Origin of the sequence: Eisenibacter elegans DSM 3317 (genome assembly GCF_000430505.1) — a bacterium.
GTDB classification, from domain to species: Bacteria; Bacteroidota; Bacteroidia; order Cytophagales; family Microscillaceae; genus Eisenibacter; species Eisenibacter elegans.
The window spans coordinates 1-230,686 of sequence record NZ_AUMD01000019.1 but is presented as its reverse complement, the minus strand read 5'-3'; the positions used below and the strand labels follow the sequence as shown (position 1 = coordinate 230,686).

Here is a 230,686-nt window from a genome sequence, read left to right as displayed (position 1 = left end):
TCGTTCATTATGGAGCCTCAGCCCGGAGAAAGGGGAGGTGTGCCCGGTACCGTAGACCCACTACTCACCGATGCAGGCTCGAACAGAACCGTAACGGTCAGTACTGGAAGGAGTATGCGGGTTTTGCGAGATATATTGCTTTACTGGCGCTCGCAGATGGATTGGCAAGCCAATACAACCATCGAGCTTAGTGGAAACTTTATGGGGCTTTTCAACACTGCATGGAATGGCACTGCAATTACAAACTCTGCGATTATCAATGCAGACCCTAGCAGTACCTTGGTTATCAGGGGAAGCCAAAACCAGCAGATCTCTCCCCGACACAACCCATTGGGCAACGTCAGGGTAGACAAAACCGCAGGCGTGGCCTCTTTCCAAGGGGTAATCTGGGAAACCAACACGACCACAGGCGCGATTGGCTCTAACACCCGCTGGGTATTTAGGGTCAATGGAAACCTTGAACTCAGACGAGGACACTTGCGCCTCTTGTCTCAGACCCGCCTAGATTTGCGTGGCGACTTTATCCAAGATAACGGAGCCCCGGGTTATCAACCTGATGCCAGCTTCTTTGAGCCGCTGGGCAGTCCCATCAACTTCAGAGGCAGCTTTTATGGGCGAGATGGCCGTATGTCGGCCAGTAACCGTTTGGTTTCGTTCTTGCCCTTGGTAGGGGCTACGGAGCGGGAGATTGCCGCTACCAATGCACACCAGTTCAACTTGGTAGAGTTTGGCAATAGTAATGGCACCATGGAAATCCGTGCCGGATTAACCCAAACCGTAGCCGGAACTTCCAATGCCAACAACAACCAAGTAGTTTATCGTTTGACAGCACCTCACCCTGGCGAGCCAGACTTGAACAGTTACCTCTCTATCGGCACTACTGATGTCCGCACCAACCGCTCCATCATCAATCAAGGCCGTATTATGAATGTGCGCAACCTTAACTTGCAAAACGGGGCTAGGCTGGATGTGTTGACACTAGAGGAGACCGGCGGAGAGCTTCGGATAGCTTCCGGTGGAACGGTAAATGTGAATAATGGTGCGACATTCAACGCCATAGGTTCGCAAGCACGTTTTGTACGGATTACCCGCTTTGACCAGAACGGACGCTATGCCTTCAATATCAATGGGGTTGTTCGGATGCGTTATTATACCCTAGAGTTTATGGATGATAATGGCTTGAATCTACAAGCCAATGCTACTCCGGTAAGCTTTGGAACAATTACCTATGGTGGGGGCGGTGAAGGTTATACTTTTGACCCTCCTAACGGTATCACCAATGATGTGGAACTGATAGCACTCTTTGACGGTCGTGATGCAGCGGCTCGTGCAGTAGTAGGCAATACCCCCGTAGCAGCTATCAGCCTCATTAGTGGTGGGCAAGGCTATACAGCACCTCCAACAGTATTTACGACCGGAGGCACGCCTAACGGAACCTTCACAGCGACCATCCTAGGCAGCCCTCTAGGCGCTATTACGATAGACAACCCCGGTGTAGGATACCCGATTGGCAATGCTACTGTACAATCAGGCCGTATTCCTTTTAACTTCGCCGGAGTACCTGCGGCAAAGCGCGGCACAAACTATGCTGCCCCGACAGCGTATGCCATTATGGACAACCAAGTAACGGGCCTGCCTCCAGTTCCACTAACAACATACACAGAGCTACCCCCTGTGGTTGTAAACCCCCCATTGTTGGGTGGACTACAGGCGCGGGCAAGAGCCGTGATGAATCCCTTTGATATCACAGGTTTTAACATAGTCAATGCCGGGCTAGGGTATAGTGTAGGGGATGAGATACAGGTCAGCGACCCTACCGGAACAGGTACAGTAGCACTAGTGGCCTCTGTAGGCGTTAATGGCAATATCCTAACCGTCAATCTTGTTAACGGTGGAACGGGATACACCAACCCAAGTGTCGATGTGGTATCTGCGTTTGGAGGTGGGGCAGTACTCCGTCCGACTTTTGCGCCGACTACCATCAGTAGCTTCATCATCACAGAGCCAGGCAATGGCTACAGCAGTCTTGCGCCGCCTATTGTGAGTGTCAATATGGTCGATATTGGCAACGCCACCATTACAGTAGGCTCTACAGTAGTAAACACCTTTGTAGAAAACTCAGGGAACGGCTTCCTAAATTTGCCTACCAATGCCGAGGTTGTCCTGCCAGCATTGGGAGCGACCACTCCGGCCAGCTTTACGTTCAACACTCCGGGTGGATACGTGAGCGAGGTAGTGGTCAATACCGGAGGGTTATATCCTGCTATTCCGGCCATACAATTTAGTGCGCCGGACTTACCCTCAGGCCTAATGCCGATAGCCGCGGCCATTGGCTTGGCCGGTGAAATCGCCTCTGTCGATGTGGTTTATCGTGGACGTTTCTACAAAACAGCACCCTTGGTAGCCTTCCGAAATACGGGCGAAGGAGCAGGAGCTTCATTCCGCTCTCTGATGCTGCCTAGCGCCATACGTGCCATCAATGTACTGGATGGCGGTGCGGGCTATAGTAGTGCACCGACCGTAACCCTGACACCGGGCTATACTCCGGCAGCACCTTATTTTGAGACAATCACGGGCACTACCAATGTCAGGGCAGTGATGGGCGCAGGGGCGGAAAGCGACCGCGTGGTAGCAATTCACCTTGCAACAGACACCTTGGTGGGTTCTACATTGACCGACCTGCACATCATCGAAGGAGGAAGGGGCTATACAGTACCTCCTACCATTACTTTTGTAAGCACTAACACCCTCGAAAACCCCACAGTAACACACGCCACCGCCACCGCCACTGTGGCCGGTGGGCAGATTACGGGTATTATGCTCAACACCAATGGATCGGGCTATACTTCTGCGCCACAGGTGGTGATTACTCCTAGCCCTGTCGATAATGACAAGATAGGTTTTGTGGATGTCATCAGTGGTGGGGATGGGTATACAGCCAATTTCCCCGTTACCTTCACTGGTGGCGGCGGTACAGGCGCAGCCGCAACAGCCATTGTGAGCAGAGGAGCTGTCATAGCCATAGAGGTAACCAATGCCGGCTCAGGATATACCAGCGCCCCAACCATAGACTTGAGCGCAGGCTCGGGTACAGGCGCAGCGGGCGTAGCCCAAATGGGTGCCGGAGGTGCTATTATTGTAGCCCAACTCTCTAACAGCGCTTTTGGATACCGTACTTCGCCTACTGCAACAATCACGGGAGGGGGATCGCCCACCCGACGAGCAACGGCAAGGGTTCAGTTGACTGACACATATATTGAGTCTATAGTAAAAGCACCCATACAGCGCTTCCCTGCGGCAGCATTTAGTGATGGTATCATCACAAACACGGCCTATGGAGCCTCAAGCCGAGGCCTGACCATTCACCCAAGTGTCAGCTTTTATCGCACAACCAACCCTAATCTTGCCAATAATGGCATAGATACTTGGAATACGACGTGGTGGGACTATGCTGCCGCCGCTTCCGCAACGGGAGGGCCACGCATCGATACCATCTACAACGTGGTATTCCCCAAAAACCCTGCGGTAGACGGTGGCGGGCCTGACTTTGAGGTTTCTAAAAACGTATGGCGCGACAACACCAACACCCTCGCCGAAAATAGGGTCATCTTTAAAGATGCTGTGGGTACGTTCTCTGGTGAAGACTTTGACTTCGACCCCGCCACCGGCGTAAACAACGCTATTGGCAACACATTCATACACGTGATTCCTAATACAACTCCCGACCTGATGGTTACGTGGGTAGGACCAAACGTAAAACGTTGGGACGGTGGCCCTGACAACACCGGCACCTCTTGGAGTGCTGATGTCAACTGGAGACCGGACGGCGTGCCCGAGCCCGGAGACGATATCGTTATCGACTGGTCGTTGCTTTGGGTAGAATACGATACCTTACCCGGCCCTAACCTTGGAAGACCCATTATACGCGCTCCATCGCCCGTGTTGGCAATTGGTATGGACGAGACAGATGTGGCAGCAGGTACACGTATTGCACACGGACGAAACCTGACAATCAACCCCATCATCCGTGGTGCGTTTAGCGGCTCTCCAAGTACTGTAGGGCCTATAGACCTCGAAATCTTAAGCACAATGCGCATCACTGGTACAATGGTAATCGACTCTGGAGCTACAGTGAGGTTTGGTGGTACCGGAGACTTGCTGGAGGTAGGGGAAAGCTGGAGTAATAACGGAGACTTCCAAGCCGGAAGCAACTCGACGGTACGTTTCTATCGTAACGTTAGCCGTACAATCTCCAATCGCTTAGCACCCAAAGATCCTAGTCTCAATATCAGCCTACCCCTGAACTCCTTCTTCAATTTGGAGTTGGCTAGAGGTGTTACTGACTTGAGTACGGACGTATATGTGCGCAACAACCTGACTATTGAGACCTTGGCCACCTTTAACTCTAATAGCCAGTTTATTCACTTAGAAGGGAATTGGCTCAATAGAGGGCGATTCCAAGAAGCCAACAGTACGCTAGTATTACAAGGAGGAGCCGAACAGCGCATACGTAGAGATGATATCCGGTTTAGGGTCATTACAAACCCCGATAACCAGATAGACACCATTGCCAATAAGCAAGATTTCTATAACATCAGGCTGGTGAAAACCCTCGGCTCTAATGTAGTGTTAGACAGCCGTACAGAAGTTGTACGAACAGGGGTGATTACTTTCAACTCCGGCATCATCAATTCATTTGCCGGGAAAGAGTTTATCCTCTCTCAAAGTGCTGGCTTGGCTGGACCAGCGAGTGAGTTTAGCCACGTAAAAGGCCCTGTAGGGCGTATCCATAACGGCGGAGCGCTACCCGTAACCCTGACTTACCCAGTGGGTGGAGGCACAGGCCTGTATACCGGAGGGGCGCAAGGCTTCAGTGTGAGCTTGATAGAAACCACCCTGCGCACCATCGCAGGCCAGACCAGCACTGTACCGACAATGTTTGTGGTAGAGCAAATAGAAGGCAATATCAACACAATAGAAGGGGTCAGGGCGCTTACACCTACGCCGCCGTCTTTCTTGAGTACGGACAAGCTTTATATCTCGCGCAGTCGTTATTGGGACGTAGACATTCGCCCTTATGTCAGCAATGGCTCCATAGCGGCTACATTCCCTAATCCGACGCGAATCCATACCACAGGTGCGTTTCCTCGTTCTTCGTTCTCGCAGTTAGACCGTACATCGATAGCACTTTCTTTTAACGCAGGGTTGGAGTTGATTCAGCTCAGCACTGCCGCCGGAGACCCTATCGATTTCGTGGCGCGCCCCGATACCTTGCCGGTAGGGGATGTGTTTGACCTTGTGGTGTTGTTGGATTCAGTAGCGGCCTTTGATTGCCGCAAGGCGCTTGGTTTTGAGCCGCTCAAACCTGTAGGCCCACAAGTACGCTATACCAGCGCTGTGGGCTTAGGTGATCCCTTTGCCGCCGCTTGTGGTCTTAATGCCTTAGACTTGGCTGCGCTAGAATCAGAACATGAGAATAATACCCGCATCTTTATGGGAACTGCCTATAGAGGAGATTTCTTGAGTGTCATCAGTAATGCGCCTACAACCTATGCCGCCAACCAATTGGTAATCTCATCACCTGTCAATGTTTTGGGCAATGGTAATGCTGTATTGGCCTTTTCAGTAGAAGGGTTGAACCTCGAAATCATCGATATACGCGCTGAGCGTGTTGGTCAAGAAGCGCTTATCCGTTGGACTACCGTCAACGAAGCCCTCAGCGAGCGCTTTGTGGTAGAACGTAGTCAAGATGGCCAAAACTTCACAGCCATCGGTGAGGTACGCGCAGTGAGTGGCTTGTTGAACAATTACCAGTTTACTGACCGCTCGCCCAAACCCGGCACCAATTACTACCGCATCCGCCAAGTAAACCGTAACGGAAGTACAGAGTATACCCGTATTGTTTCGGTAGAGTTTGATAACGCACCAAGCTTTGTCATCTATCCTAACCCGGTGATTAGTGGCCAGTCAGTATACCTGAAGCTGCCACGCGCACCTCGCGGGGAGCAAGCCAAAGTAGTAGTGGTAGACCTCCAAGGCCGTACGATTATCGACCGTACATTGATATTGGATGGCAACCCAATCGAGTTGTTCTTAGGTCGGCAGCTGTCGAAAGGAGTGTATATTGTACGCGCCATCACGGCAGAGGAGACTTACGAAGGCAAGATTATCGTCCAATAATAGCCTAGGTTTATAATATAGACTGAAATACAAAGCCGTGTCTTTCCTGTGATGGAGAGGCGCGGCTTTTTTGTGGAGCATATAACATAGGCTCGTAGTCTGTGTATTGATAGGGCGCTGAAGTCATCCAAGGATAAAGTACTTGGAAACAAGCCAAAAAATCAGCTGTCCGGCGGGGTAATCAGCACCCTATTTGACCAATCCGCACTTGTCTTTGCTGAAGCTTTGGCCAAAAGCCCGATTATGTTACCTTTGCAATTATTTCAGCATTGATTTGTAGCTTTCTAAGATTTATGCAAACATTCCAATCATACAATTTTGCGGGCAAGCGTACGCTTGTACGTGTAGACTTCAACGTACCCCTAGATGACCAATTCCGTATTACGGATACAACACGCATCGACGCAACCCTACCTACTTTGCGTAAAATTTTGAACGATGGCGGGTCGTTGGTGTTGATGTCGCACCTAGGCCGACCAAAAAGCGGCCCTGAGGACAAATTCTCACTACGCTACTTGGTCGACACGCTGAGCCAGCGATTGGAACGACCAGTAACGTTTGTAGATGACTGTGTTGGTGAGAAAGCTCTCCAAGCGGCTACTGCCCTGCAGCCGGGACAGGTATTGTTGCTTGAAAACCTGCGGTTCTACAAAGAAGAAACCAAGGGCGATCGGGCATTTGCCCAACAGCTCGCACAGCTAGGGGAGGTGTATGTCAATGATGCCTTCGGAACGGCGCACCGTGCACACGCTTCTACGGCGATTGTGGCAGAATTTTTTACAGATAAAATGGCCGGCTTGGTGATGCAGGCTGAAATAGACAATGCCGAGCGTATCTTGGCCAATGCCGACAAGCCTTTTGTGTCGATTATGGGAGGCGCAAAGATTTCGGACAAAATCCTCATCATCGAGCGACTGCTCGACAAGGTAGACTACCTACTCATCGGCGGGGCGATGGCCTACACCTTCTTCAAAGCCCAAGGTGGGCAGGTAGGCAACTCACTCGTAGAGCAAGATAAGCTAGCGCTAGCGCTGAGCCTACTCGAAAAAGCCAAGGCCAAGGGCGTACAACTAGTGCTCCCACAAGATTCTTATGTGGCCGATGCTTTTGCCAACGATGCCAACCGCCAAACAGCAGATAACCTACAAATTCCTGAAGGGTTTATGGGTTTGGATATAGGTCCAGTGGCGGCGCAGCGATTTGCCGACATCATCGCACAAGCGCGCACGGTGTTGTGGAATGGGCCAATGGGCGTATTTGAAATGCCTAACTTTGCCCAAGGCACAACCAAAGTAGCCGAAGCCATTGCACAGGCAACTGCCAAGGGCGCTTTTTCGCTTATCGGAGGGGGAGACTCTGCCGCAGCGGTCAACCAATTAGGTTTTGGTGATCAAGTGTCCTATATCTCTACTGGTGGTGGTGCCTTGCTCGAATATCTCGAAGGCAAAACACTGCCCGGCGTAGCAGCTTTACAAAACACTCACGAATAAGCTTTTAAGATTATGAGAATCGTATTAGGATGGCTCACCACGCCTATTTTCTTGCTCCTGCTGGGGCTGATTCTGTTGGTTTTTGATGTCGTCCAGCGCATCGCGCTCAATGTATTTGGCTATCAGGCACATAAGTTATCCATAGACCTGACCCAACGCTGCATTTTGGGAGCGCTGAATATTACAGGGGCGCGGTTTCGGTTTGAGAACCTAAACCCATCATTACCCACAGACCGACCCATCATTATGGTGAGCAACCATCAGAGTTTGTTCGACATCCCGATGAATATTTTGCTACTACGCAAACACCACGTCAAGTTTGTGTCGAAAAAAGAGCTAGGGCGTGGTATCCCCACAATTTCATACAACCTGCGTTATGGAGGCTCTGTACTGATAGACCGTAAAAAACCAGAGGAGGCCAAGGCCATCATTGCTGGGATGGGGCAGTACATCGAAAAATACAAGCGAACAGCCTGCATTTACCCCGAAGGCTCTCGGGCACGCAACGGGCAGCTCAAGCCCTTCAAAGTGGGAGGCCTGGCTACCTTACTCGAAAATGCACCCTCGGCCTTGGTAGTGCCCGTAGTCATTGAAAACTCGTGGAAAATCGTGCGCTATAACTTCAAACCGATTCCCTTTGGAGTCAAGTGTTCGGTTACGGCCCTAGAAGCCATAGAGCCTGCCGGGTGGGAGCCAGAAGCCTTGTTACAAGAGATTGCCGGACGCATCAGCGAGCGTCTTGGGCAGCCCCTGCCTCAAAGTGCCAAGCCCTGAGCCGGATCCCAAAAATGCTTCTCAAAATCAACGATGGCATCATCTACTACGGTGATGCCTTCGGCTTTTAAGCACTCCTCCATTCTTGTTGGGGTTTCAAAATGATGCTTACCTGTCAAGACCCCCTTACGGTTTACAACCCGGTGTGCTGGCACATCGGGGAGGGTGTGTGCTTGGTTCATTGCCCAACCGACCATCCGGGCACTGCCCTTGCTGCCTAGGTAGTTGGCAATGGCTCCATAAGATGTAACCTTGCCCTTGGGAATGAGCCGCACCACGGCGTAAACGTCTTCAAAAAAATTTGATGGTGAGTTTTTATCCATAAGATTGATATTTTGTGATGAAACTATTTTGACCGACAAAGTGCGCACAATTCCTCTGTATACAAAGAAGTATCCGATTATTTGTTGGGTAGTCTTCAAAATAGGGTGCGCTAGAAGGCTTATGAATTCGCCGTCAGGTATGGGTGCGTACGCAGCTTAGGGACATCCGAGCACAAGAGTGTGAATGATGCTAGCGCAAGCGATGCCTGGCCCGAAGGGCAAGCCCCAAACAAAAATTATCATTCATTGAGAAGGTATACCAAGATTCACAAGATTTGGGGATTTACAAGGGGTTGATTTTCTTGATTATCAAGGGTTCTCCGTACATATATTCCCTAGACACACCACTAGATATTTTTGGAAAAGTAGCTCGGAACTCCAGCTCTGAGACAAGCTGAAGCCTCATTTTTTAGGATACAATGAGACTTAGCCTGTGGGATTTGAAAATGTCCAGTGGCGTGTTTCCTAGACCAATTTTGATTGGCTGTAACCCTGATGCGGATAATGCGCAACAAGGAAGTCAACTGGGGCTTTAGTAGCGGGTTGGTTATTTGAGAAAGGCCTTGGGGTGTTGGCGGTGAAAATCTGTAACTTCTTGCAGCGCATCGGCCAACCTGAGGATATCGGCTTCGCCAAAGAGCTGCCCGATGAGGGTGATGCTTGTGGGTGTCCCTAGCGGTGAGAAGCCATTGGGCAAAACCACACAGGGGTGCCCCGTCAGGTTGGTGAGGGTAAGGGTGTTGCCAGCCCAGCTGGGGGCTACTAGCAGGTCTACGGTTTGCATCAGCGCCTGCATATCGGCAATGAGCTGGGTGCGCAAGCGGTTGGCTTGGATGTACTCAACAGCAGGCACAAAGCGAGCCATTCGGAAGTAGTTGGGCCAAGCTTGTTTGATTTGCCTTACGAGCAGGTCGTCTTGATTGCTGCGGGTGAGCTCGTCGAAGGCGGCGGCGGCCTCTGCCCAAAGGATAAAGCTGATGTCGGGCAAAGGGGGTAAATTGACAGGCACAAGGGTTACCCCAAGGGCTTCCAACTGCCGGAGGGTAGCTTCGTCTTGGGTTTTGAAACCATACTCGGAAGCAAAAGCCTCTTGTACATAACCGACTTTGAGTCCTGCAAGCGGACGCTGGGCGTGGTAGTTGAACGCCGCCGGGATAAGCGTGGGGTCACGCTCATCGGCACCGTGTAGGGCGGCAAAGATGACGGCACAGTCTTCGGCGTGGCGAGCCATGGGGCCTATCTTGTCCATTGACCAGCTGAGCGCCATCGCGCCATATCTGCTGACACGCCCATAGGTAGGGCGCAGGCCGGTAACCCCACAAACGGTAGAGGGCGATACGATAGAGCCGAGTGTTTCGGTGCCGATGGCAAACGGGACAAGTCCAGCGGCCACCGCTGCTGCCGAACCCGCCGACGAACCACTAGCGCCTTGTGCCAAATTCCAAGGGTTGCGGGTCAGGCCGCCAAACCATACATCCCCCCAAGCCAACTCTCCAAGACTTAGTTTGGCTACAAGCACGGCACCGGCCTCCTGCATTTGTTGTACGACACTGGCATCGGCATCAATCATCTGCTCCTGATAAGGCACAGAGCCCCAAGTGGTTTTGTAGCCTTTGGTGGCTAGTAAGTCCTTGACAGCGTATGGAATACCGTGCAAAGGCCCTCGGTATTTGCCGGCAGCTATTTCGGTGTCGGCAGCACGCGCCTGCGCCAAGGCCAAGGACTCGGTGAGGGTAATGACACAGTAGAGCTGCTCGTTGTGGCGCTTGAGGCGCTCTAAGAAAAACTTAGTCAGGGCTTCGGAGCTGATTTGTTTGCTTTGAATGAGTGCGGCTAGCTCACGGACGGAGTAGAAGGCAAGCTCGTTGAGGTCAGTGGGTAGCTTTACTCCTGACAAAGGCTTGTATACCAAAGGCTTTTGCTCGGTTTGGGGGGTGAAGCCAACGGGAAGGGGGTTGAAAAGAAGGGCAGGCCACAGACTGTTGTCGAGGGGTTGTTGGCGGTTGCGCTCGTATTGCGCCCGCTGTTGGGTGAGGCCGTCGAGCATAGAGTCGATTTTGGCCTCACTAAAAGACAATCCTAGCAAACGCTGGGCGTGTTGTACGTCCTTGGGGCTGAGGGTGTCGTCGAGGCTGCGGAAAAAAAATCCTCCGGCTACAAAGCTGAATATGGTCAGAAGGACGAGGGTAAACCAATGGGTAGTATTTTTGCGCATAATAGGGTAGAGGTTAAGTGAAGAAGATGGTCTGAGGCTTTAAGGCCAAAAAGTAGGGAAATGTTTTGGAATTACTCAGAAGTAAATACCCCTAAGGAGCTATAAGCCCTTCAGGCGGCGTGTAACCAGTCTTTCAGCCTTTTGAGAAATAAAATTTTTGGCATCGGATTATTCCACAAAAACCTCGGCGAGGTCTATGGACAGTTCGGGGAAAATGTGTGCTTGGAAGACTTCGTCTTCGGCAAAGCTGTTTTTGAGGGTGTATTTTCCCTCCTCGTTGAGGACAAACTGCTGAAAGACGTGCTCAGAGGGGTACACAATCCAATACTCTTGTAAGCCTGCCTCTTCGTAGAGGGCGTATTTGATTTTCATTTCCTTTTTGGAGTTTCCCAGGGAGAGGATTTCGATAATCAGGTCAGGCGCTCCTACTCAGCCGCGCTCGTCGAGTTTGTCGCGGTCGGAGATAACGCATATATCCGGCTGTACGACGGTGTAGATTTCTTGGTTGGCTTGGCTCGATTTCTTCTTATCCAACAAACGCACATCGAAAGGGGCGGAGAATGCTTTACAATCTTGGTGCTTGAACTGATTGTAGAGTAAGCCACTAAGGTTGAAAGAGATTTTTTGATGTACAACCCTTGGCGCGGGCGTTATGGGAAAGATTTTGCCTTTGATGAGCTCTACACTTTGCTCAAAGCGCCATGTGAGGTAGTCGGCATAGGTATAAGTGCCGTTAAGGTCTAGGTCGTTGATATTGGTGAGGTATTTCATCGGCTTGTGGGGCTGTGGGTTTAAACAAAAATACAAATTATGGCGCACTAAAAAAATAACAGGAAGGAGTGTCAGAAAAGGTATGGAGTCATACACGGGAGCTATGCGATAGCCCGCCCTGTGGCTCACAACTGTGTGGAGCAAAGCCTTGCCTACCCGCAGCAAAGACGTATTTTACTCCCGACCTTGCCAAAATGGGGCGGGCTCGTAATTTGTGAGGCATAGCTCTATAAGCTCTTCAGGGGCTTATAGGGGTATTTGTAGGCAGCTTCCACTAAGCACTGACAACCAATGAAATATCAAAATATCAGAGAAGAAGAACTCAAAAACAAGGTAGCTCACGATTATTTCTAGCGCTTCCGCATGATACTAATGTAATGCTATATCGTGAAAAAACCATCATTGTTTGTGTGGGTTTTGAGGTAGTATCTAAGTATACACAAGCCCATGTCTCAATCAAATTGAGCAAAGCCTCGACAAAGAGCCGGCATTGTGCTAACTTTGTAGCCTCGCAGCCCTTGGCTTTTGAACAAAAAGCCACTTCAAAAGTGTTTGAATGGATAATAGCCACACACCAGTAGGCCATCTAAGAGGACTTGCCAGTGTTTGTATCTTTGTCTGAATAGGCTTTTTCTATGACCCATCATATTCATTACCTACCCAATGGTATCGGCATCATCCACAAGGAAGTCAGCCATACCAAGATTGCTCATTGTGGTTTTGTGCTCGACATCGGCAGCCGCGACGAACAGTTGCACCAGCTTGGCATTGCCCATTTTTGGGAACACATGGCCTTTAAGGGCACACACAAGCGTAAGGCATACCACATCATCAACCGCCTAGAAACCGTAGGGGGGGAGCTGAATGCCTATACGACCAAGGAGAAAATCTGTTTTTATGCTTCTGTACTTGATAATCACTACGAGAAGGCGCTAGAGCTGTTGGCCGATATTACGTTTGACTCTGTCTTCCCCGAAAACCAGATTGAGCGGGAGCGCCACGTCATCCTCGAAGAGATGGCCCTCTATGCCGATTCGCCCGAAGATGCCTTACAGGACGAGTTCGATGCGCTCGTATTTGCCAATCACCCCTTGGGGCACAATATCTTGGGTACGTCTGAGAGTGTGCGGCGGTTTCAGCGCCAAGATTTTGCCCAGTTTATTCAAGATAATATCGACACCGGGCGGATTATCTTCAGCTCCGTAGGCAACCTACCTTTTAAGAAAGTGTTGCGCTGGGCCGAAAAACACCTAGGCCACCTGCCTAGCCAAAGCGCCCACTTAGAGCGGCGGCCTTTTGAAAGCTATCGCCCGGTGCAAATCCAAAAAACCAAGAGCACCCAACAGGCCTATTGCGCCCTTGGGCGTACGGCTTACCACCTCTACGACCCCAAGCGCCTGCCGTTCTTTATGCTCGTCAACTTGTTGGGAGGGCCGGGGATGAACTCCCGCCTCAACCTAGCCCTGCGCGAGCGCCACGGCTTTGTCTATTCGGTAGAGGCTGGCTATACCCCTTTTCTCGATACCGGGCAGTTGGGCATCTACTTTGCTACCGAACCCAAGCACCTAGAGAAAAGCCTGCAATTGGTACACAAAGAGTTGCGCCTGCTGCGCGAGCAGAAGTTGGGCGTATTACAGCTCCACAACGCCAAAGAACAACTGATGGGGCAGATGGCCATGGCCGAAGAAAGCAACCTGAGCTATATGCTGATGATGGGCAAGAGCTTGCTCGATAAGGAAACGATTGAGCCGATAGACCAAATCTTTGCGGACATCCGCGCCGTCAGTGCCGAACGCCTCCAAGACATTGCCCAAGAGATGCTCCACCCCGATCAGCTCAGCCAATTGCTCTACCTACCCGAATAGCCCTCCAATAGACCAAATTTTGCTACCAATGGAATTTATAGACCCTGCCCTTCATCAATATGCCGAGGCACATACCAGCGCCGAGCCAGAACAGCTGCAAGCCCTCAACCGCGACACCCACGCCCATGTGCTCAAGCCACGGATGCTTTCAGGCCATTTACAGGGGCGGTTTTTGGCCTTGCTCTCCCAGCTCAAGCAGCCGCGCTACATCCTCGAAATAGGCACTTATACCGGCTATTCCGCCCTTTGCCTTGCCGAAGGCCTACAGCCACAGGGCGAGCTGCATACCCTCGACAACAACGAAGAACTTGCACCGCGCATCCGTCGATATTTCGCTCAAAGCCCTTATGCCGCACAACTTCACCTGCATATCGGCAATGCCCTTGACCTTATCCCAGCCCTGAAGCAGCCCTTTGACTTGGTGTTCATTGACGCTGATAAAAAAAATTATGATAAGTACTATGACCTCATTTTCGACCAACTCCCTTCGGGGGCGCTTATCATCGCCGACAATGTGCTCTGGAGCGGCAAGGTCATCCAGCCGGTCAAAGGCAAGGATGTAGATACACAGGCGCTCTTGGATTTCAATGCCAAGGTACAAGCCGACCCTAGGGTAGAGAACGTATTGCTGCCCGTAAGAGATGGGTTGATGCTTGTAAGAAAAAAATAAAAAACAGATTTTATTTACTATTTCCGGGTAATAAAGGGCTCTTGAGGCCGTTTGGGCTATTAACAAAGTGTAACTTTTTTAAAAAAAAACCAACACTTGTTTGCTCCTTAGTAACAAAGGCATATCTTTGTCAGCAACAAAAATACACCGGAATTAAATGAAACACATTTTTTACCCACTTCTTAACCCAAAGAAGCGGGTCGCTCTGCTATACCTTAGGCTGGCACTTACTTGTATCTGTCTAGTATTCAGTGGTTTTGAGCTAGAAGCGACTCCCGAAGAAGTACCGAGTATTCTTTATTTCGGTGGAATGCGCATTATTATCGACAAAGGTGCGCAGAAACAGATCCAGCAGGAAATCAATACGATTTATCGCAATCAGGCTGTTCACGAGCATCATATAAAGCTGGCGCAAGATTATTTCCCACTTTTAAGCGAATTGCTACGCAAACGCGGCCTTCCTGACGAGTTTAAGTACTACATCGTCATGGGCAACCCTGCGGCCACCAAGGAAGGAGGCTTGTGGCGTATCGCCGCCGATGCGGCTAATGGCACATACAAACTCCAGATTAGTGCGGAGGTCGATGAGCGCTTGGAGCCGGTATTGGCCACACAAGCTGTGGCAGATGTGTTGGCGCGGCACAACCTGTTGTTCAAAAACTGGATGTTTACCTTGCTGTCTTTGGAATATGGTTTGGCCGAGGCGCGTAAGTATGCCAAAGAAGCCTATGGGCGTGATATTCAGGGAGCCAAAGAGTTGCGCATCAACGAAAACAGCCACAGCTATTTTAAGCGTTTTTTAGCTTATATGCTGGTATATCAAGAGGTGCGCCCGGCCAATACTCAACTGATGGTTTATGAGAAAGGTGCGCGCAAAAACTTGCATCAGCTGGCCAAAGAGCTACATGTTGATGAAGGGGTGCTGAAGGCATACAATCCTTGGTTGTTGGGCAATCGTGTACCCTATGACAAGACCTACCATGTGGTGATACCCATCGCTTTTGCAGCCCCACAGCAACCCGAGTCAGTAAAGGCCATAGCCTTGGTAGATGCGCAAGTTGAGGAACAACACTGGAGTTCGTCTCAAAACCTATTCGTGGAGCAACCCACACAGGTTTGGCAAAACAATATGAGCGAAAACAAAGCCGCCATCAATGACATTGAATACTCCGAAACACAAAACACGGGCAACCGAACACAAGAAACAACCTTGTTTATTGATCACCTAGAGGTAGCCTCTGATCAACTAGAAATCAATGCTTTCGGACTTGATGGCCAACCACTAAAGGTCATCACCCGCACAGAATCTGCAACGAATCCCAACAATACTCAGCCAAATAATACACAAATACACCAAAATACTACGCAGCAAAATCATTATGACCCAAGCCATACACTCACCCACATCGTAAAGCCGGGAGAAACACTGGCCGCTATCAGCCGACATTATGGGGTCAGTATGCAACAATTGCAAACCCAAAACCAATTACACAATCCCAACAACCTAAAAGTAGGGCAGCGGATCTTGGTTGCCGACCCGGGCAGCATCAGCTATACCGCCCACCTTATACAGCCAAGAGAAACGCTTTATGGTATTGCTCGATATTATCAAGTATCGATGGCCCAAATCAAAAACTGGAACAAGCTCACCTCTGATATGTTGCAGGCAGGGCAAACAATCCTCATTATGATTGACAACCGCAAAGACCAACCGGCCTACCGAGGAGAAGGAAACTTCTATGAGCGCCAACGCCGCAGCCCAGGAATGACAACACCGGCCAACCTTCAGAAAAAAAGCAGCGAAAACTAACAGACAAATCGCTAAGTTTGTAAACACAACCCTCGTAGGGCAGCAGGACGGAATGAACCATACTGCTGCCCGAGCCAATGCGATTCAATGACTCCTACCTTTATGCGATACTTTGCCTGCTTTTTGTATGCTTTTCTGCTGGTTATCAGTAGGTTGATAGCGCAGGAATCACCTACCAATATTCTTCAAAACAAACAGATAGAGCTCGTCATCGGCAACGCCATCAACCAGACCTACAACTTTGAGTTTGATAAGGCCGAGACAGTCTACCGACAACTCAAAGCACAATATCCCACCCACCCTATGCCTGTGTTTCTCCAAGGGCTGAACTTGTGGTGGCGATTGATGCCCAATACTGACGACGAGCAATACGATGAAGCTTTTTTGGAAGCTATGGACGAAGCCATACGCCTCGCTACAGCAATGTACAAAAAAGACCGCACCCCCGAAACTATCTTCTTCTTGTCGGCTGCCAACGCCTTCAAAGCACGGCTTTATGGCGAACGCCGCAAGTGGAGCAAAGCCATCGGTACAAGTAGGGCAGCCTTGAGCTACCTCAAAGAAGGCCGCAAATCAGACCTGATGGACGATGAGTTCCTCTTTGGCGACGGCCTTTACAACTACTACTACGACTGGCTTTATGAAGAATATATACTGCTTAGGCCTGTGATGCTGATGTTTAAGAAGGGCGACAAGACCCTCGGGATGCAGCAGTTGAAACGTTGTGCCAATTTCTCATTCTATACCCGCACAGAGGCCCAGTATTTCATCGCCCGTATCTACTACAACGAGGAAAACAACCCCAAAGAGGCCTTGCCATATATCGAATACCTGTATGAGACCTTCCCCAACAACGCTGTTTTTCATCGGATGTACGCCACAGTACTCTTCCAAATGGGGAATTTCAAAACCCTACAGCCGGTAGCTGTCAAGATGCTGGAGCAGGTCGATGCCAACAAACCCGGCTATGAGGGAATGTCGGGGAGGTATGCTTCTTATTTTTTGGGCTATATCGCCCGTATGTACGGCCAGCATGCCGAAGCCAAACATTATTTTGAACGTAGTGTGGCCTTTTCGGAAGCCATCGGTGCCGAAAGCTACGGGTATTACCATTCTTCATTGGCTTTTTTGGCCGAGTATGCCCAACAAGAAAAAGACCTCCGCAGCGCCAAACGTTACTACCAAAAGCTCAAGAAACACGTCGATCGTAAAAGTAAGTATACACAGGAGGCCAAAGAGTTTCTCAAAACCCACAAAAACCTTCGACTAGAGGACTAAGAGCTTGTTGATACCCAATCAAAATTGGTTTGGGAAATGAGTGTGCTGAGAATCCTTGATAATCAAGGAAATCAAAGCTTGTAAATCCCCAAATCTTGTGAATCTTGGTATAAAACTGTGGGCTAAGTCTTATTTTACCCCCAAAATAAGGTTTAGCTTGCCTCGGAGCTGGCACTCCGAGCTATTTTTCCAAAAATGTCCGATGGCGTGAACACAGCCTTTATATATAACCTATTTTTTAGCCTAACGAGCCCCTCAAACGACAATTGCCCACACGAGGTGGGCAACTGTATCAGACTTTTACGATTTGTATTTTGTTTCAACAGGAGCTGAATCTGTTTTGATCATTGGCCTCAAGGGCTATTCTGGCAGAGGCAGTACTTTGTTGTCCTTAAAGGTAGACAGCACTACCATTGATTGCATGTTGCCAATCTCTTCAATTTCGCTTACTTGTTCGAGCATCAGTTTTTGGTAAGACTGAATGTCTTCGGTAACGATTTTGAGCAAGAAATCACAAGAACCGGTTACGTGATGGCATTCTACGACATTGTCGATGGTACTGATTTTCTCTACAAAGGCATCCAGATAAGACTTTTTATGACTTGCTAAAAATACCTGCACAAAAGTAGTAACGCCTAGGCCTACCTTTTGGGTATCGAGCTGCGCGTGGTAGCTCTTGATAAGCCCCATTTGCTCCAACTTTTTCACACGCTCCAAGGTTGGGGCTGGTGATAACCCAATGTCTTTAGACAATTGAGCATTGGTGATCTTGGCGTTGCCTTGTAGGATTTGCAGAATTTTTCTGTCTGTATGGTCTATTTTAGGGTTTTTGGCCATAACTCGGTATTTTCGTATATAGATTTGTTATACTAAAAAAAACAACGCAAAAAAATCAATAATCTCGCAAAATACCAAATAATCTAAGGTGTTTTTTTTGAGTTAAAGCTTTTTTGCTTGATAGTCAGGAGGTTGGATAGTGTTAAAAAAGCTTAAAAAACACAATTTTTGTTGTATTCTGCTTTATTCATAGGCCACTCTCGTAACAATACTGCGTCCTAGCGTAATTTCGTCCGCATATTCTAATTCGCTGCCAATCGGAATTCCTCTAGCAATGCTGCTAATTTTTATATTCAAAGGTTTAATTTTCTTTGTCAAATAAAACATCGTTGTATCGCCTTCCATTGTAGGGCTGATAGCAAAAATCACCTCGGCTACAGCCCCTGTTTGTAGGCGCAGCAGCAAGCTTTCAATATTGAGGTCAGTAGGGGCGATGCCAGCCAATGGCGAGATTACCCCCCCCAGTACGTGGTAAAGCCCATTGTATTGCCCCGTATTTTCGATAGCCAGTATATCTTGAGCCTCTTCTACGATACAAATGAGACTTTGGTCGCGGGAGTGGCTCGTACAGAGGCTACAAACAGGCGTATCAGAGATGTTGTGGCAAGTTTGGCAATATTGAATCTCACGGCGCATTTTGAGCAGCGCCTGTGTCAGGGCGTCTGTATGGCTAGGGTCTTGTTTGAGCAAGTACAACACAAGCCGCAAGGCCGTCTTCTTGCCAATGCCGGGTAGGCTTGACATCTGAAGGACGGCCTCTTCGATGAGTTTGGAGGAAAAGTTCACTATACCGGGTATTCAGCAACAATGATTAGGAAACTTCAGCCGAGATACCTCGGTCACAGATGGCATCACGCATAGGTTTGAGTTTTTCAAAAGCCCCTTGTTTGACAGAGCACTTCCCTTTGTAGTGAATAATAAGTGTGCATTGCTCGGCTTGTTCGGGGGTATGGTCACATACTTCCATCAGGGTTTGGATGACGTGGTCAAAGGTATTGACATCATCATTGAACACAATCAGCTCGTGCTCTTCGAGCACCACCACGTCCTCATCTGCGTGTTCCCAAGTTTTAGTTTTGCTCATAGCAATAGAATCGTTTTTTAACTAACAATATCAAACAACTGAAGAAAAGGTTTTTTGTTGGGTAAATAGGGTTGTCGTGACAGTGTGTTGATAGACTTATCAAGCTTTAGTAACATCACGAAAGTTAGCTTTTTTTGTTCAAAAAAGCAAGAGTTTTGACACGAAGTCAAAGGGGGTATGAGGGCTGAGTCAGGGAGTATGAACTCATCACAGGCCACTAGACATTTTGACTTTCGTCGTTGTTGTGCTCATTTTATAACAAGATGCACAAGATTTGGAGATTTACTGGATTTGATTTTCAAGGATTTTCAGCACTTAACGCTACCAAACTAACTTTGATTGGGTGCAACACCACAGGCTCTCAGCATAATTTAACCGCAAAGTATGCGCAAAGAACGCACACATTGCGGGTTTTATGGACCTGTCGAAAGTTCCTATGTGCTTAAACGGTATATTGAATCAAAGCCAAATCAGAAAATGTCCAGTGGCGTGAATTCATCATTCCTGCCGTCCTTCAATGGCCTGCATCAGGGCATCTTTCAGTGTGGTGATGCCTTGGTTGGTGAGCGCAGAGATTTCGAACACGGGCAAGTCCGTAGGGTAGGTTTTGCGTAAGTCAGACAGTTCCTCCTCGTCGAGCACATCAGTTTTGGTAACAGCCAGCAACCTTGCCTTGTCGAGTAGCTCGGGGTTATAGCGCTCTAGCTCTGCCAAGAGGACAGCATAGGTGTCTGATATACTTTCGGTGTCGGCGGCTACCATAAATAGCAGTACCGAATTGCGCTCGATATGGCGCAGGAAGCGTGTACCAAGTCCTTTGCCCTCAGCAGCACCTTCGATGATACCGGGGATATCTGCCATCACAAAAGAACGGTCTTCGCGATAGGCTACCACCCCCAAGTTGGGCACGATAGTCGTAAAGGGATAATCGGCAATTTCGGGTTTGGCGGCTGATACTACCGAGAGCAAGGTAGACTTGCCCGCGTTGGGGAGGCCCACCAGCCCCACATCGGCCAATACTTTCAGCTCTAGAATCACCCACGCCTCTATGCCGGGTAGGCCGGGCTGGGCATAGTGAGGGGCTTGGCGGGTGGCTGATTTAAAGTTACGGTTACCAAGGCCACCCTTACCTCCTTCAAAAAGAATCACCTCTTGTCCCGGCTCGGTGATTTCGGCGATGATTTCACCCGTTTCTGCATCCTTGGCTACAGTGCCCATTGGCACTTCTATCATCAGGTCCTTGCCCTGAGCGCCACTACGGCCTGCGCCACCGCCGGGCTCACCATTGGGTGCGTGGAGGTGTTTTTGGTATTTGAGGTGGAGCAGTGTCCATAGCTGGGGGTTGCCCTTGAGGATGATATGGCCACCTCTGCCGCCATCGCCGCCATCGGGGCCGCCCATAGCAACAAACTTCTCACGGCGGAAGTGAACAGACCCTGCGCCGCCCTTGCCAGAGCGGCATTGTATTTTGACGTAGTCAATAAAATTGAGATTAGACATCTTGTGTAGTTGTGGGTTGTGATAGCGTCTTTGCGTTCTTGGCCACCTTAGTGATTAGCGACTGCAAGTTTGGGGCTACCATTTCTGAAAACTAGTGCGTATTCGATTTCTTGGGGTTTATCCTGCGGGTCGGGCTATCATCTCCTGTAGTCCCTGTGCCAAACGTTTGGGGCTGTCTCCCTATTTTGTTGGGTGTGGGGAGCTACTTGGCTCAGTGCTTCACTCACATCCTTCGCTCTTCCGTGCTCGGATGTCTAAGCGGTGTTGCTTCGCAGCACTCGCGTTTGGATGTCCTATAAGCTGACTTGCACTTGAAAACGCTAGCCCCTCAAAGGTTTTAAAACTTGAAGGTCTTTTAATCAAATTCGCCCGCAAAGTTAGTCCATTATGGCGGCTATTCCCAATGAAAATAGCGCTGCTGGCAACTTTTTGGTTCACCAACAGCGCTATTGCTTTGAGAAAGAGAAGGAGTGGCTAGCCCTTGAGTCCTTCGATGATTTTCACCAGATTTTGGGTGATTTCGGCGATACTGCCGATACCATTGAGGCTTTTGTAGCGGCCTAAGGACTTGTAGTGTTCGGCTACGGGCACAGTACTGCTGTAGTAGACCTCTAGGCGGGTACGGATCATTCGCTCGTCTTGGTCATCAGCACGCCCGGAGTCTTTGCCTCGCTCTAGCAAGCGTTGCACCAGCTCTTCGTCCTCTACCTCTAGGGCAACGAGTTGAGCGGCGGGCAGGCCGTTGCGCGCCAGCAGGTCGTCGAGCGCGACGGCTTGAGCTACTGTTCGGGGGAAACCGTCGAAGATAAAGCCATTGGCAGAAGCATTTTGTTTGAGCTTGTTGTCAATCATCTGAATGACCATCTCATCAGGTACAAGCAGCCCCTTGGCCATCAGGTCTTTGGCTTGCAGCCCCAGCTCAGTGCCAGCATTTACTTCTCCTCTCAGGATATCGCCGGTAGAGAGGTGTATCAGGCCAAAGGTATCAATGAGGTTCTTGCTTTGGGTACCTTTGCCCGCGCCCGGGGGGCCGAAGAGTATAATATTGAGCATAAGAAACAAATGTTAGGTTTGTAATGAAAGCGTCAAAATGTAGTTGGGGGCACTTGTAACAGGGATTTGTTAAGCGGTATATTCCCCAAGAGCAGTCTGAGCTGCAGGAATTGCCAACTCATTATCAGCGCAAAGTAAAGAATCTTATTCGTTTTTCAAAACATAAATATCATTCAGTTCGCGCCCCAAGCCTTTATAGTCCAACCCATAGCCTAGTACAAACAAGTCAGGGATTTCAAAACCTACATATTGTGGTTGCAGGCGGTGCATCGATTTTTCGCGTTTCCAGAACAATGTCGCGATTTGAAGGCTTGCCGGCTTGCGCGCCCGCAGTTGGCCAAAGAGCTGTTCCATTGTCAGCCCTGTGTCAATGATGTCTTCTATCAGGATGACATGCCGGTGGTGGATGTCTTCTACCAAGCCTAGAATTTGTGTGAGTTCGCCACTACTTTGTGTACCTTCATAAGAGGCCACTTTGATAAGGCTGACTTCGCAGGCGATATCGATATGGCGGAGTAAATCGGCCATAAAGCGTACACATCCGTTGAGCACCCCCAGCAATATAGGCGGCGTGGTGTCGGCATAGTCACGGTTGATTTGTTGGGCAATTACCTCCACACGGGCTTGCAAGGTGCTGTCTGTGAGGTATTTTTCAAATTGAAGATCGTGTATTTGTAGGCTCATTGATAAGAGGATTTTCAAAAATCAGACACAAGATGAGGCTAATTGTTGATTTAACCAAAAATAAGGTAGTAGGGTTGGAGCAGATAGCGGAAAGCCTCTGTATAAAGGCGGGTATCAGTACTAGGGTGAAGGCAGAGCTGGCTGGGAACGAGGGTTTGGGCTGGCTGGGCAAAGCCCCAAGTACTGATATGGCGGAAAACTTTGTCGGCCTGAGGATGGTGCTTGAGCTGAAGTTCGGCTTGTAGGTGTAGGCCAAAGGCGGCTGCAGCTTGGGCAAACAACTGGGTAGGGTGTGGAGGGAGTAGCAGATAAAACCGCCCCTCGCGACTCAAGAGCCGCCCAACGGCTGCGGCCAAGTCAGGGAGCGAAAGCGTATCGTCGTGGAGCGCCATCCGTCGCGGTGTTGCTTTGGAGGGGAGGTGCTTGCTGAAAAAAGGCGGGTTGGATACGATGAGGTCATAGTGTGTGAGGGGCGGCGGAGGCACAAAGGCCTGAATGCTGGTATGAAAAAGGCTAATCTGGCTTACCCAAGGGCTTTGGGCGATGTTATCACAGGCCTGAGCACAGGCATCGTGTTCTAGCTCGACAGCGTGGATTTGGGCGTTAGGCTGTGCGCGTTGCGCCAACATCAAGGACAGCAAGCCTGTGCCAGCGCCTATATCGAGGATTGTCTGGGCCTCTGATACTGCTGCATAAGCACCCAAAACACAGGCATCGGTACAGACTTTCATCGCCGCACGCTCTTGATAAACAGTAAATTGCTTGAAACGGAAGTAGGGGTTCTTGGGCATGCCATTTACAATCTTGGACAAGTAGTATGATTGCGAAGCAACACCACAGATAACCTCCAGCTTCGCATCAATGAGAAAGTGCTTTTGATACAAAAATAAGGCTTTTATAGCGTTGGACTATACGTCGAATGGTGAGATTTTAAGCCCAATCAAAATTGGTTTGGGAAATGTATGTGCTGAGAGCCCTTGAGAATCAAGAAAATCAAGTCCTGTAAACTCCCAAATCTTATGCATCTTGGCATAAAAGTATCCAGTAACGTGGAGATTTGACAAACCCCCCAAGAGTAGCCAACTTTTGGAGGGTTTTGTGAGAAAGGGGCGGCGAGCTTATCAAGCCTCTTCTTGGCTGAGCAAGAAGGCCTTCATATACTCGTCGAGGTCGCCATCGAGTACGGTTTGTACATCGGAGCGCTCTACACCTGTGCGTAGGTCTTTGATGAGCTTGTAGGGGTGGAGGACATAGTTCCGGATTTGGGAGCCGAAGTCAATCCGTTTTTTAGTACCTTCAACCTTGGCCTTTTCCTCATTGCGGCGCTCTATTTCGGCCTGATACAGGCGTGATTTGAGCATCTTGAGTGCTTTTTCTTTGTTTTGGAGCTGAGAGCGCTCCTGCTGACACTCCACAATGATGCCCGAGGGGTGGTGATGGAGGCGTACGGCTGTTTCGACCTTGTTGACATTCTGCCCACCGGCTCCACCAGAGCGGAAGGTATCCCAGCTGATGTCAGCAGGGTTGATGTCGATGGCGATGCTGTCGTCTACCACCGGATAGGCAAATACGGAGGCAAAAGAGGTATGTCGCCGCCCGCCCGAATCGAAGGGAGAGATGCGCACCAGCCGGTGTACGCCTATTTCGGACTTGAGATAGCCGTAGGCAAACGCACCATCTATTTCGAGTGTGGCCGACTTACATCCGGCTACGTCGCCGGGTTGGTAGTTGACCTCACGCACGGTATAGCCCCGGCTTTCGCCCCAGAGGATGTACATACGCATCAGCATTTCGGCCCAGTCATTACTTTCGGTGCCTCCGGCGCCGGGGTTGATTTCGAGGATGGCGCTGAGCTGGTCCTCTTCGTCGCTGAGCATCTTTTTCAGTTCCAGCGCTTGTACCTGTTTTTCGAGCTTGGCAAAGGTTTCAGCTACTTCTTGCTCGCTCACCTCATCGGCCTCATAAAACTCGTACAACACCTCAAAATCACCCAAGGCTGTGTTGAGGGCTTCGAAATCATTGGTCCAAACTTTGAGTTGTTTGATTTCTTTGAGTACTGCTTCGGCTTGTTTGGGGTTGTCCCAAAAATCTGAGGCGAGAGACTGTTGCTCTTTTTCTTGGATGTGTGTTAGCTTGGCATCGTAGTCAAAGATACCTCCTTAAAGCCGTTACACGGGCTTTTATATCCTTTAGTTCTTCGGTGTTCATACACAGGATAGTCAGTGGGGTGAGTAAATACAGAATTGATGATGTGCGCCTTTTGTGTCAGTTGTACAGTTTGGGCACAATTACAAAGGTAGTGATTTTTTCAGGCAGGCTGAAGCCAAGGCGGCTAAAAGCAGTGGGTTTTTGACCGAAACAAAGGTTTTTGCTACTGGCGCGCCCCTCCGGGGCTTTGTCAGCAACAATGACGAAAGTCTAAAATATCCCGTGGTATGGCTGTTATTCGTACTCTTGGAATCGGACAATGCGAAAGTCTTGTGTAATGATTACAGTCCCATAAGTATCGTCCTGATACACCCTGACTTCATACCATTTTTCAGATTTATTTTGAACAAGTGAAAAGTATAAGTAGTCTAAGTCTGTTGCCGCATCTCCTGCATAGGTGTCATATGTGTATCCTGCTTGTTGTAGGGTTTGGGCGAGCTGGGTTTTGACTTGCTGTAGCGCTTGTTTGTTGAGCGCTATCTCGGGCTCAAAGTTACCAATGTGCGTTTCTATCCAGCGCCAATCTTGGTCATATACAGCGACATTGACTCGGTCGTGGTCGCCAACGGTAATATAGCCATTTGCGTGTTGGTAAGCATAGAGGGACATTTGATTTTGGTAGCCTGTCCTTTTTTGTGCGTCTTTGCGCTGTGTTTTCGTAAGCATTACTTCATTCATCACCTCGCTGTATAGGTCAAAAGATTGGCAACAATTTTGGCCTAAACTCTGGCTGGGTGTGGCCAGCATCAAGCAGCCTATAATGACTATAGCTTTGAGAATCAATGTGCTGTACATTTGTTCAGAATCTTAGTTCAACCATAAACCTTTTTGGTTTTGTACTCATTTGCTGTCCAATAGTTGCGGGTGTGGCCCAAAACAGGCAAAAACCTTTAAATAATGCGAATATTTTGATAACTACTTGATAACAAGCTTTCTATGAGCAAGAAAAGGGGGTAAATTTGAGCATTAACAAATAAGTGTTACTTTTTAATTGCACTATTCTAAGAAAACACTTATTCCTATATTAATTCTCAGTACTTCAAAGTTAGTAGAAATCTTCTCAAATTGTGATGATTTTGTAAAAAGCTTAGTGCAATCTCCTTTTGTTATGAGGCTGATTTCGGATAGTTAGCTGCACAATGTTGTTTGCATAAAAGCGAAATAATGGCCATATGCATCTTCTACCATCATTCTCGGGCATACGTTGTTTCAAGTGGTATTATCAGACAATCATCTTAGGGGCGTTGCGCCGTTGGTTTCCCTACGCAGCCCAGTACGCATATTTTAATCATTTAAAGAAAACTGTTTTGAAAGAATTGATGGTATACCTTGTTTTACGCGGCTTGGCAAAAAAGGGAAAGTCTTCTACGGGCTGGTTTTATGGCTTCAAGTTGCACGTTTTAATCAATCAGTGGGGGAATTGCGTATGTTTTCCAGAAGCCTCATACACCTTTGGTCAGTACAAATGATTATCAAAAAATTGTACTTTGCTAAGCTTATCGAAAATATTCACGTTAAAATAATGGGAGAGTAACCTGATAATCACACCAACAGTTAGGGAGCATTCAAAAAAACACCTCATTCATCGACTCTGTAGGGGGCACACGCCCAACGCTCTAGTGTACTTACTATAAACATTGCACCCTTCGGGATGTGGAATTTATACATCACCACTTCACCCTCTTTGGAAATAGGCAAGTTATACCAAGATTCACAAGATTTGGATATTTACAGAATTTGATTTCCTTGATTATCAAGGATTTTCAGTGCGCAGATTTCCCAAACCAATCGTGATTGGGTATATTTATTGAATGCGTCCTTACTTGATTCGAGGATGCACAGGGGCTGATTCTCTGCGTACCACCTAGAATAGTAGTGTTATTCTGCCAACACGAGCTTGGTGCTGTCGGGGAGCTTGACCAACTTGATGGCCTCATACCCGCCGGCAGCGAGGCGGCGCATTTCAAAGCTACATTTATCGCCTTCATCGAGGCCTTCTAGGGCTGTTTTTTCGACTTTGAAGGTCATCTGCATCGCCCGCATAAAATCAGGGATGGCCTCGTGGCTTATTATTACAATAAGCTGGCTGTCAGTGCTTTTTGATATTTCGACAATCTCTCCCCGTGTAGCGTAGGCTTGAGGGGCGGTAGTCTCTGCTTCGGCAGGGGCGGCGCTGTCGTGGGTGTGCTCGTGTGATTCGTGAGACCCGCCCGATTGGCAGGCAAAAAGCACGAGTAGTAGGAGGGAAGCAATAAAATTACGCATTGTTGGGAATAGTTATGAGTGGGTAGAAAGTATGTAGCAAGCTGCGTAGCCCTTCGTAAAAGCGGTTTTTGAGTGAGGCAGCGCATTGTTTTTTGGGAGAATATCCTTTACTTTGTGAATCTACGCAAAGATTTATGGAAGAGCAAACTTACGAAAACCGACCTTTAGAAACCGGCAATTCTTTTGAAGATTCTCCGCTGATGCGGGTCATCAACCAAAGCTTACAAGGCGACCGCTATGTGTGGTTGGTCGTGGTGGCGCTCTCGCTAATGAGTATCTTGGTAGTATACAGCGCTACGGGTACCTTGGCCTACAAAAAAATGCAGGGCAATACCGAGTATTACCTCCTCAAACACGGTGCATTGGTAGCCCTGAGCCTCTTGGTGATGTGGGTTGCACATCAGATCGATTATCGCTACTATGCCAAGCTCTCGCGCCTTGCGCTCTTGGCTTCTGTCCCTCTGTTGCTGATTTCGTGGCGCTTTGGGGTCAATATCAACGAGGCCAGCCGTTGGATTACCATCCCCTTGATTAACCAGTCATTTCAGCCTTCAGACTTGGCCAAGTTGGCGCTCATCTCCCACGTCGCGGCTATGTTGGCCCGCAGCCAACGCAATATGCAAGACTTCCAGCAATCTATCCAGCCCGTCCTGATTTGGATTGGGGTCATCTGTATGCTGATTGGTCTGAGCAATATCTCCAATGCCTTGTTGTTGTTCTTTATCTGTGTGGTCTTGATGTTCATTGGCCGCGTACCGATTCAATACCTCCTGATGTTGGGCTTGATTGGAGGCATTGCCGTGATGATGGCGCTGATGATGGGGCAAAGGATGGAAACCGCGCTGAGCCGTGTACAGAAATTCACCGACACAGAAGAGGTACACTTTCAGGCACAACAATCCTACATCGCCATCGCCACGGGTGGTTTTTTGGGCAAAGGCCCCGGCAACAGTGACCAGCGTAACTTCTTGCCACACCCTTACTCAGATTTTATTTATGCCATCATTATCGAAGAATACGGCTTTGTGGGCGGGGTGATGGTCTTGTTTTTATACCTGACCTTGCTTTACCGAGGCGTGATGATTGCCGCCAACAGCCGACGGGTGTTTGGCAGCCTGTTGGCCGTAGGGCTCACCTTCAGCTTGGTCTTCCAGGCCTTGCTCAATATGTGCGTGTCGGTGGGCTTAGTACCCATCACGGGTGTACCGATGCCGATGCTCAGTATGGGGGGCACTTCGTTGCTATTTACCGGCCTAGCTATCGGCATCTTGCTGAGTATCAGTAGAGGAGAGCTAGACCCCGAGATAGACCAACTCGCCCGCAGCAGTAGTGCCAATACGGAGGAGTAAAATATACTAATAGGGGGCTTGCTTGTATCAATAACCCTCCGATAACAACCCTCCAAGGGTTTCAAACCCTTGGAGGATTATTGAACCTCGTTCTTTATAAGAAAGCAAGTTTTAGATAAATATGCGCAAATTTGTAATCAGTGGTGGCGGTACAGGCGGCCATATTTTTCCGGCCATCGCCATTGCCAACCAAATCAAGGCCGTCGTACCCGATGCAGACATTCTCTTTGTGGGTGCTGAGGGGAAAATGGAGATGGAAAAAGTCCCCGCCGCAGGCTATCCCATCGAAGGCCTATGGATTAGCGGCATCCAGCGCCGCCTGACGCTCGACAACCTTAGCTTTCCTTTCAAACTACTCCACAGCCTCAATAAAGCACGGGCAATTCTGAAACGCTTCCGTCCGGATGCAGTAGTAGGGGTGGGGGGCTATGCCAGCGGCCCACTGCTGTATGCGGCTACGCAAATGGGTATCCCGGCATTGATCCAAGAACAAAACTCGTATGCCGGCCTGACCAACAAGTGGCTTTCCAAACGTGTGCAGGCGATTTGTGTGGCCTATCCGGGAATGGAGCTCTATTTTCCGGCAGATAAAATCCATCTGACGGGCAACCCCGTCCGCCAAGACATTGTGGCGCTCACCGACCAACGGGAGGAGGCGCTGCGCTTTTTCGGCCTCAGCGCCGACAAGCCCGTGCTGCTCGTGATTGGCGGAAGCCAAGGAGCACGCAGCATCAACGAAGCCATTGCCGCAGGACTGCCCCAGCTGCTCGACGCGGGGGTGCAGGTGGTATGGCAAACAGGCAAAAATAGCTTTGTAGAAAGTGAAGCCTCCCAAAATTGGCAAGCCCAAACCGGCATCCACCGGACGGTCTTCATCCAAGAAATGGCCAAGGCCTATACCACCGCCGACGTGGTTGTATCAAGAGCCGGAGCGCTATCGGTATCAGAACTGTGTATAGCCCGCAAGCCACCTATTTTTGTACCCCTGCCCACCGCTGCCGAAGACCACCAGACCAAAAATGCGCAAGCGCTTGTGCAGGCCAACGCTGCCCTGCTCGTGCCCAATGCCCGCGCTGCCACCGACCTGCTGCCCCAAACCCTTGCCCTACTCCAAGACAAAGCCCGCCAAGCCGAGCTAAGCCAAAACATCGCCCAATTGGCCCGCCCGCAAGCCGCAGAGGCCATCGTGGAGACTTTGTTGGGCTTGGGGAGGTAGAGGCTGTTTGCGTTGTTCCTGTAACAATCACCAAACCCAACACACGCTACCAGACAGGCGCCAAAAAAGTCTGAAATATGGATGATTTTTTGCGCGCTTTGTGGTTAAATATGTGTCAATAATAAGAGGATAAAAGGAGACCTGACCCACAGTAGGACTTGGAAAATGTCTGGTGGCGTTTAGTATAAAAAAAGCCCCAGAGGAGCGATACCCTTAGCCTCCCTATGGTGTCGCAACTACAGTGGGTTTAAAAAATATTGTTTTTCCCGCCTATGTTACTGCAACTATGTTGCTAAAAAAGGCCTAAAGCCTATAAAAATACCCCTCACGGAAGAAGGATAGGATTTAACCCATCGTCAGCCGGAGGGGTAAGCGTGAGGCCTAGAAGTTATAACACAGGGGCTTCTGGAAAATCAATAGGTACTTGGGTGATATTGTGAACATAGTTCATCACAATCTTATCTGCTATCAACAGCACCAAATCTATCAAATGTGCCTTGGTATATCCAGCGTCAAAAAAGCTTTGTAAAGCATCACCACTTAGGTTGCCTTTTTTCTCTGTAACCTCTTTGGCCAATCGTACGAGTGCGTCTGTTTTGCTATCCCAAGAGGCGATACCTTTGCGTAGCTCTAGAATTTGCTCATCATTGAAGCCATTCATTTTGCCCAAAGCCGTGTGTGCCGCTTGGCAATATTGACAGCCGTTGACTTGACTTACCACAAGGTTGATGGCCTCTTTTTCTTTTTTGGAAAAACTTGTAGGCGCACTCTGAAACTGTAGATAAGCTTCTAGTGCTGTGTTGGAGTAGGCGAGCGTTGCATATAAATTAGGCACAAAGCCCAAACCCTTATTGAGATTGTCAAAAATGGCTTGGTTGTTGGCCGATACGTCGGCCTTGGTAGGTACGGTGAACTGTAGCATGACAAAATAATTTTTAGGGGGTGTAAATCAACTAACACTGCAAAATTATGACAACTGTTACAGTAGAAGTTAGGCTAAATTACCCCAATCAGTCTCATTTTTTCCTTGAGTACCTTCTCGATACACCGTGGGTGCACAGCCCTCTTTATTCCTAAAAAAACGGCTAAAGGTCTGAATATCTTCAAACCCAATTTCATAGGCTATTTCTTTGACACTCTTGTCTGTATAACGTAACAGTCGCCGGGCTTCGAGCATTTTCCGTTCTTGAATAAACTGCAAGGGTGTTTTATCTGAAATTTTGGCAAATACATTTGCTAGCGTTTTGGGAGATTTATGCAATAAATCGGCATAAGCCGCTACGGTATGTTTGGTACGAAAATGCTGCTCGACTAAAAAATTAAACGCTCGAATCAAGTCGTGTTGGGCTGGTTCGAGTACTTCGGTAGAGGTTTGTTCTTTATAAGCTCTCGTACAAAGAATCAGCCACCGCTTGAGAACCATTTGCAGCATTTCGAGCTGTAGCTCGTCTCTGGACTCCATTTCCAAGCAAAATACTTTGTATACTGTTTCGAAAGTATCGCGGGAAGCCTCCAAAATCTTGAATTTTGGCAAGGTGGATGCCCCAAAAAACAGGACTCCTTTGCATCCAACTTCGCTATCGTGATGGATAATACAATAGAAAGCGCGGTTGAAGCGAATCATTCGTGCTTTTTCTATGTGTTTTACTTTTATTCTATGAAATTCTGTTAGGCAGACTACCTGTTGTGCTTCAAAGATATGCCGAACGGCATCTACCTCTAGTACATTCTCACCTCTTTCAAACCAGACAATGGTTAAGCTGCTGCTTGGGATTTCTTCTAGTAATGTACTATTGCTGGCATCAATGTTTGTAATTTCAAGATATTCTCCTGAAGAACCGCGATAAATCATATGATTACTAAATATTTTGGTGAGTGAATGATGCCAACAAGGTTATTGTGGGTACGAGGGGTTGCCTGTGTAAGTTCCGTCAAGGTACATGTCGGCAGTATGTATAGGTGTAGTCCTTTGGCTGATGTTGAAAAGATAGTAGCGTTGGTGGTTTTGCAATACCAAAACCCGCTGTGCGTGAGAGAGGTAGCCTATCTGGTAGGGCTTGCTGCTGTCGAAGTGGTATGAGCCAACATGGTAGGTCTGGCTTTCCAAAATACCTGAGGCATCAAAACGCTGTAAACGATATTCACCTTTAATTTGTGTCTCAGACAAATCATACCAAGAACCTGCGCCTTCGCCCGCAAGCCATTGGGCTGACGGAGGTACATTATCAGGCCTAAGAGGAGGGTTTAGGATGTTGTGGAGCGCTGAGTGAGGCAATACCGGCTTTATTACGGGGAAGCCGCCACCGATTGTATGGATATTTTGCCCTCCGGCGGCCTTCACCAAGCCCAAAGGGGTTGGATACCGATGGTGTGGTAGTTGTAATTGCCACCATAATTTCGACGACAGGGTTCCGGCTAACAATACCTTACGAACAAACCTTGAACAATTGGTGCCCCCGGCAATAAAAGGCCCGTAGCGTAGAGGACTATCTTGCTGGTATGTTTTGGCTACAAAATAGGCTGCTTCAAAATTAATAGGCACACAGGCCGCCATCAGTACACCCGATCCGTGGCAGGCGGAGTTTTGTTGTAGGACTTCTAACACAGGGAGCAGGTCTTGTCGATCAGGCAAGGCTGCTTGTACCAAATGCTCGATGGATAGCTCGGGATCGGTCTCTGCATCGCGCACCCGCCCATAACCCAAAGGCGAATGGTATCTGCCAAAATCAAAATAGTGGCAGCTGCCAGTGCTAGTTTTTATCAATACAATGGCCGAATGCCCTACCTGATAATAATACGCCTGATTGAAACCCACAAGGCGCATTAACCCATCGTACCAGCTGCCGGCTTGTTTGCAATAGGTTTTAGGCCAAGCCAACACAAGCGCATACCCTGTGGAGGATCGGTTGATTACTTGTGGTCTCACGAATTGCTTGTAGTTTGGTAACGAAGGGTAGCGGCAGCGACCCCAAAGGCTTCATCAATCAATAAAAGTAAGGATTGTTCGCGCAGCCCTATCTTGATGAGTGCTTGGTGGTGGACGCTGTGCTCCAAACAATAGGATAATTCTCTAAAATAGCTGGTTGAACAATACGCCTCTTCTTGCGCCTCCATAGTAGGGGCATAGCTGGCTGTCAACTGTAGATCCTGATCTTCTTGATAATATTGAAGCAAAGGCAACAGTTGCTCAAGAATATGAATCGCAAAAGAGGGGTTGTGCTCTAATCGGATATCACGATTGCGCTGATCATAGCAAATACACCCTTTAGGCATCTGCCGCAACACACAATCATAAAAAGAGAGTATATGGCGGATGTGTTGGCCAATAGTAGCTTGTGAGAGCCACTCACACGGCTGCCGGTATTGTTCAACGGTAAGCAAAGCAATCAATTGACGCAGGCGGATGAGGTCTTCTTGACAATAGGCAGGAATGTTCATAGAATAATAAAGCAATAAGTTGAATAACAAGGGATAACACCTTTGCTAACGTGTTTGTACCAATGCTTGTTGCCCAATAGAAAGCAAGGATTGTTCCCCTTGGAACCCTACCGATTTACCAACTAATTTACCCTCTGCATCAATAAAAAGTAAGGTAGGATAGGCTTGCACACCATATTGTTTAATAACTTTAGCTCCTTCGGGAGTTTCTCCATCAATGGCAATATTGATAAAATGTTGGTTGTACAGCTGTCCAACAGCAACACTGCGGAAGCTGGTTTTTTTCATCCGTATACAAGGGCCGCACCAAGTAGCATACACATCGATGAAGACCAATTTGTTGTCTTTTTTTGCTTCGGAAACTGCTTCTTTGATGCTTCCTTCAAAAAAATGGATACCTTCATCGCCTGCCAAAGCCTCAGGAATGAGCAGATAGCGATATTGAAATAAGAGCGAAGCTAGAATAATCAGCGTCAAGACACTACGTACAATGTGCATAATTTCAAGGGATTAATAGAATGATGTAATCATAATAGTATACTACAAAATTACACCAAGAGACCGCCCCGCTGTTAGTCTCAAATCCCCGGTAGATAGGCTATTTTTCCCACCCCTTATATACACAGGTGGAGCGTATCACTCCGCTGCTTTTTTGCGTCCCGATTCAGAGATGGGTTTGAGCTTGGTACGGCTAAGGGTTTTGATGTAGGCTACTTTTCGGAAGCGCAGTGCACTCCAGTTTTCGTCAATAGCTACTTGACGCACACCTTCGAGTTCGTATTGTCCCAGTACTTCCCATCCAGTATCGCGGTTGAAATCACAACGATATTTTTTGGATGTCCCCTTGGGGTAGCAAAACCACAGCACCGCGTCGCCCACTAGTTTGGGGGCTATGGCTTCTATGGTTTGGGTAATCGTCTCTTGTGTAGTGACGAATACTAGGGCAAAGGCGATTTCCTCAAGTGCAGCCACTTGGGTATGTACCGGAGTGTGGGCGCTGATAGCGGCGAGTTCTTCGCTCATCGACTCAGGAGCGTAGAGCGCCAAGATGGCGGGATGGTTTTTGAAGTTCAGTTTTTGGAACAGTGGGCTTATTGATTTTTTCATTGAGCGATGTGGGTTTATATTTCCGTCAGGTACTTGTGTACAAAGCTGATGGCCATAGAGCCTTCACCTACAGCAGAAGCCACACGGTTCATCGCCCCTGAGCGAACATCACCGGCGGCAAAAATACCCGGAGTACTGGTTTCGAGCAGGTAGGGGTCGCGGGGGTGTTTCCAAAGTTTTTTGAAGCCCGCGTGCAGTAGCAGGTCGCGCCCAGTGTAGACAAACCCCTTGGTATCTTTGAGCACCTCCTCTCCCAGCCAGTCGGTATAAGGTTTGGCACCGATGAAGATAAAAAGTGCCTTGGCCACTACTTGTTGGTTGGTGTTGGTTTGGTGGTTATAGAGTATCAGGGTTTCGAGTTGTTCTTTTCCTTCGGCCTTTGTAATCTCGGTAAAGGGGAGTACTTGGATATTTTCGGTGTTGTTGATTTGGTCTATCAAGTACGAAGACATCGTGCTGCTCAGGTCTTCGCGCCGGATGAGGATGTGAACCCTTTGGGCAAACTTAGACAGATACATCGCTGCCTGTCCGGCAGAGTTGCCACCTCCTACCACATATACCTCACTGTTTTTGCAGCTGGCAGCCTCTGTGGTGGCTGCGCCATAGTAGATGCCTGCTCCCGTAAACTGCGCAATGCCCGGGGTATCGAGCTGGCGGTAGTCTACCCCCGTAGCGATGACGATGCTCTTGGTGTAGAGCTGCTGGCCGTCGTCGAAGGTAATTTGTTTGAGGTTTTCGTGGCGCTGGATGCTGACCACTTGCCTGGGCGACAAAAACTCTGCGCCGAAGCGGGTGGCTTGGGTGATGGCGCGGCGGGCAAGGTCGGCGCCGCTCAGACCGGTGGGGAAGCCGAGGTAGTTTTCGATGCGGGAGCTTGTGCCTGCCTGCCCTCCAGGCGCACGACGGTCGATGAGCAGGGTTTGTAAGCCCTCCGATGCGCCATACACAGCAGCAGCCAAACCCGCAGGCCCCGCCCCGATGATGGCCACATCGTATACAGCCGCCGATGCATCGGGTTTGAGACCAATTTGTTGTGCTACCTGAGGCAGCGCCGGGTTGCGCAAGAATGTACCATCTTCAAAAAATATGACAGGCAGCTCCTGAGGCGCAATCCCATTGCTTTGAATGAGCGCCTGGGCATCGGGCTGGGTTTCATAGTCCAGCCAGTGGTAGGGGAAAAGGTTGGCGTGTAAGAAGTCTTTGAGCTTATGCGATTGGGGCGAAAACTGGTAGCCTACTACCTTCACACCGCTGAGTTCGGGGATGTATTGCGCCTCCCAATCGTCGAGCAAGTCTTGTAAAACGGGGTAGAGTTTTTCTTCGGGTGGATCCCAAGGTTTGAGCAAATAGTAGTCAAGCTGCACATCATTGATGGCCTTGATAGCCGCATCGGTATCGGAGTAGGCCGTTAGGAGCACACGCTTGGCTTCGGGGTAGAGGCGCTTGGCCTGTTCCAAAAAATCGATGCCTTGCATCTGTGGCATCCGCTGGTCAGAGAGTAAGAGCGCCACCTGCTCGCCTTTGTTCTTGAGGGCTTGCAGTGCTTCAAGCGCCTCTTGTGCCGAATCGGTGGCCATAATGCGGTATTTTTGGCGGTACTGGCTGCGCAAATCGCGGTTGATGGCCTGAAGTACCTGTGGGTCATCGTCGACAGAAAAAATGATGGGCTGCTTCATAGAGGTATGCCTGTGGCGGTTTTTTCAGAAAAGTACGAAATTTTACCTAAAGCCCCTAGTGTTTAGTGTCTGTATCATCTTGTGTACTCGCCTGTGGTGGAAAACAAACCTCGAAGCTGGTGTTGCCTGGCTGGGAGTGAAGCTGGATGGTGGCATCGTGTTGTTGGACTACCTTCTGGACAATATCAAGCCCAAGTCCAGTACCTTGGCCGATACCTTTGGTCGTGAAGAAGGGTTCAAACACTTGGTTTTGGATTTCGACAGGAATACCCTTGCCCGAGTCCTTTACAATCACTTTGACAACCTCCCCCTCTCGTCTAGTCTGGATTTCGAGCGTTTTTTGGGGGCTGTCTGCCATCGCATCAATGGCATTGTCGATGAGGTTGGTCCAAATTTGGTTGAGCTCTCCAGGGAACCCTCGCACAGTGTTGGCTTGAGGATCAAACCGTTCCACAACCGTAATTTGTGCGGCTTTGAGCTTATGCCCCAGCATCACCAAGGTATTGCGCAAGCCTTCCACTACGTTGACCTCCTGTACGTCAGCATCTCTGTCCATATACGAATAGCGTTTGACAGATTGTATCAGGGCAGCAATCCGCTGTGAGGCTTCGTGGATTTCGGCCACCATTTTTTCGGTGATGAGGTTGTTCTGAATCCAACGGATAACAGGGGCAAAGTAGGCGCTTCCGGTACAGGCCCAAATTTGCTCCAAGTCAGCTAATGTAAACCCAAAGTTCACTAAGTTTTCGGCCAGCTCGAAGGCATCAACTACTTGGTGTTGGCTGAGCCAGTCGGCTAGATCGTCTTCTAGGGCGTTTTTCTCAAGCAGGCTCAGCCGAGGGCGTAGCGCAGTGGGGCTGATTTTAGCAAAAAGGAGATTGTTGACTTGGTCGATGACGTTTGGCTCTAGGCGGATGGCGATGGTTTGTTTGAAACTTTCGGGCTGGGCGTGGAGGTGCTTTTGGAGCGCTTGCGCGCTACGCACAATGGCTGCAGCGGGGTTGTTGAGTTCGTGTGCAAGCCCCGCCGAGAGCTTACCCAAAGCCATCAGTTTTTCGTTCATCGTTTGTTGTTGGGCAAACTCACGCACGCGGGAGGTCATCAGATGCACGAGGCTCTGGGTGAGCTCGTGGTGGTGTTGGATCATTTCGGGGAGGTGGTCGCGGTGTAGTTGCAAGACAAGGGTCGCCTCGGCGGCTTTGAGGTCGCCAAGCGTTTCTTTGACACGAGAGTAGGGGAGTACCCCTGTGATTTTACCAACTTTGTAATTACCGACAATGCGTTGTTTGCCTCCTTGGGACAGGAAAAGGTTGAGACTACCCTGTAGTAGGCAGTACATATGTGTGGCTGCTTCTCCTTTGCGGAAGAGATAATCACCTTCGGCCAATGTGTTTAACTCCGATTTGGCTGCCAGCCAAGCCAATTGTGTATCAGGGACTTCGGTAAAAGTAGGGAAGAGCTCCCGTAGTTGTGCTTGTATTGTTTTGATATCCATTGGTTTAGTGTTATGTTACGTCAATCTATCTAAAAACCCATTAAAACACGCTGTACCAAGGCTATACCAGCTCGTAGCGAGACGCATATTTGGTACGAATACTTTGAAAAATACAAAAATTATTTCCTATAAGTGGCTTAAAATTAGCCAAAAAAGCCCAAAGGAGCTAAGTCTAAACTCTCTACAAAAAGGTCTATGCGCCGCACCACATTGTCAATTGTCAGGAGATACCAGCTCCTCAAGGGGAGCAGTAAGGCTGTAAGTAGCCCTGTTTTTACCAAGTATAAATTTCATTCCCTAAGCTATGGATTTTTCTTGGCTTTTTGCTATCTTCACCAAAACTAGTTTTTAGACAGACTGCAGAGAGTTTTTGAATTATTTGGCGCTACTGCTCAAGCACGAAGTCCACAAAATAGTGGTAGATGAATAAGAGATGGGATTTCCGGTTACGCCTGACTTATAGGATTGGGTCAATCAGTATATTTTTGATTAACTGCCCGGACACGCGGTAGCTTCGGTCATTGTACTTTTTAAAGATATGATTTCCCAATTGGCCGAATAACAATTGATTGCACCGGTAGTTTCGGCTGATAAAAACTTTGTTGTGATGTTTTTTGAGGATAAACAAGAGGCCATAGATTGGGTAATAGCTTACGAAATGGAGCGTTAGCCTAAATCTCCCCCCTTCCCAAAACAGGAGGTCTTTGGAGGAGGGGGGGGATAATCACACACCTCAGATGTCTGTTTCCCCTTGGCGCTTGTAGAGCGCCTTAACGGCCTGCTTAAACTGGCGACCTCGGTCTTCATAATTTTTAAACAAGTCGAAGCTGGCACAAGCCGGAGACAACAACACGATATCGCCGGGTTGGGCGGCGGCATAGGCCATACTGACGGCCTCGCTGATGTGGGTGGTTTGGTGTACGTGGGGAATGTGTGGGCTAAAGGTTTCTACCAGTTTCTCATTATCTAGCCCAAGACACACCAAGGTACTGACTGCCCCGCGCACTAGGGGCAGCAACGGCGCATAATCATTGCCTTTGTCAGTGCCGCCCGCTATCCAGATAATTTTGCCTTTTTGTCGGGCGAAAGCTTCCAAGGCATAATATACGGCATCAACATTGGTAGCTTTGGAGTCATTATAAAATTTGACCCCACGGATAGTAGCCACTTCTTCGAGGCGGTGCTCGATGGTACGAAAAGTTTTGAGACCCTTTACAATTTTTTCGGGTTTCACATCTAAGGCTTGGCAGGCCAAGATGGCCGCCATCGCATTGCTCAAATTGTGTTTACCCTTGATCGTTAATTCATTGACGGGGAAGCTAAATTTCGATTGCTCGGCGTGGAGGGTTACATTGGCTATAATCTGCCCATCGGCCACAAAGGCACGATTTGTAGGGCTGGCGGCCTCTGGCTTATCAATCATAAAAGGCAAGGCATAGGGTTCGAGGTCGCCACGTTGCCGTATGGTATCTACAATAGGTTTGCTTTCAAAGGAGTAGATAAAATAGTCGTCGGCCTGTTGGGCTTGGCAGATGCGGAACTTAGAATCGATATAGCGCTCAAACACATAGTCGTAGCGATCGAGGTGGTCGGGGGTGATGTTGAGCAACACGGCTACCTTGGGTCGAAACTGGAAGCAGTTGTCGAGCTGGAAACTGCTTACTTCGAGCACCCAATAAGGGTAAGGGTCGTCAATGACCTGCTTGGCAAAGCTTTCCCCGATATTACCCCCTAACCCTACTGACAGCCCAGCTTGCTGCATCAGGTGGTGAATGAGGGTGGCGGTCGTGGTTTTGCCATTGCTTCCCGTTATGGCTACGATGATGGCTTGAGTATAACGTGCCCCAAACTCTATCTCCGAAATAATGGGGATACCTATGGCCAAGGCCTGCTGTATGAGCGGCACTTTGTCAGGAATACCCGGGCTTTTGATGATTTCGAGCTGTATCTGCCCCTCTTGGGCTTGGCGCAGCCATTGTTCGGCTAGGGTGTGTGTACCCTCTTCAAACAAAATCCCGGCCTCTGCAAGCGGCTCCCGATATTTTGACTGCAAGCGCCCCTTGTCTGATAGGAGCACCTGAAACTTACGGTGGTGAGCCAGCAACGCAGCCCCAAAGCCGCTCTCGCCGCCCCCCAATACAAGGATATGGCTGGTGTTTTGATTAGTTGATGAGGTCATAACAAAAAATATGGTAAGTTTTTGAGGTAGACATCGCTCAAAAGGTTGAAACGTATATAGCTCCCCAAAGGTACGATTTTTTGAAAGGACTAGCGCCTGTAACGCCACTGGACATTTTTGGAAAAGTAGCTCGAAGCGCTAGCGCCGAGCGAGACAAGCTGAGGCCGCATTTTGGGGTACAATGAGGCTTAATCCACAGTTTTAACCTGTGAGTATCTGTCTAATAAGGACTAGCGCCCAGATAAAGGTTGTTTGCAAAGCCATCTAGCGACTACACAAAACGGCTCTGTGATAGTACAACTAACGACCCGCCAGTGGCCGTTAAAGCGAATGATAAACACACATAGAACTTATTTTAATTGATACAACTATGCAAACACACCGTCCTAAAAATTATCTCCCCCTATTCAGTGCCTTTTTTTGTTTTTGGATATTGGCCTCGGGCGCAAGTCTATATGCACAAAAAGAAACCAAGATGTTTGGTCTCGGAATCAAACCACCCGAAGGATGGAAGATAGATAAAGACAAGGAAGTGTACACCTTCTCCGCACCTCGGCTGCCCTATGGGTTCATCTCTATCCGTAGCTTTGGCGTATCTACTGATTATGATAAAACCCTAGACGCTATTGATGATTTCCTCAGAAAAGAGGTTGGCTCCAAATACCGCCACTTGGTCGCACAAGCAAAAACAGAAGGTGCAGAGGTCAACGGTATCCCTTGTATGAAAAAGGAAATCACCACGCCAGCTGATGAAGATGGTGAGAGTACGTGGGTGTGCGCATACTACCTGACTAATGCCAACTTTGAAGATGTGATTGTAGTCCTCACGCTCTACCAACAAGTAGATGAGCTTTGGCCAAGCTATTATTTTGAGGCAATAGAGGCGCTACAAACTATTCGGATGTTGTAAGTTTACCACCTTGGCGGCTTCTGTTCACCCTGTCGGTATCAAGTGATGCGGCAGGGTGTAGTTGTTTGTGCCTTGGCCACAAAGCCGGAGGTCAAAATGAGTGTAGCAGCGACAAAAACCAAAAGTGTTCAAGAGTGTGGTCTCTGGTTTTATGAACTAAGTAAGGGGATTGGTAGACAATATGGGCGCACTCATCAAGTCCCACGGTCTTTAGTACAACTCCCCCACACAACAGCTGCGCACAAATCTACAAACCAAAACGTATTTGCCCCTAAAATCAAAACATACGATGTATACACACTCCCACACCTTGACTTTAAGTCTTGTGTTATGTCTTTTTTTGACTTGGCTCAATACCGCCACCATACACGCCCAAAGAGAAATTAATGGATTTGGTGTGGAAGTGTCCAATGGCTTGTTTGGGGAATAGAAAATTCTTAATTATCAAGAAAATAAAACTCTGTAAATCCTCAAACCAAGTGAATCTTGGTATAAAATTGCAATTGCTACGAATCTTCTTTAGCTTGGGCTTGTTTTTTGGTTCAATGAATCACCCCTACCATTCATGACAGACCCCACCCTGCTCCCACGCCATTACCAAGAGCACTTTACGGTGCGTAGCTACGAAACCGACCCCTCGCGCCGCCTAAGTCCTTATCACCTGATGAACTACCTCCAAGAGGCCGCCGCCAATCATGTATGGCATTTGGGCATCGCTGTAGACCACCTACTGGAACAGGGGCTTACTTGGGTGCTCTCTCGAATGTACATGCAACTCCACGAAATGCCCCTGATGGGGACTGCCGTATGTGTAGATACCTACCCTGTCCGGCAAGACAAATACTTTTTTTACAGAGATTTTAGGGTTACCGCAGCCCATAGCGGCCAGCTCTTGGCCGAGGCCACCAGTGTCTGGGCCGTGATGGACACCCACAGCCGCAAGATGATTGCCCTACCCGAAGCCGTGATGCGCTTTGTATTTGAGCCTCCTTTTGCGCCCCTACCCCCGCTTATGCGCAAGTTGCGCCCCCTGTCCGAAGCTGCCGAAACCCCAAACAGCGCTCAATACACCGTCCATTGGCACCAACTAGACCCTAATCAACACGCCAACAACGCCTATTTTGCCCATTGGTTGCTCAACCCCATCGCTGCTACCTTTACCGATCGCCAACTCCAAACCCTTGACCTGCTTTACAAAGCTGAAGCGCTGCTTCACCAACAGATTGTCAGCACATACACCCAAACCACAACAGCCGAAGATACCACCGTATTGCACCAGCTCCAAACCGACAACCAGATCATCGGGCTTGGCTGTACGGTATGGAAATAGACGAAGGTATCCGCCTGCACTTGTGGGGATGCAGTCAGGTGTGGCAAAATACAATCCACACATTCGGGGCCAAATATCAGGCATCATATCAAGGCCTCGCGGCGGGGTAGAGCCTTGTTTTTTTGGAGAGAGATTTGTAGTATTGAAAAAGAGGGGAGACTATCATTTTCGTACAATAAATCATTTGCTATGGAAACTCAGGAACTCATCAAAGAAATTCAGAAACTACCTCTCAAAAAGCGAATTTATGTGATTGAGCGCTCAATGTACTTAATGCGAAAAGAGGAGGAGGCAGAGGAGATGAAAAAAGCAGCAGACGCACTGTATGGAGATTATCTCAACGACACCGAGCTGACTGCATTTAGCGGTCTTGATTTTGAAAGCTTTTATGAAACAAGGTGAGATATGGTTGATAAATCTTGACCCAACACTAGGAGCCGAGATTAAAAAGATAAGACCTGCTGTCATAGTGAACGACGACGCACTTGGGAGATTGCCGCTCAAAATTATTGTGCCCATAACCGATTGGAAGGATAGATATGAAATCGCCCCTTGGATGATAAAACTAGTGCCTAATCAAGAAAATGGACTCACAAAGGTCTCGGCGGCGGATAGCTTTCAAGTGCGGTCGGTTGCGCAGGAGAGGTTTGTAAAACAAGTAGGAGTTGTTGCCAAGCCCATAATGGATGAGATAAGACTTGGTCTTTCGAAGGTGCGCTCTATCAACAATGAATAATATGTTGAATTAGGTATGCATACCACCACAATCCGCACATTCGTGGCCAAATCCCTGTGGGGACGCAGTCAGTGGCGTTAGAACAAAGAACCCACGGTGTTAGCCGTGGGTTTCGGAATATCTAGTTGGGGAAAAACACCCAACATCCGCTATAGTGTGGGTAACATTTACCCTTTTTTAAGACCTATGTGTAGTTCGTCGAGTTGCTCAGGGGCTATAGGCGAGGGCGAGTTAATCATCACATCACGCCCAGCGTTATTTTTTGGGAAAGCGATAAAATCGCGGATAGAGTCTACCCCGCCCATCAAGGCACAAAGGCGGTCAAAGCCAAAGGCAATCCCCCCGTGTGGCGGCGCACCATACTCAAAAGCATCCATCAAGAAGCCAAACTGCGCCCGTGCCTCCTCGGGGCTAAAGCCAAGGAGGGCAAGCATTTTTTCTTGCAGCTCCCGCTGATAGATACGGATAGAACCACCGCCTACCTCTACCCCATTGATGACCAGGTCATACGCATTGGCGCGCACTGCGCCGGGGTCGGTATCGAGCAGGGCTTGGTCTTCGGCCTTGGGCGAGGTGAAGGGGTGGTGCATGGCGTGCCAGCGTTGCGTTTCCTCATCCCAATCGAGTAGTGGGAAGTCCGTTACCCAGAGTACGGAGTACTGGTCGCGGGGGCGCAGGCCTAGTTGGCTGCCCATTTCGAGACGCAACTCATTGAGTTGTTTGCGGGTGGCCTTGTCCTCTCCTGCAAGGATGAGCATCAGGTCGCCAGGTTGAGCCTGCATGGCCTCTGCCCAAGTGCGCAAGTCTTCAGGGTTATAAAACTTATCTACCGACGATTTGAGGCTGCCATCGGTGTTGTATTTGACATACACGAGGCCTTTAGCACCGATTTGAGGACGCTGAACAAACTTGGTCAGGTCGTCGAGCTGCTTGCGGGTGTACTCTGCCGCTCCTTGGGCACAAATCCCCACCACAAGCTCGGCCTGCTCAAACACTGGGAAGCCCTTGCCCTTGGTAAGGGCATTTAGGTTGACAAAGCGCATCCCGAAGCGCGTGTCAGGCTTGTCAGAGCCATAATATTCCATCGCTTCGCTGTAAGGCATTACGGCAAAGTCGGGCAGGTCAATGCCTTTTACCACACGGAAGAGGTGCTTGGTCAGCCCTTCAAAAGTCTGCAAAATATCGGTCTGTGTTACAAAAGCCATCTCACAGTCTATCTGGGTAAACTCAGGTTGCCGGTCGGCGCGAAGGTCTTCATCGCGGAAGCACTTTACGAGTTGGTAGTAGCGGTCGAAGCCCGATACCATCAGGAGCTGCTTGAAAGTCTGAGGCGACTGGGGCAGTGCGTAAAACTCTCCGGGGTTCATCCGAGAGGGCACTACAAAGTCGCGAGCGCCTTCGGGTGTAGATTTGATGAGTACAGGTGTTTCTACATCTATAAAGCCCAAGCCATCTAAGTACTTGCGGGTTTCGATGTTGAGGCGGTGGCGTAGCTCTAAGTTGCGGCGGACGGCATTGCGGCGCAGGTCGAGGTAGCGGTATTGCATCCGCAGCTCATCTCCGCCGTCGGTTTCGTCTTCTATCAAAAAGGGTGGGGTTTTGGCCGCATTTAAGATTTCGATACGGCTGACCTTGATTTCGATGTCGCCGGTAGGCATGTCAGGGTTTTTGGAAATGCGCTCTATTACCGTGCCGGTAGCCGCAATGACAAACTCGCGCCCAAGGGAGCGCATTTGCGCAATGATTTCGGGGCTGCTGATGCCCTCTTCGGCTTGGAGCTGGGTAAGGCCATAGCGGTCGCGTAGATCCGCCCAAAGTACGCGGCCTTTGTCGCGCACACGCTGAACCCAGCCACAGAGCGTTACTTCTTGGCCAATATGAGTGAGGCGTAGTTCGCCGCAAGTATGAGTACGAAGCATAGAGGTCTAATTCAAACTTAAAAATGCAAAACCGATAGGTAGACAGCAAAATTAGGCAAATAATCGTATTGGCTTCAAACCTAAGCCCTTGATTTTTGAAAACCTGCTACAAAAATATCAGATGTTGGCAGGCAAATACCTCAAACAAGAAAATCAGTATCAGCCTTTGGAATTATCAAGACAAAGCAGTAACTTTATAAAAGTCAGAAAAATATCACATCCACTATACACTGTTGAGTAGGTGGAGTGGCGCTGGGATGCTGCCCAAAAAGTGCTTTTATGTACTTGGAAGCCTAATACCTAGTACAATTTTTCTCATCCATAAAAGGGGGTAGCTATGCAAAAGGGAGTAGCGAAAGTTATATAAAGCACCAAAAATCACTAATCCGAGCTTAATGATGATGAAGCCAACACCTAGTCATCCATTATTGCGATATGGAGAGCTAAACTACTCAGCTCCACAAAGGCTTATTACGCTTAAATGGTTAGCCGAGAGCGCCAGAATGACCAAGAGCGAGTTCAAACAACTTTCGTTGTTGTATGTTGATTTTGTGGAGCAATACCGCTGCCCCAATGTATTGATTGATTTGAGGGAACTAAATTACATCATCTCTCCAGAGGAGCAACAATGGTCAGCCAGTACGGTGTTCCCAAGGGTATACAAAGCAGGACAACGGAGGGTGGCTTATATTGTCAATACTGATTTGGTAACGCAACTCTCTGTAGAACAAGCGATGGAAGAACGGGAAGGCGCTTGGTTTGACACCCAATATTTTGATAATATTGCTCAAGCTTACCAATGGTTTGACAGGCCTAGAATGGACTAAAACCTTCTTAGAGCCTGTCGCGCCCTTATCTCCTCTGAATCAACATTGACCGAAACGAGTGCCCGTTTTATCGAACAAATACCGGAGTGAAGCAACATTCCTGCGAAACACAGAGTAATATTACTCAAGTATCATTGCGAATGATATGCAATACAAACAAACTACTGTATTTTCAACAACCTCAAACTTGCAAACTACTATGGGCACTCAACAAAATAACCTATCTCGATATTATGAGTTTGTGTATCTAGCTGATCAAAAGCTTTTCAAAATGCGCTGGCGTGCTGAGAGTACACAAATCACCGAAGAAGAATTCAGAAAAGTATCCATCAACTATCTGAAAGCCATAGATTTATACCGCCCAGTGAATGTAATCATAGATGCGCGCAAGCTCAAGAACTTTGTCATCAGCCCTGCCTTACGTCAATGGACTGCTGAGAATGTGCTCCGCTACGCCGTCGAAAAAGGGCAGCGCAAGGTAGGAGTTCTGGTTAGCCCAGACCTCAACACGCGGGCTTCTATGGCCAAGGCAATGAGTGGTTTGGGAAATGAAAACCTCGAAGTACACTATTTTGATGAAGAAGTAGAACTGATGTACTGGATGCACAAAGAGGAATAATACTGTTTTACAAACCACGGTGTGTTTTTGGAAAAGTAGCTCGGAGCTCCAGCTCCGAAACAAGCTGGGTGCTCTTTTGGGACTAAAATGAGACTTAGCCTATAGTTTTATACCAAGATTCACAAGATTTGGAGATTTACAGGATTTGATTTCCTTGATTATCAAAGATTTTCAGTGCGCAGATTTCCCAAACCAATTGTGATTGGGTACAGCGGTGGGATTTGAAAAATGTCCAGTGGCGTGACTGTTTCCTTAGCTATTGATTGCAGTTTTGGGTGCAAATGATTAAGTTGCTTTTTCATAATTGTTTTCTTTATGTCAAGCAATCAAGATCCAGCCTGGATATTTCCCTTATATGATTTGCGCCTTCAGCGTCGCCCCCAAGGCCTATATGTGTGGGATATAATCCGCAAGCAATATGTCTCTCTTCAGCCCGAAGAGTGGGTGCGTCAGCAAACGCTCCAATACCTAATTCAGGGCTTGGGCTACCCCCAAGGTTGGGTACAAGTAGAGCGCGGCTTGCGCTATGGCATCAAGCAATTGCGCACGGATGTGGTGCTGTATCATCCCCAAACTACCCAACCTTGGGTACTGATAGAGTGCAAAGCACCCGAAATACCTTTATCCGAAAGCACCCTGCACCAAGCACTGACCTATCAGGCCAAGTTACAAGCCCAAGTGATTTGTTTGACCAATGGGCTTCGTTGGTTAACGGCCATCCAGAATGACTCGGGCAAGTGGGTATTTGAAGAAGCGATGTTGCCCCCTTATGCTCAGATGATGTCATAATCGCCTTCACGCCTAACAGCAAAAGCCCTTGCGGCTTGGTCGGCGCGACGGATACACTCAGGCAGGCGGTAGCTGCCTTGTAGGTGCTGGAGCAAATCCAAACTTTGATCAACACTGACCAAGTGCCCAGGGCTGACAAACAGCGGTTTGACACTAGCCTGAGTACGGACTACATAACCTACCGTTGTCCCGTCTTCACTGTCGAGCAGCGGCAAGGTGCTGCCCATATCTTCGGCTAGCTGCCCCTCATAACGTAATAGTGCCCGCTTGGCTACTCCCACACAGGGCTGCCCTGTATGAATACCCAACCACGAAGCCACCCCCAGCCCACGCGGGTGTGCGATGCCGTGCCCATCTACCAACAGGATATCAGGTCGGAGGTAGCCGGCCTGCAACACACGGTCATAAAAAGCTTGGAGTACAGGCCCTTCTCGAAAGCAAAAATAGCCCGAAACATACGGAAACCCTACCGTAAGCTGTGTTACCAAGGTATAGAGCCACTGGCCGTCGTAGTACTGAAAATCACCTGCCACAAAAGCCTCATCGTCTTTGTATTGTACATCCAAGGTCAGTAATAGGCTGTCGATTTGTGGTACAAAACCCTGCCCGGCAGGGGGGATATGTACTTGGGCTTGTAGCTGGGCTTGGGCTTGAGCCAATGCGAGTAGGTCGTGTTCCAAAACAGTATAAAATTTTGATTATCAGCTGTCTAATTGTATTTAGGCACGGCAGGACTAACCCAAGGGCTACCTTTGAGGCAGAAACGCCAAGGCAATAATGCATCTTCTTGCGCATAAGCTACTCCAACTCTTGGGCCGGCCACTATTTGTTCAGGCCTGATAGGTTCGCCTTCGGCAATCCATAGTTGGACTTCTGCTTCAGGGGTAGGAGCATACATTATTTGGGCGTTTTGAGCTGTCCGGATTCCCAATGCTTGTGAGAGTATGCCGGGGCCGGCAGTCAACTTGGGGCTTATTTTAGCCAAGCCTCTACGTGCTTGCATCTGCTCCAGTCCTACAGTAGGGGCAATCGCACGGATTAGGACTGCATCGGCCTGTCCGGCAACATTAGTAACTACGTTGAGCAGGGCGTGGATGCCATAACAGAGATAAACATAACTGATACCCCCAGCTTCAAACATAGGTGCCGTACGTTTGGTACGCCGGTTAAGATGTGCGTGGCAGGCCTTGTCGCTGGCGCCACAGTAGGCTTCTGTTTCGACAATGATACCGCCGGTCAATACGCCTTCTTGGTGCGTAAAAAGTTGTTTACCCAATAATTCACGGGCAATTTGTACCACATCAGTACGGGTATAAAAAGACTGTGGAAGGGGAGGGGTTAGGATGATACTCATCTCTGTTACTTGGTGGATATATTCACTCAAACAAAACAACACAGCCGAAAAAGGTCGTAGCGCCTTGATGGTCTGTGTTGTTTTTGTCCTAGCGACTATGGCAATAGACTAGCCTTGCCGCCAATATACAGACAGGATATATTCTTTGACAGCCCCCTCAAACACCACGCTACGGTTGCTGAGTTCGACCATTTTCTTGGTTTTGTCTTGGCAAATCATGGGCAACCGTACTGGTGTGGCCGTGTCCTCTATCAAGAGTTGCTGGATGGCACGGTGGTCGGCTTCTTCAAACAAAGACAGCAAAGGCGTATCCAATAACTCTTCGCGGCCATACCCACTCAGCTCGCTGAATGTCAGGTTGATGTCGCGCACATTGCCACCTTGATGGAAGACAAATCCTTCGCGGGCTACCTCTGAGAGGGCTTCCATCCGCTGTGCTTGCCAGAGGAGTTCACGGGTTTGCGCCTCCAAGTCGCTGATATCGCGCAAGATACCGATATAGAAACGGCGATTACCTACATTACCTTCAGAGATAGAAATCTCGATGGGGAATATGGTTCCATCCTTTTTGCGAGCGTGTTCACGACGCACCTTGCCAATGATTTTCTTCACACCGGTTTCGTGATAGGTTTTCATATGGCGGTCGTGGCCTGCGGCTTGCTCATCGGGCATCAGTATCTTCACATTTTTGCCTATTAGCTCGCTTTCTTCATACCCAAACACATCCTCTAGGGCTTTGTTGATAGAGAAGATGCGCCCGCGCATGTCGATGGCTACAATACAGTCGAAGGCGGCATTGAGTATGGTCTCATTTTGCGCCATTTGCTCCAGCAGGTTTTGCTCGGCCTTCTTACGTCGGCTAATATCGCGGATGGCTCCGGCCATACGCATCGCCTTACCGTCGGCATCACGTAGGGTTGCCGCTGAAGAAGAGAACCAGAGGTATTCCCCGCTTTTGGTCAGCATGCGATACTCAACCTCGTAGGGAGTCTGCCCGCTGCGGTCGCTGATGTGGGCTGCCAACTGAGTTACGATACGTTCTTTATCTTCGGGATGCAGTAGTGAACTCCAGCTATCGATGGTATTGCCCAGCTCACGGTCTTCAAAGCCCAGCAATGATTTGCATTGGCGCGACCACCAGAACTGGTTGTCTTGGCTGAGTGGCTCATCGGCGTTTTCGACATAAATCTCCCAAAGCCCTTCGCGAGCGGCGGCAGTTACGAGGTTGAAGCGGGTGATGGCCTCTTCCAAGTCTTGTTCTTTGAGCTTACGTTCAGAAATATCCTGTGCGATGGCCGCAAAAATAGGTGGGTTTTCATCTGCGAAGAGCTGCATATTCACCTCTACATCATAGGTAGAGCCATCCTTGCGTTGGTAAACGGTTTCAAAAAGGAGGTTGGTCGTATCGCCTTCACGAAGCGGTTGTACAAATTGCTCAAAGCCTTCTTTATCAAACGATAGTTCGAGCACATAAAAAGGCATTTCTTGTAGCTCTTCGAGGGTATAGCCCAAAGCCCGTCGGCCTCGTTCGTTGACATTGACGAAGCGGTAGTCGTCAGCGCGGAACAGGTATACTTCGTTGGTGGAGTTGTCCAAGATACGGGCAGTACGCTCTACAGCACGTTGTGCTTGTTTACGGTTGCTGATATCACGGATAAACATCGAGGCACCAATCAGCTCCCCGCTCTCTGTCTGGATAGGGTTGATGACAATCTCATACCAGTAGATTTGCGTATCTTTGGGGTCTCTGATGGCGGTTTCGATGATGCTTGATTCGCCTTGGAGGGCGCTTTTCCAGAGGGGCAGGGTCTGGAGCAAGTCTTCGCCGTCGTTCTGAATTACCTCTGACCACAGTGCGCCTTCTTGGATGGTGTTTTGGTAGAATTTCTCTACAAGCTCAGCCATTTGGGTATTGTAGGAGATGACCTCGTAGGCAGGGTTGAGGGCGACCACGCCCGCCGTCGTACTCTCCATAATCCCACGCAACTGAACCAAGGTATTGGATAGTTCCTTTTCTTTTACTTGCAGCTCTTGTGTGCGGTTTTGTACTTCGGCTTCTAGGCTGTGTTTGTATTGCTCGAGGGTTTCTTGGTTGCGCTGCATCTCGTCTTGTGTGGCGGCCAAGATTTCGAGGTTTTGCTTCATTTCCTCTTCTTGTTCCTTCATCTTCTCGGCGTTCAACTCCGACTCCTCTAGGAGGCGTTTGGTGTTTTCGTTGATTTTTACGGACGAGATAGTGGAGGCGATAGTCTCACAAATCTCTGTGATAAACTTCACCTCATAGTCTTTGAAGGCTTGGAAAGAGGCGATTTCGATAGCGCCAACCACCTTTTCGTTAAAAATCAGCGGAGCTATCAACAACACACTGGGGCGTGATTCGCCGAGGCCGGAGCCTATGCGGATATAATCTTGGGGGATTTTGTCGAGATAGGTAATTTCCTTTTCCAACACAGCCTGCCCTAGCAGCCCCTGCCCCATCCGCACAGTACGGTCTTCATACTTCCGCTTGTTGTAGGCAAAAGCTGCCTGAAGCTCCAAGAAAGATTGCCCGCTGTCTTCGTCATCAATCAACAAAAACAAGCCACCTTGGTTTGCATCGATGTATTTCACAAGGTTAGAGATGATTTCGTAGCTCAGCTCCTTCATCTCTAGGCTGGTATTTCGCAAGATATTGCTAAAGAGTGTAAACCCTTCGTTGGCCCAGTTGCGTTTGTAGTCTTCTTCGGCTACGGTACGCAAGCTATCACGCATCCCGAGTAGGGCATATCCTAGGGTATCTTTTTCGCTATTGACTTTGAAGTCGGTGTCAAATTTTTCTTTACCGATATTATTAGCAAATTCTGCATACTTCTTAAAGCTCTCTACCACAAGGTTCAAGCTGTCTGCCAGTGTTCCGATTTCGTTGTTACGGTTGTAGTCTACTTTGGCATTTACGTCTCCTTGGGCAACATCTTGGGCAGTGAGAGCAAGTTTGCCCAAAGGATTGATAAAGCGGATAATGATATTGAAAGCGCCAAAGGCCAGCAAACCAAGGTTGAGCAATACGGCGATAAACTGCACTACTTGGATATTGCTCTGGCTGTCCCGAAGTTGCCCGGCGTATATTTTGGTCAGTTCGCGGCTTTTGGTCAAAAGCTCTTCAAGGTTTCCCTGAGCATATACATAAGCCCGCTGTGCACGGGGGTTGGGCACTCTGATGGTGCGGCTGTTGGCGGCTACTGCGCTCGTTGTGGCCACTTCGCCGAGGCCTAGGCTGTCGGCAGCGCTGAGGCTGTCGGGGGCTTGTACTTCTTGCACAATGGGGCGCTCCATACCCGCAATAGCCACTATACTGTCGACCTGAGCCGGTTCTTCTACAATCGTCAATAGTTGGGGCTTTAGTGCCAGCCATTGGCGATCTATTTCGCGTAGTTTCTCGGCGCTAGTGCCTCTCGACGCACTGATTTGAATCACATCTTGTTCTAGGCTTATCTGGCCACCATTGAGTAGCGCATTGAGATTCGTTTCGTATACACGCACATTTTTTTTGAGTACTTCGCGCAGCTCATCATCACCGGCGGCAATGGAGGAGATAATCAGGCCTAGCTTATCAAGAAAATACTCATTGGCCTTAGAAATATTCACATAAACTGCATCGCGCTCTGCTGCTGTATTGGACAAAAGCGTCCAACCGTAGTTGAAGACTACCAGAAAAATATTGATTGTAAAAAACAAATTAATCCAAGCGCGGATGGCTCTTCGTTGCTTTTGTTTGTTTTGTGCCATAAGGTTATGGTGTTTTTGGGTAGTCAAATCTAAGTGAAAATTGAACAAAAAAAAACATTTACCTCAAGATTCCTACATCAATGAGAGGTATCAAGCACTTGGCTTGGCTTTTTGTTGTGCTTAGAGTGCCTATTAGGTTTGTTGGGGCGGCTTTTTGAGCAGATAGTTGCAATTAAAATACCAAGTTCCCATCTTTGACCCTACCAAAGATGATTTTATGCTGCAATTAGAGGGTTTAGGGAAATATTATGAGGGCAAGGCGGTGGTGGCAGAGGTATCTACAGCGGTATCTCAAGGGCAGACCTTGGTGCTTTTGGGGACTAGTGGCAGTGGCAAAACTACCACACTCAAGATGATTAACCGCCTCATCAACCCCGACACGGGGGTAGTCAGGCTCGAAGGCAAGCCTACTGATACTTGGCCAGTTACGGACTTGCGCCGGCGGATTGGCTATGTGATGCAACACACCGGCTTGTTCCCTCACTATACCATTGCTGACAATATCGCCGTAGTGCCGCGTTTGTTGCGCTGGCCCGAAAGCCGTATCAAAGACCGTTTGGAGGAGCTGATGACTATGGTACAGATGGACGCTGACTTGCTCACACGCTACCCACACCAGCTTAGTGGTGGCCAACAGCAACGTGTGGGGATTGTCCGCGCCTTAGCCGCTGACCCAGACTTGCTGCTGATGGACGAGCCGTTTGGCGCGCTTGACCCCATCACGCGCCTAGAGCTGCGCCGGCAATTTACACAGCTCGACGCGCTCAAAGGCAAGACCATCGTCTTCGTAACCCACGATATGACCGAGGCCGTGCTCTTGGCCGACAGGCTTTGCCTGATGCACGAAGGGCGTATCCAGCAGCAGGGCAGCCCTGCAACACTACTCCAAAGCCCTGCCAACGACTTTGTCCGGCAGTTTTTTGCCGAGCAGCGGTTTACATTGCTGACACACCTATTGCAGTGGGGGGAAATAGCCGATGTCCTGCCCGAGGATGCGTTTATGCCCCAACAACACAAGGCATTGCCGATTAAGAACCCTCAACAGAGCCTTGCCCAAATCCTCGAAGAGGCGCTTTTGGCCAAGGCCACCCACTTGTCTTGGTACTCTCCTGCACTACAGTCGCCTACGTATACGCGTCTAGGAGCGCTTGCCGAAGCGCTGGGGGGGCTGCCCACTACATAAACCCAAACCTGCTATGCAAGATTTTTTGCTCTTTTTTTATACTCAACGCAACGAAATTTTACGCCAAACCTTACAACATCTATACCTTACCGGTGCATCGCTTGTGTTGGCCATCGCCCTAGGTTTGATCATTGGTATTTGGCTCAGCCGTCGGCCTAAGGCTGCGGCCTTTGTTTTGGGAGTATTGGGTGTTATTCAGACTGTGCCCAGCTTGGCGCTCTTGGGCTTTATGTTGCCATTATTGGGCATAGGGGCGATACCGGCCATTACAGCCCTGTTCTTATATAGCCTGTTGCCTATTGCGCGCAATGCATATACCGGGCTTCGGGAAGTGGATCCACACATACGCGAGGCCGCCTTAGCCATAGGAATGACCCAACGGCAGTTGCTTTGGAAAGTAACATTACCCTTGGCCTTGCCCACTATTTTTGCAGGCTTGCGCACTGCTACCGTCATCAATGTCGGAGTAGCTACTTTGTGTGCCTTGGTGGCTGCGGGTGGTTTGGGCGAATTTATTTTCAGAGGCGTAGCCCTCAACAACAGTTATATGGTACTTTCGGGCGCTATTCCGGCAGCGCTTTTGGCCATTGGCCTAGACACACTCTTGGCTTGGGCGGAGCGCCGCGTACGCCGCCCGTTACCGTGGCGGGCGTGGGGGATAGGAGCCTGCTTGGGGTTGGGGCTGTGCTTTATTTATTGGGCAATAAGCGCCCTTGGCAATCAAACTTCCAACAACGGACAGCGTTTCCGTATGGGATTCGATGCAGAGTTTGTAGCCCGTGCCGATGGATATCCGGGCCTGCAAATGCGCTATCAAATGCCCCAAGCCTTGCGTACTGTAGAGCTGGATGCAGGGTTGATGTATCAAGCACTCAAAACAGGAGAAGTAGATGTCATCGGGGGGTATTCTACTGATGGGCGCATAGAAGCCTATCAACTACAAGTGCTAGAAGATGACCTCCGCTATTTTCCGCCCTATGCGGCTGTGCCGTTGTTGCAGGCAGATTTTACACAGCGTTTTCCCGAAATAGTCGCCTTGCTTGACACCTTGCGTATCAGTGTTGAAGAAATGCGCCGCCTTAATTATGCTGTAGATGGCCAAAAACAATCGCCTCAGGCCGCCGCCAAAGCCTTTTTAGAAGCCAAGGGCTGGCTCAGAGGGCAGCCAATACCGCCTAATCTGCAAGCAGATAAGCTGCGTATCGGAGGCAAAAAATTTACCGAACAGTATATCTTAGGCCAAATCATTGCGCAGCTAGTGGCTCATCATACCCCATACCAACCCGTACTCAAAACAGGACTTGGCGGCACTCAAATCGCCTTCGAGGCCTTGAAAAACGACCAGATTGACCTTTATCCTGAATATACCGGAACGGCGCTGTTGGTACTTTTAAAAACCCCTGAAGCCACCTATCAATCCTTCATACAGCAACCCGACAGTGTGGCCAGCTATATACGTAAAACATTGGCAAGAAAACACCAAATAAAGACACTCAGCAGCCTAGGCTTTGAGAATACCTATGCCCTAATGATTCGGCAAAATGACGCGAAAACATATCATATTGCAACCATTTCAGACCTTGTACGTTATCTTAAACAATCAAATAATCGCTCGTTTAAACACTAAAGATAGGGTATATGCACACACACACCAATCGATGGCGGCTCAAAGTGGCCTGCCTGTTTGTGTTGATGACACTCAATGTTTGTAATGTGCCCACAGAGCTTGATTTTGGGCGAATTATTGAAGGTACCTATATCATCACCGAAATCAGAGACCAGAATAATGAACTGGTTACAAATACCACCGGAGAGCTGCGGGTACAGAGGATTGCGAGCAGTCGCGCTACCATCAGAGGAACAGTTCGGATACCTGTGTTGGGGCAAATGGTGGACTACAGGATTGATCCCCCAATTAGGTTACTCATAGAAAGAGACAATACTAGAGACGCTACAGAGTACCTACTCTATAATGAGGATAACCGCTGGTATGTAGGCGCTGTATTTGACCAAAATTTTATCGAACTACAGCTCCAAACCAATGACGGAACACGGTTCATTTATGGATACCGACAGTAAACCCTTTTCAATAAATGGGGCAGCAGCCCTGATGCTATTCTGAGATAAACTGGTCAATCACCGAAAACGAACGTCGGAAGATAAGCCCCAATACGAGAATATCGTCAATTTGCGCATACTGCTCTCCGTTGCGCCATTCTTTGAGGCACTCCTCCAGATACTGTGCCTGTGCTGAAGGTGCGCGCTTGAGCGCTTGTTGGAGTATATCCTGAAACTTGCCTGCCATCATCTTGCGTCCATCAGGGCCGCCAAATTGGTCGCGGTAGCCATCAGAAGCCAAATACACCGCCTCTACAGCCGCTACCGGAAGCGCTTGTTGGCCAATGGGCATATCCAAGGCCTGAAACTTGCTCCCTCCTCCAATAATGACTTTGGAGGGGGCAATGCGCTTCAGTAAGCCTCCTTCTACATAATACAAGGGAATGCCCGCACCGGCATACAGCAACTGTCGATGGGGGTTGTGTAGGTTGGTATCTATCTGACAGATAGCAATTTCAAAACCGTCGCGGTTGCCCGTTTGTGATTGTTGCAAAACACGCTCCAAAGAACTGCGCAGCTCTTGCAAAATTTTGGCCGGCTCACTGACACGGTGTGTATTGATGGTTTCGTGGAGCAAATCATTGGCTATCAGGCTCATAAATGCTCCGGGGATACCGTGTCCGGTACAATCTACTACCGCAATAAAGGCTTTCTGCTCTTCTGGCCAATGGCTAAACCAATAAAAATCGCCGCTGACAAGGTCGCGAGGTTTGAAAAATATAAAATGCTCTGGAAACACCTCCCCAATCTCTTCAGAAGTAGGCAAGATGGCCGTCTGAATTCGTTTGGCATAGTTGATACTATCCATAAGGTCTTGGTTGCGCTCTGTAAGTAGACGGGCATTGCGGCTCAACTCTTCATTGGTAATATCCAGCTCTTCTACAACCTTTTGCATCTCTTGGTTGGCATCTTGAAGGGCTTGGGTGCGTTGTTCTACCAACTGCTCCAAATGGGTATTGATGTCTTTTAGCTCAGTACTGAGCTTAGCTGTTTGGAAAAAAGCTTCTGCAAACTGCTGTGAAATAATAAAAGCCTGTGAAAATATAAAGATAAACAAACCAATGTGGACAGTCTCGGCGGTATTGACTACCAAGCTGGCATACAAAATATCATTCACCACACAGCCAAATAAAATCAGCCAGCCCAAAGTGAAGGCTATAGAACCTTTGCGGCGGCGGGTAATGGCCAATATCGAGACAAACATCACATAAGCACCCATAGCCAAAACAAACAACTGAAAATAGGCTACCAACTCTGTAAAAAACAAAGGACCGCTTAGCAAGGTCAAAGAAATCAAGACAATGCAGACACTTATGACTATGCGCAAAGCTTTGACAGAAAACTCTTTTGGGAAAGAGTAGTAGGCAAAAGAGGCAAAAAACAAGACACAGGCATAGAAGCTGATGAACTCCGCATGGACGATATTGAGCCAAGACACCCGCGACAAACCCGACAATACAATCTCCCCAACACTCAATAGACGCAAGACACAGCTTACACAAAACAGCGCAAACATCAGCGGAAGTAGCGAAGAACGTTTACGGATAAAGTACAATCCCATATGGTAGATGCCCATAATGAAAATACTTCCCAAAAGAAAAAAATCAAAAATCAACGTCCACTCCCGCTTGTTCTGAACTGTTTCTTGGGTTCCTAGATAGACACTGTACCAAATCCCCCCCTTGCGATAATGATAATTGGCCACCTCAAACAAAAGTTGGAGCGTGTCGCTGGTTTGCTCGAAGTTGACAATCTGAGGGAAGTAATGAGGTTTAGAAGAAGCCTCACTATACCCCACTACACCTACCTGAGTGGTATACACATTGTTGATATACAGGCGATAAGAAGTACTAACAGAAGGAATTTTGATAGCCAAATTTTTGGGGTGGTGTTTGGGCAACAAGATAGTCAGCGTATATAGCCCATAGCCTGTCTTACTCAAAGGCTGTGTTGGCCGGTCGACATGCTCTGTCCAAACGCCGGGAATCTCGTGTAAGAGCGCTCCAGAAGCCTGCCCCTTGCGAAATTGCTCGTAGGTCTGCATCCAGTAAAAATGCCAATGACCATCTAAAGGCAGCAAAAAGGGCTTGGCCAAGGGCCAGTCGCGCAAGTCGAGCGTACCATTCTGCACCACAGGCCTGGTGTACGTTTGCGCGCTAGACTCCAACCGCCCCAAAAAACAGATAAAAAGTAGTATATACAAAAACGTTAATCCATGGATAGGCATCATCGACGTAAGTAACTGTCGTTAGGGAAATCAACCAGCAAAGATAGTATAAAAAAACACCACGTCACCGGACATTTTTGGAAAAGTAGCTCGATGCTCTAGCTCTGGGACAAGTTGAGGCCTCATTTCACCCCATTTGAAAAGTGTCCAGTGGTGTGAAAAAACACTATAGACCACAAGATAAAATAATCAAGATAAGCAACTGGTATACAAGTGTTTAGTTATGATTGTGTTTTGTAGCGAACTTTTTTATCAAGGGGAATGTTTCTGAATATGGCTATGTAATCGGCCTCTATTTAACGCTCCAAACAACTGGTACTTGTGTCCCACCAAAGCCGTATACCCAGCTTTTTGCTGATTATTGCTATCGCTGGCTGTATGGCCTTGGGTTATTTTGGTATTACGGCCTTCCAGCATCAATCTGAGGCGGGGGATACAACACAAATCACAAGCCTTTCCAAAGCTGCGATTTCTGATTTTCAGACTATAACACCAGCGCTGCTCCAAGCTCAGGCTGTGTTCAAGTCAAGTGCCGAGGGAGCTACTACAAGCACACAAGGCCTCAAAACTAGGTACGCAAGTGCTTGGGCAAGCACTGCTACCCGAGAACGCTTGTTAGTTGCCAAACAACTACACTATCTTGGGTTTTCATTAGGCTTGTTGGTCAAGCATCGAAAGGCTGACCTTGTTTTCCCTTTCCATTATTTCTGGTAACCTCCGCTTTGGAAACAGACGGCCAATGGCTGTGTTTTTTTTAGCGCTCTATCCTAGCCTGCCTATATCAGGTTTGTAAGGTTATGGCGTAAATCAACTATTTTTTTAAAAACCAGAAACGAGTAAACAAATAATGGAACTAGATTTAGGAACGGCTTTTATTGGCGGCATTGCTACCATAGCTTTTACATTACCCTTTGTGTTGGACTATCGGAAAAACCAACATAAAATGCGCGCCCTATTGACAGGGCTGAAGGATTTGGCCGCCAAACAAGGCTGTCAAATACACAGTTATGAAGTTTGTAAAAACTTTATCGTAGGCATAGATGAGCAACAGGCTTGGTTTTTCTTTTTGGCACGAACTGCCGCCGGGCACGAAAGTCAGCAGATAGATTTAAAAACCCTAAGGGCTTGCGAAGTGGTGAAACAACGACGCTCAGCCGCTGGTAGTGGTGGCGACAACGCCGCCGGAGGATGGGCAGAAGTAGGGCTGGTATTTATCTCCAAAAACCCTCAACGACCCAGCACCAAGCTCACCTTATATGACCATACTGCCGGAAGACAGTTGACGGGGGAAATCCAGTTAGCCAACAAATGGGCAGCCCTTGCAGAGGTCTTGCGTCAAGGTAATACAAAAAATGCCAAGGCTAGCTAGACTGAAGGGTTTTGAGCAGACAAATTTCTCCAGCTGATTTCCGTCGATAATAGGGCCTCAGCTTATCTTGGAGCTCCAGCGCCGAGCTGCTCCTTCAAAAACGTGGTATCATCACTAAAAAAGCCCTGTATCCTTGTTAATACAGGGCTTTGTCGGTATATCGACCATCGGGTGGTTATTGCGGTAGCAATGCTGCCACCACTTTGGCTAGTTCGTTGAGCTGGGTTTGTTGGTCGCTGTTGAGATTGCCTTTGGCAACAATCTTGACCAAGTAAGCAGACTCAGCCCAAAACTCTACCAACCACAGTGCTTCGGTTTCGGCGGACTGCTGAACGACAAACACCCTGTGTGCAGGGTATTCCCAAACCCAAGTGGGCAGTGTCGTTGCGGCATAGTATTCTTTGAACTCAGCCTCACTATTGATGCGGGTGTAAAGCTGAGGGTCGCGCTGATTGACTAAAATCTGTAACTCACTAAAAGCCGCATCCGACGTGTTTTCGGCTTTGAGTATGCGTTTGAGTGATTGTGGTGGGGTAAAGCTACTTTCATCAGGATTGGTGATGTAGTCACTTAATCGTACCTGCTTGAAGTGAGTGAGCACCATTGGGATGCCCGGCATCTCTTCACTGCTGAGCATCGCAATGAGCTGTGCGCGCTCATCAGACGTGGCCGACTCGTGATGGTGTGCCGCACCACACGCATTCAACAACAGACTTGCCAAAATAAGGCAAGTCAGGGCTTGGGAGGTGAGTTTTTGTGTCATTTTTAATGGATTGGTGTGCGAATAATAGGTTGTAAAGCGGTAGTTATGTAGGGGAGATTGTAGAGGCAAAGATAGTAATTATGGTTAAAAAGCTAGCAATTGTTTAAGAAATTATCAATCTCTGCAATTGCATTATCCATTCGCTGTGTTTGTGTTCCACTGATGATAACGTAATTTTTATGGTATAGTTTGAGCGTTTGTTGGTAAATTTCAAAAAAGTAGGCTCTGAGTTGAGGGTGCTCACGTAGTGGGTCAGGCTCCCAAGGCAAGTCTACATCCATCAACAGATACAGGCTATATGTTTGTTTTTTGAGTTGGGCTTCTATCCAAGGGTGAGGTTTGCCGTAGGCGTGGGTGTGCCAGATGTGCATCACGGTCATATCCGTATCACAAAAAAGCAGGTTCTTGGCATTAGGCTCGGCTTCGTGTTCGGCTTTTAGTTGGCCTTGTGCGATATGGAGCAAGTCTTCGGCCACATAAGGGCGGCCAAGCGTATCGAGATAGGAGCGGGCAAACTCAGGTACGAAAGCAGTTTGGTAGTGTTTGGCCAAGGCCACGCTCAAGGTAGATTTTCCAGTAGATTCGGGGCCGGTAATAGCGATTTTGTGGAGCAAGGCTTTTCTTTTTATTGGGGTTGATATATTTTGAGGGGCTTTAGTTATTGGGCAACACAGGCTCGCTAGCCAATTCATTTCGCCAGTTGAAATATCCATAGGTAGCCAAGCCCAAGAAAATAGCATAGAGCAAGGAGGTGAGCCATAGGTCTTTGTAGGCATATACGCCTATATATACGATGTTTACGCCAATCCACACCCACCAGTTTTCGACGAACTTCTTGGCCAGCATCCATTGGGCAAAGAGGCTGACAATGGTCGTAAAGGCATCTATCCAGGCTAGCTCCCCCCGGACTTGTGTGAGCAGGTAGGCCAACCCCGCCGTAGAGGGCAGGAGCAAAACCCCCAAAACCAACCAATAGTTTGAGGGCATTTGCCGAATTTGCCGCGTACTTTTGGGCTGCCCAAAGCCCCATTGGTACAGCCCATAAATACTGGCCAGCACAAAAACACCCTGTAGGGCCATATCGCCATAAAGTTTGGCATCATAAAAAACTACCATATAAAGGCTACAGGCAATGATACCCCAAAACCAGCCAATAATTTTTTCTTGAGTATTGTACCATACACAGATAAGAGAGGTAACAAATCCTGCGATTTCCCAATAGTTCATAGCCTTTGTAATAGAGAGACAAAAAGCCCTTGCAAGCGCATAGGCGCAAGCAAAGGCTTCATAAAAAATCAACTTATGCGAAAGTGCTGATGGGCTTAGGCCAACAACCCGATGAGGAGAAGTACGAGACCTACTACGAAAATCAATCCGCCAAGACCATAAAGGGCACCAGATATGAAAATGCCAATCAGAATCAAGGCCAAACCAACAATCATCAAAATGATACCAATACGCTGCAAATCAGCCATTGTTTTTTTGATGCGTGCTTCACGCTTGGTATTGCCTTTTAGCTGCGCTTTTTCGAGGCGTTGCTCTAGCTTTGTTTGGCGCTTTTCTACGTGTTGTACGGCTTTTTTCATTACCCACTGACCCACTTTGGAAGAGGCAAACTTCTGTACTTTGGCTGCGCGCTTAGCTTCTTTGGGGCTGGTAGCTACTGGAGCAATAGTATTGGCATCGAGGCTAGGGGCGTTGCCAATGGCTCCTGCCATAGCAGCAGGGCTTACAAAAAGGCTCACGAAGAAAAGAGCGAGCACTGCGTAGTAAGTTTTGGTTGACTTCATAAAATTGGTATTTGTAAAAACTTGATAAAATAGTTTGAAATACAAACACTTTCTGGGTTTAGCAGAAAGACAAGCCAAGAAACGAACATTTGCCCAAATAAACAAATTTCGCTCTTGGCATTTTTGCAAAGTGGATCCTAGTCTGTCCAGCTCATAGGGTAATCTTTGTCCACAAAATCCAGCGCCTGCTCGGTTAGGAGCAGCGGACGGAATGTGTCTATCATCACGGCATACTCGTGTGTTTCTTTGGCACCGATGCTTTTCTCTACCGTGCCGGGGTGTGGCCCGTGGGGCAGGCCGCCTGGGTGTAGCGTAAACGAGCCTCTGTCAATTCCGCGACGGCTCATAAACTCCCCTTCGGCATAAAAGAGCACTTCATCGGAGTCGATGTTGGAGTGGTTATAAGGAGCCGGAATGGCCAGCGGGTGGTAGTCAAACAAGCGCGGTACAAACGAGCAAATCACATAACCGCCGGCCTGAAAAGTCTGATGTACTGGAGGCGGCTGGTGAATACGGCCTGTGATAGGCTCAAAATCATAGATAGAAAGCGTGTAAGGGTATAGGAAGCCATCCCAGCCTACCACGTCTAGCGGGCTGTGTTCATACACATATTGGTGCATAAAGCCTTGTTTTTTGATTTTGACGAGGTATTCGCCCTTTTCTTCTTCGACTTGCAGGGTAGTGGGAGGGTGAATATCGCGCTCGCAATAAGGCGAATGTTCCAATAGTTGCCCCAATTGATTGCGGTAGCGCTTTACAGTTTCGATGGGAGAGGCAGACTCTACCACCAAGAGGCGGACTGGATTGCCGCTGTCAAAATTGACTTTATAGATGGTAGTCCTTGGGATGACGACATAGTCTCCTTGTTTGATTGGCAGCACTCCAAACTGCGAGTAGAGCGTACCGCTGCCATCGTGAACATAAAGCAGCTCATCAGCCTCCCCATTCTTGTAATAATAGTCCATCGTCAGTTGCGAAGGATGGCAGATGGAGACCGTTACATCGCTGTTGTGCATCAACGGCAGGCGTGCATCCAGAAAGTCTGTTCCTGTCGTTCCGGTACCGGCAGTCTTGAGGTGGGTTTGGAGCAAGGAATAATCTTCTACTACTTTGACTTTGGCCGGTACTGGCTCCAACACCTTCAACACACGGGTAGGAGAGTAGATATGGTATAAGTTGGAGTAAATGCCACTAAAGCCCTTAGAGCTCACCAACTCCTCGCTGTAGAGCGTTTGGTCAGGCTGTCTAAACTGGATATGTCTTTTGGGAGGCAGTTGCCCCAGTCGGTGATAGTATGCCATAGTTTTTGTTGTTTGGTTGTGTGCAAATAGGTTAGTGAAGCGCTCAAAAGCCCTAATCACTCCTTCAAAAGTACAAAAAAAATCCCTCAAGCCGATTTTTTGAACAATAATAGTGTAGCTTCGCTCAAACAAAAACCCCGTGCCTGAGTTTTTACACTCAACTTAATCTTGGTCTATACCCAACCAAAATTGGTCTGGGAAATGTATGTACTGAAAACCCTTGCACATCAAGAAAAACAAACCAAGTGAATCCTTCAAACAAGTGAATCTTGGTATAAAAACGCAAAAACTGTCGTATCTCACCTATCTTTCCCCTATGTTATTGAGTATGTATCCCAGATTACCCTTTCTATATTTACGCTACTTGGTCTTAGCATCCTTTATGGTGCTCTTGGGTGCTTGTCAAGGGGCGGACAAACAAATACCGACCATCGGCTTTGTAGATGCCTTCGAAGACGCGACCATTGCGCAAGCCAAAGAAGGCTTTATGGCGGCGCTGCGCGAAAAAGGCTATAGTGAAGAAGCAGGAACCCTCAAGCTGATTTATAGGAATGCGCAGGGCGATGTCCCTACGCTCCATCAAGCGGTTACGTATATGGCGGCTCAAAAAGTAAGACTGATTGCCGCCAACCCTACCTTGGCTACCATCACTGCCATACAGAATACTCGGACAATTCCGGTATTTATGATGGTATCGCCGGAGCCGGAGCGTATGGGCTTGCAGAAAGCCGGAGCGGCCACCCCCAAAAACCTGTATGGCGTATACGAAACACTTGATTATATCCGCACTTCAGTAGAATTGATGCATCAGGCATTGCCCCAAGCCCAAACCATTGGCGTGGTGTATAACCAAGCCGAGCCGCAGTCGCGCAATGCCTTAGCGCTTATAGAAACTACAGCCCAATCACTGGGCCTCCGTGTGAAGGCTCTCCCGGTCAATAACTCATCTGAGACCCAGCTTGTCGTGCAGACTTTACTGGCAGAAGGAGTAGAGGCTTTTTTTGCTATCCCAGACAATGTGGTCTTTGCGTCTTTTGAAGTGATTTATAAGCTTTGCCACCGCAAAAACATCCCCATTTTCACTAGTGAGGAGGGCTTAGTGCGGCGTGGAGCTGTAGCCGCCTATGGCGCTGATATGTATGCTTGGGGGTATCAAGCGGGAGCTTTGGCTGCCAGCTACTTACAGAACCCCGACAAAGCCCAGACCCTTGAACCTGTCAGCCAACATCGGCGTGTATACAACCCCAAAGAGGCCGCGCATTACCAGCTAGATTTTGACCAAACTTATACAGCAGTAAAGCAATAGCTTGTAAACTAGGCAGATAGAGTTCGCTTCCTAAGAGCTTGTTTACAATTTCAGCGCGGCACTCAAAACAGCTGATTTTTGCGCTGATACTAGGCAAAAAGCGCAGGTGTTATACATAGCCCACGATTTTAATCGTGGGAGGGCTACGGCGAGCATTTTTAACGAAGTCGCAGCCAAAAAGCGGCGTTTTGGTATCGATGAAGAGAATTTTAGACAAGCTCTAATATTTATTTATGATTTGGGCAAAAAGCTTTTCCGCAAACGTTTGAGCGTAGGGTGCTTGCGGAGCGTTTCGTAATAAGAAGGATTGAGGTTGATGGCTTGTTGAAGACAAATTAAGACCCGTTTGTCTTGCGCATTATGCTGATAAAGCGTTTCGGCCAGCAAAAACCAAGTGTCAGGTTGGCGGTTATTTTCCCCTAGAAGCTGCTCACACAGTTGCTGTGCTTCTTGATAACGCCCTAGGCCACATAAAGCTTTGGCTTGTAGTCGTTGGAAAAACAAGCGTTCTTGTGTCCGCTCCTGCAAGGTGTCGAGATGAATCAATGCCTGTACACAGACATCCCAAAGGTCTGAGTACCAATGCGATTCTTCTAAGTTGAGTGCCTGCGAAATCCGCAGTCCTAAGTTTTGGGGAGCTAGGCCAATACCCCAAGCAAAACACTCATCGGCCTGATGATAGTGTTTGAGCGCTTGATACATCATCCCCTTGATACGGTAAGCCTCAGGGCGAATGTCGGAGTCGATACGCAGACAGCGGTCTATCTCGCGGAAAGCCTTTCCGTACGATTTTTGGCGAAACAACTCCAACGCAGCCATATAGTGTTTGCCGGCAAACAATGCCGGAAAAGACTCGCGGAGCTTTCGCAGAGCCGTGATACTCAGTGGAGTATCATCATAGTATAGGTACCGGAGTTTGGAGAGCAGGGTGATTTCGTCGGGTATTTCGGTAAAATGATTACCACGCAAATCCAAGGAAACCAACTCGGGGAAAAGCCCCACTTCCTTGGGCAGTTCATACAGCCCAAAGTAAGCCAACGACAGGTGTTGTGGGTGTGTATTTAGTAGATGTGTCAACACTTTCTCTGCGGAGAGCACCCGATGGATGAGGCAATATGAGCCTCCGCCCCCTGTGATTTGCAGACACATACGGGCAAATACCGCACGGTCTAGCGAGGCATTGTTGCTCCATTTTGTAATCATATGATAAGCTTGAGCCTCGCTAGTAGGTTTGGGCAGAGGGCGTTGTATGCCTTGCCGGCGGGCTTGTGCCCAAGCTAGCAGAGCTACATTGCCTGCTTGCCGGAATACTCTGTAGGCCACCTGGCGTATTTTTTTTGAAGGAAAAAGCAGAGACAAAGCCCACAGCTCGGTCAGAAAATGACCCGCAGCAGCATTATTTTGCAGCAACTGTAGGGCTAACAGAATATCCCCATCTTGACGGCTTTGCAACAAGGCACTAATCTTGGCCTGCTCATCGGGCAGAGTAGTCGATATATTGCTCATAACCGTGAAAAGTTGATAAAGAGGATACCCCGCTGGCTATTTTTGGAAAGCAGCCCCGACTGCGAAGCAATGCCATAGCTAACCTTCAGTTTCGGGATAGTAAGGGCGGCTATTTTGGCACAAAAATGAGGCTTTTGTGGATTGGGCTCATAGTTGAAATCGTAGGATTTCAGTAATATCCAATGGTGTATAAAGAACACAAATCTTAAAAACATTGATACTTCCATCTGCTTACAAACGTTAAAAAATACCACAACAAAACGACAACACACGCATTCGTAAGGTTTTTGATAGATGGCTAGTGTGATGATTCACCGGCTAAAAATAGGCAACCTTTAGAGGCTAAAAATATTTTGTGACTAAAAGCTATAAGTGTAAAGTTAAGTAAATTTTTTGAAATATGTTTAAAAAAATACAAAAACAAGAAATTCCCTCACACGCAAATAATAATAACACAGGTTTATCTGAGGATTAGGATTTAGAAGGGCGCATCATCATACTGGTGTTCAAACTACCAAGTAGTTTCAGATGACTAGACCGAGTATCAAATCAAAGATGTATGACCTATATAATTGCTGCGTTATAAAGTAACTTGTTTGTTGGCAAAAAGTTTAGGCTCTTGGAGTGCTTTTTGTCTCAAACTAGCCATACTAAAAGCTTGTTTTGTTGAAAACTGCAAACTACCTTGCATATCAAAATCGGGGGGTAGGATGTTAAGAAGTCTTACTTCCTTTGGCAGCGCAGCAGGTTAAGTAGTTGGCCATCAAGCATCCTGTTGTATATTATTAGACCAGTAACAGATGTTTGTATGTACAGAGACGATGGACATAGCCTTTTAATACAAACGCAAAACTAGCGTAAATAATTTGACCCAGCATAAAAAAGCAAAATACATGCGTTTTCTTTGGCTCAGCCTTTGGTGTTATGTTTGGGGCTTGGGGCTTGTGTTGAGGGCGCAGCCGGAGCCGCTGCGGTTGCAAACCGGAACGGGGCTGGTGCGGGTAGCAAACGAGGCCTTGCTCTTGGTCGACACTACCAACACCTTGAGCCTAGAAGACGTGCGCTCTCCGCAATACCAGCGGTATTTTGCACCAGTAGGCAGCAAAGGACTAAACTTTGGCTTTACCAAGCACAGCTATTGGCTACGGTTGGATATCGAAAACCTCAGCCCCAGCCTTACTGGATGGCTCTTGTGGGTAGAGTATCCTGTGATTGACGAGATACAGTATTATTATGAAGCACCAGATGCCTATGGCAAACAACGGTGGTATCAACTAACCCTAGGCGATCACTACGCCTTTGATACGCGCCCCATACGAGACAGGTTTTTTGTAATACCGCTCAACTTCCACAACCGCGCACCCCATACTTTCTATATCCGGTTTCGTACGAGTAGTTCGAGTCAGTTTCCGGCCTATATCAGTACCGAGGCTACCTACTATCAAAAGCGCCAAGTCAGAGAAATCGTCTATGGTATTTTTTATGGCATCATCCTGTTTGCGGCCTGTTATCATTTGTTTCTATTTATAGGTTTACGCGACTTGGAGTACCTCTATTTCACGCTGGCTTTCTTGTTCTTTGAGATTTACCTTGCGTCAGCCAACGGCCATACCTTCCAATATTTTTGGCCACACTCACCGTGGTTGGCCAATGTGGCCATCCCACTCACGGCGGGGCAGTGGGTCTTATGGGCCACTATATTTACCCACCATTTTTTGAGCCTCCATCAATACCGATGGTGGCTGCGTTGGATAGCCTATGTATTTATGGCTTTGGGGCTGGGTATCAGTGTCGGAGGGTTGTTCCTACCCTACGGAATGGTAGTATCTTTTGCAGCCTCCCTTGGTTTAGTGTTTATTGCGTGGCTGATTGTGGCGGGCGCTTTTGTGTGGCTACAAGGGCAGACCTCGGCACTCTTTTTTATTGGTTCTTGGATAGCACACCTAACGGGCACACTCTTTTTTGTGATGCGCAACCTAGGGTTCTTGATAGATGGATTTTGGGTAGCACATGGGGTAGAGATTGGAGCCGTGCTGCAGGCCTTGCTTTTGGCCATTGCCTTGAGCGACAAGTACAGCCGGATGCGCTTAGAGAAGGAAATACTGGAGAAGCAAAACCTCGCACAACAGCAGCATATGACCGAGCGCCTAGAGCAAACAGTGGCGCTGCGGACTGCCGAGCTACAACAAAAACAGCGCGAACTGGCCTTACAAAACGAGGAACTGACCCAGCAACAAGACCAAATCATCGCCCAGCGCAACTACATCAGCAAGCGCAACCAAGAGCTGGCCGAAATCAACCAGCAGCTCCAACAAAAAGAAATAGAACTGCGCCAAAGTATGCATACGGCCATCAAAATCCAACACGCACTCTTGCCTTACCCTGAGCGCAGCCAAGAGATTTTGGACCAACACTTTATCATCTATCAGCCCAAAGAAGAAGTCTCCGGCGATTTTTATTGGCTACACCAAAACGCCGAAGAGCGGCTCTTGTTGATAGCCGACTGCACCGGCTATGGCGTACCAGCTGCTATGATGAGTATGTTGGGCTATGCTATCATCGACAAGGTAGTACTCTCGATGGGGGTTACCAACCCACAGCAAATCCTACAGCGGGTAGACCAAGAAATCGGCAAGGCACTCAAACAAACCCAAAGCGGAGACCGCAGCACCATCGACGCTGCTGCCGTTCGCCTTGCCACACACCAAAGCCCCGCTGCCGACGGCGCCATACAGGTCGAGATAGCCGTAGCCAATATATATGTATATCACTACGAAGCTGCCACAGGACGAATACACCTCATAGAAGGGCTAGACGAGCCGCTAGGAGGGAGGGCTGACCAAACACCGCTGCCACTGACATTACAAACACGAACAGTACGCCCAAAAGACACCCTATACTTGTTTACCAACGGCCTGCCCTACCGCAGAGACCTCGACAACGAGCCCATAGGCATAGAGGTGGTGTTGCAAATTTTACAGCAAATCGCTCCGCTCCCCATCGACCAACAACCCCAAGCACTGCGGCAAGCAATCCAACAACTAACACACAACACATTATTAGAAGATGATTTGCTCGTCATCGGGTGGCAAATGATTTAAGCCCCCAGCATAACTTTTGCAAAAAATATTTCGCCTAGCTTTTGTAAAAACGCTTGAAATACATAACTTTGCAATCCGTTTTTAGCAAATCACCCAGAACTGCTTGAAAAAGAAGTAGTTCACCAAAAGTAAAATTTAATAATGTTAGGTATCATCGGTAAAAAAGTAGGAATGACAAGTATCTTTACTACCGAAGGAGCGGTAGTAAAGCAGATTCCTTGTACCCTCATCGAGGCCGGTCCCTGCGTCGTAACACAAATTAAGACGCTAGAGAAAGACGGCTATGAGGCAATACAGTTGGGCTACGGCGAAGCTAAGGAGAAAAACACTCCCAAAGCAATGCAAGGCCACTTCAATAAGGCCAACACTACGCCCAAGCGTAAGTTGGTGGAGTTCAAGGACTTTGCCAAAGACTTGGCTGAAGATTTCAGCAAAGAAGTAGCTCTAGGTGACCAAGTAACTATCTCAGATGTATTCGTAGAAGGCGAATTCATCGACGTAGTCGGCCTTTCTAAAGGTAAAGGTTTTCAGGGCGTTGTGAAACGCCACGGATTTGGCGGGGTAGGCGGCCAGACACACGGCCAGCACAACCGTCAGCGCCACCCCGGTTCACTCGGTGCTTCATCATACCCCTCACGTGTATTCAAAGGGATACGCATGGCGGGTCGTACAGGCAACGGACGTGTGAAAGTACAAAACTTGCGCGTGGTGAAGCTTATCCCCGAGAAAAATTTGATCTTAGTAAGCGGTTCAATACCGGGTGCTAAAAACTCTTACGTAATTATAGAAAAATAAGCCATGCAAGTTCAAGTTATCAATACATCGGGAGAAAGCACCGGACGTACAGTAGAGCTTTCTGAGGCGATTTTTAACATTGCCCCCAATGACCACGCCATTTACCTCGACGTAAAGCAGTATTTGGCCAACCAACGCCAAGGTACTCACAAGGCCAAGGAGCGCAACGAAATCGCCGGTTCAACCCGCAAATTGAAGCGCCAAAAAGGCACTGGTACTGCCCGTGCAGGTAGCATCAAGTCGCCTCTCTTCCGTGGTGGTGGCCGCGTATTCGGTCCACGCCCCCGCAGCTACAGCTTCAAGCTCAACCGCAAACTCAAGTCTTTAGCCCGTAAATCTGCCCTTACTTACAAAGCAAAAGAGGCAGCTATCGCCGTTATTGAAGACTTCCGCTTTGAGCAACCAAGCACCAAGGCTTACCTCAACCTGTTGGCACAGCTTCAGGCCGACCAACAAAAGACCCTGCTCATCACGCCCGAGACGGACAACAACCTCTATCTCTCAGGCCGCAACTTGAAAAAAGCGAAAGTGTTGCCTTGCGCGCAACTCAGCACCTACGAGATCATCAATGCCGACCGCGTGTTCTTCTTGGAAAGCGCTGTGGCTAAGATTGAAAGCTTGTTGAACAAATAACCGCCGTCAGAGCAATTACAATGAACCCATTCGATATTCTCAAAAAACCGGTAGTAACCGAAAAAGCCAACGCACTTAATGAGCAAGGGAAATACAGCTTTATTGTACACCCTAAGGCCAATAAAATTCAAATCAAACGTGCCGTTGAAGCCGCCTATGGTGTTACCGTAGAAGACGTGAAGACCCTCAACTATCAAGGGAAAGCCAAAACGCGCTACACGGCTTCTAAAATCGTTCAAGGAAGAACCCCTTCGTACAAAAAAGCCATCGTTACCTTGGCTGAGGGCGACTTTATTGATTTTTATAGCGGTGTTTAATGCGTACGAAGTAATTTAAAAGCATCAACTCATGTCAGTTAGAAAGTTAAAACCAAATACCCCCGGGCAACGATTCAGAGTAGTCAATACCTTTGAAGAAATTACCAAGGGCAAACCTGAAAAGTCGCTCCTAGCGCCCATCAAAAAAAGCGGCGGGCGTAACAACCAAGGTAAAATGACCATGCGCTACCTAGGTGGTGGCCACAAAAAGCAATACCGTATCATCGACTTCAAACGCAACAAGTTTGATATCCCTGCTACCGTAAAAGCTATTGAATACGACCCGAACCGTACGGCTCGTATTGCTTTGTTGTTTTATGCAGATGGCGAGAAGCGCTACATCATCGCCCCCCAAGGCTTGAAAGTAGGGCAGACCGTAATCGCAGGCGAAAAAGTAGCCCCAGAAGTAGGCAACACCCTGCCTTTGGCCAATATCCCCCTCGGTACTGTTGTTCACAACATCGAATTGCGCCCCGGAGCAGGAGCCGTTTTGGCTCGTAGCGCCGGCTCTTATGCACAGCTGATGGCTCGTGAAGGCAAATATGCAACGCTCAAAATGCCTTCAGGCGAGTCACGCCTCGTTTTGCTTACTTGTTTGGCTACTGTCGGTACAGTTTCCAATGGCGATCACATGAACATCGTCTATGGAAAAGCCGGAGCCAAACGCTGGTTGGGCCGCCGCCCACGCACTCGTGGTGTAGCGATGAACCCTGTCGATCACCCAATGGGTGGTGGTGAAGGCCGCGCATCTGGTGGACACCCACGCTCACGTAATGGCTTGTACGCAAAAGGACAAAAAACCCGTAGAGCCAATAAGTATTCTGATCGTTTAATCAAAAGCAAAAGGAAATAAGTAAATGGCGCGTTCATTAAAAAAAGGACCATATATCGAGCACCACTTGGCCAAAAAAGTGGAAGCTATGAACGAATCAGGCAAGAAGACCGTCATCAAGACTTGGTCTCGCCGTTCGATGATTTCTCCTGATTTTGTCGGACTGACCTTCGCAGTACATAACGGCAACAAACACATCCCCGTCTATGTAACTGAAAACATGGTAGGCCACCGCTTAGGCGAATTTGCTCCTACCCGTAACTTTAGAGGGCACATCGCCAAAAAAGACAAGAAGAAGAAATAAGCCTAAGTAAATACACTTATGGAACAGAAACTAAAAAAGTCAGTCCGCATCAGACTGCAAAAAGAAGCGCTAGCACAATATAAAGAAACCAACGCAGGCCAACTTGGTGCCGTAATGGCTCACCTGCGCAATGTGCCAACTTCACCCCGCAAAATGCGCCTCGTAGCCGACTTGGTACGTGGCATGCGCGTAGAAAACGCCCTCAACGTGCTCCGTTTTGAGTCTAAAATTGGTGCCAAATATATCGAGAGCCTCTTGGTATCGGCCATCAACAACTGGAAAAACCAAAACGAGAACCTCGACGAAACCGAAGCCCGTCTGTTTGTCAAAGAAATATTTGTCAATGAAGGCCGTATGCTAAAGCGCCTGCGCCCCGCCCCACAAGGCCGTGGACACCGCATCCGCAAACGCTCTAACCACATCACCCTTGTGGTAGATAGCCTCAACGCCATTTCAGACAATAACAACAACTAAAGACAAACACAAACATGGGACAAAAAGTCAATCCAATTGGTTTAAGATTAGGCATCGTCAGAGGTTGGGACTCTAACTGGTACGGTGGCAAAGACTTTTCGGACAAACTCGTAGAAGACGAAAAAATCCGTAACTATATCTTCGCCCGTATCTCTAAAGGTGCTATCTCTAAGATCATCATCGAGCGCACGCTCAAGCGTATCACCCTTACTATCAAGACTGCCCGCCCCGGCGTAGTCATCGGTAAAGGTGGCGCAGAGGTCGATAACATCAAGGAAGAGCTCAAAAAGCTCACCAACAAGGATGTACAAATCAATATCTTCGAAATCAAACGCGCCGAAGCCGATGCCCAACTCATCGCCGACGGTATCGCACAACAACTCGAAGCCCGTATCTCTTACCGCCGTGCTATGAAGCAAGCCATTGCCAACGCAATGCGTGTAGGGGTACAAGGAATCAAAATCAAGCTTTCAGGCCGCTTGGGCGGTGCCGAAATGGCACGCACCGAAATGTACAAAGAAGGCCGTATTCCTTTGCACACACTCCGTGCTGACATCGACTATGCCGTTTCTGAAGCCAATACCACTTACGGAATCATCGGTATCAAAGTATGGGTCTTCAAGAAAGAAGTGTTTGGCAAGCAAGACCTCTCTCCTGTTACAGCCGCTGCCTCAGGCAACACCGGAGGAGTAGGTAACAACAACGAAGGTGGTCGCCAACAAAACAACCGCCGCCGTCGTGGTGAAGGAGGAGGAGACAACAAAGGTGGTAAACCCGCCCGTCGCCGCCGTTCATAATTTGGTTTCAACATTAACGCGAAACAGTCATGTTACAGCCTAAAAAAGTAAAATACAGAAAAATGCAGAAAGGCCGCGTGCGTGGTATCGCCCAGCGTGGTCATAATATCGACTTCGGCTCTTTCGGCCTCAAGTCTCTCGAAATCGGTTGGATTACCAGCCGCCAAATCGAAGCCTGCCGTATTACCATCTCACGTACAATGAAACGTGAAGGTAAAATTTGGATTCGTATTTTTCCTGATAAGCCCATCACCAAAAAACCCGCAGAGGTTCGTATGGGTAAGGGTAAAGGTGCCCCTGAGTATTGGGTAGCCACTATCAAGCCAGGCACAATTATGTTTGAGATTGACGGTGTGCCCCGCGAAGTAGCCGAAAAGGCCCTATACCTCGCCGCACAAAAGCTGCCCGTCAGAACTAAGTTTGTAGTACGTAGAGATTACGTTGAATAAGCACTAAAAAGTCATGAAAAACGAAGAAATCAAAGCCCTGAGCCAAGAGGAGTTGGAGAGCCAGTTGCGCAGCGAAAAAGAGCGCCTCTTCAAACTTAAGTTTGCACACGCAATATCGCCCATCGAAAACCCGATGCAGATTCGCCATGTCCGCCGTGACATTGCCCGCTTAGCCGGCGAGCTGAGCGCTCGTAAAAAACTTGCGAACAAACAATAACCACGACTTAATTACTTATCATCATGCAAGTAGAACGTAAAGCCCGCAAAGAACGAGTGGGCAAAGTAGTGAGCAATAAGATGGACAAATCTATCGCCGTATTGGTAGAGCGCCGTGTAAAGCACCCTATCTACGGTAAATTTGTAACCAAATCTAAAAAGTTCATCGCCCACGACGAGACTGAGCAGGCCAATATCGGCGATATTGTCAAAATTATGGAATGCCGCCCCTTGAGCAAAAACAAGACCTGGCGACTCGTCTCTATTATTGAAAGAGCCAAATAACGTGCTCCGGCACTTCAAAATTTCGAGATACTATGATACAGCAAGAATCAAGACTCAACGTAGCCGATAACAGCGGAGCCAAAGAAGTGCTCTGCATCCGCGTGCTTGGCGGCACCAAAAAACGCTATGCTAGCGTAGGCGACAAAATCGTCGTAACCGTAAAATCGGCCCTCTCGTCAAGCAATATGAAGAAAGGAACGGTATCCAAGGCCGTAGTCGTACGTACTAAAAAAGAAGTACGTCGCAGCGACGGTTCTTATATCCGCTTCGAAGACAATGCCGCCGTATTGCTCAACAACAACGACGAGCCAAGAGGCACACGCATTTTTGGACCTGTAGCGCGTGAACTACGCGAAAAGCAGTTTATGAAAATCGTTTCATTAGCGCCAGAAGTACTTTAAGACAATGGAGAACAAAAGCAATAAAAAACCAAAACTTCACCTGAAAAAAGGTGATAAAGTGCGTGTTATCGCCGGTAACGCCAAAGGCGAAGAGGGTGTGGTGATGCAGGTATTCCCCGAAAAGCTTCGCGCCACCGTAGAGGGAATCAACATCCAATACAAGCACCGCAAACCCAGCGCTGCCAACCCTCAAGCCGGAGAGCGTATCGAAAAGGAAGGGCCTATCCACATCAGTAACTTGATGGTCATTGACCCCGCCTCAGGAGAGCCGCGCCGCGTAGGCCGCCGCCGCAACGAAAACGGTAAGTTAGAACGATACTTTAAGACTCACTCGTCAAAGCAGAATAAGTAATGGATATGCCCAGACTGAAATCCAAATATAACAACGAAGTCGTACCCGCATTGAAGGAAAAATTCGGGTACAAGTCTATCATGCAAGTACCCCGATTGACCAAAATCGTCATCAACAAGGGTATTGGCGCTGCCGTCTCTGACAAAAAGTTGGTAGACGCAGGGGTAGAGGAGCTTACCCTCATCGCCGGCCAAAAGGCCGTCCCTACCTATGCCAAGCAATCAATCTCTAACTTCAAACTGCGTGAAGAAATGCCTATCGGAGCCAAAGTAACTCTCCGTGGCGAGCGCATGTTCGAGTTTGTGGATCGCCTCTTTACCATCGCCCTCCCCCGTGTGCGTGACTTCAAAGGCGTAAACGACAAGAGCTTTGACGGACGCGGTAACTATACCCTCGGCGTAAAAGAGCAAATCATCTTCCCAGAAATCAGCATCGAAAAAGTATCGCGTATCTCAGGGATGGACATCACTTTCGTAACTACGGCCAACACCGATGAAGAAGCACTCGCCCTGCTCAAAGCGCTCGGAATGCCGTTTGCCAATCAACAACAAAATAATCAATAACCATGGCTAAGAAATCACTTATCGCAAGAGAGCGCAAACGCGAAAAACTCGTAGCCCGCTATGCCGAAAAACGCCAGCGCCTCAAAGAAGCCGGCGATTATGAAGCACTTGATAAACTGCCCCGTAATGCCTCCCCTGTACGTCTGCACAACCGCTGCAAACTAACCGGCCGCCCTAAAGGCTATATGCGCAAGTTCGGCATCTGCCGAAATATGTTCCGCAAAATGGCCTCTGAAGGAAAAATCCCCGGCGTTACCAAAGCAAGTTGGTAATACATTTGTTTTTGCCAATCATTCAAGCTATCTTTGCGTCCTTATTTTTGGGAATATTCATAATCCAAGAAAACAATGTTAACAGATCCCATAGCAGATTACTTAACAAGACTTCGTAATGCCATCAAAGCTCGCCACAGAATTGTAGAAATTCCTGCGTCGAATTTAAAGAAGGAAATTACAAAAGTACTGCACGATAAAGGGTATATCCAAAGCTACAAATTTGATGACGAAGCCACTGTGCAAGGAGTTATCAAAATCGCTTTGAAATACAACCCCCTCACCAAAGAATCGGCCATCACCCACCTAGAGCGAGTGAGCCGCCCCGGTTTGCGCAAATATGTCAGTGCCGACCAACTTCCGCGCGTACTCAATGGTTTGGGTGTCGCTGTGTTGTCAACCTCTAAAGGTGTAATCACCGAGAAAGAAGCCCGACAACTCAACGTAGGCGGTGAAGTTTTGTGTTATGTATACTAAGAATTAAAAACCATGTCACGAATCGGTAAAAAGCCCATTCAACTCCCCAACGGCGTAAGTGTAACAGTAGATGCTGCCAACACCGTAACTGTAAAAGGACCTAAGGGCACACTCACACAGCAAGTCGATCCAGACATCCAAGTAACCGTAGAAGGCAATACGCTCACCGTAGAGCGCCCTACGGACGAAAAGCGCCACAAATCGCTCCACGGCCTCTACCGTGCGCTGATTAATAATATGGTGCAAGGAGTTAACGACGGCTTCAAGAAAGAACTCGAAATCGTAGGGGTAGGGTACAAAGCCACCGCCACCAACAATGTGTTGGAGCTATCGCTAGGCTACTCTCACGCCATCTTCTTGGCACTACCTGCCGAAGTAACCGCCAACGCCGTTACCGAAAGAGGTAAAAACCCTATCATTACCCTCGAAAGTATCGATAAGCAACTCTTGGGGCAAGTAGCGGCCAAAATCCGCTCACTACGTAAAGTAGAGCCTTACAAAGGTAAAGGTATCCGCTTCGTAGGAGAGGAAATCCGCCGTAAAGCCGGTAAAACTGCTTCTAAGAAATAATTAAAAAGTTATGTCTATCGCAACTAAAATATCTCGCAGACAACGCATCAAGCGAGGCATTCGGAAAAAAATCTCCGGAACTGCCCAGCGCCCTCGCATGTCGGTGTTCCGCTCCAACAGCCGCATTTATGTGCAGTTGATTGATGATGTTGCCGGTCGTACATTGGCCAGCGCCTCTTCTATCGAATTGAAAGATACCAAAGGCTTTACCCTAGATGTCGCCAAAGCCGTAGGCCAATTGGCAGCCAAAAAAGCCCTCGAACAAGGTATCGACAATGTTATATTTGACCGCAACGGATACCTCTACCACGGCAAAGTAAAAGCCTTGGCCGAAGGTGCACGAGAAGCCGGACTAAAATTCTAAGAAAAGTATCAGCATCATGCATAAAGAACTTATTCGAGCAAGCGATTTAGACCTGAAAGAAAGAGTCGTAGCTATCAACCGCGTAGCCAAAGTAGTAAAAGGCGGGCGACGCTTCAGCTTCTCAGCTATCGTAGTGGTAGGTGACGGTAAAGGAGTCGTAGGATACGGACTTGGCAAAGCCAACGAAGTAACAGATGCCATTACCAAAGGCGTAGAAGATGCCAAGAAAAACCTCATCCGTGTGCCGGTAATCAAAAATACCATCCCCCACGAAATGATTGGTAAATACAGCGGCGGCCTTGTATTGCTTAAGCCAGCTTCAGCCGGTACAGGTGTTATCGCCGGTGGTGCAATGCGTGCCGTACTCGAAAGTGCCGGTATCAAAGACGTATTGGCCAAGTCAAAAGGCTCTTCTAACCCCCACAACGTAGTAAAGGCGACTTTTAACGCTCTGAGCAAAATGCGCGCCCCACACGAAGTAGCCCAACAACGCGGCGTGAAGTTAGAAAAAGTATTTAACGGCTAAGAAACTCATGGCAAAAGTAAAAATCACCCAAGTAAGAAGTGTCATCAAGCGTACACAACGCCAAAAAGATACTATTCAAGCCCTTGGCTTAGGTAAAATCGGTCGCAGCAAAGAACACGAATTCACCCCAGTAATCGCCGGGATGATCGAAAAGGTACAACACCTCGTTCGCGTAGAGCAACTCTAAGCCCAAAAGACGGTATAAATTTGTATGGCAAGCGAAAAAGACTTATTTTTGAGGCTTGCAATCAAATGTACTACCGTGCAGAGATAGACAATCACCTCACCGTGATGTAAACTAAGGACGTGTACGCCATACGTTCTGACCAACACAAACAACTTTGTAGTGCCCGCTATCTCTTTTTGTTCCCAATGGCGCACCATTACATGATAAGAAACAAGTAAGACCCATGAAACTGCATACACTGAAACCTGCATCAGGTTCCGTCAAAAAAAGCAAGCGTGTAGGGCGTGGCCCCGGCTCCGGCAAAGGCGGTACATCTACACGTGGGCACAAAGGCGCGAAGTCTCGCTCAGGATACAGCAAGAAAAGAGGTTTTGAAGGCGGGCAAATGCCTTTGCAACGTCGCTTACCTAAGTTTGGCTTCAATAACCCAAACCGTGTAGACTACAAAGCCATCAACTTGGATGCCCTCCAAGCCCTGGCCGAAAAAACCAATGCCTCACAAGTTGACTTAGCCTTGCTGGCCGCCAACGGCCTCATCTCTAAGAACGACACCATCAAGGTATTGGGTAGGGGAGAAGTAAGCGCTGCCATCGAGGTACATGCACACGCCTTCTCAGCAAGCGCTATCGCCGCTATCGAAAAAGCCGGCGGCAAGGCGGTTGTGATTCAAAAAGCCCATGGTAACACCTCCGTAGACGCGCAATAAGCTCGCCTGCTCCATTCGCAAGGTCATGAAAAAGTTTATCACCACCATACGCAACATCTTTTCAATAGAAGAACTCAGGACTCGCATCCTGACAACAGTCTATCTATTGCTCATCTTCCGATTGGGGTCTTTTATCGTACTTCCCGGTATAGACCCTGTCGTGCTCCAAAAAGCCGATATTGCCCAACAAGGTATCTTCGGCCTCTTGGATACGTTCTTAGGTGGCGCATTCTCCAAGGCATCTATTTTTGCCTTGGGGATTATGCCGTATATATCTGCCTCTATCGTAGTGCAGCTATTGACGGTAGCAATGCCTTATTTTCAGAAGATGCAAAAAGAAGGTGAATCAGGCCGTAACAAAATCAATCAGATTACCCGCCTGCTGACCATTGTCATCACCTTTGCGCAAGCCCTAGGCTACCTCACCACCACTATCCCCACAGAGGCTATCTTGGTCGATCTGTGGTTCTTCCGTGTTTCCTCAGTAATCATCATTACTGCCGGAACCATCTTTACGATGTGGATTGGTGAGCGCATTACTGACAAGGGTATCGGCAACGGTATCTCGATGCTGATTATGATCGGAATCATCTCCCGCCTACCGGCAGCACTCGTGCAAGAGGTATCTTCTCGATTTGCCGCCAGCCAAGCGCTCCTGCTGATTCTTGAGCTAATCGCCCTGTTCTTTGTGGTAATGGCCGTCGTACTCTTTACGCAAGCCACCCGCAAAGTGCCCGTACAGTATGCCAAGCAAGTGGTGGGTAACAAAGTATACGGTGGTCAGCGTCAGTACATCCCCCTCAAAGTGAATGCTGCCGGTGTGATGCCTATCATCTTTGCTCAATCAATGATGTTCTTACCCGGCATGACCGCCGGATATTTTGCTGCATCGAGCGATTTTGCCGCCTCTATCGCGACAACCTTCCAAGACTATACCTCTTGGCAGTACAATCTACTCTTTGTGTTGCTCATCATTGTGTTTACTTATTTCTACACAGCCATTTCTATCAACCCCAACCAAATAGCAGACGATATGAAGCGTAGCGGTGGGTTCATCCCAGGCGTAAAGCCCGGCGCACCTACCTCAGAACATATCGACTCTATCTTGTCAAAGATTACTTTGCCGGGGTCTATATTCTTGGCTATTGTAGCGATTTTGCCTGCTTTAGCAGTTTTGTTCAACGTAAAAATCGAATTTTCACAATTCTATGGTGGTACTTCGCTACTCATTATGGTGGGCGTAGTATTGGATACACTCCAGCAAATCAATAGCTACTTGCTGATGAAACGCTACGAGGGTATGATGAAATCAGGAAAAGTGAAAGGTCGTTCTCAAGATATTGCAGTAGCCTAGCGTTGGCGTAGGAACTATTTATGGTATATTACAAAACAGAAGAAGAGATTGCTATCATCAAAGCCAGCGCCCAAATCTTGGGCAAGGCTCACGGCGAAGTAGCCAAGATGGTCAAGCCCGGAGTCCGTACAATAGATCTCGACCGCCGTGCGGAAGAGTTCATTCGCGACCACCAGGGCAAGCCTTCTTTCAAAGGATACAACAGCTTCCCCGCCTCGCTTTGCATCTCCGTAAACGAGGCCGTAGTACACGGTATCCCTAACAACTACGAACTTCGTGATGGTGATATTGTCTCGATAGACTGTGGTGTGTTTTACCAAGGCTTTCATAGCGATAGCGCCTATACTTATGCCGTAGGAGAGGTCAGCGAAGAAGTGCAGACCCTCCTGCGGGTTACCAAAGAGTCGCTCTATGTAGGCATAGAGCAAGTCGCTTCAGGAGCCCGCATTGGCGATATTGGCTACGCTATCCAACAGTATGTTGAGAAGCACCGCTTCTCTGTCGTACGCGAATTGGTAGGCCACGGCCTCGGCAAAGACTTGCACGAAAGCCCCGAAGTACCCAACTTTGGCAAACGCGGTCGTGGAGCCAAAATGCACGAAGGCTTGGTAATTGCCATAGAGCCGATGGTGAACCTTGGCCGGCGCAATGTCCTTACTCAACGCGATGGATGGACAATTGTAACGGCAGACAAAAAACCCTCGGCACACTACGAACACACCGTGGCCGTCCGGAATGGCGGTTATGAAATACTGACAACATTTGAGTATATCGAACAAAACTTAGCATCGTAATAACAAGTATGGCAAAGCAGAAATCTATCGAACAAGACGGCACTATCAAGGAGGCACTCTCCAACGCCATGTTCCGGGTAGAATTACAAAATGGGCACGAAGTGATTGCCCATATCTCGGGTAAGATGCGGATGAACTACATCAAAATCCTCCCCGGTGATAAGGTCAAGCTCGAAATGTCGCCCTATGACTTAACCAAAGCAAGAATAGTATATCGCTATAAATAAACAACAGAACCATGAAAGTAAAGGCTTCTATCAAGAAACGTAGCGCCGACTGCAAGGTAATCCGCCGCAAAGGTAAAGTCTACGTAATCAACAAGAAAAACCCTAAATTCAAACAAAGACAAGGTTAAACTATGGCACGTATTGCAGGTGTAGATATTCCGGATAAAAAGCGTGGCGAAATTGCCCTCACCTATATCTACGGAATAGGCCGTAGCACGGCTCAAAAAATCTTGCTCAAGGCAGGAATCAGCTCAGACAAGAAAGTAATCGATTGGACCGATGAGGAATCGAACGCCGTTCGTAACATCATCGCCACTGAGTTTAAGGTAGAAGGCGCGCTCAAGTCAGAAGTGCAGTTACACATCAAACGTTTGATGGATATTGCTTGCTACCGAGGACTACGCCACCGCAAAGGGCTTCCCTTGCGCGGTCAAAGAACTAAAAATAACTCTCGTACCCGTAAAGGAAAACGTAAGACTGTAGCCAACAAGAAAAAAGCTACTAAATAATGTGTGCTGAGCGCTCCGCCGCGAGGCATAGCGCCAAGCCTTAAATTATAAGCGATATGAGCAATAAGAGAAAAGATAAAGCCAAAAAGAGAGTTGTTGTCGTAGAGCCGGTAGGTCAAGTACACATCCGCGCCTCATTCAACAACATCATCATTTCTATTACCAATAGCACCGGCCAGGTAATTTCTTGGGCTTCAGCCGGTAAAATGGGCTTCAAAGGCTCTAAGAAAAATACGCCCTATGCCGCTCAGGTAGCCGCAGCAGATTGCGCCCAGGTAGCTTATGACCTCGGTATGCGCAAAGCGGAAGTATTTGTGAAAGGCCCCGGCTCAGGCCGCGAATCAGCAATTCGTACTATTCAAAGCAAAGGTATCGAAGTTACGCAAATTCGTGATGTAACGCCGCTGCCCCACAACGGCTGCCGCCCCCCCAAGCGCCGTCGCGTATAACGCCACAGCGCTCGGCAATAACTAAAAGCGGGTATACTGATACGGACAGGTTACCCGGCTTTTATCTTATTGTAAAACCTAATTCACCATTTTTATTCCACTCATTATCTTTAATTACACACAATGGCAAGATACACAGGTCCGAAATCAAAAATTTCCCGCCGCTTTGGCGAAGCTATCCTCGGCCCCAGCAAGGCACTTACTAAGAAGAATTATGGTCCCGGGCAACACGGACGCGGCAGAAGAAGAAAACCTTCTGAATATGCCGTACAGTTGGCAGAAAAGCAGAAAGTAAAGTACATTTATGGCGTATTGGAGCGCCAATTTGCCAAAACTTTTGACAAGGCCGCCCGCCGCCAAGGCATCACCGGCGAAATCTTGCTCCAACTCTTAGAAGCTCGCTTAGACAATACCGTTTATCGTTTGGGCATTGCCCCTACTCGCCGCGCAGCACGTCAGCTGGTTTCTCACAAACACATCACTGTCAACGGTGAAATTGCCAACATCCCTTCTATGGAGTTGCGCCCCGGCGACATTATCGGTGTACGCGAAAAGTCAAAATCACTCGAAGTAATCGCCAATAGCCTCGGCGCTCGCAGCAGCAAACGCTACCCCTGGCTAGAATGGGAAACTTCTACACTTCAAGGTAAATTTGTAACGTATCCAGAGCGCGACCAAATCCCTGAGAAAATCCAAGAGCAGCTCATCGTCGAGTTGTACTCTAAATAATTGACCTTTTTCTTTGTTATCACCCAAACTACTTTGAAGCATGTCGCTATTATCATTTCAGACGCCTGAAAAGATTATGATGGAGAAGACCAACGACTTCAACGGGGTCTTCGAATTCCAACCGCTTGAGCGCGGCTATGGTCTCACCATCGGCCACGCCCTGCGCCGCGTGCTGCTCTCCTCGCTAGAGGGATATGCCATTACGTGCATGAAAATCCCCGGCGTGTTGCACGAATTCTCTTCCATCAAAGGGGTCGTACAGGATGTATCTGAAATCATCCTGAACCTCAAACAGGTGCGCGTGAAAAAAATCGCCGATGTGCCTGATAACAAGATTGTTGCGGTCATCAAAAACCAAAGCACCCTCACGGCAGGAGACCTAGGCAAGTTCAGTACTGCCTTCCAAATCCTGAACCCTGAGCTGGTTATCTGCAATCTCGATGAGTCGGTAGACCTTGAGCTAGAGGTAATCATCGAAAAGGGGAGGGGCTACCTGCCGGCTGAAGAGCAAAAGAATGTAGAGCAATTATCAGGATACATCGCCGTGGATGCGATATTCACGCCCATCCGTAATGTAAAGTATATCGTAGAAAATACCCGCGTAGAGCAACGTACGGACTACGAAAAACTTATTCTTGACATTACTACAGATGGCTCTATCCACCCCGAAGAAGCACTCAAAGGCGCTGCCAATATCTTGATTCAGCACTTTATGCTCTTCACTGACAAGAACATCGTACTCGATACCGGCGACAAAGAAGAGGTAGAGCAGGTCGATGAGCACTTCCTACACATGCGCAAGCTGCTCAAAACCCCTATCAGCGACCTAGACCTCTCGGTTCGGGCTTACAACTGCCTCAAGTCTGCCGAAATTAAAAACCTTGGCGATTTGGTAAAGCTTGAAATCTCAGATATGATGAAGTTCCGAAACTTCGGAAAAAAATCATTGACTGAGCTTGAGCAGCTCGTCGCTGAAAAAGGCTTGACCTTCGGGATGGACGTTACTAAGTACAAATTAGAAGAAGAATAATCACCGCCTAGGCACGGGCTAAAGGTCTCGCCGCCTATAAACATCACAACTCATGAGACACGGAAAGTCATTCAATCACCTCGGACGTACCGCTTCGCACCGCCAAGCGATGCTCTCCAATATGGCTTCTTCGCTTATCATCCATAAGCGTATCAAGACTACAGTTGCCAAAGCAAAGGCTTTACGCGGCTATGTAGAGCCACTTTTGACTAAGGCAAAAGAAGATACGACGCACAACCGTCGTACGGTATTTGCCTACCTGCAAAACAAAGAATCTGTAAAAGAACTTTTTGATACTGTTGCCAATAAAATCGCCAATCGTCCTGGGGGATACACCCGCATCATCCGATTGGGAACGCGTTTGGGCGATAACGCCGAAATGTGCTTGATCGAATTGGTTGACTTCAACGAATTGCTCTTGCAAGAGGATACTGCTGCTCAGACCAAAACGCGTCGTAGCCGCCGTGGTGGCAAGAAAAAAGCTGATTCTACTGAATCTGCTGCCCCTGAAGCCCCTGAGTCGACTCAGGAATAATCCTAAGCCCTACAACAGTAGGAACGACTTCTCAATTAGAGGTACGCCACGCGTACCTCTTTTTTTTGGCTGCTGTGATGGTATCAACTAGGTGACGTAAGTCTAGCTATGTTGTCGCAACTACGTCGCTCAACAAGTTTGTCTCGTAGCTGGAGCTACGAGCTACTTTTCCAAAAATGTCCAGTGGTGTGTTCGTTCCGATAATCTAAGGGGTTGCGCCCCGTATTTTTTTTGAAAAAATGACTCAACTGCGCTTGGTCTTTGAAGTGATAAGCAGCGGCCAACTGCCCCATAGATGTTTGGCTATGGCGCAAGACTGTTTTTAGTTCAGACACCAACATATCTTGCAGGTGTGCTTTGGGAGGCTTGCCGGTGATGGCCGACACAAGCTCCACAAGGTACTTGGGGCTGATATGCAGCATGGCCGCGTAGTCTTCTACTTTGCGGGTTTGCTGGATGTATTGGGGAATGAGTTGTTTGAACTGATAGACAAGATGGGTTTTTCGTGCCGAAAATGCCGTACTGAGCGTAGGGCTTTTGTGCCAACGTGGTTCGAGCTTATGGAGTAAAATCTGAATATACAAAGACAACACAGTGAGCGCCTCGGGGGCAGACTGTTCGTAAGCAGCAATCATTTGCTCATATACTTGGGCCAGCTCTGCAAAAACAGCCTCTGTTACGGGCGCAAAAGAAGGCGTACAAGGGTCTAAGACAGAAAAGGCTAGTCCGGCACTTTGCTCGCTGCCCACAACAGCCGAGACAAAGCTATCCCTAAAAAGCAGTACATAACCTTCCCAAGCGGGGTCGCTCTCAAACTGAATCAGCTGCCCCGGCTTAAACATCACCACCGCACATTGCCGATTGAGCGCATACTCTTGCTCATAAATATGCAGCCGGAAATTGGCACGACGCATCAGGCCAATTTGGTAAAAATTAGTGCGGAAAAGCGGCATCCGAGGCAAGACCCGCTCACCGATATCTTCATACCGAAATACCTGCACTTCTTGGTGTGTGCTGCGTACCTTAGAGCCAATGGTTTGGTGTAAGGCATCAAAGTCTGAGAAGGTGAGGACGTGTTGAGGAGGCATTGGCTTGGAGAAAATATGGAAACAGCAACCGAAGTTTTGACAAATATAACCGAATTATCCTATCGACTATTCGTTGGGCAGATTGTTTTATATACAAATGATTGCTCACCGTATCACGTTTGTTTTATGAACAATACTATCACCGGACTGCATCACGTAACCGCACTGGCTTCGGATGCACAAAAGAACCTTGATTTTTATGCCGGGCTGCTCGGCCTCCGAATGGTCAAGAAAACCATCAACTTTGACGCGCCTGATGTATACCACCTCTACTATGGGAATGAGGCCGGAGATCCGGGCACGATTATGACGTTTTTCCCTTACCAAGGCCTGCCACGAGGGCGTAAAGGCAAGGGGCAAATGACTGTAACGGCTTTCTCTATTCCGGCCAACTCCTTAGACTATTGGCTGAAGCGCTTGCAGAAGTTTGGTATCCCACATACCACACCCCAGCAACGGTTTGACGGAGAGGTGTTTGTGTATTTTGAGGACAATGACGGCCTCGGGGTTGAGCTGGTAGCCAATACTACCGATACCCGCCCAGGGTTTTCGTATGGTCAAATACCATTGGAGTATGCCGTGAAGGGTTTTTATGGTGTTTCGCTCACCGAAGATGGCTATGAGCGTACTGGTGGACTGCTTACCGAAAAAATGCAACACCAACTTGTGGCCGAGAAGGGCAACCGATTTCGGTTTTCGCCTACAGGCAAAGCCGGCGACTTTGTCGATATCGTATGTGCGCCAGAGGTGGCCAAAGGACTAGGAGGAAGCGGTACGATACACCACCTGGCCTTTGCTACGCCTGATGACAATACACAAGTCGAAATCCGAGAAACACTGCTCAGTACGGGCTATAACGTAACGCCAGTGCTCGATCGACAGTATTTCCACTCTATCTACTTCCGCGAGCCGGGAGGGGTGTTGTTCGAAATCGCTACTAGCGACATTGGCTTTACTTTTGACGAGCCGCTCGAAACCCTCGGACAAGGGCTAAAGCTCCCGCCTTGGCAAGAACAAAACCGAGAGCAGATAGCCCAAGGTTTGGTAGACATCGAGCTGAATGTCGATAAGTTTATGGACTAAAGGCCCTGAATGGCCTTGTAATCAGCTAGTTGTGGGCGAATGAAAATTATTTTGTAATAAATAATATGTTAATAAAATTAATTCCCCATACACGCCATTGAACATTTTTCAAACCCCACTGTGGGCTCAGGCTCATTTTACCCCCAAAATGAGGCCTCAGCTTGCCTCGGCGCTGGAGTTTCCAGAGCTATTTTTCCAAAAATGTCCGGTGGCGTATTCCCCATAGCGACCAGACCCCGACAATTCATACAGACTACGAATACGACACTTTCAAAATCAAAAAAATATGCATCCATACGATTTACATACCCAAGGAACGCCGCTAGCAGAAGCCCAACGTGCCCTTGTCTGTCTACACGGCAGGGGAGCCAGCGCAGAGAGCATCCTTTCATTAGGGGCGTATTTTGCCCGCCCCGGCGATCACCTAGTGGCACCACAAGCGGCGCAACATACTTGGTATCCTTACAGCTTTATGGCTCCCGAAGCACAGAACGAACCTTGGCTGAGCAGCGCCATCGAAACGGTAAGCCGTTTATTGACCGACTTGCAGGCGCACATTCCGGCGCGGCAGATTTATTTGCTGGGCTTTTCGCAAGGGGCCTGCCTGAGTCTGGAAGTTGCCGCCCGACAGGCACAGCCGCTCGGAGGCGTTGTAGCCTTCATTGGCGGCCTGATAGGGGAGCAGCTGGTGCCCGAGCGCTACCAAGGTAGTTTTGAGCAAACCCCCGTGCTGATGGTCAATAGCGACCGCGACCCACACGTGCCCCTAGAGCGCACCCAAGCCTCCAAAGCCATTTATGAGCAGTTGGGCGCAAATGTACAGTTGGCAGTCAAACAAGGAATGCCCCATACAATTCTCGAAGAGCATTTAGTACAGGCACAACACTGGGTGTTTGCGACAAAGAACGGATAATACGCCCCCAGCATAAAATCAATCCTTATATGCCCCCCTTGGTGTTCTTTGCGCATACTTTGCGTCCTTTGCGGTTAAATAGGAGGTGTCAAGAACAAGGGGGGATAAGCACAACAAGGACGAAAGCCAATATGTCCAGTCGTGTGCAGTCATATATACGTCTATAATTCCCTTTCGATGATTTGTGTCTTCAGCCCTAAGTGTGTATCTTTAATCACAAGCCACAACCAACGCAGGGAGCTATCGCAGAGCTGGCGCTCGGATGTTTCTAAGCCGCTTGCGCCTGAGTGGCGTACACACGATGGCTCCGCACTCCGCAGCCTTCAGGCCAAAGTGATATTTGTTTTTATGAACAGAGGTTTGTATTATTAGTACCATATCTGCAAATAAACAAAAATGCGAACTAAAGTGCGTATAATAAGTAGATGTTAGCGGTCAGGCAAATGAGAAAGTCTATAAACGACAATAAAACGAATTGAAAAAACAAATACAATGACAAAAAAAATCTGTTTATTCAATCATAAAGGTGGGGTTAGCAAGACAACAACATCATACAATCTTGCTTGGAAACTTGCAAGAAACGGGAAAAAAGTAATAATGGTTGATGCTGATCCTCAATGCAACTTGACGGGATTGGTATTAGGTGATGATTTTGACAATTTTTATATCACCAGACCAAATGACAATTTAAAAGCGGGAATTTCCCCTGCATTTGAAGCGACACCAATTCCATTAGCACCAATAGATTGTTATCAAATACCTGAAAACGAAAATTTGTATTTAGTTGCAGGGCACATTGCTTTATCTGAATACGAAGTGCCCCTAAGTATTGCGCATCAACTTTCAAATACTATACCGACATTGAAGAATTTGCCTGGCGCAATGAATAGCTTTTTTGAATCGGTATCTGCCAAATACAATGCAGATTATTTAATTATTGATATGAACCCAAGCTTGAGTTCAATAAATCAAAACCTATTTTGCCTTTCTGATTATTTTTTGGTTCCAACTTCACCCGATTATTTTTCAGTAATGGCAATTAACTCGTTAAGTGGAGTTTTGCCGAAATGGGAAAAATGGGCGAAAATGGCGAGGGTTGCGTTTAGCGATAGTTCATATCCGTTCCCCTCAACTTCAACAAAGTTCTTAGGAACAATTGTGCAAAATTTTACCATTAGAAATGGAGAACCATCTGAAGCATTTCAAAAATGGATTGACGAAGTTGCAACCGCAGTTACCACATCACTTATTCCCGCTATTTCTCCAGAGGGAATGTTGTTAGATGCAAGTAAATACAAAGCAGACCAAGCAACTGAAGGTTACTGTTTAGCAAAAATCCCAAGCTTTTCAGGACTTATTCCGCGTTCACAAATAGGAAGAATTCCTGTTTATGAAGTCCCTGACAATTTGCTTGGTGTTGGAACTGTATTAGAACAATACAAAATTATTCGTGATAGATTTTTAGTGGTGTTCAACACTCTTGCAGATGACGTTGAAAATATGACGAATTAATGAATCAGGCATTTTTACAATTTTTGACGAACATAGAAGAAGTAAGAAAAACTCACCTTATTTCTACAAGCATTAATGTGCCTTCATCTTCTCTTGTTGACACAAGCCCAATTCTCCGTTCTTGTATCGTATTAAGCGTAAGTGCCATTGACCACTTAATTCACGAGCTTGCAATAATTGGAATGTGCGAAATTTTTAATGGAACAAGAGTTGTAACAACCAAGTATAATGACTTCAATGTTACATTAGGATTTATGAGTTCAATTACCGCTGTTCCACCTCTTGTTACATTTGAATCAGAAATTAGAAGAAGACTTGGGTGGCAAACATTTCAAAGACCTGACAAAATTAAAGAAGCTATTGCTTTATTCAACTCAATACAACTTTGGCAACAAGTTTCAGTATCAATGGCAGAAACAGAACAAAATATTAAAAACCGTTTAAATCTAATTGTAGATAGACGAAATATGATTGCTCACGAAGCGGATATTGAACCTATTTATAAAACAAAAAGAACAATAACTAATGCAGACGTTACGGGAACTATAGGTTTTATTGAAAACTTAGGAACAACAATTTACAACTTAGTGAAATAAATGCCCGAACCGCTAACAGGCGTTTGGCTCAATGGCTGGTGAAGTGGTTAATTGAACATTCTACCTCGCATCAACTTTTGTGGTGTATTGACAGTTTTGTGCTCCGAAATCCGCCACTGCGCCAAGCCCCAAAACGTCAATCTGTCTAAAAACCCATTAAAACACGCTGTACCAAGGCTATACAAGCCCGTAGCGAGACGCATATTGGGTACGAATACTTTGAAAAGCACAAAATATCTTTCCTATAAGTGGCTTAAAATTAGCCAAAAAAACCCAAAGGAGCTAAGTCTAAACTTTCTACAAAAAGGTCTATCCGTCGCACTACATTGTCAGGTGAAACGAGTGCTTCAAGTGGGTCTGTGAGGCTGTAAGTAGCCCTGTTTTTGCCGAGTATAAATTTCATTCCCTAAGCTATGGATTTTTCTTGGCTTTTTGCTATCTTCACAAGAGTTGGTTTTTGGACAGACTGACGTTAGTGGTCAGCTTAAAAAGACACACCACATATGACAAAAAAGGACGTTAAAACAAATCTGCTAAACCATTCAGAAGCAAAAGTAAGACTTCTTGGAGAGTATCTAAAAAGATACCTGAACATTATTTGCAATGACGGATATACAAAACGCATTAAAATTTATGACTTGTTCTGCGGTGAAGGACTTTATGAAAATGGTGGTGAAGGAAGTCCACTGGTAACAATGCGACAAATTAAAGACATTCATTCTGTAAACGTTGCTAAGGCTTCCAGCATACCTAAAATTGATTGCCATTTCAATGACATTGAAGAAAGCAAAGTCAAGAAAGTTGCGCAGTCCTTAAAAGACAAGTCATTATATTATCCCGAATTTGGCGACTTGTATTTTTCAACAGAAGATTATCAACTACAATATGAAAATCTTCTTTCTCAACTTCCTAAACTAAAAGCGCTTAATCAAAAAGCATTTATTTTCATTGACCCTTACGAATACAAACATATCAAAGCAAGTCAGATAAAAAACTTAATGTCAAAAGGAAGTTCAGAAGTTCTTCTATGGCTTCCGACACAGTTTATGTATCGCTTTGCAAATAACGGAACACCAGAAGCGTTAAAGGATTTTATAACTGAGATAATTCCAAATTTCAGCGAATGGAGACCAGGAAATGTTTGGAGCTTCATTTCAGAATTAAAACAAGGTTTCCAAGACTTTTTAGGAAATAACTTTTTTGTTGACACATTTACTATTCAGAAAGACACGAACACAGTCTTTTGTTTGTTCTTTTTCACTTCTCACATAAAAGGATTTGAGAAAATGTTAGAAGCCAAATGGGAAATAGACACTGAATACGGTAAAGGTTGGGATTACGCAGGTAATACACCCAGCCTATTCCACGAACGCAAAACAAATCCACTTGAAACTAAACTGAAAGAATTTTTAAAATCTAAAAAGCGTTATAACGGAGAAGTATATGAGTTTACATTGAGACAAGGCTTTTTACCGAAGCACACAAACGAAATTTTTTACAATTGGCAAAACAATGGTGACTTGGAAGTCTTGACTGCAAATGGTGAAAAAGCAAGAAAAAAATCATTTTACATTGCATACAACTACTTCAAGAAAGACAATAAAAAAGTTACCTTTAACCTAAGATAATTATGGCACAATCAAGCATAGAATGGACTGAAATGACTTGGAACCCAACAACTGGTTGCGAAAAGATTTCAGCAGGATGTAAATTCTGTTATGCAGAAGTTATGTCAAAGCGGTTGCAAGCAATGGGTGTTGAGAAATACAAGAACAATTTTGAAATAACCATTCACGAAGACGAATTACAAACGCCATATACTTGGAAAAAACCAAAAGTTGTTTTCGTAAACTCTATGAGCGACCTTTTTCACAAAGACGTTCCGATTGACTTTATTAGGAAGGTTTTCAAAGTAATGAAAGATAATCCTCAACACGTTTTTCAGGTATTGACTAAGAGAGCCGACCTTTTACGGTATTATGATAGTGAAGGTTGGTTGGATTGGACACACAATATTTGGATGGGCGTTTCAGTAGAGAACAATAAAGTAACCAAAAGAATTGACTTGCTTCGTGAGACAGGTGCAAGAGTTAAATTCCTTTCTTGTGAACCTTTAATCGGTGCAATTCCCAATATGAACTTGACAGGAATAGATTGGGTAATTGTGGGTGGTGAAAGCGGACGAAAGCCAAGACCTATGAAAGAAGAATGGGTTACAGACATAAAAAATCAATGTTTGGACGCAGACGTAGCCTTCTTTTTCAAACAATGGGGCGGGACAAACAAAAAGAAAACTGGACGACTTTTGGAAGGCAAAACTTGGGATGAAATGCCAGAAATTGAACTACATAAAAATGTATAGAAAAGAAAGCCGAACGCACAACAGCACCTACCCAAAAGTGGCGGTTCAGTGGTTAAATCAAGTTTTGTGCTTCTATCAAAGTTTGTGCTTGGTTGACAGTGAAGTGCTTCGAAACCCGCCCGAACGCAAAGCCCGAAAACGTTAGCGGGCATGGCAAAAAGACAATCAACACATGAAAATAGAATCAGTAAGAATTGAAAATTTCAGGTCATACAAGGACGAAACAATAATCCTTGATGACTACTCTTGTTTTGTTGGTCCAAACGGAGCAGGCAAGTCGACCGTTTTTTATGCACTTAACTTATTTTTTCGTCAGTTTAAAGACAGTAAGACTGACCTGAGTAAACTTACTGAAAGTGACTTTCATCATAAAGACACTTCAAAAGATATCAGAATTACAGTTACTTTCAAAGACTTATCGGAACAAGCAAAGGAAGATTTAAAAGACTATGTTAGACAAGATAAATTAATCGTAACAGCTGTTGCAAAATATGACCAATCGACCGAAAGAGCAGAAGTAAAACAATTTGGTAATAGATTAGGAATAGAAGATTTTCGTAAATTCTTTGAAGCTGACAAGGAACAAAAGAAAGTAGCAGAACTAAAGGAAATTTATACAGGTTTTCAATCAAAATACTCTGATTTAAGAAGTGCAACGTCAAAGGCTGACATGATTGAAGCTTTACAAGAATATGAAAGCTCAAATCCTGACAAATGCATTTTAATTCCAAGCGAAGACCAGTTTTATGGAGCATCACGTGGAGCGAACAGATTGGCACCTCATATTCAATGGGTATTTGTTCCAGCAGTTAAAGACGCTACGGAAGAAGGCGAAGAATCAAAAACTTCAGCATTAGGACAACTGCTTGCAAGGACAGTTAGATCAAAAATTAATTTTGATGAAAAAGTTAATGAATTAAGAGCTAAAGCAAGAGAACAATATCAAGCTCTACTTGATGCTGAACAATCGGCTTTAGACGACATTTCATCGTCATTACAAAATCGTCTTACTGCTTGGGCACATCCAAACCTCAGTGCAAAAGTTCTATGGAAACAAGACCCCGAAAAATCAGTGAAGGTTGAAGAACCAGCTGCATATATCAAGATTGGCGAAAGGGGCTTTGAAGGTGATTTGGCAAGATTTGGCCACGGCTTACAAAGGTCTTATATGCTGGCACTTTTGCAAGAGTTGGCTTTATTGGAAGAGGAGAATGCACCAACAACATTAATTATGGGGATTGAAGAACCTGAGTTATATCAACATCCACCTCAGGCAAGATATTTAGCAGAGACTCTTATTGACCTTTCAGATAAAGGTTCTCAAATCCTTGTTTGCACACATAATCCATTATTCATTCCTGGAGACAATTTTGATAAAATCAGAATCGTTAGAGAGTGTGGCAATCCAAGCTTTACTAAAATCACATCAGTATCATATGACGACCTTTCGAAGGAATTAGCAACTGTTGGAGAAAGACATTTAAGGGAGACTGGAATGGTTGCCAAACTTTATCCCTCACTAAGTCCTACGATAAATGAAATGTTTTTTTGCAAAGTTCTTTATCTAGTTGAAGGACAAGAAGACATTGCGTATATTACTTCATATTTGATGCTAACAGGTAAAATCATTGATTTTAGAAAGAATGGTTGCCACCTTGTTCCTGTTGATGGCAAGAACAGACTAATTAAACCTCTAGCAATGGCAAAACTTTTAGGGATACCTGTTAAAGTGATTTTTGACGCTGATACCAACAAAACTAGACCTGATGAAATTACAAAGCACAAGAAAGACAATAAAGCCATTCTAACAATTCAGGGACACGGCACTGAAAGTGAGTGGCCTACAGCAAATATTTTCAAAGATAACTTAAGCTGCTGGCAGACAAACTTAACTGAAACAATCAAAGCCGAATTTGGAGCAGATTGGCAAACTTACCGAGATAAAGCTTCAGCATTTTACGACAATGCAGGAGACTTAGAAAAAAATCCTTTAGCAGTTGCAAAGACACTTGAACTTGCTTGGGCTGACGGAAAAAAATCCCAAATATTTATAGACTTAGTTGATAGAATTATTGAGTATGCAGACAAGGCCACGACCCGCTAACATCGGCTTGCCGCAATGGGGGCTGACCGCCTTCTATGATAGTTTAGTGCTTAAGCAAACTGCGGTGCTTCGATTGAACTTTAGTGCTGAAAATCCCCGCCTTCGCAAAGCTGCCAAACGTCAATCTGTCTAAAAACCCATTAAAATACGCTGTACCAAGGCGATACAAGCTCGTAGCGAGATGCACATTGGGTACGAATACTTTGAAAAACACAAAATATCTTTCCTATAAGTGGTTTAAAATTAGCCACAAAAGCCCAAAGGAGCTAAGTCTAAACTTTCTACAAAAAGGTCTATCCGTCGCACTACATTGTCAGGCGAAATGAGTGCTTCCAGCGGATCTGTGAGGCTGTAAGTAGCCCTGTTTTTGCCGAGTATAAATTTCATTCCCTAAGCTATGGATTTTTCTTGGCTTTTTGCTATCTTCACAAGAGTTGGTTTTTGGACAGATTGACGTTAGCTGATATAACAAAAAAATAAAACATTTTACTCAAACAAAAAATATGTTAGTATATTTGCGGCTGAAAAATGAAGAAACAAAAATCACATATTGCCAAACAATTCCAACTCATCAAGCTGACTAAAACCTTAGTAGTCTGTTTGTTGGGTTTGTCGTTTGTATTAGAATTTGTGATGCTTAACTTTATTTCGGCTTGTAAAGAGCAAAAAGTGATTGTTACGGTTTCCTACGACCAAGTTACGGGAGATTTAATTGCCGTTACCGATACGATTGGTACAACAGTTAGTCAAGAGTATCAAGAATTTATAGATTACATCAAGAAGAAACACGAAGAAAAAAACCGCAATACAACTGAAAATCACCAATTTACCGCTTTTAACCTATTTTTTGTAGATAAATTCGCTTTCCAATTTAAAAATGGCTTTTGCCTAGGAAAACAAGGCTTAAACGCTTTTTATCAAGAGCCTTTTACCCAAAAAGCACTTTCAGAAATCTTCCACCCGCCCAAAGTTTAAATTCGTTGTTTGTTGCTAAACCAAAGTTTTTGTCGGTTTAGCTCTATGGCTTTCGTTTTCAAACGATTAGCTAAGGATTGTTGTGCCTTTTCACAACTTAAAATCATTTCAACGAATTTAAAATTTCTAAAAATATGGACTTTCCAATCTTTGATTTAGGTTGGGTTGGTAATCGCTTCTTATTTATAGTGATAGCCATTACTCACGTATTAATCAATCACGCCCTTGCTGTTGGGCTTATTCCCGTAATTGTGGGAATGGAATTTTTGGGCATTAAGCAAAACTTTCCTGATTGGGATAAACTTGCCTATAAAATTATGAAAACCGCCTTTATTGTAACCACTACCGTTGGGGCAATGACAGGCGTAGGGATTTGGTTTTCGGCTGCTTTGGTCAATCCAAACTCTATTGGTTCGCTTATCAGGGTGTTCTTTTCCGCATGGTTTATTGAGTGGATTGTTTTTGTTACCGAAGTAGTTTTGATAATGCTTTATTATTTAACTTGGCAAAAATGGACAAAAGGGCGTGCCAAATTAAACCATTTTAAAGTGGGTTACGGCTTGGCGGTTTTCTCTTGGATAACAATGGCAATTATCGTGGCCATTTTGGGTTTTATGATGGACCCAGGAAATTGGCACAATGACCAAAGTCTTTTAATGGGTTTTGCCAATCCTATTTACTTGCCACAACTCCTATTCCGTACCTTTTTGGCGGGAATGATGGGAGCTTCTTTTGCTTTGGCAATGACGTACTTTTTTACCGAAAAAGGTTCTGAAATTCGTTTCAAAGCCACTCGTTTTACTTCCGCTTGGATATTGATTTGTGCCTTACCAACGATTGTAGGCGGCTTGTGGTATTGGAATGTGATACCTGATATGATGGTCAATAATATGTCGGTTGCGGTAGGTATGCAGCAGTTTCAAAGTTGGTACGACACGCTTTCCAAATTGCTGATTGGTGGTGTGTTAGGTGTGATTGCCTTTGCCTTGTTCGCCTACCTTCGTCCTCGCCTAAACTACCCCAAATTGGCTTTTGTAGCCCCTATTGTGGTGCTTTTTGCTACTTTGGGAATGTTTGAGCGGGTGAGAGAGTTTGTCAGAAAACCTTATGTGATAGGTGGTTATATGTACTCCAACACGATGCGTGTGGAGGACTACCCACTTTTCAAACAGGACGGTATTTTGAAACACGCATCTTTTGTAAGTACCAAAGAAGTAACAGAAGATAACTTGGTAGAAGCAGGGAAAAATGTGTTTATGCTTTCTTGCAGCCGTTGCCACACAACAAATGGTGCCAATGCCATTACCGACAAATTCCGAAATATGTACGGAACGGTAGATGAACCTTGGAGTGCAGATGCTATGAAAAGATACATCAAAAATATGCACAATGCCCGCTATTATATGCCGCCTTTTCCGGGTAATGAAAAGGAATTGGATGCCTTGGTGAATTATATTAAGGTCTTGCAATATTTTCCTGACCCAGAAACTCATACTTTTGGACAAACGGCTATTTCAAAGGAAGAAAATGCACGACTGTTGGCTTTTGTGAAAGAAATGGAACAAAAGCAAGAGGAATTGGCACGTAAAAAACAAGAAGTAGATGTCAAACTTTCGGCAAGGTAAGATGAAACCAAGAGCCAAAAATAAGCCAAAAAGCCAAGCGCCTACCGAACAAGACGTACAGAATGAAGCCAGAAGTTTACAAGAACTTTTACGGCTCGCTATGCTGGTTATCTTGTCTTTAATCTTGCTATTGCTCTTGTTTTGGGCATTTTCTTAAAAAAGGATTGGGCAAAATGCGTTTTGCCTAATCCTAATTTTCTAACATTCTAAGTTAAATTTTCAATCGTGATTTCTCGTAAAGAATTTCTTATAAAAAGTTTGGGTTTGATGGGGGCTGCTATTGCCGTACCAAGCCTATTGTCAAGTTGTGCAGAAGCCAAAAAAGAATTGGCGGCTGATGCTTGTGATGATTTGTCTGGTTTAAGCGAAACCGAAATCAAAAAGCGGGAAAGCCTAAAATACGTTTCGCAAACGCCTGACGCAGCCAAAAACTGTGCAAACTGTCGTTTTTACAAAGCCCCTGCCCAAGAAGGTGAGTGTGGTGGTTGTCAGCTTTTTGCAGGCATAGTACACCCTAACGGTTATTGTCAATCTTGGTTTGCAGTGGAAGCCTAAACAGTTTTTCCCCAAATCAATTTGGTTTGGGGTTTTTCTAACATTCTAAATTAAATTCTCAATGACTTCTATATTTGGATTTATATTGCTACAAACGGTTGATATTGGTAGAGATATTCCGTTGCCTTTGCCACTTCCCGAATGGCTGTTGGTGGTACTTTTGATAGTGAGCTTCTTAGCACACATCTTGTTTATCAACTTGATGGTAGGGGGTACGCTTTTGTGCCTATTTTTTGAAGCCTTAGGTATCAAAAATGATGATTACTACAAACTTTCTAAGGAAATAGCCGCTACCATAACGGTCAATAAAAGTTTGGCTATCGTAATGGGTGTTGCTCCCCTTTTGATTATCAATACGCTTTATACTAAGTTTTTTTATTCCGCCAATGCCCTTACAGGTTTGGTTTGGATAATGGTGATTCCGTTGGTAAGTATTGCCTTATTGGTCTTGTATTTGCACAAATATACTTATGAAAAATTGGAAAATAACCGCCCTTTGCACGTCGCTATTTTGACTTTGCCGATGGCTATTTTCTTGTTTATTCCACTGGTATTTTTGACAAATATTAACCTAATGCTTTTCCCCGACAAATGGTCGGTAGTGGGTGGTTTTCTTGATGCGTTGTTGTTGCCCAATGTTTTTCCACGCTATTTTCACTTTTTTAATGCTTCGCTGACGGTAACCGCCTTGTTTCTTTTTTATTGGATAAGCCGAAAATCGTTTCCTTTTGAGGAGTATTTTAAAAAGTACACCCGTTACGATTTTCAAAAGCGTTTTTACAGCATTGCTTTTGCGTGTTCTATTGCCCAATTCCTTTTCGGACCGGTTATTTTGTTTACCTTACCCAATCAAGGTTTGGGAATGGATATGATTTTGACTATCTTAACAGGTGCAGGCATTGCCATTATTCCGACTTGGTATTTGTGGAAAGAAGTTACTGCTAAAGCCGAAGAAATTGGCAAATATTTCACCCGAATAGCGGTTTTGCTTTCCTTAACGGTTGTTTTTATGGGAACAGGACGGCATTTGTACCGCGCCAATGCCCTTGCACCACACCGCGCGGCAATGGAAAAGAACACCGAAGCCTATTTAGCGCAAGTGGAGCAAGCCAAAAATAACCCTGATGCAAAAAAAGAGGAAGTCTTAGAAGTTACGGGGGCAAGTATTTGGGATACGAAATGCTCGGTTTGCCACGCCAAAGACAAAAAATTAGTGGGTCCGCCTGTGTTGGAAATGCAAGAAATCTACGCTTCGGACAAAGCAGGGCTTATCAAATGGATAAAAGTACCAGGTAGAAAGCGTGAAGGCTACCCACCAATGCCCGGTTTTGAAGGACAAATTTCTGATGCTGATTTGGAAAAGTTAGCCGATTTTATCTTACAAATGAAATAATTTTTAACCCAACCAATAAGGTTTATAAAAACCTTATTGGTTTTAAAATTTCTGATAATCAATGGAAAACACTTTAAAAATATATTTTTTGCAAAAATTAATGCAAAAATGGCAACTCAAAAGCACCTTTCAAGTGATAATGGTTTTGCTTGTTTTTACGCTTACAGGCTCAACCGTTGTTCTGTTGCGAAAAACTTTATTTGGCATATTGGGTTTTACTGATGAAACTTCTTTTTGGCTGAAAAGCCTTGTTTATATCTTGTTTGTTTTTCCTGCTTACCAAATTTTGATTTTGGTGTATGGATTTTTGTTGGGACAATTTGATTTTTTTTGGCAAAAGGAAAAAAAATTGCTGCAAAAAATGCGTATTTTGAGCAAGAAAGAATAGTTACATCAGCCAACATTCTATTTGCGAATTGAAAATCGGCGTAGCCAAAAGGCGGGTGATATGCGTAATTTTTGCTTTTGTACTTTCTATAAACCTTGTGGAAAGTGCTATTAAATCCCACCCTTCGCAAACATTTTTACGTTATATGCTATTTTAGGACGACCGCAAACCAACGGACTTACTGACAAAAAACAAGCATTTTGACAAGGATACCACGACATAAAGAATTACTTTTGCACCCGAATTGAAACAGGCAACGACAATCATATTAGCCCTTCTCATTTTCTTGCAACCTTTTAGCAAGATATGGATTGTCGTTTCCTTTAAATTCAATCAAGAAAGCATCGCTAAGACACTTTGCGTAAAGAAAGAAATCAAGAACAATACTTGCCAAGGTAAATGTTATTTGAAAAAGCAACTCGACAAAGCAGACGAAAAGGAACAAAAACAAGCCCCGACAAATCAGAAGGAAAAATACGAAGTTCTTTATTGCTATTTTTCAAAGCCTTATGACTTTATAAAGTATGCAGACATCTATTTGAGTAAACTCAACGCTGCATACGACAATAGTTTTCATACTTCTTCGTACATCAAAGACATCTTCCGACCACCAAAACTCAATTTGATTTAATGTTTTTTTTGGACTTTGCCCAAACAAAAAGCAAAGCAACTGCCTTCGGCAGCTTGCTTTTGGGGTATGTTATGTACATATGCCAAGTTCATAATTTCTAACATTTAATCAGATTCAAAAATGAGTTTCAAAAACATCATTGCAGTAATGTTATGCCTTTGGGCAACGAGCAGTTTTGCTCAAAACATAAAAGGGACAATTAAATCTCAAACAGGCGAAGCAGTTGCTTTTGCCAATATTGCTGTCTTAAATAGTTCAGGCGGAACAGTTTCAGACAAAGATGGTAATTTTAGCCTAGACCTAAATAAAGGCACTTATCAAATTCAATTCAGTGCTATTGGTTACGCTTCCAAAATTCAAAAAATAGAAGTAACCGACCAATCCTTAACAGTTGATGTAACGCTGTCAGAAAATACTCAAACACTGGGTGAAGTGGTTGTAACTGCCAACAAGCGTGAAGAAGACATTGTAAAGGTTTCTACTTCTATCACTTCACTTTCTGCCCAAAAAATTGAAGATACAAGAACTTGGGGGCTTGGCGGATTGACGGCATTAGTTCCCAACTACACGTATCAGGAATTAGGTGTACCATTTCAACAAGTACAATCCATTCGTGGTATTCAGGTATTCAGTGAAAACCCTGCCGTTTCAACTTATATTGACGATGTAAACAATATTGACATTTTAGCCAATGGTTTTGCTTTTACTGACATTGAAAGAATAGAAGTGTTGCGTGGGCCACAAGGAACTTTGTTTGGACGAAATGCAATGGGCGGTGTAGTAAACATCATCACTAAAGAACCGACCAACAGAACCACTGGATTTGCAGAAGTTGGCGCAGGCAATTTGGGCTTGCAACGCCATAGTATTGGCTTTAAAACACCCATCATCAAGGATAAATTATTCTTTGGTGTGAATGGACTTTTCCAAACCCAAGACGGCTATTGGAAAAACGATACCACAGGAACAGGTGCAACAGACGCTTCAGCCAACGGCAGAACAGTAGGTGGAGAAAAAAATCTTTATGGCAATATGTATTTAAAATGGTTGCCAACCAAAAGACTAAGCCTAACACTAAACCTTAAAGGACAAAGAGATTGGAGCAATAACACAGGCTTTTTTGTTTCACAAGCGGATAGAGATTTAGCATTGGCAAATCCTGACAAAATCAATTTGGCAAGAGTAGGCGAACACGAACGTAATATTTTGAACTCATCTTTGGTAGCAAAATACTTTGGGAATAAGTTTACCTTGACTTCAATTACTGCCTATCAAACCATTGACTTATCTTTTAAAGATATTGACTTTCCGGGTTTTTACCATTCATTTTACAAAAGTGCTATTGGCGAAAAATTGCCACCGCAACAAGTGTATAGCCAAGAATTGCGTATCAATTCAAATTCCGAAAGCAAATTGCAATACACGGCAGGGTTTTATGGTTTTTCACAAGTGGGTTATGAACCATCAACCAACCTAGCCTTTGAAAGCCCATTTTTTCCTGATACTTATTCTATTTTCAGAAACAAGGCAAATAACTTTGGGCTTGCAGGTTTTGGAGAGTTGAGTTATCAGTTTACACAAAAATTGAAAGCAACAGCGGGTTTACGCTATGACTATGAAAAACGTGAAGCTACCTTTAACGGTTTTGGTGATGCCGTATTTACAGGTGGAGTTTTTACTCAAATCAACCCCGACACAACCGTAAGTGGGAATTATTCAGCCATCTCACCAAAATTTGCTTTGAGTTATGCCCTTAATGACCGTTCAAATATTTATGTTACATACACTCGTGGGTTTCGTGCAGGTGGCGTAAATGCTCAAAAAGTTCCAGCTAATGTTCGCCAAACTTTTGACCCTGAATATTCTAATAATTACGAAGTAGGCTACAAAACTTTCTTGGCAAACAATAAATTGAGTATTGGAGCATCTGCTTTTTTAATCCAGTGGCAAAATTTGCAATTCTTTAATTTGGTTGCTCCATTTACTTATGCTCGTGAAAACGTAGGTGATGCACAATCAATGGGCTTGGAATTGGAAGTTTCGGCTATTCCAGTAAAAGGCTTACAACTTGACGGAAGTTTTGGTTTGAACCAAACAGAGTACAAAAGCTTTGATTTAAAGCGGGTAAACTTCGGAACAGGTGTTGAAACCACAACTGCAATTGGTGGCAATAGTCTATCTAATGCACCAAGCCACACTATTTTCTTTGGTGCTCAATATGAATATGCTATCAGCACAAACTTGAAAGCAGTTGTTCGTGGCGAAGTTCGGAATATTGGCAGTTACTATACCGATATTCAAAACCAAATACAACAGCCAAGTTATACACTAATCAATTCAAGAATTGGTTTGAATTACGACAATTACAGCTTATTCTTTTGGGGGCAAAACCTGAACAATGAAAGGTATTTAGCCTTTGGAAACCCTGACAGTAGTTTTGGAAGAAGTGTAAGAACAGCAGCTCCAAGAACATTTGGTGTTACGCTTAATGCAAAATTTTAAAACCACTTTTTTATGAAAACGCAAAAAAGTAAACTTTCACGTACTTACATCAATCAGTATGGACAAATTCGCAAAGACTATAATACGCTTGAAAAAGTAGGTTTGCGTATTAGCCAAATTTTCAAAGTCTTACCTTTTATAGTAAGTGTTATTCTTTGTTCTTTGCTTGTCGTGCAAGTTTTTTGCTTGTTCGGATTGCTCAAAACCTTATTTTATCCTACCAATGTGGATGATTTGGCTGTGTATATGTTTTTGTTTATTGCTATTAGCGTCATTTGTTCATTGGGTTTTGGGATAGCTTGGTTTTTGGTAGAAGAAAAAGAAGATAAAACTACTATTTTGTCTAATCAATCTCATCAAAAATACCTCAATGATGAATTAGACGCTTGGCAAAACTAAATTTTCATTGTTCAATTTTAAATTTCTTTTTTATGAAAAAAATTACAATATTCTTTTTTTGTTTTGCTTATATGGCATTTCAACAAGTTTCGGCTCAATCTATTTTTGACAAATGGACAGAACTCAAAACCTTTCACGGCGTAATGTCCGAAACTTTTCATCCTTCCGAAGAGGGCAATTTAGACCCTATCAAAACTCGAAGCGGTGAAATGGCTAAAAAAGCCAATGTTTTGGCGAAATCGACTATTCCGACCGAATTCAAATCGGAAAAAATCCAAAAAGCCGTCAAAAAATTGCAGAAAGACAGCAAAGCACTCGACAAATTGGTGAAAAATAAAAAAAGCACCGATGAGCAAATCAAAAAGGATTTGGCAAGTTTGCATGACGTTTTCCACGAAATTGTCGGTTTGTGCAAAAACGAAAAACACTAATTTTCTAAGGACTAACAGTTTTCAAAAACTGTTAGTCTTTCTCACTAAAAAACTACTAAAATGAAATTATTTCTAATTATTTTTTTGGCTTTGTCCTTTGCGGCTTGCCAATCGGAAAGCAAACAAAATCGGCAAGACCATAGCCAACATACTCAAAGTCAAGCAGTTTCGGATACCGCCAAAGGCAGTCCGCAACGTGTATCGATGGCAAATATTGGCAATGCCCACGTACATATCGAGTACAATTCGCCTGCGGTTCGCAAACGAATGATTTGGGGCGGTTTGGTTGCCTTAGGCGAAGTTTGGGTTACAGGGGCACACAATGCTACCTCAATTTCTTTTTCTGAAAATGTCAAAATAGCAGGCAAAACCATCGAAAAAGGAAAATACGCCTTTTTTACCATTCCTAATAAAGACGAATGGACGTTGATTTTGAACAAAAATTGGGAACAACACCTGACCGATGAATATTCGGAAAAAGAAGACGTTTTGCGTTGGAAAGCAAAGCCCGATAGCACCGAACACACCGAAAGGCTTAGTTTTAAAGTTGTTCCAAAAGACGAAAAAAGTGGCTTCATAGAATTCGCTTGGGAAAAAGTAAAAATTACTATTCCAATACAACAAATACAATGATAAGCAAAGCAAAATTACAACGCTACGTCCGAAAAGCACACCGTTATTTAGGCTTTTTTTTGGGCATACAATTTTTGGCTTGGACAGTCGGCGGGTTGTATTTCAGTTGGACAAACATAGCCGAAATTAGGGGCGAAAACCTGCGGGCCGACAAAAAAAGTTTGCCTATTCAGGCTCAAAATGCCTCTTTATCGGTTTTGTTGGATAGTTTGCAAAAAAAAGAAGCACAAATTGCGTTCAAAAATATTCAGGTGGTCGAGATTTTGGACAAGGCTTTTTATCAAATTCATTTGGAAAAACCTCAAAAAAAAGTGCTTTTGTTTGAAATGAAAAACCTTTCGCCCAAAGCGGCTTTAAACGAACAAGAGGCAAAAGAAGTAGCCAAAAAAAGTTTGAAAAATCCTTCGGAAATCTTAAAAACCGAATATTTGACCACAACCAACGGGCATCACGAATACCGAGAAAAGCCTTTGCCTGCTTATGCCATCACGTTTGACAAACCCAATAATACAACGGTTTATGTTTCTGCGGAATTGGGAACGGTGCAAACTTATCGAAACAATGCTTGGCGAATTTTTGATTTTTTGTGGATGTTGCACGTCATGGATTATGAAAATCGAGACAATATCAATAATTGGCTTTTGCGAGGTTTTTCTATTTTAGGCTTGATAACTATTTTATCAGGCTTTTTATTATTTTTTCTCACATCAAAATTTAAAAATCAAAAAAAATGAAACATATAATTTTAATAATCACAATAGCTTCCTTGCTATTTGCTTGTAATAATCAGGCAAAGGAAGAAGTCAAACAACAACCCGAAAAAGTCGTAATGAGTAAAGAAGATTCTCTAAAACTTGCCAAAGAAATTGAGAATTTTACACCCGAGAGCCATATCAATACAATGGAATTGTTTTTCGGCAAACCCAAACACGACATTAGAACCATTGGCATTTTGGTTTATGATGGAGTAAACGACTTAGACCTTATGGGTCCAAGATACATTTTAGGACAAGCAATGGGTGTAGAGACAAAACTTATTGCTATTAAACAAGGAAATATCAAAACCGTGATGGGTGTAGAAATTGTGCCGAATACAGTTATTGACTCGGTTTCGCAATTAGACATTTTAATAATTCCTGGCGGTTTTACTGGAACTATTGAAGCAGCATACAACAACAGCCTACACGATTGGATTAGGAAAATTGACAAGACAACCAAATATACAGGTGCAGTTTGCACAGGTGTTTGGGTGCTAGGTGCAACAGGACTTTTGGAAAACAAAAAGGCTTCTACAAATTGGTACAGAGAAGAAGAATTTTTGAAAAAGTACAAAGCAATTCCGGCCAATCAAAGATACACACAAGACGGCAAGTATTGGACAAGTGCAGGAGTAACAGCAGGTATGGATATGTCATTAGCAATAATGAAAGATATTTATGGTGACAAGTATGCACAAGCCATTATGCTTGATATGGAGTACGACCCGCATCCACCCATTGAAGGCGGAACACCCGAAAAGACAAATTGGGCAGTAAACTGGATGATGAAAGCAATGTATGACGGTGGAGTAAATCCCTTGATTGACAGCTTAGAACGAAAGAAATAAAAACGGCATATACCAGCGGTTTGGCGTAATGGCGGGTGCAGTGCTTCGTATGACAGTTTTGTGGTAGCCGAAAGTTCAGTTCTCCGAATGAAGTTTAGTGGTAAAAGTCCCGCCCTTCGGGTAGCTGCAAAACGTCAATCTGTCTAAAAACTCATTAAAATACGCTGTACCAAGGCGATACAAGCTCGTAGCGAGATGCCTGTTGGGTGTGAATACTTTGAAAAGTACAAAATATCTTTGCTGTAAGTGGTTTAAAGTTAGCCACAAAAGTCCAAAGGAGCTAGGGCTAAACTTTCTACAAAAAGGTCTATCCGTCGCACTACATTGTCAGGTGAAACGAGTGCTTCAAGTGGGTCTGTGAGGCTGTAAGTAGCCCTGTTTTTGCCGAGTATAAATTTCATTCCCTAAGCTATGGATTTTTCTTGGCTTTTTGCTATCTTCGCAGGAGTTGGTTTTTGGACAGACTGACGTTAGCGGTTATTAGTGACCCGGTATAGAATTAGCATATAAAATTAAATGAAAAAAAGATTATTAAATCAAAAAACAGTCTTTATTTTTTATTCATTTATTGCTATTATTATAGCTTTGCAACAATACTTTATAGGACAGTATAATAACTTTATAATATTTAGAGAAGCAGTGTTTCACTTCTTCGAACATAAAAATCTTTATCTTGAATACCCGGATAAATTTTTTGATGTTTTTTTATACAACCCTTCTTTTGCCATTTTTTTCATTCCTTTTGCATATTTGCCTATTATGATAGGTATGATTCTCTGGACTTTATTTGTTACACTCACCTATTACAAAAGTATCATCAGTTTAGATTTTAAGACAAATGAAAAAATATTTTTATTATATTTAATCATACCTGAACTAAACACTTCTATTGGAAATTTACAAACAAACCCTTTGATAGTTGCTTTTATTATATTTACAATGGTGTCCGTAGAAAAAAATAAAATGCAAAAAGCTTCTTTTTATTCTGCCATAAACTTTTTTATTAAAGGATATGGGGGGATAGGTTATGTGTTCTTTCTATTTAAAAAATTTAGAATAAAAACCTATTTGACTATTCTTGCGTCATTCATCATTATTTTCTCATTACCTCTATTATTTTATTCTTTGTCAGAATTTTTAATCCTTTATAAACAATGGTTTTGGTCGTTAAAGCAAGACTATTCCATTAATACGGGGGTATCCATTATGGGAATCATAAAAAGTTTGATTTACAAAGAAGCCTCGATACCTTTAATTCAATTAGTAGGTATTTTTGTTATGCTTAGTGCTATAATAAAAATTTTAATAAATAATAATTATGAAAATATTAAACATATCTTTTTAGCTAACATTTTAATATGGGTAATAATTTTTAATCAGGCATCTGAATCTCCAACATATATTATCGCTTCTACCGGTGTATTTATATGGTTTTTAAAAACACCAAAAAGTTGGACTAGCATTTTGTTATTTAGTATATTTTACATACTCACGGTTTTATCTCCAACTGATATTTTTCCTACATATATAAGAGAACATTTTGTAAAACCCTATTCATTAAAAGCACTTCCTTGTGTTTTGATATGGGTTTTCATACAATTCCAAATCTTTTTCCCTAATTTAAAATCAAAGCTAATTATTATATGGAACAAAAGACTGATTTAGCCATAGTTTTACCATTATACAATCCCCATAAAGATTGGGAAAAACAGTTGTCTGAGTCAATAAATATAATAAAAGAATTATTTATTGATATTACAATTGTGATTTTAATTGTGAATGATGGATCTACAACTAATATTTCACAAGAAATCAATGTTTTAAAACAAAATTTCGGTTGTGTTAGATATATTCACAATCATCAAAATAAGGGAAAAGGAGATGCTATTAGAACTGGATTAAAAAACGTTTCTGCCACTCATTACATATATACTGATTTGGATTTCCCCTTCGGAGAAAAAATCTTGTATGATTTTTATAAAAAACTAAAAGATGGTAATTATGACATTATTTTAAGTAACAGGGATAATAAATATTATAATATTTTACCTAAAGAAAGAAAAATTATATCAAAACTTCTAAAATTGACGAGTTACTTTTTATTAGGTTTTAATGCTTATGATACCCAAGCTGGATTAAAAGCAATTAATGAAAATGCAAAAAGGTTATTAATAGACACTCAATTAAATAGCTTTTTGTTTGAATTAGAGTTTATCAAAAAAGCGATAAAAAACAAATTGCACCTTACAACAATTGAAGTTATGCCGAAATCTAATATTAAATTCACTAATTTCGGTTTCAAAACAGTTATAAATGAGATAAAAAGTTTACTAAAAATAATTTTCAATGTCAAAAAAAAATAAAATATTACTCACTTTTGATTTGGAAGAATTCGATTTACCCATAGAATACGGTAATCAAATTGATGAAAAAGAAATGTTTAAAGTTACCAGTGATGGGTTAGAAAATTTACTCAAAATATTGAGTGAATATAAAATAAGAGCTACTTTTTTTACAACAGCAAATTATGCAGAAAAACACCCCAAAATAATTGAGAGAATAGTGTCTGAAAATAACGAATTAGCTTCTCATATGTATTATCATTCTGATTATGATGAAAGTCATATCTTAAAATCGAAGAAGAAACTTGAAGAAATTTCTAATACTAGTATCAATGGTATTCGTATGCCAAGGTTAAAAAGAGTTAATCTGGATAAGATAAAAGAAGCGGGTTATCTTTATGATTCATCTTTAAATCCCACTTTTATACCTGGAAGATACAATAACCTTAGAAAACAAAGAGTATTATTTACAGACCCTAACACAGATTTAAAAGTTTTGCCTTTTTCTACAAGTATTTTTCGAATTCCCTTATTCTGGTTAAGTTTTAAAAATTTTAACTTACAACTTTATATTTTATTATGTAATTACGCATTAAAGAGAGATAGTTATTTGCATTTGTATTTTCACCCTTGGGAGTTTGCAAATTTAAGCAAATATAAAATTCCATTTTATATAAAAAGAAATTCAGGTCATATAATGTCTACACGGTTTAAATACTTATTAAATAAATTATCACCAACAAATGAATACTTAACGATTACTGAGTTTTTAACCAAGTAGTATAAAAACTTAATACTGTCGGGTAACCTCACCTAAATCCTCTCCACAGGAGAGGACTTGAAAGCCCCCTTTCTCCACAGGAGAAAGGGGGTTGGGGGATAGAGGTTTACCGACAGTATTAATGTGAAGGACTACTAAGAGTAAAACTGCAAGTAGCAATGTATAATAAAATTAAGCGAAATAGTTCTAAATTCAAGACTTTTGGCACGTATTAAACTTCGTGCTTAACCGAAAGCCTCGTGTTTCGTAATCGCCTACTTTTCATAACGAACCGTTAGCGGTCATTGTAAAGCGACACTGTAAAAGTAAAATGACAAATAAAAAAAATTTAAAATATTAAAGTACATACCTGTTGACAAATCCAATTGGACTGACTTAGAAAAATTATTTGAATCCAAAGGCGGACCTCATAATTGTTGGTGTATGGTTTGGCGAAATATGGAAAAAGGTACAGACAGAGTAAATAAAAGTGACAAAAAAGAATCTTTGAAAAATTATATTGAGAATGAATTTCCAATAGGACTACTTTGTTATGACATTTCTGAACCCTTTGCTTGGTGTTCAATTGCACCGAGAGATAGTTATAGAGAATTACAAGGCGACAGTACATTAGACAATGTTTGGTCATTGGTCTGTTTCTATATCAAACGGGAGTACAGACAAAAAGGTATAACGGAAGACTTAATTAAAGAGGCAATAAATTATGCAAAAGACAACGGTGCAAAATATGTAGAAGCATATCCTGTTGACCCCGACTCACCGAGTTATAGATTTATGGGATTCAAACCAACATTTGCCAATATGGGATTTGACTTTAAACACAAAGCAGGACAGCGTAGAAATGAAATGACGATAACGCTATGAAAAACAGCGAACCGCTAACAGGTATTGGCAAAAGCAGGGTTGAAGTACTAAATTCAACATTTGTAATTATATTGAAATTTTGTAGTAATTTTGAGCTGATGTGTTTCAAATCCCTGCCTTCGCCAATACCCAAACCGTCAGTCTGTCCAAAAACTCATTAAAATACGCTGTACCAAGGCGATACAAGCTCGTAGCGAGATGCACATTGGGTACGAATACTTTGAAAACACAGAATATCTTTCCTATAAGTGGTTTAAAATTAGCCAAAAAAACCCAAAGGAGCTAAGTCTAAACTTTCTACAAAAAGGTCTATGCGCCGCACCACACTGTCAGGCGAAATGAGTGCTTCCAGCGGATCTGTGAGGCTGTAAGTAGCCCTGTTTTTGCCGAGTATAAATTTCATTCCCTAAGCTATGGATTTTTCTTGGCTTTTTGCCATCTTCACAAGAGTTGGTTTTTGGACAGACTGACGCCGTGCCTCACTGTAAAGAAAAAAACGAGAAATTGAAACCAAATCATAAGTAATTACGTTGTAAATACATAAAACGTAAAATCTGATGAATATGCAAGTTTCAGTAATTCAAGTGGGCAACTCAAAAGGGATTAGATTAAGCAAAACCCTTTTAGACAAGTACCAAATCACCGACAAGGTAGAACTTGTTTTGGAGAAAGATTATATTGTGCTAAAACCTGTTGCCGAACCCCGAAAAAATTGGGAAGAAGCCTTTGCCGAAATGCACCGCAACGGCGATGACAAATTGCTTATTGACAGTGTGTTTGAAAACGAAAATTGGGACTAAAAATGACGACTTTTTTGCAGTACGAAATTGTTGTTGTCAATTTAGACCCAACAATAGGGAGTGAAATCAAGAAAAAACGACCTTGCCTCATTGTTTCACCTAACGAAATGAATAAACACTTGGCAACAGTTGTAGTTTGCCCAATAACTTCTCAGTCAAAAAACTATCCGACAAGAGTGAGTTTTGAGTTAGAAGGACAAACGAATTGGATAGTGATAGACCAAATTCGCACCATAGACAAAAGCCGAGTAACCAAAACCATAGGACACTTAGAAGACGAAATCATTGAGCAAGTGAAAGAAATCATCAAAGAAGCTTATGTGGACTAAAAAAACAGCGAAGGCACAACATTGGCTTGGCGAAAAGCGGGGTTGATGTGCTAATTTTTAGTGAAGTGCTTTTTATTTACACTTGTGCTTATGTGAAGCGAGGTGCTTTTAATCCCCGCCTTCGCCAAGCGGCAAAACGTTATGCCTCACCCTAGAAGACGACAGTGCTAACAATAAACGAACAGAAAAATGAAAGACAAAATGCCAACGCTTCAGCAAAATCAAAAGAGCTGCATCCCAACGCACAAAGCCGACCCGCAAATAGCACATTTGCTTTTGCCCGACACACAAGCCGAACCTTCGCAAAACCAAAAGAGCCGTTTTTTACCAACGCACGGACAGACGACAAGACATAAAAAAGTAACTTAGACGACTGAAGATATCAAAATAAAAAGTGACTAAATTGACAGAAGATATAAAGACAGAAAACCAAGTAAAATCTAAAAAGCGGGTTACTGACCACGGGGAAGTGTTTACTAACCCACGTGAAGTAAACGCTATGCTTGACTTGGTAAAACACGAAACCGAAAGAATTGACTCCCGTTTCTTAGAACCTGCTTGCGGAAACGGCAACTTTTTAGCCGAAGTACTTCGTAGAAAATTAGCAGTTGTGGACAGCCGATACAGCAAAAGCCAAATTGAGTGGGAACGCTATGCGGTTATTGCTGTATCGAGCATTTACGGAGTGGACATTTTAGAGGATAACGCCCAAGAATGTAGAGAACGCTTATTTAGAATTTTTGATGAGCGTTATGCTGCCCTATTCAAAGACAAATGCAAAGAAGAGTGCAGAAGAAGCATAAAGTTTTTGTTCAGTAGAAATATACTTTGGGGTGACGCTTTAGACTTTACCAATCCCGTAACCAAACAACCGATTGTGTTTTCTGAATGGAGTGCTGTAAATGGCTCTATGCTAAAACGCAGAGATTATATGTTCAAATTTTTGGTGGAGAAAACACACCAGTTTTCAATGTTCAATGACCAAGGCAATGCCGCAGCCATTGACGAGCCTGTAAAAGATTTTCCATTGGTGCATTTTTTAAAATTGGGTGAAGATGTCTGAGCTATGATTTTTTTGATTAAATGATTGACTATGATTAAAGAAGAATATAAATATTCAGAACTTACAGCTAAAATCATTGGCTGTGCAATGACTGTTCACAAAACATTAGGTAATGGTTTTCAAGAAGTAATTTATCAGCGGGCTCTGGAAATAGAAATGAGGCTGGCGGGTATTAGCTTCAACAGAGAATTTGAAATGCCCATTTTCTACAGAGAAGAACAAATAGGAACACGGAGGGTTGATTTTTTGGTAGAAAATGTTGTTTCTGTTGAATTGAAAGCCATCACAAAATTAGAAGATGTTCATTTCGCCCAAGCGATAAACTATTTAGAAGCCTACAACTTAGAAATTGGTTTACTCATTAATTTTGGTGAAACGAGTTTGAACTTCAAAAGATTGACGAACAAAAAATTCAAGGCAATCAGATGAATCAAAAAAATCATAGTGCTGACATTAATTACAACCCAGACGTACTCACTTGCCTTGCCAATTTGAGCAACGATGAAGTATTTACGCCACCCAATTTGGTAAACGATATCTTGGACTTGCTCCCCGCCGAATTGTGGAGCAACCCCAACGCCAAGTTTTTAGACCCTGTTGCTAAAAGTGGTGTCTTTTTGCGGGAAATGGCCAAGCGATTGATGAAAGGGTTAGAAAAGAAAATACCCGATAAACAAAAACGCATCAACCACATTTTTAGCCAACAGTTATACGGCATCGCCATTACCGAACTCACCAGTTTATTAAGCCGTAGAAGCGTGTATGGCTCTAAAACAGCCAACGGCAAGTATAGTTTTTGCGAAACCTTTACTGATGAGCAAGGCAACATACGCTATGAGCGTATGCAACATACTTGGCAAAACGGTAAATGCACCTACTGCGGAGCCAGCCAAGAAGTGTACGACCGTGGCGAGGAAGCCGAAACCTATGCTTACAATTTTATTCACACAGATAATCCAGAAAAAATATTCAATATGAAGTTTGATGTAATTATTGGAAACCCGCCTTATCAGTTGAGTGATGGGGGGTTTGGTAAAAGTGCAGCACCACTATATCACAAGTTTGTTCAGCAAGCCAAAAAGTTGAATCCCAAGTATTTAACGATGATTATTCCATCAAGATGGTTTGCAGGCGGAAAGGGTTTGGATGATTTTAGAAAAGAGATGCTGAACGATAATAGGATTAAAAAAGTAGTAGATTTTGAAAATGCGGGAGATTGTTTTCCTGGAGTTGATATAGCAGGGGGTATTTGTTATTTCTTGTGGGATAAAGATTATAAAGGTGCTTGTGATGTTGTGAATGTAGTCAATGGTAAAGAAACCCATTCAGAAAGAGCCTTAAACGAATTTCCAACCTTTATCAGAAATAGCAAGGCGGTACCCATTATTCGGAAAGTGCTTTCCGTTAAAGAAAAGCGAATGAACGAAATGGTTTCAAGTTCAAAACCATTCGGCTTGAGAACTTTTGTTCGTCCTCAAATGGAAGGAGATTTAATTCTCCGGTGGCAAAATGGCGAAGGCCCTTACAAGCGCAGTGATATAACAACAGGCGTAGATATTATAGACGATTGGAAAGTCATTACATCTTATGTGGGGTATGACCACGCTGGAAATCCAGGGAAAGATGGCAAAAGAAAGGTATTTTCAAAAATAGATATTCTGCCGCCCGGCACGATTTGCACCGAAACCTATTTGGTTATTGGTGCTTTTAAATCAGAAATTGAAGCCAAAAACTTGATGAGATATATGAAAACGAAGTTTTTCAGATTCTTGGTTTCACAGTTTATGTATTCTCATCATATCACAAAAGACTCCTATCAATTCGTCCCCATCCAAGACTTCACCGAACCTTGGACAGACGAAAAACTCTACAAAAAATACGGTTTAACAGAGGAAGAGATAGCTTTTATAGAAAGTATGATACGTCCAATGGAAAACAGTGAGAACGGTGATTCCTCTGATGTGGGTGATTACGATAATGAAAATCACGGCAATCAAATCAATCACAATAATCATAGTTCAGACGATGAGTAAAAAAGAATTTTTTCCACCCCGCCCATCCACCAATCCTACCATTTATGCGTATGAATTGGTGGGTTTGGCTACGCACAAGGGTTTACTCAAAATCGGCTATACCGACCGTGATGCACAGACACGTATCAAAGAACAGTTAGGAACGGCTGCCATTCCATACAAAATTGTGTTTGAAGAATCGGCTATGAAGCGTGATGGCAGTTCTTTTACAGACCACGATATCCACCGCCATTTGCGCAAGCAGGGTTTTGCCAATCCCGAAGGCGAATGGTTCAAATGCACGTTAAACGATTTACGAAAAGCCATTTGGGAAATCAAAACAGGCGAACGGACAGAAGCCAATCGAACACTCACTTTCGGTATGCGACCAGAACAGGAAGAAGCGGTAAATAAATCTATCACTTATTTCAAGAGTTTCAAAAAAGAAAACCCTGATAGAACTCCCCATTTCCTTTGGAACGCCAAAATGCGTTTCGGCAAAACCTTTGCCAGTTATCAGTTGGCTAAAAAAATGGGCTGGACAAAAATTTTGGTACTTACTTTCAAACCTGCCGTTCAAAGCGCTTGGGACGAAGATTTGATGACCCACGTGGACTTTGAAGGTTGGCAGTTTATCTCCCGAAACGGCCTAACCTTTGAAGAAGCCAACCCCAAAAAGCCAATCGTTTGTTTTGGTTCGTTTCAGGATTATTTAGGCAAAAACACCAGTACAGGCGGTATCAAAACCAAAAATGAGTGGGTACACGCCACGAATTGGGATTGTGTGATTTTTGACGAATACCACTATGGAGCCTGGAGAGAAAATGCCAAAGAATTGTTTGAAGCAGAAGGTAAAAAAGAATTGGAATTTGGCGAAGGTGAAGGCATAGCATACTTTGACGAAGAATCAATGCCCATTACCACCAACCATTATTTGTATTTATCAGGTACACCATTCCGAGCCATCGCTTCGGGTGAGTTTATCGAAGAGCAAATTTTCAATTGGACCTATTCAGACGAGCAAAGGGCAAAATCAGAATGGGATAATTCCAAAGGAAATAATCCGTATGCTTCCTTGCCCCGAATGGTGATGATGACCTACCAACTGCCTGACTCCATCAGGCAAATAGCAGAATTGGGTCAATTTGATGGCTTTGATTTGAATGTATTCTTTTCAGCCGAAGGCGAAGGCTCAAAAGCCCGTTTCAAATACGAAGATGAAGTTCAAAAATGGTTGGACTTGATTCGGGGCTCATTCAGCGAAACGACCGTTGACAACTTAAAAATGGGAGCCAAAAAACCACCACTTCCCTTTTCACACGCTCCCTTGCTCAATGTATTAAATCATACCTTTTGGTTTTTGCCAACCGTAGCAGCTTGTCACGCTATGGCAAATCTACTCAAACAGCGACAAAACAAGTTTTACCACGACTACACCGTGGTAGTGGCAGCAGGTACACAAGCGGGCATTGGCGTTCAAGCCTTACCACCTGTTTTGGATGCAATGACCGATAATCCATTGGAATCGAAAACGATAACGCTTTCTTGTGGTAAACTCACCACAGGCGTTTCCGTAAAACCGTGGACAGGAATTTTTATGCTGCGCAATTCTTCCAGTCCAGAAACCTATTTTCAAGCAGCGTTCCGTGTGCAAACGCCTTGGGTCATTAAAAACCCTGACAGCAAATCGCCCAACAAAGAAGAAATTCTAAAAGAAGAATGTTATGTGTTTGACTTTGCCCCGAACAGAGCATTAAGACAAATTGCTGATTATGCTTGCCGACTGAACGTCAATGAATCAAACCCTGAAAAGAACGTAGAAGATTTTATCAACTTCCTGCCTGTATTGGCTTATGACGGAAGTTCAATGAAACAAGTGGATGCCGCAGGGATATTGGATATGGCTATGAGTGGCACAACCGCTACGCTTTTAGCAAGACGCTGGGAAAGTGCGTTGCTTGTCAACGTAGACAACAACACGCTTGCCCGATTGATGGCAAACAAAGACGCAATGAAAGCCTTGAGGAACATAGAAGGCTTTAGAAATTTGAATCAAGACATTGAAACGATAATCAACAAATCAGAAGCCGTTAAAAAAGCCAAGAAAGAAGCCAACGACCGAGAACTAACCAAAAAAGAGAAAAAGGAACTTTCAGACGCGGAAAAAGAATACAAGAGCCTCAGAAAGCAAATCCAAGAAAAGCTCATCAAGTTCGCTACTCGTATTCCCGTGTTTATGTACCTGACAGACTATAGAGAGAGAAGTTTGAAAGACGTAATCACGCAGTTAGAGCCGGGACTATTCAAAAAAGTAACGGGACTTTCGGTAAAAGACTTTGAATTATTGGTAAGCCTTGGCGTGTTTAACTCAGCTCTAATGAATGATGCTGTTTACAAATTCAAACGCTACGAAGACGCAAGTTTAGAGTATATCGGAATCAACAGACACGAAGGCGAAGATGTTGGATTATTTGACACAGTATTAAGCCGACAAGATTATGAAGAGAGTTTTGTAAACGAACCCGAATAGACAAATGCCAACGCTTCACAGCCACACACGATAGCCCATCAAGACGGAAGAAGAACACCGAACCGATAACAGGCGCTTGGCGACAATGGCGGGTAACGTGATTAATTGAACATTCTGCCTCGCATCAACTTTTAGCTTCGCTGCTACTTCGTGGTGTGGTGTATTATGATGATTTTGAAATACATATTACTCTCTTTTGACTTGTAAAGCCATATGTTTTTGTATGGACTGCCAACGAAAAAAATTTGATAACAGAGGTTTTGACCAATCAGCATACCAGCGATACTTTCGTCATCATCAGGCCGAGTAGATACACACAAAAAATTATGTGTGCTGAAGTGCTATAAATTATAAAAATATCAATAATTAATGATAATTTTATGTATAAAAAATCAGACGAATGTGATTTGAGCTATGATATCTACAAAGATAAGTACTGGCAATCATTTGAAAGGTTTAGACCATACTAGTAAGAACCTATCCCGCGCCACTGGACATTTTTCAAACCCCTTGTAGTTCCGATTCACAGATGAAGGGGAGGCCATTGCCTACCTAAAAACAGTCTCTGCAAGTGCTTAATACTGTGTGATTTCTATAATGACCATAGTACAAGCACACTACTGCGATGATGGCAATCACCAACAGCAGTGTCTATAAGTAAGCCCACCATACAACATACAGTAGCGTGTATTGTGGGCTATCAGATACAAGAACCTGTCTAAATTTTCAGCGTGGCACTCAAAACAGCTGATTTTTGTGCGGATACTAGGCAAAAGGCGCAGGCCTTATGTTCAGCCCACGATTTTAATCGTGGGAGGGCTAGGGCGAGCATTTTTAACGAAGTAGCAGCCAAAAATCGGCGTTTTGGTGTCGATGAAGAGAATTTTAGACAAGCTCTAAGACCACAGAGGCGATTAATTGGGATCTAGCTCTAGGGTAATGTCATTGCGTTGGTTTTCGATAATGTCTACCTGAAAAGCTTGGCCACGGTATTTGAGCGCGCAAACCTGAATGAGGGCCAGGCCCGCCGGCACATCTTGGATGCTAAACTCTCCGCGCTCGTTGGTGGTAGCACGACCAAAGCCTTGGATGTTTACTTCTGCCCCTACAACGGGCTGGCGCGAGGCTTGGTCAATGATTTTGCCTACGGCTGTTCCCTTATGTTGCAAAGCTTTGGGGTTAATCAACACCTTCACAAAGTCAAGCGCGAAGCCATCATGAGCACCAGTAGTGCGGTCATCGATGAGCAACTCGACCTTGTTTTTCTTAAATTCCCCCCAAAAATCAGGCGGCACCTGTACCGTAATCAGTTTGCCGATAGGTCCTGTTTGTGTTACTTGGTTGAGTAAGGTTTCTAAAAACACCGCACGGCGACCGTTGAGATAGGCCTCAAACTGACTGCAAAATACAGGCGACTGAAAATCGTCAATAAACAACATCATCGTTATCCCGTTGATGTTCATACTGGCAGTGCCTTCCATTGGGATTTCGATGGGCAGGGTAGTAGCCCTAAATTTTTCCATCAGGTACTCGTAGCTGTCGCTGTAGCCGTCGCCCCCACACGGAGAGCCTTTTTCTCTGCTCATACTCGATGGCAGCATAATCATATCCAGCCCGGGAGCTTCGCCAGCTTCTTGTTCCCAAGGAAAACTATGTGGAGGGGTCTCTTTGCCGGAGAAGGGGTCATAGCCCGCCGGCCAGCCAAAGCCGAGGTTGTCAATATCGCCCACGCGAATCATCAGTTCGGCCTCGGCGGTGTTGCGCAACACGACCTTGCGCTGTTTCCAATCGCCATCGAGGGCGGTATTTTGTGCAAACAAAGGCGTACACAATAGGCAGAGGCCTGCCAGTAGCCAAGAGAAGTAAGTAACTCTCATAACGGTTTGGTTATTAGGGTTTAGCAAAATAAAGAGAGGCTCAAAAAGCCCCCACTTTTTTACGTAAACAAATACAGATAGTTGGGACTTGGAGCTTTTTTATCGAGCATGGCGCTTGCTTGTACAGCCAGCTAAGACAAAAGCCGCGAAAAGTGTAACCTAGTACTCAGGGCATCGTTTAGAATTAGGAACCAAATTTATGCCACTGGACATTTTTGGAAAAGTAGCTCGAAGACAAGTTGAGGCTTCATTTCACCCCCAAAATGAGCCTTAGCCCACATTTATAACTGTGGGATTTGAAAATGTCTAGTGGTGTATCCAAATCCAAACATAATGATACAAAAATACGCTTTTAGTGGCTTATGGATAAGCTTGCTCTTGAGCTTGTCAGGCATTGGGGCGCAAGCGCAACACAGGCCGGAGCTTGTCATTATCGACACCCTGATAGCTGATTTGGGTTTGTCTGGAACGGTAGCGCTACAGCTCAATGTAGATGCTGGTGAGCTCAAAGGAGCAGTCTATCAGGCCAAATCCGCGACTTTAGCACAGCTGCGCCGTGTTGAGCAGTTATTGCAAGAGTCGCCCTATGACCGCCAGCTTCAAAGCCAGTACCACACATTGCTACAAAAAGTTTACCCCGAAGACAGCGAGCGTATAGCCGCTTATGCCACACAGCGTGTCTTATTTTTGGATAGCTTAATCCAACACAGCGGAGCGCAAAGGGGCGAGGCTTGTTATGATTTGGCCATTCTTTACCTGTACCTTGGCCCACAAGAACTCAATAAAGCCTACAACGCCGCCCGCTGTGCTACAGAGCTAATGCCTGATAGTGCCAAAGCCTGGGAAACCTACGGGATGGTATTTTTGTATGCCGGACAATATGCTATGGCCACAGAGATGTTTCGGACAGCCCTTAGGAAAGAACAAACCGACCTCAACGCGTTGACAGGGCTTATGCTAGTGCAGATTTTCGAGCAGCTGCAAAGCCTAGCGCTAGACCAGATGAAAGCCTTCGCCATAGACAAAAGCCATATCCAGCACGCCCTAAACCAAAAACCCAGTTTTGCATTAGAGCAACTCCTGCATTTTAGCGAATTGATGGAGTTATTTTATCGACAGATGGCACAGATGGCCGAGATGTTCGACAAAGACAGCCTTGATGGCTTTGTGCCCGACCAACAGTATGCAGCTGATTTGAAACGGTTGAAAACCTTTTTTACACAAGCCCTCAAACAACATAAAGCCTATGATGCCAGCCACCTCCATAATGCCCTCGGAATTATAGAAGTGCTCCAAGACAATCAGAAGAAGGCTAGTGCAGCTTTTCTCAAAGCAATCCAACAAAACCCCGCCAGAATAGGGCCATATGACAACTTGGTATTTGTCTATGTAAGACAAAAAGACTACCAAAAGGCTATAAAGCTGATGTACCAAAAGTTGGAAAATACCCAAAAGACTCCCACCGACTACAGTACTTTGGCGCAGCTATATCATTATCAGGACAATATCTCTGCGGGTATCGAAGCCCTTCAAAAAGGCATAAACAGCTTCCAAGAAGGCGCATCCACCTCCAAGTTGCACTATGACTTGGCCTTGTTGTATGCTGAAGCCAAACAAGACGACCAAGCATTGTCTGAAGCCAAAACCGCCTACAATCTCAACCCCGAAGACACAGACACCGCCTTGCTCTATGCCGCCTTGGCTTTGAGGGCGGGGCAGCCTGAACGAGCAGCGCCCATCCTGAGGCGCTTGGAAAGCAGTACAAAAGAAGCCAAACAGCTGTTGAAGTATTGTGAGTAACCAACGCCCCTAGATATTTGTGATAGGGGCGTTGAGGGCTTCCCCCACGTTTGTATACCTGACGGCGGCTGACATACAAGTTGCCGTTGTTTTTCAAAACACCCTCTCAATGCATTTAAATGCACAAAAAAGACGTATTTTGGTCTAAAACCTATCACATATTTGCCCAAATATTTGGAACTCCACACCAGTACCCCTACCTTTGAAATATCAAAGCAAACGCGCTTGAACATTCACTTGCTTCCTTAACAAAGGAGTGGATGATGCTTCGTCATTCGATGCCACGCATGATACCTCACATCACTACCAACTATTTTTATTTGGATAGCACGGTAGGTATTGCGTTTGGCAGATAGTTTTGCCAAGCAAAACAAAACACAATACCTACCGTGCTATTGGGGAGTTAATAGTGCTAGTCCTGAGCGTGTTCGAAGTGAGTGTTCAAGCCCGAATGCTTTGTGTAAAGTTGGGTAACTAACTGATTGCAAAAGAGCAATTTGAGTTATGATTTAGATATAAGTTTGAAAAAAACAACCTTATATTTGGTATTTACTCTAAGTTACCATAGTTTTAGCAAACCGTTACAAGAGCGTTAAAAATACCTTGCGTTCCCGTTAGAGGGAAAGGATGATGTTTCGTCATCCGCGCTTCATTACTGCACATGCTTCACTACGTGCTATCTTTATTTGGCAGATAGGGGGATAGTGAAGCTTTTACGGACAATTTTGCCGAGCAAAATAAAAGCTCCACTATCCCCCTATCTGTGGAGTTGACAGACCTAGTCCGGAGAGCATACGAAGTTATTTTTATCACGCTGATTACACCCTTAAAAATATGTCCTGATGAAGGTCTGTTTTTAAGGGTTTTTTTGTAAACTACCGTTCAAAAACTTACTAACCCTGCGTTTATGTCTCAACACCCAACCCGACAACAACTTTACGACCGCATCCGGGCTTCCAGCAAAGACTCGGTGATTTTGGCCGAGATGAAGCGCCTTGGTTTTTGGGAAGATAGCCCCCAGCCAACCCTACCCGAAACCCTGATAGCGCGAGAGGCCACCCTTCAGAAAGAGCTCAACGACCTACTCACTACAGAACGTCGCTTCCAAAACAGCGAGCAGGTGTTGGTAGATATGCGCAAAGACCGTATGCGCAAATCGAAAGAAAAACAGGCCGAAAACAAAGCCCGCCGCCTGGAGGAGCGCCGCCAAAAAGCCGAACAGTGGCAACAAACCAAAACGCAGGATATCATCTACCTTGGTGAGGGAGTTTCGGCAGGTTTGCAGGCAGCCCCCTCAGATTTGGAGCGCTTACAAAGTCTAGGGCTACCCATATTTGAAAACGTACTCGACCTTGCCCAACAAATGGGCATCCCGCTACCTAAGCTTCGGTTTTTGGCTTTCGAACGCAAAATAGCCAAGGTCTGCCATTACAGTTATTTCCAACTGCCCAAAAAAAGCGGAGGCCTGCGCCGTATTGCCGCTCCCAAGCCCTTGCTCAAGCAAGCCCAGCAGTGGATTATGACCCATATTCTCTACCAAATCCCCAACAAAGACTGTGTACACGGCTTTGTGCCTGAGCGTTCTATCCTGAGCAATGCCCAGCCCCACCTTGGACAGGAGGTAGTCATCAACCTAGACCTAAAGGATTTTTTCCCTTCTATCAGTTATGCCCGAGTGAAAGGGTTATTTGTAAAATTAGGTTATTCTGAGCAATTAGCCACCATCTTGGCCCTGCTCTGTACCCACGCCGAAACAAAGGCAGTTACCGTAGACGGAGAGCAGTTTTTTGTACAAGAAGGCGAGCGCCGCTTGGTACAAGGCAGCCCGGCCAGCCCGGCATTGAGCAACCTCATTGCCCACAAACTCGACAAGCGACTCGAAGGCCTCGCGGCCAAATATGGCTTTACCTATACCCGCTATGCCGACGACTTGACCTTCTCTGCCCCTAAGGCTGACGAGCCTGCCATCAGTGCCTTGTTGGCCTATGTCAAGCGTGTGGTTCGTGAAGAAGGTTTTGCCCTACACCCCGACAAAACGCACCTCATGCGCAAAGGCGCGCAGCACAAGGTTACGGGTGTAGTCGTAAACGAAAAGCCCTCCGTAGACCGCAAACAACTGCATAAGTTTAGAGCGCTGCTTCACCAGATAGACCAAACCGGCTGGGAGGGCAAACAGTGGGGCAACACCCCCAATATCGTACACAGTGTACAGGGCTATGCCAATTTTGTGGCGATGGTCAATCCTGAAAAGGGGCAAAAGTTTGTGGCGATGGTCAAGGCCTTGATTGCCAAACACCCCGCGCCGCCATTGGTGCTGCGCTACACGCCCGCCCCCGAGCAGCCACCAGCTGATGAAACCCATTCAACACAGCCCGCAGCCCCAACATCGCCGGCCAGCCCACAGAAGCCCGAAAGCGACTGGTGGGATGTATTAGACCTATAATCACTACTAGACCAAGCAACACGATGAAAGTCATTCAACAGATAAGCCTTTTCTTTCAGGAAGGCAATTCAGATAAAGTATACGAAGTCGAGCTGTGTGAGGTAGGCCCCGAAGGTTATATCGTCAATGTACGTTATGGCCGCCGTGGAGGCACCATGGTTACCAACAGCAAAACACCCCGCGCTACAAGCCTCGACAAAGCCACCAAGATTTATGATAAGCTCGTACAAGAGAAGGTCAAGAAAGGGTATCTGGAAGCAGGAGCACCCGCGCCAGAGCGCCCGGCGGCGCCTCAAGAAATGCCTGATTTTGCATACAACGCCGATACAGCCCTCTTGCGCCGCCTGCAAGATGGTGTAGAAGGGGGCAAGACCTTCAGAACCAACTGGAAACTCAGCCGGGTGATGTGGACTGCCGGAGAGCGCAAGCTACAAGAGGCTGTGCCCTTAGTAATCCAGATTTTGAACAAACTCCTAGCAGAGAACAAGCCTATTTATGTCCTCACTCGCAAAGAGGCAACCACCCTCACCAAAGAACAGGCAGAGTTTAGCGCACAGCTCTACTCGGGGCTATGGATGCTCGCGCGCTGCGGAGATACACAGGCGGTAGAAGTGTTTCAAAAGGTGTTAGAAATCCAAGGAGTGCCTCGGTATATCCGCCGATTGGCCGCCGAAGGAGCCTTTCGTTGTGCGCCTGCCAACATACAGCAGCAAGGCTATCAGCAGATTCTGGAAAACCTAGAGGCTGACTTTCGTGAGCCTATCCAAGCCCAAAATCCGGAGCGATTACGCACCAAATTGCAAGAAAGGCTGGAAGAGAAGCAGACCAAGTACCATTTTATAGAGCAGGTTTATGCCCTTGCGCCAGCCTATCCTTGGATTAGCAAGGTGTTTGCCGAAGTGATTCAGGCTTTGCCCTTGCGCCCACCTTATTGGAGACATTTGCGGGCATTATTCAAAACAGCCGAACTACGTGATGACCACCGCATCCTAGGGGTGTTGCATTACCATATCGAAAAAACGCCCGCCTTGTTTACGAAAACCAACTATTGGCATCACCAATGGATTGGGTCTTTGGGCAGGTCTTTTGAAGTAGATGAGGAGCTTGCTCGTGAAAATTCAGAGCTTGCCTTTTCTTTGCAGACCAAGACCTACTTTCAACGCCGTGCAGCGCGACAACTGTCTACATTGGGCAAGCACGACGGCAAGGGGTATGTCCAATTGGCTACCGCCATCTTGCTGCAATACCAGCCCGAAGATGAGCGGCAGGCGACATACTACCGCCCGGGTGGTTTTTATCCCAAGTACAACAAGGACGATGGCAAGTATTACCATACAATGGCCTTCAGACCGGAGCATTACCAGTGTCATTTGTTGCATCATATCCTATCAGGCAATAACCCACACCTCAAAGCCCCTTCTGGCACCATGCTTCAGTGGAGCTTGGTAGAGGAGCGCAAACAACAAGCAGAGCGCCGTTGGGATTACCAATATAACCTCTTGACGAAGGTAGAGCAAGCACAGCTGGGGGCTGTCAAGTTTGACCGCGTTTCGGAGCGCGCCCAATGGCTGCTCGAAGAGCCTCAACGCTACAAAGCTGGCCTCACCCTGCATACCTTGAGCGAAGCTCCCGAAGCCTTTGCACAGCACTGGCAGCAAATGCCCGAAGCCTTTGTGCAACTGCTCCTGCAAAGCAAAATGAGCGCAGTGGTAGATTTTGCCTATCGCAACTTCAAAAAACACCCAGCCTACCCTGACCTTGTGCAGCGCCTCAATGCCCCAATGGTCTATCAACTGCTGCAAAGCCCGGTGGCGCTGGCGGCTTGGTTCGGCTGGGAGCTGGTGCGAGCGCGCCAAACCCTACAAACACAGCTCGACACGGTATTTGCCCTGTTGTTGAGTCGGCATAGCTTTGCCCAAGAAGCCGGTGTAACCCTGCTCGAACAAAATGCGGCGGCGCTTGTACAAGATACCGAAGGACTGTGGCGCTTGCTCTATGGCAGCCCTATCAAGCACTTGCCTCGTGTGTTGGCCTTGGTGAAGACACAGCCTTTACAAAGCGCTCAAACCGAAGTCTTGTGGGGCAAGCTCATCAGTGGGGTACTCCAGCAAGACCAGCAGCTTGATTTAGAACGCGTTCAGCTGCTCCTAGAGCTACTACGTGAAGTAGCCCCCGAAAAAATTGCCCAAATCAGTTGGGATACCCTCATTGACCTGATACAGCTTTCTAGCAACGCGGCCAAAATATTGGTGGGGACAGTATTGGTGGGCAAGCTGGCGAGCTTTCAGATACACGAAATCCCTTTCTCGCTCATCGAAACCCTGCTCGACAGCACCGAAGAAGGCGTATTGGCCAATGGGCAGGCTCTGCTCGAAGCGTATCCTTTGGCCGATAACGAGGCTCTCTGGCCACGGCTCTGGCCATTGCTGGAACACGAAGTGCTCAGCCTGCGCCAAAGCGTACAGACTACCTGTCAGCGCTTAGTTGCGCAAAGTGAGGTGTTTGGCCTAAAGCTTCGTGAGCAGGTTTTGAAGTTGTTGCTCCGCAAAGAAGCTGTCGAAGGGCTGCACGAAGAGCTTTGCCAGTTCTTGCAAGAGGGGCCGCCGCAGCTATTGTCCGGCATTTCACGCAAGCAAGTGCTCAATCTCATTTATGGCCACTACCGCACGCCGCAGTTATTGGGAACATTCTTACTCAAAACCTATCTTGAGGCCAATGACCTGACCATCCGTCAGATAGTGGCGCTTGGCAACCACGAGCTGAAAGAGCTGCGCGATTGGGTAATAGCATACTACCACAACAACCCCGCCCGCATCCGCTACGAGCGCGAAGAGGCTTTGCGTCTGCTCGATGCCAAATGGGACGACACCCGCGAGGCTGCCACGGCCTTCTTCAGTACGGTATTCGGAGAAGAAGACTGGGATTTGGATTGCCTTATCAGCATTGCCGACTCCGTACGCCCGGATATCGAAGCCTTGGGACAGTCTCTCATCAGTCGGTATTTCAAAGAAGAAGACGGGGCTACCTACTTGCTCAAACTCAGCCAACACCCCAGCGTACGAATGCAACTCTTTGCAAGCAATTACCTAGAGCGTTATGCTTCAGGACATTGGGAGCGTATTCAGTCACTCGATTTCTACTTCCGCTCTGTGCTGACTAGGGTCAACAAAGGACGTGTAGCCAAAACCCGTGTGTTGGCGTTCTTGCACAAAGAAGCCCTACAGTCTGCTAAAGTGGCGCAATGGGTAGCGCAGTTATTCAACGAATTGGTCGTTACGAACGCCGTAGAAGACAAGGCCCGCTTTATTGGCTTGCTCTACGAACTGCAACAGATGTATCCAGAGCTGGAAGTAGCCCTCAAGCCCACAGATGTGGCCTAAGCAGTACGGTGGGCTGAGGAACATCCGAGCACGAGCGTGCGAAGGATGCGAGCGCAAGCTCTCCCATAGCTCCCCACGCTCGACAGGATGGGTGAAATGCCCCTCAACGTTCAGCGCGGGGGCAACCTCAAGAAAATAAACGCCGAAACTAGATTAGCAACCCCCTAAACTGACAAGACTATGGAATTTAACTATAAATACGGCGGCAGTACGCAAGTAGTGAGCAATGCCAAGAGCGTCGAAATGTCTTTTGCGCCCGATACCTTGCGCCCGCCTACCTTTTTTGTGGGCAAATTAGCACGCAAAATCCACTTCCGAGAGGCCATATCCGCCTTACACGATGTGGTGGTGTCAGATTTGCGCTTCAAACCCAAGGACAAAGCTGCCTACAAAGAATGGGCCGCCCAACAAGAAGCGCTGTGGCTGGCCGAGTATATGGCTTCTTTTGACATAGGTGCCGTCCGGGAGAAAATCGCCTCCCTCAGAGCCGAGCTCAAAACAGTAGGAGATGAAAAAAGCCGCGTGCTGGGGCCCTTTAACAAAGCCAAGCGGGCATACTTCGACTATCTTTATGAAAAGGACAAGGAGGCTTGGTTTGTACTCGACCCCGTCATCACGGTACACCCCGACGAGGTTTTTTTTGAATGCTTCAGCCAAGATGAGTCTACCTATGGCAAACTGAGCGCAAGCTACAATGTGTTTAAGGAAATCAGCACCTTCGAATGCGGAACAACCAATATCGACTATTCCTCTGCGCTCTACAATGAGTTTCAGAAAATCAGAGACTACAAGGAGACTGACTTTACCATAGACCCCAGCGGCTTCGAAGTGCAAACCAGCAACGAAGAGGTCTACAAAGAGGTAAAAATAGACCTCCCCGACAGTTGGGTGCGCGGCTTTTTGCAGGTAAGTTCGGCGATGACACTGCCCGCTACGAGTTTTTGGCTACACCCGATGGATGTGTTCAGCATCTGCCAGCTCTTACGGCGCTTCAAAGAGAAAACCAGTCCACGTTCACTGCGCTTTATCTTGGAGCCGGGCAAACCAGTAAGGGCTATTTTTGAGCCTTGGAACAAGGAACTCGTCTTCCACCGCTCGATATTTGAAGGTGCCAAAGCCCAAGAGGTACGCCTATGGGGGCGACGACGACTGCTGATTTTGGAGCGCCTTATTCCGATTGCGCAGTGCTTCAGGGTGGTTTTGCTTGGTACGGGAATGCCCTCCTTTTACATCGCAGAGTTGGAAGGGGAAATGAGCTTTACACTGGGGCTTTCGGGCTGGACGGCCAACGACTGGTCGCGGGCAGGTAACTTTGACCTCCTCGCTCCTAGAGCAGAAGTAGATGCCCACACCCAACAGCGTGTGTTTGAAGCCCTAAAAGCCAACTGGCTAGCCACGCCCGAAGCGCTTGCCCAAAAGCTAGGGCTCGACGCGGCCACCGTCAGCGCCGCCCTAGCGGCTTATACCCAAGCCGGGCGAGTCATCTATGACCTCAACCTAGGGCTGTATCGCGCCAGAGAGTTGAGCCGCGACCCGCTAGATATGACCCTGCTGCGGTTTGCCAGCCCACAAGAGGAGCAAGCAGCGCAACTGCTCGCACAGGGCAAGGTCAAAATAAAGTCTACGGATGCTGTAGAGGGCAAGGTCATCATCTCGGGAAGGGTAGAAGACGGGCGACACATCTACCACACACGCATTGTCTTGGATGCAGACGAGCGGATGGTCGAGGGCGAGTGCCAATGTTATCACTTCCAGCAAAACCAACTCCGAAAAGGCCCTTGCGAGCACCTGCTCGCCACTCGTATGTACTGGACAGCCACAAAGCAGTAAGGTTGCGTTTCGTTGGGGCTTCCCCCGTGCCGCACGTTGAGGGCTGTGTTCCACAGACCCAAGGGGGCGCGGGGTCGCGCTTTCGGCTTTAGTCCCCGCGCTTGCGCTCGGATGTCGCTAAACCGCTTGTGCCTATGTAGCTTCGCGTTTCGGTTGTATACCCACAACAAAAGGCATCACATACGCAATTTGTAAACCAAAACAACATAAACGCTACGGCTTGCATCCCACTTGGAGGGCTTCAGATGATGCTGACTTATAAGCTGTAAAGCATATTTCCGAATATTTCAAAAACAAAGCCGATGAATATCTCCCAAAGACTCTCCCAAATTGACTGGAAAAGCCTCCAACACGCTTATGGTGATGCCGAAGCGGCAGGCGATGCCCTAGCAAAAATACTCCAAATAGCGGACGATGAGGCTTTTGCAGAGGGGATGGATTACATCTGGAGCAATCTCTACCACCAAGGGACGATTTATGACAGTACTACGGAGGCTGTCCCTTTTCTGTTAGAGGCCTTGCGCATACATCCTGAGGCAAGGCAGGAGCTGCTTTTAGCGTTCTTGTTGGCCGTATCACGGGGGAGTACCTACTATGTCCAGCACTATGACCTGATGGAAGAATGGGGCAGAGATGTAACCGGAGAAGCCTACCAACAGATATTGGCAACAGAAAAAAAGTATTGGACTCGTTGTCAAACGTTGCTTTGGGAGGGTTGGGAGCTATATGAGCAGTTGTTGGATAGTCAGAACGAAGGCATACAAGTAGCGATACCATACCTAATGGCAGTGCTTTTGTCTAAAGAAGCGGAACTACGGCCACAGCAGTGGCGTGCACAAAATTTGGCACAGGATGTTGCCGAACGTATGTGGCAAACTTGGGAGCAACCTACTCCGCTAAGTGTGGAAGGAGAATGCAGCAGGGTGTTTTTTTTGGCTCACCTGTTGCAAGACCAACCGGATATACCACAGCGTTTGACGGCTATTTTGGTCAAAACGCCCCACCTAGCAGTGCGGCTTTCTGTGGCCTTACACCTGCCATTGTTACAGGAGTATGAAAAAGCATTACCCATTTTGCTGGATGCGTTGGCGCAGGGCGAAGCGCTAGAAAATTGGTTTTCGAGCTATTTTCCTTGGTTGTGGGGCGATATTCGAGGGGTAATTGTCGAGACCTTGTGTCTTTTCCCTAAGGAATATCTGCCCCACCTAGCACCTAGTTTTTTACAAATCGTCCAAAAGGCCTCGCCTTATATGGCCGATACAGAGGTGGTTAGTATTTTGGCCTATGTGTTTGATGGTAAGAAGTTAACACAGCCTTACCACAACAACAAACTAACCGACTTAGAGCGAAAGCTGGCGCAGGCTATCTACGACAATGAAAATATCTTGTCTACAGACAATGTATCGCGTAATGCCACGAGGGCATTTGAAGCCCTGCTGGGTATTTCGGACAAGCGCCAAGATTGGGCGGCGTTGTTGGGTGGCTAAAGCTGTATCATAGCTTAATGCCTACAATCAGCCAATCGTCCGTTTGGGGGGTGTCGCCTTGCCACTCCTGCATGGTTTGTAGGAGTATGCTTTCTTGTGTGGGCATGGGGTAATGGGCAATATCTTGAATAAGCTGCCGAAACTGCTTGACCATAAACTTGCGCTGTGCGTGTCCAAATTGGTCGGGGTAGCCGTCGCTGAAGAGGTACAGACTGTCGCCCTCGTGATAAGGGATGATAGTTTCTTCAAAGACTTTCTGTTCTGTCAAGCCGCCTCCGATAGCACTTCGCGAGGCTTTGTAATGCATTAGCTGCCCGTTATGGATGCGCCACAAGGGGCGATTTGCCGTAGCAAAAGCAATCTCCTTGCGTTTGGGGTTGAGGCGCAAGAGTACCAAGTCCATCCCATCAGCAATGATTGTTTTGGTATCGGCGGCCTGCCCCAATATTTGAAGTAGGCGCTCATCAAGAAGTTGTAAAATCTTACCCGTATCGCGGTGTTTTTCGTGTACGATGAGTTGGTTGAGCGTACTTTGACCGATGACTGTCAGGAAACCACCCGGGATACCGTGGCCGGTACAATCGGCCACAGCCAAGAAAAAGGCCTCCTCATCTACTTGTTTGAGCCAATAAAAATCACCGCTGACGATATCCTTCGGCCTATAAATCACAAATCGTTCTTGCCCTAGCTGCCCCAGCTCTATGGAGTTGGGCAACATCGCCCGCTGGAGGCGTTTGGCATAATTGACACTGTCAGTGATTTGTTGGTAGGCATCCGAAAGGGCGCGGTTGTTGGTCTCTATTAGTTGGTTTTGGGTCAGCAACTCCTCACGTTGTTGGCTGATTTCCTCGTTTTTTTCTAATAAATTAAGCTTGAGCACAATCTCCCGCTTAGCCAAGAGATAACGATAGCGCACTACTGCAATCACTACCAAGGGAGTCAACAAATACCAAGTGCCGTGCATATGCCGGATAAAGTCTGTGAAACTCATTTGCTGTAGGCTGAAGCTGAGTTGTGCCCCAATGACCACACAGGCAATGACAAGGGTGTGTTGCCAATGCCACAATACGATGAAACCCGACACGACATAGAACACAATCTGGGCAAAAACGACTCCCCCAATCTCCTCCAAAGGAGTATGGAGCGAGACATATATCATATATCCCGAAATACCCAATACCAGCCCATAGCCCAGGACAATAGGCGATATTTTTTGGCGGTATGTCAAGAATGTCAGCACAGCAATCCCCAAGGCCACGGCCAAACGCAGCAAGGTGAAATGTACAAATACCTCCCAAGTACGGCCCATATAATCGGCTAAGGCAAATATTACAAATCCAACATTGAGCCATAAGGCCGACGTAAGGTGGTAGCGCAGTGTTTGTTTGTCAAGTTCTAGTTGCCAAGTTTGCATATATGGAGCAGTTACAGAAGTGAAGGCACGAGGTGCTATGATAGAAGTTTTGAGCCTCAATTTGGGAAGCGGCCAACAAAAATCAAAGATATGCAAAAAGCCCTCGAAATATACTTGCCGAGGGCTTTAGTCAGACATTTTCTACAATACAAGGCAGGCTTTTTAGGCCAATTTGGCACTGTTGCGGAGGCGCTGAGGGTAATAATAAAACACAAAACCCAAGAAAGCGACAAAGCCAATCACCAGACACGACAAGGTTTGAAGTACAATATCCCAACCAAACAAAGGGCAGCAAAAAATGAAAACAATCATCAATCCGCCCAAATATCGCCAATAATGACTTTCGGCAATGGGTAGTTTTTGCGGTTCGAGGAGTGTTGTGGTGTCATATTTTTTGAAGAAAAACTGCCACAACTCCACCTCCCAGAGCAACAAATACACGGCGGCCAAGAGCATCAGCCCGGTGATGATAGGGGTACCCCTAAAATCAAACGCAATGGTAATCAGGAAAATATTGAGCATCATCCCAAAAAAGAGACAAGCGCCCAAAAAGCTGTAGCGTTGAGTCATCAGCAAGGCTCCGGCCAAAACTTGAGACCATCCGATAAACTGCCAATAAATACCAGAAGTAACCATTACCCTAAAAAACAGCTGAATAGGTTCGAGCTGATCCAATGGCTCGTTGATGGCTGCCAATTTGATGGTGGTTAGATCTCCCGAAAGTTTGCCCATACTGATAGCGGCCATAATAAAGCCGCCACCGACCAGCAGGCGCAGGTATACAGTAAATACCTGTAAGGCAGGCCACTGTCTAAAGTAGCGTACCAAGTTGATGAGTAGTTTCATAATGATAGTTTTTTTGATGAATATACAAAAAAATTGCTCGGTTGGTAACCAAGCAACTTAAATTTGTATTATACTCAATCAAAATTGGTTTGGGAAATGTGTGTGCTGAAAATCCCCAAATCAAGTGAATAGGGGCATATTTTGATACAGCCCCAGTTTATGCAGGCTTAAATACCCGCTCAAAGTAGCTGCCCAACTCTTCGACCACGGCGGCTTTGTCGGCGGGTAGCTCAATTCCGGCCAAGACGGTAGCGAGGCGCTTTTTATACTCCAACTGCATCAGACGAGCTATCTGTACGCGCTGGGCTTGTGGCGAACCGGCTCCGTGCAGGCTTTCGGTCAGATAGCCTACCGCATTGCGGCCAAGGGTCAGGTTTTCGATCAGGCGCAGCATCCGCATACGGTCTTCGGTAGGTACAGAGGCCTTTCCTTTGAGGTATTTGCGGATGAGCTGGCCTATTTCGGGGTGGTTTAGGTCTTGCTCAGAGGGCATGGTTGCGACCATGCCCCCAGCCAAGTCTTGCGCCAAGCGACTGATTTCATAAGGCATCTTGGTTACGTGGTGCTTGCAGGTATTGGCCAGCATCGAGTCACACAAAAAGCACCCCGACTTGGTCGCATACCCCTGATAAGAGGCCGCAATTCCCGTTGCATAGACGGTCTCGTTGAGGTGGGTCATCTCTACCAGCTTGTCTTTGATGTGGGAAGCTTTCTCTACGCCGTTCATCTCTGCCACCGCCGCCGCCGCGCCAATGACTACATCGCCCACACCGCTCTTGCAGACATAGCTGCGGCGGTGATAGGCCGTAAACCGATCTACAAGCAGGGCGGCAAAATCATATTCCCCATCCATAAAAATCCACTCATTGGGGATAAAGGCATTGTCAAAAATCACCATCGCCTCTTGTCCGCCATATTGGGCATTGCCTACATCTATCGAGCCGGGCTCAAGGCTGCGCGTATCGCAAGACTGCCGCCCGTAGATATAGGTAATGCCTTCTGCATCGACAGGGATTGCGCCGATGATGGCATAGTCGCGGTCGTGCTCCCCAAGGCGCATCGTTGGCATGACGAGCATATAGTGTGCGTTGAGGCAGCCCGTTTGGTGGGCTTTGGCACCGCTGATATACACCCCCTCGGCAGTACGGCGGGTAATGCGCACAAACAAGTCCGGGTCGGCCTGCTCGTGGGGGGCTAAGCTGCGGTCGCCCTTGACATCCGTCATCGCGCCGCCAATCACACAGTTTTGGAGGTGCATCTCTTTCAGGAAAGCCAAAAACCGCTGGTGATAGGAGGTTTGGTAGGCCTCATCGATTTCGTAGCTCACCGAGTAGAGGGCATTGATGGCATCCATCCCTACGCAGCGCTGAAAACAAGTGCCGGTGAGCTGCCCCAGGCGGCGTTGCATCTTGTTTTGCATCACTAGGTCATCTGCGCTCTGGCATACGTGCAGAAAACGGCTGATTCGCTCCCCCGTCAAGGGTGAGACGACTGTGGCCAGCTCTGGAGCCTCTTCGGCTAGGCGGTAGGTGGCCGCCATGGCATTGATAGAGGGCAAGATGATGGGATGGGTCGTGATGTCGTCTACCGGTTCGCCCATAAGGTAAAGCTTGAGTTTGCGCCCACGGAGCGAGTCGAGGTAGTCTTGGGCAGAATTAATCTTGGCAATAGTGAGGTTAGTCATCAGTATACTTATTAGTTTTATAAAAATCCCAAAAACACCTTAATTATAGGGCTTTGGGGTCAATAATAGCTTAAAAATACTGAGAAATATCGAGTTTATACCAAGATTCACCTAATTTAAGGCTTCACAGGGTTTGATTTTCTGCGCATATATTTCTCAAACGTACCACTGGATATTTTTCAAATCCCATAGTTATACCAAGATTCACAAGATTTTAGGACTTACAGGATTTGATTTCCTTGATTATCAAGGGTTTTCAGTGTGCAGATTTCCCAAACCAATTGTGATTGGGTATAAAACCGTGGGCTGAGTCTACGCCACTGGATATATTGCCTTTCGTCGTTATTGTGCTTATTTCCCCCTGTTCTTGACACCTATTTAACCGCAAAGGACGCAAAGTATGCGCAAAGGTAGGGGGGGTATTCCTCTCCGAAGGTATCCAAAAATTTCTGTTTCCGGCCACACGCGGGGCGGGGCGTTTTGCCAAAATAGGTCTGCCCGAACCCGAACTCTTGGGCAGCTTGGTAGGCGGGGTAGAAGTCTTGTGTGGGGTACTGGTATTGCTGGGTTTGCTGACAGGGCTGGCCGCAGTGCCGCTCATTGTGATTATGTTGGTAGCGCTGTATACCACTAAGTTAGTCATTTTACGAGAGCAAGGTTTTTGGGAAATGCTCCATAGCAGCCGTACAGACTGGTCTATGTTGTTGGGCAGTAGCTTTTTGTGCTATTACGGAGCCGGAGCTTGGTCTGTAGACCATTACTACAGCCCCTTGCCACCCAAACGAAACTTTGGTTGAAGACACAGGAAGGAGATTAGTCCCTAACCGACTGCGAGCGTCTAGTTGCGACAATGAGGAATTGGTAGACCTGACAAGCCTAAAGCGCCTATCAGGCCTATTCAGGGGGGGACTAAAAATACCCCACCTTCTTGCGGTCTTCCATAGCGGCTTCCGACTGTTTGTCGTCGATGCGTGCGCCGCGCTCTGTGATGTTGGCGTGGGTAATCTCTTCAATCACGGCCTCCATCGTGTCGGCCTCGGAGAGTACGGCAGCCGTACAGGTCATATCGCCGATGGTGCGGAAGCGCACCTGCTTGTGTTGAATTTCGTCGGGCGAGTCGATACGGATAAAGGGATTCAGCGCCATCCATTGCCCTTCGACCTCCACACAAGGGCGCTCATGTGAGAAGTAAAGCGTGGGCAGCGCAATTCCTTCGCGGTGTAGGTAGTTCCAAACATCCAGCTCTGTCCAGTTGCTGATGGGGAAGGCCCTCACGTTTTCGCCCTTATGGATGCGTCCGTTGTAGATATTCCACAGCTCTGGGCGTTGGAGTTTGGGCTGCCATTGGCCGAAATCATCCCTTACCGAAAAAATACGCTCTTTGGCGCGGGCCTTCTCCTCATCGCGGCGTGCCCCGCCAATGCAGGCATCAAAGCCGTTCTCCTCAATCACACGCAGCAGCGTATGCGTTTGGAGTGCATTGCGGCTGATGTATTTGCCACCTGTTACATCAGAGATGGCGCCGCTGTCGATATCATCCTGCACATAACCCACAATCAGCTCCTCCCCAATGCGGGCAATCAGCTCATCACGAAACCGAATCGTCTCCTCAAAATTATGCCCTGTGTCGATATGTACCAGCGGAAAGGGCAGCTTGCCCGGGCGGAAGGCCTTCAGCGCCAGGTGTACCAAGGTAATCGAATCCTTCCCCCCCGAAAAAAGCAGGGCAGGGCGCTCAAACTGTCCGGCTACCTCACGCAAAATATGAATAGCCTCGGCTTCTAATTGACTTAAATAATCCATCTCGTTGATGCTTTTTCGTGAATGATATTTTATGTTGCCCGTACCCTCTCTACAAAGGCACTGACTTGTTTTATTTTTTGGGGCTTGCCCTTCGGGCCGGGCTAGGCGGCTGTACTCCTCGCACTTCGTGCTGTGGGGTACTGCTCGCCTATCCCTAAGCCGCGTACGCCGGCGTAGTTTCGTAGGCTAAGCCCATACTTCACTTAGAGCTTGTTTAAAATGCTCCTCATCGACACCAAAACGTTACTTTTTGGTTGTTATGTCGTTCAAAATGCCTGCCGTAGCCCTCCCACGATTAAAATCGTGGGCTAGAGGTAACGACTACGTTTTTTGCCTAATAACAGCACAAAAATCACCTGTTTTGAGTGCCGCGCTGAAAATTCAAACAAGATCTTAGGCCTTATGCAGCCCACATTCTTTCTTGGAGGCATCCTCCCACCACCAGCGTCCGGCGCGAAAATCCTCTCCCGGCTGAATCGCCCGTGTACAGGGTTGGCAACCTATGCTCACAAAGCCCTGCTCGTGCAAAGGATTGAAAGGCACGGCATACTCCTTGACCAAAGCCTTTACTTCGGCTTCGCTCCAATAGAGCAAGGGGTGAAACTTCCAGATATTACGTGCTTCATCCAGTTCCCATTGGGGCATCTCTTGACGGTTGGCCGAGTGCTCCGCCCGAATGCCCGTAATCCAACAGGCTGCCCCTTCCAGCGCACGGTTAAGGGGTTGCACCTTGCGGACAAAACAACACTCTTTGCGGTTTTCGACCGAATCATAAAAGCTAAACATCCCCTTGCTATTGACCAAGCGCTCTACCGCCGCCGACTCCGGAAAATACACCTCAATATTGGTTTTGTAGCGAGCATTGGTACGTTGCAGCACCTCATACGTTTCGGCAAACATCCGTCCGGTATCGAGGGTAAAAATGCGGATGGGGAGTTGGTTGGCCAGTATCCAATGGCTAATCAGTTGATCCTCATAGCTCAAGCTGCTTGAGAAGACAATCCGTCCGGCATAAGCCTTGGCAAGCTGCCGCAGCCCCGCGATGATTTCGGCCTCGCTGCGGGCTACCTCCGGCACAAAAGAAGAAACATTACTTGACATATCGCTCGTATTTGATGACTATCGATGAATTTCTGCAAACACATTTACCCCCAAAGCACCTTGCTGATAGACCAGCTATTGAGCAAGATGATGAATAACCCCACCACAACCATCAGTGCCTTAGGCGAGATGTAGCGCGTCAGGTAGGCCGAGAAAAACGAAGCCGGCACACCCCCTACGACAATCCCCACGATGGCAATCCAACTTTCGGGCGAAAAGCTCAGCAAGGCCATAAAGATAACAGCGGCAGTTACTTTGACAAAAAACTCTGTAAAATTGGCCGTACCAATAGCATAGCGCGGCTGTCTTCCACTGCTGATAAGATGAGAGGTAACGATAGGCCCCCAGCCACCGCCACCGATAGAGGTTACTGTACCGCCAATAAAGCCCAAAAGTCGTAACGGGCTTTGTTCGCGAGGTTTGCCCCCCAGTTTTTGAAAAGCCTTGAAGATGATAAAAAAGCCCATCCCGATAAGGTATACGGATACAATGGGTTTGATGACCCCACGGTCTATCCAGAGCAGCAACACCGCTCCAGTAAGTACTCCCAATATGCCCGGCAGCACCAATTGGGCAAACAGCTTGCGGTTTACATTGCCTAGGCGCAGGTGCATATAGCCCGACGTGGCCGTGGTGAAAATCTCAGTGGTATGTACTACCCCGCTCGCCATCATTGGGTGAAAGCCCAAGGCCAACAAGGTAGATGTAGTCGTAATACCGTAGCCCATCCCTATGGCTCCGTTGAGTGTTTGGGCAATCAACCCTAGCGCTACATAGGTGAGTGTCAGCCCCCAGTTGACAGGGCTGAGCAGCTGTGGAATGATGGCATAAGCCCCCAAATACCAGCCAGTTACTAATATTCCGATAAGCCCTAGGCTCAAAAAAATCCCGAGGATAACGAGACGGTGGTCGGCCACATATTGGCGCAGAACGAGGAGTTTGGCGTACATACAGCATTAACTCTATAAAAAAGATAGACTATGTGTTTTGTGTTGCAAATGTACAACATCCGCACAAAACCCGAAAGTTTGCTGAAAAAAAATCTACTAAATAGGTAGAGATACTTAGTTTGTAGTCTTATTTGGAGTGTTGATAGTATTTTTTGAAGGTGAAATGTGTCGAAATCTAAGCTTTCTATTAATAGGGGATAGGTATGTGCAAACACACATTCCTCACCGCCCACCCCCACATTGATGCATTGGTGGCAAAAACAGCAGCAACTAACACCTTTGGAGCCTAGGCGCGAGTGTAAGGCTTGTTATCACCAAGAAATGAGGGTTTGCGCGATGTATGGAAGCTAAATAATTTTATATTGATAAAGGGCTTATTGAAAAATAATGACGACTTTATAAATTGAAATGTAATGTTTATAAATAAATATAAGCATTTAAACTAAAAATATATCACTTTTGATAAATTCACTATTAAACCCTTTTATCAAATGTATTACGCACGAAACTTATCAATGAGTCTAGGTCTGATATTGACCATAGCGCTGGGTGTCTTAAATGCCCAAAATCGCATTCCTAACCCTAGCTTTGAGAACCTGTCGACTTGTCCGACACATGAAAGTCAAATTCATTTGGCTATATCTTGGAGCAAAGGTTGTGGCCCTGTATCTACCAACACGCCTGATATTATGGCAACATGTGCCATTTACAATCCCAATATTGCGTTCTCTGATATAGGAGTGCCAATCAATGCCGGAACCCGAGGAATTATTGTCAATGGTCAAGTTGTGGGACTGATGCCTAAACATGGCAACAACTATGTACATCTTCGCCGTGGTGATATGATAGAGTCTGTGAGGAGTAATTTCACACAACCCCTTGCACTAGGTAAAGAATACAAAATACAGGTTTGGGCGGCGCTTACTTGCCCGACAGGTGTCAACCCTTTAGTATTTAACCAAAATACAGGCGTTGAGCTTAGGTTGCTCAATACAGCACCAGGGGCAGATAATTGCAACACTACATTGACTGTACCTCTGAATGGCACATTTGTACGCAGAGGGGAGTGGCGTTTGTTTGAAGCTACATTTAAGGTTTCTGATTTGATGATAGCTGCCGGTATGCCCCTTGAGTTTGATGACCCTAACAATGAGTTTGGCGTACACAGAACTTTTCGACAAACTTTCGAAATTCGCCCAAAAGCGAACCAATCAGGTATGTCGGAGAATATATTTATTGACGATTTATCCTTGGTAGAAACACCTTGTAACCTCAATCCGTCTTATGTATATGCTATAGGTTGTAATAAGAAGTCTAATCAAGTAATTATACAAGTAGCTGGAAATGTATCGTACACAAACAGTATGTGGCAGTTGTATCGTATGAATGGAAATAGTACGCTTGATCAAAACATCATCTCTCTCGAACAAACCTTGCCAAACGGAACCAATGCAGGACAGTTTGCCGTACCCAATATTCCTAGAGCATATTATATGATCAAACGTGGGGTTTGGGAAGGACACGGGGGCTGCCCTTGGGCGGAGCAGCGCCGTGTATTCCAAATTCCGGTGTTCAACGACCCCGTCAATGCTGATTTTTCATTCAGTTTCAGCTCGTCTGGCGCTGGCAGCCCCCTCAACTTACAGCTTACAGCCAGCGACCCTACCAACACCCTCAGTGCTTGGCTTATGTTCCAAAGCCCCACAGACTTGCCTCCACCGCCTGCCGATTTATCTAGCTTTGGAGGGTGGACTCTTGCGGCGATTGTTCCGAATAATGTGCCCACTACCAACACCCATACATTTTCGGGTTTACAATCAGGACAGTATTATTTGGTACGACATTATGCCCGACACAATTGCTCTCAGAATCATTTTGTCGACAAAGTACTCTATGCTTTTCAGCGGAGAGATGGGCAGATGGTACTGAGAGAGGAAGCGCAGTATATACAGACAATGGAAAAAGGAGACATCCCTGAGTTGTTTGAGGCTTTGGCCACAGAACTTGAAAATAAGTTGGTTTTGTTTCCTAATCCCGCATCTAATCTATTGAATATAAGTCTTTTGACCAACGAGGAGAGCCACCTACTCATTACCAGCACAGACAACAAGGTGATGTTGGATACAAAAGTACAAAAACAACTTAGTATAGACATCAGTAGCTGGAAATCAGGGATTTACTTTGTGAGAATTCGTAATTCACAGGGGTTCATCCAAGAGCGTTTGTTGATAGAGCGCTAAGAGATGTAGGGTATCAACGACAAGCCGCTAGGTATGCTTTAGTGTTTCAAGGGCGGCTTGTCATCCCTGTTCTTCGGCAATGGCTTCGGCAACCAATTGGAGAACGGTGTGTAGTTCTTGTTCGATATTTTGGGAAATCTGCTGTGCCGTTGGGTAGTCAAAAGGCTCTAGGCTTTCGAGTTGTTGGCAATAAGTGGCCAATATCTCAAAGCAAGCACTGAGGGCGCTACCCTTGAGTGCGTGGGCTTTTGATTGGATGTGTTCAGGGGGGAAGCCTTGCGCCAAGCTGTCGAGCAGGGCATTGGCTTGCTGCTGGAGTACGCCACTATTGACCGCATTCAGCACCCTATGCAATGCTGCTTTATCTTTGCCTAGCCGCTCTATCAAGCGGTTTTGGTTGAAATGTTGGGCGTTGGTGTTATCAAAAGCCCAGTGAATGGGTGTATAATTTTGGCGGTTGTGGGCAGTGTTTGTATCGAGCCAATAGCGTAATATTTGGGCTAGTTTTTGGCTATCGATAGGTTTGCTGAGGTAATCATCCATACCAGCAGCAAGACACCGCTCGCGTTCCCCCCCGAGCGTGCCGGCGGTCAGGGCGATAACCGGCAGCCGTGGCGCTTGTGTTTGCGCCTCTTGAGCTCGAATACGGCTTGCGGTTTCGTATCCACTCATTTCGGGCATTTGGATGTCCATCAGCACCAAGTCAGGGCGGGTAGTTTGTAACAAGCGCAGCGCCTCAATGCCGCTTTCGGCCTCTATTACAACAGCATTGGGGAGTAAGACCTTTACAAGCGCCGTGGCCAAAAGCCTGTTGAGAGGGTTGTCATCAGTAAGCAGGATACGAAAGGATTGCTCCGAAATTGCTTGAAAATCACTACGAGATGCCTGTTCTTGCGCCAGAGGCTCAGCCAACAACTCCATAACCTGTTGTTCGTTGATAGGTTTCTGAAGGCAACCTTGGGCGCTCAGCTCTGGGTCAGTACAGCTTTTTATCGCCTCCCTATCGATGGGTTGGTAAAGCAGAAAAACAGGCAATAACGCCGGAGATAACTGCAACTGTGTCCGTATTTTGCGCAAAACTTCCATCCCATTCATAAATGGCATGTCATAGCCAATCAGCACCATATCATAGGGGCAGGGTCTGACACTCAAGGCTTGTAGTGCGCTGAGTCCGTCGGCTTTGTAGCTTGCCTCAACGCCCAGCTTCCCGAATACTGTCTGTAGAATCAAACCATCTTGAACAGGGTGATCTACAATCAGTACGCGGCGCGTATCAGGAGAGGTATCTCGTTCGGGTTGTTGGCTGGGGGTTTCTGTTTTGACTTTGAGCCAGAAAAAAAACCGACTTCCTTGGCCAATATCGCTTTCGAGTTGTATTCTACTACCCATCAGTTGCAATAACTTACTCGAAATAGCCAATCCAAGCCCCGTGCCTCCATACTTTCGGGTGATAGAGCTATCTTCTTGGGCAAAGGCCTTAAAAACAGTTCGGTGTTTATCGGGGGCGATGCCGATACCTGTGTCGTTTACGGCAAAGTATAGTTCGCTAGTCCCCGGTATGGTGTCAGTATTTTCCTTGAGTTGCAATAACAAGCTTACGGAGCCTTTTTCGGTAAACTTAACCGCATTGCTGAGTAGGTTGGTCAGCACCTGCCTTAGGCGTAGCGCATCTACCCAAGCAAATTGAGGGACTTGTGGGGCGCACTCCCAGCGCAGTTGTAGGCCTTTTTCTTGTGCCTTGAACCGTATCAGGCTGATAACCTGCTCACACATCAAGCGAAGGTCGGTTTTTTCGAGTGACAGCTCCATTTTCCCAGCTTCTACCTTAGAAAAATCAAGGATGTCATTGACCAAGTCGAGCAGGGTATTGCTAGCCTGATTGACTGCGTTGAGGTATTTGCGCTGGGTATTGTCTAGGGGGCTGCGTTGTAGTAGTTCTGAAAAACCGATGATGCTGTTGAGTGGAGTACGGATTTCGTGGCTCATATTGGCCAAAAAAGCCGATTTGGCCAAGTTGGCGCGGATGGCACTTTCGCGGGCCTTGATCAGTACTTCTTCATTACGTTTGGCCTTGGAGATATTTTGCAGCGTGCCATACATCCGCTTACATAGATTCCCTTGATGCTCTGCATTGCCCAGAGCCCGCACCCACAGATGATGTCCTTGGCTGGTGATCAGTTCCAAATCTAGACTGAAAGGCCTTTTGTCAAAAATAAGCTGCCGAAAGGCGTTTTCGAGGCGCTGGCGGCTTTCGGGCGCATAAAAATCCAACAACTTGGGGTAGCTAGGTTGGTAATCGTAAGGGACACTGTGGATATCACAGATGGTGGGAGTCCAGTAGGCTTCTTGCGTATCAAAGTGATATTCCCAGCCACCTACCAAGGCTACTTTATTGGTTTGCTCTAAAAAGGCACGCGTACGTAGCAGCTCGGCCTCAGCTTGTTTGCGTTCGGTAATATCCCAAATCAGACCGTCAAGGTAGATCAAATCACCTTCATCGGTGTGTACGCCTACCCCTTTTTCATATACCCAACGTACACGGCCATCCTGATGGATAATACGGTACTCCAGCTCATAGGGCAGGTGCTGGGCGATGGCAGTGTCGACTTCGTGGCGGATACGCTCGAAATCTTGCGGATATATGAGTGAGCGCCAAGTAACTTCTTTTTTCATAAAAGTCTCAGCCGTATAACCACTGACCGCATAGGTCTGTGGGCTGACATAGCGGGGAGTCCAGTACTCATCGTTTTGGGTACGGTAGGTAATTCCTAAAAGATTGTCCACTAATGACTTGAAGTGGTTTTTGTGCGATTGTAAGCGCTCCTCAATACCTAGTGCGTGGCTTTCCATTAGGCTATTGGCTCCTAATACACGGATGGGCTGACCTTGGGGGTTGTATTGGTACAACAACTCGCAGCGCATCCAAAAGGAGTGCCCGTCGCGATGTTGGTAGTTGAGAATAACAACCCCATTAGGAGCCTGTGTTTTGGCATCTTGTTGCAGTGTTTCTTGTAAGATTTGCCAAGAGGCTGGCAACAAGGTTTTTTCCCAAGAAGGCAAGGTATCTGCCTGACTATAGCCCAGAACTTGGCGCAGCTTAGGATTGAACCAGAATCGGGCGGGAGCTTCGAGATTCCAATACCAGCAACCATCTAGGGCATATTGTTGTATAAAATCAAACAGCGTTGCCGATTGACCGAGTTGATGTTGTAGTTCGTAGGCCAGCGTTTTATCCATTGTGCCAAAATATAGGTATTGTCAAGTAGATACGTTGGTGTCAAGTAGTAGGTAGCGAGTATTGTGAGGTGGAGGCGTTGTTGTATGAGGTGAATGTACACACCCATTGGTAGGTAACTGCCCAATCAGGGTTGGCCACCATCATCACTAGGCAAACAAGGCATGGCTCCTTCGGTCTTCTTGTGTGGTTGTATATATGTTGTGCTGGATTACAAAATACAACGACTTATCAGTAGTAAATGATGAGAAGGCAATGTGTGCAATTTGGGTATGATAATTTCCGAAAAATAACTGACAATAACAACAAATCTGTGTGTATTTCTGCTTGAAACCTCGGCAACAACCCTCTAAAGCGAGCATTTTACTGCTCAGGGTCTTCTTCTTTGCCAAACCACATCACGGCGTACTGCCCTACGATACCGATACCGATGGCTTGCCAGTTATATTTTGCCCAAATGCCTTCATTGATGATGACTTGGTTGTGGCCGCTGCTGCCTTTCCAAGCGGCCAAGGCTCCTGCGGCATTGGCTTTGCCACCGCTCCAATAGCTGACCTCAAATCCATAGCCGGGGTATTTGGTCAGTTCGCGGGGCTTTTCCCACATACAGGCGGCTTGTGCGTGGTCATCGGTATAGCAACAAGGTTTCCAATTGCCCTTATCAGACCAACTGTGCATATTACACCCAGCGGCGCTGTTGGGTGGGTTTTCGGCCAAATCGTGGGCGTGTGTTTGCGCCACAAAAGTCATAGATTTAGACAAGGGGATGGCTGGTAGTCCTTTGGATTTGCGGTATTCCATCACAAGGCGGTATAGCTCCTGCTCCTCAGCACTTAGTGAGATGCTTGCGCTTTGCTGTTGCTCGACGCTGTTCGTGCTTTGGGTATTGGTTCTTTGTGGGCCAGGTTTGAGGCCTTGTCTTTCTGTTTTGATGCGTTGTTGGGCATAGGTAAGGTTTGTGGCAGAGAGTAGTAGGCTAGCCCACAGCAAAATATAAAAAATAGTGTGCATAGGGGAGGTCTGTTAGGGGAGTTGTTGGTGATTATTGCTTCAATGGTACGTATATCGAGCAAAAGGGTTGCTATTTATGGTTTATGACATCACATAAAATCTTTTGAAAAACCCACAACAGGGATACGCTTTTGTGGATAAATATGTATCAATAACAGGGGGAGCAAAATGAGCACAACAACGTGTCGTGAGCTGAGGCCTGATTTTGGAAGTACAATGAGGCTTAGCCCACAGTGTTACCTGTGGGGTTTGAAAAATGCCCGGTATCGTGCTTGGGCTTTATGAACTACACAACAATAACGGGGTATCAACAAAAAAAGCCTATAACCTTGTTTTCAAGGCGATAGGCTTTGGGAGATGTTCAATCAGGAGTGTGTTTAGTAGCTGTCGTCTATCCGGCGGTGCAGCGACCAAACATGGCCATTGGTATTATACACCTCGATTTGGTCGATAAATGCGTGATAGTAGAGGTAATAGAGGTTTCCGACACCATCTTTGACAGTATAGTTGAAATCTCCTTCGTCATAGTCGCTATAGTCAAGGCTGACGATGGTGAAGCTATGCCACTCATTCTCAGCAGAAAACTTCACATCCGTAATCTCATAGTCATCACCGACAACCAACCATACCGAAAACTCATCACCATCGTATACAAAGTAGTCTTGGGCAGTAGCGGTGTTTGGCAAAATGGCCCACATTAGGCAGACCGTAGCGAAGGTCAATAGATGTTTTATCATGGGAGTAGAATGGGGTTGGTATTTGTAAATAATCACTTTGTTGATCTAGGTCAACTTTCAGTGATTTATACTTATCTGTGTGATACAAGTTGCGATTTGTAGCGGCACAATTTACGAATAGCTGATTTGACTATACCAGCAGGTGGTTTTTGTTATCCAATGGCAGGGGAGGGGGAGCAAAAAAATCCCCGGTGGCGGTGAGGCCATCGGGGAACATAAGGACTATTAGACCACTGAGGGACTTAAATCAGCATACGTACAGGTGCTTCTAGTAGTTCTTTGAGGGTTTGTAAGAAGGCCGCGCCAGAGGCTCCGTCGACTACGCGGTGGTCGCAAGAGAGCGTTACCTTCATTACGTGTCCGATGGCGAGCTGCCCATTGTCTACCACAGGGGTTTGTTTGATACCACCCACGGCCAAGATACAGGCATTGGGAGGGTTGATGATGGCCGTAAACTCATCGATACCAAACATTCCGAGGTTAGAGACCGCAAAGGTGTTGCCCTCCCAGTCGGTGGGTTGTAGTTTTTTATCCTTGGCACGTTGGGCCAGCGACTTGACCTCTTCGGCTATTTCGGCCAAGGAGCGGGTATCTGTAAAGCGCACTACCGGCACAAGCAGCCCCTCGTCTACGGCTACAGCTACGCCTACGTGTACGTGTTGGTAGTAGCGGATTTTGTCGCCCAGCCAAGCGGCATTGATGGCAGGATGCTTGCGCAAGGCCATTGCCGAAGCCTTGACAACCAAGTCGTTGAAAGAGATTTTGGTAGGCGAAACAGCATTGAGTTGGGTGCGGGCTTCCATCGCAGCGTCCATCCTGATTTCCATCGTGAGGTAGAAATGCGGCGCTTGGAACTTGCTTTCTGATAGGCGGCGGGCAATGGTTTTACGCATTTGCGACACAGGTTTGTCTTCGTAACGCTCTGCGGCAGCGGTTGCAGCGGCCATCACCCCTTGGCTGGCTTGGCCATTGCTGCCAGCTACGGGCTGGAAGGTCTCCACATCGCGCTTGACAATGCGACCGTGGTCGCCAGAGCCTTTAATCTGACGGATGTCATAGCCGCGTTCTTCGGCCATTGCTTTGGCCAAAGGCGATATTTTGACACGCCCTCCCTCGGTAGTTGTGGGGGTGGTCGTTGCAGCATTGTGGGTTGCCGTTGCAGTAGCCGGACTAGGGCTGGCAGCGGCAACAACAGCAGGCGCAGGTGCGCTTTTGCTCACACTAGCCCCTTGCAACAGTGCTTGGTAATTGGCGCCGGCCTCTCCGACAATATAAAGTGGGGCATCTACAGGCACACTGCCGCCGTTTTCTACCGCTACATAGAGCAGCACCCCGTCCTCATAAGCCTCTAGCTCCATGGTGGCCTTGTCTGTTTCGACTTCGGCAATCACATCTCCTGACTTGATTTTATCACCTACTTTCTTGAGCCACTGCGCAATGATACCCTCTTCCATCGTGTCGCTCATCTTGGGCATACGCACCAATTCTGCCTTGATATTGGACGTATCTACCTGGGCACTGGGTGCTGCCGAGCTTTCTGCTGCCTTGGGGGCAGTGGCAGGAGCGGCGGCCTTGTCGACACCGGGGCTGAGCAAGTGGTCGTATGCCTCTCCGGCTTCTCCTACGATATACAAAAGTCCGTCTACGGGTACGCTGCCGCCGTTTTCTACCGCTACATAGAGCAGCACCCCGTCCTCATAAGCCTCTAGCTCCATTGTAGCCTTGTCTGTTTCGACCTCGGCAATCACATCTCCTGACTTGATTTTATCGCCTACTTTTTTGAGCCATTGAGCGATTACCCCCTCTTCCATTGTGTCGCTCATCTTGGGCATAAATACTTGTTGTGCCATAGGTATGTGGTCTGAATTGATTTGTATTGCTTTTGTTGTTGTCAAAAAATTCTGAACTCAAAAATAATACGCTTTGTGCAAGATACACAAGAAATAGTCATTTTTTGCGCCTAAGCCCAAGTCTTTAGCCCCAAATAGTGCTTTTGAGTAAGGCAATCACCCCACCAAAGCCGCCACCCAACAAAAAATTGCCTGCTAAAACAAGCCCGATTCCCCGACCATCTGCCGCGTTTGTGCGTAATAAGATGAGGTGGCTATCCCGCCTGATTATCAAACCATCAAGACAATTTTTATGAAAACATACGCCCTGACCTTCCTGCTCTCGGTGTTGTGCTATGGATCGGCCTTGGCACAAGCACCCGTCAACACGCGGTTCAAACCCGAAAAGGGGATGATTGACCTTAGAGAGTACCACAACCAGACCCTTACCCTCAAAACAGGGCAGCGGTGTTATTATCAGTACACTATCTTGGTAGAAGCGCAAGACTACACGGCGGCCTTCTTGTCGGCGGAAAATCCTAACATACTGAGTATGCGTATCGAAGAAGGGCATTGGTTTCGCAGCCCCCTCAATAGCAAGGCCGACAGGGTCAATGTGTATACAAGTGTGTTTGAGGCCCAATCGGCAGGAAAAACAACACTATACTATCAGGAAGAAGACCTGCGCAGCGGCGAAACCAAAACCTTGGCCGTTACGGTGATGGTGAAGGAGGAGTGAATACACCGCCCTCAAGGCCGGCACTCAAAGCCCAAGTATTGCCAATTTGGCACAAAGCCTTAGCGAAATACTAAAATCACAGAAGAGCTACAAAAACACAACCCAACTACATAAATATGTGTGCACACACTACACCCAAAGGCTTTGGATAGATAAAAAACGATGTGTAATTTGGGTATTTCGCGATATTGATGTATCATTGGTTAATAAAAAGCCCGCACAACGCCAATCTGTCTAAAAACCCATTAAAATACGCTGTACCAAGGCGATACAAGCTCGTAGTGAGACGCATATTTGGTGTGAATACTTTGAAAAATATAAAATATTTTTGGTAAAACAGTTTACAATCAGCCACAAAAACCCAAAAAGGCTAAGTCTAAACTTTCTACGAAGAGGCCTATATGCCGCACCACATTGTCAGGAGATACCAGTTCCTCAAGGGGAGCAGTTTTTGGAGAGACCGCCGTGTGTGTCTTTTACCCCCAAAATAAGGTCTCAGCTTGTCTCGAAGCTATTTTTCCAAAAATGTCCAGTGGGTGTACTTTTTAGCAAAAAATCTTGCCGCGTTTTTTTAGTACAATACCAAGCTGTAGTATGTTGTTTTTTAGTATCTTTAGAGCAATACAAACTAACCACTTTAATCTCTTTAGGTACTATGAGCAAGTTTTTCATTCGTGGGGGCTTGGTATTTGATGGCAGTGGCCAAGCGCCCTATCAAGCCGACCTCCAAGTAGCCGATGGCAGGGTAGAGGCCTTGGCTTCTTCGCTCTCCCACCCCGGCGAGGCCTACCAAACCATCGAGGCCGAGGGGCATTGGGTCATGCCCGGCTTTATCGACATCCACACCCACTACGACGCAGAGGTCGAAATCGACGCAGGGCTTTTTGAGTCTGTCAGGCATGGCATTACGACAATCTTTATGGGCAGCTGTGGCCTGAGTATGGTGATGGGTCCTCCTGAGTCGCTTTCGGATATGTTTACGAGGGTAGAGGGCGTACCGTCGGAGTATATCAAACCGCTGTTGCAACGCGTCAAAGACTGGGACTCGCCCACCGAATACCTCCAACACCTACGCAACCTTCCGCTAGGCCCCAATGTGGCGATGTTTTTGGGGCATTCTACTCTCCGTTCTTATGTGATGGGCTTGAAGCGCAGCCTCACCCACAACGAAAAGCCCACCAAAGCAGAGCTCAGCCGTATGGACGGCCTCTTGCGCGAGGCACTGGATGCGGGCTATATGGGGCTTTCGGTCAATATGTTGACCTTCGACAAGATGGACGGCACGGAGTTCCGGAGCCGCCCCACCCCCTCGGTCTATGCCGGCTGGGGCGAATACCGCCACCTCTTCCGCACCCTGCGCCAACAAAACCGCATCTTGCAGACCATCCCCAACACGGCTAACCCGGCTACCTTTTTCAGCTTTATGCTCGAAAGCGCAGCCCTTGGGCGCAAGGGACTCAAAACCTCGATGTTGGCAATGATAGACGGCAAGACCGTCCCCGGTATCCACCGCATCTTTGGCAACTCGGCCTGGCTGGCCAACCGCCTGCTGGGAGCCAAAGTCAAGTTTCAGGGCTTGCCCGAACCTTTTGATGTCGTTACGAATGGGTTCAACTCCCCCTTCTTTGAGGAGTTTGAAGCCGGAACGGCCTACCTCCACCTCGAAGACCTGGCCGAGCGTCAAGAACTACTTCAAGACAAGCGCTACCGCCGCAAGTTTCGCAAGCAATGGGGGCAGAAGCTTGCCCCACGTGCTTTTCACCGCAACTTGCGCGATACTTGTGTAATCGACTGTCCGGACGCATCGCTCAATGGGCGTTCTTTTAGGGAGTTGGCCAAAGAAGCCGGCCAAGACCCTGTAGACTACTTCCTCGACCTGGTCTCCAGATATGGCGACGAGCTGCGTTGGTATACCGTCGTGGGCAACCATCGTCCCAAGGAGCTCAACTGGATTGTCCGCCATCCTGACTGCCACATCGGCTTTAGCGATGCAGGGGCGCATCTCAAAAATATGGCGCATTATAACTTCCCGCTGCGATTGTTCAAATTTGTACAGGAACAAAAAGCCGAAGGCCGCAAAACCCTAAGCCTTGCGCAGGCCGTACGGAAGGTTACGGGCGAGCTGGCCGATTGGTACGGTCTCGATGCTGGATACCTCGCCCAAGGCCGCCGTGCCGATATTGTCCTCGTAGACCCAACACAACTCAACGACCAGCTCGACCAAACCTACGAAGTAGGGATGCCCGGCCTGCCAGAGTTCAAGCGCTGGGTGCGCCGCAATGACCAGGCCGTGCCCTATGTCTTTATCAACGGGCAAATCGCCGCCCAAAGCGGCCAAGCAAGCCCTATATTGGGACAGGCAAAAGACTTTGGCAAGGTGCTCGCATATCAGGGCTAAGCCTCCTAGAGTAGGAGCAAAATGAACACAAGCCACTGGACACAACAGAAAAGTAGTGCGAACTTTTGGCTTCGTATCAACAAAAAGCCTAATTTTGGTATCAGACAGCGACTTTCTGCTGATTGAACCTGCGGGCTGAGCCTTGGGGTTTGAAAAAGTCCAGTGGTTTTGTAACTACTATTCACCTTGCCGGATACCTGTTTGCCGGGTATTGGGCTTTCCACACAAACCATGCATATTTATCTAGTTCGACATACTACCCCCTCTGTGGCTCCGGGTATTTGTTATGGGCGCACAGACCTCGACTTGGCTCCTGAGCATCCTTCCGAAATGGCCGCCATACAGGCCATCCTCCCCCAAGACTACGCCCGCTACCCCGTCTATACCAGTCCTTTGAACCGCTGCAGGCGCTTGGCCCAATACCTACACGCCGCGCCACAGCCTGACGAGCGCCTGCTGGAGCTGGACTTTGGGAGCTGGGAAATGCAGCCATGGGGAGAGATACCCCAACCAGCATTACAGGCATGGATGAATGATTTTACCCATCATCCAACCCCCTCTGGCGACTCTTATGAGGCACTGTATGCGCGAGTCCAACAGTTTTGGGACGAAATCACTGGCCTACAAACCCCAATGGTTACTGTCGTTACCCACGCAGGCGTATTACAAAGCCTGCTCTCACTGCTGTTGGACATCCCCTTGAGCAAAAGCTTCAGGCTGCAAGTAGGCTATGGAGGTGTCTTGGAAGTAAAGTATCAGCCTCCGGCTATCAAACTAAAGTTTTTGAAAGGATAGTTGTATTTCTAAGCCTTTTGAGGCATCTTTGACCCAAAATCATCATAGGTTAATAACCACCTCAATCGATAAAATATGAATTTTCCCGCAGAACTCAAGTACACCAAAGAACACGAATGGGTTCGTGTAGAAGGTGATGTGGCCGTAGTGGGCATCACAGACTTTGCTCAAAGCGAGCTGGGCGATATTGTTTATGTAGAGGTAGAAACCGTAGGAGAGACGCTTGGCCAAAACGAGGTGTTTGGCACGGTAGAGGCTGTCAAGACCGTATCGGACTTGTACTTGCCTTTGTCAGGAGAAATTGTAGCATTCAACGATGCGCTTGAGGCCGAGCCCGAAGTAATCAACGGAGACCCTTATGGCAAAGGTTGGATTGTAAAAGTACGAATGAGCAATACTGCTGAGTTGGACGGCCTGATGTCTGAGGCTGACTACAAAGCTTTGGTAAGCTAACAACTCATAAGCGATGATTGAGTTACTCAATCATCGCTCAAGGCCTCGCCATCATTTTTGCGCCAAAATATGTTTTTCAGATTTAATGCCTACGCTATTGTTTGGATGCTGGGGATGCTTTGGGTAGCCTGCCTCTCTAAGGCCAATATTCAACCCATACTTTTAGTGGGCGGGTTTGGCGTAGCCGAAATAGGACATATCTTACAGTTTGTTGTTTTGGTATTACTCTGGATGCTGGGCATCCGAAAACAACACCAGTTTACCTTTCTACACTACAACCACGCCGGCACACGCTATGTGTTGATTGGCGCTTTCTTATTCGCCCTGCTGCTAGAGCTTATCAAAATACCGATTCCCTATGTGCACTTCTCGTCGTTAGGGATTGTGCTCAACCTAGTTGGGGCAATCTTAGGAGCCTTACTTTTTTCGTGGCTATATCGTTTGCCCTTGCGCTTTTGGTAGTTTTTCAATCTATATGTATACTCAACCACAATTGGCTTGGGAAATCTTTGCACTGAAAATCCTTGATAATCAAGAAAATAAAACCCTGCAAATCCCCAAATCTTGTGAATCTTGGTATAACTGTAACACGCCACCGGACATTTTCAAACCCCACAGTTAAAACTGTGGACTAAGGATTGGTGTGGTACTTAGTATTTCAACCCCACCATCAGCATATCGTCGCGCTGTAGCTCTTGTCCTTGATGTTCGTTGAGCAGGGCTTCTACTACTTCTTTTTGGCGTTGCATTGGGCTTTGGGCTTCTGCTAAGAGCGCACCAAGGATAGCCTTGTCGCCGAGGCGTTTGCGCTGGCTGTTGTTTTGGTCTTGTATTCCGTCGCTACCCATATAGAGCTGGATGCCTGGCTCAAGCGCCACATCGTGGTCTACAAACAAGGTATGAGGGTTTTGCCATCCCCCTACGGAGCGCCTTGCTCCGGCTACTTTGTCTAGTGTGGACGCGCCTTGGCGGTATACATACAGGTTGAGCTTGGCTCCGGCAAATAGCGCAGGCTCTTGAGCGATATCTCTTTTGGGCAGGCGCAACACTGCAATGTCCATCCCGCTGTTGTTGCCAGTTTGGCCTTGTCGTAGGGCTTCGCCTATATGCTGGTGTAATGCTTCGAGAATCCGCGAAGGAGTGTAGATATGTTCTAGCTTGATGATACGGTGTAGCAACAAAGCGCCTATCAAGGTCATAAACGCGCCGGGCACCCCGTGGCCCGTGCAATCAGCCACGACCACAAAACGGTGCGTACTGGTTTGGCTCATCCAATAAAAATCGCCCGACACAATGTCTTTGGGCTTATAAAGCACGAAATAATCTTGGAAGGCATTCTGAAGCTGCGCTTGGGTAGGCAGGATTGCCTGTTGTATTGTTTGCGCAGCATTGATACTGCTCTGCATTTGATTGTTGAGGCTTTGCAACTCTTTGTTGAATGCAACTACTTGAGATTCTTTTTCTTTCAAACGCTGAAATGCTTTGCGCAACACCTCTTCATTATTACCCATTCTGCGGTTGGCAATTTCCAGTTCCTTGAGTTTTTGTTCTATAAAATCACGCTGTGTTAAGATTTCTTCTTGGTTTTGGTACAATTCCTCATTTTGAGCCGTGATTTCTTGGTTCAGCCCTTGTAGTTCTTCTTGGCTTTCGTGTAGTGCCTGTACTTGTTGTGCTATCTTTCGTTCACTCCATTTGCGTTGGTTATCAATGATATACATAATTCCGGCAAACATTATCAAGATATAGTAAATGGCCATACTAAAGAAAAACATTTGCTGTGTGGGGTTGACAACAACCCCCACCAAGGCAGGGAACACATAGGGCATAAAGTGTAGCAGTGTAATGAGGAGCAACGCAATGAGACTGTGTCGGAGGATAGACAGCTCCAAAATCAACGCCAAGGTAGGTGGGAAGATTAGAAAAAGCATCACATTGCTAGTATAAGTACCTTCGCTCAAGCCCTCTGTAAAGAAAATACACGAACCCAAAAACATCTGTATTTCAAAATAATATATCAGTACTTGCCTTGCCGCCATCAGCTGGCGGGTGCTGGTCAGGATAAGGACAGCACTATACACCACAGTAGAGATTGCCTGAATGACGATGGGTGGCCAGCTAAAGCCCATTCCTACAAAAACCAAGACCGAAGTCAGTGCCAAGCCCCCAAAAAGAGCCGCCAAACCATTAGTTTGGTGGTACAGTCGTGCTTCTTTTAGTGTAGTTTCGGGGCTGACACCGAGTTGTATGAGTTTGACAAGAATTGGTTTCATAGGTGTTTTGTGAGCTAAAATATCGAGGGGTTATTCTGGCCTAGGTGCGGAAGCGCGGCGTAGCCGGTCGTTAATAGCACGGCCTAGTCCCAGCTCTGGTACTGGAGCCGCAGAGATGATGCTGCAATCCGATGCGTCGAGCTGGCGCAAGGCAGCAAATAAGTTGCGGGCGGCCTCTGATAGGTTGGCCATAGGCGACAGCACAAACTGCTGTTCTTTGGGCAACACAGGAGAATAACTGCTCCAGCGCAGGGCTGCTATTTGAGAAGGGGCATAATGAGACAACAGCAGCTCAGGGCTTTCTAACACCAAAGGCTTGCGTGGTGCATAATGGCTTTCGAGCATCCCCGAAGCCTTGGGGTTGGAGCTGGAATGTGTTTGTACTTGTACTGGGCCAATCTGCGCCTCGATGGCTTCGAGTGCCACACCGCCTAGGCGGTATACTGTAGGCGGAGAGGTATCAAAGCCAACAATGGTCGACTCTACCCCGACAGTGGCCGAACCGCCATCAAGCACCAACTTAACTTTATGGCCGAGTTGTTGGCGGACGTGCTCGGCAGTGGTAGGGCTGATATAGCCAAAAGGGTTGGCGCTGGGAGCTGCCAAAGGAAAAGGTAGCTGTGCCAATAAGGCCAAGGTAAGCGGGTGTTTGGGAATACGGATAGCCACTGTATCTAACCCTGCCGTTACCAAATCAGGAATGACCGCTGCCTTGGGCAAGAGCACCGTGATAGGCCCCGGGCTGAAAGCTTCGAGCAACTGTGTGGCCTCTGGAGGAATATCGCGCACCCACTGTTGCCAGTTGCTTTCCGGTGATACGTGTACGATTAGTGGGTCAAACGTAGGTCGGTTTTTGGCTTCAAATATTTTCAAAACCGCCTGTGCATCCAGCGCATTGGCTGCCAGCCCATAGACTGTTTCGGTAGGAATGCCAACCAACTCGCCTGTGGTGAGGAGTTGGATGGCTTGGCCTAAGAGGGAGTTTTCAGCGCTGTTCATAAATAATATCAATCAAGATGCCATTAAAATTTTGCCCCACTTTCAATCTCTTTTGGCTGAGGTCTTCTAAGAGCAGCTCTCGAACTTGTCCGGCTTGGCTCTGAAGAATGAGCAGGGTCTGCTGGTCGTTAAAGCGCCAAAGCCCTTGGCGATTGGCAGGGTTATCATCTTCAGGACAAGTAATTGCTCCGGAGATGACTTCATAACGCCCATTTTTGAAAAAGCGCAAGCCGCTATCACGCAAACATTCAAACCCTGGCTGAGTTTTTATACTTTCGCCGGCAAGCTGAATATCAGTAAGTTGCCAGTTGCGCCCTGAGGCAGCACTAAGACTACCCATACGGCTATTATTGAGCACAAAAATCTCTTCGTTGCGGAAGCCATAAATAGTAGCAATTATTTCTACCTCCCGCTTGTTCTCCCAGTTGTTGAGCGAATCACGCTGTATGTCTACAAAATATGTGCCGCTAGGCAACTGAAAAAAACTAACTTTTCCGCTATTGTCCGTAAGGGCTGTTTCTTGTAATGGGTTTTGCTCTGTGGCCCAGTGTTCTTCGTTGGCATATATCGTAACATTAGCACCAACTACGGGAAAGCCTCGGATATCGAGCACAGTGATGGCCATTTCGGCCTCCTCGCGTAAGTTGCGGTTACAGGCTCCCAAGAGCACCAGGGCTGCCAGGAGGCAAACAGCGGTCGTTTTTTTGTACATACAAGCTACTACTGTTTGTTGGGAGTTTGGTCAGAAGTATTGCGGCAATATTTTTCAAGCAAAGCTTCGGCCTCTGGATGGCCTAGGCGTTTGGCCTGTTGGAGGTGGAGGCAAGGCTGTTCACTTTGCTCGGGGCTTTGTTGCAAAAGACTGAGCGCAAGCGCAAAATGTGCCCTAGCAAATTTGGCATCTGCACGGATAGCAGCGCGAAAGTCCTCTGAAGCCGCCGGCCACTCAGCATTGCGATACAAGATATTGCCACGGTTATAATGCGCCATTGCATCTTCGGGGCGTAGCTCTAGGGTTTTGTTAAGGTCTCGGAAAGCGGCGGCCGTGTCGCCAGTAGTGGCAAAAACCGCCGCTCGGTTGAGGTAAAGATCTGCTTCATCAATAGCTAGGGCGATGGCTTGAGAGTAATCTTCGATAGCGCCCTGATAGTTTTGAAGCGCTTCTTTGACCAAGGCGCGGTTGTAGAAAGGCTTATAGTTACGCTTATCAAGGGCAATGGCGCGGTCATAGTCCAACAAGGCATTGTCGAACTCCTGCAAACTGAAATAAGCCACCCCACGCATATTGAACAAGTCGGCAGACTCACCCCCGTTTTTGATGGCGCGGTTGAGCAGTTCGACGGCTTGGCGAGGTTGTTGGTTTTCAAGCATTTGTTTGGCTTGTTCTACACTTTTGGCTGTATCTACACAAGCACTCATAACTAAGGCCAGGAGCGCTACGAGAAGCAACGAGTATTTTGGAGTCATAAAAAAGAAAGGGAAAGCTTGGTAATATCGAGTTGAAGTTACAAAAAAACGGAATTTTACCCAAAGTAGGAAAATTAGCAAGGGATAAGCTCTCTAACACACCACTGGACAAGTAGCTCGAAGCCCTGCTCCGAGACAGGCTAAGGCCTTATTGGAGGATAAAATGAGACCTAGCCCACAGTTTTAACTGTGGGGTTTGAAAAATGTCCAGTGGCATGTCTCAAACCTCAGGCGATGATTTTTCTAAGAGCTTGTGTTTTGGAATTTGTTAAAATGAATAAATAGGAGAGCATTTGGAGCAACCTTTCAGTGTTTTTGTTGCCTCACTTTCCTTATCAAGCCTTAGGGAGGCAAGTTTACACATAAAAAATTATGTTACAAATAGGCTGAAATCTTGATAGGTTTTCCACACATATAGTCTTGTACTGTAAAAAGCAGGGAGCCTTTGATTTTGCCGTTGCTTCGGTAAATTCGCCGTCCTATTTCGCAGGGGATGCTCGTAGCGCCGCCAAGCCGGGTGAGGGCTATGTGTGTTTGTCCATTGTAGATATACAGGTCTTCGTCAGTATCATTGATGATACTGATGTCAGAAATAGCAATCTCGTGTTCGATACCTAAAACTTGTTGTAGGCAAGCCTGAGCATGCCAAGCCGTGAGAGCGGCCAGCACCAAAGTCAAAACCAAAGGAAAAAAAGCAGCTCTAATCATATCCAATGAATCTTTGATAAAATATAGAACAAGATAATCAGGGGCAGTGAAGGGGAAGAGAAATATTTTATCAAACCAAGACTTGGGTTTGTGAGTGATAACCATCCATTTGAGCGCTAAAAAAAGCTTGCGTGGCAAGGCTTTTTTGCTAATTTTGTAAGCTAACCTACCATTTTTACCCCCTATCTTCAGCGATATGATACACCTGATAGACCTCCATTTTTTAGAAAACGACACTACTATCGCCGCCTTTCTGGTAGAAACCTCCGAAGGGCCGGTCTTGGTCGAAAGCGGACCACACTCTACTTTTAAGACCCTCGAAGCAGGGATAGCCAAGGCGGGCTACGCCGTTACAGACATCAAGCACGTTTTCGTAACCCACATCCACTTTGATCACGCTGGGGCTGCGTGGGCTTTTGCCGAACACGGGGCAAAGGTGTATGTTCACCCCTTTGGGGCGGGACACTTATCAAGCCCTAGCAAGCTGACAGAGTCGGCTAGGCGTATTTATCTAGACCAGATGGACGTACTTTGGGGCGAAATGCGTGATATTCCGCTGGCGCAAATCGTAGCACCCGAAGACCAGACCACCATCACTATCGGCAATCGCCGCTTCAAGGCTTGGTACACCCCCGGCCACGCCTACCATCATATTGCTTGGCAGTTGGAGGATGTGGTGTTTACCGGAGATGTGGCCGGTGTCAAAATCGGGGCAGACGGGATGGTCATTCCGCCCTGCCCTCCGCCCGATATCCACCTCGAAAAGTGGCAGCAGTCTATCCAAACCCTACGCAACTTGGCTCCCTCACAGCTCTACCTAACACACTATGGGGTACACCAAAACTATAAAGAACACCTCGATGAGCTGGAGCATCACCTAGTAGATTATGCGCAGTTTGTCAAAGTAAGATGGGAAAAAGAAATACCTCAAAATGAGATTGTTACGGAGTTTAATCACTACGTCAACCAACAATTACGAGAGGCTGGCTATACCGAGCGCCGCCTAGCACAGTATCAGGCAGCCAACCCGGCGTTTATGAGTGTGGCCGGTCTGATACGTTATTGGAAAAAACGCACAGAGGGAAGCCATTAATGCGTGTGGTTTTATTACTTTGATTTTCAAACTGAATATATGCCTATCAGGCAATTACATACCATACAAAACATCATCTTGCCAAGACTGCCACAGCTATTGTTGGCGGCCTTGGTAGTTTTTTGTTTGTCCCAAAAACCCACAACACTTCAGGCTCAGCAGCCCAGTTTTCGTGTAATCAACTCCGACCAGGGGCTGCCCAGCAACGAGGTATATTGCCTCCTCGAAGACCAACAGGGCTTTATCTGGATAGGCTGCGATGCGGGAGTTTTCCGCTACAACGGCATCCGTTTTGAGGCCTTCAAAGCGCCTACTCAGCGCAGCAAATCTATGACAGGCCTGATTCAAACCTCCAACGGGCGGATTTATTGTTATAATTTCACCGGACAGGTCTTTGTGATTGACAAAGGCGAAATGCGCGAAATAGAGACCCTAGGGGAATCGTCCGTAACCAATATTGTGGCTGTGCCCAATACCAATAATATTTGGATAGCGGCTCAAAATGGTTTGATTCTTTATGATGCGGCTAGTGATGTCAGTAGTTTTTACGAAGCCCCAACTGCCTCTATGCTCGAAATCAAAACGGCTTGGCGTGTACGTACTGACAAAAACGACATTACTTGGATTATCGCCGACGAAAACTTATACCGTATGGATAAGGCCAAGCGAATAACCAAGGTAATCAATCAACAACACCTCAAGACTCCTACGATGTTGTTGCGGATTATCTATGATGGGCAACAGACTTGGATGTGGGAATCCATCACCACCAAAACATACCGCTACAACGCTAGTGTAGATACTTTTCGAGAAGAGCACATCCCCTTGTTAGAGGCTGCACTCAAAGGCAAAAAAATCACCGAGACATTCCTTGATAAACAGGGCCGTATTTGGATTCTGACTTATACCGGAGCCGTGATTTTTGACCCCAAGCGCAACACCGTCCAAACAATGCTCGAAGAGTTTGCGCTCTCGTCTTTTTTGGAAGACCGCAGCGGGGCCATCTGGCTCAGTACCTTACACAATGGTATACTGTATATTCCTGATTTGCAGTGGGTAAACTGGCATATTGCCGACCGGGTACTCAAAATCACCCACGACACGAAGCACATTTATTTTGGAAATACCTCTGGGACACTTTATCAGCTAAACCCTCACACGGGCATTTTCTGCTTACATCAGTTGCCTACACGCTCCGATATTCGCTGTATAGTATACAACAACATAGATAAAAGGGTCTACTTCAATACCAATAGCAACTTGTTTGCCCTAGAAAACGGCCATAGGATAGATTGTGGAGATAATATTGGAGCAGCAAAGGACTTTTACCAAACCCCTCATGAATATGTAGTGGCCAGTTCTAATGGAACCTTTGTCGGCAAATCATTGGCTGACTTATCCCCTCCGCTAAAAACAGGGGTGAATAGAAGGTTTATCAACAAGCAATGGGGGAGGGCTTTGGCTTATGACACCCGCCGCGATTGGCTATGGATAGCCACCAACAAAGGATTGTTGCAAACTTCTTATGAAGACAGCACCTATCTTGTGAGGCAAATTTGGCTTCAAGACCAACAAGTGCTCGATATTGTCTGGAACGAAACCGAACAACGTCTCTTCATCCTTAACTTCGAAGGCTGGCTGTATGAGTGGACTCCGGAGCGCTTTCTGAAGCCGCTTGCCCAGCTTCCTAGTGAAGTGCAGGGCTATGTCCTAGTACAACACCAACAGCAACTTTGGATAGCCACTAACCGAGGGCTGTGGGTATGGGATAGGGGCAAGGATGCTTGGAGCTCATTCAATCAGATTGACGGATTGATTTCGGATGATGTGCTGGACTTATGTATCCTACAAGACCGAGTGTGGCTGGCTACCTCCAAAGGGGTGCAGAGTCTGCCAGTGGCCTATAGTTTCGATAAACCGCCGCCCAAACTAGTACTCAAGGCGCTTTATCAAGGAGGGAAAAGGGTAGATGCAGCCCAATTGTTGACCTTGGGGCCAGAAGATGGCCTCAGCATTGAGTTGGAGGCTGTCAGCTATCACTCTGCCGACAAATTTCGCTACGCCTATCGCCTTAATCAAGACACTACTTGGGTGTATCTGCCTGCCAACACGGACGCTATAGTGCTCAATACGCTTCCTACGGGGAAGTTTGTGCTGGAAATCAAACTTTTAGACCATAAAGGGCGCAGTTCAGCCAACCGAATCTTGTTGAAAGGGGAGGTATTGCCACCTTTTTGGCTACGTACTTGGGTACTCAGCCTTTTGGCATTGGCCTGTGTGGGGCTAGTGGTGCTGATACTGACGCAGGTAATGAAGCGCCTCCAGCGCCAACAAGCCGAAACCCTCAAACGCATTGCCCTCGAAAACGAACTCAAACTCTGGCAACAAACAGCGCTACAGGTACAGATGAGCCCACACTTTTTGTTCAATATCCTTAACTCTATCAAGAGTTATATTTATGAGAATGACAAGCAGAAGGCCGTACAGTACCTAAACCAATTCGCTAATCTTGTAAGAAAAATATTACATAATAGTGATAAAAAATACACTACCTTAGCCGAAGAGCTAGAAATGTTGAGGCTATACATAGGTTTGGAGGCAATGTTGCTCGAAGAAGACTTTGAGTGGCAGATAGATGTGCCCCAATCTCTCGACCAAGAAGCGCTAAGCGTCCCCACTTTGCTTATCCAGCCTTTTGTAGAAAATGCGCTAAAACACGGGTTAAGGCATAAAAAAGGTCTGAAAAAGCTTTTTATCAAGCTTGTGATACTCAACCCCCAGCGCCTCTGTGTGGTGATAGAAGACAACGGTGTAGGGCGTAAACGTGCGCAGGAAATCAATAATAAAAACCAAGACCGACATCAGTCTTTTGCTACTAAAAATATACAAAAGAGAATTGATTTGCTAAACAAAAACACCCACCTCCAACTCCAGACCCAAACCATAGACCTCTATGACGCAAACCAAAACCCCATCGGCACACGTATAGTCTTGCACCTCACCTTACCCGAAGCAATAAACCTATTACACAAAGACTAACCCCGGGGATTGATAATTACACTACTCTCCAAAACGAATACCCATTATGCCTACGCCTAAACCCAAACTACGCACCCTAGTGGTGGATGACTCGCCCCAAGCCCGCCGCTTGCTCCGCCTGATGATTGCCGAACACTTGCCCCAAGTAGAGATAGTAGCAGAGTCGGCTGATGCCAACGAAGCCCTTACGGCCATCGAGGCATACAAGCCCGAGGTAATGCTCCTAGACATCGAAATGCCCGAAAAATCAGGATTACAGCTGGCCCAAGAGCTAGCCCAACATCCATACCAACCGACCATCATCTTCACCACCGCCTACAGTGAGTATGCCATTCAAGCTTTCAGGCTTTCGGCCTTAGATTATCTGCTCAAGCCTATCCAAGAGCCGGATCTGATACAGGCTTTTGAAAAAGTACAACAACAACAAACCCTCCTCCAAGACAGCAAGCGCCTCCAAACATTGGCCAATAACCTCAATGCCGAAACTCCTCAATCGTTGTGTTTGCCCGTGTTAGGGGGGTATGAGTATGTAGCTCTGTCTGATATCGAGTATCTCGAAGCCGATGGCGCCTATGTACACGTAGTCTTGGCCTCAGGCAAAACGCACATCATCTCCAAAAACCTCAAGTACTTCGAAAATCTACTGAAACACTCCCCGCAGTTTGTACGCGTACACCGCTCTTACATCGTCAACACACCTTATGTACAGCGCCTTAAAAAAGGAGACAGGCCCCTGATTTGGATGCAGAGCGGCAAAGAAATCAGTCTGGCCAAGGAGCGCAAACAAGATTTTCTGAATGCAATGGGCTGATGCTAGACTATTTCAAAAAAAAGCCACTTGGAGAGTCAACTCCGAGGGCATACAAGAGCTTATTTTGGTGCCAAAAAAAACACCCAATTAGCATCCCAGAAGCATAGGCCATACCTTTGTGTTTGTTTATCAAGTACGGTTTATCGTTATTTTATTTCCCCAAGCTGATGTCTCATATTCCAACCCTTACCTTAGATCCGGGTACTATCAGTACTGCCAAGCTTCACGCATATATGCTCAGCGCGGTAGCGCCACGCCCTATTGCTTTTGCCAGCACTATCGACGCGGCGGGCAACGTCAACCTCAGCCCGTTTAGTTTTTTCAATGTGTTTGGCTCAAATCCGCCTATTATGATATTTGCGCCTGCGCGCCGAGTACGCGACAACACCACCAAGCACAGCTTTGAGAACGTTCGCGAAGTGCCCGAAGCAGTCATCAATATTGTCAATTACCCGATTGTAGAGCAAATGTCATTGGCTAGTACCGAGTATGCCAAGGGCGTAAACGAGTTCGTCAAGTCTGGACTGACCCCAGTGGCTTCTGACTTGGTACGCCCCCCGCGTGTGGCCGAAGCCCCGGCAGCGTTTGAGTGCAAGGTTACACAAATAATCGAAACAGGGCAGGAAGGAGGCGCCGGAGCGCTTATCATCTGTGAGGTATTGCGTGCACACATACACGAAGCCGTCCTCGATGCCGAAGGACATATCGACCCGTTTAAAATTGATTTGGTGGCTAGAATGGGCGGCAACTGGTATTGCCGTGCCAATGGGGAGGCTTTGTTTGAAATACCCAAGCCATTGGTTACCAAGGGTATAGGAGTAGATCAGCTGCCCCAACATATCCGGCAAAGCGATGTGTTGACAGGTAACAACTTGGCGCGTCTGGCCAATGTAGAAAGTTTGCCCCAAGCCGAAGCTGTGGCCGCCTTCCAGAACAGCCCCGAAGCACAACAACTGCTGACACAAACCCTTGAGGCCCGACACCAGTACGCCCAACGCTTGCTAGCCCAAGGCAAAGTCGCAGAGGCTTGGTTGGTACTGCTTTTGGATTAGTAATTTGCTCTGAATGTGTATGATGTTTTGTGTTTTTTAAAGTTGAAATAAACAGAATTGCAGCATATGCTATCGTCTTTGTATACCCCAAACATACAACAGTTCGAGGGCTATGCTGCTATTTTTGTCAGCCTGATGATGCCCCCAACACCCAGTACTATGAGTGCTCCAACACAAGCAGAGCAATCTCGTAAGTTTTGTAAAAATCTGATTTTGAGCATCTTATTTAAAAACAATCCAATACAGCCCACCCAACAAGCAGCCATTGTTAACATCTTTTTAATGCTGTAAGTAAAGGCTTTGTGGATTATTTTGCGTAATTTTGCGCCTTAATTGATTTACACGTAATGGAAAGCATCAGAAACATCGCCATCATTGCCCACGTTGACCACGGCAAAACGACCTTGGTTGACAAAATTATCCACGCCTCCAAACTCTTCCGAGAGAATCAGACCTTCGACGACCTTATCCTCGACAATAACGACCTCGAACGTGAACGCGGCATTACCATCGTATCCAAAAACGTATCCGTGCGTTACAAAGGCGTTAAAATCAACATCATCGATACTCCGGGTCACGCCGACTTTGGCGGCGAGGTAGAGCGCGTGCTCAAAATGGCCGATGGGGTGCTCCTGCTTGTAGATGCCTTTGAAGGGCCGATGCCCCAAACCCGATTTGTATTGAGCAAGGCCTTATCGCTTGGCCTTACGCCTATCGTGGTAGTCAACAAAGTAGACAAGCCCAACTGCCGCCCTGACGAAGTACAGGAAGCTGTTTTTGACTTAATGTTTGCCCTTGACGCTACCGAAGAACAGCTGGATTTCAAAACCATCTATGGCTCTGCCAAAAACGGCTGGATGAGCAACGACTGGCAAGAACCCACCGAAACGATTGAGCCACTCTTGGATGCCATCATCGAAACCATCCCTGCCGCCCCCAGCCCAGAGGGAACGATGCAGATGCAAATCACCTCTCTTGATTACTCTTCGTTTGTTGGTCGTATTGCTATCGGACGTGTATACCGAGGTACGATTGAAGAAAATAAAGACATTGCGCTTTGTAAAGACGATGGTAGCTTCAAAAAGCTACGCGTAAAAGAGCTACACGTGTTTGAAGGCTTGGGCAAAACCCGCGTACCTGCTGTAAAAGCCGGCGAAATCTGCGCCGTAGTAGGCATCGAAGGCTTTGATATCGGAGACACCATCGCCGACATCAACGCTCCCGAGCCCTTGCCCCGTATTTCTATCGACGAGCCTACAATGAGTATGCTCTTCACCATCAACAACTCGCCGTTCTTTGGCAAAGAAGGTAAATTTGTAACCTCTCGCCACCTCCGCGACCGCTTGTTGAAGGAAACAGAGAAAAACCTTGCCCTCAAGGTAGAGTTTACCGAAAGCGAAGACCGCTTTATCGTTTATGGGCGTGGTATCCTACACTTGTCTGTATTGATTGAAACAATGCGCCGCGAAGGCTACGAGCTACAAGTAGGGCAGCCTCAGGTACTTTTCAAAGAAATTGATGGCCAACGCCACGAGCCTTACGAAACCCTAGTAGTAGATACCCCTGAAGACACCGCCGGCAAAGTAATCGAACTCGTTACCCAGCGCAAAGGCGAGCTCCTCGTGATGGAGCCTAAGGGCGATTGGCAACACCTAGAGTTCAACATCCCTTCACGTGGCCTTATCGGTTTGCGTAACTTGATGTTGACTGCTACTGCCGGAGAGGCCGTTATCAACCACCGATTCCGCGAGTATGGCCCCTACAAAGGCGAAATCGCCGGACGTATCAACGGCTCGCTCATCTCAATGGAGGCCGGCCCCTCTACGGCCTATACCCTTGACAAGCTCCAAGACCGTGGGGTGTTCTTCATCGATCCGGGAGAAGATGTATATACCGGCCAAGTAATTGGCGAGCATAGCCGTCAGAACGACCTTGTTGTCAATGTACAAAAAGGTAAAAAACTGACCAATATGCGCGCATCTGGTTCTGACGACAACGTCCGCATTGCGCCCAAGCGTCAGTTCTCTCTCGAAGAAGCGATGGAATATATCCAAAAAGACGAATACCTAGAGGTAACACCTGTTTCGGTACGTATGCGCAAAATCTACCTCGACGAAAACGAGCGTAAGCGTATGTCGATGGCCGAAAAAGCCCTCTAATAGAAATACACCTATTTTGCAGAGAAGCCATCCCAAATCTTTTGGGGTGGCTTTTTTTGCATATAACCAATCGAAATTGGTTTGGGAAAAGTAGCTCGGCTTTCCACAGCTCCGAGACAAACTGAGGCCTCATTTTGACGCTAAAATGAGACTTAACCCACAGTTTTATAACCGTGGGATTTGAAAAATGTCTAGTGGCGTGAACAAGGTCTAGGGCTGTGTTGGAACTATTTGTCGGGTCTTGGGTTTTGATTAAAAAGTCTACAGATATGCTTTCCAACAATACCGACACCCAGCCTTGGCGCTGGGCACACAATTACACCCAACTACCCGAGCCTTTGTACAGTCTCCTGCCACCTGAGCCAGTACCATCGCCTATGTTGTTGCTCTTTAATGGGGTATTGGCACAGCAACTGGGCCTAGGCGCATTGCTCAATGATTCGGATACTACGGCACAATGGCTGGGCGGGAAGCAAGTGCCCCCGGGAGCCAATCCATTGGCACAAGCCTATGCAGGGCATCAGTTTGGGCATTTTACGATGTTGGGTGACGGGCGCGCCATTTTGTTGGGAGAACATATCAGCCCCAGCGGCCAAATGCTAGACATTCAACTCAAAGGCTCCGGACGCACGCCCTACTCACGGCAAGGCGACGGGCGCGCCACACTGAGTGCGATGTTGCGCGAATACCTCATCAGCGAGGCGATGTATGGCCTTGGTATCCCCACAAGCCGGAGCTTGGCCGTAGTACTGACAGGGGACGGCGTAAGGCGAGAACGTATCCAACACGGAGCTGTGCTCACTAGGGTCGCTGCCAGCCATTTGCGGGTGGGTACTTTTGAGTATGCCCGAAGATTCACCCCAATCACCGTCCTAGAAAAACTACTGCAATATGCCATCGAACGGCATTACCCCTCCATGGCTACACACGAAAACCCCGCCTTGGGGTTTCTGGAAGCCGTGATGGAGCGGCAGCTTGCCCTTATCACAGACTGGATGCGTGTAGGCTTTATTCACGGAGTGATGAATACTGATAATATGACAATCTCGGGCGAGACCATCGACTACGGCCCCTGTGCTTTTATGAATACCTACCACCCCGGCACTGTCTTCAGTTCTATCGATACTCAGGGACGGTATGCTTTTGGCAATCAGCCCCCAATAGCACAATGGAATATCGCACGCCTAGCCGAAGCCTTACTGCCTCTAATACACCCCAATGCGGAGGAGGCCATCAAACTAGCCCAAACCTTAATTGAGCGCTTCCCTAGTCGCTATGACCAGCAGTGGCTGGCGATGATGGGGAAGAAACTAGGCTTCGCCGCTCCCACTCCCGAAGACCGCACCCTGATGGTTGATTTGTTGGCCCTGATGCAAACCCAGCAAATGGACTATACAAACACCTTCCTTTACTTGCAAACAGGACAGTCGCCTGACAAACAAACAGAAGAAGCTTGTCAGACACCTGATTTCCAAGCTTGGCAAACCCGATGGGTACAGCAGATTGGAGGAGAGGAGCAGAAAAAAACAGCCCAAAACCTGATGCAGGCATACAACCCCGCTTATATTCCAAGAAATCATTTGGTAGAGCAGGCACTCTTAAGTGCTACCGAAGAGCAGGATTTAAAGCCTTTTCAAACGCTTGTGCAGCTCGTAAGCAAACCCTACGAGGAGCAGAAGGGAATGGAAATATACCAAACACCACCGCCTCAAGGAGATCAAGATTACCGTACTTTTTGTGGAACCTAACCAACGGCGCAAAACCGTATTTTCGCACGCTCAAAAAGCCTGAAGATACGCCGCCGGACATTTTTGGAAAAGTAGCTCGGAGCTCCGGCTCCGAGATAAGCGGAGGCCTTATTTTGGGGATAAAATGAGCCTCAGCCCACATTTTTAACTGTGGGATTTGAATGTGAAGATGCCCGCCTGAGCACAGGCTACAACATTGCGGGTGGCCTTTGTCGTGGGCAGGGCTATTGCTTTTCTAGTTTTTGGTGTATCTCAATTACCTGTCGGATTGCGTCGTTGTCCACAGCTACCGAGAGTACATACTGCTTGATACGCCAGCGCCCTTCTTGCTTTTGCAATACGCCGGAGCCTCGGCAGAGTCCCATCCAAGTATCAAGGGTTTCGTTAAACCAAGCATAGGTCTCATCATCGGAGAGGACAACATTGCGCCTTAAAGGCTTGAAGTCCCAAGCACTTTGGCGCTCTTGGAACAAGGGCAGGTATAGTTGTACGAAGGTGGCCTTGTCCCAGACCTCGGTAGCGTCTGTGCCAATGAAGAAAGCATCATCAGCCATAGCGCCAAAATAGAAATCTTCGTCGGCCTTGGCGGCGGCTTCGTGCCATTGGTCGAGTAGGGTGTTGATATCAGCAGTACTTTGAGCGCTCAGCGACAACGCGCCAAACAACAGCAGGAACGATAGTAGGGGCAGGGGTTTTGTACTCATACAAAGTTGTTTTAGGGGAAATATCAAGTGCTTATAAGGAACGAAGCTAGCTTTTCGCAATACATTTTGGGCATCGACTTGTTTAATTGTCAAAAATATGCAATTTTTACGTACAATCGTACTATTTATCACTCCCCAAAAAGCACTGACCTACTACTATGACACAGCTCAAAGATTTTAAGTTAGATCCACTCAAAGACCTACAGCCCGTAGGCACAGACCTGAGCCGCCCCGAGTGTGTGGTGGCCGAAAAAGATGGCACGTTATGGGTGTCGGACAACCGCCACGCCATCACCCGTATTTACCCCGATGGGCGGCAGGAGCAGCTCGGCACTTCGGGCGAAACCAATGGGATGACGATGGATGGCGCGGGCAACCTGTATGTGGCTGATTGGGCCGAAAACAAAGTGCTCAAAATCTACCGCGATGGGCGCACCGAAACAGTGTTGCAAGACCTCAACGGCGAACCCTTGGGGCCTGTCAATTATGTCTTTTGCGATAGCCAAGACCGCCTGTGGGTGGCCATTTCAGCCCGCAGACACCCTTGGTTTGCTGCCGCCGCCGCTCCTGCTCCCGACGGGCATGTCATCCTTGTTGATAGTAACGGAGCGCGTATCGTAGCCGATGGCATCACGTTTACCAACGAAATACGGCTTGACCGAGACGAAAAATACCTCTACGTGGCCGAAACAATGGCTGCCAAAATATCTCGCTTTCCGGTAAATGCCGATGGCAGCCTCGGCGCTAAAGAGACCTTTGGGCCGGAGTCCTTAGGTGATACACACTTTGTGGATGGCTTTGCCTTCGATGCGGAGGGCAATGTATGGGTTACTACAGTCTTGCGCAATGGCCTGATGGTCATCGATGCCCAAACCCGCCAAGCTTATACCATATTTGAAGATGCCAACCACGAAGCCCTAGCCGCTGTCGCTGAGGCACTGCCCAAAGGACAACTCACCCCCGAACATATGTTTGGCTGTATGGGGCAGCGATTACGGCTCATCACCTCAATCAATTTTGGAGGCGAAGACCTCAAAACAGTCTACATCGGCTCCCTCGCTATGGATACCCTGATGAGCTTCCGCTCGCCTGTAGCCGGTATGCCGATGAGGCATTGGAATCAATAGCGTTATTTTTAGAACGCAATACTGATACCTACTTTTGTGGGCACAGGCGTGGTCGGAGTATTTTTCGCGGCCATTACCTGTGTCTCCACGGGTAGTCTGCACCCTATTTTTCCAAGACAGCCAGTGTCCAAACAGCTATACGAACACAGGCATACAAAACTTCGACCAACAGGAATGATCAACTACCAAAACAATCCGAGGGTTGAACTAGTTTTTATTACGATATTTACAACACATCAAGGCCTGTAATACCCCCGAAACTGGGCACCGCCACATACTCACAACTAAAATAGCGAGCATAGCGTAGTAAAAAACCCTCTTATGTAGCCAAAACAGGGCTTTTTGTTGAGCTAAAACTAGTGTTTCGACTTGTGTTTCTGAAAATGTCCGACGGTGTGCTTGCTTGAAATGTTGGTTAATGGTTGTTGATAAAAACCGAAGTATTCACGTTGTTTATCGATGTCTGCAAGCTGTTTGGCGTAAAATAGAAACCATCAGCGTCTTGATTTGGTTAAACTATATCATAATGTTACTTGAAACAGTATCAGTGTATTTTCCCAAAAAAGAAAAAGCCGTACCGACCAAGTTTACCATATTTTTACTGTGGTTACAATCCAAAATCAATGATTTTCATTATTAGAATTTTTTTAGATAAAATTTTTATATTAATAATATATCCTTTATTTAATAACTTACTCGATGCTCAAAGGAGTAGTATACCAATTTCCCAAACCAATATTCATCGAACATCAGTAAGTAGGTATTAAGCTTTTGTATGTATTATCGTTTTTTGCGCTCTCTGTCCCCTTAGGTTCGTTAATTTTTTGATTGTATGGAAGCAACCACCTCATCAATGCCCAAAAAGCGTTCTCGACGCTTTTCGCTTTATCTGAAGCAAGAAAGCGAACTATATTTACAAAAACACCAACAACAGGCCGACCGTGTTACAGACTGGGTCTTTGGTTTATACACCCTTTTGGGTATTTTGGCGGCTCACACTACCAATAGTTGGTACTTAGTTTTTGGCTATACCGGGGTATCCTTGGTATTGTATTTGGTTGCGCGCTTGTTGGTAAGACAGCGTTTGGCTTCTCGCTTGTTGATAGGGGGGGTATATGCATTATTTACCTTACAGATTATCGGCCAGCTACACGGAATGTCAGAGGCACAGTTTGTGTTTTTCATCAACCTCATCCTGATAATGCGCTACCAAGATGGTCGGGTGATAGTGCCTTATATCGTGGTATTTGTCGTACATCAGTTGGGTATTATGGCTGCCACGGCTTTATTATTTATGCCTCACTTAGCCAAGTACTATATCAGTTATACTCAGGAGGCAGGGCTGATAGGTATTTTCCTACAGTTTGGCTTGGCTATTTTGAGTGCTTGGCTGTGCGCTATGCATGCAGATGCCAACCGCAAGAATGCCCTAGGCTTGTTGGAAGCACAGCTAGATGCGCAGATAAAAGCCCAAAAACTCGCAGCGTCGGAAGAAGAGCTGCGCCAAAATTTTGAAGAACTCCAAACAACCCAAGAACATCTCATAGAGGCACAAGAGCGCTTTGACTTGGCAATCCAAGGAGTCAATGATGGGATATGGGACTGGAACCTACGGACAGACACCGTGTATTTTTCGCCAACTATCAAAACTATGCTGGGATACAGTGATGAAGAGGTAGACAATAGCTTCGAGGGAATACAGGCATTGGTACACCCTGAGGATATTGATATGTTTCGGCAAGAAGTAACAGACTATCTCGACGGCCACCGCACGGAGTATCGGGTAGAAATGCGCCTGCGTCGCAAAAATGGCAACTATGCGTGGATACTCTCTAGGGGGAAGGCGCTGCGCGACAAAAACGGACAGGCTTATCGATTTATTGGCTCTCATACAGACATTACCCAAGACGTGGTCTATGAAGAAAGTCTTAAAGCCAAAAACGAAGAGTTGGCCGCATCGGAAGAGGAGCTACGTCAAAACTTAGAAGAGCTACACGCGACACAAGAGGCGCTCGAAGAACAATCGTGGATATTGGCACAACAGACCGAACTGCTGGCCGAAGCCGAACGTATGGCCAGCATCGCTAGCTTCCGTATTGACCCTCAGACCAACTATTTTCAATACTCCAACAACCTGCCCTTACTTTATGGGTTTGCCTCAGACGAGACACCAGACTTGATGATCAACGCGCTCTCGGATTATATCCACCCCGAAGACCGTGAAGTACCCGAGCGTTTGTTTGAAAGAGCGCTTCAGGAGCATCTCGAAGAGCCTATCACCTGCCAATACCGCTTCAAGCTGCCACAACAAGAAGAATGGCGCTATTTCAAAGCCTTTGTCCGAACCTTTCAGAGTCTACAGGGCAAGCATATGGTCATTGGGGCAGTGCAGGATGTGAGCGAGACAGTAGAAAAGCAAAAAGCTATAGAAGAGATTTTCAAAAAAATCAAAAACTCTGAGACCAAGCTCCGCCAAAATGTAACTGAGTTGAAAGACGCTCAAGAGGCCTTGGCTTCACAAAAAGAAAAACTGGAAAAAGCTTATAGCGAACTGAAAAACACCCAAAGCCAATTGATCCAATCCGAAAAAATGGCCACCTTAGGGCAGCTTGTAGCCAATATAGCCCACGAAATCAATACCCCACTGGGAGCCATCCGATCCTCGTCCGGCAATATGACCAATATTCTTGAAGAGCTGTTGCGGCAAGACCTGCCCTTCCTCAAAACCCTGAGTGATGAGGAGAGCCAGCTTTTTGAAAAACTCGTAGGGCAGGCACTCGAAACCCAACAACTCTTGACAACAAGAGAAAAACGAAACGCCAAGTATGAACTGATAGAAACGCTTGAAAAAGAACAAATTGGCGAAGCGCAGAATATTGCTGACTTGTTGGTAGATATGAATGTGTATCAAAATGTTGAACGACTCTTGGCAAGGCTTCATTCGCCACAGCTGGTAGACATCATCAAAAGTGCCCACAAGATGTCGAGCATTATTCGAAGCAACCAAACAATTCACACGGCCACCGAACGCGCCTCAAAGATTATTTTTGCCCTCAAAAATTTTGCCCGACAAGACCACAGCGGTGAGCAAAAACTGACCAATATCAACGAAAGCATAGAAACGACCCTGACGCTCTACTACAACCAACTCAAACACGGCGTGGAGGTAGTCAAAGAGATGGGGAGGCTACCCGAAACAATGACCTATGCCGACGAAATTGTACAAGTATGGACCAATATCATCCACAATGCCATTCAGGCAATGAAAGGCAAGGGAACTATCTCTGTTCGGACTTGGCAAGAGGCCGAGCTGATTAAAATAGCCATCGGCGATAGCGGGCCGGGCATCCCCGAAGACATCCGCGATAAGATATTTTCCCCTTTCTTTACGACCAAAAAAGCAGGAGAAGGCAGTGGCTTGGGGTTGGATATTGTCCGCAAAATAGTTGAAAAACACGAAGGTCGCATCTACTTTGAATCCGAAATAGGCCAAGGCACTACCTTTTATATAGAACTCCCTGTCGTTTCCCAAAACCCAACATCTTTAACACAATAGTATTTCGTATTATGAGCAAACAGTCGCAAGCCATCCTCTGTGTGGATGATGAGGTCATCATTCTCAACAGCCTAAAAACCCAACTCCAAAACCAACTCGGAGACGCTTTTATCATCGAAGCTGCCGAGAGCGCCGAAGAGGCGTTGGAAGTGGTAGAGTTTTTGAACAAAAAGCAAATCAAAACCTTGCTCATCATCTCAGACTGGCTAATGCCGAGGATGAAGGGCGATGAGTTTTTGATTAAGGTTCACCAAAAATACCCCAATATTGCCACGATGATGCTCTCTGGGCATGTCGATAAGGCGGCCATAGATAACGCCATCAAACACGCCCAGCTCAAGGCCTTTATTAGTAAGCCTTGGGATGAAAAAGACTTGGCCGCCCAAATCAAGAAGGTATTGGCCTTGCCCTAGGAAGGGCTTCATGAATGCCGGATACGTCCGGCATATCCTAGGTTTTATTTTACATATACTCAGCGCTTATCTCTTATGGGACAAACACAAAAAGCCATTCTTTGTGTCGACGATGAAATCATCATCTTAGACAGCCTCAAAACCCAACTACGTAATATTTTGGGAACCCAGTTTATCATCGAAGGAGCCGAGAGCGCCGAGGAGGCGCTGGAAGTAGTGGCGTTTTTGAGCACCCGTAAGATTGACACTTTGTTGATTATTTCAGACTGGCTTATGCCAGGGATGAAGGGGGATGAGCTGCTGATTCAGATTCGCAAAAAACACCCCAAAATAGCCGTCATGATGCTCTCTGGTCAGGCAGACCAAAAAGCCATTGATAAGGCTAAAAAACACGCTGATTTACAGGTGTTTATGACCAAGCCTTGGGAAGAGCAAGAGTTGGCGCGCTGTGTCAAACAACTGCTGGCTCTCTGAGTTTGTGGCCAAAATCCGGTTTTATTGTATCACCTACGCGTTGAGCGACAGATTACGCTATGCATACCATACTTTGTATCGATGATGAACCCATCATCCTCAATAGCCTCAAGAGGGAGTTGATGAGGGCTTTTCCTGAGTATAATATCGAAGTTGCTGAGAGCGCCGAGGAGGCGTTGGAAGTAGTGGCTTTCTTACAATCGCGAGGGCAGGCAATCGCCATGGCCATATCCGATTATGTGATGCCACAAATGAAAGGCGACGAATTGCTTATCAAGCTACACCAACTATCCCCCGATACCATCAAAATCCTCCTTACAGGGCAAGCCAGCGTTGAGGGCATCACCAATATCATCAATGAAGCCAACTTGTATCGCTTTATTGCCAAACCTTGGGAGCCGAATGATTTGCGTATTACGGTAGAAAAAGGGCTGAAAAGCTTCCAACAAGACCTGCAACTCAGCTTGCAGAATGCGCAGCTCCGAGAGCTAAATCATACCTTAGAGCAAAAAGTAGCAGAGCGTACCAAAACTCTTGAAGAACAACACAAGGCCATCCAAGATAGCATCCATTATGCCAAAAATATACAACGCTCTATCTTGCCCCCCACCCACTTGCTGGAGGCCAGCTTCAAGGAGCATTTTGTGTTCTATCGCCCCCGGGATGTAGTCAGTGGTGATTTTTATTGGATGGCACAGCGTGGACACAAGACCATTTTCGTGGCTGCTGATTGTACCGGACACGGCGTGCCGGGGGCGTTTATGTCGATGATTGGTGTTTCGCTACTCAATCAGGCCGTACACGATGCGATGCTCACACAGCCCGAAAGCATCTTGAGCGAAGTAGACTATAACCTACAAACGGTCTGGAAATATGACCACCAGTTCAACAAAGATGGTATGGATATGATGGTTTGCACGATAGACACGGAAGCAAAGACCCTCAGCTGTGCCGGAGCACGTAGCCGAATGACTTATTTCCAAGCAGGGCAAATCCATACCATCAAAGGCGAAAAAAGCTCTATAGGAGACCTGAGTCCGGAGCAGGAAATCCGCAAACACTTTACCCGACATACCATTGATATCTCCAGCCCTACGATGCTCTACCTCTATTCGGATGGATACCAAGACCAGTTTGGTGGCGCTGAAGACAAAAAATTCTTGCCATCACGCCTCAACGCGCTCTTCGAAGCCATTCACCAACAGCCAACATCGGAACAACAAGCCGTAGTTGCGCAGACTTTTGAGGACTGGAAGGGCAGCCGTAGCCAAATCGATGATGTAATGGTGATAGGGCTACGGCTATAGTATGGTAGCAAATCAATATCGTCTAAACCCGCCCTCATCCTGATAGCGTGTGGGGCGGTTGCGTTCTCGCGGATACATCCCGCCTATATTCATCACCAAACTCAGATGCCAGCGGAGCATATTCATCGACTGCCAGCTGCTTTCTACACGGCGATTGACCACTATTCTGCCGTTATTGGAGCTTACTTCAAAAGCATCAGACAAGAAGTTTTGTGTGTAATTGAGCCACGATACGCCCCCGCCAATACTGAAGGGAGTCAACAGGTTGACGTGTATCTGTGAGTGCCCGCCCCATCCAAACCTCGCATTGGGTGATTCATAAATAGCATCTGGGAAAAAACGCCCATATCCCTCTGGCACATAATTGCCTTGGTCGATGAAATAACGAGGTCTTTGATTTGTCCAGCCAACCCCTACAAATGGAGAAAGCTTGAAGGTAAACCAGTGGTTGACCATCAGCATATAGTCTAGGCTAAAGCTGACAAAGTGGATGTTCCACCGTTGGTTGTCTAGGGTGCTGTCTGCAAAAAAGCTGGTTTGGCCGGCTAGTGGGGTTTCAAATGCGCGTTCTAAGTTAGCCTCGATAGCTGCCACATCGACAGGCATTTTATGGTTATGATAGCCGGCTCCAAAACCGAAATAGTGCTGCAGTACAGGGGAATATTCGTCGTATCTGGGGGCTTCCCTGTGTGTTAAGAAGATGGTCATCAACACATTCCAATAAACTCCTTCTTGTGCGAAGCCACTGTTGCTGCTGTTGGTACGTTTGAAAGCTCCCATAGGACGGGCAACGCCATAGTCTCCTTGGAATTGAACCACTGGCCGAAGATACTTGCGTCCTTCTGTGTTGCTCAGGGTACTTCGGATATTTTCTTCGGTATCAAATACATAACCCTTGGCAATAGGTCTTTGCGCATAAACCCAAGAGTTGGCAAGCAGTAAGCATCCCGCTAAAACTGCTATGATAGGTTGTCGGCAATTTTTAATCATTGTCAGAAACATCAGAGCTAAATGTGATTTCTGTTAGTATTAACCCAACAAAACCATCCACATCAGTATAAGAGGCTGTGGTAGACAGCTCATAGCCGGAGAAGAGCACCGACCTACCCGTCTGTTGAAAGGCGGCTGGTAGCCGGCAGGGCAAGTAAAGCGTTTCTTTGCCGATACTTGTACGCCTTCTCCCTTCTTCCGCCATCATCAATACCCAAAAAGTCTCCTTCACTTGTGCGCCGCTAGGCTGCGGAATCCATAAATCTATGCGCCTGATGGTTGCTGTTTCGTCTACAATCCAGCGAGCAAAGTCGCGTGTTGGTACTCCCGGACAAGACTCTATACGCTGTAGTTCGTCATCTTCCAACGAAATACAGCTTGTGGCAAGAAACCCTGTTAGCAATATCGTCAATACCCAACACAAGCTTGGATTCAGGGCGTGTTTGTGCTCTTTTATCATATTCAGATGTTAAGGTAAATGGGTAGTATGGTTACAAAATTATCAGCAACGTACTGATTTACTCTTTTCTAAAACGGATGAGTAGCAGGGTAGGTTTTGAAAACGCAAGCAGCCTCTACGGCTATCTTATAGATATAGCCTGCAAACCCAATCAATATGGGTTTGGGAAATGCGCGCCACAGGACATTTTTGGAAAAGCAGTTCGGAGCTCCAGCTCCGAGACAAGCTGAGGTCTCATTTTTGGGGCAAATGAGAGGCTTTAACTGCGGATTTGAAAAATGTCCAGTGGCGTGTGGGAAATGTATACCAAGGTTTACAAGATTGTAGGATTGACAGGGGGGTGATTTCCAAGGGTTTTCAGCGCATACAGTTACCAAACCAACTTTGAGTGGGTATATATGCCAAAAATTCTTTGGACTGCTAAAAATGACGTTTTTTGAAACGCTGTGCTTTGACAGTATCCAGAGCTTAGCACTTATTCATTGTCGCTATCTTCTTGGGTAGCTTCAAAGGCTTCTAGGCGGTCATTGATTTCATAAATCACTTGGTCGACTTCCTCAGCATTGTTGCGGATAATCTGTATCATCCCCTGTAGCTCGATGATGGTTTGGCTATCGGCACGCAAGGCCTCCCGCGAAGCAGCCAAGATATTGGCCAAAGGGCGGCGGAGGGTATGGCTGTTGAGGAAAGCATAATCTCGGAGGGTTTCGTTGGCCTTGGCTAGGTGTTGGGTTCTGAGTTTGACTTTTTGCTCTAGGGTTTCGTTGAGCAATTGTATTTCTTCTGCTTGCTGAACAAGTGTTTGGTTGCTTTCGGCCAGCGCTTGGGCAGCCTGCTTGGCTTCTTCATTTATTTTGGCCAACTGAGCGTAGGCCTTCCGCAGCCGGTAGTAGTTGCAAGCGCCCCAAACCATCACAGAGAACAACAATAGCAAAGCCGTGCCAATGAGCAGCCCAATACGCCTTTGGGCGCGCATTTTGGTTTCGTAGAGCACTTGGGTGGCCTCAAGCTGCGTTCGTTGTTTTTGGAGCTGGTATTGTGCTTTGAGGTCGGTCATTTGCCGCTCTACTTGCTGATTGTGGATGCTGTCGTGATATGCTTTGTAGCGCTTGTGATAGTCCAGTGCTTGGTCATATTGTTTCTCTTGTTCAAATGCTTGACTGAGTAGGTGGTAATTATCTCGGATGAGCTCCCTGTATTGTGCCAGAGTAGCTATCTGCAGGCTTTGGCGCGCATACTGAGCGGCTACTGCGGGGCACTGAAGCTTGAGATAGGTATCGGCGATACCTTCCAATACCCAAGCCTGGCTATAACGATCAGCAATAGCTTGACGTACTTCTATGGCCAGTCTCAGATACCATTGGGCGGAGTCGGGTTGGGAGTGTTCGGCATAATATTGAGCAATACTGACGGCACTAAAGGCAACCCCCTGAGAGTCTTGTAGTTGCTTGCGGATATTGAGCGCCTCTTGGTGATAGGCCAAGGCCTCCCGAAAGCGCCCTTGTTTGTGGTAAACAATGGCGATTCCTTGCAAGCTTCGGGCTACATCGGCCTCCAAACCCAGCGTTTTGCGAATGCCCAGTGCTTTTTGGTATTGCTGTAGAGCAGTCTCGTATTTGCCTTGGTTGGCATAAATGATGGCCATATTGTTGGTGCATCGGGCGATTATTTCTTGGTCGTTGACTTTCGTGGCCCACACGATCGCTTTTTGATAATACTGTAAGGCTTGTGGGTAGTAGCCTTGTTTGTTATAAACATTGGCAATATAGTTGTATGTAATGCTATAAGGGGATGTTATTTCTGTATTTTTGGCAATCCTAAGTGTCTCTTTATAATACCTCAAGGCTTCTTGGTAATTGCCCTTTGCATCATAGGCCAGTCCAAGGTTTTGGTATGCCTCTATTTCGGCAGTCGGATAGTTGAGGTGTTGAGACAATAGGAGGGCCTGCTTAGCAAAATACCGCGCAGAGTCAGGAAGAGTGTAGCGATAGGCAAAGGCCAACGCATTGAGTATTTGGACTTTGAGGGTGTCTGTTTTTTTGTGTTCTTGCAAGATGCCATATAGGCTATCGATTTGCTGTTGTGCTACGCCCCAGTGGGTACATAATAAAAGCAAGCACAACCCCCCTGTGCAAAGCATTTGTTTGATAAGCATAAAAGAGCTATCGTTTGGTTTTGTGGATACTTAGCCACACTGTTCCACACCGTATGGCTCAAATAAACACAATTTGTTTGGGATATACAAAGGGATTTAGCTGGATTTTAGCGAATGATACTGAAAATGATAAAATAAAATATTTTATTTGAAATATTTTTTTTAAAATTTAAATATCACCCGCCTTCTTTGCGGGTAAATATGCGTCAAAAGCAGGGGTCGAAATAAGCACAACAACGACAAAAACCAAAATTATCTAGTGGCATACCTGAGAACCTATCCCCAAGAAGGTTTGCTGCAGCTGTAATAAACAAATCACGGCAGCGCTGTTGTTAGCAACAGGAAACTTTTAGTATAGGAAGCATTGTTTTTGAACCGTTGGAAAACCACGATAGTATATGAAAAAAACATTTGCCCAACTCATTCAAGATGATAAACCCGTATTGGTTGATTTTTATGCTACTTGGTGCGGCCCCTGCCAGGCCTTGGCTCCTACGCTCGAAACCTTGGCCAAAGAATATGGCGACGCGCTGCGGGTTATCAAGATTGATGTAGACAAAAATCCTGCTGCGGCGGCTCAGTACCAAGTTAGAGGAGTACCAGCTTTGTTGCTTTTCAAACAAGGACGTCTACTTTGGAGGCAAGCAGGGGCTCTACCCTTGCCCGCCCTACGACAATCAGTAGATGCAGCACTGAAAGGGTAACATCGTGAGCCTTTGCACTGGGGTTTACACCTCTGGATATTTTTTGGAAAAGTAGCTCGGAGTTCCAGCTCCGAGACAAGCTGAGGTCTCATTTTGGATTTGAAAAATATCCAGTAGCGTGATTGGCGCTTATACTGGTGTATAGGAAGGAGGGGGCGCTTGCCAAAACCTTTCGACCACCCCCAGTCCAAAGAGAGCAAAATCGTACTTCACAGGGTCTTGAGGATCGAGTATTCGCAGTTGTTCGGTCAGGGTTACAGCAGCCTTCCAATTGCTTTTGGGCTGTGTCAGAAGTCCTAGCTTGGCCGCCACTTGCTCCACGTGAATGTCGCAAGGACATATGAGCTGGGAGGGGCGCAGGCGTTTCCAAAGGCCAAAATCTACACCTGTATCATCTTGCCTCACCATCCAGCGCAAGTACATATTGAGGCGCTTACAGGCCGAGCCTCGGGCAGGGGTAGCCACATGTTTGCGGCTACGCTCTGGAAACTCTGGTAGGCTGCAAAACAATGTGTGGAAATGCGCCAGCCCACCACCTACATCAGTAGCGTCTGGTAGCATTCCAGCCACGAAGGCTTCTTCGAGAGAGGCGTGTCTGTGGTAAAACCATTTCAAAAAATGGACAAAGTACAGCGTGTCAGTTGCATTGAAAGTACGATGTTTGAACTCTGTCAAGGCCTTTAGGTCGTTTTCTTGATGATTCATAATAAAATAATACGGACTATTATCCATTATTTCTAATAGCGATGCACATTTATTGATAATTGTTTTTCTATTCCCCCAAGCGAGAACAGCGGCAAACAAACCTGCAATCTCAATGTCCTGCTGTTTTTGGAAGCGGTGGGGAATACTGATAGGGTCTTCGGGGATGAAGTCAGGTTGGTTATAAAGCAACACTTTTGCATCCAGAAACTCGCGTAATTGTTCGATATCGGTAGGCATAAGACACTCAGGGGGATGAATAGAGGCAAAATCAATATTGCGCCAAAAACAAGCGAATCAATTGATGTAGTGCTGCAAACTTCGTGAGGGGTAGGGTGCTAGGAACATCATACACATCGTGGTAGGCCTTGATACCACCAAGTGTGTAGAGAAAGAAACAAGGTACTCCCTGCTCATAGAAATAGTAGTGGTCCGAGTTGCGGGCGCTGCCACGAGCTTGCACATTGGGCAACAATTGGTGTGTGGTGTTGAGGTTTTGCAGGCGCTCAAATTCTTCTTTGAACACAGCACCATTGACAGCCATCAGGCCATCATCGCCAGTACCAACAAGGTCCAAGTTGAGCAGAAACAAGATTTGCTCCAATGGAAAATACGGTCTGCGGGTATAATATGCCGAGCCTATTAGGCCGACTTCCTCTGCTCCAAAGGCGATGAATACTACGCTGTAGGGCGCAGGGTTTTGGGCATAATATTGTGCCAAGCTTAGTAACAGGGCAACCCCAGAGGCATTGTCATTGGCTCCCGGAAAGTAGGTATCTGTACCATAACCTCCAAGGTGGTCATAGTGTGCCGTCAAAACAAGATACTGCGTTGGATTGCTAGTACCGGGAACATAACCGATGACGTTTTGGCTCTGATAATCAGTCAGTAAATCGGATGTCAGACGATAGTTTACTCGTTTGGCCTTAGAAGGGAGGGCTTCGGGCAATAACCAAAATGTGGGGTTACTGAGCTGCTGTGTGCCCATTGAGGCGGTAAGTTTGGGCGAAAACAAGGTCAATAGGGCTTGTGCTTGTTGGATTTCACCCCAAAAGCCATCCTCAAGTGCTGTGAGTGCCATAAAATCCTTTTGTTCATACACAACAATACGCTTTTGCAACTTTCTTTTGTGTTTGCTCAACAATGCTTGCCGTGCGGCAGCATCATTTACCAACAAGGAATCAATAAAAACCAAACGGCCACTACCCTTCCCGCTGCGGCTTAGGGGGCTTAGGATATAGTCATGGCCGGCACTCAAGGGTTTGCCATTGATGCGTAACTTGGGGTTTTTGGGAAAAGTGTTGAGGGATAGGGAGAAGGCTTGTTGATAGCCTTGTTCAAAGGCAGACACACCCAAACGTTGGAATTCGGCCTGAATAAAGTCGGCAGCCAAACGCTCGCCTCCATGCAAAGCGCTGCGGCCAAACATGGTAGGGCTGCAAAGTGTGTCAATCACTTGGCGTACATAGTCAAGGTCTTGCGCCTTTGTGGGTGTCGATAGCAAGTGAAAAACGCAAAAAATCAATATTGCCCTACATCCTAAGGGTAGGCCAAAATAAGTAGTCTTGGTAAGCATCGGGGTTGTTTTGAGTGGCTTTCAGTTCCGAAAGATAAGGTTTTTAGGCTGAAGCTGCAAGGAAGCCTAAACACTGACCCTTATGGCCAGTAGTTGAGGTGTTAGTAAGGTCAGCAGGGCCCTCACTACAATTGACGCGGATATAGTAAAATGGTCTATGCCACTGGGCATTTTTGAAAAAGTAGCTCGAAGCGCTAGCTCTGGGATAAGTTGAGGCCTCATTTCACCCCCAAAATGAGACTTAGCCCACAGTTTTAACTGAGGGATTTGACAAATGTCCAGTGGTGTGTAAATCTCCAATATACCCAAGGGCGCTAAGCCTTTTTTGAGTTGTGTAAGAGGGTATTTACATAAAAAAAGAGTGCCGTAAGTGCTCTTTTTTCTTTTTTGTAGATTGTATTATTTTAGGAATTAGTTTCTTCTGCCAAACAAGAAAAAGCCAAGCTTAATACCAGCATAACTATTTTTGATTGAAATGTCAGTACCGTCGATTTTGGTAGCAGGAATGAGGTTGTATTCAAAATTGAAGGCAAAGTAATCAGCCTCAAAACCGATCCGTGGATAGAAACCAAACTTGGTTCCAGCAGATACTAGGTCTACATTGTCAGTGCGTACAGAAGCCAATCCAAACAAACCTACACCCACACCGATGAAAGGTCTGAAAGTGTTGTTAGAGAGGTAGTACTGCCCGTTAATGGTGTAAGAGAAGTTGCCATAAGCTGAAAAATCAGCGTTTCCTGAAGCAGTAGCTATACCTCTTGCCATAATAGCGCTTTCTATTCTTAGCCCCACAGCAATTTGGCTACTGACGCGGTAGGCAGGCTCTAGGTATACAAGCAATACACCACTGGATGTTTTTGGAAAACGTAGTGTGAAGCTCCAACCTTGGATTAAAAAAAAGTGTTTTTTAATAAAAAAGTTAGGATTTGGCAGTGTCGGTCGATAAGTTGAGGCTATGGGATTTCAGAAATTTCCAGTGGTGTGTACAAGTAGTCCACCTTTGGCATCTTCGTCGTTAGAAATCGCATAATCTGCTCCGAGACCTAGTTTGAAGGGCTTGAAGTCTTGTGCTTGTGCACCAACGAAAAGACATAGGAAAGTGAGGGTAAATAGTATTTTTTTCATAAAGGATGAAATAATAAGGGTTAATCAATATTTATTTCGGATGCAAATATTGCATACTTTTTTATAACTTCCAAATGACTACTAAAATTTGTTTAAAAAAATCGTAACTATTTGGGAGGCTCAAATGCTTGATTATTAAATACTTGCGAGAGGATGGGTTTCATGGCTAGGAATTTAGTTAAAACACAACTACTTGATAATTAGTGATTTATAGAATAAGCTTATTTAAAGCCGAACTATATAACAAAAGCCAACGAATTGATAATAAGAGATTTATAGCAAAGCGTATCACCTAAATAGTTACAAAAAATCACTCAACCAGCTGAAAACTATCCACATCGAAAAGGCCTAAGTCGCTGATTTTGATATGGGGAATCACGAGCAAGGCCATAAAAGAGAGCGTCATAAAAGGTGCTTTGAGGGTACTGCCCAATTCCTTGGCAAAAGCATCTATCTCGGTGTAGGCAGCGGCCACTTCCTCAGCGCTTTGGGGGCTCATCAGTCCGGCAATAGGCAGGGAGAGTACCTTTTGCTGCCCCTTGCCTACGGCCACTACGCCACCTTGTGCGGCAATAAGCAGATTGACCGCCTCGGTGATGGCGGCATCGTCGGCTCCTACCACAATGATGTTGTGGGAGTCGTGCGCCACCGTAGAGGCAATTGCCCCTTCTTTGAGGCCAAAGTTTTTGATAAAGGCGATGGCCGGCCTGGCCTGAGGTACATAACGGTTGATGACCGCAATCTTGAGCAGGTCTTGGGCAGGGTCGGCTTGGAGGAAGCCCTCGGCATCGCTCGAAAGCGCCACAGCTACTTTGCGGGTAATCAGCTCTCCATCAATGGCCTCTATGGCCATATTGTGCGCATAATCTTTTGCCGATAGGCGAAAATCGCTCTCTTGGCGGGGCAAGGCCTCGAAGTGATTGGGCAAGCTGCCCGATAGCTGCGGAATATGGTCTTGCACACCATCGAAGACCTCTTTGCCACCGATATAGGTCTTGAGTACCTTGAAAGCCGTCAGGTCTTCTACCACAATAAAATCGGCAGGGTCGCCCACACGCAGCAGCCCCAAGTCTAAGCCATAGTGTTTTACAGGATTGAGGCAGGCCACCTCCAAGACATCAAAAAGGGCAAAACCTTTGGCCAGCGCCCGCTGAACGAGCTGGTTGATATGCCCGAGCAGTAGTTCGTCAGGATGCTTGTCGTCGGAGCAAAACATCATCTGCCCAAAGTATTGGGGCAGCAATGGGGCGAGGGCTTCAAAGTTTTTGGCGGCGCTGCCCTCCCTGATGAGGACGTGCATGCCGGCTTGGAGCTTGTCGAGCGCCTCTTCGGCAGTGAAACACTCGTGGTCGGTGCTCATTCCGGCGGCGATGTAGTCGCGGGCGGCTTGTCCGCGCAGGCCGGGCGCGTGGCCGTCAATAGGCTTGCCAAGGCGCTGCGCAAGTGCGATTTTGGCCATTACCTCAGGGTCTTGGTGCAATACGCCCGGGTAGTTCATCATTTCGGCCAAATATTTCACCTCCGGCATCAGGAGCAATTGTTCTAAGGCATCGAGGCCGAGGGCAGCGCCGGCATTTTCAAAATTCGTAGCCGGCACGCAAGAGGGCGCACCAAAGTAAAACTTGAAGTCGCTGTGCCGCCCGTTTTCAATCATATACAATACCCCTTTTAAGCCGAGCACATTGGCGATTTCGTGTGGGTCGGAAACGGTAGCCACCGTGCCGTGGCGCACGGCCATTGCCGCAAAAGCCCTTGGGGTGAGCATCGAGCTTTCGATATGGATATGCGCATCTACAAAGCCGGGCAGGGCATAGTGTGCGCAAGGGCTGTCTAAGCTTTTGATGTCAGTGATTTTGCCTTCGGCGATGGAAATGGAAGCCGGATAAATGCGGCGTTGGTGAAGGTCTACGAGATTTAGGAACAAGGTTTTCATAAAATATGTGGGGTGTGAAGTATGGAGTTATTTTTTGGTGGAGGGCTTTGGAGGAGGCTACAGGACGGTGCAAAGATAGTCAGATGATTTATTCCCAACCAAACCAATATTGATTAGGTATAACGAAAAAAACCTCCTAACAAGGGTCAGGAGGTTTTTTGAGATGTATTATGTCAAGTAAATAGTCTTAGTGAGCACTAGGCTTATAAGTTAGGCTGTGGAGTTAGCCGTAGGTAAGGCTTTACAGCTTTGTGTCCTTTAGGGAACTTGGCAGGGATGTCTTCATCCTTGATGGCCGGTGCAATGACGACCTCTTCGCCGTGCTGCCAGTTGGCCGGAGTGGCTACGCTGTAGTTGGCTGTCAGTTGGAGGCTGTCAATGACCCGAAGCAACTCATTGAAATTGCGCCCAGTAGAGGCTGGGTAGGTAATAGTCAGCTTTATTTTTTTGTCAGGGCCAATCACAAATACCGAGCGGACGGTAAAGTTTTCGGAGGCATTGGGGTGAATCATATCATACAGCTCCGAGACTTTGCGGTCTGCATCGGCGATGATGGGAAAGTTTACCGTAGTGCCTTGCGTTTCGTTGATATCTTTGACCCACTCGTGGTGCGAGGGTAGTGGATCTACGCTTAAGGCGACCACCTTCACGTTACGTTTCTCAAACTCAGGCTTAAGCTTGGCTGTGGTGCCTAGTTCGGTAGTACATACGGGGGTAAAGTCCGCAGGGTGTGAGAAGAGAATGCCCCAGCTGTCGCCAAGCCACTCGTGAAAACGGATTTCGCCCTCGGTACTTTGGGCGGTAAAATCAGGGGCTATATCACCTAATCGAAGTGCCATAAATTTAGTGTTTTAGAAAGTGAATGAATGAGTAGATGTTGATTGGTGGCACAAAGATATAAATAACTCTATTAAATTGGTAGAGATAGTAGGATGTTTTTTTAAGAAAAAATGACACCCTGTATTTTTTACGTATAATGCATTGCTTATCAGGAGTTTGACTTCTGAAATTTTAAGACAAAAATCCATGACGAACCCACTAGGCTTGTGTCTTTTGAGTGCTCGGGCTATATTTGTGATACATTAGTGGTAATGATATCTGCCCCGAACCGCCATTTTTTGTGCTGATGATGTCTACATAACAAACAAGCAAGGAGCTTGTTTGCGGTTCAATGTAATGACAATCCAACTGATGAAAATCTTCTCTTCTAACACTTGGTTACACCGTATCGAACAGATTCCAGTATTGATGTATATGTTCAAATGGTTGCTATTAGCCATTTTGGTAGGTGGGCTGGCTGGGTCGGCTTCGGCTTTTTTCTTGGTATCGCTAGAGTGGGCAACCAACTATCGTGAAGCCAACCAGTGGGTGATTGCCTTGCTGCCCTTGGGTGGATTGATGATTGGGCTTCTGTATTACTATTATGGTCAGGATGTAGTTAAAGGCAACAACCAACTGATGGATGAGTTCTACCGTCCTCAGCGGGTAATTCCCTTCAAGATGGCTCCCTTAGTGCTTTTTGGCACCGTAGCCACCCATTTTTTTGGTGGCTCTGCCGGCAGGGAGGGCACGGCAGTGCAGATGGGCGGAGCGATAGCCGACCAGTTCTCCCTGCTTTTCAAGTTGCGACCTCGCGACCGACGCGTCTTGCTCGTAATGGGGGTAAGCGCAGGGTTTGCCTCGGTATTTGGCACTCCACTAGCCGGAACTGTTTTTGCGCTAGAAGTGATGGTGTTGGGGCGAATGCGGTATGAGGCTATTTTGCCGAGCATTCTGACGGCAGTCATTGCTGATTATACCTGCCACGCTTGGCAAGTAGCCCACACCCATTACAGCATCGCTGAAGTCCCTCCGATGAGCCCACAAAACTTACTTTACTGTATTTTGGCAGGAATATGCTTTGGCCTTGGCGGGCGGCTTTTTTCCCAAGCTACCCATTTTTGGGGGCGCTTCTTTAAGGCTCAGGTAGCCTATGCGCCGCTGCGGCCAGTATATGGGGGCATCGTGATAGCCTTGGTTGTTTGGGCCGCAGGTACAACCAGATACATCGGGCTGGGGGTGCCGGTGATTGTAGACTCCTTTGTGGCACAACAAAACAGCTACGACTTCCTGCTCAAAATCTTGTTTACCTCTTTTACCCTTGGGGCGGGTTTCAAGGGCGGGGAAGTAACCCCACTTTTTTATGTGGGTGCTACCTTGGGCAATGCCTTGGTATGGGTACTGCCGCTGCCAATGGGCTTGTTGGCCGGAATGGGTTTTGTGGCGGTGTTTGCCGCAGCCACCAATACGCCCATTGCCTGCACCCTGATGGGCATAGAGCTTTTTGGCGCAGAGGCCGCTGTGTATATTGGTTTGGCTTGTGTGGTGGCGTATATGTTTTCGGGGCATACGGGCATCTATGCCTCACAAATTGTGGGTAGCCCCAAACATCTGCGCTATGGACGCTACAAATCCAAAAACCTGCACGAAGTCGAAGAGGCCAAACAGCGGGCTGCCAGATAAAAGTAATCATTTCTAAGGTCAAAGTATTGATTTTTAGTGTTTTATGTATGTTTTTTGCAACTATATGATTGTATGGGAATGCAAAGTGGTGGGTTGAAAATTTAGCTTCTCCGGAATTTCGGCACAAATCCTAAGAGGATTTACGATAACTTTGGTGCTTCAATCACAGGTTGCTGTTTCCATTATAATATTCACCCTACCATCAACTTATGCAAACTCCTTTAGTATTGGCTTCACGCTCTCCACGGAGGCAACAATTGCTTCAGACCCTAGGCATTCCTTTCAGTATCCAAGTACAAGATACCCCCGAAGACTACCCAGAGGGTATGTTGGCAGCTGAAGTACCACCCTATTTGGCACAAAAAAAAGCCCAAGCAATGTTGCCCATCCTGACACAGGGTCAATGGCTGATTACTGCTGACACAGATGTGATTTTGGATGGCACAGTATTGGGCAAGCCAAACGACTTGGGAGAGGCGGCGGCGCTATTAAGGCAAATGTCAGGCCGGACACACGATGTCGTTACGGGGGTTTGCGTGGCCAATCTCGAAGGCGCATTCCATACATTCAGCGATACCACTAAGGTGCGGTTTCGAGCGCTGAGCGAGGAGATGATTGCCTATTATCTCCAACATTTTCGACCATTAGACAAAGCAGGGGCTTATGGTGTACAAGAATGGATTGGGATGGTAGCGATTGAGGGGATAGAAGGCTGTTTTTACAATGTTATGGGTCTGCCTGTACAACGTTTGTTTATGCTTTTACAGACCTTGTTGCCACCCGAAGTACTTTATGCAGGGCGTTTTTAGGCAAATTAGCCCTGGGGCAATAACAGGGTAAAACTGGTTCCTTTGCCTAGTTGACTGTTTACCTTGATGGTTCCACCATTGGCTTTGGCACAAGCTAGACAGAGCTGCAGCCCCAGCCCTGTTCCTTTCTCATTGGCTGTGCCGCGAGTGCTTACAAAATCTTGGCTATCAAATATTTGTGCTTGTATTTCGGCATCCATCCCGATGCCTGTGTCGGTAACTGTGAGCCCTTGCCAGCCCTGAGCCGTAGCTTCTTCTATGCGGATATGTCCGCCATTGGGTGTAAACTTGATGGCATTGTTGAGCAGATTGCGCAGAATTAGGCGCAGGTGCTCTACATCTACCCATAGCTCCAGCGTAGCAGGCAGCTCATTGTGTAGTGTCAGCTGCTTGTGGGCGGCGGCATCTGCCCAAAGATTGATGCTGTATTGCGCCTCTTGGTGTAAATTGACCCAGCGTGGTTCGGCCACAAACTGTACACGTTGTAGCTGCCCTTTGCCCCAAGCCAAGAGATTATCAAGGGTGTGGTTGGCTAGGTCTAGGCGAAGGGTCAAATCTTTCAACACTATTTGCTGCTCTTCGGCGCTGAGGGCTTTCATCTGTAGCAACCCTAGCACGGCCTTGATGCTGGCAAGTGGCGCACGAAGGTCATGACCAATGATAGAGAAAAGGCGGTTTTTGGTTTCATCGATTGCCTGAAGTATTTGGTTTTTTGCCTGTCTTGCCCATACAAGATACACCAAAAATATGGCCACCACGCTCAATGAGACTAATAGAATGCTCAAGGCAATCAGGCCATAACGTTGCCGTTTGTTGACTTCTAGCTGCAGTTCCTTTTCTTGGGCAAGGCGCTCGTTTTCGGATGCTTGGTAGTCTGTTTTGAGTTGCCGAATGCGTTTTTCTTTGTTGAGGTTATAGACACTATCGTTGTATTGGCGATGTAGTTGCAAAAACATATAAGCGTTGGTAAAATCGCCCAATGCAGCAGAGGCCTCTGCTGCTGTCAAAGCAGCACGTTGCATTTCCCAATGTGCGCGCAGCTCTTGGGCTATTTGTAGTGCTTTGTTGGCATATTTCAGTGCCTGAACCGGTTGTTGGCGTTGCAAATAGGCCTTGGCCATTCCCTCAAAAACAAAACAGGCATCAAAACGATTGAGTAGGGGTTCGTGTATCAATAGCCGCTGATAGGATTGCAGCGCGGCCTGATAAGCTTCTTGCTCCAGCAAGAGGTTGGCAAGGTGTGCCTGTGCTAACAGGGCGTTTCTGGTGATATCAGGTAGGGTATCGGTGGCGGTGAGGGTGAAAAAATAGGCAGCCGAATCGTTTTGTTGCGTTCCTTTGTAAGCTAGGCCTAGGTTGAGATGATTGAGACTCAATAAGTAACGCCGTGATGCAGGCTCGTCAATGGTTTGACTAATACGAATCGAGTGCTGATGATGCTGAATAGCACGCCTGTAATCGCCCTGCGATTCATAAATCAACCCTAGACTGTTGAGGGTGCGTGCCAATCCGTCGGGGTTGTTTAGTTTTTGCCAAACTTGGAGTGCAAGTAGGTAATACCTCAAGGCTTGTTCATAATCTCCAATGGTATAGTAGTTGTTGCCCAATAGGTTGTATAACTTGCCTGTTCGGGGGAGGTCATTCTGGGCTTTACTGAGAGTTAGGGCTTTTTGGGCAAACCAATGGGTAGAGTCTGAATGGTGAAGATAATAGGCCTGTGCCAAGGCCTGTAGTAGTGCCAAGTATTCGGGGCTTGTCTCAAGCCTCCTAGATTGGCTGCTGTAGTGTTGGTAGACACGCCGCAGACTGTCTCTAGGATTGGCCTTGGCTTGTATCGATAGGGGAAAACTCAGCGCCCAACAAAGCCCTAGATGGTATAAACAGTGAACGTATTTGCGCAAAAAGTTTTGGTATACAGACACTAGACTTAGTCAATAAGTGATAAGCGTAAGATATGCTAACAAATATACTGTTTTGGCGTTGGAAGTCCTATAGCTTTGTAACCTTGAGATGGGGGATTTGTATTACGAATGCCATAGAACCTGGGTGTCAACAATGAATCAAACTAAGAGTATGTTCAAAGATGAGCAACCAAGTAGCTCCATTGGTTTTGCCAAAAAAAGCCACCCCGAGTATTCGGAGTGGCTTATGGAAGATGGCTTAAGAGGTTGTGCCTAGCGGAGGCCGATAGCGCCAGAGTTGACTGTTTTGAGCAGGTCTTCTACCGCTTTTTCTATCTGTTGGTCTTTGCCTTGGGTTACTTGTTCGGGTTGGTTTCGGACTTTAATATCTGGCTCTAGTTGGGTGTTTTCCATATAGTTGCCGTCCATATCTACCATACCTACTTGTGGGATGCCGAATACGAGCGTGGGGTCAATCTGTTGCTCCCACCAAACGGCAGTGCCTGTGCCCGGTACGGGCATCCCGACGGTTTTGCCCGTGCCATAAGCCTTGAAAGTTACGGGGAAGAGGTGTGCATCGGAGTAATTGCCTTCGCCCATCAGTACGTTTACGGGCTTTATCCACTTACGCATCGGCTCACGTCCCATTTGTTGCTCGCGGGGAACCATCCGCATGTACTCTTTGCCGCTGAGGAAGGTGGCAAGGTCATCGTGAAGCCATCCGCCACCATTGAAGCGTGTATCGACAATGAGAGCCTCTTTGTCGTAGTGTTTGCCCATTACTTCTTCAAAAACAGTGCGGTAGCTACCGTCATTCATCCCACGTACGTGTACATAGCCCACCTTTCCGTTAGAAACTTTTTCGGTCTCGGCACGGCGGTTGTCTACCCACCGTTGGTAAAGCAGCTCTGCTTCTTCTCCACGGCTAATAGGCTTGATACGCTCCTCAAAGCGTTTATTACCATCAACAATGCTGAGCAATAGGGGTTGGCCTGCTTTGCGGTTGAGAAGTTGGTAGAAGTCCATTTCGGGGGTGATTTCTTGGCCGTCTATTTTTTCAATCACCATACCAGCTTTTACTTTGGACTTGGCGTTGTCGATTGGGCTGTTTTTCATCACCTCTGCTATTTTCAACCCTTTACCGGTGTATTTTTCATCCACAAAAATCCCCAAAGAGGCGGTGTTGTCGGTATTGTTTTGTGGGGGCGAATAGCGGCAGCCGGTATGCGATGCATTCAGCTCGCCCAACAATTCTGAAAGCATTTCGGCAAAGTCGTGGTTGTTGTTGATATGGGGCAAAAAGCGACGGTACTCTTGGTAGTAGAAGTTCCAATCGACCCCGTGGAGGTTGGTTACATAAAACTTCTTCACCACCTGCCGCCAAGCGTGCTCAAAGATATAGGCCTTCTCGGCGAGGTAGTTGTAGTTCATTTCGCCCTTGATACTGACAGTTTCGCGTTTGCCACTCTCAGGGTCAATTTTGATGATATTCCCTCCTGAAAGCACAAAAAGCGCCTTGCCATCTTGGCTGATTTCCATACTGTAGCCGGCATCTTTTACCAAGAGCTTGGTTTCTTTGGTGCGCAGGGTGGTTACCCACAGGTCGCCACCTTTTTCAAAGCGGGCGAGGTAGTAAAGTTTTTCTCCATCTTTTGACAACACAGCATCACCGAGGCGCGAAGAGTGGATGGTCAGGCGGGTTTTGCGCTTATCGATGTCTTCTAGTTCGAGTTGTAGCGGTTTTATGGCCTCCTCGTCGCTGTCTGCGTCTTTTTTACGTTCTTTCTTGTTCTTATCGGCTTCTTTTTTCTCTTCTGCTTCTTGCTCCTTGAGGAGGGCAAACTCTTCCTTACTGAGCTGGAAGCGGTCAAAGGCTTCTTGGGTAAAGAACATCGCATATACATCAGACTCTCCACCCCAAGAGGCGTGATTTTTCATCCCATCACGGTCAGAGAACCAAAGCATCGCCTTGCCATCCATTACCCACTTGGGCGCATTGTCGGAGTAGCCGCTTTGGGTCAGGTTGACGGGCTCACTTTTGCCGTCGGCATTGACTAACCCTACTTCGGGCACGAACACTTGTCCGCCCTTGGGGATGTACTGTACCAGCAGGTACTTGCTGTCGGGAGACCAAGTGTAGTATTGGTCTCCGTCGGAGTAAGAGTAGTTGTAAGTACCGGGCAGTACGGTACGGGAGGCTTTTTTGGCCAAGTTGTAGACCTTGAGTGTGGTACGCTCTTCGAGATAGGCTACTTCCTTGCCATCAGGAGAATAAGCAGGCTGGAATGTCTCTTGGTCGGTGGCAATGAGCGCTTCTTCTTTGAGGAGCGTAGAGGCATAGAAGTACGGCTCTTCTTTTCGGACAATGCTGGTTTGGTAGATATTCCAACTGTTGTTGCGCTCACCGGCATAGACGAGGCTGCGCCCGTCGGGGCTGAAGCTCACGCTACGTTCTTGCTCAGGCGTATTGGTGATGCGCTTGGTCATTCCGCCTTCTACAGCAGTTACGAACACTTCGCCCCTGAAAATAAAGGCGATTTCTTTGCCATTCGGGGAGAGAGAAAACTCTGTAGCACCATCGCTGATAGAGACGATTTTTTCGTCGTTCAGGCGGCTGTCCATCAATATCTGGATACTCAGTTTACGGGGTTGCCCACCCTCAGCAAGGGTATATATTTCACCATTCCACCCAAAGCAAAATGTGCCATTGCTGGCGCGGCTTAGGAAGCGGACAGGGTGCTTTTCAAAGTTGGTCAGTTGGGTAGGCGTTGCAGGGCTGGCGGTGTTCATTTTCCAGACATTCATTGTGCCCGACTGCTCGCTGAGGTAGTATATTTCTTGGTCGTTGGCACCAAAAACAGGGTTACGGTCTTCGCCCTCAAAGCTAGAAAGCTGCGTATATTGCTGGTTGTTAAAGTCGTATATCCATACATCTCTCGTTACGGAGGAGGTGTGGTGTTTGCGCCAAGGGTCTTCGTAACCTTTCCAATCTTGGTATACAATCTTAGAGCCGTTGGCACTGTAGCGGGCACTTTCGGCTTGATTGTCCAAAATCATCTTGGCGTGCCCTCCGTTGGTGGGCACTTGGTAGAGCTGTGCCATACGGGGGAACTGCGCGTTTTGGGCTTGATAGCGGCGGTTGGCCGTAAAAATCACAGCTTTGCCATCAGGGCTAAAGTCGCTGGGGAAATCGTTGCCAGAGTGGAAGGTCAGGCGTTTGGCCTCGCCACCAGTAGCGGGCATCACAAAGACATCAAAATTACCGTAACGGTCGGAGGCAAAAGCGATTTGCTGGCCATCGGGCGACCACACGGGCATATAATCATGGGCTTCGTGGAGCGTCAGCGGAATGGCCGCCCCACCCGTAACCGATACACGGTAAAGGTCGCCTTGATAACTAAAGACAATTGTCTGGCCATCAGGGGAGATGCTCGGGTAACGCATCCATAGTGGGTTGTCTTGCGCCCACAGCGCCGCCGGAACTAAGAGTAGCCCTAAGAGCCACCTAAGGGTTTGTGTGAAGTATTGCATAGAGTTTAATTTAGAATGTATAGTAATAAAATTATTTACGATTTTATAATCTAAACTCATCAATCTAAAATCGTCAATTACTGTGGAATAACTTGAATAGAAGTTATTTTCAGTTCAGGATTGAGTTTTAGCTCAAGTCTTTGCGTTTCGCTGAGCTCTTCATTAGAGCGGTCTAGCGTTTTGTAGTAGGTGTAGGTGATGCGAGCTACGTGGTTGTCAAAGTTGTCCTTCTCATATGTCCATTGTTGCCAGTCTGGACGGTAATTGTCTTGTTTGACATTGCGCCAGGCCCTGCGCCAATAACGGCGGGCGGTACTGTGGTTGGCGTTACGGTCTTCATAAAAATGCTCTAGTCGTTCGTGGAGTAGCGGAGCTACTTGCTCAAAATCACGTGTTTTGAGCTTGTTGAAGAAGGCTTCGACTTGGGTGCGCACTTCCTTTTCGGTGATTTTTTTGGGCTTCTGACCCATAGCCGCTATTTTTTCGCTCAGGGCGGGGCTTTTGATCAACACACCAATCAGTACAAATACCAACCCAGCCATAAATAGCGGCATCCGCATTCCTTTTTGAACATTGAAAGTCATCCGCATCACCTTGAAATTGGTCAAGCTGGCAGCTATTATCAATAACAGCCCAATGTAGAGCACGGGATTGGTCAAGAAAATCTCTTTGAGCAGCGCAAACATAGTGTTATCGTGGGATTTTGTAGGAATAAATATTGACAGCAGAATGCTTGAGGTGAAGGTAAAGACAAAATTTTAAAAAGCCAACCTCTACCATCGAAAGTACCAATAATATAGGCTTTTTGAAGCGCCAATAGCAATAAGCTGGGGCGAGTAGTTGATTTTTGAAGCAGATATTTCTATCTTGCTTGCGTCGCCTAAACCTTTTATCACCCATACAACTATGCCCAAACTCATTCAACACCGTACCCGTATCGAAGACCTCGGGCTTCCCCGTGTAGTCATTATTGGAGGAGGATTTGCTGGCTTACAATTAGCGCAAAGCTTGCGCAAAAGCAAGTTTCAGGTCGTACTTTTTGACAAACATAACCACCATACCTTCCAACCGCTGCTCTATCAGGTAGCCACATCGGGGCTGGAGACAGGAGCCATTATTTATCCCTTTCGGAAATCTTTTGCCAAGCAAAAAAACTTTTATTTTCGTTATGGGGAGGTGATGGAAGTGATTCCTGAGCAAAACCTTATCCAGACTTCCATAGGGGATGTGCGGTATGATTATCTTGTGATTGCAACCGGCGCCACGACCAACTACTATGGGATGGAAGACATTGCCCGCAACTCCTTCCCGATGAAGACCATCGAAGACTCTATCAAGTTGCGCAATCATATTATTGCTAATTTTGAAGAGGCGCTACTCACTGAAGATGAGGAGTATATGAATAGCCTGATGGATTATGTGATTGTAGGAGGCGGACCTACAGGGGTGGAGTTGGCAGGGGCTTTGGCCGAACTGCGTGAGCACGTATTTCCGAAGGACTACAAGGAGCTGGACTTGGTGCAGATGGACATCCACCTGATAGAAGCCTCACCACGTCTGCTCAATGGAATGTCAGAGGTTTCAGGAGAAAAAGCGCTGAAGTTTCTCCAAGATATGGGCGTAGACGTGCGTCTGGGGCAGTCGGTAAAGGGATACGATGGCTACACTGTGCAGCTGGGTGATGGCAGCAGCATCATCTCTCAAACCCTGATATGGGCTGCCGGGGTGAGTTGCAAACGCCTGCCGGGCATCGCCGAAGAGGCCTACCAACGCGGCAACCGCCTAGAGGTAGATGCCTTCAACAAAGTCAAGACCTATGACAACATTTATGCCCTCGGCGATGCCGCCTTGGTCATCAGCAACGACAGCCCTCAAGGCCACCCACAAGTAGCCCCACCGGCCATCCAACAGGCCAAAAACCTAGCCCATAACCTTCAAGCACTACAGCGCAAAAAACCACTCAAACCATTCAAATACAAGGATTTAGGTTCTATGGCGACCATCGGACGCAACCGCGCCGTAGTAGACCTCAAAAGCTTCAAAACGCAAGGGGTGCTGGCTTGGTTTATCTGGATGTTTGTACACCTGATGTCCTTGGTGGGCTTCCGCAACCGAGTGCTGGTGTTTGTGTCTTGGGCTTGGAGCTACCTCAGCTATGACAAAAGCAACCGCCTAATCATCGGGCTACAACCCCGACGACGAGACAAAAGCCCCGTGGAGGAGGGCTGAGGAAGCTAGGGGGCGGTATCCCCAAACCCCCTTCCCACACTTTTTTTCTGCTCAAAAAACTATCTTAGCCCCAAAAGCAATGGCACGCTACATCAACCTATTCACAGATTTTGAATCGATAAAGCGAAAGCTGGCAGAAGTGAGCAACTACGAAGCCAAAGAGCGCCTCTAGAAGCGGCGAAAGGGAGGAAAAGCTTGAAACTGTAAAGAATAAATCCTTAAACAAATAAATAACAATGGATTTTGGCAAACTAACAAATGTAGACAATGTAGATTTCACGCTCCCCGAAGATCACTCAGAGACAGCACATACTTGGCAACTGACAACCGCTCAGCCCAAACCCCTCAAAATATGGATAGGCTGTCCGATATGGGCGCAGCCAGCGTGGCTGGGGCAATGGTATCCAAAAACTACGCCTAAAACAGCTTTTTTGCAAGCCTATGCCCAACAGTTCAACACCATAGAGCTAAACAGCACACACTATCATCTACCTACTTTCGGCACGCTTGAGCGATGGGTAATGCAAACCCCTGAAAACTTTCGATTTTATGCCAAAGTCCCACAAGAACTGAGTCATCGATTGATATGGCAAGGGCAAGCCCAAACAATGACTGAGGCTTTTATAATCCAAATAAGCACCTTGGGAAATCGTCTGGGTGGTGTTTTTATTCAACTACCCCCAGCAGTAGGCCCCCAAGAGCTGCCTACCTTATTGGCTTGGCTCAAAAGCCTGCCCAAGTCCTTGCCTCTTTCGGTGGAGCTGCGCCAACAGGCTTGGTTTACCACTACAGAGCCATTGTGCACCTTAGCGCAGGAATTGCGGGCGCAAGGCAGAGATTTGGTATTGACAGATGTAGCAGGGCGGCGGGATGTGTTGCATATGTGCCTGCCAAGTCCTAGATTGATTTTGCGATGGGTAGGCAATGCCCCACACCCCAGTGATGCCCAGCGCATTGATGCTTGGGTCAACCGAATTGCCCAGTGGCAACAATTGGGACTAGAAGAGGCATATATATTCGTACACCAGCCCGACAACATCGAAGCACCCCAATGGGCTGATTATTGGATTGAGCAACTCAACCAGACAATCGGCCTACACCTAATGCGGCCTAAGCGCTACGACAAACAAAAGGGGCAACAAACCAGCCTTTTTTGAGGAACAAGAAGATGCGGGAAGTGAGCGGTAGCAGGCAAAACGCCACTATCAGAACAACCCCCATCCCTACTTGGCTCAAGCATATACTTTTAGCTCCTCAAGCGTAATACGCCCTTCATAAATGGCCTTACCAATGATGACGGCATCTACCCCCAAGGTATTCAACTTGGTAACATCACTGAGCTGGCTCACTCCTCCACTGGCTACAAGATGCAGCGCCGGAAATGCCTCACGGAGGCGACGATAAAGATCCTCGGCTACGCCCTGAAGTAGGCCATCCTTGCTAACATCTGTACAAAAAAACTGTGTCAACCCGGCTTGAGCGTAGTCAGCAATATAATCAAAAATACTGGTTTGGGAGGCTTCTTGCCAAGCGTTGAGGGCTATCATTTCGTCGCGCACATCAGCGGCCAATAAAATAGACTTACTGCCAAAATCACTAATCCAGCTCTTGACTAATTCGGGGTTTTTGTGGGCAATACTGCCAACACTTACCATTGCCGCCCCAGATTTGAGAATTTGGCGGACATTGTCAGAGGTTTTGATACCTCCGCCATAATCGAGCACAAGTGAAGTTTGATCAGCAATGGCACGCAACACTTCTAGATGTTGGGGGACACCAGCCTTGGCCCCGTCCAAATCTACAATGTGTAAGCGACTGAAGCCTGCCGCTTCGAAGCGCTTGGCCATCGCCACAGGGTCGCTTTCGTAGACTGTCTTTTGGGCATAATCTCCTTGGCTAAGGCGAACACACGCGCCGTCTATTAGGTCAATGGCGGGAATGGCTTGGATCATAATTTGAGGAAGTTTTGAAGGATTTGCTCTCCGACAACGCCGCTTTTTTCGGGGTGAAACTGTGTTGCAAAGAAATTGTCGCGCTCCATAGTTGCCGAGAAAGGGGTAAGATAATTAGCCTGCCCACTGGTACTGGCACAGAGGGTGGCGTAATAGCTGTGTACAAAATACACATAAGCACCTTCGGTTATCCCTCGGGTCAGATGACCGCTTAGATTTTGGAGCTGATTCCAGCCCATATGAGGCACTTTGAGCGCAGGGTTAGACTGATTGTCAAAGCGCTGTACTTGCGCCTCAAAAATACCCAAACAAGGCGTATCACCTTCGGCAGAATGTTGGCAAAATAGTTGCAAACCGATACAAATCCCCAATACCGGTTGTCGGAGCTGGGGGATTAATTGGTCAAGTTGGCGTGCTTGGAGTTGTTCCATGGCAGTGCGGGCGTGGCCATCACCAGGTAGAATAACCTTATCGGCAGCTTGAATTTGCTCAGCATCAGCCGTAAGCACCGGACTGACTCCCAAGCGCTCCAGTGCATAGACCACCGACAAAATATTGCCGGCTTGGTAGTCAATGATTGCGACTTTCATAAAGCGTGTAAAGCGTAGCAGTAGATAAAATAGACCACAAAGTTGCGTAACTTTTGAATGTGTCGCAAGTTTGAAGCTTAGCATCCATCCGATTAGTTATAAGTAGCTTACACACAGTGATTTATTTTGCCAGCAATGCGTCGCCCTGTTTTTTGAGTTGGGCTTGTGTTTGTATAACACCCTTGAGCACCTCAGTCTTGGGAAGTTGGCTGCCTTGGTATTGTGCAATCAAGGGAAGTGTCAAGCTTAACTTCAGCAAAATATATAAATCATTGATTTCTTGAGTGTTTTGCTCAAATTGCCACATGATACCTTGGTGCTGGGCAATACGCCGCGCATATTGCTCTTGGTGCTCCTGAACCAATGCCAGTATTTTTGCCCGCAATACGGTATCCTGAATTGCTCCTGCTTTGTACTGAACAGATTGGTAGTAACTTTCTGACTTCTGATGATATTTTCTAAAAGGCTGTAAGGCCTTGTGGCTATTTTGTTGAAAATCAACAAGATCTCGGTCAAATTGCTTGAGCGCAGGATCATTTTTGAGCACTTCAGCGTACAGCGCTTCAACCAAGTCTTCAGAACGATAGAGGCTTTTGGCGCTTAGTTTGCTGTCTTGGAGTGCTTCAGGAATATCTTCAGCAACATCACGATTGTGCCCACAGGACAACAATAAGAAGGCCAGCACGGCCAAATTAAAAAATAAACGCAGCGGCATAAGGAAAAGGTTTTGAGGGTGAGTATTCTATTCCAGAGTCATAAACGAATCCCTAACGCTAAAGTTTACACCCTACTTACACCAATGGATATCTTGGAAAAATAGCTCGGAGCTTCAGCGCTGAGACAAGCGGAGGTCTCATTTGGGGGGTAAAATGAGCCTTAGTCCACAGTTTCAAATGCGGGGTTTGAAAAATGTCCGGCAGCGTGTCGTTTGTTTTATTTTTGGGAAAATAGGCAAATAAAAAGTATCCCAAACTTGCGAAAGCCTTGTTTTTTTAGCTATATTGGTTAAAAGTTCGGCTAATTTCAATCGGGCTACGTTAATAACCAACAAAGCAAGACCCCACAACAGGGGTGCTTTTGGGGAACCCCTTCCTACACTATAGTCCCCAAGCTACTCAAAACCAATTGATTGTACTAATCTCCTAATACTTTATGGCTACATCCACACCCATACAAACACAAGCGCACGCCCTTACCCAACACCTACAGGCGATTTTGGCCGGAGAGCGACGCTACGAAAATGTGTTCCAATCCATTACAAGAATGATTTTGGGCAAGCCCGACGGCATCCAAAAGGTCAATGTCAATGGGATGAATACCTATGACTTCAACATCTTCCGCGAAGGGCGTAAGCACATCGTCGGGATGTATGACGAGATCAATAGCTTTGTCTCCTTTGTCAAAGACGCTGCCGAAAACGGCTCTTCTGCCGAAATGGCCTTCGTCCTGATTGGAGAGCCGGGCAATGGTAAGACCTTCTTCGCCGATTTCCTCAGCAAGCTCTACCGAGACTTTATCTCCCTACCCGAAAACCGCCGTTATACCTTCCGCTTCAAAAACCTAGACCAACTCGGAGGCTATGGCAAGATACACACCATCGAGTCCCAAACCTTTGAAGACCCCATGGTGGCGATTATGAACCTCTTCGAGCGGCGTGAAGACAGCCAAGAATGGATGCTCCAACAAGGAGCCAAAGACGCGCAAGTAATGCAGCTCTTCAAACAATACCGCTCTTTGGGGGCTTGCTCCGAATATATCCTGAACGAAATCCGCGAACACTGCCAAGGCGATATCAATCGGATGCTAGAGTTTTTAGAAGTTGTGCCTGTGCCTATCAGCGAGTCAAGAGGCACCCTGACGGGTAAGTATGCCGCCAAGGATAAAATCACCTCCTCAGCAGTAGACCTCCTCGGGGAGGAGTCTGTTACGAGGCTTCTACACATCGCCGATACCAACAACCCTTATCGCTTTGACCTACGCAGAGGTGCGCTGGCGCGTGTGGCCGGGGGGGGTATCCATTTCTCCGACGAGATTTTCAAAAACAAGAAAGACCTTGTGCAAGTATACCTAGGCGTTATCCAAAACCGCAGCATTGAGATTGAAGGCTTCCGCTGGCCTATCGATACGCTCATCATTGCCACGAGTAATAACGCCGAGTTTGGCCGATTCTTGGAAGAGAAGGAGCAGGCTCCTATCGTAGACCGCTGCCGCCTGACCTATATGTCGCACAATACCAACTACCGGTTGCAGCAACAACTGACGGCATATGCCATCGGCGACCAAGAAAAGACCAATTTTGCGGGAGAAAAGATGCACATCGACCCTAACCTCAATTATGCTTTGTCGGTAGCCGTAACCCTGACCCGTATGCCTAGCTCTGAGCGCCTTACACCAATAGAGCTGATGAAGTTGGCCGCCGGCGAAGTGGCAGGGGAGAAGAGCATCAAAACCCTCAGTGAGGTAATCAATGACCTCAACAGCGAGCCGGACGTAACCAAACGCTTTGGCCAAAAAGGACTCGGCCACCGAAACCTCGGGCGTGCCGTCCAAATCTTGCTCGAACGCTCCGAAACCCAAGAAGGCCGATGTATGTATGCCGGTGATGTCTTTAAGGCACTCGAAAGTGTGATTATCGACTATGTACGCGACCCCAACGACCAAACCAAGTACCTCAATGACCTCAAGATAGCCCGAGGCCTGCACCGCAAAAACGTGATGACGGCCATCTTCAATGCCTATATGGATGAGCCTGATGCCATCCAAAAAGATGTGCTCAACTATGTCAATATGGTGATTGGTATTGATGCCAAAAATCTTGGCCCCAATAAAATATGGACGTACCGTGACCCGCAGACCAACAAACTCGTACCGCTTAAAATCGACGAGAGTTTTATTGATAGTGTAGAAGAGCGTCTCGGCCTTAAAAACCGCGAACAGAAGCAAAGCTACCGTACGACGATTGCCAAAATCTATGGGCAGAAGATGATTCAAGACCCCAACTATGATTTTATGGACAATAACGAACTGGTGCGTGCCGTAACCGACGTACGCCTAAAATCAGATGTAGCCGGAGCGGGCAGCCTAGTGGGAGCGTTGTCGAATCGTACGAATGAGGAAAACCAAAAACTCTACAACCGGATGATCAACACGATGGAAGAAAAGCTAGGGTACTGCCGCACTTGTGCGCTCAAAACCATAGAGTACTTCTGTACTCAAGACGATGCCAACTAAGCGCTTGTTTATACTCAACCACAATTGGTTTGGGGAATCTTTGCACTGAAAACCCTTGATAATCAAGAAAAGCAAACCCTGCAAATCCCCAAATCTTGTGAATCTTGGTATAAATGGTTAGCCCACGATTTTAATCGTGAAGACTACGGCGGATATTTTCAGCGATTTAGCAGAAAAAATGATGTTTTGATATCAATGAAGAGAACTTTAAGAAGTTCTAAGGTTCATTGCCACTCACAAATAGCAAACCTGTCATCTGCCGGAGGAAACACTCTGGCAGCCCTAACTATCAGTACTTGATTCCACGATGACATACATCTCCAAAGACACACTCTGGAAAGGCATTATCGAAGATTTATTCGATGATTTTCTACACGATTGCTTCCCCCAATGGGCGACGCAAGCCGTCGATTTCGGCAAGCCTTTTGAGTGCTTAGACAAGGAGTTGGGTGAGAAAAAACGTTATGTTGATAAGCTCGTGAAGGTATATACTAGGATGGTCAAGCCCGTTGGCTTCTCATCCATATCGAAGTGCAGGGCTATCAAGACAGCGCCTTGGCTGAGCGCATGTTTACCTACTTCATCCGCATTCATGAACACTGGAAACAAGACGTGATGGCCTTGGCGCTGCTTACGGATGATAACCCCGATTTTCACCCCAATCAATACCATTATCAATACCGAGATACAGCGCTTGTTTATCGCTTTGCCACACTCAAACTCCTCGAAAAAAGCGAAGCCGAACTGGAGATAGCCGGCAATCCTTTTTCTATCGGGATGTTAGCCGCCCGCAAGGCGCTTATCAAGCAAAATCTTAGCGATGATAAACAATTGGTTTGGAAAATGGACTTGGTCAGAAGTTTGCAAAATACTAATTATGAGCAATATAAAACACGTAACTTGCTCCATTTTATCCGTTGCTACGTGCGATTTGACAAACGAGCAAATTTCAGCACATTTGACAAACAGATTCAAGAAACCTTAAAATAACGTAAAAATATGGGAATCGAAGAAGCGATTTTACAAGAAGTTAGAGAGCAAGGACTCACACAAGGGCAGTTGCAGGCTAAAATCCAAGCGATTCAAAAAGTGCTCCGCCGTGGGAAGCTGACTTTACACGAGATTGCCGAGGGTTTTGAAGTTAGCCTTGAGTTTGTGAGACAAGTAAAATCAGACAAAACTCCACGCTAGCAAAGACCGAGTAAGCTCCAAGACAACAAAACCACTGACATTCAAAAATAGATAGTTTTTGCACGCCACTTGGGGGCAGTATGAGACTTAGCCCACAGTTTTAAACTATGTGGTTTGGAAAGTGTCCAATGGCGTGTCGTTTTTGGTAGCCTCTCAGAAAACCTCCGACAACGATAAATTATATCATAAACCTAAAAACCTGAAATTTTTGCGCTTGTTTACTTGTTTTACTAAAACAAAGCACTGATAAAAGACTTTTGAGCCAAAGAACAATCAGCGATTTTGGACAGCCACTCACAAGTTTCCCGATGACCACAGTCAGTGATTACACTCTCAGATTTCACACACATTCTAAAAGGTGCAATGCCCTATGATGCAAGACTTTGAAAAACCATTTATACAAGCGCTCCAAAACCCCGCGCTATCTCCTGAACAAGAGGCAGCAATCCGTAAGGAATGGGCTTTGGCACAAAACCAAAAACACCACTTGCCTACACCTACCGCAGGGCAGATAGATAAAACGATTGACCCTGCCGTAGGCATTTATGCAGCCAATGATTTCAGTACATTTCTGCGCTTAGCGCCGATGCCCTCCTATCGCTTGGCCTTGCAGACCATAGAGGAACTACTAGAACAGGATCGACTGCGCGAAAAAGACGGATTCCCACGACGGATTCGCTTGGGTAAAATCATCAAGCCCGGCACTGGTAAGGACGGCAAGGTTGTCATTGTGCCAACTACAACCGAAGCTAAGTTTTATCACGACGACAGCGCCACCCAACAAGAGCAAGAAACCGGCGGCGCGGGCGAAGGAGATGTAGGGCAGGTATTGGGCGAAAAGCCCGTGCAACCCCAACAAAGTGGCGAGGGGCAGGGGTCTGGTGAAGGCCAAGGCGGGCAACACGATGTGGAGGCCGAGGCCTTTGACCTTGGGCGTATCCTAACTGAAAAGTTTGAACTGCCCAACCTGCAAGAAAAAGGCAATAAAAAGTCGCTCACACGCATCACTTATGACCTTACCGACAGCCATCGGGGTTTTGGGCAAATATTGGATAAGAAAGCCACCCTCAAACGCATTATCCAAACCAACATCCTCTTGGGCAATGTAGACCCGGCAGAGCCGCTCGAAACGGACAAGTTTATCCTAAAGCCTGAAGACAAGGTGTTCCGTATCCTCTCGCAGGAGAAAGACGTAGAGTCACAGGCGGTAGTTTTCTTCTTGCGCGATTATTCCGGCTCGATGGATGGCAAACCGACCGAGGTCATCACCACACAGCACCTGTTCATCTACAGCTGGTTGATGTATCAGTACAACCAAAATGTAATGAGCCGGTTTATCTTGCACGATACCGAGGCCAAAGAAGTCGATGATTTCTACACCTATTACAAGTCTACAGTGGCAGGGGGTACGAATGTGTACCCGGCCTTTGAGTTGGTAGACAAGATTGTAGAAGAGGAACAGCTTATCAAAGATTATAACATCTATGTGTTTTATGGCACAGATGGGGATGATTGGGACAATACCGGGGAGAAAATGCTCAAAATAACCCGTAAAATCCTGAAATATACCAACCGAATGGGCATTACGGTAGCCCGAAACAGCTGGTCGCACAGCAGTACAACCGTAGAGCGCTACCTAGAGCAATCAGGTATTCTGAAAGACTTACAAGACCTGATTCGGATGGACAGCCTCGCTGCCGATAGCGCCGACGAAGGCCGCATCATCGAAGGCATCAAGGCGCTGGTGGCTTAAAATTAACCATATCAACCCTGCCGGGGCATCGCGCCGGTAGGGCTACTTGCTAGCTCATAACCACAAACCTATGCATCTAATCGACCAACATACCAAGGGCATTATGGAAGAGTGTAAAGCTCGTGCCAAAGATGCCGGCCTGCGCTTCGACGACGACTCGCTCGAATACATCGTTACCAACAAGGATATGATAGAACTGTCGCCCAAGGTGATGATTCCGACCTTGTACGACTATTGGGTCAATGATGTGGAAGTGCTCAAAGAAATAGGAAAATACAAACTCTACCCCAACAATCCTTACGAAACGGTCATCAATTCGCGCCCGGCAATCTCGTTTTATAACGATAACAACCCCGACTGGATGAATATTATGATATTCTATCACGTGTTGGCACACATTGATTTTTTTCAAAACAACCGGATGTTTGAGCATACTTGGGGGGATGATTTTGTGGGGCAGGCGCTGGCCGACAAGCGGCTGATAGCCAACCTGCGGAGCGAACACGGGCGTTGGGTCGATTATGCCATCGAGTTTAGCCGAGGAATCAACAACCTCAATGGCTACTACAGGGAGCTGTATCGCCGCAATTTCCCACAAGACAATGAGCCGCCTACAAGGGTAGGGTTTTATTTTGGTAAATTTTTGCAGGATATAGAGAAAATATCAGACACACAATATTACAAAGAAGTAGAGCGATACAATGAGCTTATCGGCATCCACGGAGAGGATTTGGCCGAGTCTATCTTCTTTGAAGACCTCAAAACGAAGTATCCTGAGTTTCAGACTAAGTACAGCTCACATCTCAAAAAGCTGGAAGATGCTGTAGAGTCAGTAGATTTAATAGAATTTATCAGGGACAATTCTCCTTTTTTGCGCAAAGAGGCCAATCGTTGGATAAAGCTGGTGATGAGTATCGTCCGCAACACAGCGGTGTATTTTGAGCCGCAAATACGCACCAAAATCATTAATGAGGGCTGGGCAAGCTATTGGCACGACACACTCTTTTTGCAAGACGACCGCATCAAAGGGCACGAGGTGTCTTATGCCCGCCTCAATGCAGGGGTTACGGCTTTGCAGCGCGGTGGGCTCAACCCCTATGCTATCGGCTTGCGCCTGATGCAGTACGTGGAGGACTTGGGCGACAAAGGAAAGCTTCAGTACCAGTTCCAACAAATGGCCGGAATAGACGCTCGCGCCAACTATGACGGCAAGGTGCAAAATGGACGAAAAGCCATTTTTGACCTGCGCACGCACTTCTCAGACTTTACCCTAATAAAAACATTTGTAGACCAAGATTTTGTAGATGAACACGACCTCTTTGTGTTGGGGCAGCGCCTCGACCCACAGCGGCAGGTATATCAGTACTATGTCAAAAGCCGAAGGGCTGAAGATTACCAACAGATGTTGATTAACTCGCTCTATCACCCGCCGGCAATGCAAGTAGATGTGGAACGTACACACGATAAGTGTTTGTATATCAAGCATTTGTTTGAGGGTAAGCCCCTGATTCCTGACTTTATTGCAGATACAATGCTGGGCATTGAATACCTCTGGGGAGCGCCCGTAAAGTTGGATACCTTTGATGTGGTGGCTTCGCGTGATGAGGATGCACCACCTGAAGTTACTCCTGTACGTTATACGATGAAAAACCGACAGTTGAGTAAGGAAGTTCTCAACTAAGTGCCTAGCAGATGCCCTGCGAAAGCGTTATGTAGGCTACGCGGCCTAGGGGACATCCGAGTACGAGCCGCACGTTGAGAGCTGTGGAACACAGACCCAAAGGGTGGCTAGTAGGGGGAAGCCCAAAAAACGTAACAAGCTGGCAAGGGAGAGGAGAGGCGATTTCGATAGCCATCAATTGAAAGACACAAAAGATACAAACCTGTATTTGGAATGCACCCAATAAAACGAATAACCTGATGAGAGAACCTAAAATCACTGCTTTGGCCAACCTAGGGGTACAGATGCGCAGCAAGGATATGCGTATTCCGATGCCTTTTGAAGATTTTCTAAAGTTGGCCGCTCAAGAGCCGGACCGCATCTTTAGGGATATTTTTCAGCTTTTTTATGATATGGTGTACTACTATATCAGTGAGGGTAATCCCGAAAATCCACAGGAGATGACCCGTTATAACTTCAACAACTTGTTTGTGAAGGAGTGCGATAATCCTTTTTTTACGGATTTACTCTTTGCCAACCGATTTCTGAAACTGACCAATGGGTTTAAGAAGGGGGTGCAGAACAACCATATCTTCTTGTTTGAAGGCCCGCCGGGGAGTGGAAAGAGTACTTTTTTAAATAATCTATTGCAGAAATTTGAAAATTACACCCAGCTACCCGAAGGAACGACCTATCAGACCTACTGGCGATTGGATGTCAAGAAGTTGGGAGGTATTTCGCGGGTAGAGCGGGTGTTGGCCGAAGTAGCCGAGCAAAACGGCAATACCGAGCTAAACAGCTACTCGCTCTTCAATCAAGATTATTTGCAGTTTGCTTGCCCAAGCCACGACCATCCCATTTTGCATATACCCAAAAGCTACCGGATACAGTTTTTGGACGAACTAATTCCGGATGATTCGTTCAAACTCAAGCTGTTTTCGGAGCGAGAGTATGAGTGGGTGTTCCGGGAAACTCCCTGTACGATATGCTCTTCGCTGTATGCGTCTTTGCTCAATATTTTGGGTGACCCGATGGCCGTGTTTGAGATGTTGTATGTGCGTAAGGCTTTGTTTCATAGGCAGTATGGAGAAGGGATAAGCGTTTTTAACCCGGGAGATCCCTTGGTAGAGCGACCCATCAAGAGCAATGTGATTCAGAATATGCTCAACGAACTCCTCAAGACAGATGAGGTGAATTATGTATATTCTGGGCTAGCTAAAACAAATAATGGCATTTTTGCGCTGATGGACATCAAAGACCATAACGTGAAACGGTTGATGCACCTCCACGGCATCATCAGTGACGGGGTACACAAGGTCGAGCTGATAGAAGAGCGCATCAAGTCGCTGTTTGTGGGCTTGGTCAACCCGGCGGATAAATCACACTATGAAAATGTACCCTCGTTTCGAGACCGCATCATCACGGTCAGCGTGCCCTATATCCTAGATTACAATACGGAAGTATCGATTTACCGGAATAAGTTTGGCAAAAACCTAGAGGCGTATTTCTTGCCCGGAGTGCTGGAAAATGTGGGCAAAATCATTGTCTCATCGCGATTGAACAAAGAGTCGCCGGCCATTCACAAATGGATAGCCGAGCCCGAACGTTACCACAAATACCTCGACAAACACAGCCTCTTGCTTAAGATGGAGGTGTATACGGGCAAGATTCCTGCCTGGCTTTCGGAAGAGGATCTCAAACGCTTCGACAAGAAAATACGCAAGGCTGTGTTGGCTGAGTCGGAACAGGAGGGTAACAAGGGTTTTTCGGGCAGACAATCGCTCAATATCTTCAATGAATTGTTGGCCAAATATGTCAAAACAGAAAAGCTGATTACGATGGATATGGTTGGGCAGTTCTTTATGAAACAGGAGGCGCTGAAAGACCAACTCCCTGAAGGTTTTATAGAATCATTGGTGGATATGTATGACTTTAATGTGCTTCAGGAAATGAAGGAGTCAATTTACTCCTATAATCAAAGCCATATTTCTAAGGACATTCAAAACTACCTCTACGCCATCAATTTTGAAGAAGGGGATAAGGTAACCTGCCACTATACCGGAGATACCTTTGTGATTGATGAAGACTATTTCTACAATTTTGAGGCGCTGATTTTAGGGCCGGGAGTAGACTATGACGAACACGACGAGTTTCGTGAAAGTACGCACGGAGAGTATGTTTCGACAACTTTGGCGCAAGAGATACACCTCGAAGGCAAGACCATCACCGATACACAGCTCTACCTATCGCTCTTTGATAAGTACAAAAGAAACCTAAAGGAAAATACGCTGGTTCCGTACTTACATAATGACAACTTCCGGCGGGCAGTGCTGGACTTTGGTACGAATAGTTTCAATGCCTACGACAAACGAATAAAACAAGATGTAAGCTCTTTGATAAATAATTTGCAAAAAAAATTTCGATATACTGAGGAAGGAGCTAAGCAGGTATGTATCTATGCCCTAGACAAAAAACTGCCGGAGAAGTATTAGAGGGTCTTGCACATTGTCTGTATCAGGATTAGGGGATAATTAGGGGACAAATAGCTGTGAAATTATAAATCCTGATACGGACATTGATTTTGCTTATCTTGTTCATCCATCAATCCTGTGAATCCTGATACAGACATTGATTTTGCTTATCCTAGCCTTAAACCACAAAAACCGACTAAGCCTACCAAATACAGGCGTGCTACAAGGAGAGATTTCAAGCGCTTTTGGGCTAAAGAGCGGACAAAGGTTTTGTTTTGGCCAAAATATTGCCAAATTTGTATTAATGAATTGTTGCGCCTTAGGTGCAAAGCTAACAAACAATTTAGTTTGCTGATTTTTATAAAGACGATAAGACGAAGCCTATGCAAAAAGTACACCTCATCGCAATTGGTGGTAGTGTGATGCACAACCTAGCCATAGACCTACACCTCAAAGGGGTAAAGGTAAGCGGCTCTGACGACCAAATCTTCAACCCTTCGCGTCAGCGACTGGAGAAATACGGCCTGCTACCTACGGCAGAGGGATGGTTTGAAGATAAAATCACCCCCGACTTGGATGCTGTCATCCTTGGGATGCACGCCCGTGCTGACAACCCCGAGCTCAAAAGAGCACAGCAATTAGGCCTCCGTATTTACTCTTTCCCCGAATATATCTATCAGCAAGCCGAAGACAAACAGCGCGTAGTGATTGCAGGCAGCCACGGCAAAACTACTATCACGTCTATTATTTTGCATACACTACAGCATATCAACCGTGATTTTGACTACCTCATTGGGGCAGAAGTAGAGGGCTTTGAGCGTATGGTCAAAACTTCTCACACGGCTCCGGTGATGATTATCGAAGGCGATGAGTATTTTACTTCTGTGCTTGACCCTACGCCCAAATTCTGGCACTATAAGCATCATATTGGTGTCATCAGCGGCATTGCTTGGGATCATATCAATGTATATCCGTCCTTAGAAGAGTATGTGGCGGCCTTTGAGCAGTTTGCCGAACAAAGCCCCAAGGCCGGCACCTTGATATACTCGTCAGATGACCCCATTGCACAAGTGATTGGCAACAAAGAGCGCGCAGATGTAAACCGCATAGATTATGTGGCTCATCCACACAAAATCAAAGATGAGCAGACCTTCCTCATAGGGCCTGATAAGCAAGAAATTCCTTTGCAAGTGTTCGGGGAGCATAATATGAAAAACATTCAGGCAGCTAAGTTGGTCTGCTTGCGCCTGGGCGTAACAGAAGAGCAGTTTTATGAGGCCATACAGTCTTTTAGAGGGGCGGCCAACCGCCTCGAAAAAGTAGCCGAAAGCGAGCAAACCATCATATTCAAGGATTTTGCCCACGCGCCTTCTAAGCTCAGAGCCACGGCACAAGCGGTCAAACAACAGTACCCGCAGCACCATTTGGTAGGTTGCTTGGAGCTGCATACATTTAGCTCACTCAACAAAGAGTTTTTGCAGCAATACTACAACACCTTCAAAGCTGCCGATACCGCACTGATTTATTACAGCCCCGAAACAGTAGCCCACAAAAAACTAGAAGAAATTTCGCCGGAAGACATTCAGAAAGCGTTTAATCATAAGAACTTGCAAATTTTCACAGATATCGAAGCCCTCAAGGCAACCTTACTTGGCCAAGATTGGAATGACAAAGTGCTGCTGATGATGAGTTCGGGTAGTTTTGACCAACTCAACCTCGAAGCCTTGGCCAACCAAATTATCACCTCCGTATAAGTTTATTTATGAGTACCCCACCCATTGACCGTAAGCATAGCCTTAATTTGCGTAAACCGCTGGCTTTCTTTGATTTAGAAACAACCGGCATCAACATTACGAACGATCGCATCGTCGAGATTGCTATTTTGAAGGCCATGCCTAACGGTGAGCTGCTTCCGCTGACCAAAAGAATCAACCCGGGTAGAGCCATCCCCTTGGAGTCTAGTTTGATACACGGTATCTATGACGAGGATGTGGCCGATGCCCCTTTGTTCAAAATGGTCGCCAAGGAGCTGTATAAGTTTTTGGAAGGTTGCGACTTGGCCGGCTTCAATTCCATCCGCTTTGATGTACCGATGTTGGTCGAAGAGTTTTTGCGTGCAGAGCTCGACCTCGACCTGAGCAATCGCCGCCTGATTGATGCGCAGCGTATTTTCCACCTTATGGAGCCGCGTAACCTCTCTGCGGCCTATAAGTTCTACTGCGACGAAACACTCGAAAACGCACACAGTGCCGAAGCCGATACCTATGCTACTTACAGAGTGCTAGAAGCACAAGTACAGCGCTACGAAGGGGTGGAAATTAAAAACGGGGAGGGGCAACTCTATACACCTGTCAAAAACGATATGGATGCCCTACACCAAATCACTGCCGAAAAAATGGTAGACCTTGCGGGGCGTTTGGGCTACAACAGCAAAGGAGAAGAGATATTCAAGTTTGGCAAACACCGCGACAAAACTGTCCTAGAAGTGCTCCAAAAAGAGCCCTCATACTATGATTGGATGCTCAAAGGCGATTTCCCGCTCGATACCAAACGCAAACTCACAGAAATAAAGCTAAGGAACTTCAATAAGAAATAAGTACCAAAAAAAGCCATCTCGTACTCTTCGGGTGGCTTTTTTTGTTGTTTGGCATTGGCCTTGATGTTGTAGAGCTTACGTCTTTTGAGGCTTCCCCAGTGCCCTTTAGGCGTGTAGGGTCGAGCTTTCGACCTTAGTCCTGCGCCGAATGTTGAGGGGGTATTTTATCCATTCTGTCGGATGCAGGGAGCTATCACAGCGCTTGCCGCTCACATCCCCCTTAGACACGTACACCACGCATACCTGACAGAACACAAGCCCATCAGACCGAAGGGCGTATGCGCACTAATAATCCTGATTACACACCAAGAAATAAATAGCACAAGCACGTCGACGCGGATCTGATACCTCATCATTAGGGAAAACACGCGGAGGTAGCTCCTCCCCAAGGCCTTCAATGATAGCTTCTATTTCGATATTTTTGTTCACCAAACGGCTTAAGATGTACTTCTCAATACTTTGCGCACGGCGTGCCGAGAGCTGCTGATTCTGCAATTTACGTTGTTCTTCAGCTTGTGTGGGGAAGAAGGGCTTCTCGTCGGCATAACCTCGCACGTGTAACAAGAAAATTAACTTATCATCGGGGTTTTCTTGGGTATAGCGTGTGATGTCGTTATTGATGTCGCGCACAATATCGTCGAGACGGGCTTGGTTTTCTTTGTCTAGTAAGTCCTTACCACTTTCAAAAAAGACCTTAGTTTCTACCTGTACAAACATCTTGCGCTCATCGGCTTGGTAGCTTTCAAAGCGTTGTTGAGCATCGTTGGCTCGTTTACGGACTTCCTCTTCGGTACTGATATTGGGAGACCCTAAGATAATTTGTTCTTTGTCGGTGTTGTCTTCTATATCTTCAAGTACCACTTGAATGCTGTCAGTAGGGCGGAAATCGATGACAATATCCTGAAAAACAGGGGCGGCACTGTCAGCCACAATAGTTTTTACTATTTGCGAAGCAAAAATCAAATCTTCGCGGGCTTGGTTAAACCCTGAAATGAGCGCACGTTGAAAGCGGCGCATAAATAATGCGGTGTGTTCCTCCTGTATGACAATGTCCTTAGGGTTTGCCACCACCTCGCCACGCATAGTACTATCGGGCGCTGTGTATGTCATCTCATACAGACTATTATCAGCGCCTCGAATGGTAACACCTGTTTTTTGGAGCTGGTCTTTGTCAAGGCGGATATTTTCTTTTGTGCTATGCACATTTATTTCCGTAATGATGATGTTAGGCTTATCCGTGTCTTCGCTTTGAGACTGTGTTTCGGCTGTTTTTTGCAATGGTGTAGTGTGAGTAGCTGTAGGCAAGCTATCGCGCAGCTCACGTTCCAATGGCACAGAGAAAGGTTGAAAGTCTTCACTTTCTTCATCGGGCATCGTCAGCGCAAGTTTGGCTGGTTGGTTATCTGCTGCTTGGCTGGAGTGGTCTTGGCCACATTGAATCATCAAAAACATCAACAGGCTAAGGCCAACCGAAGGGAGTATATGTCGCGTATGTAAAGGCATCGTATGTGGGGTTGGCTTAGTTGTACAACAAGAACATAAAATCCAACGACGATACACCTACAAAACCCGTACCATATTCGAGTATTACCTCAAGTAAATACTTGTAACCGTCTTATAATCAGTTGATAATGATTTTAATTTATCCTTCAAGTATTTCTTTTTCCCAAAACAAGACCCGCCAACACCTACTCCAGTGATGGAGCGGGTATTGGCGGGCAGATGGGGTTGGGGAAATCAATACTCCCTTACTTTCTACGGCGGAGCCTCCATTCGGTACCATCCTCAGCGTGTACTACAATATAGTCAGCATAGCGGCGATAATCTACCGTAAACTCATTGCCGGCACCATCTTTTACTACATATACAAAACCTCCTTTGCTATCACTTTCTAAATTATAGAAGTCGATAATTTTGAAAGCGTGCCATTGGCCTTCAGCAGAAAACTTAACGCCAGTAATTTTGCTTTTGTCGGAGTTGGTTTCAAGCCACACAGAGAAATCGTCGCCATCATACACAAAGAAATCTTGTGAAAAAGCAGTGCTTTGTAGGGTCAGCATCAATACTAATGCGAGCGACCAAGAGAATAACTTGTTCATACTAGATAAATATTTAGGGGTTGCTGTTTTGATAAACTATGTATTTAAACCTACTTGTTTGTAGGAAGGTTGTTGTATTTGATAGATTTTTTGGAATTGTCGGTGCAACGCCAATTTTTAACGGTATAAGAGGCTTTTTGAACGATAGAATTTTTTGTAGCAAGGGAGTGTAAGCCGGGGTTTGAGGAGGTATTTTGAAAAAAACTCACGCCCTCTGGATATTTTTGGAAAAGCAGCTTGGCGCTTCAGCTCCACGATAAGTTGCGGCCACATCACTGGATATTTTTGGAAAAGTAGCTCGGAGTTCCGGCTTCGAGGCAAGTTGAGTCCTCATTTTGGGGTAAAATAAGACTTAGCCCACAGTTTTAACTGTGGCATTTGGAAAAACATTCAGTGGCGTGAGCTGAGTCCTCATTTTGGGGGTGAAATGAGACTTAGCTCACAGGGGTTCGAGGAAGAGGCAGCCTCCAACAGTAGATTTTTGGTTAAATATTTGCTATTTAATTTGTCATTCGCTATTTTTATTGGCAAAATATGCGTCTTTACTAGTTTCTGTTTTTGGTCAAATTGTGCTAATTTTGTTTTGTGTAAATATGAGTACCCTTATCACCCCACCCACTAGCCCGTCTATCCCCTTGGAATCACAAGAACCCACCCCTGTTGTTCGTATTAAAGCTGCCGAGATTAGTCTTTTGTCTGTTGGTCAGATAGTTCCTCACCCCGATAACCGTCCTTTGGGCGCCAACGAAGATAAAATAGCCCAGCTCAAAATCCTGATTACCAACGACGGTTTTGATAGCTCCCACCCCTTAGTGGTACGCCCTTTGCCGGATAGTGAGCAGTATCAAATCATCGAAGGCGAGCACCGCTATCACGCTGCCTGTGCCTTAGGCTTTACGGACTTACCTTGTGTGATACGTGATGTGGACGATACAGAGGCGCTCATACAACTGGTTTTGGGCAATACCCAAAGCGAAACCAAACCTATCGAGATAGGCTTGAACGCCCTCAAAGTAGTACAAAAAGACAGCAAGAGGGGGTACTCAGCGGCAGCCTATGCCCAACGCCTCGGGATGGCCGAAAGTACGGTGAGGCGCTATCTCAATGCTGCTGAAGTGTTTCAATATCTGCGTGAGCTGCGCCCCGAAGAGCCGCCAATGGACGAGGTGTACAAGCTTGAAGAAATTCACCGTGCGGCTAAAGAGGACTGGGCCTGGTTTCATGATATGGTCATCAAACAAAGTCTCAACAAAACGCAGGTCATTGAAATATCACAGGCTATCCGTGATATCAAAACAGACAGCATCATCATACAGGAGCTTTTTGATTTGCAGGCGATGCGCCAGCAAGTAGCACAGGCCGTGCTTCAGTCTGACAATCGGCTGGCAGGGGAGTTTATGGAGTTGCTCGAACAGTTTAAGAAAAACTACGACAACCTCGACGACCACCTAACGCTCTATGAGTACAACGTATTGCAAGACAATATCGAAGAGGAGGAGATTAATCTCAAGGAGTGGTTTGTAGCCAGCTTGAAAGAGCTCAAAAGCATCGACAAGCAGTCGGTGATGGAAGCCTACAAAGATGCCCTACAAATGAAGCGTACCGGCACTCGTGAGGAGGCCGAACGCACTGCAGAGTATTTTAGAGACAAGAAAAATGCGGAGGAACGCGTTGAGCAGGAGCGCATCGAACGTCAAATGCGCCAAGTAAAACTAGGCGAATGGTGGCAGCTAGGCCGCCACTGGCTCTACTGTGGGGATGCATCATCGCCGGTGTTTCAAAAGCGTTTGCCGGCGCAGGCAGCTTTTGCCTTTGTAAACCCACCATACCAAACCGAAATCGACGAGCAAAACCCCGCTCCGTATGACTGGACGCTCGACTGGCTGGCGCAACGTGCCCGCATCGTGGCGGTTACGCCAGCCTTACACGAGGTACAACGGCTGCTCCAAACAACCGAAATGCCCTACCGATGGTCGATGGCCTGCTGGATAACGGCCAAAAATCCAACCAAGGCCCAAGCGGATGCCGAAACATGGATTTATACAGCTGTGTTTTCGCAAGAAACAGGCATTCAGCGCAAAACCAAGGATGCTTGGCGTATCGAGATTAAATCGAGCCACAACCCCAGTCTATTGGCCGAACACCGAGGCAGCCGACCTTATGACTTTATGGAGTACCTTGTGGCTGCTTTTTCGGGAGATGCCGAAGTGGTGATTGATGCCTATGCAGGCGCAGGTACTACCCTGATGGTAGCCGAAGATACAGGGAGGACTTGCTATGCGGCAGAAATCAATCCTGATTATTGCAAAGATATTGTTGAGCAATGGGAAAAAGCCACCGGACACCAAGCGCAGCGGTTTCAAGGCTCATAAAACGATGTGTTCTCAAGAAAACACCACAGCCCTCTGACAAGAGGGCTGTGTGGTTGTGCAATGCTGTAATGGTTGGATAACCCTAGCCGAAGGACCTAGCAACAGTATTTGCACAACAATATTTTCAAACAATCAAGGCCTCAATAGCGCCAACGTTTGGCCAAATATACCAACGAGAGCATCACAGGTACTTCTATCAATACCCCCACTACCGTCGCTAGGGTGGCACCTGAGTCCATCCCAAATAGAACAATAGCTACTGCTACTGCCAACTCGAAGAAATTACTGGCTCCAATCATTGCTGCCGGAGCACATATTTGGTACTGAATCCCTAAATAACGCCCTGAAAACCAGGATAGAAAAAAGATGAAGTAAGTCTGAATGGCTAGAGGGATAGCAATCAGGAAAATATGGAGCGGCGACTGGACAATCTGCGCTCCCTGAAACGCAAAGAGCAGCACCAATGTACCTAATAGTGCCACAATCGACACAGGCTTGAGCGCCGGTAGAAATACTGATGTGAACCACTGCGCGCCTTTGTGCTTCATTAGCCAACGGTAGGAGAAATACCCCGCCACTAATGGAATGACGACGAATACAATAACAGACACTATCAGGGTGTCAAAAGGAATAAAAATAGCGTTCATTCCCAAAAGGAATTGTACAATCGGGATAAAAGCCACCAGCAACACCAAATCATTCACAGATACCTGTACCAGAGTATAGTTAGCATCTCCATCGCTTAGGTATGACCAAACAAATACCATTGCGGTGCAAGGAGCAGCTCCCAACAAAATGGCTCCAGCTAAGTATTCTTTGGCCAATTCTGGGCTAATCCAAGCGCCGTAAAGCTGCGTGAAAAATAGCCAAGCAAATAAAGCCATCGAAAAAGGCTTAACCACCCAATTGACAATCAAGGTTAGCCAAAGCCCGCGCAGATTGTGTTTGATATGGCGCAACGAACTGAAATCGATTTGCACCATCATCGGATAAATCATCAGCCAAACCAAAATAGCTATCGGGACATTAACTTCGGCTATTTTCCAGTTGCTTACAGCCTTGAAAGTATCGCCCATCAAGCTCCCCAACAGTACACCTATCACAATACACAAGGCGACCCAAAGGCTCAAGTAACGTTCAAAAAAACCAATGCGTTTGGGCGGCTCGGTTGTTGTAGTTTTGCTCATAATAAAATCAGTTTTGGAGTGTAAGGGATTAACAAGCCCCTGGGGGGCAATCATAACAGTCAGGCGTATCCTCAGTCAGTATATTGGCCAAAAAGCCACCCAATGCTGCCGAAACTTGGGCGATGCGATTGGAATCTAGGCAATAACAGACAGTCAACCCCTCTATTTCACCCTTGACCAAACCCGCTTTCTTCAATTCTTGCAGATGCTGGGACACGGTCGTGCGGCTCAAAGGTAACTCCTGCGCAATATCACCCGAGATACAGGTCTTGGTTTTGGCTAGATGTAATAAGATAGCCAAACGCGCCGGATGGGAAAGCCACTTGGCCATCTCAGCCAAGGCTTTTAAATCTTCTGAAAAGGCAATTGATTTCGTAGTCATATATATACTGTCGGAGTAATAACAAGGTGTAACCTAGTTGTATGCCGCAAACATACGACATAGTTATGAGCAAACAAAAAAAACGGCTTCTCAAACCGTTTGTTTTTTATAAAAAAAAGACTCGCCACTTGATTTACAACACACACATCCTATCTGCTACTTACAAGCGACAAGCCTTCATATCTCACATACTGGGGTATAGCATTTAGTCGTATAGATACTCTTTAGTGTTGAACATAAAACTCTCATTGGCCCACATAATGGCTTTGTGTTCGCTATCAAAAGTGGTAATCCAACGGAATCCCATATCTTTGAGGGTTTTGCGATTTTTTGAAAAATAAACTATAGTGTTGCCTTGTTCGGCTTCTTTGGTAGCTAAATAAATCATAATGGTGTGTGTGGGGTTGGTAAATGTAAAGCAATGGGCAAGTGCTTTTCAAGAATAATCACACATAGATAACGTATTATGAGCTTGAAAAGTTTAGTCTTGGCTAAAAAACTTACACTGTAAAAATGTGCTTTGGCAAAATATTTGATATTATTTTAAACAGAAAACAGTTTTTTTTCGTAGTACTACAAACGGTATCACAAATAGTTTGTGTATTTTTTGGGAAATGAGGGGGAGGACAATAATTGTCTTTACCGAGCCTAATGAAAATGATGAAACATAACAAAACCCAAACCGACTGGGCGTGTTATGGCTGTATGCTCGTGTTTTGGGCTTTTTTTGGCAAACAATGTTGGCTCAAGCTCCACCAGACAGCACTAACCTCGACCCTCTGGAGTTTAGGCCTGAGTCTTTGCTAGACTTATACAGCGCTCAGCGCCAAGAACAAGAGGTTCTGGGCGCAAGTCAGTATGCACAAAAACTCAGTGATGCGCCTGCTTACACCCTAGTATTCACACGACAGCAACTCGAAGAGAGGGGCTACGAAGACTTATCGGATTTACTCCGAGAACTACCCGGCGTAGATGTGATTGCCAACTCAGGCCGGTTTGGAGAGTTTTATAGTATTAGAGGGGTCGGAGGAAACGATCGGTTTTTAGTTTTGGTAGATGGGCGTAAACTCAATGCTTTTGGTGGAACTTTCTTGTCTGTGGGCAAGTCCATCCCCTTTTACGTTTTGCCGAAAGGGTAGAAGTGATTTATGGAGCAGCTTCGGTGATTTATGGCCCTGATGCGTTCTCGGGGGTAATCAATATTATTCCCAAACGTGAAGATGTAAAACAAAACACTAGGCTGGGGCTTCAATATGGCTCTTTCAATAGTTTGAGTGGTTTTTTTGAAACCTACCTGCCCATCAATAAAAACTTATCTGTCAATGCTTTTGGGCGATTTTTTCAATCTGATGGGTTTTCCCAGCGTTAGACGGTGACTTGGAAGCGGTGCGCAGATATCCTTTGGAGTTGAACATAAATCAAGCTATAGGAGAGCGTTGGCATATCCACACCAATCTATTGGAGGAATTCAAAATGAGGCAAAAAGCTTCGAGACCCAAGAAATCGCGCTCCCTATCGGGAGTATGATTTATCTGAGCAGTGATAGAATGGTAAATCAAAACGATGACAAACGCAAGCGGTTTGGAGAAAAACGCCTACATACTCTCATAACTCAAGTAGCAGCTTTGCCATTGCCCGAGCAACAAGTAGCTTTTGAGAAAGCGCTCAACGAGCATCAGGGCAACAATCCCCAGCGCGACGATATTCTGATGATTGGGGTCAGACTCTAGTACTTCTTTCAAACACCCAACAGGGATGAAAACGAACTTGTTCACCCTGTAGCGGTGTAAACTTTACGCCGCTACAGGCTGAGGTTGCCAAAACGGCAGTATCTAGAAAACCTTTGGCGCTGCAAACCTAACTCAAACGCCTACTTCTTTGCTAAACAGCCGTACCCGAAAGCGTTTGAAATTCCAAAAACCACTCAAGGCCATCCCCAGCGCCAAGACCCACAGGAGCCCAAAACCAGCCAGCAGCCATTGGCCTTGTGGTTGATGATAGCGGTTACTTGGGCGAAATTGGGGCAGCGCTTCTAGGTCGACGGGGAGCATTGGCTTACCCAAGAAGATTTTTTGCACCAAATCGGCACGTAGCGCTTGTTGTAGTGCCAAGGCATCGGCAGCCAAATACTGATAGTGTTGGTTGGTGGTGGCGCTCAGCTCATTGCTCAGCTCCTGCGCTAGCAGGGCAGGGGAAAGGATAGCCAGCCCCCGTATCAGTTGGTCGCGGTTGGTTTGTTGACGTTCAAAGGCCGCCTTGGTAGGAGCCAGCGCTTTTTCGACTTCTTGCATCTGTACAAAATACCGTGTCCCGAAGTCCTGAAGGTTCAAGCCCTCTTTGTTGGCGGCCAGTTCGGGGTGGTCTTCGATGTAGTCGTTGAGGGCTTCCGAGGCGCGTTTTTGCACCTCTATACCTGCCTCTCGGGTTTGGGTTACCAGCGCCGCCCTATTGGGGGCGGGATAGGCTACATCGCTGAGATATTGCAAGATACCGGGCAACAGCACCACGACGACTAGCCAGCTTACCACCAACACGCTTGCGTTGTAGTGGGCGCTTTTACCCCACATATTGACCATAAACGACAGCCCAAACCAAAAGGCCAGATAGCCCAAGAGCAGCAATGTCCAACCCCAAAACGAGGTCAAAGCCACGAACCCCAGCCCTTGAAACGCGATGGCCAAGAACACCACGACCAGCCCCCAAACACTGCCAAAAAACAGCAAGAGTCGGCATAGGTAGCGGCTGAATAAAATGGCGGGCAGGCTCCAGCGTGAAGTTTCGAGATAGGGCAGTACGCCGCCACTTTTGTCATTGGCCAGCATATCAAAACTAAAGGCAATCACCAGCAGAGGCAGTAAATAAATCAGCACAAAACTCAGGTCAAAAGTGCCTATAAAGCGCAGCGTCCCGTTTTTGATTTCTGATTGGTGGTACAACCCCTGTTCTTTGTTGGCTGTTACTTTGTAGTAGTAGGGGTGTAGGTCGCTCTGTCCTACATTGAGCACCTGCATTGCCGAGGGCTCTCGGTAGGCAAAGCGGAAGCCGGGACCAAAAGCCATCGTGGTAGGTTTTGATGGATTGATATGCGGGTTGCCTTTGAAAGGCTCTCCACGGGCAATGCTCTCCAGCTGTGTGGCCAGCTCTTGGTAGTGTGTCTGTTCGTAGTCTTGCAACGCCGCCAGTACATTCTTTTGGCGTTGGTAGTGCTGCCAGCCGCTCCAAAGCGCCAACAGACACAACAGTAAGGTAAAACCAAATACCCCAAGGAACAGGCGGTTTTGGCGTAGCGAAAGCCATTCGTAGCGAAATATATGTGCAAACATAGCCTTAGGTCAGTTTGAATTGTCGGATAGAAAATAGCGCAAAAACAAGGGAAAGCAGCAGCCAGACTCCTAGTGCGGCTAAATCTGCTTTTGCGAGGTCGAGCCGTTCGTTCAGTGTAGCCGGTTTGTAGTCAAGGCGGGGTATGCTCGCCCAAAACTCCTCATTACCCGTATTGTTGGTCTCATAATACCTATTGATGTCTTTTTGCATCCGCCGGCGGTGTGTTTCGGCTTGGTCGGCAAAGCGTAAGTGCGCGTGGACATCCGTATTGCTCAAGGCCATCGATAGGTTTTGAAAAGCCTGAAAAGGCGAAAGCAAGGCCGTATAGCGCAGCCAGCGCTCCTGACGGCGGAATTGCGCAAACAAATCTTGGTACACCACATCATAAATGGCCGCATCGGCATCTTCCCCGGCTTGTAACGAGATAGCCGCAAAGTTTACAGGCAACTGCGACACGCTGTCAACGCCGTATTTTGCCAGTGTTTTTTGCAATAAATCTTGGTTGGGCGGCCCGTGGCCATCAAGTCCGCCTTTGCGTAGGGCTTCAATCCGTTGGTCGAAGGCAAAGGAGCTAGGGGTAGGGTAGAGGGTGTCGGCCAACACCGCCCCAAAACGCGGCACCAAAAACACTCCGATAAGCCAGAATCCGGCCAAAACCACCAAGCTCGTAGCTGACTGCGCCACTGCCGCCGATACCGCAATGGCTACTGTAGCCACCAAGGCATACAACAAAAACAAACCTAACACCAGCCACAGCAGCGCAGGTACTACCACATCGACCCAAGACTCACCACTTGGCTGTAAAGCCATCAACCCTACAGTCAGCATCAACAAGGGAAGCACCAAGCTCCAAACAGCGACCAAGGAGGCCAGCCATTTACCCACAAACAAATCCGATACACGGGCACGGGTGCTGAGTAAGAGTTTGAGCGTATTTTGTTCGCGCTCTTTGCTGAACTGATTGTAGCAAAGTAGAATAACGAATAAGGGTACTATGAACTGTAGCAAGAACCCAATGCTCAGTTGCCCCATTCGTAACAACGACCCGGCATCGGCAGCGGCGGCATCCCTGACTTCATTTTGGCGGTGGGCTTCAAGCCAAACGATGTTGCCCAGAAAATCACTGCTTCCACGCTCAATCACGGCCATCAGCGGCACAGGCTTGAAGACATAAAAACCATAGTGTGCTGCCGAGTGTGGGTTTTTCTCCCCCTGCCCCAGCCACTGTGCGTAGCTTGCTTCCGAGGCTTTGTGCGCAGTGTGGTTGTGATGTTGGTAGTATTGTAAACCATTCAACAAGGCCACCGCCCATAGCAGCCCCAAACCCAAGGCCAGCACACGGAATCGCCTGCTTTGGAAAAGCTCGGCTAGTTCTTTACGGAATATTTGCTGTATCATAAGGCAACGCTGTTGGATTGGGTAAAACCTTGAACTGTCTCCAGATAGCGCTGTTCTAGCTCTACCGCCGAGAGTGAGGCTGTAGCCTGCTCGTGGAGCAAATTGCCCAAGTGCATAATCCCGATGCGGTGGCTGCTTTCCTGCGCCCGAAATAAGTCGTGTGTAGCCATCAGTATACTAACCCCTTTTTGGCTGAGGCGCTGCAAAATAGCCGAGAACTCATTGCTCGCGTGAGGGTCAAGCCCTGAGGTAGGCTCATCCATAAAAATCGCCTTGGCTTGTTTGCCCAAGGCAATCGCAATGCCCACTTTTTGGCGCATCCCTTTGGAGTAGCTGCCCACAGGCTTCCGAAAACTGTCTGCTTGCAGACCAGCTTCGAGCAACAGCTGCTCTTGTTCTTCGAGCTTGTATTTGAAGCCCGAAAGACCGCTGAAGTAAGCCAAGTTTTGTAAGGCCGATAAGTTGGGATATAGGTTGACTACCTCCGGAATATAGGCCACCCATTGCTTTAGTTGTACATCGCCGGAAACTACTTCACGTTCATTAATAAAGGCCTTACCCGAAGTAGGCGGCAAAAAGCCCATAAAAATATGGATGGTAGTCGATTTTCCAGCTCCGTTGGAGCCAAGCAGGGCATAGATTTCTCCCGCTGCTATGTGGAGGTTCAGCGCATTGAGCGCAGTATGGCCTCCATATTGTTTGGTCAGTTGTTCGGCTTTGATCATTGTTAAGATGAGGGCTAAAAGTTTATCAGAATTTTATGGAAACTTATTTTGCTCTTGCCTTTGATAAAAAAACAAGGGCTAGACACGATACCGGGCTCAAGACAAGCCCATATGCAAATGTAGGGATAGGGGAGAATTTTCGCAACAATGTTGCAGTTTAAAAATCTCCCCACAACCTACAAGACCAATTACTATTTACACAGCAAAGGTAAATTTTATTTAGAATTAGTCCAAATAAATTTTAATTAATTTTACCCCTTGCCACGATAACAGCGGATAGACAAAAAATATTGAGGGCTTATTTTGTCAGTTCATACAAAGACCTTACCTTCATTATGCTTTACCATATAAACTATACAGACTACTTCAGAAAGCATTTAACGGACATTTATGAAGAGAAAATTCCAGTTCTTAAAGTTTTGGGAACGTTCCAAAACCCTCTTTAGAGAGGTAACCATTGTGTTTATAGGGGTATTGTTGGCAGCCCTTATTACAGACTGTCGCGATAAGTCGCTCGAACAGGCTCTGGTTAAAACTTTTTTACTCAATCTTTGCGAAGAAATCCAAGATGATATAGACGAGACCAAGCAGTTGATTGGAATATATCAAGAATATGATTCCTTGTATCGGTACCTTGGCGCGCTCCAGCCTGAGGAGCCGTATGATACAGTGACATTGGCCGCTGCTTTTGAGTATAGCCAAGGCAATGCTTGGCTTCGCCCCAATACCAGTCTATATGAAGGTTTTAAATCGGGAGGCAAGCTCACCAATATCAAAAACGATACATTGCTGAGGGAAATCCTGTATTTCTACCAAGAGAGTATCCCTCAAATACACTCTTCGGAGCAAGGCTGGCTGACGATGCACCATAACTTCCGACAGTATGTGTTCGAGAATTTGGAGGAATATCCTGATGGAACAAATAACTTTTATGAAGTAATTACTAAGCCCAAAGGCAAGCAGTACTGTAATGCGCTCAAACCGTATCAACAACAAATTGAGCGTTATGAGGCCTTTTGTAACCTTGTAAAACAATCATCAGCCGTATACAGACCAACTACAAAATCAAAAAGACAGACATAGGAACACGGTAATGCTTGCGTACTCAGCCCTAGCTTGATACTTGGGGCAGCTAGATATTTTATATCCAAAATGTTTACCTTTGCAGCCGTTTCAAATCATTGGCCTATGAATAAGTATCTCAATCTCTTTGAGTTATCCCCTAATGTAAACTACAAAACCGAGGTTTTGGCCGGACTTACGGTGGCCTTGGTGCTGGTACCTCAAGGCGTTGCGTTTGCGATGTTGGTGGGATTATCACCCTTAGCAGGTTTGTATGCTGCGTTTGTGTTAGGGCTGACAACGGCGCTGTTGGGAGGCCGTCCGGGGATGATTTCTGGAGCTGCCGGCGCTACAGCCGTAGTATTGGTACATCTATACAAAAGTCACGGCACGGAGTATGTATTGGCAGCCGTAGTGTTATCGGGCGTAGTACAGTTGTTGGCCGGAGTCTTACGCTTGGCTAAGTTTATGCGTCTAGTGCCTCATTCGGTTGTTTTTGGCTTTGTTAATGGCCTAGCAATTACTATTTTTTGGTCTCAGATAAAACAATTTCAAATAGATGAACATACCTGGATGAGTGGTAGCTCTTTGTATTGGTTTGCGGGGTTGGTACTGCTAACAATGCTACTAATCTGGGGACTTCCTAAAATCACCAAGGCCATACCCGCCTCTTTAATGGCTATTCTGATTGTTTTTGTACTGGTCTCATTGGTAGGGATTGATACCAAACGGGTGGGCGATTTGGCCTCTATCAAGGGGGGACTTCCGCCGTTTCATTGGCCCCAAGTACCTCTCCAGTGGGAGACTTTGTCTATCATTATGCCCTATGCCTTTACTATTGCTGCCATAGGCTTGTTAGAAAGCCTATTGACCCTCAATATCCTCGATGAGATGACCGAAAGCCGTGGACGTAGCAACAAAGAGGCCTTGGCGCTGGGTTTGGGCAATGTACTGTCAGGGGTGTTTTCGGGAATGGGCGGCTGTGGTTTGTTGGGGCAGAGTCTCATCAATGTATCGGCTGGCGCAAGAACGCGTATCTCGGCGATAGTCGCTGCCATTACCTTGCTAGTTTTTGTATTGGCTGGTGCGAATTGGGTGGAGCAACTACCGATGGCTGCACTTACCGGCCTGATGATAATGGTCGCTATTGGAACGTTTGAATGGACAAGCTTGCGAGCCTTCAACAAAATGCCGCGCAATGATATTGCGGTGATGCTTTTGGTTACATTCATCACCGTATATCTACACAATCTTGCATTGGCCGTATTGATTGGGGTGATTATCTCAGCGCTCAACTTTGCTTGGGATAATGCCAAACGTATACGCGCCCGCAAATATTTGGACGACCAAGGTGTCAAACATTATGAAATTTATGGCCCTTTGTTTTTTGCTTCCATAACAGCTTTCAATGATAAATTCGACCCTATCAATGACCCCGACGAAATTGTCATCAATTTTGCCGAAAGTAGGGTAGCAGATATGTCGGCCATCGAGGCGCTCAACAAAATTACAGAGCGCTACCACAAGCTGGGAAAAAAAGTACAACTCAAACACCTAAGCCCTGACTGTAAGCGCTTGCTCAAGAATGCGGATAAATTGATAGTCGTCAATATTTTAGAAGACCCTACCTACAAAGTAATGGTAGATGAATGGTCTTAAAAACAACTTCAAACTCATCAAAATTGGCTTGTTAGATGTATACACTGGAAATCTAGAGAGCCAAACCCTGTGAACCCCTAGGTCAAGTAAATATTGTTATAAAATGATACTTTTCTTATATAATTGCCTGATTAGGCTGTATCGCTTGGCCATAAGCCTTGTAGCTGTTGTCAATCCCAAGGCTAAACGTTGGATAGACGGACGCAAGGATTGGGCTACACGTTTGGAACTGGCTATAGCCGCTGCTGATCCACACAAACCGTGGGTATGGCTACACGCCGCTTCCCTAGGCGAGTTCGAACAAGCCCGACCCGTGATAGAGGCTTGGCGGGCTACACACCCCAATCACCAGTTGCTCCTGACTTTTTTTTCCCCCTCGGGGTATGAAGTGCAAAAAAACTATGCGCTTGCCGAAGTAGTCTGCTATATGCCCATTGATACAGCTAGCAATGCACGCCGATTTTTGGATATAGCCAAACCAATAGCTGTATTTTTTGTCAAATATGAGCTTTGGTATCACCACTTGGCCGCCGTGCAAAAGCGTCAGATTCCGCTAATTTTGTTTTCAGCCACCTTCCGCCCTGACCAGTGGTTGTTCGACTGGAGAGGACGCTGGTTTGCCCATATTCTTCACAACTTTGACTACCTTTTTGTACAAGATGATGCCTCACGCCAATGTCTGCTTCGTGCTGGAGTAGCTCCTGAGCGTATCCGCATTACAGGCGATACCCGTTATGACAGAGTCCTGAGTATTGCCCAACAGCGCCCAACAGACCCTATTGTAGAGGCTTTCAAAGCTGGAAAACCACTCTTGATGATTGGCAGTAGTTGGGCAGAAGACCTCAAGGTAACCCTGCCAGTCTTGGCGCGTTTCCAAGCCACACTCAAGGTTGTGATTGCCCCACACGAGATGAGCGAGCAGGCGCTGCAACAAGCAGCCCAAGGCTGCAAAGGGGTGGTTTTGCGCTACTCCCAAGCCACTCCAGAAACTGCCGCCGCCGCCGATTGCCTCTTGATAGACAACGTAGGGAAGCTAGCAGCCCTGTATCAATATGCCGATATAGCCTATGTCGGAGGCGCTTTTCGTACCGGCTTACACAATATCCTAGAGCCAGCGGTATTTGCCATCCCAGTGCTTTTTGGCAAGAAATACCGCAGATACAGCGAAGCGGTTGCATTGGTAGGTTTGGGCTGCGCTTTTGCTTGTGCTGATGAGGTGCAATTTGCTCAGCACCTAGAGCGGCTCTACCATAATCAAGCCGAAAGAGAGCTAATTGCAGAAAGACTAAAGCAATTTATGAGAGAGCATAGAGGTGGCACGCAAAAAATTGTCAATCAAGTAGTTATAGCCGAAAAGTCAAATTAAAAGCAGACTTGTTGCAGAAGTGATTTACCGATAGAAAAAATATTTTTATCGAAAAATAGAACTAGTTTGTCGAAAACGCCGTTTATACCCTCAGATGCCCAGACATCATCAGGATATATTTTTGACACAGGCGCTATTTCTTTATGCGGAACTATTTGCTACAAAAAACCTACGGCGAGATTTACCAAGAGAAAAACCATAATTATTTGGTAGTAGCTCCTCAAGGATTTCTCAAACTAGAAAGATGGAAGGAGCTAATGATTACAGCGCTCAAGCCTATCAGTCGCAAACATTTCTGCCATATATTACTTGATTTTAGCGCCTTAGAGGTCATAAGCGAAGACGCTCATCAATACCTAACGTCAGAAGTATTTCCTGCCTTAGTCAAAGCCGGCCTCAAACGAATAGCCGTCGTAGAAAGTACAGATTTTCTTGCCAAAGAAACAAGTGAAAAAGTATGTGCAGAAGTGATGTCCACAGCAAATACACAAAAACTATCACTGGAGTTCAAATTGTTCGCCAATAACCAAGCCGCCAGTACTTGGTTATTGCAACCCAACAGCACCAAAACACTAGCAGCCTAAGATACTCTCAATCAGTAATTACCAGCCAACCCTTGCTTACTTCTTAATCAAAACGCACAAATAGAGTTTGTGTAACATACTAAACCTTCAAAAGAGACCCACTGAGAGGTCTCTTTTGTTTTTGGTAAATATGGAACTAATGGGGCGAAAACCACTGTTTTAGCACCATCAATCGACTGATTAGATGTTTCAACACAGCTTTGTTTCACCAACACCAAGCCCTATGTTCCGATTTTTAAGCCTCGCCCTAGTACTTGCCTGCGTATTCCCGCTACAAGCGCAGCAAACCGTCATTCCCAAAAGCACTAGGTTGGAGTATACCCTCTATCTTCAAGAAAACGCCACCATCTCAGGTAACTTAAGGCTGAGGGTCAACTCAGAGGGAGTGCTTACCGGAGCCAGTATGGAGGAGCCTTCCGAAGAGATTGTATTTGACAGGGTAGAAGTACTCGCTCCCAACCATATCCGCCTGCACTACGATATTTTTGACACCTACATTGAGCTGACAAATATGGAGGCAATACGAGATGAAAACTACGATAATGGGCTAAAAGTGAAGGCGGAAGGCGCTTGGGTGCGCAACGGGCTGGCAGAGCCTTATGTGGTGAAGATGGAGTTTTTTAACCGGAACCGGCACCAGCCTGTGTTTGCAGGAGGCATTGACTCCGAAGTAGCCCCCTATTTCGAAAAACCCTCTTGGGCCGTAACGTTTACCGACCCTAAGACCAGCCGCGAAATACCCGCCATCGCCCTCATACACAACAATCAGAGCTTTCTTAAAGGCACTTTTATGACCGCTACCGGTGATTATCGTTACCTCTCTGGCAACTTGTATGGCAGAACTCTTGAGCTTTGCGGCTTCGACTTAGGCAGTGCGTATGTGTTCAAAGCCGACCTACAGGAAGACGGAACCCTCAAAGGGGAGCTGTTTTCGGGCAAATCCGGCTACCGCACTTGGGTAGCCCGCCGCGACGACCAAGCTACCCTGCCCGATGCCAAAACCCTGACCTACCTCAACGAAGGGCACGACCAACTCAGCTTTCAGTTTCCTAACCTCCAAGGGCAGGCCGTCTCTCTTCAGGATGCCCGCTACCAAGGCAAGGTGTGCATCATCCAGATTCTGGGCTCTTGGTGCCACAATTGTATGGACGAGGCCAACTTCCTCGCCCCTTGGTATGAAGCCAACCGTCAGCGTGGGGTAGAAGTCATTGGGTTGGCCTACGAAATCAGCCCGGAGTTTGAAAAAGCCGCCCTGCGTGTCCAAAAAATGAAGGAACGCCTCAACATCGGCTATGAGCTACTGATTGCAGGCACTACCCAAAATGCCAACGAAACCCTGCCCGCCCTCAACCACGTGATGGCCTATCCTACGACCATTTTTGTAGACAAGCAGGGGCGCATCCGTAAGATTCATACCGGCTTCAACGGCCCCGCCACAGGCGAGCCCTACTTTGAGTATATCCGTGAGTTTGAGCAGTTTGTAGCCAAGCTCTTAGAGGAATAACACTATTTCGAATCGCCAAACATTCGTGGATCCGTGGCAATATACCGGTGCGGGCGAGGTTGATTTGAATGTGACCCTTGTAGCGTTTGTTAAACTCAAACATTATTCCTAGCTTTGGGTAGCGAGTGCCTAACCCTAAAGACGATATGAGTTTTTTCGCCCGATTTAAGTCTAAGAAACACCTGATGCAGGTCAATGATGAGGCCATTGACTTTCAGGGCAAGCATTATCCTATTGCCAAGCTTTCGACCATCAAAAAAATCAAAGCTAAGAAAAGCTATTTCATTACCTTACCCTTACTGCTGATTTTTATCCTGACTCCAGTGGTGTCTACAGCTATTTTGTACACCATTAGTTATTACCTGATGTTTCATCAGTTCAACATCGCCTTGATTTTTATTTGTTTAATCGTGTCTTATTTTGGTATCAATGAGCGCATCAAGAAAAAGCGCCGTTATTCGCTGCAAATAGGCGATGAGTTAGGCAGTGTTACGCTACTCGAAACCATCAATGAGAAGTTCATTGACCAGTTGGTACAGCTTATCCAAAAAAAGCAAGCCGAACCCGATGGGATGGTCTATAGTATCCATACCAAGGCAGAGAGCATTGATTACGAGCAATCTAAAGCCGAGAAAGCAGCCCAACCTTCTGATAACGAGGAATATAGTGAGTAAAACCCCTTGGGCGTGAAGGAGCATACCCCCTTTTTTTCTATCCTTATTACCTATCGCAATCGAGAAGCTGATTATCTACGGGTAGAGCGGTGCTTAGAAACCCTAGAGGCGCAGTCATTCCAAGATTTTGAGCTGGTATTTGTAGACTTTGGCAGCGAGCCCTTCATACATAAAACACTTCAGGCTTTTTTTCAACAAAAACCCAAACACCATTATCACTATACCGACACCCGTGGCCACTTTTGGAGCCGGGCAAAGGCCCTCAATATTGGCCTTTGCTATAGCCGAGGGCACTATGTGTTGGTGTTGGATATCGATATGTTGTTGACTCCGTTGTTTTTGGAAAAATTACACCAACAGTGCTTTCCGCAGCAGGCTTTAGTGATGAGGGTATATTATTTGCCCCAAAGCTTTACAGCATTTGATAATTTGAGCACGCAATTTGAGCAATATCAAGCAGGGGCACAATTATCAAACAACAGCGCCGCAGGGATGATAGTCGCCCACCGACAAGCATTGCTTACTACAGGTGGATACGATACCTTTACACGTATCTGGGGGGCTGAAGATCTTGAAATGGTCGAAAAACTTAAAGCATTAGGCTTGGAAATCAGGCATTTTCACCATCAACAAGCTCCCGTATTCCATCAATGGCACCCAACAGAGGTGTTGGGCTTGCCCAAAGGGTGGAGTTGGATGGTATACCAACATTATTTGCAGAAAAAACAACAATACCAGACTGAAGGAATGCTCGAATCTCGCGATATGGCCTCACCAATCATTCACAAGACACATACACGCCCTGCGCTCAATATTGCCCAAAATGTTGTGCGTAACCCCGAAAAGCATTTTGTTTTTGAGTCACCTAAAGAGAAGTCTTGGATGGATTTTCATCAACGGTTTATGGCCTTACATACAGGAGATTACCTCTATGTGGATCAAGATTTTGCCCCCGCCCGCGTGCAACAAGGAAGCAGGTTGGGCACTTGGGTCAAACGGCTCAACAAATGGCTGCAACATTGGGGTATTTCGTACCGCCTAGTCGATATTCAAACCCACGACACAGAGTTTGTACCTGTAAACGAGATGCGAGACCTGCTCTTTTATTTTGTCTTGGTGTATGAAAACCAACTTCAGGACTACTATTACAGCCAAACTGAAGACCGTATCCTGTTTGTGGTGGTGAAGTAGGCCGTATATGAGGTTTTGGCGCCGTATTTTGTAAAGAAATGAGTGTGGGGAGTAGAAAAAGCCCTAAATTTGAATTAATCGTACCTTACACAGCAGGAGGCTGTGGCAATAAGTAAACAACAAACTACGCAAAACCCTATGGCACATAATCTCACTGCATTAGCGATGGCTACCGATGCCGAAGCCTTGGGCAATACCAACCTACTGAGCGAAGCCATTCACCATATTTTTATCGATAGCCGAGGGCGATTTGTAGCCGAAGGCTCTCTTTTTGTGGCCATTAGAGGCAAACAACACGACGGCCACCGTTATATTGCCGAGTTGTATGAGCGGGGAGTGCGGGCTTTTGTGGTAGACCAAGAGCTGCTTTGGGAGACCTTCCCGGAGGCCTTGTTTTTGCAGGTATCCGATAGTTTGCGTGCTTTGCAACGCCTTGCAGCAGAGCACCGAACCAAGTTTCAGTACCCCGTGATGGCCATTACGGGTAGCAACGGCAAAACTATTATCAAGGAGTGGTTGGCGCAGCTGCTCCAACACCGCTACGCCCTTGTCAAAAGCCCCAAGAGCTATAACTCCCAAACGGGTGTTCCGCTTTCTGTATTGGGGATGAATAACAAACACCAATGGGCCATTTTTGAGGCGGGCATTTCTCAAACTCAAGAAATGCACCATTTGCAGCGCGTGCTCCAGCCAACCTTGGGCTTGTTTACCAATATCGGCACCGCCCACGCCCACGGATTTGCCAACCAACAAGAGAAAATACGTGAGAAGCTCCGCCTTTTCAAAGAAGTACAGTGTCTGTTTTATTGTCTCAACCACAGTGCCATCCATCAAGAGGTGAAGGAGTTGTACCCTAGTTTGGAAACCTTCACTTGGGCAATCGACAACGCCGAAGCCACCCTCAATGTTACCCGGTTAGATACCCAGCAAGACAAAACGACCGTGTATTATGATTGGAAAGGGGAGCACCACCTCTGTACAGTACCCTTGGTCGATAGAGCCTCTATCGAAAATGCCTTGCATTGTGTGTCCGTATTGTGTTATGTTGGCGTAGACCCGCAGCGCTTTACCCAGTTGTTTGAGCGGCTGTCGAGCCTCTCGATGCGCTTCGAACTCAAAGCAGCTCTGCACAACAGCTACCTAATCGATGATAGCTACAACAACGACAGCGCCGGCCTCAAGGTAGCGCTCGACTTCTTGCAGCACCAATCGCAGCGTGACCGCAAGGCACTCATTATTTCTGACCTGACCGACACCCCGTATTTCGACGAGAACCTCTACAACCAAGTCCGTACCCTGCTCGACGCACAGGGCTTGTATACCTTTATCGGCATTGGCCACCACTGGCAGCAAGTGGCGGCGCTGAGCCGTGAGCGCAAGCTACACCCCGTGGCGGCAGAATATTGGCACATCTTCGAGTCCGTGCCAGAGTTTCTCAACCAATGGCAACACGAAGTCTCTCTGCGCCAAACCCTCAGTGATGCGGTCATCTTGGTCAAAGGAGCAAGGGCTTTTGCTTTTGAACAAATCACACACCGTATTCAGCAAAAAAGCCATCAGACCGTACTCGAAATCAACCTCGATGCCCTTGCTTATAACCTCCAACAACACCGCCGCCTGCTCCAGCCTCGCACCAAGGTCATGGCGATGGTCAAAGCCTTTGCCTATGGCAGCGGCAGCGTAGAAGTAGCCTCCTTGTTGCAATACCACCAAGTCGACTACCTCGCCGTGGCCTATGCCGACGAGGGGGTATACCTGAGGCAACAAGGCATCCGCACCCCCATTATGGTGATGAATCCCAGCGAGGCCACCCTAAACCAGATATTCGAATACAAACTAGAACCCGAGCTGTATAGCTTTGAGCTCTTGCAGGCTTACTGCGACCACTACCACACCTTGCCCGAAGAGCTGCAAAAACGCCCCAACAAAATCCACCTCAAGCTCGACACAGGGATGCACCGCTTGGGCTTTATGGAATCGGAGCTGCCACAGCTCTGCACCTTCTTGACCGAAAAGCTACCCCAGCGCTATGTGATGGTAGCCTCTGTGTTCAGTCATTTGGCTGCCGCCGATATGCCCGAAGAGCGGGAATTTTGTTTAGAACAGATAGAGTGCTTCCGCCAGATGACTGCCGAGCTAGAAGAAACCATCGGCTACCGCTTTGTACGCCATATCGCCAATTCGCCGGGCATTGCCAATTATCCCGAAGCCCATTTTGATATGGTGCGCTTAGGCATCGGCCTCTACGGCGTAGACACCACCACCGACCAAGTACTTGGCCTAGAGCCGGTAGCAACCCTCAAAACAACCCTTTCGCAAATCAAAACCCTAGCGCCGGGCGACACCGTGGGCTATGGCCGTGCCGGAAAAATCACCGCCCCAACCCGCATCGGCATCATTGCTATCGGCTATGCCGACGGATTCCGACGGGCGCTCAGCAATGGCATAGGCAAGGTATGGGTGAACGGCCAACTTGTGCCTACCATCGGACGGGTGTGTATGGATATGACCATGATAGACCTCGGCGACCTGCCCGCCCAAGAAGGAGACGAAGTCATCGTGTTTGGCAAAGAGCTGCCCATCGAACAAATGGCCGAAGCCCTACAAACCATCCCCTACGAAGTACTGACCAGCGTCAGCGAGCGCGTCAAACGGGTGTTTTTTACGGGGTAAGCCCACTGAAACCATTTTGTAGCATCTTGTAGGCTTTTGATGATTTCTTGGGGCTTCCCCCGCGCCAGAGGCGCGGCTTAGGGCTGGTTGGCGGTAGCTTGCGGCAAGCCGCAAGGCTACACTGTAAGGGCTAACGCCCGCATCCTTCGAACTCTCGTGCTCGGATGTCGTACGCCGGTGGAGCTTTGCAAGTTGACTTCATAACGTTAACCTTATTTACAACCCTATGACTCCTGACAAGCCTTACGGTCGCTATATCGACCTTTTCACCGATTTTGGCTTCAAGCGTATCTTTGGTACTGAGCGCAACAAAGACATCCTTATCGACTTCCTCAACACCTTGTTAGCCAATGACTTGCCGCCTATCAAAACCCTAACCTACCTCGACAAGGAAAAGGC

Annotated in this window: 206 protein-coding genes, 3 pseudogenes and 1 riboswitch (1 of these 210 cut by a window edge); of the genes and pseudogenes, 131 read left to right on the top strand and 78 right to left on the bottom strand. The window is 46.8% G+C overall.

Features of this window, described 5'->3' with window-relative positions; all coding sequences use genetic code 11:
• From G499_RS0107040 to G499_RS0107030, 3 genes are all read left to right on the top strand, one after another.
• Nucleotides 1–6,180 carry the 3' portion of a T9SS type A sorting domain-containing protein gene (locus tag G499_RS0107040; RefSeq protein WP_026999364.1) on the top strand. The gene continues 2,757 nt to the left of window position 1, outside the view, so the window shows 6,180 of its 8,937 coding nt (coding positions 2,758–8,937); the start codon falls outside the window, past its left edge; it ends in the stop codon at nt 6,178–6,180.
• Nucleotides 6,181–6,473: 293 nt separating this feature from the next.
• On the top strand, nt 6,474–7,670 hold the full coding sequence (locus G499_RS0107035) for a phosphoglycerate kinase (protein ID WP_026999363.1): 1,197 nt from the start codon (nt 6,474–6,476) through the stop codon (nt 7,668–7,670).
• Nucleotides 7,671–7,682: 12 nt separating this feature from the next.
• A complete protein-coding gene (locus tag G499_RS0107030) occupies nt 7,683–8,444 on the top strand; it encodes a lysophospholipid acyltransferase family protein (protein ID WP_026999362.1) in 762 nt (253 codons plus the stop codon).
• On the opposite strand, the gene G499_RS0107025 is transcribed toward G499_RS0107030, so the two are convergent.
• The 3 genes and pseudogenes from G499_RS0107025 to G499_RS19025 form a co-directional block, all read right to left on the bottom strand.
• Nucleotides 8,426–8,767, bottom strand: coding sequence for an MGMT family protein (locus G499_RS0107025; RefSeq protein WP_026999361.1), 342 nt, complete (start codon nt 8,765–8,767; stop codon nt 8,426–8,428). The genes G499_RS0107030 and G499_RS0107025 overlap by 19 nt on opposite strands.
• Nucleotides 8,768–9,314: 547 nt before the next feature.
• Complete coding sequence (locus tag G499_RS0107020) at nt 9,315–10,982, bottom strand: amidase (RefSeq protein WP_026999360.1); 1,668 nt, start codon at nt 10,980–10,982, stop codon at nt 9,315–9,317.
• 168 nt (nt 10,983–11,150) lie between these two features.
• Nucleotides 11,151–11,753: pseudogene (locus G499_RS19025) on the bottom strand (Uma2 family endonuclease).
• 635 nt (nt 11,754–12,388) lie between these two features.
• Here G499_RS19025 and G499_RS0107005 point away from each other — a divergent pair.
• From G499_RS0107005 to G499_RS19020, 4 genes are all read left to right on the top strand, one after another.
• Nucleotides 12,389–13,618, top strand: coding sequence for a M16 family metallopeptidase (locus G499_RS0107005; protein WP_026999358.1), 1,230 nt, complete (start codon nt 12,389–12,391; stop codon nt 13,616–13,618).
• A 28-nt stretch (nt 13,619–13,646) separates the two neighbouring features.
• Nucleotides 13,647–14,288: an O-methyltransferase gene (locus tag G499_RS0107000; RefSeq protein WP_026999357.1), complete on the top strand. Its 642-nt coding sequence runs from the start codon at nt 13,647–13,649 to the stop codon at nt 14,286–14,288.
• Nucleotides 14,289–14,445: 157 nt separating this feature from the next.
• A complete protein-coding gene (locus G499_RS0106995) occupies nt 14,446–16,098 on the top strand; it encodes a LysM peptidoglycan-binding domain-containing protein (protein ID WP_026999356.1) in 1,653 nt (550 codons plus the stop codon).
• A 102-nt stretch (nt 16,099–16,200) separates the two neighbouring features.
• Nucleotides 16,201–17,376 (top strand): tetratricopeptide repeat protein, encoded by a 1,176-nt coding sequence (locus G499_RS19020; RefSeq protein WP_035726879.1) that lies wholly within the window; start codon nt 16,201–16,203, stop codon nt 17,374–17,376.
• A gap of 360 nt (nt 17,377–17,736) precedes the next feature.
• Here the strand turns inward: G499_RS19020 and G499_RS0106985 are convergent, their stop codons facing one another.
• The 9 genes from G499_RS0106985 to G499_RS0106945 form a co-directional block, all read right to left on the bottom strand.
• Nucleotides 17,737–18,213 carry an Lrp/AsnC family transcriptional regulator gene (locus G499_RS0106985; protein WP_026999355.1) on the bottom strand — a complete coding sequence of 159 codons (477 nt, stop codon included), beginning with the start codon at nt 18,211–18,213 and terminating at the stop codon, nt 17,737–17,739.
• Nucleotides 18,214–18,396: 183 nt separating this feature from the next.
• Nucleotides 18,397–18,999 (bottom strand): recombination mediator RecR, encoded by a 603-nt coding sequence (gene recR / locus G499_RS0106980; protein WP_026999354.1) that lies wholly within the window; start codon nt 18,997–18,999, stop codon nt 18,397–18,399.
• A 25-nt stretch (nt 19,000–19,024) separates the two neighbouring features.
• The gene (locus G499_RS0106975) at nt 19,025–19,297 is read right to left on the bottom strand and encodes an ATP-dependent Clp protease adaptor ClpS (protein WP_026999353.1); all 273 of its coding nucleotides are present in this window, start codon (nt 19,295–19,297) and stop codon (nt 19,025–19,027) included.
• Between the two features lie 498 nt (nt 19,298–19,795).
• Nucleotides 19,796–20,797, bottom strand: coding sequence for a GTPase ObgE (gene obgE, locus G499_RS0106970; RefSeq protein ID WP_026999352.1), 1,002 nt, complete (start codon nt 20,795–20,797; stop codon nt 19,796–19,798).
• A gap of 474 nt (nt 20,798–21,271) precedes the next feature.
• Nucleotides 21,272–21,850: an adenylate kinase gene (locus tag G499_RS0106965; protein WP_026999351.1), complete on the bottom strand. Its 579-nt coding sequence runs from the start codon at nt 21,848–21,850 to the stop codon at nt 21,272–21,274.
• 144 nt (nt 21,851–21,994) lie between these two features.
• Nucleotides 21,995–22,534: a hypoxanthine phosphoribosyltransferase gene (gene hpt, locus G499_RS0106960; protein WP_026999350.1), complete on the bottom strand. Its 540-nt coding sequence runs from the start codon at nt 22,532–22,534 to the stop codon at nt 21,995–21,997.
• A 50-nt stretch (nt 22,535–22,584) separates the two neighbouring features.
• On the bottom strand, nt 22,585–23,325 hold the full coding sequence (locus G499_RS0106955) for a tRNA1(Val) (adenine(37)-N6)-methyltransferase (protein WP_026999349.1): 741 nt from the start codon (nt 23,323–23,325) through the stop codon (nt 22,585–22,587).
• A gap of 330 nt (nt 23,326–23,655) precedes the next feature.
• Nucleotides 23,656–24,742, bottom strand: a protein-coding gene (gene prfB, locus G499_RS0106950) for a peptide chain release factor 2 (protein ID WP_154658347.1) whose coding sequence is annotated in 2 segments (ribosomal slippage) — nt 23,656–24,681 and nt 24,683–24,742 — 1,086 coding nt in all. Because the reading frame shifts where the segments join, the coding sequence is not laid out codon by codon here.
• Nucleotides 24,743–24,976: 234 nt separating this feature from the next.
• Nucleotides 24,977–25,537 (bottom strand): hypothetical protein, encoded by a 561-nt coding sequence (locus G499_RS0106945; RefSeq protein ID WP_026999347.1) that lies wholly within the window; start codon nt 25,535–25,537, stop codon nt 24,977–24,979.
• A 536-nt stretch (nt 25,538–26,073) separates the two neighbouring features.
• Between G499_RS0106945 and G499_RS22495 the strand changes: the two are divergent.
• A pseudogene (locus tag G499_RS22495) lies at nt 26,074–26,169 on the top strand (transposase); the annotation flags it as partial.
• Nucleotides 26,170–26,620: 451 nt separating this feature from the next.
• Here the strand turns inward: G499_RS22495 and G499_RS0106940 are convergent.
• Complete coding sequence (locus G499_RS0106940; protein WP_026999346.1) at nt 26,621–27,007, bottom strand: copper-binding protein; 387 nt, start codon at nt 27,005–27,007, stop codon at nt 26,621–26,623.
• A 200-nt stretch (nt 27,008–27,207) separates the two neighbouring features.
• On the opposite strand from G499_RS0106940, the gene G499_RS0106935 reads away from it, so the two are divergent.
• Nucleotides 27,208–28,356: an FtsW/RodA/SpoVE family cell cycle protein gene (locus G499_RS0106935; protein ID WP_026999345.1), complete on the top strand. Its 1,149-nt coding sequence runs from the start codon at nt 27,208–27,210 to the stop codon at nt 28,354–28,356.
• 121 nt (nt 28,357–28,477) lie between these two features.
• Nucleotides 28,478–29,572 (top strand): undecaprenyldiphospho-muramoylpentapeptide beta-N-acetylglucosaminyltransferase, encoded by a 1,095-nt coding sequence (gene murG / locus G499_RS0106930; RefSeq protein ID WP_026999344.1) that lies wholly within the window; start codon nt 28,478–28,480, stop codon nt 29,570–29,572.
• Nucleotides 29,573–29,960: 388 nt separating this feature from the next.
• Here the strand turns inward: murG and G499_RS0106925 are convergent, their stop codons facing one another.
• From G499_RS0106925 to murD, 9 genes are all read right to left on the bottom strand, one after another.
• The gene (locus G499_RS0106925; RefSeq protein ID WP_026999343.1) at nt 29,961–30,494 is read right to left on the bottom strand and encodes a carboxymuconolactone decarboxylase family protein; all 534 of its coding nucleotides are present in this window, start codon (nt 30,492–30,494) and stop codon (nt 29,961–29,963) included.
• 69 nt (nt 30,495–30,563) lie between these two features.
• Nucleotides 30,564–31,424: a helix-turn-helix domain-containing protein gene (locus G499_RS0106920; RefSeq protein WP_026999342.1), complete on the bottom strand. Its 861-nt coding sequence runs from the start codon at nt 31,422–31,424 to the stop codon at nt 30,564–30,566.
• Nucleotides 31,425–31,466: 42 nt separating this feature from the next.
• Entirely contained in the window at nt 31,467–32,498 is a 1,032-nt protein-coding gene (locus G499_RS0106915) for a DUF6695 family protein (protein WP_026999341.1), read from the bottom strand.
• Nucleotides 32,495–33,010 carry a DinB family protein gene (locus G499_RS0106910; protein WP_154658346.1) on the bottom strand — a complete coding sequence of 172 codons (516 nt, stop codon included), beginning with the start codon at nt 33,008–33,010 and terminating at the stop codon, nt 32,495–32,497. Before G499_RS0106910 ends, G499_RS0106915 begins: the two co-directional genes overlap by 4 nt.
• A gap of 45 nt (nt 33,011–33,055) precedes the next feature.
• Nucleotides 33,056–33,508: a thioredoxin family protein gene (locus G499_RS0106905; protein WP_035726791.1), complete on the bottom strand. Its 453-nt coding sequence runs from the start codon at nt 33,506–33,508 to the stop codon at nt 33,056–33,058.
• A gap of 138 nt (nt 33,509–33,646) precedes the next feature.
• Nucleotides 33,647–34,117: a hypothetical protein gene (locus G499_RS0106900; RefSeq protein WP_051296014.1), complete on the bottom strand. Its 471-nt coding sequence runs from the start codon at nt 34,115–34,117 to the stop codon at nt 33,647–33,649.
• Between the two features lie 14 nt (nt 34,118–34,131).
• Nucleotides 34,132–35,793 (bottom strand): response regulator, encoded by a 1,662-nt coding sequence (locus tag G499_RS0106895; protein WP_026999337.1) that lies wholly within the window; start codon nt 35,791–35,793, stop codon nt 34,132–34,134.
• A gap of 55 nt (nt 35,794–35,848) precedes the next feature.
• The gene (locus tag G499_RS19010; protein ID WP_051296012.1) at nt 35,849–37,288 is read right to left on the bottom strand and encodes a sensor histidine kinase; all 1,440 of its coding nucleotides are present in this window, start codon (nt 37,286–37,288) and stop codon (nt 35,849–35,851) included.
• Nucleotides 37,289–38,021: 733 nt separating this feature from the next.
• On the bottom strand, nt 38,022–39,467 hold the full coding sequence (murD, locus tag G499_RS19005) for a UDP-N-acetylmuramoyl-L-alanine--D-glutamate ligase (protein ID WP_035726789.1): 1,446 nt from the start codon (nt 39,465–39,467) through the stop codon (nt 38,022–38,024).
• Nucleotides 39,468–39,837: 370 nt separating this feature from the next.
• On the opposite strand from murD, the gene G499_RS0106870 reads away from it, so the two are divergent.
• The 4 genes from G499_RS0106870 to G499_RS0106840 all read left to right on the top strand — a co-directional run bounded on the left by G499_RS0106870 (nt 39,838) and on the right by G499_RS0106840 (nt 42,443).
• The gene (locus G499_RS0106870) at nt 39,838–40,377 is read left to right on the top strand and encodes a hypothetical protein (RefSeq protein ID WP_026999336.1); all 540 of its coding nucleotides are present in this window, start codon (nt 39,838–39,840) and stop codon (nt 40,375–40,377) included.
• 565 nt (nt 40,378–40,942) lie between these two features.
• Entirely contained in the window at nt 40,943–41,707 is a 765-nt protein-coding gene (locus G499_RS0106855) for an acyl-[acyl-carrier-protein] thioesterase (protein ID WP_026999333.1), read from the top strand.
• A 189-nt stretch (nt 41,708–41,896) separates the two neighbouring features.
• A complete protein-coding gene (locus G499_RS0106845; protein WP_026999332.1) occupies nt 41,897–42,109 on the top strand; it encodes a hypothetical protein in 213 nt (70 codons plus the stop codon).
• Nucleotides 42,084–42,443 carry a type II toxin-antitoxin system PemK/MazF family toxin gene (locus tag G499_RS0106840; RefSeq protein WP_211231593.1) on the top strand — a complete coding sequence of 120 codons (360 nt, stop codon included), beginning with the start codon at nt 42,084–42,086 and terminating at the stop codon, nt 42,441–42,443. The genes G499_RS0106845 and G499_RS0106840 overlap by 26 nt, the downstream gene beginning before the upstream one ends.
• Nucleotides 42,444–42,610: 167 nt before the next feature.
• On the opposite strand, the gene aspS is transcribed toward G499_RS0106840, so the two are convergent.
• Nucleotides 42,611–44,362, bottom strand: coding sequence for an aspartate--tRNA ligase (aspS, locus tag G499_RS0106835; protein WP_026999330.1), 1,752 nt, complete (start codon nt 44,360–44,362; stop codon nt 42,611–42,613).
• Nucleotides 44,363–44,865: 503 nt separating this feature from the next.
• Between aspS and G499_RS0106830 the strand changes: the two genes are divergently transcribed.
• The 3 genes from G499_RS0106830 to G499_RS0106820 all read left to right on the top strand — a co-directional run bounded on the left by G499_RS0106830 (nt 44,866) and on the right by G499_RS0106820 (nt 46,597).
• Nucleotides 44,866–45,189 (top strand): hypothetical protein, encoded by a 324-nt coding sequence (locus G499_RS0106830; RefSeq protein ID WP_154658345.1) that lies wholly within the window; start codon nt 44,866–44,868, stop codon nt 45,187–45,189.
• 199 nt (nt 45,190–45,388) lie between these two features.
• A complete protein-coding gene (locus tag G499_RS0106825) occupies nt 45,389–45,808 on the top strand; it encodes a hypothetical protein (RefSeq protein ID WP_154658344.1) in 420 nt (139 codons plus the stop codon).
• Between the two features lie 315 nt (nt 45,809–46,123).
• Nucleotides 46,124–46,597, top strand: coding sequence for a type I restriction enzyme HsdR N-terminal domain-containing protein (locus G499_RS0106820; protein ID WP_051296010.1), 474 nt, complete (start codon nt 46,124–46,126; stop codon nt 46,595–46,597).
• Here the strand turns inward: G499_RS0106820 and G499_RS19000 are convergent.
• The 3 genes from G499_RS19000 to G499_RS20980 all read right to left on the bottom strand — a co-directional run bounded on the left by G499_RS19000 (nt 46,582) and on the right by G499_RS20980 (nt 51,716).
• Entirely contained in the window at nt 46,582–47,277 is a 696-nt protein-coding gene (locus G499_RS19000; protein ID WP_035726787.1) for an endonuclease V, read from the bottom strand. The two genes, G499_RS0106820 and G499_RS19000, sit on opposite strands and share 16 nt — an antisense overlap.
• A gap of 29 nt (nt 47,278–47,306) precedes the next feature.
• Nucleotides 47,307–47,951, bottom strand: a complete 645-nt coding sequence (locus G499_RS0106810; RefSeq protein WP_026999326.1) for a DNA-3-methyladenine glycosylase — start codon at nt 47,949–47,951, stop codon at nt 47,307–47,309.
• A 108-nt stretch (nt 47,952–48,059) separates the two neighbouring features.
• Complete coding sequence (locus G499_RS20980) at nt 48,060–51,716, bottom strand: PAS domain S-box protein (RefSeq protein ID WP_051296007.1); 3,657 nt, start codon at nt 51,714–51,716, stop codon at nt 48,060–48,062.
• Nucleotides 51,717–51,933: 217 nt separating this feature from the next.
• On the opposite strand from G499_RS20980, the gene G499_RS18990 reads away from it, so the two are divergent.
• Genes G499_RS18990 through G499_RS0106790 form a run of 3 tightly spaced genes read left to right on the top strand, consistent with a single transcriptional unit; the run spans nt 51,934 to nt 54,978 of the window.
• The gene (locus tag G499_RS18990) at nt 51,934–52,899 is read left to right on the top strand and encodes an ATP-binding cassette domain-containing protein (protein WP_081413677.1); all 966 of its coding nucleotides are present in this window, start codon (nt 51,934–51,936) and stop codon (nt 52,897–52,899) included.
• Between the two features lie 13 nt (nt 52,900–52,912).
• Nucleotides 52,913–54,526, top strand: coding sequence for an ABC transporter permease/substrate-binding protein (locus G499_RS0106795; protein WP_026999325.1), 1,614 nt, complete (start codon nt 52,913–52,915; stop codon nt 54,524–54,526).
• Nucleotides 54,527–54,537: 11 nt separating this feature from the next.
• Nucleotides 54,538–54,978 (top strand): hypothetical protein, encoded by a 441-nt coding sequence (locus tag G499_RS0106790; RefSeq protein WP_026999324.1) that lies wholly within the window; start codon nt 54,538–54,540, stop codon nt 54,976–54,978.
• Between the two features lie 34 nt (nt 54,979–55,012).
• On the opposite strand, the gene G499_RS0106785 is transcribed toward G499_RS0106790, so the two are convergent.
• Nucleotides 55,013–57,151 carry a 7TM diverse intracellular signaling domain-containing protein gene (locus G499_RS0106785; RefSeq protein WP_161627709.1) on the bottom strand — a complete coding sequence of 713 codons (2,139 nt, stop codon included), beginning with the start codon at nt 57,149–57,151 and terminating at the stop codon, nt 55,013–55,015.
• Nucleotides 57,152–57,565: 414 nt separating this feature from the next.
• On the opposite strand from G499_RS0106785, the gene G499_RS0106780 reads away from it, so the two are divergent.
• Both G499_RS0106780 and G499_RS0106775 read left to right on the top strand, forming a co-directional pair.
• On the top strand, nt 57,566–57,958 hold the full coding sequence (locus G499_RS0106780; RefSeq protein ID WP_026999322.1) for a hypothetical protein: 393 nt from the start codon (nt 57,566–57,568) through the stop codon (nt 57,956–57,958).
• Between the two features lie 133 nt (nt 57,959–58,091).
• On the top strand, nt 58,092–58,613 hold the full coding sequence (locus G499_RS0106775) for a hypothetical protein (protein ID WP_026999321.1): 522 nt from the start codon (nt 58,092–58,094) through the stop codon (nt 58,611–58,613).
• A 175-nt stretch (nt 58,614–58,788) separates the two neighbouring features.
• Here the strand turns inward: G499_RS0106775 and G499_RS0106770 are convergent, their stop codons facing one another.
• From G499_RS0106770 to G499_RS0106750, 5 genes are all read right to left on the bottom strand, one after another.
• A complete protein-coding gene (locus tag G499_RS0106770) occupies nt 58,789–59,376 on the bottom strand; it encodes a hypothetical protein (RefSeq protein WP_026999320.1) in 588 nt (195 codons plus the stop codon).
• Between the two features lie 92 nt (nt 59,377–59,468).
• Nucleotides 59,469–59,990, bottom strand: coding sequence for an AAA family ATPase (locus tag G499_RS0106765; RefSeq protein ID WP_035726785.1), 522 nt, complete (start codon nt 59,988–59,990; stop codon nt 59,469–59,471).
• 40 nt (nt 59,991–60,030) lie between these two features.
• Complete coding sequence (pnuC, locus tag G499_RS0106760) at nt 60,031–60,603, bottom strand: nicotinamide riboside transporter PnuC (RefSeq protein ID WP_154658343.1); 573 nt, start codon at nt 60,601–60,603, stop codon at nt 60,031–60,033.
• A gap of 95 nt (nt 60,604–60,698) precedes the next feature.
• Nucleotides 60,699–61,166, bottom strand: a complete 468-nt coding sequence (locus tag G499_RS0106755; protein WP_154658342.1) for a hypothetical protein — start codon at nt 61,164–61,166, stop codon at nt 60,699–60,701.
• 137 nt (nt 61,167–61,303) lie between these two features.
• Entirely contained in the window at nt 61,304–62,467 is a 1,164-nt protein-coding gene (locus G499_RS0106750; RefSeq protein WP_026999316.1) for a homogentisate 1,2-dioxygenase, read from the bottom strand.
• A 328-nt stretch (nt 62,468–62,795) separates the two neighbouring features.
• On the opposite strand from G499_RS0106750, the gene G499_RS0106740 reads away from it, so the two are divergent.
• A complete protein-coding gene (locus G499_RS0106740) occupies nt 62,796–63,773 on the top strand; it encodes an ABC transporter substrate-binding protein (protein ID WP_035726869.1) in 978 nt (325 codons plus the stop codon).
• A 231-nt stretch (nt 63,774–64,004) separates the two neighbouring features.
• Here the strand turns inward: G499_RS0106740 and G499_RS18985 are convergent, their stop codons facing one another.
• Complete coding sequence (locus tag G499_RS18985; protein WP_035726784.1) at nt 64,005–65,279, bottom strand: tetratricopeptide repeat protein; 1,275 nt, start codon at nt 65,277–65,279, stop codon at nt 64,005–64,007.
• A gap of 893 nt (nt 65,280–66,172) precedes the next feature.
• Between G499_RS18985 and G499_RS0106720 the strand changes: the two genes are divergently transcribed.
• From G499_RS0106720 to rplQ, 30 genes are all read left to right on the top strand, one after another.
• On the top strand, nt 66,173–68,380 hold the full coding sequence (locus G499_RS0106720; RefSeq protein ID WP_026999313.1) for a 7TM diverse intracellular signaling domain-containing protein: 2,208 nt from the start codon (nt 66,173–66,175) through the stop codon (nt 68,378–68,380).
• A gap of 141 nt (nt 68,381–68,521) precedes the next feature.
• Entirely contained in the window at nt 68,522–69,175 is a 654-nt protein-coding gene (gene rplC, locus G499_RS0106715; protein ID WP_026999312.1) for a 50S ribosomal protein L3, read from the top strand.
• A gap of 3 nt (nt 69,176–69,178) precedes the next feature.
• On the top strand, nt 69,179–69,808 hold the full coding sequence (rplD, locus tag G499_RS0106710; RefSeq protein WP_026999311.1) for a 50S ribosomal protein L4: 630 nt from the start codon (nt 69,179–69,181) through the stop codon (nt 69,806–69,808).
• 20 nt (nt 69,809–69,828) lie between these two features.
• Nucleotides 69,829–70,125, top strand: coding sequence for a 50S ribosomal protein L23 (rplW, locus tag G499_RS0106705; RefSeq protein WP_026999310.1), 297 nt, complete (start codon nt 69,829–69,831; stop codon nt 70,123–70,125).
• Nucleotides 70,126–70,156: 31 nt separating this feature from the next.
• The gene (gene rplB, locus G499_RS0106700) at nt 70,157–70,978 is read left to right on the top strand and encodes a 50S ribosomal protein L2 (protein ID WP_026999309.1); all 822 of its coding nucleotides are present in this window, start codon (nt 70,157–70,159) and stop codon (nt 70,976–70,978) included.
• Between the two features lie 4 nt (nt 70,979–70,982).
• Nucleotides 70,983–71,261, top strand: coding sequence for a 30S ribosomal protein S19 (rpsS, locus tag G499_RS0106695; RefSeq protein WP_026999308.1), 279 nt, complete (start codon nt 70,983–70,985; stop codon nt 71,259–71,261).
• A gap of 114 nt (nt 71,262–71,375) precedes the next feature.
• Complete coding sequence (rplV, locus tag G499_RS0106690) at nt 71,376–71,735, top strand: 50S ribosomal protein L22 (RefSeq protein WP_211231598.1); 360 nt, start codon at nt 71,376–71,378, stop codon at nt 71,733–71,735.
• 14 nt (nt 71,736–71,749) lie between these two features.
• The gene (gene rpsC, locus G499_RS0106685; RefSeq protein ID WP_026999306.1) at nt 71,750–72,532 is read left to right on the top strand and encodes a 30S ribosomal protein S3; all 783 of its coding nucleotides are present in this window, start codon (nt 71,750–71,752) and stop codon (nt 72,530–72,532) included.
• A 29-nt stretch (nt 72,533–72,561) separates the two neighbouring features.
• Nucleotides 72,562–72,981 (top strand): 50S ribosomal protein L16, encoded by a 420-nt coding sequence (rplP, locus tag G499_RS0106680; RefSeq protein WP_026999305.1) that lies wholly within the window; start codon nt 72,562–72,564, stop codon nt 72,979–72,981.
• Between the two features lie 13 nt (nt 72,982–72,994).
• On the top strand, nt 72,995–73,198 hold the full coding sequence (gene rpmC / locus G499_RS0106675) for a 50S ribosomal protein L29 (RefSeq protein WP_026999304.1): 204 nt from the start codon (nt 72,995–72,997) through the stop codon (nt 73,196–73,198).
• A 23-nt stretch (nt 73,199–73,221) separates the two neighbouring features.
• Nucleotides 73,222–73,482 (top strand): 30S ribosomal protein S17, encoded by a 261-nt coding sequence (rpsQ, locus tag G499_RS0106670; protein WP_035726780.1) that lies wholly within the window; start codon nt 73,222–73,224, stop codon nt 73,480–73,482.
• 32 nt (nt 73,483–73,514) lie between these two features.
• The gene (rplN, locus tag G499_RS0106665) at nt 73,515–73,883 is read left to right on the top strand and encodes a 50S ribosomal protein L14 (RefSeq protein WP_026999302.1); all 369 of its coding nucleotides are present in this window, start codon (nt 73,515–73,517) and stop codon (nt 73,881–73,883) included.
• A gap of 4 nt (nt 73,884–73,887) precedes the next feature.
• Nucleotides 73,888–74,235 (top strand): 50S ribosomal protein L24, encoded by a 348-nt coding sequence (rplX, locus tag G499_RS0106660; protein WP_026999301.1) that lies wholly within the window; start codon nt 73,888–73,890, stop codon nt 74,233–74,235.
• On the top strand, nt 74,235–74,798 hold the full coding sequence (gene rplE, locus G499_RS0106655) for a 50S ribosomal protein L5 (RefSeq protein ID WP_026999300.1): 564 nt from the start codon (nt 74,235–74,237) through the stop codon (nt 74,796–74,798). The genes rplX and rplE overlap by 1 nt, the downstream gene beginning before the upstream one ends.
• A 2-nt stretch (nt 74,799–74,800) precedes the next feature.
• Nucleotides 74,801–75,070, top strand: a complete 270-nt coding sequence (gene rpsN, locus G499_RS0106650) for a 30S ribosomal protein S14 (protein WP_026999299.1) — start codon at nt 74,801–74,803, stop codon at nt 75,068–75,070.
• A gap of 75 nt (nt 75,071–75,145) precedes the next feature.
• Complete coding sequence (gene rpsH, locus G499_RS0106645; RefSeq protein ID WP_026999298.1) at nt 75,146–75,547, top strand: 30S ribosomal protein S8; 402 nt, start codon at nt 75,146–75,148, stop codon at nt 75,545–75,547.
• Between the two features lie 12 nt (nt 75,548–75,559).
• Nucleotides 75,560–76,117 (top strand): 50S ribosomal protein L6, encoded by a 558-nt coding sequence (gene rplF, locus G499_RS0106640; RefSeq protein WP_026999297.1) that lies wholly within the window; start codon nt 75,560–75,562, stop codon nt 76,115–76,117.
• Nucleotides 76,118–76,133: 16 nt separating this feature from the next.
• Nucleotides 76,134–76,481 carry a 50S ribosomal protein L18 gene (rplR, locus tag G499_RS0106635; protein ID WP_026999296.1) on the top strand — a complete coding sequence of 116 codons (348 nt, stop codon included), beginning with the start codon at nt 76,134–76,136 and terminating at the stop codon, nt 76,479–76,481.
• Nucleotides 76,482–76,497: 16 nt separating this feature from the next.
• Nucleotides 76,498–77,007: a 30S ribosomal protein S5 gene (rpsE, locus tag G499_RS0106630; RefSeq protein WP_211231591.1), complete on the top strand. Its 510-nt coding sequence runs from the start codon at nt 76,498–76,500 to the stop codon at nt 77,005–77,007.
• Nucleotides 77,008–77,014: 7 nt separating this feature from the next.
• The gene (rpmD, locus tag G499_RS0106625; protein WP_026999294.1) at nt 77,015–77,194 is read left to right on the top strand and encodes a 50S ribosomal protein L30; all 180 of its coding nucleotides are present in this window, start codon (nt 77,015–77,017) and stop codon (nt 77,192–77,194) included.
• A 223-nt stretch (nt 77,195–77,417) separates the two neighbouring features.
• Nucleotides 77,418–77,900, top strand: a complete 483-nt coding sequence (gene rplO / locus G499_RS0106615; RefSeq protein WP_026999292.1) for a 50S ribosomal protein L15 — start codon at nt 77,418–77,420, stop codon at nt 77,898–77,900.
• Nucleotides 77,901–77,925: 25 nt separating this feature from the next.
• Entirely contained in the window at nt 77,926–79,254 is a 1,329-nt protein-coding gene (gene secY, locus G499_RS0106610; RefSeq protein WP_026999291.1) for a preprotein translocase subunit SecY, read from the top strand.
• A gap of 20 nt (nt 79,255–79,274) precedes the next feature.
• Nucleotides 79,275–80,048 (top strand): type I methionyl aminopeptidase, encoded by a 774-nt coding sequence (gene map / locus G499_RS0106605; RefSeq protein ID WP_026999290.1) that lies wholly within the window; start codon nt 79,275–79,277, stop codon nt 80,046–80,048.
• A gap of 8 nt (nt 80,049–80,056) precedes the next feature.
• Nucleotides 80,057–80,275 (top strand): translation initiation factor IF-1, encoded by a 219-nt coding sequence (gene infA, locus G499_RS0106600; protein WP_026999289.1) that lies wholly within the window; start codon nt 80,057–80,059, stop codon nt 80,273–80,275.
• A gap of 11 nt (nt 80,276–80,286) precedes the next feature.
• On the top strand, nt 80,287–80,403 hold the full coding sequence (gene ykgO, locus G499_RS0106595; protein WP_026999288.1) for a type B 50S ribosomal protein L36: 117 nt from the start codon (nt 80,287–80,289) through the stop codon (nt 80,401–80,403).
• Nucleotides 80,404–80,406: 3 nt separating this feature from the next.
• Nucleotides 80,407–80,784 (top strand): 30S ribosomal protein S13, encoded by a 378-nt coding sequence (rpsM, locus tag G499_RS0106590; RefSeq protein ID WP_026999287.1) that lies wholly within the window; start codon nt 80,407–80,409, stop codon nt 80,782–80,784.
• Nucleotides 80,785–80,840: 56 nt separating this feature from the next.
• Nucleotides 80,841–81,233: a 30S ribosomal protein S11 gene (rpsK, locus tag G499_RS0106585; RefSeq protein ID WP_026999286.1), complete on the top strand. Its 393-nt coding sequence runs from the start codon at nt 80,841–80,843 to the stop codon at nt 81,231–81,233.
• A 123-nt stretch (nt 81,234–81,356) separates the two neighbouring features.
• Complete coding sequence (gene rpsD, locus G499_RS0106580) at nt 81,357–81,962, top strand: 30S ribosomal protein S4 (protein ID WP_026999285.1); 606 nt, start codon at nt 81,357–81,359, stop codon at nt 81,960–81,962.
• A 40-nt stretch (nt 81,963–82,002) separates the two neighbouring features.
• On the top strand, nt 82,003–82,992 hold the full coding sequence (locus tag G499_RS0106575) for a DNA-directed RNA polymerase subunit alpha (RefSeq protein WP_026999284.1): 990 nt from the start codon (nt 82,003–82,005) through the stop codon (nt 82,990–82,992).
• 52 nt (nt 82,993–83,044) lie between these two features.
• Nucleotides 83,045–83,527, top strand: a complete 483-nt coding sequence (gene rplQ / locus G499_RS0106570) for a 50S ribosomal protein L17 (protein ID WP_026999283.1) — start codon at nt 83,045–83,047, stop codon at nt 83,525–83,527.
• A gap of 155 nt (nt 83,528–83,682) precedes the next feature.
• Here the strand turns inward: rplQ and G499_RS20975 are convergent, their stop codons facing one another.
• Nucleotides 83,683–84,615, bottom strand: a complete 933-nt coding sequence (locus tag G499_RS20975; RefSeq protein ID WP_051296001.1) for a helix-turn-helix domain-containing protein — start codon at nt 84,613–84,615, stop codon at nt 83,683–83,685.
• A gap of 126 nt (nt 84,616–84,741) precedes the next feature.
• On the opposite strand from G499_RS20975, the gene G499_RS0106560 reads away from it, so the two are divergent.
• From G499_RS0106560 to G499_RS18975, 4 genes are all read left to right on the top strand, one after another.
• Nucleotides 84,742–85,698 (top strand): VOC family protein, encoded by a 957-nt coding sequence (locus G499_RS0106560; RefSeq protein WP_026999282.1) that lies wholly within the window; start codon nt 84,742–84,744, stop codon nt 85,696–85,698.
• Nucleotides 85,699–85,984: 286 nt separating this feature from the next.
• Nucleotides 85,985–86,611, top strand: a complete 627-nt coding sequence (locus G499_RS0106555; RefSeq protein ID WP_026999281.1) for an alpha/beta hydrolase — start codon at nt 85,985–85,987, stop codon at nt 86,609–86,611.
• A 492-nt stretch (nt 86,612–87,103) separates the two neighbouring features.
• Nucleotides 87,104–88,123 carry a ParA family protein gene (locus G499_RS0106550; RefSeq protein WP_026999280.1) on the top strand — a complete coding sequence of 340 codons (1,020 nt, stop codon included), beginning with the start codon at nt 87,104–87,106 and terminating at the stop codon, nt 88,121–88,123.
• A complete protein-coding gene (locus tag G499_RS18975; RefSeq protein ID WP_051295999.1) occupies nt 88,123–88,719 on the top strand; it encodes a HEPN domain-containing protein in 597 nt (198 codons plus the stop codon). The genes G499_RS0106550 and G499_RS18975 overlap by 1 nt, the downstream gene beginning before the upstream one ends.
• Nucleotides 88,720–88,978: 259 nt before the next feature.
• Here the strand turns inward: G499_RS18975 and G499_RS21710 are convergent, their stop codons facing one another.
• Nucleotides 88,979–89,122, bottom strand: coding sequence for a hypothetical protein (locus G499_RS21710; RefSeq protein WP_154658341.1), 144 nt, complete (start codon nt 89,120–89,122; stop codon nt 88,979–88,981).
• A 100-nt stretch (nt 89,123–89,222) separates the two neighbouring features.
• On the opposite strand from G499_RS21710, the gene tcmP reads away from it, so the two are divergent.
• The 3 genes from tcmP to G499_RS21455 all read left to right on the top strand — a co-directional run bounded on the left by tcmP (nt 89,223) and on the right by G499_RS21455 (nt 93,185).
• Complete coding sequence (gene tcmP, locus G499_RS0106535; RefSeq protein ID WP_026999279.1) at nt 89,223–90,347, top strand: three-Cys-motif partner protein TcmP; 1,125 nt, start codon at nt 89,223–89,225, stop codon at nt 90,345–90,347.
• 2 nt (nt 90,348–90,349) lie between these two features.
• A complete protein-coding gene (locus G499_RS0106530; protein ID WP_026999278.1) occupies nt 90,350–91,081 on the top strand; it encodes a DUF5131 family protein in 732 nt (243 codons plus the stop codon).
• A 172-nt stretch (nt 91,082–91,253) separates the two neighbouring features.
• On the top strand, nt 91,254–93,185 hold the full coding sequence (locus G499_RS21455) for an ATP-dependent nuclease (protein ID WP_026999277.1): 1,932 nt from the start codon (nt 91,254–91,256) through the stop codon (nt 93,183–93,185).
• 243 nt (nt 93,186–93,428) lie between these two features.
• Here G499_RS21455 and G499_RS21705 read toward each other — a convergent pair whose 3' ends face one another.
• A complete protein-coding gene (locus tag G499_RS21705) occupies nt 93,429–93,572 on the bottom strand; it encodes a hypothetical protein (protein WP_154658340.1) in 144 nt (47 codons plus the stop codon).
• Between the two features lie 141 nt (nt 93,573–93,713).
• Here G499_RS21705 and G499_RS0106515 point away from each other — a divergent pair, with 141 nt between their 5' ends.
• The 12 genes from G499_RS0106515 (at nt 93,714) to G499_RS18950 (ending at nt 104,323) form a co-directional block, all read left to right on the top strand.
• Nucleotides 93,714–94,160, top strand: a complete 447-nt coding sequence (locus tag G499_RS0106515) for a hypothetical protein (RefSeq protein ID WP_026999276.1) — start codon at nt 93,714–93,716, stop codon at nt 94,158–94,160.
• 134 nt (nt 94,161–94,294) lie between these two features.
• A complete protein-coding gene (locus G499_RS18965) occupies nt 94,295–95,785 on the top strand; it encodes a c-type cytochrome (protein WP_081413675.1) in 1,491 nt (496 codons plus the stop codon).
• A 225-nt stretch (nt 95,786–96,010) separates the two neighbouring features.
• The gene (locus G499_RS18960; protein ID WP_154658339.1) at nt 96,011–96,340 is read left to right on the top strand and encodes a high-potential iron-sulfur protein; all 330 of its coding nucleotides are present in this window, start codon (nt 96,011–96,013) and stop codon (nt 96,338–96,340) included.
• A gap of 478 nt (nt 96,341–96,818) precedes the next feature.
• Nucleotides 96,819–97,733 carry a c-type cytochrome gene (locus tag G499_RS0106495; protein WP_211231590.1) on the top strand — a complete coding sequence of 305 codons (915 nt, stop codon included), beginning with the start codon at nt 96,819–96,821 and terminating at the stop codon, nt 97,731–97,733.
• Between the two features lie 61 nt (nt 97,734–97,794).
• Nucleotides 97,795–98,121: a DUF6787 family protein gene (locus G499_RS0106490; protein WP_026999274.1), complete on the top strand. Its 327-nt coding sequence runs from the start codon at nt 97,795–97,797 to the stop codon at nt 98,119–98,121.
• Between the two features lie 244 nt (nt 98,122–98,365).
• Nucleotides 98,366–98,752, top strand: a complete 387-nt coding sequence (locus tag G499_RS21985) for a hypothetical protein (RefSeq protein WP_051295995.1) — start codon at nt 98,366–98,368, stop codon at nt 98,750–98,752.
• Nucleotides 98,753–98,872: 120 nt separating this feature from the next.
• Nucleotides 98,873–101,254 (top strand): TonB-dependent receptor, encoded by a 2,382-nt coding sequence (locus G499_RS22390; protein ID WP_081413674.1) that lies wholly within the window; start codon nt 98,873–98,875, stop codon nt 101,252–101,254.
• A 12-nt stretch (nt 101,255–101,266) separates the two neighbouring features.
• Nucleotides 101,267–101,653 carry a hypothetical protein gene (locus G499_RS0106470; RefSeq protein WP_026999272.1) on the top strand — a complete coding sequence of 129 codons (387 nt, stop codon included), beginning with the start codon at nt 101,267–101,269 and terminating at the stop codon, nt 101,651–101,653.
• Nucleotides 101,654–101,685: 32 nt separating this feature from the next.
• A complete protein-coding gene (locus G499_RS0106465; protein ID WP_026999271.1) occupies nt 101,686–102,084 on the top strand; it encodes a hypothetical protein in 399 nt (132 codons plus the stop codon).
• A gap of 60 nt (nt 102,085–102,144) precedes the next feature.
• On the top strand, nt 102,145–102,717 hold the full coding sequence (locus G499_RS0106460; protein ID WP_026999270.1) for a DUF2911 domain-containing protein: 573 nt from the start codon (nt 102,145–102,147) through the stop codon (nt 102,715–102,717).
• Nucleotides 102,714–103,451, top strand: coding sequence for a PepSY domain-containing protein (locus tag G499_RS0106455; RefSeq protein WP_026999269.1), 738 nt, complete (start codon nt 102,714–102,716; stop codon nt 103,449–103,451). Before G499_RS0106460 ends, G499_RS0106455 begins: the two co-directional genes overlap by 4 nt.
• Nucleotides 103,448–104,323, top strand: a complete 876-nt coding sequence (locus G499_RS18950) for a DJ-1/PfpI family protein (RefSeq protein WP_051295993.1) — start codon at nt 103,448–103,450, stop codon at nt 104,321–104,323. The genes G499_RS0106455 and G499_RS18950 overlap by 4 nt, the downstream gene beginning before the upstream one ends.
• Before the next feature lie 257 nt (nt 104,324–104,580).
• Here the strand turns inward: G499_RS18950 and G499_RS21700 are convergent, their stop codons facing one another.
• Nucleotides 104,581–104,724, bottom strand: a complete 144-nt coding sequence (locus G499_RS21700) for a hypothetical protein (protein WP_154658338.1) — start codon at nt 104,722–104,724, stop codon at nt 104,581–104,583.
• Between the two features lie 115 nt (nt 104,725–104,839).
• Between G499_RS21700 and G499_RS0106440 the strand changes: the two genes are divergently transcribed.
• The 4 genes from G499_RS0106440 (at nt 104,840) to G499_RS0106425 (ending at nt 108,310) form a co-directional block, all read left to right on the top strand.
• The gene (locus G499_RS0106440; RefSeq protein ID WP_026999268.1) at nt 104,840–105,988 is read left to right on the top strand and encodes a glycosyltransferase family 87 protein; all 1,149 of its coding nucleotides are present in this window, start codon (nt 104,840–104,842) and stop codon (nt 105,986–105,988) included.
• Complete coding sequence (locus G499_RS0106435) at nt 105,967–106,686, top strand: glycosyltransferase family 2 protein (RefSeq protein WP_026999267.1); 720 nt, start codon at nt 105,967–105,969, stop codon at nt 106,684–106,686. The genes G499_RS0106440 and G499_RS0106435 overlap by 22 nt, the downstream gene beginning before the upstream one ends.
• The gene (locus G499_RS0106430) at nt 106,670–107,446 is read left to right on the top strand and encodes a polysaccharide deacetylase family protein (protein ID WP_026999266.1); all 777 of its coding nucleotides are present in this window, start codon (nt 106,670–106,672) and stop codon (nt 107,444–107,446) included. Before G499_RS0106435 ends, G499_RS0106430 begins: the two co-directional genes overlap by 17 nt.
• A 423-nt stretch (nt 107,447–107,869) precedes the next feature.
• Nucleotides 107,870–108,310, top strand: a complete 441-nt coding sequence (locus G499_RS0106425; RefSeq protein WP_081413673.1) for a GNAT family N-acetyltransferase — start codon at nt 107,870–107,872, stop codon at nt 108,308–108,310.
• Between the two features lie 259 nt (nt 108,311–108,569).
• Here G499_RS0106425 and G499_RS21695 read toward each other — a convergent pair whose 3' ends face one another.
• Nucleotides 108,570–108,713: a hypothetical protein gene (locus tag G499_RS21695; protein WP_154658337.1), complete on the bottom strand. Its 144-nt coding sequence runs from the start codon at nt 108,711–108,713 to the stop codon at nt 108,570–108,572.
• 154 nt (nt 108,714–108,867) lie between these two features.
• Here G499_RS21695 and G499_RS0106415 point away from each other — a divergent pair, with 154 nt between their 5' ends.
• The 6 genes from G499_RS0106415 to G499_RS0106385 all read left to right on the top strand — a co-directional run bounded on the left by G499_RS0106415 (nt 108,868) and on the right by G499_RS0106385 (nt 115,044).
• The gene (locus tag G499_RS0106415; RefSeq protein ID WP_342663922.1) at nt 108,868–109,110 is read left to right on the top strand and encodes an AbrB/MazE/SpoVT family DNA-binding domain-containing protein; all 243 of its coding nucleotides are present in this window, start codon (nt 108,868–108,870) and stop codon (nt 109,108–109,110) included.
• Between the two features lie 2 nt (nt 109,111–109,112).
• Entirely contained in the window at nt 109,113–109,439 is a 327-nt protein-coding gene (locus tag G499_RS0106410; protein ID WP_035726772.1) for a type II toxin-antitoxin system PemK/MazF family toxin, read from the top strand.
• A 403-nt stretch (nt 109,440–109,842) separates the two neighbouring features.
• Nucleotides 109,843–110,502 carry an SAM-dependent DNA methyltransferase gene (locus G499_RS0106400; RefSeq protein ID WP_211231589.1) on the top strand — a complete coding sequence of 220 codons (660 nt, stop codon included), beginning with the start codon at nt 109,843–109,845 and terminating at the stop codon, nt 110,500–110,502.
• A gap of 30 nt (nt 110,503–110,532) precedes the next feature.
• Nucleotides 110,533–110,931: a GxxExxY protein gene (locus tag G499_RS0106395; RefSeq protein WP_026999260.1), complete on the top strand. Its 399-nt coding sequence runs from the start codon at nt 110,533–110,535 to the stop codon at nt 110,929–110,931.
• A complete protein-coding gene (locus G499_RS18945; protein ID WP_081413672.1) occupies nt 110,928–112,535 on the top strand; it encodes an Eco57I restriction-modification methylase domain-containing protein in 1,608 nt (535 codons plus the stop codon). Before G499_RS0106395 ends, G499_RS18945 begins: the two co-directional genes overlap by 4 nt.
• Nucleotides 112,528–115,044, top strand: a complete 2,517-nt coding sequence (locus tag G499_RS0106385) for a GIY-YIG nuclease family protein (RefSeq protein WP_026999259.1) — start codon at nt 112,528–112,530, stop codon at nt 115,042–115,044. The genes G499_RS18945 and G499_RS0106385 overlap by 8 nt, the downstream gene beginning before the upstream one ends.
• A 914-nt stretch (nt 115,045–115,958) precedes the next feature.
• Here G499_RS0106385 and G499_RS0106380 read toward each other — a convergent pair.
• Nucleotides 115,959–116,921 carry a carboxypeptidase-like regulatory domain-containing protein gene (locus G499_RS0106380; RefSeq protein WP_026999258.1) on the bottom strand — a complete coding sequence of 321 codons (963 nt, stop codon included), beginning with the start codon at nt 116,919–116,921 and terminating at the stop codon, nt 115,959–115,961.
• Nucleotides 116,922–117,254: 333 nt separating this feature from the next.
• Here G499_RS0106380 and G499_RS0106375 point away from each other — a divergent pair, with 333 nt between their 5' ends.
• The 5 genes from G499_RS0106375 (at nt 117,255) to G499_RS20965 (ending at nt 127,861) form a co-directional block, all read left to right on the top strand.
• Entirely contained in the window at nt 117,255–118,721 is a 1,467-nt protein-coding gene (locus G499_RS0106375; RefSeq protein WP_026999257.1) for a tetratricopeptide repeat protein, read from the top strand.
• A gap of 907 nt (nt 118,722–119,628) precedes the next feature.
• Nucleotides 119,629–121,164 carry a reverse transcriptase family protein gene (locus tag G499_RS0106365; RefSeq protein ID WP_026999256.1) on the top strand — a complete coding sequence of 512 codons (1,536 nt, stop codon included), beginning with the start codon at nt 119,629–119,631 and terminating at the stop codon, nt 121,162–121,164.
• Between the two features lie 23 nt (nt 121,165–121,187).
• Entirely contained in the window at nt 121,188–124,544 is a 3,357-nt protein-coding gene (locus tag G499_RS0106360; RefSeq protein WP_026999255.1) for a WGR domain-containing protein, read from the top strand.
• Between the two features lie 180 nt (nt 124,545–124,724).
• Nucleotides 124,725–126,374, top strand: a complete 1,650-nt coding sequence (locus G499_RS0106355) for a hypothetical protein (RefSeq protein ID WP_026999254.1) — start codon at nt 124,725–124,727, stop codon at nt 126,372–126,374.
• Nucleotides 126,375–126,676: 302 nt separating this feature from the next.
• On the top strand, nt 126,677–127,861 hold the full coding sequence (locus G499_RS20965; RefSeq protein WP_051295991.1) for a hypothetical protein: 1,185 nt from the start codon (nt 126,677–126,679) through the stop codon (nt 127,859–127,861).
• Between the two features lie 7 nt (nt 127,862–127,868).
• Here G499_RS20965 and G499_RS0106345 read toward each other — a convergent pair whose 3' ends face one another.
• The 3 genes from G499_RS0106345 to G499_RS0106335 form a co-directional block, all read right to left on the bottom strand.
• A complete protein-coding gene (locus G499_RS0106345; RefSeq protein ID WP_026999253.1) occupies nt 127,869–129,275 on the bottom strand; it encodes a PP2C family protein-serine/threonine phosphatase in 1,407 nt (468 codons plus the stop codon).
• Between the two features lie 162 nt (nt 129,276–129,437).
• Nucleotides 129,438–130,121, bottom strand: a complete 684-nt coding sequence (locus G499_RS20960) for a hypothetical protein (protein WP_051295989.1) — start codon at nt 130,119–130,121, stop codon at nt 129,438–129,440.
• Nucleotides 130,122–130,278: 157 nt separating this feature from the next.
• Nucleotides 130,279–131,805, bottom strand: a complete 1,527-nt coding sequence (locus G499_RS0106335) for a 4-hydroxyphenylacetate 3-hydroxylase family protein (RefSeq protein ID WP_026999252.1) — start codon at nt 131,803–131,805, stop codon at nt 130,279–130,281.
• 422 nt (nt 131,806–132,227) lie between these two features.
• Between G499_RS0106335 and G499_RS0106330 the strand changes: the two are divergent.
• Nucleotides 132,228–132,602, top strand: a pseudogene (locus tag G499_RS0106330) (DoxX family protein); the annotation flags it as partial.
• A gap of 112 nt (nt 132,603–132,714) precedes the next feature.
• Here the strand turns inward: G499_RS0106330 and cysD are convergent.
• The 3 genes from cysD to G499_RS0106315 form a co-directional block, all read right to left on the bottom strand.
• Nucleotides 132,715–133,608: a sulfate adenylyltransferase subunit CysD gene (cysD, locus tag G499_RS0106325; RefSeq protein WP_026999250.1), complete on the bottom strand. Its 894-nt coding sequence runs from the start codon at nt 133,606–133,608 to the stop codon at nt 132,715–132,717.
• A gap of 393 nt (nt 133,609–134,001) precedes the next feature.
• Entirely contained in the window at nt 134,002–134,709 is a 708-nt protein-coding gene (locus G499_RS0106320; protein WP_026999249.1) for a phosphoadenylyl-sulfate reductase, read from the bottom strand.
• A gap of 44 nt (nt 134,710–134,753) precedes the next feature.
• On the bottom strand, nt 134,754–135,659 hold the full coding sequence (locus tag G499_RS0106315) for a sulfite exporter TauE/SafE family protein (protein WP_051295987.1): 906 nt from the start codon (nt 135,657–135,659) through the stop codon (nt 134,754–134,756).
• A gap of 689 nt (nt 135,660–136,348) precedes the next feature.
• Between G499_RS0106315 and G499_RS0106310 the strand changes: the two genes are divergently transcribed.
• Nucleotides 136,349–137,899: a T9SS type A sorting domain-containing protein gene (locus tag G499_RS0106310; protein WP_026999247.1), complete on the top strand. Its 1,551-nt coding sequence runs from the start codon at nt 136,349–136,351 to the stop codon at nt 137,897–137,899.
• Nucleotides 137,900–137,959: 60 nt separating this feature from the next.
• Here G499_RS0106310 and G499_RS0106305 read toward each other — a convergent pair whose 3' ends face one another.
• The 4 genes from G499_RS0106305 to G499_RS0106285 form a co-directional block, all read right to left on the bottom strand.
• The gene (locus G499_RS0106305; RefSeq protein WP_026999246.1) at nt 137,960–141,136 is read right to left on the bottom strand and encodes a PAS domain-containing protein; all 3,177 of its coding nucleotides are present in this window, start codon (nt 141,134–141,136) and stop codon (nt 137,960–137,962) included.
• Between the two features lie 361 nt (nt 141,137–141,497).
• Nucleotides 141,498–142,145: a CAP domain-containing protein gene (locus G499_RS0106300; RefSeq protein WP_026999245.1), complete on the bottom strand. Its 648-nt coding sequence runs from the start codon at nt 142,143–142,145 to the stop codon at nt 141,498–141,500.
• Between the two features lie 377 nt (nt 142,146–142,522).
• On the bottom strand, nt 142,523–142,882 hold the full coding sequence (locus G499_RS0106295) for a hypothetical protein (RefSeq protein ID WP_154658336.1): 360 nt from the start codon (nt 142,880–142,882) through the stop codon (nt 142,523–142,525).
• Nucleotides 142,883–143,124: 242 nt separating this feature from the next.
• Entirely contained in the window at nt 143,125–144,732 is a 1,608-nt protein-coding gene (locus G499_RS0106285; protein WP_026999243.1) for a pyruvate dehydrogenase complex dihydrolipoamide acetyltransferase, read from the bottom strand.
• A gap of 292 nt (nt 144,733–145,024) precedes the next feature.
• On the opposite strand from G499_RS0106285, the gene G499_RS0106280 reads away from it, so the two are divergent.
• The 5 genes from G499_RS0106280 to G499_RS0106260 all read left to right on the top strand — a co-directional run bounded on the left by G499_RS0106280 (nt 145,025) and on the right by G499_RS0106260 (nt 149,558).
• Nucleotides 145,025–145,450, top strand: a complete 426-nt coding sequence (locus G499_RS0106280) for a hypothetical protein (protein ID WP_026999242.1) — start codon at nt 145,025–145,027, stop codon at nt 145,448–145,450.
• A 655-nt stretch (nt 145,451–146,105) separates the two neighbouring features.
• Nucleotides 146,106–147,848, top strand: coding sequence for an N-acyl-D-amino-acid deacylase family protein (locus G499_RS0106275; protein WP_026999241.1), 1,743 nt, complete (start codon nt 146,106–146,108; stop codon nt 147,846–147,848).
• A gap of 231 nt (nt 147,849–148,079) precedes the next feature.
• Nucleotides 148,080–148,643: an alpha-ribazole phosphatase gene (gene cobC / locus G499_RS0106270; RefSeq protein ID WP_026999240.1), complete on the top strand. Its 564-nt coding sequence runs from the start codon at nt 148,080–148,082 to the stop codon at nt 148,641–148,643.
• Nucleotides 148,644–148,718: 75 nt separating this feature from the next.
• A complete protein-coding gene (gene gcvH / locus G499_RS0106265) occupies nt 148,719–149,096 on the top strand; it encodes a glycine cleavage system protein GcvH (RefSeq protein WP_026999239.1) in 378 nt (125 codons plus the stop codon).
• A gap of 69 nt (nt 149,097–149,165) precedes the next feature.
• Nucleotides 149,166–149,558 (top strand): hypothetical protein, encoded by a 393-nt coding sequence (locus G499_RS0106260; RefSeq protein WP_026999238.1) that lies wholly within the window; start codon nt 149,166–149,168, stop codon nt 149,556–149,558.
• 188 nt (nt 149,559–149,746) lie between these two features.
• Here the strand turns inward: G499_RS0106260 and G499_RS0106255 are convergent, their stop codons facing one another.
• The 5 genes from G499_RS0106255 to G499_RS0106235 form a co-directional block, all read right to left on the bottom strand.
• The gene (locus G499_RS0106255; protein WP_026999237.1) at nt 149,747–151,369 is read right to left on the bottom strand and encodes a SpoIIE family protein phosphatase; all 1,623 of its coding nucleotides are present in this window, start codon (nt 151,367–151,369) and stop codon (nt 149,747–149,749) included.
• Nucleotides 151,370–151,399: 30 nt separating this feature from the next.
• A complete protein-coding gene (locus G499_RS0106250) occupies nt 151,400–152,368 on the bottom strand; it encodes an L-threonylcarbamoyladenylate synthase (protein ID WP_035726765.1) in 969 nt (322 codons plus the stop codon).
• On the bottom strand, nt 152,355–153,080 hold the full coding sequence (locus G499_RS0106245) for a carboxypeptidase-like regulatory domain-containing protein (RefSeq protein WP_026999235.1): 726 nt from the start codon (nt 153,078–153,080) through the stop codon (nt 152,355–152,357). Before G499_RS0106245 ends, G499_RS0106250 begins: the two co-directional genes overlap by 14 nt.
• Nucleotides 153,081–153,088: 8 nt before the next feature.
• A complete protein-coding gene (locus G499_RS0106240) occupies nt 153,089–153,739 on the bottom strand; it encodes a tetratricopeptide repeat protein (protein ID WP_211231588.1) in 651 nt (216 codons plus the stop codon).
• Between the two features lie 471 nt (nt 153,740–154,210).
• On the bottom strand, nt 154,211–154,543 hold the full coding sequence (locus G499_RS0106235; protein ID WP_154658335.1) for a hypothetical protein: 333 nt from the start codon (nt 154,541–154,543) through the stop codon (nt 154,211–154,213).
• A 196-nt stretch (nt 154,544–154,739) separates the two neighbouring features.
• Between G499_RS0106235 and G499_RS0106230 the strand changes: the two genes are divergently transcribed.
• The 6 genes from G499_RS0106230 (at nt 154,740) to G499_RS0106195 (ending at nt 164,445) form a co-directional block, all read left to right on the top strand.
• Nucleotides 154,740–155,636 carry an MBL fold metallo-hydrolase gene (locus G499_RS0106230; RefSeq protein WP_026999232.1) on the top strand — a complete coding sequence of 299 codons (897 nt, stop codon included), beginning with the start codon at nt 154,740–154,742 and terminating at the stop codon, nt 155,634–155,636.
• A 39-nt stretch (nt 155,637–155,675) separates the two neighbouring features.
• Nucleotides 155,676–158,675 carry a sensor histidine kinase gene (locus G499_RS20955; RefSeq protein WP_154658334.1) on the top strand — a complete coding sequence of 1,000 codons (3,000 nt, stop codon included), beginning with the start codon at nt 155,676–155,678 and terminating at the stop codon, nt 158,673–158,675.
• A 46-nt stretch (nt 158,676–158,721) separates the two neighbouring features.
• Nucleotides 158,722–159,486, top strand: a complete 765-nt coding sequence (locus G499_RS0106220) for a LytR/AlgR family response regulator transcription factor (protein WP_035726763.1) — start codon at nt 158,722–158,724, stop codon at nt 159,484–159,486.
• A 167-nt stretch (nt 159,487–159,653) separates the two neighbouring features.
• Complete coding sequence (locus G499_RS0106210) at nt 159,654–160,538, top strand: flavin reductase family protein (protein ID WP_035726760.1); 885 nt, start codon at nt 159,654–159,656, stop codon at nt 160,536–160,538.
• Nucleotides 160,539–160,885: 347 nt separating this feature from the next.
• Nucleotides 160,886–162,697, top strand: coding sequence for a translational GTPase TypA (gene typA / locus G499_RS0106200; protein WP_026999227.1), 1,812 nt, complete (start codon nt 160,886–160,888; stop codon nt 162,695–162,697).
• A gap of 269 nt (nt 162,698–162,966) precedes the next feature.
• Entirely contained in the window at nt 162,967–164,445 is a 1,479-nt protein-coding gene (locus G499_RS0106195) for a protein adenylyltransferase SelO (protein ID WP_026999226.1), read from the top strand.
• 224 nt (nt 164,446–164,669) lie between these two features.
• Here G499_RS0106195 and G499_RS0106190 read toward each other — a convergent pair whose 3' ends face one another.
• Nucleotides 164,670–165,149, bottom strand: coding sequence for a nuclear transport factor 2 family protein (locus G499_RS0106190; protein WP_026999225.1), 480 nt, complete (start codon nt 165,147–165,149; stop codon nt 164,670–164,672).
• A 158-nt stretch (nt 165,150–165,307) separates the two neighbouring features.
• Between G499_RS0106190 and G499_RS0106185 the strand changes: the two genes are divergently transcribed.
• The 5 genes from G499_RS0106185 (at nt 165,308) to G499_RS0106160 (ending at nt 172,026) form a co-directional block, all read left to right on the top strand.
• On the top strand, nt 165,308–166,276 hold the full coding sequence (locus G499_RS0106185) for an SMP-30/gluconolactonase/LRE family protein (protein ID WP_026999224.1): 969 nt from the start codon (nt 165,308–165,310) through the stop codon (nt 166,274–166,276).
• An 832-nt stretch (nt 166,277–167,108) separates the two neighbouring features.
• Nucleotides 167,109–169,832, top strand: a complete 2,724-nt coding sequence (locus G499_RS20950; protein ID WP_081413669.1) for a PAS domain-containing sensor histidine kinase — start codon at nt 167,109–167,111, stop codon at nt 169,830–169,832.
• Between the two features lie 11 nt (nt 169,833–169,843).
• Nucleotides 169,844–170,245, top strand: a complete 402-nt coding sequence (locus G499_RS0106170) for a response regulator (protein ID WP_026999223.1) — start codon at nt 169,844–169,846, stop codon at nt 170,243–170,245.
• A 75-nt stretch (nt 170,246–170,320) separates the two neighbouring features.
• Nucleotides 170,321–170,719 carry a response regulator gene (locus G499_RS0106165; protein WP_026999222.1) on the top strand — a complete coding sequence of 133 codons (399 nt, stop codon included), beginning with the start codon at nt 170,321–170,323 and terminating at the stop codon, nt 170,717–170,719.
• 59 nt (nt 170,720–170,778) lie between these two features.
• Nucleotides 170,779–172,026: a SpoIIE family protein phosphatase gene (locus tag G499_RS0106160; protein ID WP_026999221.1), complete on the top strand. Its 1,248-nt coding sequence runs from the start codon at nt 170,779–170,781 to the stop codon at nt 172,024–172,026.
• 12 nt (nt 172,027–172,038) lie between these two features.
• Here G499_RS0106160 and G499_RS0106155 read toward each other — a convergent pair whose 3' ends face one another.
• The 3 genes from G499_RS0106155 to G499_RS0106145 form a co-directional block, all read right to left on the bottom strand.
• Nucleotides 172,039–173,016 carry a hypothetical protein gene (locus tag G499_RS0106155; protein WP_026999220.1) on the bottom strand — a complete coding sequence of 326 codons (978 nt, stop codon included), beginning with the start codon at nt 173,014–173,016 and terminating at the stop codon, nt 172,039–172,041.
• Nucleotides 173,009–173,476 carry a hypothetical protein gene (locus G499_RS0106150; RefSeq protein ID WP_154658333.1) on the bottom strand — a complete coding sequence of 156 codons (468 nt, stop codon included), beginning with the start codon at nt 173,474–173,476 and terminating at the stop codon, nt 173,009–173,011. The genes G499_RS0106155 and G499_RS0106150 overlap by 8 nt, the downstream gene beginning before the upstream one ends.
• Nucleotides 173,477–173,951: 475 nt before the next feature.
• Nucleotides 173,952–175,631, bottom strand: coding sequence for a tetratricopeptide repeat protein (locus tag G499_RS0106145; RefSeq protein WP_026999218.1), 1,680 nt, complete (start codon nt 175,629–175,631; stop codon nt 173,952–173,954).
• Nucleotides 175,632–176,029: 398 nt separating this feature from the next.
• Here G499_RS0106145 and trxA point away from each other — a divergent pair, with 398 nt between their 5' ends.
• Nucleotides 176,030–176,335 carry a thioredoxin gene (gene trxA / locus G499_RS0106140; protein WP_026999217.1) on the top strand — a complete coding sequence of 102 codons (306 nt, stop codon included), beginning with the start codon at nt 176,030–176,032 and terminating at the stop codon, nt 176,333–176,335.
• 129 nt (nt 176,336–176,464) lie between these two features.
• Here trxA and G499_RS18920 read toward each other — a convergent pair whose 3' ends face one another.
• The 6 genes from G499_RS18920 to G499_RS0106105 all read right to left on the bottom strand — a co-directional run bounded on the left by G499_RS18920 (nt 176,465) and on the right by G499_RS0106105 (nt 182,510).
• Complete coding sequence (locus G499_RS18920; RefSeq protein ID WP_051295983.1) at nt 176,465–177,277, bottom strand: TIGR02757 family protein; 813 nt, start codon at nt 177,275–177,277, stop codon at nt 176,465–176,467.
• 31 nt (nt 177,278–177,308) lie between these two features.
• Nucleotides 177,309–178,613: a M28 family metallopeptidase gene (locus tag G499_RS0106130; RefSeq protein ID WP_051295981.1), complete on the bottom strand. Its 1,305-nt coding sequence runs from the start codon at nt 178,611–178,613 to the stop codon at nt 177,309–177,311.
• A 411-nt stretch (nt 178,614–179,024) separates the two neighbouring features.
• The gene (locus G499_RS0106120; RefSeq protein ID WP_026999214.1) at nt 179,025–179,453 is read right to left on the bottom strand and encodes a hypothetical protein; all 429 of its coding nucleotides are present in this window, start codon (nt 179,451–179,453) and stop codon (nt 179,025–179,027) included.
• Nucleotides 179,454–179,576: 123 nt separating this feature from the next.
• On the bottom strand, nt 179,577–179,738 hold the full coding sequence (locus G499_RS21690) for a hypothetical protein (RefSeq protein WP_154658332.1): 162 nt from the start codon (nt 179,736–179,738) through the stop codon (nt 179,577–179,579).
• Nucleotides 179,739–180,048: 310 nt separating this feature from the next.
• Nucleotides 180,049–181,671: an adenine deaminase gene (ade, locus tag G499_RS0106110; protein WP_026999213.1), complete on the bottom strand. Its 1,623-nt coding sequence runs from the start codon at nt 181,669–181,671 to the stop codon at nt 180,049–180,051.
• A 203-nt stretch (nt 181,672–181,874) separates the two neighbouring features.
• Nucleotides 181,875–182,510, bottom strand: a complete 636-nt coding sequence (locus tag G499_RS0106105; RefSeq protein WP_026999212.1) for a peroxiredoxin — start codon at nt 182,508–182,510, stop codon at nt 181,875–181,877.
• Nucleotides 182,511–182,749: 239 nt separating this feature from the next.
• Nucleotides 182,750–182,814, top strand: a riboswitch (Fluoride riboswitch).
• A gap of 48 nt (nt 182,815–182,862) precedes the next feature.
• Here G499_RS0106105 and G499_RS0106100 point away from each other — a divergent pair.
• Both G499_RS0106100 and G499_RS18915 read left to right on the top strand, forming a co-directional pair.
• Nucleotides 182,863–184,173: a voltage-gated chloride channel family protein gene (locus G499_RS0106100; protein ID WP_035726827.1), complete on the top strand. Its 1,311-nt coding sequence runs from the start codon at nt 182,863–182,865 to the stop codon at nt 184,171–184,173.
• 209 nt (nt 184,174–184,382) lie between these two features.
• Complete coding sequence (locus G499_RS18915; RefSeq protein ID WP_051295980.1) at nt 184,383–184,982, top strand: Maf family nucleotide pyrophosphatase; 600 nt, start codon at nt 184,383–184,385, stop codon at nt 184,980–184,982.
• A gap of 5 nt (nt 184,983–184,987) precedes the next feature.
• Here the strand turns inward: G499_RS18915 and G499_RS0106090 are convergent, their stop codons facing one another.
• The 3 genes from G499_RS0106090 to G499_RS0106075 form a co-directional block, all read right to left on the bottom strand.
• Nucleotides 184,988–186,883, bottom strand: coding sequence for an ATP-binding protein (locus tag G499_RS0106090; protein WP_026999210.1), 1,896 nt, complete (start codon nt 186,881–186,883; stop codon nt 184,988–184,990).
• Nucleotides 186,884–187,156: 273 nt separating this feature from the next.
• Entirely contained in the window at nt 187,157–190,414 is a 3,258-nt protein-coding gene (locus G499_RS0106080; RefSeq protein WP_026999209.1) for a S41 family peptidase, read from the bottom strand.
• Nucleotides 190,415–190,491: 77 nt separating this feature from the next.
• The gene (locus G499_RS0106075) at nt 190,492–191,100 is read right to left on the bottom strand and encodes a hypothetical protein (protein ID WP_026999208.1); all 609 of its coding nucleotides are present in this window, start codon (nt 191,098–191,100) and stop codon (nt 190,492–190,494) included.
• A 220-nt stretch (nt 191,101–191,320) separates the two neighbouring features.
• Between G499_RS0106075 and G499_RS0106070 the strand changes: the two genes are divergently transcribed.
• Together G499_RS0106070 and G499_RS0106060 are read left to right on the top strand one after the other, a co-directional pair.
• On the top strand, nt 191,321–192,643 hold the full coding sequence (locus G499_RS0106070) for an NAD(P)/FAD-dependent oxidoreductase (protein ID WP_026999207.1): 1,323 nt from the start codon (nt 191,321–191,323) through the stop codon (nt 192,641–192,643).
• Nucleotides 192,644–192,879: 236 nt separating this feature from the next.
• Nucleotides 192,880–193,800 carry a DUF72 domain-containing protein gene (locus G499_RS0106060; RefSeq protein WP_026999206.1) on the top strand — a complete coding sequence of 307 codons (921 nt, stop codon included), beginning with the start codon at nt 192,880–192,882 and terminating at the stop codon, nt 193,798–193,800.
• A 75-nt stretch (nt 193,801–193,875) separates the two neighbouring features.
• Here the strand turns inward: G499_RS0106060 and hisA are convergent, their stop codons facing one another.
• The 3 genes from hisA to G499_RS0106045 all read right to left on the bottom strand — a co-directional run bounded on the left by hisA (nt 193,876) and on the right by G499_RS0106045 (nt 195,900).
• Nucleotides 193,876–194,595 carry a 1-(5-phosphoribosyl)-5-[(5-phosphoribosylamino)methylideneamino]imidazole-4-carboxamide isomerase gene (gene hisA, locus G499_RS0106055; protein WP_026999205.1) on the bottom strand — a complete coding sequence of 240 codons (720 nt, stop codon included), beginning with the start codon at nt 194,593–194,595 and terminating at the stop codon, nt 193,876–193,878.
• Nucleotides 194,592–195,185 carry an imidazole glycerol phosphate synthase subunit HisH gene (hisH, locus tag G499_RS0106050; RefSeq protein ID WP_026999204.1) on the bottom strand — a complete coding sequence of 198 codons (594 nt, stop codon included), beginning with the start codon at nt 195,183–195,185 and terminating at the stop codon, nt 194,592–194,594. The genes hisA and hisH overlap by 4 nt, the downstream gene beginning before the upstream one ends.
• Before the next feature lie 121 nt (nt 195,186–195,306).
• The gene (locus G499_RS0106045) at nt 195,307–195,900 is read right to left on the bottom strand and encodes a hypothetical protein (protein WP_026999203.1); all 594 of its coding nucleotides are present in this window, start codon (nt 195,898–195,900) and stop codon (nt 195,307–195,309) included.
• Between the two features lie 437 nt (nt 195,901–196,337).
• Between G499_RS0106045 and G499_RS0106040 the strand changes: the two genes are divergently transcribed.
• From G499_RS0106040 to G499_RS0105995, 8 genes are all read left to right on the top strand, one after another.
• Nucleotides 196,338–198,416, top strand: coding sequence for a serine protein kinase (locus G499_RS0106040; protein WP_051295978.1), 2,079 nt, complete (start codon nt 196,338–196,340; stop codon nt 198,414–198,416).
• Between the two features lie 567 nt (nt 198,417–198,983).
• Nucleotides 198,984–199,406 carry a hypothetical protein gene (locus G499_RS0106030; protein WP_154658331.1) on the top strand — a complete coding sequence of 141 codons (423 nt, stop codon included), beginning with the start codon at nt 198,984–198,986 and terminating at the stop codon, nt 199,404–199,406.
• A gap of 9 nt (nt 199,407–199,415) precedes the next feature.
• Nucleotides 199,416–199,607, top strand: coding sequence for a hypothetical protein (locus G499_RS0106025; protein ID WP_026999199.1), 192 nt, complete (start codon nt 199,416–199,418; stop codon nt 199,605–199,607).
• Nucleotides 199,608–199,977: 370 nt separating this feature from the next.
• Nucleotides 199,978–201,360 (top strand): DUF444 family protein, encoded by a 1,383-nt coding sequence (locus G499_RS0106020; protein WP_154658330.1) that lies wholly within the window; start codon nt 199,978–199,980, stop codon nt 201,358–201,360.
• Nucleotides 201,361–201,430: 70 nt separating this feature from the next.
• On the top strand, nt 201,431–203,041 hold the full coding sequence (locus G499_RS0106015) for a SpoVR family protein (protein WP_026999197.1): 1,611 nt from the start codon (nt 201,431–201,433) through the stop codon (nt 203,039–203,041).
• A gap of 239 nt (nt 203,042–203,280) precedes the next feature.
• Entirely contained in the window at nt 203,281–205,512 is a 2,232-nt protein-coding gene (locus tag G499_RS0106010) for a serine protein kinase (RefSeq protein WP_035726756.1), read from the top strand.
• A gap of 362 nt (nt 205,513–205,874) precedes the next feature.
• Nucleotides 205,875–207,245: a UDP-N-acetylmuramate--L-alanine ligase gene (locus G499_RS0106000; protein WP_026999195.1), complete on the top strand. Its 1,371-nt coding sequence runs from the start codon at nt 205,875–205,877 to the stop codon at nt 207,243–207,245.
• Nucleotides 207,246–207,253: 8 nt separating this feature from the next.
• Nucleotides 207,254–208,087: a 3'-5' exonuclease gene (locus G499_RS0105995; protein ID WP_026999194.1), complete on the top strand. Its 834-nt coding sequence runs from the start codon at nt 207,254–207,256 to the stop codon at nt 208,085–208,087.
• A 285-nt stretch (nt 208,088–208,372) separates the two neighbouring features.
• Here G499_RS0105995 and G499_RS0105990 read toward each other — a convergent pair whose 3' ends face one another.
• Together G499_RS0105990 and G499_RS0105985 are read right to left on the bottom strand one after the other, a co-directional pair.
• Nucleotides 208,373–209,590, bottom strand: a complete 1,218-nt coding sequence (locus tag G499_RS0105990; protein ID WP_026999193.1) for an OmpA family protein — start codon at nt 209,588–209,590, stop codon at nt 208,373–208,375.
• A gap of 245 nt (nt 209,591–209,835) precedes the next feature.
• Nucleotides 209,836–210,186, bottom strand: a complete 351-nt coding sequence (locus G499_RS0105985) for a hypothetical protein (RefSeq protein WP_026999192.1) — start codon at nt 210,184–210,186, stop codon at nt 209,836–209,838.
• 593 nt (nt 210,187–210,779) lie between these two features.
• On the opposite strand from G499_RS0105985, the gene G499_RS0105975 reads away from it, so the two are divergent.
• On the top strand, nt 210,780–212,558 hold the full coding sequence (locus G499_RS0105975; RefSeq protein WP_026999191.1) for a ParB/RepB/Spo0J family partition protein: 1,779 nt from the start codon (nt 210,780–210,782) through the stop codon (nt 212,556–212,558).
• A gap of 140 nt (nt 212,559–212,698) precedes the next feature.
• Here the strand turns inward: G499_RS0105975 and arsB are convergent, their stop codons facing one another.
• The 3 genes from arsB to G499_RS0105955 all read right to left on the bottom strand — a co-directional run bounded on the left by arsB (nt 212,699) and on the right by G499_RS0105955 (nt 214,515).
• Entirely contained in the window at nt 212,699–213,745 is a 1,047-nt protein-coding gene (gene arsB / locus G499_RS0105970; protein ID WP_211231587.1) for an ACR3 family arsenite efflux transporter, read from the bottom strand.
• Between the two features lie 28 nt (nt 213,746–213,773).
• Nucleotides 213,774–214,127, bottom strand: coding sequence for an ArsR/SmtB family transcription factor (locus tag G499_RS18910; protein WP_051295977.1), 354 nt, complete (start codon nt 214,125–214,127; stop codon nt 213,774–213,776).
• A gap of 205 nt (nt 214,128–214,332) precedes the next feature.
• Nucleotides 214,333–214,515 (bottom strand): hypothetical protein, encoded by a 183-nt coding sequence (locus G499_RS0105955; protein WP_026999189.1) that lies wholly within the window; start codon nt 214,513–214,515, stop codon nt 214,333–214,335.
• A 349-nt stretch (nt 214,516–214,864) separates the two neighbouring features.
• Here G499_RS0105955 and G499_RS0105950 point away from each other — a divergent pair, with 349 nt between their 5' ends.
• The 3 genes from G499_RS0105950 to G499_RS0105940 all read left to right on the top strand — a co-directional run bounded on the left by G499_RS0105950 (nt 214,865) and on the right by G499_RS0105940 (nt 215,857).
• On the top strand, nt 214,865–215,266 hold the full coding sequence (locus tag G499_RS0105950; protein WP_154658329.1) for a TonB-dependent receptor plug domain-containing protein: 402 nt from the start codon (nt 214,865–214,867) through the stop codon (nt 215,264–215,266).
• Between the two features lie 2 nt (nt 215,267–215,268).
• Nucleotides 215,269–215,496 carry a TonB-dependent receptor gene (locus G499_RS0105945; protein ID WP_026999187.1) on the top strand — a complete coding sequence of 76 codons (228 nt, stop codon included), beginning with the start codon at nt 215,269–215,271 and terminating at the stop codon, nt 215,494–215,496.
• A gap of 67 nt (nt 215,497–215,563) precedes the next feature.
• Complete coding sequence (locus G499_RS0105940; RefSeq protein ID WP_026999186.1) at nt 215,564–215,857, top strand: PP2C family protein-serine/threonine phosphatase; 294 nt, start codon at nt 215,564–215,566, stop codon at nt 215,855–215,857.
• 132 nt (nt 215,858–215,989) lie between these two features.
• On the opposite strand, the gene G499_RS0105935 is transcribed toward G499_RS0105940, so the two are convergent.
• The 3 genes from G499_RS0105935 to G499_RS0105925 are packed head-to-tail and all read right to left on the bottom strand — an operon-like array spanning nt 215,990 to nt 219,574.
• Nucleotides 215,990–217,450: a DUF3526 domain-containing protein gene (locus G499_RS0105935; RefSeq protein WP_026999185.1), complete on the bottom strand. Its 1,461-nt coding sequence runs from the start codon at nt 217,448–217,450 to the stop codon at nt 215,990–215,992.
• Nucleotides 217,451–217,454: 4 nt separating this feature from the next.
• Entirely contained in the window at nt 217,455–218,849 is a 1,395-nt protein-coding gene (locus G499_RS0105930; protein WP_026999184.1) for a DUF3526 domain-containing protein, read from the bottom strand.
• Nucleotides 218,846–219,574, bottom strand: coding sequence for an ABC transporter ATP-binding protein (locus G499_RS0105925; RefSeq protein WP_026999183.1), 729 nt, complete (start codon nt 219,572–219,574; stop codon nt 218,846–218,848). The genes G499_RS0105930 and G499_RS0105925 overlap by 4 nt, the downstream gene beginning before the upstream one ends.
• 390 nt (nt 219,575–219,964) lie before the next feature.
• Here G499_RS0105925 and G499_RS0105920 point away from each other — a divergent pair, with 390 nt between their 5' ends.
• The 9 genes from G499_RS0105920 to G499_RS21450 all read left to right on the top strand — a co-directional run.
• Nucleotides 219,965–220,657, top strand: coding sequence for a hypothetical protein (locus G499_RS0105920; RefSeq protein ID WP_154658328.1), 693 nt, complete (start codon nt 219,965–219,967; stop codon nt 220,655–220,657).
• A gap of 105 nt (nt 220,658–220,762) precedes the next feature.
• Entirely contained in the window at nt 220,763–222,295 is a 1,533-nt protein-coding gene (locus tag G499_RS0105915) for a SulP family inorganic anion transporter (RefSeq protein ID WP_026999181.1), read from the top strand.
• Nucleotides 222,296–222,398: 103 nt separating this feature from the next.
• Nucleotides 222,399–223,661 (top strand): 3-deoxy-D-manno-octulosonic acid transferase, encoded by a 1,263-nt coding sequence (locus G499_RS0105910; protein ID WP_026999180.1) that lies wholly within the window; start codon nt 222,399–222,401, stop codon nt 223,659–223,661.
• Nucleotides 223,662–223,804: 143 nt separating this feature from the next.
• Nucleotides 223,805–224,245, top strand: coding sequence for a hypothetical protein (locus G499_RS0105905; RefSeq protein ID WP_026999179.1), 441 nt, complete (start codon nt 223,805–223,807; stop codon nt 224,243–224,245).
• Between the two features lie 223 nt (nt 224,246–224,468).
• The gene (locus tag G499_RS20945) at nt 224,469–225,749 is read left to right on the top strand and encodes a peroxiredoxin family protein (RefSeq protein WP_051295975.1); all 1,281 of its coding nucleotides are present in this window, start codon (nt 224,469–224,471) and stop codon (nt 225,747–225,749) included.
• A gap of 146 nt (nt 225,750–225,895) precedes the next feature.
• On the top strand, nt 225,896–226,423 hold the full coding sequence (locus G499_RS0105895) for a DUF6232 family protein (RefSeq protein WP_035726743.1): 528 nt from the start codon (nt 225,896–225,898) through the stop codon (nt 226,421–226,423).
• Between the two features lie 12 nt (nt 226,424–226,435).
• Entirely contained in the window at nt 226,436–227,614 is a 1,179-nt protein-coding gene (locus tag G499_RS0105890; protein WP_161627706.1) for a glycosyltransferase family 2 protein, read from the top strand.
• A gap of 138 nt (nt 227,615–227,752) precedes the next feature.
• The gene (locus G499_RS0105885; protein WP_081413665.1) at nt 227,753–230,287 is read left to right on the top strand and encodes a bifunctional UDP-N-acetylmuramoyl-tripeptide:D-alanyl-D-alanine ligase/alanine racemase; all 2,535 of its coding nucleotides are present in this window, start codon (nt 227,753–227,755) and stop codon (nt 230,285–230,287) included.
• 226 nt (nt 230,288–230,513) lie between these two features.
• Nucleotides 230,514–230,686 (top strand): PD-(D/E)XK nuclease family transposase (locus G499_RS21450; protein ID WP_211231594.1); only part of this gene is annotated, 173 nt, incomplete at its 3' end.

What these genes read in the sequence shown, in the direction of transcription:
- rplW (WP_026999310.1), top strand. Translation starts at nt 69,829, where the DNA reads ATGAACCCATTCGATATTCTCAAAAAACCGGTAGTAACCGAAAAAGCC.
- G499_RS0106070 (WP_026999207.1), top strand. Translation starts at nt 191,321, where the DNA reads ATGCCCAAACTCATTCAACACCGTACCCGTATCGAAGACCTCGGGCTT.
- G499_RS20980 (WP_051296007.1), bottom strand. Translation starts at nt 51,716, where the DNA reads ATGGCACAAAACAAACAAAAGCAACGAAGAGCCATCCGCGCTTGGATT.
- G499_RS18985 (WP_035726784.1), bottom strand. Translation starts at nt 65,279, where the DNA reads ATGAGCAATATATCGACTACTCTGCCCGATGAGCAGGCCAAGATTAGT.
- rpsH (WP_026999298.1), top strand. Translation starts at nt 75,146, where the DNA reads ATGTTAACAGATCCCATAGCAGATTACTTAACAAGACTTCGTAATGCC.
- G499_RS0106365 (WP_026999256.1), top strand. Translation starts at nt 119,629, where the DNA reads ATGTCTCAACACCCAACCCGACAACAACTTTACGACCGCATCCGGGCT.
- G499_RS0105935 (WP_026999185.1), bottom strand. Translation starts at nt 217,450, where the DNA reads ATGTTTGCACATATATTTCGCTACGAATGGCTTTCGCTACGCCAAAAC.
- G499_RS0106240 (WP_211231588.1), bottom strand. Translation starts at nt 153,739, where the DNA reads ATGCTTGAAAACCAACAACCTCGCCAAGCCGTCGAACTGCTCAACCGC.
- rplB (WP_026999309.1), top strand. Translation starts at nt 70,157, where the DNA reads ATGTCAGTTAGAAAGTTAAAACCAAATACCCCCGGGCAACGATTCAGA.
- G499_RS0105925 (WP_026999183.1), bottom strand. Translation starts at nt 219,574, where the DNA reads ATGATCAAAGCCGAACAACTGACCAAACAATATGGAGGCCATACTGCG.
- G499_RS0106820 (WP_051296010.1), top strand. Translation starts at nt 46,124, where the DNA reads ATGTCAAGCAATCAAGATCCAGCCTGGATATTTCCCTTATATGATTTG.
- obgE (WP_026999352.1), bottom strand. Translation starts at nt 20,797, where the DNA reads ATGTCTAATCTCAATTTTATTGACTACGTCAAAATACAATGCCGCTCT.
- G499_RS0106750 (WP_026999316.1), bottom strand. Translation starts at nt 62,467, where the DNA reads ATGGCATACTATCACCGACTGGGGCAACTGCCTCCCAAAAGACATATC.
- G499_RS0105950 (WP_154658329.1), top strand. Translation starts at nt 214,865, where the DNA reads ATGTTGGCTCAAGCTCCACCAGACAGCACTAACCTCGACCCTCTGGAG.
- G499_RS0106870 (WP_026999336.1), top strand. Translation starts at nt 39,838, where the DNA reads ATGCAAACACACCGTCCTAAAAATTATCTCCCCCTATTCAGTGCCTTT.
- cobC (WP_026999240.1), top strand. Translation starts at nt 148,080, where the DNA reads ATGCATATTTATCTAGTTCGACATACTACCCCCTCTGTGGCTCCGGGT.
- G499_RS21710 (WP_154658341.1), bottom strand. Translation starts at nt 89,122, where the DNA reads ATGAAATTTATACTCGGCAAAAACAGGGCTACTTACAGCCTCACAGAC.
- arsB (WP_211231587.1), bottom strand. Translation starts at nt 213,745, where the DNA reads ATGAGCAAAACTACAACAACCGAGCCGCCCAAACGCATTGGTTTTTTT.
- G499_RS0106940 (WP_026999346.1), bottom strand. Translation starts at nt 27,007, where the DNA reads ATGCGTAATTTTATTGCTTCCCTCCTACTACTCGTGCTTTTTGCCTGC.
- G499_RS0106845 (WP_026999332.1), top strand. Translation starts at nt 41,897, where the DNA reads ATGGAAACTCAGGAACTCATCAAAGAAATTCAGAAACTACCTCTCAAA.
- rpsN (WP_026999299.1), top strand. Translation starts at nt 74,801, where the DNA reads ATGGCTAAGAAATCACTTATCGCAAGAGAGCGCAAACGCGAAAAACTC.
- G499_RS0106235 (WP_154658335.1), bottom strand. Translation starts at nt 154,543, where the DNA reads ATGATTAGAGCTGCTTTTTTTCCTTTGGTTTTGACTTTGGTGCTGGCC.
- G499_RS18965 (WP_081413675.1), top strand. Translation starts at nt 94,295, where the DNA reads ATGGACTTTCCAATCTTTGATTTAGGTTGGGTTGGTAATCGCTTCTTA.
- rpsD (WP_026999285.1), top strand. Translation starts at nt 81,357, where the DNA reads ATGGCAAGATACACAGGTCCGAAATCAAAAATTTCCCGCCGCTTTGGC.
- G499_RS0106935 (WP_026999345.1), top strand. Translation starts at nt 27,208, where the DNA reads ATGCGGGTCATCAACCAAAGCTTACAAGGCGACCGCTATGTGTGGTTG.
- pnuC (WP_154658343.1), bottom strand. Translation starts at nt 60,603, where the DNA reads ATGAACTATTGGGAAATCGCAGGATTTGTTACCTCTCTTATCTGTGTA.
- G499_RS0106965 (WP_026999351.1), bottom strand. Translation starts at nt 21,850, where the DNA reads ATGCTCAATATTATACTCTTCGGCCCCCCGGGCGCGGGCAAAGGTACC.
- G499_RS0106045 (WP_026999203.1), bottom strand. Translation starts at nt 195,900, where the DNA reads ATGCCGCTGCGTTTATTTTTTAATTTGGCCGTGCTGGCCTTCTTATTG.
- G499_RS0106285 (WP_026999243.1), bottom strand. Translation starts at nt 144,732, where the DNA reads ATGGCACAACAAGTATTTATGCCCAAGATGAGCGACACAATGGAAGAG.
- G499_RS20950 (WP_081413669.1), top strand. Translation starts at nt 167,109, where the DNA reads ATGGAAGCAACCACCTCATCAATGCCCAAAAAGCGTTCTCGACGCTTT.
- G499_RS0106160 (WP_026999221.1), top strand. Translation starts at nt 170,779, where the DNA reads ATGCATACCATACTTTGTATCGATGATGAACCCATCATCCTCAATAGC.
- G499_RS0106190 (WP_026999225.1), bottom strand. Translation starts at nt 165,149, where the DNA reads ATGAGTACAAAACCCCTGCCCCTACTATCGTTCCTGCTGTTGTTTGGC.
- G499_RS0106025 (WP_026999199.1), top strand. Translation starts at nt 199,416, where the DNA reads ATGGGAATCGAAGAAGCGATTTTACAAGAAGTTAGAGAGCAAGGACTC.
- G499_RS0106100 (WP_035726827.1), top strand. Translation starts at nt 182,863, where the DNA reads ATGAAAATCTTCTCTTCTAACACTTGGTTACACCGTATCGAACAGATT.
- rplC (WP_026999312.1), top strand. Translation starts at nt 68,522, where the DNA reads ATGTTAGGTATCATCGGTAAAAAAGTAGGAATGACAAGTATCTTTACT.
- G499_RS0106755 (WP_154658342.1), bottom strand. Translation starts at nt 61,166, where the DNA reads ATGAAGTCAACCAAAACTTACTACGCAGTGCTCGCTCTTTTCTTCGTG.
- G499_RS0106000 (WP_026999195.1), top strand. Translation starts at nt 205,875, where the DNA reads ATGCAAAAAGTACACCTCATCGCAATTGGTGGTAGTGTGATGCACAAC.
- G499_RS0106155 (WP_026999220.1), bottom strand. Translation starts at nt 173,016, where the DNA reads ATGATTAAAAATTGCCGACAACCTATCATAGCAGTTTTAGCGGGATGC.
- G499_RS0106210 (WP_035726760.1), top strand. Translation starts at nt 159,654, where the DNA reads ATGTCTCATATTCCAACCCTTACCTTAGATCCGGGTACTATCAGTACT.
- G499_RS0106955 (WP_026999349.1), bottom strand. Translation starts at nt 23,325, where the DNA reads ATGCCCAAGAACCCCTACTTCCGTTTCAAGCAATTTACTGTTTATCAA.
- rplO (WP_026999292.1), top strand. Translation starts at nt 77,418, where the DNA reads ATGAAACTGCATACACTGAAACCTGCATCAGGTTCCGTCAAAAAAAGC.
- G499_RS0106575 (WP_026999284.1), top strand. Translation starts at nt 82,003, where the DNA reads ATGTCGCTATTATCATTTCAGACGCCTGAAAAGATTATGATGGAGAAG.
- G499_RS0106415 (WP_342663922.1), top strand. Translation starts at nt 108,868, where the DNA reads ATGAATATGCAAGTTTCAGTAATTCAAGTGGGCAACTCAAAAGGGATT.
- G499_RS0105905 (WP_026999179.1), top strand. Translation starts at nt 223,805, where the DNA reads ATGCGGAACTATTTGCTACAAAAAACCTACGGCGAGATTTACCAAGAG.
- G499_RS0106020 (WP_154658330.1), top strand. Translation starts at nt 199,978, where the DNA reads ATGATGCAAGACTTTGAAAAACCATTTATACAAGCGCTCCAAAACCCC.
- G499_RS0106355 (WP_026999254.1), top strand. Translation starts at nt 124,725, where the DNA reads ATGGAATTTAACTATAAATACGGCGGCAGTACGCAAGTAGTGAGCAAT.
- G499_RS0106255 (WP_026999237.1), bottom strand. Translation starts at nt 151,369, where the DNA reads ATGAAACCAATTCTTGTCAAACTCATACAACTCGGTGTCAGCCCCGAA.
- G499_RS0105995 (WP_026999194.1), top strand. Translation starts at nt 207,254, where the DNA reads ATGAGTACCCCACCCATTGACCGTAAGCATAGCCTTAATTTGCGTAAA.
- G499_RS0106075 (WP_026999208.1), bottom strand. Translation starts at nt 191,100, where the DNA reads ATGTTTGCGCTGCTCAAAGAGATTTTCTTGACCAATCCCGTGCTCTAC.
- rplD (WP_026999311.1), top strand. Translation starts at nt 69,179, where the DNA reads ATGCAAGTTCAAGTTATCAATACATCGGGAGAAAGCACCGGACGTACA.
- hisH (WP_026999204.1), bottom strand. Translation starts at nt 195,185, where the DNA reads ATGAAAGTCGCAATCATTGACTACCAAGCCGGCAATATTTTGTCGGTG.
- G499_RS0106470 (WP_026999272.1), top strand. Translation starts at nt 101,267, where the DNA reads ATGAAAACGCAAAAAAGTAAACTTTCACGTACTTACATCAATCAGTAT.
- rplP (WP_026999305.1), top strand. Translation starts at nt 72,562, where the DNA reads ATGTTACAGCCTAAAAAAGTAAAATACAGAAAAATGCAGAAAGGCCGC.
- G499_RS0106995 (WP_026999356.1), top strand. Translation starts at nt 14,446, where the DNA reads ATGAAACACATTTTTTACCCACTTCTTAACCCAAAGAAGCGGGTCGCT.
- G499_RS0106380 (WP_026999258.1), bottom strand. Translation starts at nt 116,921, where the DNA reads ATGAGAGTTACTTACTTCTCTTGGCTACTGGCAGGCCTCTGCCTATTG.
- G499_RS0106275 (WP_026999241.1), top strand. Translation starts at nt 146,106, where the DNA reads ATGAGCAAGTTTTTCATTCGTGGGGGCTTGGTATTTGATGGCAGTGGC.
- gcvH (WP_026999239.1), top strand. Translation starts at nt 148,719, where the DNA reads ATGAATTTTCCCGCAGAACTCAAGTACACCAAAGAACACGAATGGGTT.
- G499_RS0106170 (WP_026999223.1), top strand. Translation starts at nt 169,844, where the DNA reads ATGAGCAAACAGTCGCAAGCCATCCTCTGTGTGGATGATGAGGTCATC.
- rpsE (WP_211231591.1), top strand. Translation starts at nt 76,498, where the DNA reads ATGCATAAAGAACTTATTCGAGCAAGCGATTTAGACCTGAAAGAAAGA.
- G499_RS0106335 (WP_026999252.1), bottom strand. Translation starts at nt 131,805, where the DNA reads ATGACTAACCTCACTATTGCCAAGATTAATTCTGCCCAAGACTACCTC.
- G499_RS18990 (WP_081413677.1), top strand. Translation starts at nt 51,934, where the DNA reads ATGCTGCAATTAGAGGGTTTAGGGAAATATTATGAGGGCAAGGCGGTG.
- G499_RS0106770 (WP_026999320.1), bottom strand. Translation starts at nt 59,376, where the DNA reads ATGACACAAAAACTCACCTCCCAAGCCCTGACTTGCCTTATTTTGGCA.
- G499_RS0106975 (WP_026999353.1), bottom strand. Translation starts at nt 19,297, where the DNA reads ATGAGCAAAACTAAAACTTGGGAACACGCAGATGAGGACGTGGTGGTG.
- G499_RS0105975 (WP_026999191.1), top strand. Translation starts at nt 210,780, where the DNA reads ATGAGTACCCTTATCACCCCACCCACTAGCCCGTCTATCCCCTTGGAA.
- G499_RS0106220 (WP_035726763.1), top strand. Translation starts at nt 158,722, where the DNA reads ATGCCTACGCCTAAACCCAAACTACGCACCCTAGTGGTGGATGACTCG.
- G499_RS0106165 (WP_026999222.1), top strand. Translation starts at nt 170,321, where the DNA reads ATGGGACAAACACAAAAAGCCATTCTTTGTGTCGACGATGAAATCATC.
- G499_RS0105955 (WP_026999189.1), bottom strand. Translation starts at nt 214,515, where the DNA reads ATGATTTATTTAGCTACCAAAGAAGCCGAACAAGGCAACACTATAGTT.
- G499_RS0105910 (WP_026999180.1), top strand. Translation starts at nt 222,399, where the DNA reads ATGATACTTTTCTTATATAATTGCCTGATTAGGCTGTATCGCTTGGCC.
- G499_RS0106385 (WP_026999259.1), top strand. Translation starts at nt 112,528, where the DNA reads ATGAGTAAAAAAGAATTTTTTCCACCCCGCCCATCCACCAATCCTACC.
- G499_RS0106130 (WP_051295981.1), bottom strand. Translation starts at nt 178,613, where the DNA reads ATGCTTACCAAGACTACTTATTTTGGCCTACCCTTAGGATGTAGGGCA.
- G499_RS0106795 (WP_026999325.1), top strand. Translation starts at nt 52,913, where the DNA reads ATGCAAGATTTTTTGCTCTTTTTTTATACTCAACGCAACGAAATTTTA.
- G499_RS0106720 (WP_026999313.1), top strand. Translation starts at nt 66,173, where the DNA reads ATGCGTTTTCTTTGGCTCAGCCTTTGGTGTTATGTTTGGGGCTTGGGG.
- rpsS (WP_026999308.1), top strand. Translation starts at nt 70,983, where the DNA reads ATGGCGCGTTCATTAAAAAAAGGACCATATATCGAGCACCACTTGGCC.
- G499_RS0106825 (WP_154658344.1), top strand. Translation starts at nt 45,389, where the DNA reads ATGGGCACTCAACAAAATAACCTATCTCGATATTATGAGTTTGTGTAT.
- G499_RS0106185 (WP_026999224.1), top strand. Translation starts at nt 165,308, where the DNA reads ATGACACAGCTCAAAGATTTTAAGTTAGATCCACTCAAAGACCTACAG.
- map (WP_026999290.1), top strand. Translation starts at nt 79,275, where the DNA reads ATGGTATATTACAAAACAGAAGAAGAGATTGCTATCATCAAAGCCAGC.
- G499_RS0105990 (WP_026999193.1), bottom strand. Translation starts at nt 209,590, where the DNA reads ATGCCTTTACATACGCGACATATACTCCCTTCGGTTGGCCTTAGCCTG.
- G499_RS18950 (WP_051295993.1), top strand. Translation starts at nt 103,448, where the DNA reads ATGAAACATATAATTTTAATAATCACAATAGCTTCCTTGCTATTTGCT.
- G499_RS0105915 (WP_026999181.1), top strand. Translation starts at nt 220,763, where the DNA reads ATGAATAAGTATCTCAATCTCTTTGAGTTATCCCCTAATGTAAACTAC.
- G499_RS0106320 (WP_026999249.1), bottom strand. Translation starts at nt 134,709, where the DNA reads ATGTCAAGTAATGTTTCTTCTTTTGTGCCGGAGGTAGCCCGCAGCGAG.
- G499_RS0105895 (WP_035726743.1), top strand. Translation starts at nt 225,896, where the DNA reads ATGAGTTTTTTCGCCCGATTTAAGTCTAAGAAACACCTGATGCAGGTC.
- rplV (WP_211231598.1), top strand. Translation starts at nt 71,376, where the DNA reads ATGGCTCACCTGCGCAATGTGCCAACTTCACCCCGCAAAATGCGCCTC.
- G499_RS0106375 (WP_026999257.1), top strand. Translation starts at nt 117,255, where the DNA reads ATGATACAAAAATACGCTTTTAGTGGCTTATGGATAAGCTTGCTCTTG.
- G499_RS0107000 (WP_026999357.1), top strand. Translation starts at nt 13,647, where the DNA reads ATGGAATTTATAGACCCTGCCCTTCATCAATATGCCGAGGCACATACC.
- infA (WP_026999289.1), top strand. Translation starts at nt 80,057, where the DNA reads ATGGCAAAGCAGAAATCTATCGAACAAGACGGCACTATCAAGGAGGCA.
- G499_RS0106430 (WP_026999266.1), top strand. Translation starts at nt 106,670, where the DNA reads ATGTCAAAAAAAAATAAAATATTACTCACTTTTGATTTGGAAGAATTC.
- G499_RS19020 (WP_035726879.1), top strand. Translation starts at nt 16,201, where the DNA reads ATGCGATACTTTGCCTGCTTTTTGTATGCTTTTCTGCTGGTTATCAGT.
- G499_RS0107030 (WP_026999362.1), top strand. Translation starts at nt 7,683, where the DNA reads ATGAGAATCGTATTAGGATGGCTCACCACGCCTATTTTCTTGCTCCTG.
- G499_RS0106455 (WP_026999269.1), top strand. Translation starts at nt 102,714, where the DNA reads ATGATAAGCAAAGCAAAATTACAACGCTACGTCCGAAAAGCACACCGT.
- rpsM (WP_026999287.1), top strand. Translation starts at nt 80,407, where the DNA reads ATGGCACGTATTGCAGGTGTAGATATTCCGGATAAAAAGCGTGGCGAA.
- G499_RS0106530 (WP_026999278.1), top strand. Translation starts at nt 90,350, where the DNA reads ATGGCACAATCAAGCATAGAATGGACTGAAATGACTTGGAACCCAACA.
- G499_RS0106360 (WP_026999255.1), top strand. Translation starts at nt 121,188, where the DNA reads ATGAAAGTCATTCAACAGATAAGCCTTTTCTTTCAGGAAGGCAATTCA.
- G499_RS0106195 (WP_026999226.1), top strand. Translation starts at nt 162,967, where the DNA reads ATGCTTTCCAACAATACCGACACCCAGCCTTGGCGCTGGGCACACAAT.
- G499_RS0106425 (WP_081413673.1), top strand. Translation starts at nt 107,870, where the DNA reads ATGGTTTGGCGAAATATGGAAAAAGGTACAGACAGAGTAAATAAAAGT.
- G499_RS0106230 (WP_026999232.1), top strand. Translation starts at nt 154,740, where the DNA reads ATGATACACCTGATAGACCTCCATTTTTTAGAAAACGACACTACTATC.
- G499_RS20960 (WP_051295989.1), bottom strand. Translation starts at nt 130,121, where the DNA reads ATGAAACTACTCATCAACTTGGTACGCTACTTTAGACAGTGGCCTGCC.
- G499_RS0106410 (WP_035726772.1), top strand. Translation starts at nt 109,113, where the DNA reads ATGACGACTTTTTTGCAGTACGAAATTGTTGTTGTCAATTTAGACCCA.
- trxA (WP_026999217.1), top strand. Translation starts at nt 176,030, where the DNA reads ATGAAAAAAACATTTGCCCAACTCATTCAAGATGATAAACCCGTATTG.
- G499_RS0106490 (WP_026999274.1), top strand. Translation starts at nt 97,795, where the DNA reads ATGGAAAACACTTTAAAAATATATTTTTTGCAAAAATTAATGCAAAAA.
- hisA (WP_026999205.1), bottom strand. Translation starts at nt 194,595, where the DNA reads ATGATCCAAGCCATTCCCGCCATTGACCTAATAGACGGCGCGTGTGTT.
- G499_RS0106435 (WP_026999267.1), top strand. Translation starts at nt 105,967, where the DNA reads ATGGAACAAAAGACTGATTTAGCCATAGTTTTACCATTATACAATCCC.
- G499_RS22390 (WP_081413674.1), top strand. Translation starts at nt 98,873, where the DNA reads ATGAGTTTCAAAAACATCATTGCAGTAATGTTATGCCTTTGGGCAACG.
- G499_RS0106310 (WP_026999247.1), top strand. Translation starts at nt 136,349, where the DNA reads ATGGCAACATGTGCCATTTACAATCCCAATATTGCGTTCTCTGATATA.
- hpt (WP_026999350.1), bottom strand. Translation starts at nt 22,534, where the DNA reads ATGAGCCTACAAATACACGATCTTCAATTTGAAAAATACCTCACAGAC.
- rplF (WP_026999297.1), top strand. Translation starts at nt 75,560, where the DNA reads ATGTCACGAATCGGTAAAAAGCCCATTCAACTCCCCAACGGCGTAAGT.
- G499_RS0106550 (WP_026999280.1), top strand. Translation starts at nt 87,104, where the DNA reads ATGACAAAAAAAATCTGTTTATTCAATCATAAAGGTGGGGTTAGCAAG.
- ykgO (WP_026999288.1), top strand. Translation starts at nt 80,287, where the DNA reads ATGAAAGTAAAGGCTTCTATCAAGAAACGTAGCGCCGACTGCAAGGTA.
- secY (WP_026999291.1), top strand. Translation starts at nt 77,926, where the DNA reads ATGAAAAAGTTTATCACCACCATACGCAACATCTTTTCAATAGAAGAA.
- G499_RS0107035 (WP_026999363.1), top strand. Translation starts at nt 6,474, where the DNA reads ATGCAAACATTCCAATCATACAATTTTGCGGGCAAGCGTACGCTTGTA.
- rplE (WP_026999300.1), top strand. Translation starts at nt 74,235, where the DNA reads ATGGATATGCCCAGACTGAAATCCAAATATAACAACGAAGTCGTACCC.
- G499_RS21695 (WP_154658337.1), bottom strand. Translation starts at nt 108,713, where the DNA reads ATGAAATTTATACTCGGCAAAAACAGGGCTACTTACAGCCTCACAGAT.
- G499_RS20955 (WP_154658334.1), top strand. Translation starts at nt 155,676, where the DNA reads ATGCCTATCAGGCAATTACATACCATACAAAACATCATCTTGCCAAGA.
- G499_RS0106145 (WP_026999218.1), bottom strand. Translation starts at nt 175,631, where the DNA reads ATGCTTATCAAACAAATGCTTTGCACAGGGGGGTTGTGCTTGCTTTTA.
- G499_RS0106315 (WP_051295987.1), bottom strand. Translation starts at nt 135,659, where the DNA reads ATGTACGCCAAACTCCTCGTTCTGCGCCAATATGTGGCCGACCACCGT.
- G499_RS0106395 (WP_026999260.1), top strand. Translation starts at nt 110,533, where the DNA reads ATGATTAAAGAAGAATATAAATATTCAGAACTTACAGCTAAAATCATT.
- murG (WP_026999344.1), top strand. Translation starts at nt 28,478, where the DNA reads ATGCGCAAATTTGTAATCAGTGGTGGCGGTACAGGCGGCCATATTTTT.
- G499_RS0105930 (WP_026999184.1), bottom strand. Translation starts at nt 218,849, where the DNA reads ATGATACAGCAAATATTCCGTAAAGAACTAGCCGAGCTTTTCCAAAGC.
- G499_RS0106245 (WP_026999235.1), bottom strand. Translation starts at nt 153,080, where the DNA reads ATGTACAAAAAAACGACCGCTGTTTGCCTCCTGGCAGCCCTGGTGCTC.
- G499_RS0106515 (WP_026999276.1), top strand. Translation starts at nt 93,714, where the DNA reads ATGAAGAAACAAAAATCACATATTGCCAAACAATTCCAACTCATCAAG.
- G499_RS0106250 (WP_035726765.1), bottom strand. Translation starts at nt 152,368, where the DNA reads ATGAACAGCGCTGAAAACTCCCTCTTAGGCCAAGCCATCCAACTCCTC.
- G499_RS0106810 (WP_026999326.1), bottom strand. Translation starts at nt 47,951, where the DNA reads ATGAGTATCATCCTAACCCCTCCCCTTCCACAGTCTTTTTATACCCGT.
- G499_RS19010 (WP_051296012.1), bottom strand. Translation starts at nt 37,288, where the DNA reads ATGGATATCAAAACAATACAAGCACAACTACGGGAGCTCTTCCCTACT.
- G499_RS0106440 (WP_026999268.1), top strand. Translation starts at nt 104,840, where the DNA reads ATGAAAAAAAGATTATTAAATCAAAAAACAGTCTTTATTTTTTATTCA.
- G499_RS0106555 (WP_026999281.1), top strand. Translation starts at nt 85,985, where the DNA reads ATGCATCCATACGATTTACATACCCAAGGAACGCCGCTAGCAGAAGCC.
- G499_RS0106105 (WP_026999212.1), bottom strand. Translation starts at nt 182,510, where the DNA reads ATGGCACTTCGATTAGGTGATATAGCCCCTGATTTTACCGCCCAAAGT.
- aspS (WP_026999330.1), bottom strand. Translation starts at nt 44,362, where the DNA reads ATGCTTCGTACTCATACTTGCGGCGAACTACGCCTCACTCATATTGGC.
- G499_RS0106985 (WP_026999355.1), bottom strand. Translation starts at nt 18,213, where the DNA reads ATGGCCAAAAACCCTAAAATAGACCATACAGACAGAAAAATTCTGCAA.
- G499_RS0106855 (WP_026999333.1), top strand. Translation starts at nt 40,943, where the DNA reads ATGACAGACCCCACCCTGCTCCCACGCCATTACCAAGAGCACTTTACG.
- G499_RS0106295 (WP_154658336.1), bottom strand. Translation starts at nt 142,882, where the DNA reads ATGATAAAACATCTATTGACCTTCGCTACGGTCTGCCTAATGTGGGCC.
- G499_RS0106305 (WP_026999246.1), bottom strand. Translation starts at nt 141,136, where the DNA reads ATGGATAAAACGCTGGCCTACGAACTACAACATCAACTCGGTCAATCG.
- G499_RS0106905 (WP_035726791.1), bottom strand. Translation starts at nt 33,508, where the DNA reads ATGCACATTGTACGTAGTGTCTTGACGCTGATTATTCTAGCTTCGCTC.
- G499_RS18945 (WP_081413672.1), top strand. Translation starts at nt 110,928, where the DNA reads ATGAATCAAAAAAATCATAGTGCTGACATTAATTACAACCCAGACGTA.
- G499_RS0105885 (WP_081413665.1), top strand. Translation starts at nt 227,753, where the DNA reads ATGGCACATAATCTCACTGCATTAGCGATGGCTACCGATGCCGAAGCC.
- G499_RS0106740 (WP_035726869.1), top strand. Translation starts at nt 62,796, where the DNA reads ATGTATCCCAGATTACCCTTTCTATATTTACGCTACTTGGTCTTAGCA.
- rpsQ (WP_035726780.1), top strand. Translation starts at nt 73,222, where the DNA reads ATGCAAGTAGAACGTAAAGCCCGCAAAGAACGAGTGGGCAAAGTAGTG.
- G499_RS0106945 (WP_026999347.1), bottom strand. Translation starts at nt 25,537, where the DNA reads ATGTACAGCACATTGATTCTCAAAGCTATAGTCATTATAGGCTGCTTG.
- G499_RS0106040 (WP_051295978.1), top strand. Translation starts at nt 196,338, where the DNA reads ATGGCTACATCCACACCCATACAAACACAAGCGCACGCCCTTACCCAA.
- G499_RS20965 (WP_051295991.1), top strand. Translation starts at nt 126,677, where the DNA reads ATGAATATCTCCCAAAGACTCTCCCAAATTGACTGGAAAAGCCTCCAA.
- G499_RS0106080 (WP_026999209.1), bottom strand. Translation starts at nt 190,414, where the DNA reads ATGCAATACTTCACACAAACCCTTAGGTGGCTCTTAGGGCTACTCTTA.
- G499_RS0107020 (WP_026999360.1), bottom strand. Translation starts at nt 10,982, where the DNA reads ATGCGCAAAAATACTACCCATTGGTTTACCCTCGTCCTTCTGACCATA.
- G499_RS18920 (WP_051295983.1), bottom strand. Translation starts at nt 177,277, where the DNA reads ATGCCTACCGATATCGAACAATTACGCGAGTTTCTGGATGCAAAAGTG.
- G499_RS0106900 (WP_051296014.1), bottom strand. Translation starts at nt 34,117, where the DNA reads ATGAAAAAATCAATAAGCCCACTGTTCCAAAAACTGAACTTCAAAAAC.
- G499_RS21455 (WP_026999277.1), top strand. Translation starts at nt 91,254, where the DNA reads ATGAAAATAGAATCAGTAAGAATTGAAAATTTCAGGTCATACAAGGAC.
- G499_RS0106015 (WP_026999197.1), top strand. Translation starts at nt 201,431, where the DNA reads ATGCATCTAATCGACCAACATACCAAGGGCATTATGGAAGAGTGTAAA.
- G499_RS0106060 (WP_026999206.1), top strand. Translation starts at nt 192,880, where the DNA reads ATGGATTTTGGCAAACTAACAAATGTAGACAATGTAGATTTCACGCTC.
- rplX (WP_026999301.1), top strand. Translation starts at nt 73,888, where the DNA reads ATGGAGAACAAAAGCAATAAAAAACCAAAACTTCACCTGAAAAAAGGT.
- tcmP (WP_026999279.1), top strand. Translation starts at nt 89,223, where the DNA reads ATGACAAAAAAGGACGTTAAAACAAATCTGCTAAACCATTCAGAAGCA.
- G499_RS0105920 (WP_154658328.1), top strand. Translation starts at nt 219,965, where the DNA reads ATGAAGAGAAAATTCCAGTTCTTAAAGTTTTGGGAACGTTCCAAAACC.
- G499_RS21705 (WP_154658340.1), bottom strand. Translation starts at nt 93,572, where the DNA reads ATGAAATTTATACTCGGCAAAAACAGGGCTACTTACAGCCTCACAGAT.
- rpsK (WP_026999286.1), top strand. Translation starts at nt 80,841, where the DNA reads ATGAGCAATAAGAGAAAAGATAAAGCCAAAAAGAGAGTTGTTGTCGTA.
- rpmC (WP_026999304.1), top strand. Translation starts at nt 72,995, where the DNA reads ATGAAAAACGAAGAAATCAAAGCCCTGAGCCAAGAGGAGTTGGAGAGC.
- ade (WP_026999213.1), bottom strand. Translation starts at nt 181,671, where the DNA reads ATGAAAACCTTGTTCCTAAATCTCGTAGACCTTCACCAACGCCGCATT.
- G499_RS0105985 (WP_026999192.1), bottom strand. Translation starts at nt 210,186, where the DNA reads ATGAACAAGTTATTCTCTTGGTCGCTCGCATTAGTATTGATGCTGACC.
- cysD (WP_026999250.1), bottom strand. Translation starts at nt 133,608, where the DNA reads ATGGATTATTTAAGTCAATTAGAAGCCGAGGCTATTCATATTTTGCGT.
- G499_RS21700 (WP_154658338.1), bottom strand. Translation starts at nt 104,724, where the DNA reads ATGAAATTTATACTCGGCAAAAACAGGGCTACTTACAGCCTCACAGAC.
- G499_RS0106895 (WP_026999337.1), bottom strand. Translation starts at nt 35,793, where the DNA reads ATGAAGCAGCCCATCATTTTTTCTGTCGACGATGACCCACAGGTACTT.
- G499_RS18975 (WP_051295999.1), top strand. Translation starts at nt 88,123, where the DNA reads ATGAATCAGGCATTTTTACAATTTTTGACGAACATAGAAGAAGTAAGA.
- G499_RS0106010 (WP_035726756.1), top strand. Translation starts at nt 203,281, where the DNA reads ATGAGAGAACCTAAAATCACTGCTTTGGCCAACCTAGGGGTACAGATG.
- G499_RS0106560 (WP_026999282.1), top strand. Translation starts at nt 84,742, where the DNA reads ATGAACAATACTATCACCGGACTGCATCACGTAACCGCACTGGCTTCG.
- G499_RS0106260 (WP_026999238.1), top strand. Translation starts at nt 149,166, where the DNA reads ATGTTTTTCAGATTTAATGCCTACGCTATTGTTTGGATGCTGGGGATG.
- G499_RS0107005 (WP_026999358.1), top strand. Translation starts at nt 12,389, where the DNA reads ATGACCCATCATATTCATTACCTACCCAATGGTATCGGCATCATCCAC.
- G499_RS0106030 (WP_154658331.1), top strand. Translation starts at nt 198,984, where the DNA reads ATGTTTACCTACTTCATCCGCATTCATGAACACTGGAAACAAGACGTG.
- G499_RS0106280 (WP_026999242.1), top strand. Translation starts at nt 145,025, where the DNA reads ATGAAAACATACGCCCTGACCTTCCTGCTCTCGGTGTTGTGCTATGGA.
- G499_RS0107025 (WP_026999361.1), bottom strand. Translation starts at nt 8,767, where the DNA reads ATGGATAAAAACTCACCATCAAATTTTTTTGAAGACGTTTACGCCGTG.
- rpsC (WP_026999306.1), top strand. Translation starts at nt 71,750, where the DNA reads ATGGGACAAAAAGTCAATCCAATTGGTTTAAGATTAGGCATCGTCAGA.
- typA (WP_026999227.1), top strand. Translation starts at nt 160,886, where the DNA reads ATGGAAAGCATCAGAAACATCGCCATCATTGCCCACGTTGACCACGGC.
- G499_RS0106465 (WP_026999271.1), top strand. Translation starts at nt 101,686, where the DNA reads ATGAAAAAAATTACAATATTCTTTTTTTGTTTTGCTTATATGGCATTT.
- rpmD (WP_026999294.1), top strand. Translation starts at nt 77,015, where the DNA reads ATGGCAAAAGTAAAAATCACCCAAGTAAGAAGTGTCATCAAGCGTACA.
- rplN (WP_026999302.1), top strand. Translation starts at nt 73,515, where the DNA reads ATGATACAGCAAGAATCAAGACTCAACGTAGCCGATAACAGCGGAGCC.
- G499_RS18910 (WP_051295977.1), bottom strand. Translation starts at nt 214,127, where the DNA reads ATGACTACGAAATCAATTGCCTTTTCAGAAGATTTAAAAGCCTTGGCT.
- G499_RS18915 (WP_051295980.1), top strand. Translation starts at nt 184,383, where the DNA reads ATGCAAACTCCTTTAGTATTGGCTTCACGCTCTCCACGGAGGCAACAA.
- rplQ (WP_026999283.1), top strand. Translation starts at nt 83,045, where the DNA reads ATGAGACACGGAAAGTCATTCAATCACCTCGGACGTACCGCTTCGCAC.
- G499_RS20975 (WP_051296001.1), bottom strand. Translation starts at nt 84,615, where the DNA reads ATGCCTCCTCAACACGTCCTCACCTTCTCAGACTTTGATGCCTTACAC.
- G499_RS0106345 (WP_026999253.1), bottom strand. Translation starts at nt 129,275, where the DNA reads ATGCAAACTTGGCAACTAGAACTTGACAAACAAACACTGCGCTACCAC.
- G499_RS0106460 (WP_026999270.1), top strand. Translation starts at nt 102,145, where the DNA reads ATGAAATTATTTCTAATTATTTTTTTGGCTTTGTCCTTTGCGGCTTGC.
- G499_RS0106925 (WP_026999343.1), bottom strand. Translation starts at nt 30,494, where the DNA reads ATGCTACAGTTCACCGTACCTACCAAGGCCGACGTATCGGCCAACAAC.
- G499_RS0106790 (WP_026999324.1), top strand. Translation starts at nt 54,538, where the DNA reads ATGCACACACACACCAATCGATGGCGGCTCAAAGTGGCCTGCCTGTTT.
- G499_RS0106830 (WP_154658345.1), top strand. Translation starts at nt 44,866, where the DNA reads ATGACCAAGAGCGAGTTCAAACAACTTTCGTTGTTGTATGTTGATTTT.
- murD (WP_035726789.1), bottom strand. Translation starts at nt 39,467, where the DNA reads ATGACCTCATCAACTAATCAAAACACCAGCCATATCCTTGTATTGGGG.
- G499_RS0106300 (WP_026999245.1), bottom strand. Translation starts at nt 142,145, where the DNA reads ATGCACACTATTTTTTATATTTTGCTGTGGGCTAGCCTACTACTCTCT.
- G499_RS0106910 (WP_154658346.1), bottom strand. Translation starts at nt 33,010, where the DNA reads ATGAACATTCCTGCCTATTGTCAAGAAGACCTCATCCGCCTGCGTCAA.
- G499_RS0106775 (WP_026999321.1), top strand. Translation starts at nt 58,092, where the DNA reads ATGGAACTAGATTTAGGAACGGCTTTTATTGGCGGCATTGCTACCATA.
- G499_RS21690 (WP_154658332.1), bottom strand. Translation starts at nt 179,738, where the DNA reads ATGAAAAAAATACTATTTACCCTCACTTTCCTATGTCTTTTCGTTGGT.
- G499_RS20945 (WP_051295975.1), top strand. Translation starts at nt 224,469, where the DNA reads ATGTTCCGATTTTTAAGCCTCGCCCTAGTACTTGCCTGCGTATTCCCG.
- G499_RS0106920 (WP_026999342.1), bottom strand. Translation starts at nt 31,424, where the DNA reads ATGATTTATCGCGGTTCTTCAGGAGAATATCTTGAAATTACAAACATT.
- G499_RS0106150 (WP_154658333.1), bottom strand. Translation starts at nt 173,476, where the DNA reads ATGATAAAAGAGCACAAACACGCCCTGAATCCAAGCTTGTGTTGGGTA.